This is a genomic window from Streptomyces sp. LZ34 (assembly GCF_053890475.1).
On record NZ_CM132680.1, the window covers coordinates 6,750,518 to 6,981,203 of the forward strand.

The 230,686-nt window shown below is 71.1% G+C and carries 187 protein-coding genes, 3 tRNA genes, 3 rRNA genes and 4 pseudogenes (1 of these 197 only partly in view); 106 read left to right on the forward strand and 91 right to left on the reverse strand.

From position 1 onward, the window contains the following. Positions 1-15: 15 nt before the first annotated feature. Positions 16-1,302 carry a cytochrome P450 gene (locus ACWY4P_RS27670; protein ID WP_456203046.1) on the reverse strand — a complete coding sequence of 429 codons (1,287 nt, stop codon included), beginning with the start codon at positions 1,300-1,302 and terminating at the stop codon, positions 16-18. A gap of 168 nt (positions 1,303-1,470) precedes the next feature. Here ACWY4P_RS27670 and ACWY4P_RS27675 point away from each other — a divergent pair, with 168 nt between their 5' ends. From ACWY4P_RS27675 to ACWY4P_RS27690, 4 genes are all read left to right on the forward strand, one after another. Continuing rightward, positions 1,471-2,517 carry a VOC family protein gene (locus ACWY4P_RS27675; protein WP_456203047.1) on the forward strand — a complete coding sequence of 349 codons (1,047 nt, stop codon included), beginning with the start codon at positions 1,471-1,473 and terminating at the stop codon, positions 2,515-2,517. Between the two features lie 118 nt (positions 2,518-2,635). After that, positions 2,636-4,738, forward strand: coding sequence for a UvrD-helicase domain-containing protein (locus ACWY4P_RS27680; protein WP_456203048.1), 2,103 nt, complete (start codon positions 2,636-2,638; stop codon positions 4,736-4,738). 585 nt (positions 4,739-5,323) lie between these two features. Further along, the gene (locus ACWY4P_RS27685; RefSeq protein ID WP_456203049.1) at positions 5,324-5,857 is read left to right on the forward strand and encodes a hypothetical protein; all 534 of its coding nucleotides are present in this window, start codon (positions 5,324-5,326) and stop codon (positions 5,855-5,857) included. 521 nt (positions 5,858-6,378) lie between these two features. Continuing rightward, positions 6,379-6,454 (forward strand) — tRNA-Trp (locus ACWY4P_RS27690). 123 nt (positions 6,455-6,577) lie between these two features. On the opposite strand, the gene ACWY4P_RS27695 is transcribed toward ACWY4P_RS27690, so the two are convergent. The 3 genes from ACWY4P_RS27695 to ACWY4P_RS27705 all read right to left on the reverse strand — a co-directional run bounded on the left by ACWY4P_RS27695 (position 6,578) and on the right by ACWY4P_RS27705 (position 9,968). Next, a complete protein-coding gene (locus tag ACWY4P_RS27695) occupies positions 6,578-8,524 on the reverse strand; it encodes a hypothetical protein (protein ID WP_456203050.1) in 1,947 nt (648 codons plus the stop codon). Between the two features lie 349 nt (positions 8,525-8,873). Next, positions 8,874-8,947 (reverse strand) — tRNA-Pro (locus tag ACWY4P_RS27700). Positions 8,948-9,038: 91 nt separating this feature from the next. Next, the gene (locus ACWY4P_RS27705) at positions 9,039-9,968 is read right to left on the reverse strand and encodes a metallophosphoesterase (protein WP_456203051.1); all 930 of its coding nucleotides are present in this window, start codon (positions 9,966-9,968) and stop codon (positions 9,039-9,041) included. 77 nt (positions 9,969-10,045) lie between these two features. Here ACWY4P_RS27705 and ACWY4P_RS27710 point away from each other — a divergent pair, with 77 nt between their 5' ends. Next, positions 10,046-10,516 (forward strand): GatB/YqeY domain-containing protein, encoded by a 471-nt coding sequence (locus tag ACWY4P_RS27710; RefSeq protein ID WP_456203052.1) that lies wholly within the window; start codon positions 10,046-10,048, stop codon positions 10,514-10,516. A gap of 103 nt (positions 10,517-10,619) precedes the next feature. Here the strand turns inward: ACWY4P_RS27710 and ACWY4P_RS27715 are convergent, their stop codons facing one another. Continuing rightward, positions 10,620-12,890, reverse strand: coding sequence for a transglycosylase domain-containing protein (locus ACWY4P_RS27715; RefSeq protein WP_456203053.1), 2,271 nt, complete (start codon positions 12,888-12,890; stop codon positions 10,620-10,622). 385 nt (positions 12,891-13,275) lie between these two features. Between ACWY4P_RS27715 and ACWY4P_RS27720 the strand changes: the two genes are divergently transcribed. Further along, the gene (locus ACWY4P_RS27720) at positions 13,276-13,611 is read left to right on the forward strand and encodes a WhiB family transcriptional regulator (RefSeq protein ID WP_456203054.1); all 336 of its coding nucleotides are present in this window, start codon (positions 13,276-13,278) and stop codon (positions 13,609-13,611) included. A 220-nt stretch (positions 13,612-13,831) separates the two neighbouring features. Here the strand turns inward: ACWY4P_RS27720 and ACWY4P_RS27725 are convergent, their stop codons facing one another. Together ACWY4P_RS27725 and ACWY4P_RS27730 are read right to left on the reverse strand one after the other, a co-directional pair. Further along, positions 13,832-15,316, reverse strand: coding sequence for an ArsA family ATPase (locus ACWY4P_RS27725; RefSeq protein WP_456203055.1), 1,485 nt, complete (start codon positions 15,314-15,316; stop codon positions 13,832-13,834). 172 nt (positions 15,317-15,488) lie between these two features. Next, entirely contained in the window at positions 15,489-16,466 is a 978-nt protein-coding gene (locus ACWY4P_RS27730) for an ArsA-related P-loop ATPase (RefSeq protein ID WP_456203056.1), read from the reverse strand. 72 nt (positions 16,467-16,538) lie between these two features. Between ACWY4P_RS27730 and ACWY4P_RS27735 the strand changes: the two genes are divergently transcribed. The 6 genes from ACWY4P_RS27735 to ACWY4P_RS27760 all read left to right on the forward strand — a co-directional run bounded on the left by ACWY4P_RS27735 (position 16,539) and on the right by ACWY4P_RS27760 (position 21,486). Continuing rightward, positions 16,539-16,700, forward strand: coding sequence for a DUF4177 domain-containing protein (locus ACWY4P_RS27735; RefSeq protein ID WP_093601778.1), 162 nt, complete (start codon positions 16,539-16,541; stop codon positions 16,698-16,700). Further along, positions 16,697-17,161 (forward strand): RidA family protein, encoded by a 465-nt coding sequence (locus ACWY4P_RS27740; RefSeq protein WP_456203057.1) that lies wholly within the window; start codon positions 16,697-16,699, stop codon positions 17,159-17,161. Before ACWY4P_RS27735 ends, ACWY4P_RS27740 begins: the two co-directional genes overlap by 4 nt. A gap of 414 nt (positions 17,162-17,575) precedes the next feature. Beyond that, on the forward strand, positions 17,576-18,154 hold the full coding sequence (locus tag ACWY4P_RS27745; protein ID WP_456203058.1) for a C40 family peptidase: 579 nt from the start codon (positions 17,576-17,578) through the stop codon (positions 18,152-18,154). Between the two features lie 104 nt (positions 18,155-18,258). Beyond that, on the forward strand, positions 18,259-19,638 hold the full coding sequence (locus tag ACWY4P_RS27750) for a hypothetical protein (RefSeq protein WP_456203059.1): 1,380 nt from the start codon (positions 18,259-18,261) through the stop codon (positions 19,636-19,638). A gap of 121 nt (positions 19,639-19,759) precedes the next feature. After that, positions 19,760-20,656 (forward strand): NUDIX hydrolase, encoded by an 897-nt coding sequence (locus ACWY4P_RS27755; RefSeq protein ID WP_456203060.1) that lies wholly within the window; start codon positions 19,760-19,762, stop codon positions 20,654-20,656. Continuing rightward, the gene (locus ACWY4P_RS27760; RefSeq protein ID WP_456203061.1) at positions 20,656-21,486 is read left to right on the forward strand and encodes an MBL fold metallo-hydrolase; all 831 of its coding nucleotides are present in this window, start codon (positions 20,656-20,658) and stop codon (positions 21,484-21,486) included. The genes ACWY4P_RS27755 and ACWY4P_RS27760 overlap by 1 nt, the downstream gene beginning before the upstream one ends. A 197-nt stretch (positions 21,487-21,683) precedes the next feature. Here ACWY4P_RS27760 and ACWY4P_RS27765 read toward each other — a convergent pair whose 3' ends face one another. Further along, entirely contained in the window at positions 21,684-22,358 is a 675-nt protein-coding gene (locus ACWY4P_RS27765) for a Crp/Fnr family transcriptional regulator (protein WP_003981529.1), read from the reverse strand. A gap of 224 nt (positions 22,359-22,582) precedes the next feature. On the opposite strand from ACWY4P_RS27765, the gene nth reads away from it, so the two are divergent. Genes nth through ACWY4P_RS27780 form a run of 3 tightly spaced genes read left to right on the forward strand, consistent with a single transcriptional unit; the run spans position 22,583 to position 25,488 of the window. Further along, complete coding sequence (gene nth / locus ACWY4P_RS27770; protein WP_456203062.1) at positions 22,583-23,593, forward strand: endonuclease III; 1,011 nt, start codon at positions 22,583-22,585, stop codon at positions 23,591-23,593. Between the two features lie 56 nt (positions 23,594-23,649). Beyond that, positions 23,650-24,276 (forward strand): NUDIX hydrolase, encoded by a 627-nt coding sequence (locus ACWY4P_RS27775; RefSeq protein WP_456213073.1) that lies wholly within the window; start codon positions 23,650-23,652, stop codon positions 24,274-24,276. 12 nt (positions 24,277-24,288) lie between these two features. Next, complete coding sequence (locus ACWY4P_RS27780) at positions 24,289-25,488, forward strand: MarP family serine protease (protein ID WP_456203063.1); 1,200 nt, start codon at positions 24,289-24,291, stop codon at positions 25,486-25,488. A 145-nt stretch (positions 25,489-25,633) separates the two neighbouring features. Here ACWY4P_RS27780 and ACWY4P_RS27785 read toward each other — a convergent pair whose 3' ends face one another. From ACWY4P_RS27785 to ACWY4P_RS27810, 6 genes are all read right to left on the reverse strand, one after another. Next, on the reverse strand, positions 25,634-25,840 hold the full coding sequence (locus ACWY4P_RS27785) for a hypothetical protein (RefSeq protein WP_076970949.1): 207 nt from the start codon (positions 25,838-25,840) through the stop codon (positions 25,634-25,636). A 205-nt stretch (positions 25,841-26,045) separates the two neighbouring features. After that, a complete protein-coding gene (locus tag ACWY4P_RS27790) occupies positions 26,046-26,972 on the reverse strand; it encodes an alpha/beta fold hydrolase (RefSeq protein ID WP_456203064.1) in 927 nt (308 codons plus the stop codon). Then, on the reverse strand, positions 26,969-27,430 hold the full coding sequence (locus tag ACWY4P_RS27795) for a phage holin family protein (protein WP_456203065.1): 462 nt from the start codon (positions 27,428-27,430) through the stop codon (positions 26,969-26,971). The genes ACWY4P_RS27790 and ACWY4P_RS27795 overlap by 4 nt, the downstream gene beginning before the upstream one ends. Before the next feature lie 98 nt (positions 27,431-27,528). After that, a complete protein-coding gene (nhaA, locus tag ACWY4P_RS27800) occupies positions 27,529-28,920 on the reverse strand; it encodes a Na+/H+ antiporter NhaA (protein WP_456203066.1) in 1,392 nt (463 codons plus the stop codon). A 200-nt stretch (positions 28,921-29,120) separates the two neighbouring features. Continuing rightward, the gene (acs, locus tag ACWY4P_RS27805) at positions 29,121-31,082 is read right to left on the reverse strand and encodes an acetate--CoA ligase (protein WP_456203067.1); all 1,962 of its coding nucleotides are present in this window, start codon (positions 31,080-31,082) and stop codon (positions 29,121-29,123) included. 105 nt (positions 31,083-31,187) lie between these two features. Beyond that, positions 31,188-33,551, reverse strand: a complete 2,364-nt coding sequence (locus tag ACWY4P_RS27810; protein ID WP_456203068.1) for a bifunctional SulP family inorganic anion transporter/carbonic anhydrase — start codon at positions 33,549-33,551, stop codon at positions 31,188-31,190. Positions 33,552-33,845: 294 nt separating this feature from the next. Between ACWY4P_RS27810 and ACWY4P_RS27815 the strand changes: the two genes are divergently transcribed. Then, on the forward strand, positions 33,846-35,150 hold the full coding sequence (locus ACWY4P_RS27815; protein ID WP_456203069.1) for a hypothetical protein: 1,305 nt from the start codon (positions 33,846-33,848) through the stop codon (positions 35,148-35,150). Here the strand turns inward: ACWY4P_RS27815 and ACWY4P_RS27820 are convergent. Continuing rightward, a complete protein-coding gene (locus ACWY4P_RS27820; RefSeq protein ID WP_456203070.1) occupies positions 35,131-36,135 on the reverse strand; it encodes an ATP-binding protein in 1,005 nt (334 codons plus the stop codon). The genes ACWY4P_RS27815 and ACWY4P_RS27820 overlap by 20 nt on opposite strands. 100 nt (positions 36,136-36,235) lie before the next feature. Between ACWY4P_RS27820 and ACWY4P_RS27825 the strand changes: the two genes are divergently transcribed. Next, entirely contained in the window at positions 36,236-37,057 is an 822-nt protein-coding gene (locus ACWY4P_RS27825; protein WP_456203071.1) for an oxidoreductase, read from the forward strand. A gap of 367 nt (positions 37,058-37,424) precedes the next feature. On the opposite strand, the gene ACWY4P_RS27830 is transcribed toward ACWY4P_RS27825, so the two are convergent. Beyond that, a complete protein-coding gene (locus tag ACWY4P_RS27830) occupies positions 37,425-38,261 on the reverse strand; it encodes an HAD family hydrolase (RefSeq protein ID WP_456203072.1) in 837 nt (278 codons plus the stop codon). 470 nt (positions 38,262-38,731) lie between these two features. Between ACWY4P_RS27830 and ssd the strand changes: the two genes are divergently transcribed. The 7 genes from ssd (at position 38,732) to ACWY4P_RS27865 (ending at position 43,962) form a co-directional block, all read left to right on the forward strand. Continuing rightward, complete coding sequence (gene ssd, locus ACWY4P_RS27835) at positions 38,732-39,844, forward strand: septum site-determining protein Ssd (protein WP_456203073.1); 1,113 nt, start codon at positions 38,732-38,734, stop codon at positions 39,842-39,844. 8 nt (positions 39,845-39,852) lie between these two features. Beyond that, the gene (locus ACWY4P_RS27840) at positions 39,853-41,049 is read left to right on the forward strand and encodes a TadA family conjugal transfer-associated ATPase (RefSeq protein WP_456213074.1); all 1,197 of its coding nucleotides are present in this window, start codon (positions 39,853-39,855) and stop codon (positions 41,047-41,049) included. Then, positions 41,046-41,978 carry a type II secretion system F family protein gene (locus ACWY4P_RS27845; protein ID WP_456203074.1) on the forward strand — a complete coding sequence of 311 codons (933 nt, stop codon included), beginning with the start codon at positions 41,046-41,048 and terminating at the stop codon, positions 41,976-41,978. The genes ACWY4P_RS27840 and ACWY4P_RS27845 overlap by 4 nt, the downstream gene beginning before the upstream one ends. Next, a complete protein-coding gene (locus ACWY4P_RS27850) occupies positions 41,968-42,777 on the forward strand; it encodes a type II secretion system F family protein (protein WP_456203075.1) in 810 nt (269 codons plus the stop codon). Before ACWY4P_RS27845 ends, ACWY4P_RS27850 begins: the two co-directional genes overlap by 11 nt. A 147-nt stretch (positions 42,778-42,924) precedes the next feature. After that, the gene (locus ACWY4P_RS27855; RefSeq protein WP_319691572.1) at positions 42,925-43,122 is read left to right on the forward strand and encodes a DUF4244 domain-containing protein; all 198 of its coding nucleotides are present in this window, start codon (positions 42,925-42,927) and stop codon (positions 43,120-43,122) included. Continuing rightward, complete coding sequence (locus tag ACWY4P_RS27860) at positions 43,109-43,582, forward strand: TadE family type IV pilus minor pilin (protein ID WP_456203076.1); 474 nt, start codon at positions 43,109-43,111, stop codon at positions 43,580-43,582. The genes ACWY4P_RS27855 and ACWY4P_RS27860 overlap by 14 nt, the downstream gene beginning before the upstream one ends. A gap of 41 nt (positions 43,583-43,623) precedes the next feature. Continuing rightward, positions 43,624-43,962 (forward strand): Rv3654c family TadE-like protein, encoded by a 339-nt coding sequence (locus ACWY4P_RS27865; protein WP_456203077.1) that lies wholly within the window; start codon positions 43,624-43,626, stop codon positions 43,960-43,962. Positions 43,963-44,281: 319 nt separating this feature from the next. Here ACWY4P_RS27865 and ACWY4P_RS27870 read toward each other — a convergent pair whose 3' ends face one another. Further along, entirely contained in the window at positions 44,282-46,735 is a 2,454-nt protein-coding gene (locus ACWY4P_RS27870; protein WP_456203078.1) for a DEAD/DEAH box helicase, read from the reverse strand. A 54-nt stretch (positions 46,736-46,789) separates the two neighbouring features. On the opposite strand from ACWY4P_RS27870, the gene bldG reads away from it, so the two are divergent. The 11 genes from bldG (at position 46,790) to ACWY4P_RS27925 (ending at position 63,137) form a co-directional block, all read left to right on the forward strand. Then, a complete protein-coding gene (gene bldG, locus ACWY4P_RS27875) occupies positions 46,790-47,131 on the forward strand; it encodes an anti-sigma factor antagonist BldG (RefSeq protein WP_014178436.1) in 342 nt (113 codons plus the stop codon). 86 nt (positions 47,132-47,217) lie between these two features. Then, entirely contained in the window at positions 47,218-47,652 is a 435-nt protein-coding gene (locus ACWY4P_RS27880; protein ID WP_456203079.1) for an ATP-binding protein, read from the forward strand. Positions 47,653-47,998: 346 nt separating this feature from the next. Next, positions 47,999-50,464 (forward strand): sodium-translocating pyrophosphatase, encoded by a 2,466-nt coding sequence (locus ACWY4P_RS27885; protein WP_456203080.1) that lies wholly within the window; start codon positions 47,999-48,001, stop codon positions 50,462-50,464. Positions 50,465-50,683: 219 nt separating this feature from the next. Then, a complete protein-coding gene (locus ACWY4P_RS27890; protein ID WP_456203081.1) occupies positions 50,684-51,277 on the forward strand; it encodes a small secreted protein in 594 nt (197 codons plus the stop codon). Positions 51,278-51,452: 175 nt separating this feature from the next. Next, positions 51,453-53,027 (forward strand): DUF7059 domain-containing protein, encoded by a 1,575-nt coding sequence (locus ACWY4P_RS27895; RefSeq protein ID WP_456203082.1) that lies wholly within the window; start codon positions 51,453-51,455, stop codon positions 53,025-53,027. A 194-nt stretch (positions 53,028-53,221) separates the two neighbouring features. Further along, complete coding sequence (locus ACWY4P_RS27900; protein WP_456203083.1) at positions 53,222-53,419, forward strand: hypothetical protein; 198 nt, start codon at positions 53,222-53,224, stop codon at positions 53,417-53,419. Positions 53,420-53,629: 210 nt separating this feature from the next. After that, a complete protein-coding gene (gene topA, locus ACWY4P_RS27905) occupies positions 53,630-56,512 on the forward strand; it encodes a type I DNA topoisomerase (protein WP_456203084.1) in 2,883 nt (960 codons plus the stop codon). A 165-nt stretch (positions 56,513-56,677) separates the two neighbouring features. Beyond that, positions 56,678-59,923 (forward strand): dTMP kinase, encoded by a 3,246-nt coding sequence (gene tmk / locus ACWY4P_RS27910; RefSeq protein ID WP_456203085.1) that lies wholly within the window; start codon positions 56,678-56,680, stop codon positions 59,921-59,923. Between the two features lie 94 nt (positions 59,924-60,017). Further along, on the forward strand, positions 60,018-61,274 hold the full coding sequence (locus ACWY4P_RS27915; RefSeq protein WP_456203086.1) for a DNA polymerase III subunit delta': 1,257 nt from the start codon (positions 60,018-60,020) through the stop codon (positions 61,272-61,274). A 137-nt stretch (positions 61,275-61,411) separates the two neighbouring features. Next, positions 61,412-62,953, forward strand: a complete 1,542-nt coding sequence (locus ACWY4P_RS27920; RefSeq protein WP_456203087.1) for an alpha/beta hydrolase — start codon at positions 61,412-61,414, stop codon at positions 62,951-62,953. A 107-nt stretch (positions 62,954-63,060) separates the two neighbouring features. Then, a tRNA-Thr gene (locus ACWY4P_RS27925) sits at positions 63,061-63,137 on the forward strand. Positions 63,138-64,028: 891 nt separating this feature from the next. Here the strand turns inward: ACWY4P_RS27925 and ACWY4P_RS27930 are convergent. Both ACWY4P_RS27930 and ACWY4P_RS27935 read right to left on the reverse strand, forming a co-directional pair. Beyond that, positions 64,029-64,250 (reverse strand): DUF397 domain-containing protein, encoded by a 222-nt coding sequence (locus ACWY4P_RS27930; protein ID WP_456203088.1) that lies wholly within the window; start codon positions 64,248-64,250, stop codon positions 64,029-64,031. Then, positions 64,243-65,037: a helix-turn-helix domain-containing protein gene (locus ACWY4P_RS27935; protein ID WP_456203089.1), complete on the reverse strand. Its 795-nt coding sequence runs from the start codon at positions 65,035-65,037 to the stop codon at positions 64,243-64,245. Before ACWY4P_RS27935 ends, ACWY4P_RS27930 begins: the two co-directional genes overlap by 8 nt. Before the next feature lie 340 nt (positions 65,038-65,377). Here ACWY4P_RS27935 and ACWY4P_RS27940 point away from each other — a divergent pair, with 340 nt between their 5' ends. Both ACWY4P_RS27940 and ACWY4P_RS27945 read left to right on the forward strand, forming a co-directional pair. Then, on the forward strand, positions 65,378-65,542 hold the full coding sequence (locus ACWY4P_RS27940; RefSeq protein WP_456203090.1) for a hypothetical protein: 165 nt from the start codon (positions 65,378-65,380) through the stop codon (positions 65,540-65,542). Then, complete coding sequence (locus ACWY4P_RS27945) at positions 65,539-65,907, forward strand: hypothetical protein (RefSeq protein WP_456203091.1); 369 nt, start codon at positions 65,539-65,541, stop codon at positions 65,905-65,907. Before ACWY4P_RS27940 ends, ACWY4P_RS27945 begins: the two co-directional genes overlap by 4 nt. Before the next feature lie 92 nt (positions 65,908-65,999). Here the strand turns inward: ACWY4P_RS27945 and ACWY4P_RS27950 are convergent, their stop codons facing one another. Continuing rightward, positions 66,000-66,188, reverse strand: a complete 189-nt coding sequence (locus ACWY4P_RS27950) for a helix-turn-helix domain-containing protein (protein WP_456213075.1) — start codon at positions 66,186-66,188, stop codon at positions 66,000-66,002. Positions 66,189-66,254: 66 nt separating this feature from the next. Between ACWY4P_RS27950 and ACWY4P_RS27955 the strand changes: the two genes are divergently transcribed. From ACWY4P_RS27955 to ACWY4P_RS27965, 3 genes and pseudogenes are all read left to right on the forward strand, one after another. Beyond that, positions 66,255-66,632, forward strand: a complete 378-nt coding sequence (locus ACWY4P_RS27955) for a hypothetical protein (RefSeq protein ID WP_456203092.1) — start codon at positions 66,255-66,257, stop codon at positions 66,630-66,632. A gap of 47 nt (positions 66,633-66,679) precedes the next feature. Then, positions 66,680-66,808 (forward strand): annotated as a pseudogene (locus ACWY4P_RS27960) (alpha/beta hydrolase); the annotation flags it as partial. Positions 66,809-66,978: 170 nt separating this feature from the next. Continuing rightward, positions 66,979-67,350: an SH3 domain-containing protein gene (locus tag ACWY4P_RS27965; RefSeq protein ID WP_456203093.1), complete on the forward strand. Its 372-nt coding sequence runs from the start codon at positions 66,979-66,981 to the stop codon at positions 67,348-67,350. Positions 67,351-67,412: 62 nt separating this feature from the next. Here the strand turns inward: ACWY4P_RS27965 and ACWY4P_RS27970 are convergent, their stop codons facing one another. The 7 genes from ACWY4P_RS27970 to ACWY4P_RS28000 form a co-directional block, all read right to left on the reverse strand. Continuing rightward, positions 67,413-68,273 (reverse strand): heme ABC transporter ATP-binding protein, encoded by an 861-nt coding sequence (locus tag ACWY4P_RS27970; protein ID WP_456203094.1) that lies wholly within the window; start codon positions 68,271-68,273, stop codon positions 67,413-67,415. After that, positions 68,270-69,265 (reverse strand): FecCD family ABC transporter permease, encoded by a 996-nt coding sequence (locus ACWY4P_RS27975; protein ID WP_456213076.1) that lies wholly within the window; start codon positions 69,263-69,265, stop codon positions 68,270-68,272. Before ACWY4P_RS27975 ends, ACWY4P_RS27970 begins: the two co-directional genes overlap by 4 nt. Before the next feature lie 110 nt (positions 69,266-69,375). Next, positions 69,376-70,032 (reverse strand): biliverdin-producing heme oxygenase, encoded by a 657-nt coding sequence (locus tag ACWY4P_RS27980; protein ID WP_456203095.1) that lies wholly within the window; start codon positions 70,030-70,032, stop codon positions 69,376-69,378. Between the two features lie 13 nt (positions 70,033-70,045). Continuing rightward, on the reverse strand, positions 70,046-72,745 hold the full coding sequence (locus ACWY4P_RS27985; RefSeq protein WP_456203096.1) for an immunoglobulin I-set domain protein: 2,700 nt from the start codon (positions 72,743-72,745) through the stop codon (positions 70,046-70,048). A 67-nt stretch (positions 72,746-72,812) separates the two neighbouring features. Continuing rightward, a complete protein-coding gene (locus ACWY4P_RS27990; RefSeq protein ID WP_456203097.1) occupies positions 72,813-73,364 on the reverse strand; it encodes a hypothetical protein in 552 nt (183 codons plus the stop codon). A gap of 101 nt (positions 73,365-73,465) precedes the next feature. Further along, positions 73,466-74,449 (reverse strand): HtaA domain-containing protein, encoded by a 984-nt coding sequence (locus tag ACWY4P_RS27995; RefSeq protein ID WP_456203098.1) that lies wholly within the window; start codon positions 74,447-74,449, stop codon positions 73,466-73,468. A 32-nt stretch (positions 74,450-74,481) separates the two neighbouring features. After that, on the reverse strand, positions 74,482-75,354 hold the full coding sequence (locus tag ACWY4P_RS28000) for a hypothetical protein (RefSeq protein WP_456203099.1): 873 nt from the start codon (positions 75,352-75,354) through the stop codon (positions 74,482-74,484). A 118-nt stretch (positions 75,355-75,472) separates the two neighbouring features. Here ACWY4P_RS28000 and ACWY4P_RS28005 point away from each other — a divergent pair, with 118 nt between their 5' ends. Further along, positions 75,473-76,534, forward strand: a complete 1,062-nt coding sequence (locus ACWY4P_RS28005; protein WP_456203100.1) for a heme/hemin ABC transporter substrate-binding protein — start codon at positions 75,473-75,475, stop codon at positions 76,532-76,534. Positions 76,535-76,655: 121 nt separating this feature from the next. Continuing rightward, positions 76,656-77,291 carry a hypothetical protein gene (locus ACWY4P_RS28010; protein WP_456203101.1) on the forward strand — a complete coding sequence of 212 codons (636 nt, stop codon included), beginning with the start codon at positions 76,656-76,658 and terminating at the stop codon, positions 77,289-77,291. A gap of 270 nt (positions 77,292-77,561) precedes the next feature. Here ACWY4P_RS28010 and ACWY4P_RS28015 read toward each other — a convergent pair whose 3' ends face one another. The 10 genes from ACWY4P_RS28015 to ACWY4P_RS28060 form a co-directional block, all read right to left on the reverse strand. Continuing rightward, complete coding sequence (locus tag ACWY4P_RS28015) at positions 77,562-78,692, reverse strand: polyprenyl synthetase family protein (RefSeq protein WP_456203102.1); 1,131 nt, start codon at positions 78,690-78,692, stop codon at positions 77,562-77,564. A 155-nt stretch (positions 78,693-78,847) separates the two neighbouring features. Next, complete coding sequence (locus ACWY4P_RS28020; protein ID WP_456203103.1) at positions 78,848-80,359, reverse strand: ATP-binding protein; 1,512 nt, start codon at positions 80,357-80,359, stop codon at positions 78,848-78,850. Continuing rightward, positions 80,356-81,042, reverse strand: a complete 687-nt coding sequence (locus ACWY4P_RS28025; protein WP_456203104.1) for a response regulator — start codon at positions 81,040-81,042, stop codon at positions 80,356-80,358. The genes ACWY4P_RS28020 and ACWY4P_RS28025 overlap by 4 nt, the downstream gene beginning before the upstream one ends. A gap of 298 nt (positions 81,043-81,340) precedes the next feature. Beyond that, positions 81,341-82,018, reverse strand: a complete 678-nt coding sequence (locus tag ACWY4P_RS28030; RefSeq protein WP_456203105.1) for a response regulator — start codon at positions 82,016-82,018, stop codon at positions 81,341-81,343. After that, positions 82,015-84,102, reverse strand: a complete 2,088-nt coding sequence (locus ACWY4P_RS28035) for a PAS domain S-box protein (protein ID WP_456203106.1) — start codon at positions 84,100-84,102, stop codon at positions 82,015-82,017. Before ACWY4P_RS28035 ends, ACWY4P_RS28030 begins: the two co-directional genes overlap by 4 nt. Further along, entirely contained in the window at positions 84,102-84,449 is a 348-nt protein-coding gene (locus ACWY4P_RS28040) for a hypothetical protein (RefSeq protein ID WP_456203107.1), read from the reverse strand. Before ACWY4P_RS28040 ends, ACWY4P_RS28035 begins: the two co-directional genes overlap by 1 nt. 182 nt (positions 84,450-84,631) lie before the next feature. Continuing rightward, positions 84,632-86,287, reverse strand: a complete 1,656-nt coding sequence (locus tag ACWY4P_RS28045; protein ID WP_456203108.1) for a hypothetical protein — start codon at positions 86,285-86,287, stop codon at positions 84,632-84,634. A gap of 25 nt (positions 86,288-86,312) precedes the next feature. Further along, complete coding sequence (locus ACWY4P_RS28050) at positions 86,313-87,968, reverse strand: ArnT family glycosyltransferase (RefSeq protein ID WP_456203109.1); 1,656 nt, start codon at positions 87,966-87,968, stop codon at positions 86,313-86,315. Positions 87,969-88,227: 259 nt separating this feature from the next. Then, entirely contained in the window at positions 88,228-89,520 is a 1,293-nt protein-coding gene (locus tag ACWY4P_RS28055; RefSeq protein WP_456203110.1) for a glycosyltransferase, read from the reverse strand. Then, positions 89,517-90,014, reverse strand: a complete 498-nt coding sequence (locus tag ACWY4P_RS28060) for a GtrA family protein (RefSeq protein WP_456203111.1) — start codon at positions 90,012-90,014, stop codon at positions 89,517-89,519. Before ACWY4P_RS28060 ends, ACWY4P_RS28055 begins: the two co-directional genes overlap by 4 nt. A 463-nt stretch (positions 90,015-90,477) precedes the next feature. Here ACWY4P_RS28060 and ACWY4P_RS28065 point away from each other — a divergent pair, with 463 nt between their 5' ends. The 5 genes and pseudogenes from ACWY4P_RS28065 to ACWY4P_RS28085 all read left to right on the forward strand — a co-directional run. Next, positions 90,478-91,536: a S8 family serine peptidase gene (locus ACWY4P_RS28065; RefSeq protein WP_456203112.1), complete on the forward strand. Its 1,059-nt coding sequence runs from the start codon at positions 90,478-90,480 to the stop codon at positions 91,534-91,536. A 13-nt stretch (positions 91,537-91,549) separates the two neighbouring features. Continuing rightward, positions 91,550-92,812 (forward strand): glycoside hydrolase family 6 protein, encoded by a 1,263-nt coding sequence (locus ACWY4P_RS28070; protein ID WP_456203113.1) that lies wholly within the window; start codon positions 91,550-91,552, stop codon positions 92,810-92,812. Positions 92,813-93,149: 337 nt separating this feature from the next. Beyond that, positions 93,150-93,497, forward strand: a complete 348-nt coding sequence (locus ACWY4P_RS28075) for a response regulator transcription factor (protein ID WP_456203114.1) — start codon at positions 93,150-93,152, stop codon at positions 93,495-93,497. An 8-nt stretch (positions 93,498-93,505) separates the two neighbouring features. Then, positions 93,506-94,780 (forward strand): glycoside hydrolase family 5 protein, encoded by a 1,275-nt coding sequence (locus tag ACWY4P_RS28080; protein ID WP_456203115.1) that lies wholly within the window; start codon positions 93,506-93,508, stop codon positions 94,778-94,780. Between the two features lie 244 nt (positions 94,781-95,024). Further along, a pseudogene (locus ACWY4P_RS28085) lies at positions 95,025-95,435 on the forward strand (signal peptidase II); the annotation flags it as partial. Between the two features lie 67 nt (positions 95,436-95,502). Here ACWY4P_RS28085 and ACWY4P_RS28090 read toward each other — a convergent pair. The 6 genes from ACWY4P_RS28090 to ACWY4P_RS28115 all read right to left on the reverse strand — a co-directional run bounded on the left by ACWY4P_RS28090 (position 95,503) and on the right by ACWY4P_RS28115 (position 101,204). Continuing rightward, on the reverse strand, positions 95,503-95,982 hold the full coding sequence (locus tag ACWY4P_RS28090) for an anti-sigma factor family protein (protein WP_456203116.1): 480 nt from the start codon (positions 95,980-95,982) through the stop codon (positions 95,503-95,505). After that, positions 95,979-96,524: an RNA polymerase sigma factor gene (locus tag ACWY4P_RS28095; protein ID WP_456203117.1), complete on the reverse strand. Its 546-nt coding sequence runs from the start codon at positions 96,522-96,524 to the stop codon at positions 95,979-95,981. Before ACWY4P_RS28095 ends, ACWY4P_RS28090 begins: the two co-directional genes overlap by 4 nt. A gap of 169 nt (positions 96,525-96,693) precedes the next feature. Further along, positions 96,694-97,506, reverse strand: coding sequence for a zf-HC2 domain-containing protein (locus tag ACWY4P_RS28100; protein ID WP_456203118.1), 813 nt, complete (start codon positions 97,504-97,506; stop codon positions 96,694-96,696). After that, entirely contained in the window at positions 97,503-98,096 is a 594-nt protein-coding gene (locus ACWY4P_RS28105; RefSeq protein WP_043491081.1) for a sigma-70 family RNA polymerase sigma factor, read from the reverse strand. The genes ACWY4P_RS28100 and ACWY4P_RS28105 overlap by 4 nt, the downstream gene beginning before the upstream one ends. A 148-nt stretch (positions 98,097-98,244) precedes the next feature. Further along, positions 98,245-99,273, reverse strand: a complete 1,029-nt coding sequence (locus tag ACWY4P_RS28110) for a rod shape-determining protein (RefSeq protein ID WP_456203119.1) — start codon at positions 99,271-99,273, stop codon at positions 98,245-98,247. 173 nt (positions 99,274-99,446) lie between these two features. Then, positions 99,447-101,204: a bifunctional 3'-5' exonuclease/DNA polymerase gene (locus tag ACWY4P_RS28115; protein WP_456203120.1), complete on the reverse strand. Its 1,758-nt coding sequence runs from the start codon at positions 101,202-101,204 to the stop codon at positions 99,447-99,449. A gap of 143 nt (positions 101,205-101,347) precedes the next feature. On the opposite strand from ACWY4P_RS28115, the gene ACWY4P_RS28120 reads away from it, so the two are divergent. The 3 genes from ACWY4P_RS28120 to ACWY4P_RS28130 all read left to right on the forward strand — a co-directional run bounded on the left by ACWY4P_RS28120 (position 101,348) and on the right by ACWY4P_RS28130 (position 104,385). After that, positions 101,348-102,475 carry a glycoside hydrolase family 43 protein gene (locus tag ACWY4P_RS28120; RefSeq protein ID WP_456203121.1) on the forward strand — a complete coding sequence of 376 codons (1,128 nt, stop codon included), beginning with the start codon at positions 101,348-101,350 and terminating at the stop codon, positions 102,473-102,475. Positions 102,476-102,875: 400 nt separating this feature from the next. Further along, positions 102,876-103,100 (forward strand): DUF397 domain-containing protein, encoded by a 225-nt coding sequence (locus ACWY4P_RS28125; protein ID WP_456213077.1) that lies wholly within the window; start codon positions 102,876-102,878, stop codon positions 103,098-103,100. 133 nt (positions 103,101-103,233) lie between these two features. Next, positions 103,234-104,385 (forward strand): site-2 protease family protein, encoded by a 1,152-nt coding sequence (locus ACWY4P_RS28130; protein WP_456203122.1) that lies wholly within the window; start codon positions 103,234-103,236, stop codon positions 104,383-104,385. 84 nt (positions 104,386-104,469) lie between these two features. On the opposite strand, the gene ACWY4P_RS28135 is transcribed toward ACWY4P_RS28130, so the two are convergent. Then, the gene (locus tag ACWY4P_RS28135) at positions 104,470-104,973 is read right to left on the reverse strand and encodes an ATP-binding protein (protein ID WP_456203123.1); all 504 of its coding nucleotides are present in this window, start codon (positions 104,971-104,973) and stop codon (positions 104,470-104,472) included. Positions 104,974-105,277: 304 nt separating this feature from the next. Between ACWY4P_RS28135 and ACWY4P_RS28140 the strand changes: the two genes are divergently transcribed. The 3 genes from ACWY4P_RS28140 to ACWY4P_RS28150 all read left to right on the forward strand — a co-directional run bounded on the left by ACWY4P_RS28140 (position 105,278) and on the right by ACWY4P_RS28150 (position 108,364). Then, positions 105,278-106,141 carry a helix-turn-helix domain-containing protein gene (locus tag ACWY4P_RS28140; RefSeq protein ID WP_456203124.1) on the forward strand — a complete coding sequence of 288 codons (864 nt, stop codon included), beginning with the start codon at positions 105,278-105,280 and terminating at the stop codon, positions 106,139-106,141. An 87-nt stretch (positions 106,142-106,228) separates the two neighbouring features. Then, positions 106,229-107,686 carry an aldehyde dehydrogenase family protein gene (locus tag ACWY4P_RS28145; protein WP_456203125.1) on the forward strand — a complete coding sequence of 486 codons (1,458 nt, stop codon included), beginning with the start codon at positions 106,229-106,231 and terminating at the stop codon, positions 107,684-107,686. A 132-nt stretch (positions 107,687-107,818) separates the two neighbouring features. After that, complete coding sequence (locus ACWY4P_RS28150) at positions 107,819-108,364, forward strand: DinB family protein (RefSeq protein WP_456203126.1); 546 nt, start codon at positions 107,819-107,821, stop codon at positions 108,362-108,364. A gap of 62 nt (positions 108,365-108,426) precedes the next feature. On the opposite strand, the gene ACWY4P_RS28155 is transcribed toward ACWY4P_RS28150, so the two are convergent. Further along, positions 108,427-110,898: an ABC transporter permease gene (locus ACWY4P_RS28155; protein ID WP_456203127.1), complete on the reverse strand. Its 2,472-nt coding sequence runs from the start codon at positions 110,896-110,898 to the stop codon at positions 108,427-108,429. Then, positions 110,892-111,650 (reverse strand): ABC transporter ATP-binding protein, encoded by a 759-nt coding sequence (locus ACWY4P_RS28160; protein WP_456203128.1) that lies wholly within the window; start codon positions 111,648-111,650, stop codon positions 110,892-110,894. Before ACWY4P_RS28160 ends, ACWY4P_RS28155 begins: the two co-directional genes overlap by 7 nt. A 133-nt stretch (positions 111,651-111,783) precedes the next feature. On the opposite strand from ACWY4P_RS28160, the gene ACWY4P_RS28165 reads away from it, so the two are divergent. From ACWY4P_RS28165 to ACWY4P_RS28185, 5 genes and pseudogenes are all read left to right on the forward strand, one after another. Beyond that, positions 111,784-113,094: a sensor histidine kinase gene (locus ACWY4P_RS28165; protein WP_456203129.1), complete on the forward strand. Its 1,311-nt coding sequence runs from the start codon at positions 111,784-111,786 to the stop codon at positions 113,092-113,094. Beyond that, positions 113,067-113,726, forward strand: coding sequence for a LuxR C-terminal-related transcriptional regulator (locus tag ACWY4P_RS28170; protein ID WP_456203130.1), 660 nt, complete (start codon positions 113,067-113,069; stop codon positions 113,724-113,726). The genes ACWY4P_RS28165 and ACWY4P_RS28170 overlap by 28 nt, the downstream gene beginning before the upstream one ends. Before the next feature lie 439 nt (positions 113,727-114,165). Then, positions 114,166-114,846 (forward strand): PadR family transcriptional regulator, encoded by a 681-nt coding sequence (locus tag ACWY4P_RS28175; protein WP_456203131.1) that lies wholly within the window; start codon positions 114,166-114,168, stop codon positions 114,844-114,846. A gap of 79 nt (positions 114,847-114,925) precedes the next feature. Then, positions 114,926-115,132, forward strand: a pseudogene (locus ACWY4P_RS28180) (ABC transporter permease); the annotation flags it as partial. Positions 115,133-115,209: 77 nt separating this feature from the next. Beyond that, positions 115,210-116,553 (forward strand): hypothetical protein, encoded by a 1,344-nt coding sequence (locus ACWY4P_RS28185; RefSeq protein ID WP_456203132.1) that lies wholly within the window; start codon positions 115,210-115,212, stop codon positions 116,551-116,553. 49 nt (positions 116,554-116,602) lie between these two features. Here the strand turns inward: ACWY4P_RS28185 and ACWY4P_RS28190 are convergent, their stop codons facing one another. Together ACWY4P_RS28190 and leuE are read right to left on the reverse strand one after the other, a co-directional pair. Next, complete coding sequence (locus tag ACWY4P_RS28190; RefSeq protein WP_456203133.1) at positions 116,603-118,027, reverse strand: glutamate decarboxylase; 1,425 nt, start codon at positions 118,025-118,027, stop codon at positions 116,603-116,605. 168 nt (positions 118,028-118,195) lie between these two features. After that, on the reverse strand, positions 118,196-118,882 hold the full coding sequence (leuE, locus tag ACWY4P_RS28195; RefSeq protein ID WP_456203134.1) for a leucine efflux protein LeuE: 687 nt from the start codon (positions 118,880-118,882) through the stop codon (positions 118,196-118,198). A 119-nt stretch (positions 118,883-119,001) separates the two neighbouring features. Between leuE and ACWY4P_RS28200 the strand changes: the two genes are divergently transcribed. From ACWY4P_RS28200 to ACWY4P_RS28210, 3 genes are all read left to right on the forward strand, one after another. Beyond that, complete coding sequence (locus tag ACWY4P_RS28200; protein WP_456203135.1) at positions 119,002-119,763, forward strand: MerR family transcriptional regulator; 762 nt, start codon at positions 119,002-119,004, stop codon at positions 119,761-119,763. 217 nt (positions 119,764-119,980) lie between these two features. Further along, complete coding sequence (locus tag ACWY4P_RS28205) at positions 119,981-120,748, forward strand: DedA family protein (RefSeq protein WP_456203136.1); 768 nt, start codon at positions 119,981-119,983, stop codon at positions 120,746-120,748. Between the two features lie 160 nt (positions 120,749-120,908). After that, positions 120,909-122,615, forward strand: a complete 1,707-nt coding sequence (locus ACWY4P_RS28210; protein ID WP_456203137.1) for a threonine/serine exporter family protein — start codon at positions 120,909-120,911, stop codon at positions 122,613-122,615. Between the two features lie 157 nt (positions 122,616-122,772). On the opposite strand, the gene ACWY4P_RS28215 is transcribed toward ACWY4P_RS28210, so the two are convergent. After that, positions 122,773-123,267, reverse strand: coding sequence for an inorganic diphosphatase (locus ACWY4P_RS28215; RefSeq protein ID WP_014178498.1), 495 nt, complete (start codon positions 123,265-123,267; stop codon positions 122,773-122,775). An 86-nt stretch (positions 123,268-123,353) separates the two neighbouring features. On the opposite strand from ACWY4P_RS28215, the gene dacB reads away from it, so the two are divergent. From dacB to folE, 6 genes are all read left to right on the forward strand, one after another. After that, positions 123,354-124,970 carry a D-alanyl-D-alanine carboxypeptidase/D-alanyl-D-alanine endopeptidase gene (gene dacB / locus ACWY4P_RS28220; RefSeq protein WP_456203138.1) on the forward strand — a complete coding sequence of 539 codons (1,617 nt, stop codon included), beginning with the start codon at positions 123,354-123,356 and terminating at the stop codon, positions 124,968-124,970. Between the two features lie 48 nt (positions 124,971-125,018). Then, positions 125,019-126,152, forward strand: a complete 1,134-nt coding sequence (locus ACWY4P_RS28225) for a zinc-dependent metalloprotease (protein ID WP_456203139.1) — start codon at positions 125,019-125,021, stop codon at positions 126,150-126,152. 202 nt (positions 126,153-126,354) lie between these two features. After that, positions 126,355-127,491, forward strand: coding sequence for a tRNA lysidine(34) synthetase TilS (gene tilS / locus ACWY4P_RS28230; RefSeq protein ID WP_456203140.1), 1,137 nt, complete (start codon positions 126,355-126,357; stop codon positions 127,489-127,491). Between the two features lie 60 nt (positions 127,492-127,551). Beyond that, complete coding sequence (gene hpt, locus ACWY4P_RS28235; RefSeq protein WP_456213078.1) at positions 127,552-128,091, forward strand: hypoxanthine phosphoribosyltransferase; 540 nt, start codon at positions 127,552-127,554, stop codon at positions 128,089-128,091. A gap of 255 nt (positions 128,092-128,346) precedes the next feature. Continuing rightward, positions 128,347-130,383, forward strand: coding sequence for an ATP-dependent zinc metalloprotease FtsH (ftsH, locus tag ACWY4P_RS28240; protein ID WP_456203141.1), 2,037 nt, complete (start codon positions 128,347-128,349; stop codon positions 130,381-130,383). Between the two features lie 155 nt (positions 130,384-130,538). After that, positions 130,539-131,144 (forward strand): GTP cyclohydrolase I FolE, encoded by a 606-nt coding sequence (folE, locus tag ACWY4P_RS28245; protein ID WP_456203142.1) that lies wholly within the window; start codon positions 130,539-130,541, stop codon positions 131,142-131,144. A 105-nt stretch (positions 131,145-131,249) separates the two neighbouring features. Here folE and ACWY4P_RS28250 read toward each other — a convergent pair whose 3' ends face one another. The 6 genes from ACWY4P_RS28250 to ACWY4P_RS28275 all read right to left on the reverse strand — a co-directional run bounded on the left by ACWY4P_RS28250 (position 131,250) and on the right by ACWY4P_RS28275 (position 136,383). Beyond that, positions 131,250-131,744, reverse strand: a complete 495-nt coding sequence (locus ACWY4P_RS28250) for a DUF3180 domain-containing protein (RefSeq protein WP_456203143.1) — start codon at positions 131,742-131,744, stop codon at positions 131,250-131,252. Between the two features lie 90 nt (positions 131,745-131,834). Continuing rightward, positions 131,835-132,428 carry a 2-amino-4-hydroxy-6-hydroxymethyldihydropteridine diphosphokinase gene (folK, locus tag ACWY4P_RS28255; RefSeq protein ID WP_456203144.1) on the reverse strand — a complete coding sequence of 198 codons (594 nt, stop codon included), beginning with the start codon at positions 132,426-132,428 and terminating at the stop codon, positions 131,835-131,837. Continuing rightward, positions 132,425-132,784, reverse strand: coding sequence for a dihydroneopterin aldolase (gene folB, locus ACWY4P_RS28260; RefSeq protein WP_319691417.1), 360 nt, complete (start codon positions 132,782-132,784; stop codon positions 132,425-132,427). Before folB ends, folK begins: the two co-directional genes overlap by 4 nt. 330 nt (positions 132,785-133,114) lie before the next feature. Further along, positions 133,115-133,609: a nuclear transport factor 2 family protein gene (locus ACWY4P_RS28265; RefSeq protein WP_456203145.1), complete on the reverse strand. Its 495-nt coding sequence runs from the start codon at positions 133,607-133,609 to the stop codon at positions 133,115-133,117. Then, entirely contained in the window at positions 133,606-134,490 is an 885-nt protein-coding gene (gene folP / locus ACWY4P_RS28270; RefSeq protein ID WP_456203146.1) for a dihydropteroate synthase, read from the reverse strand. Before folP ends, ACWY4P_RS28265 begins: the two co-directional genes overlap by 4 nt. Before the next feature lie 60 nt (positions 134,491-134,550). Then, positions 134,551-136,383 (reverse strand): phosphatidylglycerol lysyltransferase domain-containing protein, encoded by a 1,833-nt coding sequence (locus ACWY4P_RS28275; RefSeq protein WP_456203147.1) that lies wholly within the window; start codon positions 136,381-136,383, stop codon positions 134,551-134,553. Between the two features lie 137 nt (positions 136,384-136,520). Between ACWY4P_RS28275 and ACWY4P_RS28280 the strand changes: the two genes are divergently transcribed. After that, complete coding sequence (locus ACWY4P_RS28280) at positions 136,521-137,654, forward strand: alpha/beta hydrolase (RefSeq protein ID WP_456203148.1); 1,134 nt, start codon at positions 136,521-136,523, stop codon at positions 137,652-137,654. A 153-nt stretch (positions 137,655-137,807) separates the two neighbouring features. On the opposite strand, the gene ACWY4P_RS28285 is transcribed toward ACWY4P_RS28280, so the two are convergent. Next, positions 137,808-138,998 carry an ABC transporter ATP-binding protein gene (locus tag ACWY4P_RS28285; protein ID WP_456203149.1) on the reverse strand — a complete coding sequence of 397 codons (1,191 nt, stop codon included), beginning with the start codon at positions 138,996-138,998 and terminating at the stop codon, positions 137,808-137,810. A gap of 122 nt (positions 138,999-139,120) precedes the next feature. Between ACWY4P_RS28285 and ACWY4P_RS28290 the strand changes: the two genes are divergently transcribed. The 4 genes from ACWY4P_RS28290 (at position 139,121) to ACWY4P_RS28305 (ending at position 143,084) form a co-directional block, all read left to right on the forward strand. After that, the gene (locus ACWY4P_RS28290) at positions 139,121-139,867 is read left to right on the forward strand and encodes an ABC transporter permease (RefSeq protein ID WP_456203150.1); all 747 of its coding nucleotides are present in this window, start codon (positions 139,121-139,123) and stop codon (positions 139,865-139,867) included. Further along, a complete protein-coding gene (locus ACWY4P_RS28295; RefSeq protein WP_456203151.1) occupies positions 139,867-140,625 on the forward strand; it encodes an ABC transporter permease in 759 nt (252 codons plus the stop codon). The genes ACWY4P_RS28290 and ACWY4P_RS28295 overlap by 1 nt, the downstream gene beginning before the upstream one ends. Positions 140,626-140,721: 96 nt before the next feature. Beyond that, entirely contained in the window at positions 140,722-141,657 is a 936-nt protein-coding gene (locus ACWY4P_RS28300) for an ABC transporter substrate-binding protein (protein ID WP_456203152.1), read from the forward strand. Between the two features lie 329 nt (positions 141,658-141,986). Continuing rightward, on the forward strand, positions 141,987-143,084 hold the full coding sequence (locus tag ACWY4P_RS28305) for a hypothetical protein (RefSeq protein ID WP_456203153.1): 1,098 nt from the start codon (positions 141,987-141,989) through the stop codon (positions 143,082-143,084). 18 nt (positions 143,085-143,102) lie between these two features. Here the strand turns inward: ACWY4P_RS28305 and ACWY4P_RS28310 are convergent, their stop codons facing one another. Both ACWY4P_RS28310 and ACWY4P_RS28315 read right to left on the reverse strand, forming a co-directional pair. Next, complete coding sequence (locus ACWY4P_RS28310) at positions 143,103-144,245, reverse strand: NADH-quinone oxidoreductase subunit D (RefSeq protein WP_456203154.1); 1,143 nt, start codon at positions 144,243-144,245, stop codon at positions 143,103-143,105. Then, a complete protein-coding gene (locus tag ACWY4P_RS28315) occupies positions 144,242-145,453 on the reverse strand; it encodes an SAM-dependent methyltransferase (protein ID WP_456203155.1) in 1,212 nt (403 codons plus the stop codon). Before ACWY4P_RS28315 ends, ACWY4P_RS28310 begins: the two co-directional genes overlap by 4 nt. 109 nt (positions 145,454-145,562) lie before the next feature. Between ACWY4P_RS28315 and ACWY4P_RS28320 the strand changes: the two genes are divergently transcribed. Together ACWY4P_RS28320 and ACWY4P_RS28325 are read left to right on the forward strand one after the other, a co-directional pair. Continuing rightward, complete coding sequence (locus tag ACWY4P_RS28320; RefSeq protein ID WP_456203156.1) at positions 145,563-146,777, forward strand: sensor histidine kinase; 1,215 nt, start codon at positions 145,563-145,565, stop codon at positions 146,775-146,777. A 90-nt stretch (positions 146,778-146,867) separates the two neighbouring features. Next, positions 146,868-147,569 carry a response regulator transcription factor gene (locus ACWY4P_RS28325; protein ID WP_456203157.1) on the forward strand — a complete coding sequence of 234 codons (702 nt, stop codon included), beginning with the start codon at positions 146,868-146,870 and terminating at the stop codon, positions 147,567-147,569. 97 nt (positions 147,570-147,666) lie between these two features. Here the strand turns inward: ACWY4P_RS28325 and ACWY4P_RS28330 are convergent, their stop codons facing one another. Beyond that, entirely contained in the window at positions 147,667-148,005 is a 339-nt protein-coding gene (locus ACWY4P_RS28330; RefSeq protein WP_456203158.1) for an ArsR/SmtB family transcription factor, read from the reverse strand. 108 nt (positions 148,006-148,113) lie between these two features. Here ACWY4P_RS28330 and ACWY4P_RS28335 point away from each other — a divergent pair, with 108 nt between their 5' ends. After that, entirely contained in the window at positions 148,114-149,094 is a 981-nt protein-coding gene (locus tag ACWY4P_RS28335) for a quinone oxidoreductase family protein (RefSeq protein WP_456203159.1), read from the forward strand. 80 nt (positions 149,095-149,174) lie between these two features. Here ACWY4P_RS28335 and ACWY4P_RS28340 read toward each other — a convergent pair whose 3' ends face one another. After that, on the reverse strand, positions 149,175-150,392 hold the full coding sequence (locus ACWY4P_RS28340) for a threonine aldolase family protein (RefSeq protein ID WP_456203160.1): 1,218 nt from the start codon (positions 150,390-150,392) through the stop codon (positions 149,175-149,177). A 148-nt stretch (positions 150,393-150,540) separates the two neighbouring features. On the opposite strand from ACWY4P_RS28340, the gene ACWY4P_RS28345 reads away from it, so the two are divergent. The 11 genes from ACWY4P_RS28345 to ACWY4P_RS28395 all read left to right on the forward strand — a co-directional run bounded on the left by ACWY4P_RS28345 (position 150,541) and on the right by ACWY4P_RS28395 (position 161,242). Beyond that, positions 150,541-151,476 carry a Rossmann-like and DUF2520 domain-containing protein gene (locus tag ACWY4P_RS28345; RefSeq protein WP_456203161.1) on the forward strand — a complete coding sequence of 312 codons (936 nt, stop codon included), beginning with the start codon at positions 150,541-150,543 and terminating at the stop codon, positions 151,474-151,476. 47 nt (positions 151,477-151,523) lie between these two features. Beyond that, positions 151,524-152,387, forward strand: a complete 864-nt coding sequence (panC, locus tag ACWY4P_RS28350) for a pantoate--beta-alanine ligase (protein ID WP_456213079.1) — start codon at positions 151,524-151,526, stop codon at positions 152,385-152,387. Further along, the gene (locus tag ACWY4P_RS28355) at positions 152,384-154,297 is read left to right on the forward strand and encodes an L-aspartate oxidase (RefSeq protein ID WP_456203162.1); all 1,914 of its coding nucleotides are present in this window, start codon (positions 152,384-152,386) and stop codon (positions 154,295-154,297) included. Before panC ends, ACWY4P_RS28355 begins: the two co-directional genes overlap by 4 nt. After that, positions 154,294-155,367: a carboxylating nicotinate-nucleotide diphosphorylase gene (nadC, locus tag ACWY4P_RS28360; RefSeq protein WP_456203163.1), complete on the forward strand. Its 1,074-nt coding sequence runs from the start codon at positions 154,294-154,296 to the stop codon at positions 155,365-155,367. Before ACWY4P_RS28355 ends, nadC begins: the two co-directional genes overlap by 4 nt. Positions 155,368-155,369: 2 nt before the next feature. Continuing rightward, entirely contained in the window at positions 155,370-156,167 is a 798-nt protein-coding gene (locus ACWY4P_RS28365) for a type III pantothenate kinase (RefSeq protein WP_456203164.1), read from the forward strand. Between the two features lie 169 nt (positions 156,168-156,336). Next, complete coding sequence (locus ACWY4P_RS28370; protein WP_456203165.1) at positions 156,337-158,004, forward strand: hypothetical protein; 1,668 nt, start codon at positions 156,337-156,339, stop codon at positions 158,002-158,004. A 439-nt stretch (positions 158,005-158,443) separates the two neighbouring features. Continuing rightward, positions 158,444-159,376, forward strand: coding sequence for a hypothetical protein (locus ACWY4P_RS28375; protein ID WP_456203166.1), 933 nt, complete (start codon positions 158,444-158,446; stop codon positions 159,374-159,376). Positions 159,377-159,456: 80 nt separating this feature from the next. Next, complete coding sequence (locus ACWY4P_RS28380; RefSeq protein ID WP_456203167.1) at positions 159,457-159,633, forward strand: hypothetical protein; 177 nt, start codon at positions 159,457-159,459, stop codon at positions 159,631-159,633. 122 nt (positions 159,634-159,755) lie between these two features. Beyond that, a complete protein-coding gene (locus ACWY4P_RS28385) occupies positions 159,756-160,151 on the forward strand; it encodes a BlaI/MecI/CopY family transcriptional regulator (protein WP_456213080.1) in 396 nt (131 codons plus the stop codon). Positions 160,152-160,172: 21 nt separating this feature from the next. Continuing rightward, positions 160,173-160,694 (forward strand): amino-acid N-acetyltransferase, encoded by a 522-nt coding sequence (locus tag ACWY4P_RS28390; protein ID WP_456203168.1) that lies wholly within the window; start codon positions 160,173-160,175, stop codon positions 160,692-160,694. A 209-nt stretch (positions 160,695-160,903) separates the two neighbouring features. Next, the gene (locus tag ACWY4P_RS28395; protein ID WP_456203169.1) at positions 160,904-161,242 is read left to right on the forward strand and encodes a histone-like nucleoid-structuring protein Lsr2; all 339 of its coding nucleotides are present in this window, start codon (positions 160,904-160,906) and stop codon (positions 161,240-161,242) included. Here ACWY4P_RS28395 and ACWY4P_RS28400 read toward each other — a convergent pair. Next, positions 161,181-161,846 (reverse strand): SCO3374 family protein, encoded by a 666-nt coding sequence (locus ACWY4P_RS28400; RefSeq protein WP_456213081.1) that lies wholly within the window; start codon positions 161,844-161,846, stop codon positions 161,181-161,183. The two genes, ACWY4P_RS28395 and ACWY4P_RS28400, sit on opposite strands and share 62 nt — an antisense overlap. Positions 161,847-162,596: 750 nt before the next feature. On the opposite strand from ACWY4P_RS28400, the gene ACWY4P_RS28405 reads away from it, so the two are divergent. After that, positions 162,597-165,122 (forward strand): ATP-dependent Clp protease ATP-binding subunit, encoded by a 2,526-nt coding sequence (locus ACWY4P_RS28405; protein WP_456203170.1) that lies wholly within the window; start codon positions 162,597-162,599, stop codon positions 165,120-165,122. 287 nt (positions 165,123-165,409) lie between these two features. On the opposite strand, the gene ACWY4P_RS28410 is transcribed toward ACWY4P_RS28405, so the two are convergent. The 4 genes from ACWY4P_RS28410 to ACWY4P_RS28425 form a co-directional block, all read right to left on the reverse strand. After that, positions 165,410-168,109, reverse strand: coding sequence for an NACHT domain-containing protein (locus ACWY4P_RS28410; RefSeq protein WP_456203171.1), 2,700 nt, complete (start codon positions 168,107-168,109; stop codon positions 165,410-165,412). Between the two features lie 114 nt (positions 168,110-168,223). Then, positions 168,224-169,120, reverse strand: coding sequence for an arginase family protein (locus ACWY4P_RS28415; protein ID WP_456203172.1), 897 nt, complete (start codon positions 169,118-169,120; stop codon positions 168,224-168,226). Positions 169,121-169,207: 87 nt separating this feature from the next. Next, positions 169,208-170,134, reverse strand: coding sequence for a transglutaminase-like domain-containing protein (locus ACWY4P_RS28420; protein ID WP_456203173.1), 927 nt, complete (start codon positions 170,132-170,134; stop codon positions 169,208-169,210). Between the two features lie 100 nt (positions 170,135-170,234). Next, a complete protein-coding gene (locus ACWY4P_RS28425; protein ID WP_456203174.1) occupies positions 170,235-171,035 on the reverse strand; it encodes an SDR family NAD(P)-dependent oxidoreductase in 801 nt (266 codons plus the stop codon). An 87-nt stretch (positions 171,036-171,122) separates the two neighbouring features. Here ACWY4P_RS28425 and ACWY4P_RS28430 point away from each other — a divergent pair, with 87 nt between their 5' ends. The 3 genes from ACWY4P_RS28430 to ACWY4P_RS28440 all read left to right on the forward strand — a co-directional run bounded on the left by ACWY4P_RS28430 (position 171,123) and on the right by ACWY4P_RS28440 (position 174,262). Further along, entirely contained in the window at positions 171,123-171,974 is an 852-nt protein-coding gene (locus ACWY4P_RS28430) for a helix-turn-helix transcriptional regulator (protein ID WP_456203175.1), read from the forward strand. A gap of 195 nt (positions 171,975-172,169) precedes the next feature. After that, on the forward strand, positions 172,170-172,550 hold the full coding sequence (locus tag ACWY4P_RS28435) for a peptidase inhibitor family I36 protein (RefSeq protein ID WP_456203176.1): 381 nt from the start codon (positions 172,170-172,172) through the stop codon (positions 172,548-172,550). Positions 172,551-173,026: 476 nt separating this feature from the next. Further along, entirely contained in the window at positions 173,027-174,262 is a 1,236-nt protein-coding gene (locus ACWY4P_RS28440; RefSeq protein ID WP_456203177.1) for a DUF222 domain-containing protein, read from the forward strand. Positions 174,263-174,610: 348 nt separating this feature from the next. Here the strand turns inward: ACWY4P_RS28440 and ACWY4P_RS28445 are convergent, their stop codons facing one another. Then, positions 174,611-174,802, reverse strand: a complete 192-nt coding sequence (locus ACWY4P_RS28445; RefSeq protein ID WP_456203178.1) for a DUF397 domain-containing protein — start codon at positions 174,800-174,802, stop codon at positions 174,611-174,613. A gap of 11 nt (positions 174,803-174,813) precedes the next feature. Continuing rightward, positions 174,814-175,401 carry a DUF5753 domain-containing protein gene (locus ACWY4P_RS28450; protein WP_456203179.1) on the reverse strand — a complete coding sequence of 196 codons (588 nt, stop codon included), beginning with the start codon at positions 175,399-175,401 and terminating at the stop codon, positions 174,814-174,816. A gap of 64 nt (positions 175,402-175,465) precedes the next feature. Here ACWY4P_RS28450 and ACWY4P_RS28455 point away from each other — a divergent pair, with 64 nt between their 5' ends. Then, positions 175,466-175,930: an ATP-binding protein gene (locus ACWY4P_RS28455; RefSeq protein ID WP_456203180.1), complete on the forward strand. Its 465-nt coding sequence runs from the start codon at positions 175,466-175,468 to the stop codon at positions 175,928-175,930. Positions 175,931-176,165: 235 nt separating this feature from the next. On the opposite strand, the gene ACWY4P_RS28460 is transcribed toward ACWY4P_RS28455, so the two are convergent. From ACWY4P_RS28460 to ACWY4P_RS28485, 6 genes are all read right to left on the reverse strand, one after another. Next, a complete protein-coding gene (locus ACWY4P_RS28460; protein ID WP_456203181.1) occupies positions 176,166-178,616 on the reverse strand; it encodes a tetratricopeptide repeat protein in 2,451 nt (816 codons plus the stop codon). After that, the gene (locus ACWY4P_RS28465) at positions 178,613-179,050 is read right to left on the reverse strand and encodes a hypothetical protein (RefSeq protein ID WP_456203182.1); all 438 of its coding nucleotides are present in this window, start codon (positions 179,048-179,050) and stop codon (positions 178,613-178,615) included. Before ACWY4P_RS28465 ends, ACWY4P_RS28460 begins: the two co-directional genes overlap by 4 nt. A gap of 118 nt (positions 179,051-179,168) precedes the next feature. Further along, entirely contained in the window at positions 179,169-180,095 is a 927-nt protein-coding gene (locus ACWY4P_RS28470; RefSeq protein WP_456203183.1) for an NADP-dependent oxidoreductase, read from the reverse strand. A gap of 65 nt (positions 180,096-180,160) precedes the next feature. Next, positions 180,161-181,108 (reverse strand): aldo/keto reductase, encoded by a 948-nt coding sequence (locus ACWY4P_RS28475; protein ID WP_456203184.1) that lies wholly within the window; start codon positions 181,106-181,108, stop codon positions 180,161-180,163. 128 nt (positions 181,109-181,236) lie between these two features. Next, entirely contained in the window at positions 181,237-182,127 is an 891-nt protein-coding gene (locus tag ACWY4P_RS28480) for a bifunctional helix-turn-helix transcriptional regulator/GNAT family N-acetyltransferase (protein WP_456203185.1), read from the reverse strand. 21 nt (positions 182,128-182,148) lie between these two features. Next, positions 182,149-185,190, reverse strand: a complete 3,042-nt coding sequence (locus ACWY4P_RS28485; RefSeq protein ID WP_456203186.1) for an NACHT domain-containing protein — start codon at positions 185,188-185,190, stop codon at positions 182,149-182,151. A gap of 463 nt (positions 185,191-185,653) precedes the next feature. Between ACWY4P_RS28485 and ACWY4P_RS28490 the strand changes: the two genes are divergently transcribed. Then, positions 185,654-186,511, forward strand: a complete 858-nt coding sequence (locus ACWY4P_RS28490) for a M23 family metallopeptidase (protein ID WP_456203187.1) — start codon at positions 185,654-185,656, stop codon at positions 186,509-186,511. A gap of 91 nt (positions 186,512-186,602) precedes the next feature. Here the strand turns inward: ACWY4P_RS28490 and ACWY4P_RS28495 are convergent, their stop codons facing one another. After that, complete coding sequence (locus ACWY4P_RS28495; protein ID WP_456203188.1) at positions 186,603-187,202, reverse strand: TetR/AcrR family transcriptional regulator; 600 nt, start codon at positions 187,200-187,202, stop codon at positions 186,603-186,605. Between the two features lie 292 nt (positions 187,203-187,494). Here ACWY4P_RS28495 and ACWY4P_RS28500 point away from each other — a divergent pair, with 292 nt between their 5' ends. Further along, positions 187,495-188,997 (forward strand): MDR family MFS transporter, encoded by a 1,503-nt coding sequence (locus tag ACWY4P_RS28500; protein ID WP_456203189.1) that lies wholly within the window; start codon positions 187,495-187,497, stop codon positions 188,995-188,997. Between the two features lie 209 nt (positions 188,998-189,206). Here the strand turns inward: ACWY4P_RS28500 and cseC are convergent, their stop codons facing one another. The 5 genes and pseudogenes from cseC to ACWY4P_RS28525 all read right to left on the reverse strand — a co-directional run bounded on the left by cseC (position 189,207) and on the right by ACWY4P_RS28525 (position 193,986). Next, positions 189,207-190,505, reverse strand: coding sequence for a two-component system sensor histidine kinase CseC (cseC, locus tag ACWY4P_RS28505; RefSeq protein ID WP_456203190.1), 1,299 nt, complete (start codon positions 190,503-190,505; stop codon positions 189,207-189,209). A 7-nt stretch (positions 190,506-190,512) separates the two neighbouring features. Further along, positions 190,513-191,217, reverse strand: coding sequence for a two-component system response regulator CseB (gene cseB, locus ACWY4P_RS28510; RefSeq protein WP_456203191.1), 705 nt, complete (start codon positions 191,215-191,217; stop codon positions 190,513-190,515). A gap of 9 nt (positions 191,218-191,226) precedes the next feature. Next, on the reverse strand, positions 191,227-192,009 hold the full coding sequence (locus ACWY4P_RS28515; protein ID WP_456203192.1) for a hypothetical protein: 783 nt from the start codon (positions 192,007-192,009) through the stop codon (positions 191,227-191,229). 236 nt (positions 192,010-192,245) lie between these two features. After that, positions 192,246-192,767, reverse strand: a pseudogene (locus ACWY4P_RS28520) (SigE family RNA polymerase sigma factor); the annotation flags it as partial. 238 nt (positions 192,768-193,005) lie between these two features. Continuing rightward, complete coding sequence (locus tag ACWY4P_RS28525) at positions 193,006-193,986, reverse strand: A/G-specific adenine glycosylase (protein ID WP_456203193.1); 981 nt, start codon at positions 193,984-193,986, stop codon at positions 193,006-193,008. Between the two features lie 225 nt (positions 193,987-194,211). On the opposite strand from ACWY4P_RS28525, the gene ACWY4P_RS28530 reads away from it, so the two are divergent. Together ACWY4P_RS28530 and ACWY4P_RS28535 are read left to right on the forward strand one after the other, a co-directional pair. Then, entirely contained in the window at positions 194,212-194,886 is a 675-nt protein-coding gene (locus ACWY4P_RS28530) for a response regulator (protein WP_456203194.1), read from the forward strand. Between the two features lie 100 nt (positions 194,887-194,986). Beyond that, positions 194,987-195,856, forward strand: coding sequence for a hypothetical protein (locus ACWY4P_RS28535; RefSeq protein ID WP_456203195.1), 870 nt, complete (start codon positions 194,987-194,989; stop codon positions 195,854-195,856). A 165-nt stretch (positions 195,857-196,021) separates the two neighbouring features. On the opposite strand, the gene disA is transcribed toward ACWY4P_RS28535, so the two are convergent. Both disA and radA read right to left on the reverse strand, forming a co-directional pair. Then, entirely contained in the window at positions 196,022-197,080 is a 1,059-nt protein-coding gene (gene disA, locus ACWY4P_RS28540; protein WP_456213082.1) for a DNA integrity scanning diadenylate cyclase DisA, read from the reverse strand. Positions 197,081-197,327: 247 nt separating this feature from the next. After that, entirely contained in the window at positions 197,328-198,746 is a 1,419-nt protein-coding gene (gene radA, locus ACWY4P_RS28545; RefSeq protein ID WP_456203196.1) for a DNA repair protein RadA, read from the reverse strand. Between the two features lie 220 nt (positions 198,747-198,966). Here radA and ACWY4P_RS28550 point away from each other — a divergent pair, with 220 nt between their 5' ends. Next, positions 198,967-201,012, forward strand: a complete 2,046-nt coding sequence (locus ACWY4P_RS28550; protein ID WP_456203197.1) for a BACON domain-containing protein — start codon at positions 198,967-198,969, stop codon at positions 201,010-201,012. A 44-nt stretch (positions 201,013-201,056) separates the two neighbouring features. Here ACWY4P_RS28550 and ACWY4P_RS28555 read toward each other — a convergent pair whose 3' ends face one another. Further along, a complete protein-coding gene (locus ACWY4P_RS28555) occupies positions 201,057-201,854 on the reverse strand; it encodes a hypothetical protein (protein WP_456213083.1) in 798 nt (265 codons plus the stop codon). A 256-nt stretch (positions 201,855-202,110) separates the two neighbouring features. On the opposite strand from ACWY4P_RS28555, the gene ACWY4P_RS28560 reads away from it, so the two are divergent. From ACWY4P_RS28560 to ilvD, 4 genes are all read left to right on the forward strand, one after another. Then, positions 202,111-203,040, forward strand: a complete 930-nt coding sequence (locus ACWY4P_RS28560; RefSeq protein ID WP_456203198.1) for a Ppx/GppA phosphatase family protein — start codon at positions 202,111-202,113, stop codon at positions 203,038-203,040. Positions 203,041-203,154: 114 nt separating this feature from the next. Beyond that, on the forward strand, positions 203,155-204,114 hold the full coding sequence (locus ACWY4P_RS28565) for a sugar phosphate isomerase/epimerase family protein (protein ID WP_456213084.1): 960 nt from the start codon (positions 203,155-203,157) through the stop codon (positions 204,112-204,114). Then, on the forward strand, positions 204,111-204,746 hold the full coding sequence (locus ACWY4P_RS28570) for a TetR/AcrR family transcriptional regulator (RefSeq protein ID WP_456203199.1): 636 nt from the start codon (positions 204,111-204,113) through the stop codon (positions 204,744-204,746). The genes ACWY4P_RS28565 and ACWY4P_RS28570 overlap by 4 nt, the downstream gene beginning before the upstream one ends. Positions 204,747-204,861: 115 nt before the next feature. After that, on the forward strand, positions 204,862-206,712 hold the full coding sequence (gene ilvD, locus ACWY4P_RS28575; protein ID WP_456203200.1) for a dihydroxy-acid dehydratase: 1,851 nt from the start codon (positions 204,862-204,864) through the stop codon (positions 206,710-206,712). 166 nt (positions 206,713-206,878) lie between these two features. Here ilvD and ACWY4P_RS28580 read toward each other — a convergent pair whose 3' ends face one another. After that, positions 206,879-209,071, reverse strand: coding sequence for a protein kinase domain-containing protein (locus ACWY4P_RS28580; protein ID WP_456203201.1), 2,193 nt, complete (start codon positions 209,069-209,071; stop codon positions 206,879-206,881). 225 nt (positions 209,072-209,296) lie between these two features. Beyond that, positions 209,297-211,777, reverse strand: coding sequence for a serine/threonine-protein kinase (locus tag ACWY4P_RS28585; RefSeq protein ID WP_456203202.1), 2,481 nt, complete (start codon positions 211,775-211,777; stop codon positions 209,297-209,299). Positions 211,778-211,937: 160 nt separating this feature from the next. Here ACWY4P_RS28585 and ACWY4P_RS28590 point away from each other — a divergent pair, with 160 nt between their 5' ends. Next, complete coding sequence (locus ACWY4P_RS28590; protein WP_456213085.1) at positions 211,938-212,300, forward strand: SH3 domain-containing protein; 363 nt, start codon at positions 211,938-211,940, stop codon at positions 212,298-212,300. 85 nt (positions 212,301-212,385) lie between these two features. Here the strand turns inward: ACWY4P_RS28590 and ACWY4P_RS28595 are convergent, their stop codons facing one another. Then, complete coding sequence (locus tag ACWY4P_RS28595; RefSeq protein WP_456203203.1) at positions 212,386-214,782, reverse strand: serine/threonine-protein kinase; 2,397 nt, start codon at positions 214,780-214,782, stop codon at positions 212,386-212,388. 292 nt (positions 214,783-215,074) lie between these two features. Here ACWY4P_RS28595 and ACWY4P_RS28600 point away from each other — a divergent pair, with 292 nt between their 5' ends. After that, positions 215,075-215,329, forward strand: a complete 255-nt coding sequence (locus ACWY4P_RS28600) for a hypothetical protein (protein WP_456203204.1) — start codon at positions 215,075-215,077, stop codon at positions 215,327-215,329. Positions 215,330-215,527: 198 nt separating this feature from the next. Here ACWY4P_RS28600 and ACWY4P_RS28605 read toward each other — a convergent pair whose 3' ends face one another. Beyond that, on the reverse strand, positions 215,528-217,147 hold the full coding sequence (locus ACWY4P_RS28605) for a SulP family inorganic anion transporter (protein ID WP_456203205.1): 1,620 nt from the start codon (positions 217,145-217,147) through the stop codon (positions 215,528-215,530). A 185-nt stretch (positions 217,148-217,332) separates the two neighbouring features. Continuing rightward, on the reverse strand, positions 217,333-217,722 hold the full coding sequence (locus ACWY4P_RS28610; protein WP_456203206.1) for a hypothetical protein: 390 nt from the start codon (positions 217,720-217,722) through the stop codon (positions 217,333-217,335). Between the two features lie 276 nt (positions 217,723-217,998). On the opposite strand from ACWY4P_RS28610, the gene proC reads away from it, so the two are divergent. Next, a complete protein-coding gene (gene proC / locus ACWY4P_RS28615) occupies positions 217,999-218,868 on the forward strand; it encodes a pyrroline-5-carboxylate reductase (RefSeq protein ID WP_456203207.1) in 870 nt (289 codons plus the stop codon). Positions 218,869-218,985: 117 nt separating this feature from the next. On the opposite strand, the gene trpS is transcribed toward proC, so the two are convergent. Continuing rightward, positions 218,986-220,005, reverse strand: coding sequence for a tryptophan--tRNA ligase (trpS, locus tag ACWY4P_RS28620; protein WP_456203208.1), 1,020 nt, complete (start codon positions 220,003-220,005; stop codon positions 218,986-218,988). 763 nt (positions 220,006-220,768) lie between these two features. Between trpS and ACWY4P_RS28625 the strand changes: the two genes are divergently transcribed. From ACWY4P_RS28625 to rrf, 3 genes are all read left to right on the forward strand, one after another. Then, positions 220,769-222,296 (forward strand): 16S ribosomal RNA (locus ACWY4P_RS28625). A gap of 289 nt (positions 222,297-222,585) precedes the next feature. Beyond that, positions 222,586-225,706 (forward strand): 23S ribosomal RNA (locus tag ACWY4P_RS28630). Between the two features lie 80 nt (positions 225,707-225,786). Beyond that, positions 225,787-225,903: ribosomal RNA gene (gene rrf / locus ACWY4P_RS28635) — 5S ribosomal RNA — on the forward strand. The 16S, 23S and 5S rRNA genes sit together here, the layout of an rRNA operon. Before the next feature lie 132 nt (positions 225,904-226,035). Here rrf and ACWY4P_RS28640 read toward each other — a convergent pair. The 3 genes in view from ACWY4P_RS28640 to ACWY4P_RS28650 are tightly spaced (at most 44 nt apart) and all read right to left on the reverse strand, a layout consistent with a single transcriptional unit that may run on beyond the window. Further along, positions 226,036-228,225: a hypothetical protein gene (locus ACWY4P_RS28640; protein WP_456203209.1), complete on the reverse strand. Its 2,190-nt coding sequence runs from the start codon at positions 228,223-228,225 to the stop codon at positions 226,036-226,038. Position 228,226: 1 nt separating this feature from the next. Next, positions 228,227-229,666: an ATP-binding protein gene (locus tag ACWY4P_RS28645; RefSeq protein ID WP_456203210.1), complete on the reverse strand. Its 1,440-nt coding sequence runs from the start codon at positions 229,664-229,666 to the stop codon at positions 228,227-228,229. A gap of 44 nt (positions 229,667-229,710) precedes the next feature. After that, positions 229,711-230,686: the 3' portion of an SCO6880 family protein gene (locus ACWY4P_RS28650; RefSeq protein ID WP_456213086.1), read on the reverse strand. It continues 575 nt past the right edge of the window; the window shows 976 of its 1,551 coding nt (coding positions 576-1,551); its start codon lies off the right edge, out of view; its stop codon occupies positions 229,711-229,713.

The following is a 230,686-nucleotide window of genomic DNA, read 5'->3' on the forward strand; positions in this document are numbered from 1 at the left end:
GATGACGGGCCGGGGCTACTTCAGCCTCACGGGCAGCGCCTCGACGCCGTACACGATGGACAGCTTCCGGAACTCGAGCTTCTCCGGCGCGACGGCCAGGCGCATCTCCGGGAACCGCCGCACCAGTGCGGGGTAGGCCGCGCGGAGCTCCATCTTGGCCAGCTCGGCGCCGATGCACCGGTGGATGCCATGGCCGAAGGCCAGGTGGGAGGAGGTCTGCCGGTGCGGATCGAACCGCTCCATGTCCGGGCCGAGCTTCTCGTCGCGATTCGCCCCGCTCAGCGAGCACAGCACCAGATCGCCGGCGGATATCGCCGTACCGGCAATCTCCATGTCCTCCTTGGCGAACCGGGGGAAGGCCACCTGGACGACCGTGAGGTAGCGCAGCAGCTCCTCGACGTACTGGTCGACCACCTCGTCGTTGTCGCGGATCTCCGCGAACCGCTCGGGGCTGCGGAGCAGCATCAGCGTGCCGAGCGCCAGCATGCTCGCGGTCGTCTCGAAGCCGCCGGTGAGCACCCCGTCGGCCAGCCCGGCCAGCTCCTGGTCGTCGATCTCGTCGCCGTGCTCCTTCACCAGCATCCCGAGCAGCCCGTCACCGGGCGACTCACGCTGCTTCCTGACGACGTCCAGCAGATACGAGAGTGAGTCGGATATCGCGCCGAGCGGGGCGTCGGCCGCGCCGAACAGGTCGAATCGCGCCATGCTCAGCTGCTGGAAGTCGGCGCGGTCCTCGTACGGCACGCCGAGCAGCTCGCAGATGACCAGGGAGGGGATCGGCAGGGCGAACGCCTCGACCAGGTCGACCTGGCCCTCGGCCGCGGCTATCGCGGCCATCTCGTCGAGTCGCTCCTCGACGATGGAGTGGATCCGCGGCGTGAGCCTGCTGAGCCGGCGCATGGTGAACTCCGGTGTCAGCAGGCGTCGCAGTCTCGTATGCGTCGGTGGATCGCTGAAGCCGAGGCCTCCTGGATTCTGCTGTGCGGCGATGCCGATGTTCTTCTCTGCGAGGTTGGTGAAATCGGAGCTGAATCCGTTCGTCCGGCCCAGCACGGCCTTGGTCTCGTCGTATCCGGTGACAAGCCAGCCTTTCACCCCGAAAGGCAGCGAAAGCTTGCTTATGGGTTCTTTTGCGCGAGTGCGGGACAATTCGGCCACGGGGTCAAGGCCGTCGCGTCGGAACGGGACCAGTGCGGCGTCCGGCAAAAACGACATCTTGGACAGATCGAAGCCGGTCTTCTGCATTCTCGAAAAGTACTTGCGACCAAGCCAGGTGATGATGTTTGAGCGGAGATTCGACATGGGCGCAATACTGCCTTGCTCCGCCCGGGTGTCCGTAATGCCTTCTGTGGTGTTGGTCGGTGGGATGCGCCACAGCGGGCGCGCCGGCGCGCGGCCCGGCGGGCGGTCGAGGTGGCGCGCCCCGGGCAAACAGGAGAAAGTGGGACTATCGGGCATCAAGTGCGGACGGTGAAGGCTGCGCGCACGCCGCAGGACGACAGCCCCGCGCAGGACGACAGCCTTGCGCAGGACGACGGCCCTGCGCATGCGGAGGGCACGCGGCGGCGGAATGAGGTGAGCGCGGTGGAGAGGCGGGACAGATTCCGCGCCGTCCAAGGCGCGCCGTGCTGGGTGAGCCTCATGGCGACCGACCTGGACCGCGCCCAGAACTTCTACGGTGACCTCTTCGGCTGGCACTTCCGCCCCAGCCGCCACGGCCACGGCCGCTACACCATCGCGTTCACCCAAGACGGCGCCCCCACCGTCGGCATGGGCGTCCCGGCCGCGACCGGCGTGGCCCTCCCCGTCACCTGGACCACCTACTTCGCGGCCGACAGCGCCGACGAGATCGCCTGGCGCGCGCGGGAGCGCGGCGGCACGGTCGCCGTCGGGCCGCTGGAGTTCGGCAGCGGCCGGGTGGCCTGGGCGGCCGACCCGGACGGCGCAGTCTTCGGCATCTGGGAAGGCGAGCTCACCTCGGCCTGGTGGGGCGAGCGCAGACTGGGCGCCCCGGTCTGGCTCGAGCTGCGCACCCGCGACGCCTTCGAGGCCGCGCTCTTCTACGGCCACGTCTTCAGCTGGGACGCCCAGGGCCAGGACCGCTGCGACGTCCGCTTCGAGCACGACCGCGTGGTCCTGCACATCGACGGCAAAGCCGTCGCAGGACTGCTCGGCGGCGCCCTGGAGGCCACCCCGGACCCCAATGTCCGCCCCCGCTGGCACGTCTACTTCTGCGTCGATGACGTCGACCGCGTCGCCACCCAGGCCACCACCCTCGGCGGCGGCATCATCTCCGCCCCCTCCGACACCCCGTACGGCCGCATCGCGGCCCTCCGCGACCCGGAGGGCGGACTCTTCAGCGTCGCGGCGGCGACGGGGGCGGCGACCACGCGGGCGACGAAAGCGTTGGGCGGCGAGGAATCGTCGGACGGCGGCGCGGGATCGCTGGATGAGGCGGGAACGCTGGACGACGCGGGAACGCTGGACGACGCGGGGTTCCGCGACGCCGGCCCCTGACCCCTGCCCCTGCCCCTGCCCCCTGCCTTGTTCGCAGCACCAGCACGCCGATTTGCGCCCTGCCGCGTCCATAGCTGACCGTTCTATGATCGCTACTCCGTGTGCGAGGGGGCGTGATATGGCGGCTGGCGGATCGGCATCGCGACGGGCGCAGGAGGCGCGGCGGCAGGAGCGGCTGCTGAGAGAGCAGTGGCGGGCGGCCCAGCACGAGGCGCGCCGCTGGGAAGCCGCGAGCGACGGCGAACGCAGGGTCGCGGCCCAGCTGTTGGTGCTGACCGAACGCGGGTGGCGGCTCCTGGTCGACCGCAGATGGCCGGGGACGCGAGCCGCCAACGTGGACATGCTGCTGATCGGGCCCGGCGGCGTCTTCGTCCTGGACGTGAAGAACTGGCGCTCCGCACCGGAGGTGTCGGAGGGAAGGCTCCGCGCCGGAGGCGAGTCGCGCGACGAGCACGCGGCCAAGCTTCTGGCGGTGGTGAAGGTCGTCGAAGGCGCGGTGGCGTCGCTGGGGATGTCTCCGGTGGCGGTCCAGCCTCTGATGGTCTTCGTGGGCCGGCGGGTCCACGCCGAGCTGGGCAGGATCCGTCTGCTGGGCGAGCACGAGGTCGGTCCGGCGCTGCTGTCGGAGCGCCGCAGGCTGGGCGCCGAATCCGTCCGGGCCATCGCCGACCACCTGGAGCGCGCCTTCCCCGAGTACGAGAGGTCGGCGGTGCCGGCGACGGCGCGGGAACGGCCAGAGCCCCGAGAACAGCCCCAACAAGAGCCTCAAGGAGAGCCGTCCGAGGGGCTGTTCGACATCGAGGGCCTGCGCGAGGCAGCTCTGGAAGAGGCGTTGAGGGCCCCGATCGAGCAGTGGATGACCTTCCTCGATCCCGACCAGGTCGCGCTGGTGCGCCGCAACTGGTCCGGCCCCGCGCGGATCAGCGGCCCGGCCGGCACCGGCAAGACCGTCGTCGGCCTGCACCGCGCGGCCCACCTGGCCCGGCGCACCAACGGCCGGATCCTGTACGTCACCTTTGCCAACAACCTCCCGCGGGTTCAGGCCACCTTCCTCAAGACCATGTCCCCAGCCGTCGCCGACCGGGTGGACTTTCGCAGCCTGCACTCCTGGGCGCAGGAGTTCCTACAGACCTGCGGCGTCCCGGTTCGGCTGCACGGAGACAAGGCGGAGACTGCCTTCAGCCTCGCGTGGACACACGTGGGGCGCACCAGCTGCCTGGCCGAAATCGACCCCGCACCCCGCTACTGGCGCGAGGAGATCGACCACGTCATCAAGGGCCGTGACATCACCGCCTTCGAGGAGTACGCCACGGTGCCCCGCCGACGCCGACGCGCGAGCTTACGGCGTACGCACCGGCAGGCCGTATGGGCGCTGTACGAGGAGTACGAGGGCATCCGCACCGAGCGTGGCGTACACGACTTCAACGACGTCCTCTCACTCGCACTGGCGGAAGCGGGCCGCCGGGCAGGCCGGCACCCCTACACAGCCGTGATCGTCGACGAGGTCCAGGACCTGACCCTGGTCGGAGTACGGCTCCTGCACACCCTCGTCGGCGACGCCCCCAACGGGCTGCTCCTGGTCGGCGACGGCCAACAAGCCGTCTACCCCGGCGGATTCCGCCTGTCCGACGCCGGTATCGACATCCGCGGCGATCGCGGACAGGTGCTGCGCACCAACTATCGCAACAGCAAGGAGATCCTCGACACGGCCCTCGCGGTCGTCGCCGAGGACGCCTTCGAGGACATCGACGGACTGCGTACCCCGGGCCGCCGGGACGTCGACCTGACGTACCACGACGGTCAGGTGACACGCGTCTCCGAACCCACCCGGACCGAGCACGACCAAGCCCTCCTGAAGGCCCTCCACGACCTGCCGCCCGAAGCACTCCCCGACACCGCGGTGCTGTGCCCCTCCATGCGAGCCATCGGCCACTACCAGCGACTCCTGACCCGGGCCGACATCCCCGTCTGCCTGCTCGAGCACTACGACGGCCGACCGGTCGACGCCGTCAAGCTCGGCAGCTACCGCCGGGCCAAGGGCTTGGAATTCAAGCGCGTGTACCTGCCCGAGCACGACGCCGCCTTGCCCCACGGCCCTGACACGACCGGTACGAAGACCTCCGACACCGAACGCGAGCGCGATGAACTGTCCCGCAGCCAGCTGTTCGTAGCCATGACACGGGCCCGTGATGTGTTGTGGCTGGGCAGCGTGAACCGGTAGCACGGCGCAGGGCCGGACGTCCGTGCTCCGAGGCTTCGACCACGGCCTTGACGGCGCGGACTAGAGGCGTCTGCGGAGGAGCGGGGGACCTGCCCCGGCTCGCCGTACTTCCAGACGTATTCCGGCCGGTCGCGCTCGAGGGTACCCATGATCGACAGGACGCCGACGGTCAGGCAGAGCCCGGCCAGGAGCAACGTCCAGCGGGAGGACTCCCGGAAGAAGTCGCCGTCGGCCTGGAAGAGGAGCAGTGGCACCACGAACACGCCCGCGAATCCGATCAGAGCAGCCAGCAGGACCATGCCGCCCAGCCGTGTGCGGGGGTCATCGAGGAGTCCCCACACCACGAAGGGCACTGCCAGCAAGGGCGGCAGGGCCCACAAGGCGACTTTCAGCGCCGACACCCTCCACACCCCTCCGCGGCTGCTGGCGATGGCTTCGAAGACGGTTCGCGCCTGCTCGCCCCGTACGCCCGTCGCGACCAAGTGTGCGGGCACCGGGTGGGGACCCCTCCCGATACCCGGGCCGTAGGCTCGCTCCCTGATTCGTGATTCCTGACTCCGGACAAGTTACGAAGGGCGGCATGCCATGTCGGATCCGACCACGGTGGGGCGCACACGACGTGCGGCCGGCCGCGTCCTGCTGGCCACGGTCACCGCGCTGGCCGTGGCGGGATGCGGCGATTCGGACGAGAACACCGGCAGCGCCAAGCCCTCGGCCTCCCATGCCTCGCGGAGCCCCTCTCCCGCCACGTCCAGCGCGTCCCCGGCAGTGACAGCGGCCGACGGGAGCAACCCCGAGGCGTGCACCGACGGGAACTGCGAGATAGCGGTGTCCAAGCCGGTGACGATCCGCTTCGAGCTCCCGGACGGTCCCGCGAAGCTGTCCCTGACGAAGGTCGGCAAGAACGAGGTCGGCTACAAGGTGACCTCGGGGAACAGCAAGACGAGCGGGGAGGCGAGCGGCGACGGCAGCGGCTGCGTCGCCGTCTTCCGCAGCGGCGGCGGCAGCAGCTCGTGCGGGGTGGCGGGAGCGCCGCCGGACAAGGTGGACGGAGCGGTCGTACTGCAGGTGGTGGCAGGGGCGGGCGGCACCGCGATCCTTCGACTCATCTCGGCCTGACCCCGCGGCCACGCCCTCCCCGGCCCAGGGGCCCCGGCCGGCTGCCCGGCCGGTGTCTCTCGGGCCTCACTCCCTGCGCATCCAGGAATACAGGAACCAGGGCCACAGGACCCAGCCGACGACCCCTGCCGCCAGCACGATGACCGCGATCTTCCATCCCCGTGACATTCCACTGCTCCCTCTGACGATCCGCTACTTCCCATTGGGGGATGGCCCGCTGTTCTCGGTGCCCGAGGCGCAGGAGGACGGCGGCGTGCAGTGGCAGGGCACTGACATCGCCGCCGGGCCGCATCCTGCCAGGTGTTCAGTGCGGCGCGGGCCCCATCGCGTCCCATCCGGAGGGCGGTTCGGGGGACTGGGGCGGGCGTTCACCACCGGGGCTGCCGTCCGGGTGCTGGTTAATCCAGGACAGGCCGCCCAGGTCGAGGTTGTGCCGGGCCTGGCGGTGGCGGCAGCAGAAGTGCTGACCGTGAAAATCCGTGGAATCACGTGCTCGGCCATGCCAGGCTGGGCGGCGTCCAAGGGGTGTAGCTCAGAGGCCAGAGCGCCGGTCTCCAAAACCGGATGTCGCAGGTTCGACTCCTGTCACCCCTGCCATAGCTGCATAGAACCGAGCGCGGTACGGGAAGGAACGCCGGGGACCTTGCGCAGGGTCTGTGCATCTGGCGCACGTGCGCAGCGGGTTCACTGCACATCCGCTCCGGTCGTGCGGGGGTTTGGTTACTTGTACGGGGGCGTGGGCCAGGGTGTTCCGTTCGTGGCAGCATCGAGAAGGTCGCCGAGGCGGAGCCAGGCCGTGGGCCCCGCGTAGCTGGCTGGGCTTGTCGCAAACCGTTGCCACGCCTCGGCGTTGTCGCCAAGGACGGTGCGTACGACCGAGGTGACCGCTGGGTGGGCTGCCTGGCCGCGGGGTCCTCTGGCTTTGAGGGCGGTCCAGGCGGGCAGGGCGCGGATCAGATCGGCGTCGGTGGTGAGCAGGCTCAGCACGGCGCTCACCCACGCCTCTCGGAGGTTCGGGCCACCGCCCAGGCGTCGGCGGAGGTTCTGAGTGAGGTCCAGCAGTGCGCCCTGCGGGTCTGAGTGGCGTTTCAGTACGTCGGCGAAGGACAGGTCGCGGCGGTAGGCACGGGAGGCGAAGGACAGCAGGGCCTTTTCCATGAGTGCGTCGTTGCCTTGGTGCCGTCGCACGTAGTCATCGAGGACGGCATCCGGGGCGCCCGCGAGGTCGCGCATGGTGACCTGATCCGGCTTGCCGAGGGACGCGGTGCGCGCCAAGCCAGGATTCGGGTGTGGTTCGGCGGTCATCCGCTCGATGGTGTCGAGGAGTTCACGCGCCTGCTGGACGTCCGAGTCCAGCCCGTACTTGCCGTAGTCCCGGCGCCCGGCCAGCTCTCGTCTCGCTTTCCGGCAGATCAGGTGTGCCTTCTCCTTCACGTCCGGGGTCACCACTGGCAGGTGCTGGAGCAGGTCGCGCACCCAGCGCAGATCCTCCGCCGAGCGAACCGGGGCCTCTGGGTCGGCTTCCCACAGTTCCAGAGCGACGGCCGCATGTTCGGCGAACTTCTGGGCCAGGGAGGCCAACTGGTCTTCTGAGGCTCGCCAAGGGTGAGGGCGCCCGTACTTCTGTGCCTGGTCGGGGTTGAGGATGTAGCGCCAGTTGCCGTCTGCTGCCCGCGCGGTGTGGGATATGGCAGCCCAGCAGCCGTAGCGCAGAGCGTACGTGTCATACGACAGGAGCCCGTCGATGTGTTTGCGCTGCTTGGGAAGGAGCTCCGCCAGGTCACTCGCGAAGTGCCCCCGTACCTCTTGCTCCGTTGCCCCGTCCCGGCGCATGCGGCACATCCGGGTGATGAGTACGGAGTGCGGGAAGGACGCGAGGTCGTCTTGGGCTATTTCCTCAAGGAGTTCTGGTTCGACGTCCCAGGGGATGCTGCCCAGCAGGTGCTCTCGGACGATGTGTCCGGCATCGTTGTCGTCAGACCAGTCGACGAGGAGCCGGTGGTGTTCGGGATGTGAGGCCACGACCTGCTTCCACATGGTGCGCCAGGCTCGCTCGGCGGCTCTCTGCCTCTCCAACCACGTCGAATTGTCCTCCTCGTCCTCCTGGTCGACAAAGGGGTGGGACGGCAGTAGGTCGACAGCCGCTGTGATGACGGTGCTGTGCAGTCGGTGCTGTCGCAGCACCAGTTGGGCATCCGTCGGACTGTCGAGGAGGTCGACCGTCATGGCCTGCTGGCGCGGCCCCCGTTCGTGCAGCGCCTCGGCGACGGCGTCAGCCAGGATGTCGCTTGCCTGCGCCGAGCCGAGGCGGCCGAGCTGGACGGCGGTGCAGCGCCTCAGCGACTCGTGCCGCAACTGCGGTGTGCAGGAGGGATGCGAGAGAGCCAGCAGTGCCAGATCCATGGACGGTCCGTATAGCGGATCTGACTGCGGCGGCTTCCGGGCCAGGTCGCTGTCGACCGCGGCTTCCAGCAGCCCCAACGGAGCAGAACTGTCGTAGGGGCCGCGTAACAGCGCTTCCAGCAACTCCCGTCGCTCCAGCCCCTCCTCCATCGACCGGGCTTGCTCGGCGGCCATCCGCGAGGGCGGGGCATCTGCGCCGCTGTCCGCGACGAGCGCGCACAGGAAGTTCAGGGGAAGACTGGGCGCGGCTCCACCGCTGTCCATGAGGCTCCGATCCGTGTTGGAGGACTTGCCGAGCGCTCGTCCGAGTCCCCGTCTGGGCGGCTGGCCGGCTCCTGGTCGAGACGAGGGCCACCCCGCGCTTCGGGGCGGAGAGCGTCTTCCCATGGTGGCGTAGGACACTGACAACAACGTCGTTTACGGTCGATGCCAGCCTTATCGGGAGCACTGCCCTCATGCGCCCTGCTGGTCTTCGGCTGCTCGCTCGTACCGCGGGACCTCAAGCCCGAGCCCAGGGACAGTGGCAGAACGGGAGATCCCAAGATGGCCCCGGAACGAGTCAGGGACCCGACCCGCTTTCGCGGATCAGGCCCCTGACCTGGTGTTTCTTCTGTCGGGGTGGCGGGATTTGAACCCACGACCTCTTCGTCCCGAACGAAGCGCGCTGCCAAGCTGCGCTACACCCCGAAGCAACGAGCTCTACTTTAGCGGACCTGTGGCCAGAGACGAAATCCGGTTTTCGAGGCCTCGCAGGTCGGGACGGGGTCGCTGGAGGGGGTCAGGGGCTGGGTGGGGTCAGGGTGAGGAGGGTGGCCTCGGGGGGGCAGGCGAAGCGGAGCGGGGTGTAGCGGTTGGTGCCGCAGCCGGCGGAGACGTGGAGGTAGGAGGTGTGGCCGGCGGCGTGGTGGGTGGAGAGGCCCTTGACGCGGCGGGCGTCCAGGTCGCAGTTGGTGACGAGGGCGCCGTAGAAGGGGATGCACAGCTGGCCGCCGTGGGTGTGGCCGGCGAGGATCAGGGGGTAGCGGTCGGCGGTGAAGGCGTCGAGGACGCGCAGGTAGGGGGCGTGGACGACGGCCAGGGAGAGGGCGGCGTCCGATTCGGGGCCGCCGGCCACCTCGCCGTAGCGGTCGCGCTTGATGTGCGGGTCGTCCAGGCCGGTCATGGCGATCTCCACGTCGTCCAGCTTCAGCCGGCCGCGGGTGTTCGACAGGTTGACCCAGCCGGCCGTGTCGAAGGCGTCGCGCAGCTCTTTCCAGGGGTTGTGGATCGCGCCGACGACGGGGGGATTGCCGTTCAGGCCGTGCTTGCCGCTGGCCTTCTCCAACAGGTAGCGGGCGGGGTTGCGCGGCTTGGGGCCGTAGTAGTCGTTCGAGCCGAAGACGTACGCACCGGGGAACTCCATGAGCGGGCCGAGCGCGTCCAGCGCCTCGGGTACGCCCTCGGGGTCGGAGAGGTTGTCACCCGTGTTGATGACGAGATCGGGGCGGAGCCCGGCGAGGGACTGGAGCCAGCGCTGCTTCTTGCGCTGGCCGCTGACCATGTGGATGTCGGAGACCTGGAGGACACGCAGGGGCCGCATGCCGCGTGGCAGCACGGGGACGGTCACCCGTCGGAGGCGGAAGGACCGGACCTCGAAGCCGGCGGCATAGGCGAGGCCGGCGGCGCCGACCGCCGTGATTCCCAGGGGTACTCCGTATCGCGCGCGCATGGTCACCATGGTCGCAGACGGTGGCCGGGCGAGAAATCTTCGGGTGATTCACGGCCAGGGCTGGCAGACTCGACGACATGACCACCACGCTCAAGTCCAGGCTGAAGGACGACCTCACCGCAGCGATCAAGACGCGTGACGAGCTGCGCTCCTCTACGCTCCGGCTGACTCTCACCGCGATCCAGAAGGAAGAGGTCGCGGGCGAGACCGCCCGGGAGCTGTCCGACGCCGAGGTGGAGAAGATCATCGCGCGCGAGTCCAAGAAGCGGCGCGAGGCGGCCGAGGCGTTCGCGCAGGGCGGGCGGGCCGAGCAGGCCGAGCGGGAGCGGGCCGAGGGCGAGGTGCTCGCCGAGTATCTGCCGAAGCAGCTCACGGACGAGGAGCTGGACGCGCTGGTGGCGGAGGCCGTGCGGGAGGCCGCGGCCGGCGGGGCGCAGGGGCCGCGGGCCATGGGTGCGGTGATGAAGATCGTGAACCCGAAGGTCGCGGGCCGGGCCGAGGGCGGCCGGGTGGCCGCCGCGGTCAAGCGGCGGCTTGCCGAGGGCTGAGACAAAGAGCTGAGACAACGAGAGAGAAGAGATAAGAAGGAAGCGGGCCCGGACGGTGTCCGGGCCCGCTTCCTTCGCTTACCGCGCGGCGTTCACGCTGGTGCTACGGGAAGTTCCAGCCGTTGCTGTTGCCGTTTCCGCCGTTCCCGTTTCCGCCCCGGTTGCCGCCGCCCCAGCCGTCGTCTCCGCCGCCGATCACGTCCGGCGGGAGGGTGATGTCCGGCCACGGGTCGCCGTTGCCGCCGTTGTTCCCGCCGTTGCCGCCGCCCGGCTTGTCGCCGTGGCCCTTGTCGCGGTCGGGCTTCTTCTCGTTCGGGTCCTTGATCGGCACGGTGATGAAGTTCTCCACCGGCTTGCCCGTCAGGGCGCCGCTCATGGCGTCCTTCCAGATGGGGCCGGGGGTGTCCGCGCCGTAGACCTTGTCGTGGAGGATGCCGCCGATCCGGATGTTCTCCATCTTGACGCCCTTGGAGCCGGAGCCGCCGACCCAGACCGCGCCGGCGAGGTTCGGGGTGTAGCCGACGAACCAGGCGGCCTTGCGCTCGTCCGTCGTACCCGTCTTACCGGCGCTCGGGCGGTTGTCCAGGCCCGCCTTCTTGCCGGTGCCGTCCTCGACCACGCCGCGCAGCAGAGTGTTCATGGTGTCGGCGGTCTTCTGCGACATGGCGCGGGTGCACGAGGACTTGGGGATCTCGAGGTCCTTGCCGCCCGGGCCGGTGATCGACTCGATGAAGACCGGGGTGCAGTAGACGCCGCGGTTGGCGAAGGTCGCGTACGCGTTGGCCATCGTCAGCGGCGAGAAGCCGTCGGTGCCGAGGGTGATGGCGGGCACCTGGTTGAGCTTCTCGCCGTCGGCGCGCTTCACGCCCATCTTGGTGGCCATCTCGGTGACCGGGCAGACACCGATGTCGCTGATCATCTGCACGAAGTAGGTGTTGATCGACTTCGCGAGCGCCTCCCTCAGGCCGTACGGGCCCTTCTCCTTGGGGTCCTCGTTCGTGAGGGACGCGCCCTCGTTGTTGGACCAGGAGCCGTTGCAGGTGGACACCGGGCTCGGGTAGTCCATCTCGTACGGCGAGGAGTAGCGCTGGTACGGCTTCTTGCCCTGCTCGAGGGCGGCCGCGGCGGTGATCGGCTTGAACGTCGAGCCGACCTGGAAGCCGTAGTTCGAGCCGCCCATGGCCTTGTCCGCGGACAGGTTGATCTCGAGCTCGTTGGGCCCGTAGCCGTACGGCTTGGACTGGCCCATGGCGATCACCTTGCCGGTGCCGGGCTCGACGAGCGTGACGGCGGTGGCGACCGGGTCGTCCTGGTAGACGTGGGCCTTGATCGAGTTCTGGACCGACTGCTGCGCCTCGGGGTCCAGCGTCGTACGGATCGTCAGACCGCCGCGGTCCCAGCGCTGGGAGCGCTGTTCGCGGGTCTTGCCGAAGACCGGGTCGCTGAGGAAGACCTCGCGGACGTAGTCACAGAAGAACCCGGCGCCGCTCACGGCCGTGATACAGCCGTTCTTGGGCGCGCTGACCTTGAGCCCGAGGGGCTTCTTCTTCGCCGCGTCGGCCTGGGCCTGGGTGATGTCCTTCACCTCGGCCATGCGCTGCAGCACGGTGTCGCGGCGGGTCTTGGCCACCTCCGCGTTGTTGATCGGGTCGTAGCTGCTGGGCGACTGGACGAGACCGGCCAGCAGCGCGGCCTCTTCCAGCTTCAGGTCCTTGGCGTGCTTGCTGAAGTAGCGCTGCGAGGCGGCCTCGACACCGTAGGCCTGCTGGCCGAAGAAGGTGATGTTCAGGTAGTTCTGCAGGATCCGCCGCTTGCCCAGCTCCTTCTCGACCTGGATCGCGTACTTCAGCTCCTTGATCTTGCGGCCTATGGACTGCTTCTGGGCCTCGGCGACCGCCTTCTCGTCGTTGCCCGCCTCCTCCACGAAGACGTTCTTCACGTACTGCTGGGTGAGCGTGGAGGCGCCCTGGGAGACGCCGCCGTCCTGCGCGTTCTTGTTGAGCGCGCGCAGCACGCCCTTGAGGTCGACCGCCCCGTGCTCGTAGAAGCGCGCGTCCTCGATCGCGACGATCGCCTTGCGCATGTACGGGGAGATGTCCTTGAGCTCCACGATGGTGCGGTCGCGCGAGTAGACCTTCGCGATCTCGCCGCCCTTGGCGTCCAGGATGGTGGTCCGCTCGCTGAGCGGCGGCGTTTTGAGATTGGCCGGAATTTCGTCGAATTGCTCGACCGTTCCCTTGGCCGCGAGTCCGATCGCGCCGACGGCGGGCAGCGCGAGCCCGGCCAGCACCGCTCCCGCGAGCACGCTGACGCCGAGGAACTTCGCGGCCTGCTGAGCGGAGGACAGGCCCCCGCCCGAACGCTTGTTACCCATGGAGGCAGCCTACGTGTCGAATCGCCGGACAGGGGACCACCTGTTCGCATACGCTGATTCACGCCAGTCACTCCGGTGCGGTCGAGCACCATCACCCCTCTCACTCAAGTGAGTGATGAGACCCGCCCCATTTGCGATCTTGTGTCCCACCCCGCCCCTTTTGATGTGGGTGAACTGCCCCCATTTGCGCGGGAAGTCGCACATGTCGTCAGCTCACTCCGTTGGGTGATCTGCCGCGTACCCATAGTCCATTCGGGCCATCCAAGATTGGGCCCGCAGGGGGTGTTGCACCCTGTCCGCCTTCCGTAACGTCCTCAACTGGCGACGGTGAATATGCCGTTTGTCGCCGTGGGGGAGCTCCGAATCGGGAGAGGACGGCGCCAGCATGGGCTGGGTAACCGACTGGAGTGCGCAGGCCGCCTGTCGCACGACTGATCCAGATGAACTATTTGTTCAAGGCGCGGCACAGAACAGGGCCAAAGCGGTCTGCACCGGATGCCCGGTGCGCACCGAGTGCCTTGCCGACGCGCTGGACAACCGCGTCGAGTTCGGCGTGTGGGGTGGAATGACCGAGCGTGAGCGGAGGGCGCTGCTGCGCCGCCGCCCCACGGTCACCTCCTGGCGCCGGCTGCTGGAGACCGCGCGCCTCGAGTATGAGCGCGGCGCGGGCATCCTGCCGTTCGACGACGAGGAGTACGAGCGCCTCGCCGCCGTCGGGTAGTAGCCGAGCCGGCCGGTGGTCGGCCAAGGGCCTTGGGCCTTGGGTCCCTTGTGGGCCGTGGGTCCCTTGCGTCCTCGGACAGCTCTGGGCCGTCAGGTAATCCTGGCGGGGTGACGTCTCGTTTCTCTCATCACCACGTCACGACCCAGATGCTGGTCACGCACGTGAGTCCGTGGTGGTCACGTGCGTGAGTTCGGCGTGCCGTGGTGCCCTCGCGCGGCTAGCCCGCCACGCTTTTGGGCTGCCGCTCTGCCTGGTCCGCCAGGCGCTCGCCGATCGCTCGCAACCCCGCGAGGTCGTGTACGTCGCCGGGGAGCGCGGCCACTTCCGCCACGGGAACCTCGGGGTGCAGCGTCGTGAAGCGATGGTGTGTGCGCTGCTCGCGGGAGAGCACCTGCATACGCTCCGCGTGCAGCCGGAGCAGTCCCACGGCGAGCCGCTCTGCCGACGTGGGGGAGCCGTCGGGGTCAGATGCCGAGGAGTCGTCCGCCGCTGAGGCGTTCTGCTCTTGAGCATTCCCTGAACCGGGGTCGACAATGCCGTCTTCGGCAAGATTTTCTGGGCTGTTGGCGGTGAGGGCCGCGTCCTCGGTCGCTTCGACCGCCTCGACCGCTTCGACCGCCGGATCTGCCGAGCCTGCCGGGTCGGCCGGGTCTCCTGAGTCCGCCGGATCTGCCGGGTCGGCCGGGTCAGCCGGGTCAGCTGGGTCGGCCGGATCTGCCGGGTCCGAGGCGCCCGCCGGGTCCGACGTGCCCGATGCCTCGGCCAGGCCCAGGGACAGCGTCTCCGCGGCCGCCAGCGCCCGCTCCGCCGAGAGCTGCACGGCACCGCTCCCGTGCACCCGGTTCAGCACCAGTCCCGCCAGCGGCATCCGGTCCGCGGCCAGCCGCTCCACGAAGTACGCCGCCTCGCGCAGCGCGTCCCGCTCCGGGGCCGCCACCACCAGGAAGGCCGTGCCCGGCGCCTGGAGCAGCCGATAGGTGGCCTCGGCGCGGGTGCGGAAGCCGCCGAACATGGTGTCCATGGCGGCGGCGAAGGTCTGTACGTCGCGCATCAGCTGCCCGCCCAGGACCTTGCTGACCGTGCCGGTCATCATCGACACGCCCACGTTCAGGAACTTCATCCCGGCCCTGCCGCCGACCTTGGCCGGGGCCATCAGGATCTTGATGAACTTCCCGTCCAGGAAGGAGCCGAGGCGCTTCGGCGCGTCCAGGAAGTCCAGCGCCGACCGGCTCGGCGGCGTGTCGACGATGATCAGATCCCACTCGTCACGGGCCCGCAGCTGGCCGAGCTTCTCCATGGCCATGTACTCCTGCGTGCCCGCGAAACCGGCCGAAAGTGATTGGTAGAAGGGGTTCGCCAGGATCGCGCGGGAGCGCTCGGGGTCTGCGTGCGCTTCGACGAACTCATCGAAGGTCCGCTTCATGTCGAGCATCATGGCGTGCAGCTCGCCGCCCGCCGCGCCGTCGATGCCCTCGACCCGGCGGGGCACGTTGTCCAGCGCGTCGATGCCCATCGACTGCGCGAGCCGACGGGCCGGGTCGATGGTGAGGACGACGGCCTTACGGCCCCGCTCCGCGGCCCGTACGCCCAGGGCGGCGGCCGTCGTGGTCTTGCCGACGCCGCCGGAGCCGCAGCACACGACGATGCGGGTCTCGGGGTCGGCCAGCAGTGCGTCGGTGTCCAGCCGCGGTGCCATGTCCATGCTTCTGCCGCCTCCTGCGTACGGCTCGTACCGCTCGCTCGTACCGTTCAAGCTGATTGTTCTGGTTGTCCCGATTGTTCTGGACGTTCTGGTTGTGCCGATTGCGTCGCGCGTGTCGCGTGCGCTGTCGGTGCCGCCCGCGGCGCCCGGACCGGCAGCCGGGCGGCGCGGCTCACATCGGCCACTGCTTACGCAGATCCGTCGCGAGCCGGTACAGGCCGGCCAGGTCGACGCCGTCGGTGAGCAGCTCCAGCTCGTACAGGGGCAGCTCCAGGCCCGTCAGCTCCGCCCGCTGCGCCCGTTCCAGGGCGACCCGCTCCGCGTGCTCACGGGCCTGCTCCAGCAGCGGGTCCACCAGGCGCTCGGCGAGCCCACCGCGGCGCGCGCCGCCCAGCCCCGCCTGGGACAGGGCCTTGGCGACGGCGGTGCGCCGGCCGTTGGCGGCGACGTCGACGGCCGCGTGGTCGAGGATCGCGGGCCGCACCATGTTGATGATGACCGCGCCGGTCGGCAGGCCGTCGGCGCGCAGCTCCCCGATGCCGTCCGCGGTCTCCTGGACCGGCATCTCCTCCAGCAGCGTGACCATGTGGACCGCCGTCTCGGGGGACTTCAGGACGCGCATCACGGCCTGCGCCTGATTGTGTATCGGGCCGGTCCTGGCCAGCCCCGCCACCTCGTGGTTGACGTTCAGAAAGCGGGTGATCCGGCCGGTCGGCGGCGCGTCCATCACGACGAAGTCGTAAACGAAGCGGCCGTCCTTGCCCTTGCGGCGCACCGCCTCGCACGCCTTGCCGGTCAGCAGGACGTCCCGCAGCCCCGGGGCGATGGTGGTCGCGAAGTCGATCGCGCCGAGCTTCTTCAGTGCCCGTCCGGCCGAACCCAGCTTGTAGAACATGTGGAGGTAGTCGAGGAGCGCGAACTCGGGGTCGATGGCGAGTGCGTGCACCTCACCGCCGCCCGGCGCGCCGGCGACCTTCCGCTCCTCGTAGGGCAGCGCCTCGGTTTCGAAGAGCTGCGCGATGCCCTGGCGACCTTCGACCTCGACCAGCAGGGTTCGCCTGCCGTCGGCCGCGAGGGCCAGCGCGAGTGCCGCGGCGACCGTGGTTTTGCCGGTTCCGCCCTTGCCACTGACGACATGGAGCCTGCTCACAATGGGGAGCCTAACCAGTCGTCGTCCGGGCTACGCACCAGGCCCCGGGAGACAGGCATTACAGTCGGCCCTATGACCAAGTGGGAATACGCGACCGTGCCGCTGCTCGTACACGCCACAAAGCAGATTCTGGACACCTGGGGCGAGGACGGCTGGGAGCTCGTCCAGGTCGTGCCGGGGCCGAACAACCCCGAGCAGCTGGTGGCCTACCTCAAGCGGGAGAAGACCGCGTGAGCGCGGTCGAGGACAAGCTCGCCGAGCTGGGCCTGACCCTGCCGGAGGTCGCGGCGCCCCTCGCCTCGTACGTTCCCTCGGTCCGCTCCGGGCCGTACGTGTACACCTCGGGCCAGCTGCCCATGGTCGACGGCAAGCTCGGCGTGACCGGCAAGGTCGGCGCCGAGGTGACGCCGGAAGAGGCCAAGGAGCTGGCGCGGACCTGCGCGCTGAACGCCCTGGCCGCGGTCAAGTCGGCCATCGGCGACCTGGACAAGGTTGTACGGGTCGTGAAGGTCGTGGGCTTCGTCGCCTCGGCGCCGGACTTCACCGGGCAGCCGGGCGTCGTCAACGGCGCGAGCGAGCTGCTCGGCCAGGCGCTGGGCGAGGCGGGGGTGCACGCCCGCAGCGCCGTGGGCGTGGCGGTGCTGCCGCTGGACGCGCCGGTCGAGGTCGAGATCCAGGTCGAGGTCGCGGACTAGGTCCGGACAGGGCCCAGGTCCTGCCTGGGCGGTTTCCGCGGGCGGTTTCCGCGGGCGGTTTTCGCGGCCCACCGGGCCCAGCTGCACGCTGCCGCCGCCCTCGGTGATCTTGGCGCTTTCCTTCCCGACCGGTCCCCTTGCGGTCGCTTCCCTTCCCTGCCGGATGCCCGAGCTTCCCCTGCTTCCCGGGCTCCCGCGTGGGTACGTACGCCGCCAGGGTGACAACCGCCGCTGACATCCGCCCTCCGACGTCCGCGCCGGGTCGGCCGGGCGTGCCGAGCGGGCCGGGGCGCGCGCGTCTGACCAGGCCGGACAGTCCCGGACTGTCCGGGACACCGGGAGACCTTGCCGGACGGTACGGCGCCGAAAAAGCTCCTTCATGGGCCCACCACGAGGCCCATGAAGGAGGTCGTGATGACCGAACAGACGCGGTCGGCCGAATGGGTGCGGACGGCGACCGCTGTGGCCGTGCCGTTCCTTGTCGCCGTGGCCGTCGGCGCCGCCACCGCCGCAGACGCCCGCGCCCCCGTCGCCGCGGGCCCGAAGAAGGCGTTGTCCCGGGTATCCCAGGCTTCTCAGGTGTCCCGGGTTTCTCAGGTGTCCCGGGTTTCTCAGGTGTACGGAGCCCCCAAGGCCGCCCCCAGGCCCGCCGCGGCGGTGATCGTGTACGCCAAGGGGCAGATAGGCAAGCCCTACCAGTGGGGCGGCGTCGGCCCCCGGGGCTTCGACGGCGCCGGCCTGGTCATGCGGGCCTGGGGAGCCGCCGGGGTGAAGCTGCCGCGCAGCAGCTGGGAGCAGTCGCGCGCCGGGACCCCCACCACCCGGTCCGGGCTGGTCCCCGGGGACATCGTCCTGTCGTACCGCGGCGGCCACGTCCGGCTCTACATCGGCGGCGGCCGGGTCATCCACGCTCCCCGGCCCGGTACGAGGGTCACCATCGCGCCCCTGCCCCCGTCCTCGCAGGTCGTCGCCTACCGCCATATCGGATCCTGAGACGAGGGGAACGACTCACCGTGAACACGTCGCCCGTAGACATGCCCTGGCCAACTCGCATGCGCATTAGGCTGCTTGGACAGCCCGAACGCATAGGAGCGGTCATGGAGACGGGGCCTGACCCGAAGGCGGCAGGTAATGCGGCCGAGTTCGTCGTCGCGATGCGGCAGTTGCGCAGCTGGGCCGATCTGAGCTATCGCCAGCTGGAGCGGAACGCGGAGGCCGCCGGGGAAGTGCTGCCACGCGCCACCATCTCGGGGGCGCTGAGCAGGGACGACCTGCCCAGGGAGCAGCTTCTCGCCGCGTTCGTACGGGCGTGCGGCGGGGATGAGGAGACCGTGGCCGTATGGCTGGCGGCCCGTCGGCGGCTGTCCGTAGCCGCCCCCGTCGCCGCTTCGGCCCCGACCGAGCCCGTCGTCCCGGCTTTCGGGCCCGTCCCGGCCTCCGGGCCTGCCGCCGGCTCCTCCGTGTCGGCCGCCTCCTCCGCGCCCGCCTCCGACGGCGCCGACGCTTCCGTAGCCGCCTCCGAGGCCGCGCCGGAACCCGACGCCACATCCGGGCAGGCCCCCGCGCCCATACCCGTAGCCGTACCCGCCTCCGCGCCCGTACCCGCCTCCGCCCAGCGGAGCCACGAGATCAGCCGTCCGGCCGAAGTGACCGAAGTGATCGCCTCCGGCGAGGAGCCCGGCCCGCCGGGCGGGGAGCCCCCGTCCGGCTCGTCGTGGAGAAAACGGTATCTGCCCCCGCTCGCGGTCGGGCTGTGCGCCGCCGTCGGGGTGCTGGTGCTGGCCAACTGGCCGTCTTCCGGCAGCTCCGACGGCGCGCGCCCCGACGGCCGGCCCGGGACCAGTACGGGCCCGTCGGGCGGCGAGCCGTCCACGGACACCGCCTCGCCCTCGGGGACCAAGGAACCCGTCGCCGACGCCTCAGCCGACGACACCTCGTCCGCCTCCCCGACGCGTACCGCATCCTCCTCGCCGAAGCACGAGCCGACGGCCACCACAACCGCGCCCAAGCCCGCCGGCAAGCCCCGCATGCCGGCCGCGGGCCCGACACGGATCCATCCCGTCTCGGCCCCCGGCCTCTGCCTCACCGAGGGCAAGGAACGCAAGACCGGGAGGGCTGAGATCGCGGCTCAGATGCCGTGCGCCGACGTCCCGCTGCCCCGCGTGTCCCTGGACGCGGTCGGCGACGGTGTCTACCGCATCCAGTGGTACCACCCCGGTGAGGGCAGGGGCCTCGGCTGCCTGGCCGTCGACGACGACGCGATGGGGTCGGGCGCCCTGCTCGCCCCGCGCAGCCCCTGCACGGACGCCGACAACATGAAGTTCCGGCTGGAGCCGTCCCACGGCGGGTTCCGGCTGCGCCCGGTCCACAGCGGGCTGTGCATCGGGATCCTGCCGCCCCGTACGGAGGGCGCCGAGGCGATTCAGAACACCTGTACCGGCGAGGCGAACCAGGCGTTCCGTTTCACCGCGTCCTGAGGCGGCTTCACCGCGTCCTGAGGCGGCTTCACCGCGTCCTGAGGCGGCTTCACCGCGTCCTGAGGCGGCGCGCCGCCCCGGTCCCCTCGAACATCCGCGCGCCAGCGCATAGCATCCGGCCATGTCCACTACGAATGGTCAGTGGTATCCGCCCGACTGGCCGGAGCGCATCCGGCAGCTGGCGACCGGCGAGCTCACCCCGGTGACCCCGCGCCGGGCGGCCACCGTGCTGCTGCTGCGCGACGGGGCCGAGGGCCCCGTCGTGCACATGCTGCGCAGACGGACCTCCATGGCCTTCGCCGGCGGGGCGTACGCGTATCCGGGCGGCTCGGTGGACCCGCGCGACGAGCGCGGGGTGGCCTGGGCCGGGCCCTCGCGCCGGGAGTGGGCGCGGCGGCTGGGTCTCGCGGAGGACGACGGGACGGTGGCCCAGGCCATTGTGTGCGCGGCGGTCCGGGAGACCTTCGAGGAGGCGGGCGTGCTGCTCGCGGGCCCGACCCCGCATACGGTCGTGGCGGACACGACAGGCGAGGAGTGGGAGGCGGACCGCGCGGCGCTGGTCGCCCGGGAGCTGTCCTTCGCCGACTTCCTGGACCGCCGCGGGCTTGTGCTCCGTTCGGATCTGCTCGGGTGCTGGGCCCGCTGGATCACCCCGGAGTTCGAGCCGCGCCGCTACGACACCTGGTTCTTCGCGGCCGCCCTGCCGCACGGCCAGCGCACCCGTAACGCCTCGACCGAGGCGGACCACACCGTCTGGATCCGGCCCGCCGAGGCGGCCGCGGGGTACGACCGGGGCGAGCTGCTGATGATGCCGCCGACCATCGCGACCCTGCGCGAGCTGGAGCCGTACGGCACGGTCGCGGATGTGCTGACGGCGGCCCCGGACCGGGACCTCACGCCCGTACTGGCCCGGGCGCGGCTGGAGGAGGGCCGGGTCGTACTGAGCTGGCCGGGCCATGACGAGTTCACCAAGCACATTCCCACGGGTCCCACGGGTCCCACGGGGGGAGCGACCTGATGACGTACGCAGCAGCCTTGCCCGGCCAGCCGCGGGGCGGCGCCGTCGGCGGCCCGGCCACCGACCGGGCGGTGTGCGTCCTCGCGCCGAACCCCTCCCCGATGACGCTCGACGGCACCAACACCTGGATCGTCTCCGAGCCGGATTCCGACCTGGCCGTCGTCATCGATCCGGGCCCGCTCGACGACGCCCACCTCAAGGAGGTCCTGGCCACGGCGGAGCGGGCGGGCAAGCGGGTCGCGCTGACGCTGCTGACCCACGGCCACCCGGACCACGCGGAGGGCGCGGCGCGCTTCGCCGAGCTGACGCGTACGCGCGTACGGGCCCTCGACCCGGTGCTGCGGCTGGGGGAGGAGGGGCTGGGGACGGGCGATGTCATAACCACCGGCGGGCTGGAGCTGCGGGTGGTGCCCACGCCCGGCCATACGGCCGACTCGCTGTCCTTCCACCTCCCGGCGGACGCCGCGGTCCTGACCGGCGACACGGTGCTGGGGCGCGGTACGACGGTGGTGGCGCACCCGGACGGGCGGCTCGGCGACTATCTGGACTCGCTGCGGCGGCTGCGCTCGCTGACGGTGGACGACGGGGTGGGCACCGTCCTGCCGGGGCACGGGCCGGTGCTGAACGACGCGCGCGGCGCGGTGGAGTACTACCTCGCCCACCGGGCCAACCGACTGGCGCAGGTGGAGACGGCCGTGGAGAGCGGCTACCGGACGCCCTCAGAGGTCGTGGCGTATGTGTACGCGGATGTGGACCGGTCGCTGTGGCCGGCGGCGGAGCTCTCGGTCCGCGCCCAGCTGGACTATCTGGGCGAGCACGGGCTCATCTGAGGCCGAGCGCGGCATGCGGGCTGGGGGCTTGGCCCGGCACGCGGACGTACGGGTCGGGCACGCAGATGTGCGGGCCTGGCACGCGGACGTACAGGTCCAGCACGCAGATGCACGGGCCCGGCACGCGGGAGCATGAGAAGGGCCCCCGCGGGGAATCCGGCGAGGGCCCTCTCGTACGCGTCAGCGGGATATGCGCGTCAGCGGGACCGCTTGGCGAGCCGCTCGACGTCCAGCAGGATCACCGCGCGCGCCTCCAGCCGCAGCCAGCCGCGGCCCGCGAAGTCGGCGAGCGCCTTGTTGACCGTCTCGCGAGAGGCGCCGACCAGCTGGGCCAGCTCCTCCTGAGTGAGGTCGTGGACGACGTGGATGCCCTCCTCCGACTGCACGCCGAAGCGGCGCGAGAGGTCGAGCAGGGCGCGCGCGACACGCCCGGGGACATCGGAGAAGACCAGGTCGGACATCTGGTCGTTGGTCTTGCGCAGGCGCCGGGCGACCGCGCGCAGCAGCGCCGTGGCGACCTCGGGCCGGGCGTTCAGCCACGGCTGGAGGTCGCCGTGGCCGAGGCCGAGCAGCTTGACCTCGGTGAGGGCGGTGGCGGTGGCGGTACGCGGGCCGGGGTCGAAGAGCGACAGCTCACCGATCAGCTCGCCGGGTCCGAGCACGGCCAGCATGTTCTCGCGGCCGTCGGGAGAGGTGCGGTGGAGCTTCACCTTGCCCTCGGTGACCACGTACAGGCGGTCGCCGGGGTCCCCTTCGTGGAAGAGGGCGTCACCTCGCGCGAGGGTCACCTCTCCCATGGAGGCGCGCAGCTCAGCGGCCTGCTCGTCATCGAGCGCCGCGAAGAGCGGGGCGCGCCGCAGAACGTCGTCCACGAGTCTCTCCTTGTCGACATGCACAGGGGACCGTCGTCCCCATGATGCCGGACGGTAAAACAGTGCGATCAATCACAAGTTTGACGCACCTGCCTGCGGCACTGTGCGGCAGGGGTCCGATTGAGCGGCTCTTTCGGGTGGTCGGAGCGTATGTCAGTGCCGGGGCTTAGGCTGGCTGGGTGTCCAATAGGCCGGTGAAAGCACGGGGCAAGGGGGCCGGACGGGTGAGCGCACCTGGAAATTCCGCTGTGGGCGAACAAGGGTCGGCCGAGCCGACGGAAACGGCAAATCCGCACAAAACCATCAAGGGGGCAAGGGTCGCCAAAGCAGCCGAGGCCGCCCAAGCCGCCGGCGCGGCCGGAGCGCGGAAGACCGCCGACGGCGGCAGACCGCGCAAGGCCGCCGCTGCCCGCCCCGAATCCCGGCTCGCGCTCGTCCGCCGGGCCCGCCGGATCAACCGCGAGCTCGCCGAGGTGTATCCGTACGCGCACCCCGAGCTGGACTTCGAGAACCCCTTCCAGCTGCTGGTCGCCACGGTCCTGTCCGCCCAGACCACCGACCTGCGGGTCAACCAGACCACCCCCGCCCTGTTCGCCGCCTATCCGACGCCCGAGGACATGGCCGCCGCCGACCCCGAGGCGCTGGAGCAGCTGATCCGGCCGACGGGCTTCTTCCGGGCCAAGGCGAAGTCCCTGCTGGGGCTGTCCGCCGCGCTGCGGGACCGCTTCGGTGGCGAGGTGCCGGGCCGCCTGAAGGACCTGGTGACGCTGCCGGGCGTCGGGCGCAAGACGGCCAATGTGGTCCTCGGAAACGCCTTCGGGGTGCCGGGGCTGACCGTGGACACCCACTTCGGTCGGCTGGTGCGGCGCTGGAAGTGGACCGGCCAGGAGGACCCGGAGAAAGTCGAGGCGGAGATCGCCGCGCTCTTCCCGAAGAGCGAGTGGACGATGCTCTCGCACCGGATCATCTTCCACGGCCGCCGCGTCTGCCATGCGCGCAAGCCCGCCTGCGGCGCCTGCCCGATCGCCCCGCTGTGCCCGTCGTACGGGGAGGGGGAGACGGATCCGGACAAGGCGAAGAAGCTGCTGAAGTACGAGCTGGGCGGCCAGCCGGGGCAGCGACTGCGGCCGCCGACCGGCTATCCGGGCCGGGCCGCCGCCCCTCTGGGGGCCACCGCCTCCCTGGGGGCCGCCGCTTCTCTGGGGACGGCCGCTCCCGTGGAGGCCGCCGAGTGACGAGCACATACGGCGGCGTGGCCGGTGTGACCAGTGAGGGGCTGCCCGACTGGCTGATGCCCGTGGCCCGCACCGCGGAGACGGTGGAGGCCCGGCAGCTGAGCCGGTTTCTGCCGCCCGCGCGGGGTGGCGGCCGCCCCTCCGCCGTGCTGGTGCTGTTCGGGGAGGGCGACCGCGGGCCCGAGCTGCTGCTTCTGGAGCGTGCGAGCTCGCTGCGCTCGCACGCGGGCCAGCCCTCCTTCCCCGGGGGCGCGCTCGACCCGGAGGACGGCGATCCGGAGGGGGCCGGCCCGGTGCGCGCGGCACTGCGCGAGGCCGAGGAGGAGACGGGCCTGGACCCGACCGGGGTGCAGGTTTTCGCGGTGCTGCCGCGGCTCTACATCCCGGTGAGCGGCTTCGTGGTGACCCCGGTGCTCGGCTGGTGGCGCGAGCCCAGCCCGATCCGGCCCGTCGACCCCGCCGAGACGGCCCGGGTCTTCACCGTGCCCGTGGCGGATCTCACGGATCCGGCACACCGGGCGACCACGGTCCACCCGAGCGGTCACACCGGCCCCTCCTTCTTTGTCGAAGGGGCTCTGGTCTGGGGGTTCACGGCCGGAGTGATTGACCGGATCTTGCACTTCGCGGGGTGGGAAAGACCTTGGAACCGTGACAAGCGCGTCCCGCTCGACTGGCGTGCATGAGACGGTGTCCGGGTGAATGTGCTGGATATCCTGCTGCTGCTCGCCGCCGTGTGGTTCGCGATCATCGGTTACCGCCAGGGCTTCATCGTCGGTGTCCTGTCGGTGATCGGCTTCATCGGCGGTGGCCTGGCCGCGGTCTATCTGCTGCCCGTCATCTGGGACGGCGCCACCGACCGGGCGTCCCCGGGCACCTTCGGCGCGGTCATGGCGATCGTGCTGGTGATCGTGTTCGCCTCGGTCGGCCAGGCCGCCACCACCCACCTGGGAAACAAGCTGCGCCAGCACATCACCTGGTCACCGGCGCGCGCTCTGGACGCGACCGGCGGCGCGCTGGTCAATGTGGTGGCGATGCTGCTGGTCGCCTGGCTGCTCGGCTACAATCTGGCCGGCTCCTCGTTGCCCACCGTGAGCGAGGAGGTCCGTGACTCCAAGGTGCTGCTCGGGGTCTCCCGGGTGGTCCCGGAGGAGGCGACCACCTGGTTCTCCGACTTCCGCACGGTGCTCGCGCAGAACGGGTTCCCGCAGGTCTTCTCGCCCTTCGCGAACGAGCCCATCACCTCCGTGCCCGCGCCGGACCCCGCGCTCGCCACGAGCCCGGTGGCCACCGCCGCCAAGCAGAGCATCGTGAAGGTGGTCGGCACCGCCCCCAGCTGCGGCAAGGTTCTGGAGGGCTCCGGCTTCGTCTTCGCGCGGCACCGGGTGATGACCAACGCCCACGTCGTCGGCGGGGTCGACGACCCGACCGTGCAGATAGGCGGCGAGGGTCGGCCTTACGAGGCGAAGGTCGTGCTCTACGACTGGAAGCGCGACATCGCCGTCCTGGACGTGCCCTCGCTGAACGCGCCCGCGCTGAAGTTCGCCGAGGGCGACGCGCGCACCGGCGACGGCGCGATCGTCGCGGGATTCCCGGAGAACGGCGCCTTCGATGTGCGCGCGGCCCGGGTCCGCAACCGTATAGAGGCCCACGGCCCGGACATCTACCGGCGCGGCAACGTGGAGCGCGACGTCTACTCCCTGTTCGCGACCGTGCGGCAGGGCAACTCCGGTGGCCCGCTGCTCACCCCGCAGGGCCGGGTGTACGGCGTGGTCTTCGCCAAGTCCCTCGACAACGCGGAGACCGGATACGCGCTGACCGCGGACGAGGTGCACCAGGACGTCGAGCAGGGCCGCACGGCCCAGGCCCCGGTGGACACCCAGGGATGTGCCCTGTAAAAGCCCGACCGCGCCGACTGCCGACCAACCGAGCCGACCGTCCGCCTGTGGCCGCGAGCAGCCTCGCGGCCACAGTGCGTGTTACGGCGCGCCACGGCGTACGCGCGGTCTACGGGGTAAGCGGTTACTCCTGTGTGAGCGGCCGTTACTGACGGCCGCGCGGATGGCGCAGCCGAGCCGAGACCCAGCGGGCCCTGCGGCGGATGATGCGCGGGATCCCCATATCTGGGTCATGGCCTGCGGAAGGCCCGGGACCGCCCCGTTCGGAAACGCTCAGCGCGGCATTGGCAGCAGCGGCGGCTTCGGAGCCGCGGTCGCTTGGTGCGTCACGGTAGTCGTGCGTCCAGCCCATACTTGGGTCTCTGCCCGGGGCCCATGGTCCGTAATCGCCCCTGGCTGCGGCAATTGGCCTATGCTCCAGGCAAGTAGCCGTTCGAAAAACAGGTGTTCGCCAGTGTGCCGCCAGCGTGTCGTCGGCGGTGCCGACAGCGGTGCCGACAGCGGTGCCGACAGCGGTGCCGACAGCGGTGCCGACAGCGTGTCGGCGGCCTATGGCCTCAGCGGTCGGGCTCGGGGTCCTTGAGCCAGTTGATCAGCTCGGTGGAGAAGGCGACCGGATCCTCCTCGTGCGGGAAGTGCCCGAGGCCGTCGAAGAGCCGCCAGCGGTAGGGCGCCTCCACGTACTCCCCGGATCCCGCCGCGCTGCGGGTGCGCATCACCGGGTCGAGTGACCCGTGCAGATGCAGCGTGGGCACCCGCACCGGCCGCCGCATCCGCCGGTTGAACTGGAGACCGTCCGGTCGCGCCAGCGACCGCACCATCCAGCGATACGGCTCGATCGAGCAATGGGCCGTCGACGGGATGGCCATCGCCCGCCGGTAGGTCTCCACTGCCTGGTCCTCGGGCAGCCGCGGCCCCGACCAGTCCCGGATCAGCCGCCCCACCAGCGCCGCGTCGTCCGCGGTCAGCTGCCGCTCGGGCAGCCAGGGCCGCTGGAAGCCCCATACGTAAGAGCTCGCCGCGCTCTGCTTGACGTCCTTGAGCATGGCCGAGCGCCAGCGCCGCGGATGCGGCATCGAGGCCACCGCGAGCCGCCGGACCAGCTTCGGGCGCATCACTGCCGCCGTCCAGGCCAGGTATCCGCCCAGGTCATGGCCGACGAGCGCGGCGTCGGGCTCGCCGAGCGAGCGGACCACCCCGGTGATGTCGAGGGCGAGGTTGGCCGGGTCGTAGCCCCGGGGCGTACGGTCGCTGCCGCCCACCCCGCGCAGATCCATCGCCACCGCCCGGAAGCCGGCCTCGGCCAGGGCGGTCAGCTGGTGCCGCCAGGCCCACCAGAACTGCGGAAAGCCGTGCAGCAGCAGGACCAGCGGGCCGTCACCCAGCTCGGCGATATGGAAGCGCGCGCCGTTGGCCGCGACGTCCCGGTGGGTCCAGGGTCCGTCGAGCCGTACGACCGAGGCGGAGGTGTCAGGGGCCGTCATGCGGTCGAGCGTGTCACATCCCGCGCCGGGCGGCCGCCATTGGATGCGGCGCGCGGGTGTGGCTTGACGCTCCCCAGTACGGCAGCCGTCTCCTTGGCCGAGGCCATGGACTTCTTCGGCGCCTTGACCTTCTTGAACTTGGCGAGCGCGAGGCCGCCGAGGATCGCGGCGATCAGCCAGTAGATGCCACCCACGATCAGAAAGCACCAGGCGAGGCCGAGGCCGGTCCAGGCGCGCAGCCCGTAGGCGAGGGCGAAGCTCAGCACCGGCAGTGAGAACAGCATCAGCACCCCGGCCACGATGGCCGCACTGCTGCCGAACAGGGTGCGCCGGGCGCTGTCCCGGAATTCGGCCTTGGCCAGCGCGATCTCGTCGTGCACCAGCGCCGACAGTTCGGTGGTCGCCGTTGCCACCAGCTGGCCGAGGCTGCGGTTGCCGCCGTCGTCGGCTGCGCTCATCGCCATCTCCCTCTGCTCTCGCACGTCTTATGCGTCCCGCACGTCTTACGCGTCTGCCACGTCTTCTGCGCTTCTCCGCGGTCGTCAAGCCTCTCAGATCATGCCGGACCATCGTCACTGGAGTCGGACGCGGCAGCCACTTCGGCAAGTCGGCGGTGTTCGGCGGCCTTGGCCTCGTGGATCGCGGCCATCCGAAGGTGGTATTCCGGGCTGTCCAGTTCGTAGATGTCGGGGATGCCGTCCTGATCCTCGTCCCGCTCCTCTTCCTCGTACAGCTTCCGGTAGGTGTTGTTACGCATCTTCAGCAGGACGCCCGACAGGACCGCGGCGAGCAGCGAGCCGATGAGCACCGCCGCCTTCACCTCGGCGGCGAGCGTGGGGTCGCCGGGGAAGGCCAGCTCGCCGATGAGCAGGGAGACGGTGAAGCCGATCCCGGCCAGCGAGGCGATCGCGAACACATCCGCCCAGGCCAGGTCCTCGTTCAGCGCCGCCTTGGTGAAGCGGGCGGCGAGCCAGGAGCCGCCGAAGACGCCGATGGTCTTGCCCACGACGAGGCCGAGGACCACGCCGAGCGTCTCGGGGCGGGTGAAGACCTGCCCGACGGCGTCGCCGGAGACCGGGACCCCAGCGGCAAAGAAGGCGAACAGCGGGACGGCGAGACCCGCCGACAGGGGGCGCACCCGGTGTTCGATGCGCTCGGCGGGGGAGCGCTCCTCGCCCTCGCGCACGGTGCAGCGCAGCATCAGGCCCATGGCGACGCCGGCGACCGTGGCGTGCACTCCGCTCGCGTGCATCAGCGCCCAGATGACCAAGGCCAGCGGGATGTGGACGAACGCGCTGCGGACGCCCTTGCGGTGCAGCGTCCAGAACACGACGAGACCGGCGAAGGCGAGGCCGAGGGCGACGAAGTCGATATGGGTCGTGTAGAAGATCGCGATGATCAGGATCGCGCCGAGGTCGTCGACCACCGCGAGGGTGAGCAGGAACGCGCGCAGGGCGGCGGGCAGCGCGGTGCCGATGACGGCGAGCACGGCGAGGGCGAAGGCGATGTCGGTGGCGGTCGGCACCGCCCAGCCGTTGAGGTTCCCGCCGCCGGCCGCGCCCACGGTCACATAGACGAGGGCGGGCATGGCCATGCCGCATATCGCGGCCACGACGGGGAGCGCGGCCGCCCGGGGGTCGCGCAGCTCGCCCGCGATCAGCTCGCGCTTGAGCTCGATGCCGGCCACGAAGAAGAAGACGGTGAGCAGGCCGTCCGCGGCCCAGGACGCGACCGACAGCCGCAGATGCAGCGCGTCGGGGCCGAGGGAGAAGTCTCTGACGTCCTGGTAGAGGCCGCTGAGCGGGGTGTTGGCGAGGAGCAGCGCGGCGATGGCGGCGACCAGCAGGATGATGCCGCCGACGGTTTCGGTGCGCAGGGCATTGGTGACGAAGGTCCGCTCGGGCAGCGACAGACGTCCGAGGAACTTGCGGCGGATGGGCGCGGCCACGGGGGAAGCCTCCTGGGGTCGGACGGACGTATACACGCGTGCGGATACACGTGTGGTGTGTGCCGACCAGACTTCCCGGCGCGCCCTCGAAAGCTTGTTCTTGTCACGTTTTTGACGCGATGGCTTTCCACCCTAACCGGAATGCGCGGAGGGCGCCCCGCCAGGCCGGACGCCCTCCGTTGTCGTATGCCGTGACCAGGTCAGTCCTCGCTGGCGGCGGTCGGCAGCTTGCTCTGGATGAGCTCCATGACGGAAGAGTCGGTGAGGGTGGTGACATCGCCGAGGGCGCGGTTCTCGGCGACGTCGCGCAGCAGCCGACGCATGATCTTGCCGGAGCGGGTCTTGGGCAGCTCGGCCACCGGCAGGATCCGCTTGGGCTTGGCGATCGGGCCGAGCTGCTTGGAGACATGCGCCCGCAACTCCTCGACCAGACCGTCGCTCTCCGCGGCGCCGCCGCGCAGGATGACGAAGGCGCAGATGGCCTGGGTGGTCTGGGGGTCGGTCGCGCCGACCACCGCGGCCTCGGCGACCTTGGGGTGTGCGACGAGCGCCGACTCCACCTCGGTCGTGGAGATGTTGTGGCCGGAGACCAGCATCACATCGTCGACCCGGCCGAGCAGCCAGATGTCGCCGTCGTCGTCCTTCTTGGCACCGTCGCCTGCGAAGTAGCGGTTCGAGAAGCGCGACCAGTAGGTGTCCAGATAGCGCTGGTCGTCGCCCCAGATGGTGCGGAGCATGGACGGCCAGGGCTCGGTCAGGACGAGGTAGCCTCCGGAGCCGTCCGGCACCTCGTTGGCGTCGTCGTCGACGACGGTGGCGGAGATGCCGGGGAGCGGGACCTGGGCCGAACCGGGCTTGGTCTCGGTGACGCCCGGCAGCGGGCTGATCATCATCCCGCCGGTCTCGGTCTGCCACCAGGTGTCGACCACGGGCGTCTTGTCCGCGCCGATGTGCTTGCGGTACCAGACCCATGCCTCGGGGTTGATCGGCTCGCCGACCGAACCGAGGATGCGCAGCGAGGACAGGTCGAACTTGGCCGGGATGTCGTCGCCCCACTTCATGCAGGCGCGGATCGCGGTCGGGGCGGTGTAGAGGATCGTGACGCCGTACTTCTGGACGATCTCCCACCAGCGGCCCTGATGCGGGGTGTCCGGGGTGCCCTCGTAGAGCACCTCGGTCGCGCCGTTGGACAGCGGCCCGTAGACGATGTACGAGTGGCCGGTGACCCAGCCGACGTCCGCCGTGCACCAGTACACATCCGACTCCGGCTTGAGGTCGAAGACGGCGTGGTGCGTGTAGGAGACCTGGGTGAGGTAGCCACCGGTGGTGTGCAGGATGCCCTTCGGCTTACCGGTCGTGCCCGAGGTGTAGAGGATGAAGAGCGGGTGCTCGGCGTCGAACGCCTCGGGGGTGTGCTGGTCCGGCTGGCGGTCGACGAGCTCGTGCCACCACACGTCGCGGCCCTCGGCCCAGGCCACCTCCTGGCCGGTGCGGCGGACCACCAGCACATGGCGCACCTTGTCGGCGCCCGGACGGGTCAGGGCCTCGTCGACGGCGGGCTTGAGCGCGGAGGGCTTGCCGCGGCGGTAGCCGCCGTCCGCGGTGATCACGACGCGGGCGTCGGCGTCCTCGATGCGGGTGGCGAGAGCGTCGGCCGAGAAGCCGCCGAAAACCACGGAGTGCGGGGCGCCGATGCGGGCGCAGGCCAGCATCGCGACGACGGTCTCCGGGATCATCGGCAGATAGATGGCGACCCGGTCACCGGCCTGGACCCCGAGCTCGGTCAGGGCGTGCGCCGCTTTGGAGACCTCGCGCTGCAACTCGGCGTAGGTGAGGGAGCGGGTGTCGCCGGGCTCGCCCTCGAAGTGGATGGCCACCCGGTCGCCCAGCCCGCTCTCCACATGGCGGTCGACGCAGTTGTACGCCACGTTGAGCTTGCCGTCGGCGAACCACTTCGCGAACGGCGGGTTCGACCAGTCCAGCGTCTCGCTCGGTTCGGCGGCCCAGGTCAGCCGACGGGCCTGCTCGGCCCAGAAGCCCAGGCGGTCAGCCTTCGCCCGCTCATACGCCTCCGCGGTGACGTTGGCGTTGGCGGCCAGGTCAGCGGGGGGAGCGAAGCGACGCTCCTCCCGAAGAAGGTTGGCCAGGCTTTCGTTGCTCACGACATCTCCCTTTCCCAGGGTGACCGTTGTGTCCCGGGCCTTAGCTCATCAGCCCGCGGTGCACCCTGACAAGGGCCGTCGGCAAAAATTGGTTTAGACCTGTAGTCACATGAGCCCCACGCCCCCGTACAGAGAACCGCCGCCCGCACCCGCCGCGGCTCTGCTGCCCGCACAGGCGGCGGCCGCCGCCGCGCCATGGTCCGGCCGCACGGCCGAAAATCTGCCCGATCCCCCCGCCTCCAGCACATACGCCTGAGCCTCCCCCACATGGAAGTACATTCCCTGAAGCACCAGCGCGCCCTCCGCCACCCGTCGGGCCACACAGCCATGCGCCATCAGATGGTCGAGCTGCTGCACCACATTGACCAACGCCAGGCGCTCCAGCTCATCGGCCACCGGCCTGTCGCCGAGCGCCACCTCGCCGCGCCCCAGCCGCCCGATCCGCTCCATACGGGCCAGGCCCGGGCGGCCATGGCGCAGCCACCGCGCGAGCGGCGTCTGTGCCACGGGCGGCGTCGGCCCGCCGGACGGGGCGGGCACCACCGAGCCGAGCAGCGCCTGCATCGCCCCGCACCCCGAGTGTCCGCACACCGTGATGTTGCCGACCTTCAGCACCTCCACCGCGTATTCGATCGCCGCGCCCACCGAGTCACAGGCATCTCCCGAGCCGGGCGGCGGCACCAGATTGCCCACATTGCGCACGGTGAACAGGTCGCCGGGCCCGCTGGAGGTGATCATGCTGGTCACCAGCCGGGAGTCGGCGCAGGTCAGGAAGAGCTGAGTGGGCCGCTGCCCCTCCCGCGCGAGCCGCGCCAACTCCTCCCGCACCAGCGGCGCGGTGTGCCGCTGGAAGGCGCTCACCCCGCCGAGCAGCTGCCCCCCGCCGTTCTGCACGGCCGTCGGGGCGGGGCGGGTGCAGTGATGGTTGCGCCAGGGCGTCCACGGCCGGCAGGCATGGGCGCTGGCCGGCTCGGCGATCGGCCGCCCCGACCGGCCGCCGAGCCTGACCCAGCCGCCGCGCGCCCGGTGCCCCTCGGCCCAGGAGTGCAGCGCGTCATACGCGGCGTGGTCCATGAACCAGCCGCCCAGCTCCACCACCACGCTCGCCCCGGCCGGCGGCTGCGCCAGAGCCCGGCTGAGCCGGGGCACCGCCAGGAACGTCAGCTGCCCGCTCACTCGCACCCGGTACAGCCCGGCCTCCTCGGCCACGGTGATCCGGGTATGGGCCAGCCGGCGCAGCGCCGTGAAGACCGCGACCGCGATCCCGACCGCCACCCCCTGCAACACGCCCAGCAGGACGACCGCGCCCAGCGTGGCCGCATATACCGGGAACTCCCGGTTCCGCTGCACGTTCTTGATGTGCGCGAAGCTGACCATCTTCACGCCGACGACCATGACGAGTGCGGCGAGCGCGGCGAGCGGAATCAACTCGAGCACCCCGGCGAGCAGCCCCGCGCACAGGGCCACCCACACGCCGTGGAGCACCGTGGACCGACGGGTCACGGCACCGGCCCGGACATTCGCCGAGCCACGGATCGCGCCTCCCGCGATCGGCAGCCCGCCCAGCAGCCCGGAGACCATATTGGCCGCACCCTGCCCGACCAGCTCGCGGTCCAGCCGGGTGGGCTGCTTCCCCGGCGCCACGCCAGGCGCCTCCGTCCGCGGGCAGGGGTCCGCGGTCTGCAGCCGGTCGACGGCGACGGCGGACAGCAGCGATTCCATGCTCGCGACCAGAGTCACCGTCAATACGGCGGCGACGAGTCCGAGCACCGGCCCCTCCGGGAGCCCCGGCAGCGCCGGGACCTCCCAGGACGGCAGATCGACGCGCGGCACCGCCATGCCCGCGCTCACCGCGGTGGCCGCCACGACGGCGACGAGTGCCGCCGGCACGGCACGCGCGACCCGCCCGGCCCTTCCCGGCAGCCAGGGCCACAGCACGAGCACTCCGACGGTGATCGTGCCCACCAGCAGGGCGGCCGGGTGCGGATGTCTCAACTCCGTGGGCAGCGCGGCGATGTTGTCGAGCACCGAGCTGTCGGGGTTGTCGCCGAGCACCACATGCAGCTGGCCGACCGCGATGACGACACCGATGCCCGCGAGCATCCCGTGGACGATGGCCGGGCTGATCGCAAGCGCCGCCCGAGCCACCCGCAGAGCCCCGAAGGCCAGTTGCGCCGCGCCCGCGAGCATGGTGATCGCACAGGTGGTGCGCCAGCCGTAGCGCTGCACGAGATCGGCGGTGACCACGACCAGGCCGGTCGCAGCGCCGCTGACCTGGAGAGGGGCGCCCCCGAGCAGCCCGGCCACGATTCCGCCCACGACGGCGGAGACCAACCCGGCCTGCAGCGGGGCGCCTGTGGCCAGGGCGATCCCGAGGGAGAGGGGGATCGCGATCAGAAAGACGACGATCGAGGCGGAAAGGTCCCGTCGGCAGGAGACCCCGCCGATCCGGTTCAAAAGCTGCGACATTCCCGTCTCCTCCGGGGCTTCGCGGCCGCGTACGAGAACACGGCCGTGGGTCACGGCGTACTGCGGTCTGACTCCCAAGCCCGGCACTGACCCCCAAGCGTTGGTAAATGAATCGTAATGCTGGGTAAAGTCCGCAGGAAGTCTTTTCGGGAGAAACGGGTACATCTTCCATCTAACGGGTGAATAGTCATTTGAAATGGCTTGTCATCCTCTGTCTTTTCTTCGTTCCGTGCGAGCTTGGCTGTCGGGCCGAGCTCCCGCGGCGCGGAACGACGAGAGAGACGAGGCGGCGGCATGAGGGCCAGGAGAAACGTCACTGCATGGCTCGCCGTGATGGCCGCGCTGGCCGCGGTGGCCAGCTGCACGGGGAGCTCGCACGACTCACAGCGCTCAGGCAGCCCGGGCCAGCCACGGACGGACCGCGACGCGCAGCGGAACGGTCCGGCGGCGCCCAAGCACCTCAAGCGGGCCGGGAAGCAGGGCCGGCTCATCGGCGACGGATCGACCTCCTACACCGGACCGCAGCCCGGGCAGCTCAGACCCCGGCGCCTCAAACCAGGCGGCAAGCCACCGCAGTTCGTCGTCTTCTCCTGGGACGGTGCGGGCCAGGACGGCCAGAAGCTCTTCTCCCGCTTCCGCGCGGTCGGCAAGAAGTACGACGCGACGATGACGTACTTCCTCAGCGGCGTTTACATGCTGCCCGCCAAGAAGCGAGACCTCTACGACCCGCCGAGACACTCGCGCGGCTCCTCGGCCATCGGCTTCAATGACGTCAAGGGTGTCAAGGACACCGTCGAGCAACTCGGCGCCGCCTGGCGCGAGGGCAACGAGATCGGTACCCACTTCAACGGCCACTTCTGCGGCCCGGACGACGGGGTGGGCACCTGGAGCCCCGGCGAGTGGATCGACGAGACCCGGCAGGCCGTGTCGTTCGTCAAGCGCTGGAAGACCAACACCGGCCTTCGGGACGGCGAACCGCTGCCCTTCGACTACGGCAAGGAGCTGGTGGGCGGCCGCGCCCCCTGCCTGGAGGGGCAGAAGAACCTGATCAAGGCGGGCAAGAAGATGGGATTCCGTTACGACGCCAGCTCCGTGGGCGGCCGCCAGGTCTGGCCGAAGAAGATCCACGGGATCTGGGACTTCCCGCTGCAGGAGATCCCCGTGCCCGGCCACTCCTTCGAAACCCTGTCGATGGATTACAACTTCCTCGCCAACCAGTCCGGCACGACCAAGGGGGACCCCTCCAAGCGCGCCGCCTGGGGCAAGCAGATGCGCGAGGGACTGCTCGCCGCCTTCGACCGGGCGTACAAGGGCAATCGGGCACCGCTGTTCATCGGTAACCACTTCGAATCCTGGAACGGCGGAACGTACATGAACGCCGTTGAGGACACCATCAAGAAGATCTGCCCGAAAAAGGGCGTGCGCTGTGTCTCCTTCAAGCAGATGGCCGACTGGCTGGACGCGCAGGACCCCGGAGTCCTGCGCCGGCTGCGCAAACTGGACGTCGGGAAGCGGCCGAAGGGCGGCTGGGCGGGCTTCTTCGCCGCCGAGCCGGCCTCCACGCACTCGGCGCTGCCGGCTAAGCGGAAGCGGAAGTAGCCGCCGGCCGCCCGGCCTGGACGGATTCGTCCAGCACGAAGGCGGGGTCGACCTGGGCGGCCAGGTCGGCGCCCGTCTTCTCGTTGCCCCAGCTCTGCGCGTTCTTCAGGTGGAAGTGCACCATCTGGCGGGTGTAACGCTGCCAGTCCCGCCGCTCGTACGACGCGTCCACCGCCTCGTGCAGCGTCCGCAGGGCGCGGCGGTTGACCGCCTCGAGCTCCTCGAACCGCGGTGAGCGGCCCTTTTCCATGGCCCGCACCCACTCCGAGTGGCCGACCGTGACCAGCAGGTCCTCGCCCACCTCCGCACGCAGGAAGGCCAGGTCCTCCGGGCCCTGCACCTTGTTGCCGACCACGCGCAGCGCCACGTCGAAGTCGGCGGCGTACTCCTTGTACTGGCGATAGACGGCGACGCCCTTGCGCGTGGGCTCGGCGACCAGGAACGTCATGTCGAAGCGGGTGAAGAGGCCCGAGGCGAAGGAGTCGCTGCCGGCGGTCATGTCGACGACGACGAACTCGTCGCGACCGTCGACCAGATGGTTCAGGCACAGCTCGATCGCGCCGACCTTGGAGTGGTAGCAGGCGACACCGAGATCTGACTCGGTGAACGGGCCGGTCACCATCAGGCGTACCTGCCCGCTGTCGAGCCCGACCGTCCGGGCACAGGTTTCGTACACCGGGTTGTCCTCGTCGACCCGCAGGAGCCGTGAGCCCTCGCCCGGCGGAGTCGTCTTGATCATCGTGTCGGGGCCGGAGATGCGGGGGTTGGTGCCGCGCAAGTAGTCCTTGATCAAGGGGAGGTGGGCACCCATGGCGGGCAGGGCGGCGGCTTCCGGCTCGTCCAGGCCGAGGGCCGCGCCGAGGTGCTGGTTGATGTCCGCGTCGACGGCCATGACGGGGGCGCCGGTGGCGGCGAGGTGGCGGATGAACAGCGAGGACAGCGTCGTCTTGCCGCTGCCGCCCTTGCCCACGAAAGCGATCTTCATGTTCACCTAGCGTAGGTGAGTGATCGTCCCGCATGGCGGATACGGTGAAGAAGACCACTCCAATGAGGGGTGGGGGCGGTGGGTGCGTAGGGTCGTACTCATGAGTACGACAGCAGACCCGCTCGCCGCCCTGGCCGCGCTTCCCGGTGTCGCCGACTCCGTGGAAGCCGTACGCGAGGCCGTGGACCGGGTCTACGGCCACCGGGTGATGCGCCGCCGCAGCAATGAGGTCACGTCCGAGGCGGCCCTGCGCGGCGCGCGCGGCTCCGCCGCCCTGGCCGGGGCCGACTGGTCGCTGGAGGAGGTGCGGCGCCGCAGCGACTTCGGATCGGAGGGCGAGCCGCGCGCGGTGGGCGCGGCGTTGCGGCTGACCGCCGAGGCCGGACAGCTGCTGAGTGTGTGGCGGCAGTCGCCGCTGCGGGTGCTGGCCCGGCTGCATCTGGTCGCCGCGGGGGGAACGGAGACGGCCGACGCGGTGGGGCGGCCGCGGCTGGCGGGTGAGCCGGTCGAGGAGCCGCTGATCGAACTGGCGTTGCCGGACGCCGATGAGGTGGCGGGGCGGTTGGACGGGCTGGTGCGGCTGCTGATCGCGGGGAGCCGGGCCCCGGCACTGGTGACGGCCGCCGTGGTGCACGGCGAACTGCTGGCCCTGCGGCCCTTTGGCTCCCATAACGGTCTGGTGGCCCGCGCGGCGGAGCGGATCGTGCTGGTGGGCAGCGGACTTGACCCGAAGTCCATCTGCCCGGCCGAGGTCGGACACGCGGCGCTGGGGAGTGCGGCATATGCCGAGGCGCTGGAGGGCTATGTCTCCGGGACGCCCGAGGGCATGGCCGCGTGGATCGCGCAGTGCGGGCGTGCGGTGGAGTTGGGGGCCCGTGAGAGCACCGCGGTCTGCGAGGCCCTGCAGCGCGGCGCCGCCTGAGTCACGATCGGACTACGTCGGCTCAGTCCGCGCCGGATCGGGTCGTGCGGGATGGGGAGCGCCGCGGGCGCCGGACATGGTTGCGGCGGCACCGAGTTCGGTACCGCCGCTGGCACGTCCACCGGGTTACCATGCGTGCACGAGAATTCGCCCATCAGGTCGGGATCTTCGCCCGTCACCTGGTGCGGCTGGCCCGTAATCGACGGGTCGGCGTCGCGTGGGTGCCCAGTATTCATGCTCGGTCCGTGGGCCTTGGTGCGTCTGGGGGGAATCCTCCGGATGCCCCTGGTCTCGCGGGCCTTCGATTCCTTTCTACTCCTGTGTCAGGCCAAGCGGAAGCTCTCATCGCAGATCTTTGCGACGGGCTTCAAACACGGGCATACGGTGCGCGACGCCGACTGGCGTACCACATCAGTCCGGCGGTGGCGGCGGCCGCGCCCACCGCCGCCGCCACGGCCAGCACCGGACGCGGCGGCATGGAGAGGGAAGGCACGCGCTGCTTCAGCCGTACCGGTTTGTTGAAGGAGAGGACCGGCCAACCGCGGGCCACGGCCTCACGGCGCAGCGCGCGGTCGGGGTTCACCGCGTGGGGGTGGCCGACGGACTCCAGCATCGGCAGGTCGGTGGCCGAGTCGCTATAGGCAAAGCAGCGGGAGAGGTCATAGCCCTCGGATTCGGCCAGCTCGGCGATGGCCTCCGCTTTGGTCGGCCCATATGCGTAGTACTCCACCTCGCCGGTGAACGCTCCGTCCTCCACGACCATGCGGGTGGCCACCACGCGGTCCGCGCCCAGCAGCTCGCCGATCGGCTCGACGACCTCGGCGCCCGAGGTGCTGACGATCACCACATCGCGGCCGGCGGTGTGGTGTTCCTCGATGAGAGAGGCGGCCTCGTCATAGATGATCGGGTCGATGAGGTCGTGCAGGGTCTCGGCGACGAGCTCCCGCACCTGCTGGACATTCCACCCACGGCACAGCGCCGAGAGATACTCCCGCATCCGTTCCATCTGCTCGTGATCGGCCCCGCCGGCGAGGAAGACGAACTGCGCATATGCGGTACGCAGTACGGCGCGGCGGTTGATCAGCCCACCTTGGTAGAAGGACTTGCTGAAGGTGAGCGTGCTCGACTTCGCAATGACCGTCTTGTCCAGGTCAAAGAAGGCGGCTGTTCGAGGCAACGAGTGGTTTTCCACGACGCCGAGCATAGGGCCCACCATTCGGCGTAAGCTGGGCGCGTGGGTTTGCCTGAGAAGGCTCTCGGGTACACCATGGAAGTCACGGATCGTTCGCGACCGTGCTAACCCGGTCCGACTCCTCCCCCCCCGAGTCGGCCGTGGGGACGACCCCCGCTCTCCCCCCCGGCGGGGGTCGTCGCATGTCCGGACGCATTTCCGGTCTTTTCACCTGATCATTTCCCCTTCCCGGGCCTCTGCTCGCGGCCTCCGCCCCACCAGCCTGATTCGTGACTGTGCGTAATCGCAAGGCTGCTCTCCGGAAGTCACTGGTTTAGGTGACTGGGATATTCACAACTGATGAGTTGTCCACAGTTTTGGACCAAGATCCCCAAGATTTCCTGGATCGCCGGACGCTGATTCTCCGCGGCGTTCGCGCTCATCGTTCGCGGAAGTGAGAGCGCGTAACGAGATGGGGCGCGTAACGAGATGGGGAGGGGATCGTGGCTGGATCCATCACACCGAATCGACCGGCGGCGGATGGGCGACAGCGCAGACCGCTGATCGTCACGGAGGACGAGGAGCTTCTCGACGACTTGCTGCGGCTGTGCGCGGCGGCGGGGGCCGAGCCCGAAGTGGTGCATGGCGTCCCCACGCGCCGGGGCAGTTGGGAGGGCGCGCCGCTGGTTCTGGTCGGTGACGACGCCGCGGCCCGGCTGCGCGGTGGCACCCGCCGGGAAGGGGTGCTGCTCATCGGACGGGATCTCGATGACCACGGCATCTGGCAGCGAGCCGTCGCCCTCGGCGCGGACAATGTGGCGTTTCTGCCCGATGCCGAGCCCTGGCTGGTGGACCGCATCGCCGACGTGGCCGAGGGCGTCGGCCGCCAGGCCTTCACCATCGGGGTCGTCGGCGGGCGCGGCGGCGCGGGCGCCAGCACCCTCGCCTGCGCCCTGGCGGTCACCGCAGCCCGCGCGGGGCGGCGCACCATGCTCATCGACGGAGACCCGCTGGGCGGCGGCCTGGATGTGTTGCTCGGCGGCGAGGGCGCGGAGGGGCTGAGGTGGCCCGCCTTCGCCGAATCGCGTGGCCGGGTCGCCGGGAGCGCGCTGGAGGAATCGCTCCCCGAGCTCCACTCCCTGCGGGTGCTCAGCTGGGACCGCGGCCAATCGGTGGCCATCGCGCCGTCCGCGATGCGAGCGGTGCTCGCGGCCGCGCGGCGGCGCGGCGGGGTCGTGGTGGTGGATCTGCCGCGGCGGGTGGACGACACGGTGGCCGAAGCCCTCGACCAGCTGGATCTGGGCCTGCTGGTCGTGCCCGCCGAGCTGCGGGCGGTCGCCGCCGCCCACCGCGTGGCGTCGACGGTGGGCATGGTGCTGCGCGATCTGCGCGCGGTGGTGCGCGGGCCGTGCGGACCGGGGCTCGACGACGAGGAGATCGCCCGCCTTCTGGACCTGCCGCTGGCCGGTGAGCTGCCACCGGAACCCGGGCTGTCGGACGCGTTGGACGGCGGTGAGCCGCCGGGCGGCAGCCTCCGCGGGCCGCTCGCCCGGTTCTGCGCGGAATTCTGGGGGCGGGTCCTGGCAGACGCGGAGCAGCAAGGGGGCGGGGCATGAGCGTCAACATGAACGTCAAGTGGAGCGAGCGGGGCGGCGCGAGCGTCGAATCGCCGGAGCTGCTGGACGCGGTGCGGCTGCGGCTGGCGCGAAGCGGGGCGGACCCGACGCCCGCGCGAGTGGCGGCGGCCCTGCGCGAGGAGGGGCGGCTGCTCGGCGACACAGAGGTCCTGGGCGTCGTCGCGGCTCTGCGCTCGGAGTTGGTCGGCACCGGGCCGCTGGAGCCGCTGCTCGCCGCCCCCGACGTCACGGACGTACTGGTGACTGCCCCCGACGAGGTGTGGGTGGACCGGGGAGCCGGACTGGAGCGGACGGATGTGAAATTCACCGACGCGGCCGCGGTGCGCAGGCTCGCCCAGCGCCTCGCCGCTGTGGCCGGCCGGCGGCTGGACGACGCCAGGCCGTGGGCGGACGCCCGGCTGCCGGACGGCACGCGGCTGCATGCGGTGCTGCCTCCGGTGGCCGTCGGGTCGACCTGCCTGTCGCTGCGCGTGGTGCGCCCCCGGGCGTTCTCCCTGGAGGAGCTGGTAGCGGCGGGGACCGTGCCACCCGGCGGTCAGGAACTGTTGCGGGCGATGCTGGACGCCCGGCTGTCGTTCCTGATCAGCGGTGGCACGGGCTCGGGCAAGACGACCCTGCTCAGCACGCTGCTGGGGCTCGTCGGGCCCGACGAGCGGATCGTCCTCGCCGAGGACTCGGCCGAGCTCAGGCCGGAACATCCGCATGTGGTCCGGCTGGAGACCCGGCCCGCGAACCAGGAGGGCAGGGGCCAGGTCACCCTCCGGGACCTGGTGCGCCAGGCGCTGCGAATGCGTCCGGACCGGTTGGTGGTCGGAGAGGTGCGCGGCCCCGAGGTCACCGATCTCCTGGGCGCGCTCAACACCGGGCACGAGGGCGGTTGCGGCACGGTGCACGCCAACACCGCGGCGGATGTCCCGGCCCGGCTGGAGGCGCTGGGATCGACGGCCGGTCTCGACCGGGCGGCGCTGCACAGCCAGTTGGCGGCTGCCCTGTCGGTCGTGATCCATCTGGTGCGGGACCGCGGCGGGCGGCGCAAGATCGCTGAGCTGCACGTCCTGGACCGGGACCGGGCGGGCTATGTCACGACCGTCCCGGCCGCGGTGTGGACCCCCGAGGGATTCGGGAGGGCGGCCGGCTGGGAGCGGCTCCGGCGGCTGTGCGTACGCGGCGGGGGTGCGGCATGACGGGCTTGGGCGGTGGAGCGGCCCCGGAGGCGCTGTCGCTGTGCGCGGCCGTGCTGTGCGCGGGCGCGGCGGCCTGGCTGCTCTCCGGCCGGGACAGGGATCTGCGACGGGCCAGGCTGCTGTTCGCGGGCGGCGGAGCCGTCGGGCCCGCCGGGGCGGATCCACAGCGCCGGCTGACCGAGACGGTCGCCTGGCTGCGGGAGCGGTGGCGGACCACATACGGCGGGCGGATGGGGCGCGAGCTGCTGTGTCTGCCGGCGGGATGCGCGCTCGCGCTGGTGGGCGCGTCGGTGCTGCCGCTGCTGGCCGGGATGGCGGCCGTGCCGGTCGTCGGCCGGTGGCGGCGGGCGCGGAAGCACGACCGGCAGCGGGAGTGGCGTGCCGCGGCGGTGATCGAGCTGTGCGGAGCCGTGGCGGGCGAGCTGCGGGCCGGGCGGCAACCGGTCGAGGCGCTGTTGGCCACGCCCCCAGGACATATCGGGGAGCGGTGGGGCCTGGTCTCGGCGGCGGCGCGGTTCGGCGGTGATGTGCCGGAGGCGCTGCGCAGGGCGGCCCGTTCGCCGGGTGCGGAGGGGCTCACCGGGGTCGCGGCCTGCTGGCAGGTCGCGGTCGACGAGGGGGCGGGCCTCGCGGCCGGCCTCGACCGGGTCGCGGCGGCCCTGCGGGCCGAGCGGGACCAGCGGCAGAGCCTGCACTCCCGACTGGCGGGCGCCCGGGCCACGGCCGTCGTGCTGGTGCTGCTGCCCGTCCTCGGGTTGCTGATGGGCAGCGCGCTGGGAGCGGACCCACTGCATGTGCTGCTGCACACCCCGGCCGGGCTGGCCTGCCTGCTGGTGGGCGGGCTGCTGGAGTGGGCCGGGTTCACCTGGACCTCGCGGGTGATCCGGGCGGCGGCCGGCCAGGAAGGACGCGAGGGTCATGACGGCTGAAGTCGTCCACAGCCTGTGGACCGCGACGGCCTTCTCGGCCGCCACCATGTCCGTCGTGGGAGCGGTTACCGAGGCCCGCCGGGTGCGGACCGCCCGGCGTCGGCTCACGGTGCTGCTGCCGGAGGCCCACCAGGAGCGGCGGCGGCCGGGGCTGCGGGAGAGATGGCGCGCCGACGGGGCGGCCGACGCGATACGGGGCTGGGCTTCGGCCGCCGGTGCCCTGCTCGCCGGCCTCGTCCTGGTCGGCGGCCCGCTGGGGTGCGTGCTGGGCCTCGCCGCCGGATACGGGGCGAGACGGTGGCAGCGGCACCGCCAGGCCACCTGCGGCGGACGGTCCGGCAAGCACGCCAAGGACGGCGTGGCGCGTCAGCTTCCGCTGGCCGCCGATCTGCTCACCGCCTGTCTGGAGGCCGGAGCCGGTCCGCGCAAGGCGGCAGAGGCGGTGGGGCGGTCGCTCGGCGGCCCGGTCGGCGAGCGGCTCGCCCAAGCCGCGGCGGAGCTGCGGCTCGGAGGCGAACCGGCCGCCGCCTGGGGGCGCATGGGAGCTCTGCCCGGTGCACACGGACTGGCGCGCGCCCTGGAGCGCGCCGGGACGACGGGCGCGCCGGCCGTGGGGCCGGTGTCCCGGCTGGCCGCCGATTGCCGGGCCGAGCAGGGAAGACAGGCGGACAAACGGGTGGAGCGCGCGAGCGTGCTGGCCACCGCCCCGCTGGGGGCGTGCTACCTGCCCGCGTTCCTGCTGATCGGGGTGGCGCCGGTGATGCTCGGGCTCGCGGGCGCCCTGGCGGGCGGTGGCTGAAGAAGGGGCGCGTCCGGCAGAGCCAGCACGGCGCCACTAGCAAGCACGGAAACGGAAGCGCGGCAGTCAGAAGCGCGCGGTCAGAAGCACGCGGTCAGAAGCACGCGGTCAGAAGCACGGGATTCAGCACAGATCGGGGAGGCCGACATGGTGATGCGGTGGTGTCTGCGGCGGTACGCGGCGGCGAAGGCACGAGCCGACGCGGGGATGGCGACCGCCGAGTATGCGATGGGGACGATCGCGGCATGCGCCTTCGCCGCGGTTCTGTACAAGGTGGTGACCGGCGGGGCGGTCGACGAAGCGCTGCGGTCGGTGATCGGGAAGGCGCTCGATGGGCAGTTCTGATGCGACCGGCCGGTTCGGTCCAGGCGGTCGGCGCGGCCCGGACGGACCGGGCGACCGGGGGTTTGTCACGGCGGAGGCGGCCGTCGCGCTGCCGGTACTGGGACTGTTCGCCCTGATGCTGATCTGGGGCCTGATGGCCGCGTCCGGGCAGATGCGATGTGTGGACGCCGCACGGGCCGGGGCGCGCGCCGCCGCGCGGTCGGAGCCGCGAGCGGCCGCACTGGCCGCCGCCCGGTCGGCCGCACCGCGGGGGGCCCGGGTCGAGCTGCGGCGCGAGGGCGACCTGGTGCGGGTGCGGGTCGAGGCCCGCGCGCCCGGCCCTGGCCCACTGGCGGTGCGCCTGCGCGGCGAGGCGGTCGCCCTCGCTGAGGAGTCGGTGGGCCGAGGTGAGGAGGTGACCGGCTCGGCCGGGGAGCCGCCAGGATCGGCCGCGGCGCCGACGGGCGAGGCCGGGCCATGAGGAGGGAGAGGAGGGATTGGGGAGACCGCGGGTCGGCGACAGTGTGGGCCGCCCTGACCGCGACGGCGCTGTGCGCGGTGTTCGCGGTCGTGCTCGCCGCCGGACAGGTCATGGTGGCCCGCCACCGGGCCGGTGCCGCCGCGGACCTGGCGGCGCTCGCGGCGGCGGACCATGGGCTGGAGGGACCCGAAGCCGCGTGCGGACTCGCCCGGCGGGTGGCCGCCGCGCAGGGCGCCCGCGTGGTGAAGTGCGCTCTGCGCGGCGCGATCGCCGATCTCAGGGTGGAGGCGCGAGCCGGTCCGTTCGCCCCCGAAGTCCGGTCCCGCGCCGGACCCGCGGAGCCGCCCGGGCCCCAGGCCGGGCGAGACGCGCCCCGGTGATGGGCCGGGCGGGCGGCCGCGGCGGCGGCCGGAGCGGGCCGTGCGCCCGCCGCCGGGGTTGCGCCGGGCCGCAGCCGAGCCGCCGGGGATGCGCCGGGGCATGGACAAGCCGCCGGGATGCCTATGGACACAGCCGCACGGATATATGGCCGCGTGGTTGCGAGGAAAGGGGGCCAGGAAGGGGCTCTGAGGGCCGTGAGGGGCCCTCAGAGCCGGGCGCAGGGGCGGGATGGTGCTGGGTGCCCGGTGCCGGCTGTCAGGCGGCAGGCGGCCGGTGCTGGCCGTCAGGTGTCAGGTGCCCGGTGCCGGCTGTCAGGCGTCAGGTGTCGGTCGGCTGGGGCGGTGCCTTGGCGAGGAGGGTGGTCAGGAGGCGGATGGCGGCCTTCTTGTCGAGCGGGTCGTTGCCGTTGCCGCACTTGGGGGACTGGATGCAGGACGGACAGCCGGATTCGCACTCGCAGGCGGCGATCGCCTCGCGGGTGGCCGTGAGCCAGCGGGCGGCGGTGTGGAAGGCGCGCTCGGCGAAGCCCGCGCCGCCGGGGTGCCCGTCGTAGACGAACACGGTCGGAAGGAGCGTGTCGGGGTGGAGCGGGACGGAGACCCCGCCGATGTCCCAGCGGTCGCAGGTGGCGAACAGCGGCAGCATGCCGATGGAGGCGTGCTCGGCGGCGTGCAGGGCGCCGCCGAGGGCTTCGGGGGCGACGCGGGCGTCCTCGAGCTGGTCGTCGGTGACCGTCCACCACACGGCCCGGGTGCGCAGCGTTCGGGGCGGGAGGTCGAGCCTGGACTCGCCGAGGACCTCGCCGCTGATCAGCTTGCGACGCAGAAAGGAGACGACCTGATTGGTGACCTCGACCGAGCCGAAGCACAGCCGTGCGTCGCCCCACGGGACCTCGGTGGTGGTCTCCAGGACGGAGATCGCCGTGGTGTCGCGGGCGGTCGTCGAATACGGCGGGGAGGCCTCCTCCACGAGCGCGACCGAGTCCTCGAGGTCGAGCTGCTTGACGAGGTAGGTCCGGCCCTGGTGGAGGTGGACGGCGCCCTCGTGGACGGTGGCGTGGGCGGCTGAGGCGTCCACGGTGCCCAGCAGCCGCCCTGTCGCGGCCTCCACGATCTGCACCGGCCGCCCGCCCTCGCCGCGGATGTCGGTGAGGTCGGCGGCGCGCTCACGGCGGGTCCAGTGCCAGGCGGTCGCCCGGCGGCGGAGCAGTCTGCGCTGCTCCAGCTGTGGCATCAGCTCCTCGGTGGCGGGCCCGAAGAGTTCCAGGTCCGTTTCGGTGAGCGGCAGCTCGGCGGCGGCCGCGCAGAGGTGGGGCGCGAGGACGTACGGGTTGTCCGGGTCCAGCACGGTGGATTCGACCGGCTGCCGGAAGAGGGCTTCCGGGTGGTGGACGAGGTAGGTGTCCAGCGGGTCGTCCCGGGCGACGAGGATCGCCAGCGCGCCCTGGCCGGTGCGTCCGGCCCGCCCCGCCTGCTGCCACACGGAGGCGCGGGTGCCCGGGTATCCGGCGAGGACGACGGCGTCCAGCCCGGCCACGTCCATCCCCAGCTCCAGGGCGGTGGTGGCGGCGAGCCCGAGGAGGTCCCCGGAGTGCAGGGCGCGCTCCAGGGCGCGGCGCTCCTCGGGGAGATAGCCGCCGCGGTAGGCGGCGACCCTGCCCGCCAGGGACCGGTCGACCTCGGCGAGCCGCTCCTGGGCGATCAGGGCGATGAGCTCGGCGCCGCGCCGGGAGCGTACGAAGGCGACCGTACGGACGCCCTGGACGGCCAGGTCGGTGAGCAGGTCGGCGGACTCCGCCGTGGCGGTGCGGCGGACCGGGGCGCCCTGCTCGCCGTGCAGCTCGGTCAGCGGCGGCTCCCACAGGGCGAAGACCACCTCGCCCCGGGGCGAGGAGTCGTCGGTGATCTCCACGACGGGAAGTCCGGTCAGCCGGGTCGCGGCGACGGCCGGGTCGGCGGCGGTCGCGGAGGCGAGCAGGAAGACGGGCGAGGATCCGTAGCGGGCGCAGACGCGGCGCAGTCTGCGCAGCACCTGGGCCACGTGGGAGCCGAAGACGCCCCGGTAGGTGTGGCACTCGTCGATGACGACATAGCGCAGCGCGCGCAGGAAGGAGGACCACCTGGGGTGTCCGGGCAGGATGCCGCGGTGCAGCATGTCGGGGTTGGTGAGCACGTAGTTCGCGTACTGGCGGACCCACTCGCGCTCCTCGACCGGGGTGTCCCCGTCGTACACCGCGGCGCGGATGCCGGTGCCCAGCGGCGCCGCGAGATCGGCCACCGCGCGCCGCTGGTCGGCGGCCAGCGCCTTGGTGGGCGCCAGATACAGGGCGGTCGTGGCGCGTCCGCTGGGCGCCTCTGAGCCGTCCAGGAGGGCGCTGAGGACGGGGGCCAGATAGGCCAGGGACTTCCCCGACGCGGTGCCCGTGGCGACGACCACCGATTCGCCTCGCAGCGCGTGCTCGGCCGTACGCGCCTGGTGGGCCCACGGGCGCTCGATTCCGGCTGCCTGGACGGCATCGACGACTTCCGGCCGGATCTGACGAGGCCAATCGGCATGGGTCCCGATACGCGGGGGCAAGTGCTCCGTATGAGTGATGCGCGCAGCCCGGCCCGCCCCGGTGGTGAGCCGACCGAGGACGGTCCGGGGTGAGGTGCGTATGCCCGCCTGCCGCGGGAGTTGGTTGTGGGCCATCGACACCGAGTCTGTCACTGGTCTGACGGACAATGGGCTCAAGGCGTCGTGCGCGCCTGCTGGTAAGTGATTGAATGCCATCGCGGCTGCCGATCCATGGGGGGCGACCGCTCGATGCAAGGTGCTGGAGGATCCGTGGACCTGTCCCTGTCGACCCGGACCGTTGGCGACCGCACGGTCGTCGAGGTCGGTGGCGAGATTGATGTATACACCGCGCCCAAGCTGCGCGAGCAGCTGGTCGAGCTTGTCAACGACGGCAATTACCACCTGGTCGTCGACATGGAGGGCGTCGACTTCCTCGACTCCACCGGACTCGGCGTGCTCGTCGGCGGGCTCAAGCGAGTGCGGGCCCATGAGGGCTCGCTGCGCCTCGTCTGCAACCAGGAGCGCATTCTCAAGATCTTCCGTATTACCGGCCTGACCAAGGTGTTCCCGATTCACACCTCGGTCGATGACGCCGTCGCGGCGACTGACTGATCAGTCACCAACGGAAGAACGAGGGGGTACCGGGCGGGTCCGCCCGGCCCCCTGAGATGCACGCCCATACGCCCGAGGGGGATGGCATGGCCACCGTCGAACTCCGCTTCAGTGCCCTGCCCGAGCACGTCAGAACCGCGCGCCTGGTGGCGGCGGCTGTGGCGCGCCGGGCCGGGGTGGACGAGGCCGTGCTCGACGAGGTGAGGCTCGCGGTCGGCGAGGCATGCACGCGCGCGGTCGGGCTCCACCTGAGCAATGGGGTGGAGGCCCCGGTGCGGGTGGTCCTGACCGACGAGGAGAAGAAGTTCTCCATCGAGGTCGGCGACGAGTCGCCGACATCCGCCGGGCTGACGCCCGGCTCCCATCCCGACGTGGACGAGGAGCCGGCGGCCGAGGGCGAGGACGAGATGGGGCTCGCCGTCATCAGCGGGCTGGTCGACGACGTCGAGGTGACGACGGGCGAGACCGGCGGCCGGATCCGGATGAGCTGGCCCACCGCCCCTCAGTCTCTTCTGCCGTAGCTCCACAGCTCGCGCCGGGGTCCATAGCGGACGTCGGCGCAGGGTGCTCTGCCCTGCTCTGGCCATGCGCTGAGCAGGGCTTTTTATATGACACTGAGATCGTTTATCTAGATCATTATCTATGCGTCAGCGAATTAGGTGCCTTCCTTCATCCGAGGGAATTCATGAGGCCGAAACCTATTGATCTTCGCTGGTGCGGGCGAATTCCTATTCCGGCGCCCTGTTTTGATCCGGTGCCGCTCCCTACAATCCGTCCACATCTTGAGCTCAGGACGCCTGAGCGTGGCGGCTCTTCTGCGGTCGCAGAACTGCTGCGCGCCCATGTGCCAAACGTCAAGGAGGACGAATGGCGGGGCAACTCACCCCTCATCCGCTGGACCTTCCCCCAACCCTGGCCGCCGCAGAACTGACCGACGACAACAGAGTGATCGTGCTGGTGATCGCCGCGGTCGCGGTGGCGGCACTCGTGGTCGCGGTGACGCTGGTACGACAAGTGCTCGCGGCCGACGAGGGCACCGACACCATGAAGAAGATCGCCGCGGCGGTCCAGGAAGGCGCGAATGCCTATCTGGCCCGGCAGCTGCGCACTCTCGGCGTATTCGCCGCCGTGGTGTTCTTCCTGCTCATGCTGTTGCCGGCGGACGACTGGAAGCAGCGCATCGGGCGATCGGTGTTCTTTCTGATCGGCGCCGGATTCTCCGCGGCCACTGGCTATATCGGGATGTGGCTCGCGGTGCGCAGCAATGTGCGGGTCGCGGCAGCCGCCCGTGAGGCGACGCCGGAGAAGCTGTCCGGGGCCGCTCCCGTCAATGGGAGTTCCCCCTCTTCCACGCCCCCTTCCACGCCCTCTTCCCCGGGCGAATCGGGCGTCGATCTGACGGCTGTCTCGCACAAGGCCATGAAGATCGCTTTCCGTACGGGCGGCGTGGTCGGCATGTTCACCGTCGGTCTCGGCCTGCTCGGCGCGTCCTGCGTGGTGCTGGTTTACGCGGCCGACGCACCCAAGGTGCTCGAGGGCTTCGGCCTGGGCGCCGCCCTGATCGCGATGTTCATGCGGGTCGGCGGCGGCATCTTCACCAAGGCCGCCGACGTCGGCGCCGACCTCGTCGGCAAGGTCGAAAAGGGCATCCCCGAGGACGACCCGCGCAATGCCGCGACCATCGCGGACAACGTCGGCGACAACGTCGGGGACTGCGCGGGCATGGCGGCGGACCTGTTCGAGTCGTACGCCGTGACCCTGGTCGCCGCGCTGATCCTCGGCAAGGCCGCCTTCGGCGACGCGGGCCTGGCGTTCCCGCTGCTGGTCCCGGCCATCGGCGTGGTCACCGCCATGATCGGCATCTTCGCCGTGGCCCCGCGGCGCTCCGACCGCAGCGGCATGTCTGCCATCAACCGCGGTTTCTTCATCTCCGCGGTGATCTCGCTGGCGCTCGTGGCGGCCGCGGTCTTCGCCTATCTGCCGTCCAGCTACGCCGACCTGGACGGCGTCACCGACCGCGAGATCCTCGGCCACAGCGGGGACCCGCGCGTGCTCGCGCTCGTCGCCGTCGCCATCGGCATCGTGCTCGCCGCGCTCATCCAGCAGCTCACCGGCTACTTCACCGAGACCACCCGGCGGCCGGTGCGGGACATCGGCAAGACGTCCCTGACCGGTCCCGCCACGGTCGTGCTCTCCGGGATCTCGCTCGGGCTGGAGTCCGCGGTGTACTCGGCGGCGCTCATCGGCCTCAGCGTCTACGGCGCCTTCCTGCTCGGCGGCACCTCGATCATGCTGGCGCTGTTCGCGGTCGCGCTGGCCGGCACGGGCCTGCTCACCACCGTGGGCGTGATCGTCGCGATGGACACCTTCGGCCCGGTCTCCGACAACGCCCAGGGCATCGCCGAGATGTCCGGCGATGTCGAGGGCGCGGGCGCGCAGGTGCTCACGGACCTCGACGCGGTCGGCAACACCACCAAGGCGATCACCAAGGGCATCGCCATCGCGACGGCGGTGCTCGCCGCCGCGGCGCTCTTCGGCTCGTACCGCGACGCCATCGCCGAGGCGATCGCCGAGGTGCACACGACCGTGTCCGGGAAGATGAACCTGAGCCTGGACATCTCGCAGCCGAACAACCTCGTCGGGCTCATCCTCGGCGCCGCCGTCGTCTTCCTCTTCTCGGGGCTGGCGATCAACGCGGTGTCGCGGTCCGCGGGCGCGGTGGTCTTCGAGGTGCGGCGGCAGTTCCGCGAGAAGCCCGGGATCATGGACTACAGCGAGCAGCCCGAGTACGGGCGGGTCGTGGACATCTGCACCAAGGACGCGCTGCGCGAGCTCGCCACGCCCGGGCTGCTCGCCGTGCTGGCGCCGATCGCCGTCGGCTTCAGCCTCGGGGTCGGCGCGCTCGGCTCGTTCCTGGCCGGCGCGATCGGCACCGGGACGCTGATGGCGGTCTTCCTGGCGAACTCCGGCGGTGCGTGGGACAACGCGAAGAAGCTGGTGGAGGACGGCCACCACGGCGGCAAGGGCAGCGAGGCGCACGCGGCGACGGTGATCGGCGACACGGTCGGCGACCCGTTCAAGGACACGGCGGGCCCCGCGATCAACCCGCTGCTGAAGGTCATGAACCTGGTGGCGCTGTTGATCGCCCCGGCGGTGGTGAAGTTCTCCTACGGGGACAACGCCAGCCCGGGTCTGCGGGCCGGGATCGCGACGCTGGCTTTGTTGATCATCATCGCCGCGGTGTATGTGTCCAAGCGGCGCGGCATCGTGGTGGGTGACGAAGACAACACCGAGCGGGTCAGCAAGTCAGCCGACGCCGCGGTGGTGTCCTGACCCGGGGGAGCGGGCCGCGGGCCGGCGGGGGGAGAGCCCTGCGACAGGCGGGCGGACAGGGTGTGTCGGCACCCTGTCCGCCCGCCTCCGCGCCCGGCCCCAAGGTGAGGCAGACAGCACACCTGGCTTGGTTCAAATGGCTTCAGAAGGTCCCATAAGGGAGGCTCATCCCAGGGCCCCGGCCGTTCGGCCGTGTATGTTCCGGGGCCGAGAAGAGCCATGGAAGGGACCAATCCGGTGAACAAGAAGCTTGTGGCGGCACTGTCCGGCGGTGCGGCACTTGTCGTGGCGCTGACCGGCTGCGGAGGCGGCGAGAGCGAAAGCAACAAGAAGGCCAACGACTGGGCCAAGACGGTCTGCGACGAGGTGCAGCCGCAGCTGAAGAAGATCCAGAGCGCCAACGCCTCGATCCAGGCCGCGTCCGACGAGCCGGACTCCAAGAAGCTTCAGCAGACGGACTCCAAGGCCTTCCAGGACATCTCCGAGGCGTACGCGGCGCTCGGCAAGGCGGTGCAGGACGCGGGCGCCCCGCCCGTCGAGGGCGGCGAGCAGACCCAGAAGCAGGCGGTCAAGGAGCTGAACGCCACCTCCAAGGCGTACAAGGACCTCCAGACGACCGTCGACAAGCTCGACACCTCAAACAAGGCGAAGTTCGCCGAGGGCCTCAACGGCATCGCCGACGAGCTCAACAAGCTCAGCAATTCGGGTGACAAGGCCCTGAAGAAGCTGCAGGAGGGGGATGTCGGCAAGGCGATGGCCAAGCAGCCCGGCTGCCAGAAGCCGAAGGGCACCAGCACCGCGTCGCCGTCGTGACCGCGCGGGCGGCGCGCCCCCACCGCGCCGCCCGCCGCCGGCCCCACTCCAACCGCCCGCCGTCGGCCCCACTTCAACCGCCCGCCGACCGCCCCACTCCAACCGCCCGGCGCCGGCCCTCAACTGCCCCCGCCCGGCGTCGCCCGCTGTCAGTGGTTCCCCCGACAATGGGGGCGTGAGTACGCACCGACTCCCCAGCCCCGCCGGCCCCGAGCGCATCGCCCGCCTGCGCGACGCGCTGCTGGCCGCCGCCTTCACCGCCGACGGCCTGTTGGACCTGCTCGGCGCGCCCGCCTATGCCGCCCTGGCGCGCAGCGAGACCGTCCCCGCCCTGCGCGCCACGCGGGGCGGCAGCCCGCTGGAGACGCTGGTGCGGCTCTTCCTGCTGCAGCGTCCGGTGGCGTACGGGCGGGTGGCCGCCGCGCTGCCCGCCGAGGACTGCCTCGCCGACGGCTGGCTGGTGCGCGACGGCGACGAGGTGCGGGCGACCGTGGACGTGCGCCCGTACGGCGGCCCGCGGGGCGAGGACTGGTGGATCGTCTCCGACCTGGGCTGTGCGGTCGGCGGCGCGGGAGGCATCGGCGGGCCCGGTGGCGCTCCGGGCGGCGTGGACCGCTCCGGGCTCGTCCTCGGGGTCGGCGGGGCGTCCACGACCCTCGCCGGTCTCACGGTCCGCGCGCCGGTGGCCCGGGCCCTCGACCTGGGCACCGGCTCGGGCATCCAGGCGCTGCACGCCTCCCGCCACGCCGCCTCTGTCACCGCCACGGACACCAATCCGCGCGCCCTGCGCATCGCCCGGCTCACCCTCGCCCTGTCCGGCGCGGCGGAGCCCGATCTGCGGGAGGGCTCGCTCTTCGATCCGGTCGCCGACGAGACGTACGACCTGATCGTCTCCAACCCGCCCTTCGTGATCTCGCCGCCTTCCCCCGAGGGGGGCCGGCTGGTCTACCGGGACGGCGGGATGTCCGGCGACGACCTGTGCCGCACCCTGGTCCAGCGGTCCGCCGGTCATCTCACCGACGGCGGCTGGTGCCAGCTGCTGGCCAACTGGCAGCACGTGGAGGGCGAGGACTGGCGCGAGCGGATCGCCTCCTGGGTGCCGAGCGGGTGCGACGCGTGGATCGTGCAGCGCGAGGTGCAGGACATCACGCAGTACGCCGAGCTGTGGCTGCGGGACGCCGGGGCCCATCTCGCCGGCCCCGCCGCGTACGCCGCGCGGTACGACGCCTGGCTGGAGGAGTTCGAGGCCCGCAAGACCAGGGCCGTCGGGTTCGGCTGGATCACCCTGCGCAAGTCCGGGGCCGACCGCCCGGCCGTGACCGCGGAGGAGTGGCCGCACCCCGTGGAGCAGCCGCTGGGGGAGGCGGTCGTGGGCCACTTCGAGCGGCAGGACTTCCTGCGTACGCACGACGACGCGGCGCTGCTGGCCGCCCGTTTCCGGCTGGCCGACGAGGTCGTCCAGGAGCAGGTGGGGCTGCCCGGGGCGGAGGACCCCGAGCATGTGGTGCTCCGTCAGAACCGCGGCATGCGGCGGGCGACGAAGGTGGACACGGTCGGTGCGGGGTTCGCGGGGGTGTGCGACGGCACGCTCAGCGCGGGCCGCATCCTGGACGCGATTGCCCAGCTACTCGGGGAGGACCCGGTGGTGCTGCGCGACCGCACCCCCGAGTCGATCCGGCTTCTGGTCGAGCAGGGGTTCCTGCGTCCGGTGGACGAGCCGGTGGACGGGACGATGGGCGGACGGGAGTAGCCGGGGGACGAGCCGGTGGACGGACGGGGGAGCGGGGGTAGTGCGCCGGAGCGCGCGACGCTCCGGAGCCCGCCCGGATGGCAAGAAGTTGCCACCCAGGGGCGTGATCTTGGCCGGAAGCCCCGGAAGAGCGGGTTGTGCGCTGTTCACCCGCGGTTCGCGCGTACGCCTCACGCGGGTGCCACGCTCTCCCCATGGAGAGGGGACCCGCGATCTTCGCCGGTACGGCATTCGTCGTGTTCGGCGCCGCGCTGCTGCTGTGGACGGCGGCGCGGACGCGGCTGCGTGCGCCGGTCGCCCACGGTGTGAGCCCTGTCGCTTCGGCGGTCCTCTCCGTTCTCTTCGGTGCCGCCGCTCTGAGCGGCGGAATCTGGTGCCTGGTTTACGCCTGACAGGGCTCTCACACGACGCCGAGTGCCGGTCCGGGCGGCAGACAGGACGCTTGTCGGGTTACCGTTCGAGTGGCGTTGCGGGCTTTTTCCGTTTGACACGGGGCCGGGAGGTACCGTCACACTCCGCAGCGTCACCGTAGTGGTGTACGTGTACGCATAACCCGTGAGTAGTGCCCGTTCACCGAGCGTCGACCGGAGAGAAGAGCGAAGTTGTCCCCGACCAGCGAGACCGCACAGGGCGGCCGCCGACTCGTCATCGTCGAGTCGCCTGCCAAGGCGAAGACGATCAAGGGCTATCTCGGCCCGGGCTACGTCGTCGAAGCCAGCGTCGGGCACATCAGGGACCTGCCGAACGGTGCGGCCGAGGTGCCCGACCAGTACACCGGGGAGGTCCGCCGCCTCGGTGTGGACGTCGAACACGACTTCCAGCCCGTCTACGTCGTCAACGCTGACAAGAAGAGCCAGGTCAGGAAGCTCAAGGAGCTGCTCGCCGATTCGGACGAGCTCTTCCTGGCCACCGATGAGGACCGCGAGGGCGAGGCCATCGCCTGGCACCTCCAGCAGGTGCTCAAGCCCAAGGTCCCGGTCCGCCGGATGGTCTTCCACGAGATCACCAAGGACGCGATCCGCGAGGCCGTCGCCAATCCGCGTGAGCTGAACCAGCGGCTGGTCGACGCCCAGGAGACCCGCCGCATCCTCGACCGCCTCTACGGCTACGAGGTCTCGCCGGTCCTGTGGAAGAAGGTCATGCGCGGCCTGTCCGCGGGCCGCGTCCAGTCGGTGGCCACCCGCCTGGTCGTCGAGCGCGAGCGCGAGCGCATCGCCTTCCGCTCCGCCGAGTACTGGGACCTGACCGGCGTCTTCGCGACCGGCCGGGCCGGGGACACCAGCGACCCCGGCACCTTCGGCGCCCGGCTGACCGGCGTCGACGGCCGCCGTGTCGCCCAGGGCCGCGACTTCACCTCGACCGGGCAGCTCAAGGGCGGCGCCCAGGTCCTGCACCTGGACGAGGCGGGGGCCCGCGGGCTGGTCACGGCCCTCGCGGACACCGCCTTCACGGTGCGTTCCGTCGAGTCCAAGCCGTACCGCCGCTCGCCGTACGCCCCGTTCCGTACCACCACCCTTCAGCAGGAGGCCAGCCGCAAGCTGGGCTTCGGCGCCAAGGCGACTATGCAGGTGGCGCAGAAGCTGTACGAGAACGGCTTCATCACCTATATGCGTACCGACTCCACCACCCTGTCCGAGACGGCGGTGTCGGCGGCCCGGGCGCAGGTCACCCAGCTGTACGGCGCCGACTACCTGCCGGACAAGCCGCGCACCTACGCGGGCAAGGTCAAGAACGCCCAGGAGGCGCACGAGGCCATCCGCCCCTCGGGAGACCGCTTCCGCACCCCGGCGGAGACCCGTCTCACCGGCGACCAGTTCCGGCTGTACGAGCTGATCTGGAAGCGGACCGTCGCCTCCCAGATGAAGGACGCGGTCGGCAACTCCGTGACCGTCAAGATCGGCGGCCGGGCGAGCGACGGCCGTGACGCCGAGTTTTCCGCCTCCGGCAAGACGATCACCTTCCACGGCTTCATGAAGGCCTACGTAGAGGGTGCGGACGACCCGAACGCGGAGCTCGACGACCGCGAGCGGCGTCTGCCGCAGGTCGCCGAGGGCGACCGGCTGGCCGCCGAGGAGATCACCGCCGACGGCCACGCCACCAAGCCCCCGGCCCGCTACACCGAGGCCTCGCTGGTCAAGGAGCTCGAAGAGCGTGAGATCGGCCGCCCCTCGACCTACGCCTCGATCATCGGGACCATCCTGGACCGCGGCTATGTCTTCAAGAAGGGCACCGCGCTCGTCCCGTCCTTCCTGAGCTTTGCCGTGGTCAACCTGCTGGAGAAGCACTTCGGCCGACTGGTCGACTACGACTTCACCGCCAGGATGGAGGACGACCTCGACCGCATCGCGCGCGGCGAGGCCCAGGCCGTGCCGTGGCTCAAGCGGTTCTACTTCGGCGAGAGCGCCACCGCGCCCGAGGCCCGGGGCGGCGCGGCGCCGGGGCCCGTGGGCGGCGCCGCTGAGGCCGGAAACGGCGACGGCGACCACCTCGGCGGCCTGAAGGACCTGGTCACCGACCTCGGCGCGATCGACGCCCGCGAGATCTCCTCCTTCCCCGTGGGCGGCGGCATCGTGCTGCGGGTCGGCCGCTACGGCCCGTACGTCGAGCGGGCGACCGAGACCGAGGGCGAAACCGGGCAGCGCGCCGACGTCCCCGACGACCTGCCGCCGGACGAGCTGACCGTCCAGTACGCGGAGGAACTGCTCGCCAAGCCGAGCGGCGACTTCGAGCTCGGCACCGACCCGCAGAGCGGCCGCAAGATCGTCGCCAGGGACGGCCGCTACGGCCCGTACGTCACCGAGGTGCTCCCCGAGGACACCCCGAAGACCGGCAAGAACGCGGTCAAGCCGCGCACCGCCTCGCTCTTCAAGTCGATGTCCCTGGACACGGTGACCCTGGAGGACGCGCTGCGGCTCATGTCGCTGCCGCGCGTCGTCGGCACGGACCCCGAGGGCGTCGAGATCACCGCGCAGAACGGCCGCTATGGCCCGTATCTGAAGAAGGGCACCGACTCGCGCTCGCTCGACAGCGAGGAGCGGCTCTTCACGATCACTCTCGACGAGGCGCTCGCGATCTACGCGCAGCCCAAGCAGCGCGGGCGGGCCGCGGCCAAGCCGCCGCTGAAGGAGCTGGGCACCGACCCGGTCAGTGAGCGGCCGGTGGTGGTCAAGGACGGCCGCTTCGGCCCGTACGTCACCGACGGCGAGACCAACGCGACCCTGCGCCGCGACGACGACGTCGAGACGATCACCCCGGAGCGCGGCTTCGAGCTGCTCGCCGAGAAGCGCGCCAAGAGCCCGGCCAAGAAGACCGCCAAGAAGACGGCGGCGAAGAAGACGACGACGGCCAAGAAGACGGCGGCCAAGAAGACGACCGCCGCCAAGAAGACCGCCGCCAAGAAGACGACCGCGGTGAAGAAGACCGCGGCGAAGAAGACGGCGACGGCGGCCAAGGCGGCCACGAAGCCGGCGGCCGACGCCGACTGAACCAGACGGCTGAATCGGTCGGCTGAACCAGACGGCTGAACCAGGTGGCCGAGGCCCACCGAACCCGGTGGCCAAAGTCGGCTGAACCCGGCGGATCACACGGACGCCCGCCCGTTTGTTCGGGCGGGTAGCCGTGTATTCACGTGATCCGGATAGGCTGGCGGGATGACGCGAGAGCAGCCTACGGACGTGACCCCCACATCCGGCGCCCTTGCGGCGGATTCCCGCGAGCGTGCCGTACGAGCCCTGCTGCGCCATCCGCCGCTGCGCCGCCTGTGGAGCGCCCAGCTCGTCGGCGGCACGGCGGACGCGCTGGCCGTCCTGGTGCTCGTCCTGCTGTCGCTCCAGGCGTCCGTCGCCACGGGCGCCTTCGGCGACGGCTACCGCGGCGCGGCCCTCGCCGTCGCGGCGGTCCTGGGCGTGCGGCTCCTGGCGACGGTGCTGTTCGGGGCGGTGCTGCTCGGCCCGCTGTCCGCGCTGGTCGGCCCGTCGGGGCCGCTGGACCGCCGCTGGACCATGATCGGCGCGGACGTGGTGCGGCTGGCTCTGCTCGTCGTCGCCCCGCTGTGGATCGACTGGACCCCCGACGACGCCGTCGCCTGGCTGCTCATCACCACCTTCGTCATCGGCGTCGCCGAGCGGCTGTGGACCGTGGCCAAGGACGGCGCGGCGCCCGGGCTGCTCCCGGCCCCGCCGGCCGAGGGCGCGGCCGTCCGCCCGCTGCCGGACCACCTCGACGCGCTGCGCCGGCTGTGGCTCCGTACGAACTTCGTCGCACTGCCCATCGCCGCCGCCGCGCTGCTCGTCGCCACGCTCTTCGCCAGGCTGCTCGCCACCGGCGTCGTGTGGTTCGACGGCCACCAGGCGGCCCTGGGCTCGTACGTCGCCGCCGGACTCTTCTCCGCCTCCGTGTCGATCCTGTACTTCGTCGAGCTGCCCGGCGCGCAGACCCCCCGCGCGCGCTCCCCGCTGGAGGGGCTGCGCCGCCCGCGCGCCGCGTCCGGCTCCGGCCCCGACAAGGGCCGCACCGGCGCCGTCCCGCTGCTGGTCCTCGCCTGCGCCGCCGTCGCGGCCGCGGTCGCCGCCGCCGTGGGCGTGGCCGCGCTACAGGCGGTCGACCTCGGAGGCGGGCCGGTCGGCTTCTCGCTGCTCGTCCTGGCCCTCGGCGGCGGCCCGGCCGTCGGCATCCGCTGGGCCCCCAAGGTCCTGCCCGGCCTGTCGCGGCGCCGCCTGCTCGCGCTGGCGATCGCGCTGACCGGGCTGGCGCTGCTGGTCGCGGGCCTGGTCCACGACGCCACGACCGTGGTGCTGATCGCCGTGGTCGCCGGGGTTTCGGCGGGGATCGCCGCCAACACCGGTCACGTGCTGCTCGACCAGGAGACCGAGGAGTCCCGCCGGGCCCGTACGACCGAGCACCTGCACGCCGTCGTCCGCGTCTTCGTCGGGCTCGGCGCGGTCGCCGCTCCGCTGCTGGCCGCCGTGATCGGACCGCACCGGCTGGGCAGCGGCGACTTCGTCTTCGCCCACGGCGGCGCGGCCTTCACCCTCATGCTCGTCGGCGCGCTGCTGCTGCCCGTCGCCGCCCTCGTCCTCGGCAAGACCGACGACCGCCAGGGCGTGCCACTCCGGCACGACCTGCGCGAGGCGCTGCGCGGCGCCGACCCCGTGGAGGCACCGGCCGGGACCGGCTTCTTCATCGTCGTCGAGGGCGGCGACGGAGCGGGCAAGACCACCCAGGTCGAGGCGGTCGCGGAGTGGATCAGGGCCAAGGGCCACGAGGTCGTGGTGACCCGGGAGCCGGGCGCGACCGCCATCGGCAAGCGGCTCCGCTCGATCCTGCTCGACGTCTCCTCGGCCGGGATCTCGCACCGGGCGGAGGCGCTGCTGTACGCGGCCGACCGCGCCGAGCACGTCGACTCCGTGGTCCGCCCGGCGCTGGAGCGCGGCGCGGTCGTCATCTCGGACCGCTACATCGACTCGTCCGTCGCCTACCAGGGCGCGGGCCGCGACCTCGCCCCGACCGAGATCGCCCGTATCTCGCGCTGGGCGACCAACGGCCTCGTACCGCATCTGACCGTGCTGCTCGACGTCGCGCCGGAGACCGCGCGGGAGCGCTTCACCGAGGCCCCGGACCGGCTCGAGTCCGAGCCCGCCGAGTTCCACCAGCGGGTACGGAACGGATTCCTGACCCTCGCGGCGGCCGACCCGGCCCGCTACCTCGTCGTCGACGCCGGCCAGCTGCCCGAGGCCGTCACCGCCGTCGTACGCCACCGCCTGGACCTGATGCTGCCGCTGTCCGAGGCGGAGGTGAAGGCCCAGGAGGAGGCCCGGCGCAAGGCCGAGGAAGAGGCTCGCCGCAAGGCCGAGGAGGAGGCACGCCGCAAGGCGGAGGAGGAGCGGCTGGAGCGCGAGCGGCAGGAGGCCCTCGCCAAGGCGCGCGCCGAGGAAGAGGAGCGCAAGCGCATCGAGCTGGAGGAGGCCCGCCAGCGCGAGGCCGAGCGGCAGGCGGAGGAGGCCCGCAAGCGGGCCGAGGACGCCCAGCGGCGCGCCGAGGAGGAGCGCAAGCGCATCGAGGCCGAGGACCGGGCCCGCGCCGCCGAGGAGGAGCGGCGCCGCCGCGAGGCCGAGGAGGAGGCCCGGCTGCGGGCCGAGGCGGAGGAGCGCCGCCTGGAGAAGCAGCGCAAGGCGGAGGAGGCGCTGCTGCGGGCCGAGGAGGCGCGGCTGGCGGCGGAGTCGGGCACGTCCGGCTCCGCGAGCACGCCGCCCGCCCCGCCGGTCCCGGCTGCTCCCCCCTCCGCGGGTGCTTCCCCGACCGCGGGTGCTGACGCGCCGACCGTCGAGACCCCGGCCGCGGTCCCGCCGCCGGCCCCCGCCCCGGCCGACGACGCGGACACGACGAAGACCGTCCAGACACCGCGCGTCGACCTCGGGACCGCCCGCCCAGGCGGAGGGGCCGCCGACGCCGACGCGACCGCCGTGCTGCCGCCCGTACGGCCCCAGGGCGGCTCGGACGCCGAGGAGACGGCCGTACTGCCCCAGCCGCCCTCCCCGCAGGCGGGCGCGGCCGACGAGACAGCCGTCCTGCCGCCCGTACGGGACGACCGGCCCGCCGAGTCCCGGTCCGGCGACTCCCGGTCGGGCGACCCGGCGGACCGGGTGCCGCCGTGGCTGTTCCGGCCGGAGGAAGGCGCTGCGCAGGACAGCGGGCAGGGCGGCGGGCAGGGCAACGAGCGCACCCGCGAGCTCCCGCAGTTCGGCGAGGGGCAGCCGCCCCGGCAGCCCGAGCCGCCGCGCCGCCCCCGGCAGCGGCCCCGCCCGGAGTGGGCGGAGGAGACCCCGCTGGACGACCTGCCGACGCTGGCCGACGAGCTGCTGGGCCCGCATGACGACGAGGACGGGCGCCGCCGCTGACCTGGTGAGGCTGCCCGCGCTGCCCGCGCTGTCGGTGCTTGTCAGCGGGATGACCCACAATGGGATGCCCTGAGGACGAGCGGCGGAGGCGGTCATGGCGGTGTGGGACGACCTGGTCGGACAGGACCGGGTGGCGAGCCAGCTGACCGCTGCCGCGCGCGACGCGGACGCGCTGGTCGCGGCCGCCGCGTCCGACGCCGCGTCGGCCGCCGCGCCCGCGGGTGAGTCGGCCGGCGCCGGGAGCGAGCCCCCCGCCTCGTCGAAGATGACCCACGCCTGGCTGTTCACCGGCCCCCCCGGCTCCGGCCGTGCCGCCGCTGCCCGCGCCTTCGCCGCCGCGCTGCAGTGCGTCAGCCCCGACCGGGCGCTCGGCGGCGCCCCCGGCTGCGGCTTCTGTGAGGGCTGCCACACCACGCTGATCGGGACGCACGCCGACGTCGATGTGGTGCGTACGGACCAACTGAGCATCGGCGTGAAGGAGACCCGCGACCTCGTCCGCCGCGCCCAGCTCTCGCCGGCCGGCGGCCGCTGGCAGGTGATCGTCATGGAGGACGCCGACCGCCTGACCGAGGGCGCGGGAAACGTCCTGCTGAAGGCCGTCGAGGAGCCCGCGCCTCGTACGGTGTGGCTGCTGTGCACGCCCTCCCTGGAGGATGTGCTGCCCACGATCCGCTCCCGCTGCCGGCTGCTGACCCTCCGCACGCCGCCGGTGGACGCCGTCGCGGACCTCCTCGTCCGCCGGGACGGCATCGAGCCCGGGCTCGCCGCCTCCGTGGCCCGGGCCACCCAGGGCCATATCGACCGGGCCCACCGGCTGGCCACTGACGAGCGGGCGCGGGCCCGCCGCGCGGCGGTGCTGAAGATGCCCCTCCGGGTCGACGACGTGGGCGGCTGCCTGAAGGCCGCCCAGGAGCTGATCGACGCGGCGACGGAGGACGCCAAGCAGGTCGCGGAGGAGACCGACACCAAGGAGACCGAGGAGCTGCGCGCCGCCCTGGGAGCCGCCGCCGGGACGGGCGGACGGCTGCCGCGCGGCACCGCCGGAGCCATGAAGGAGCTCCAGGACCGCCAGAAGCGCCGCGCGACCCGCACCCAGCGCGACAGCCTCGACCTCGCCCTGACCGATCTCGCGGGCTTCTACCGGGATGTGCTCGCGCTCCAGTTCGGCTCGCGTACGGCCCTCGCCAACACCGACGTCCAGGACGCGATCGAGCGGATCGCGGCCGGCTCCAAGCCGGAGCGGACGCTGCGCCGGATAGAGGCGATCAGGGCCTGCCGTGAGGCGCTGGACCGCAATGTGGCGCCGCTGCTTGCGGTCGAGGCCATGGCCATGGCGCTGCGCGCGGGCTGAGCCCGCGGCATCCGCGATCACCCGTACTACGAGTCCGCCCTTGTCCACAGGCGTGATCCACAGGCGTGTCCACCAATGAGCACGGAACGCGTCGATGCGGCTACGCTCCGGATATCCGAACCGATCGAGGACTGCCGATGGACATCCGCCGCAGCACGCTCAACGCCACCGGCGCCGCCTTCGCGGCCGTCGCCCTGCTGCTCTCCGGCTGCACCTCCGGCGCCGCCTCGCCGCGCACCCCACCGCCGACGAAGGCGGCGGCCCGGGCCGCCCTCGCGGCGTACTACGAGCAGAAGCTGAGCTGGCAGGAATGCGCCGGGGGCGCGGGCTTCGAGTGCGCCACGCTGAAGGCCCCGCTGGACTACACCCGGCCCGCCGACGGCCATGACCTGAAGCTCGCGGTGTCCCGCAAGAAGGCCAGTGGCCCGGGCAAGCGGCTCGGCTCCCTCATGGTCAATCCCGGCGGCCCGGGCGGCTCCGCGATCGACTATCTGCAGAGCTACGCGGGCATCGGCTACCCGGCCCGGGTCCGCGCCCGCTACGACATGGTGGCCATGGACCCGCGCGGCGTGGCCGCCAGCGAGCCCATCACCTGTCTGGGTGACAAGCAGATGGACGTCTTCACCCAGACCGACCAGACCCCCGACGCCCCCGCCGAGACCCGTCGCCTCGTCGCCTCGTACCAGAAGTTCGCGCGCGGCTGCGCGACCCGCTCGGGCGAAATCCTCGGCCATGTCTCGACCGTGGAGGCGGCGCGCGACATGGACCTGCTGCGGGCGGTCCTGGGCGACCGGAAGCTCACCTACGTCGGCGCCTCGTACGGCACCTTCCTCGGCGCGACCTACGCCGACCTCTTCCCACGCCGCGTCGGCCGCCTCGTCCTCGACGGCGCGCTCGACCCGGCGTTGTCCTCCGAACAGATCAACCGCGACCAGACCGCCGGCTTCGAGACCGCCTTCACCGCCTTCGCCAAGGACTGCGTGCGTCGCACGGGCTGCCCCCTGGGCACCGGGGACGTCACCCAGGCCCGCGAGCGGCTCACGGCCTTCTTCACCCGCCTGGACGCCCACCCCGTGCCCACCGGCGAGCCCCGCCGCCTCGGCGAGTCCCTGGCCACCACCGGCGTGCTCGCCGCCCTCTACGACGAGGGCGCCTGGCCCCAGCTGCGCACCGCCCTCCGCTCGGCGATGCGCGGCGACGGCAGCGGCCTGCTCACCCTCGCCGACCTCTACTACGAGCGCGACGGCGACGGCTCGTACGCCAACCTCATGTACGCCAACCCCGCCGTCAACTGCCTCGACCTCCCGCCCGCCTTCCACACCCCCGCCGATGTCCGCAAGTCCCTGCCCACCTTCCAGAAGGCATCCCCCGTCTTCGGCAAGACCCTCGCCTGGTCCGCCCTGAACTGCGCCTACTGGCCCGTGCGCCCCACCGGCACCCCCCACCCCCTGCACGCCAAGGGCGCCGCCCCCATCGTCGTCGTCGGCACCACCCGCGACCCCGCCACCCCCTACACCTGGGCCCGCTCCCTGGCCTCCCAGCTCTTCTCCGCCACCCTCCTCACCTACGACGGCGACGGCCACACCGCCTACGGCCGCGGCAGCACCTGCATCGACACCGCCATCGACACCTACCTCCTGACCGGCACCCCGCCGTCCCCCGCCAAACGCTGCACCTGACCAGCGGGAACGCCTCACGCCCGGTTCGAGATCAACCCCGTACGGAGCACCCCTCGAAACTGTGTAGACTTGGCGACGCTGCTGATGCCAGTCTGGCCAGGCGGCATGCCGCCTTAGCTCAGTCGGCCAGAGCGACGCACTCGTAATGCGTAGGTCAAGGGTTCGATTCCCTTAGGCGGCTCCACTGGAACCCCAGCCCAGACAGTGTCTGAGCTGGGGTTTTTGGTGTCAGCGGATACGGCGGCGCCGCGCGCGGGCCGTCCGGCTGTTGATGGTGAGCATGTCCACGTCCGGCCCACGGACAATGATCTTGCAGTGAGGACACAGCGATGAATGCCTGGTTACTCTCGTGCAATCGCAGGAAGTTCGACCTCGACAGGTTCCGGTTTGACGGCCAGAAGCTGACGTCATGGAGTGTTCATCGGTTCCGGGGCGAGCTGGGGGTGGGGGACCGGTTCGTTCTGTGGCTATCGGGGGCTGACGGCGGCCTTGTTGCACGCGGTCACCTGACAGGATCACCCTCCAGGGATGCGTCCAATGACGCCTCGTATTGGCGTGAAGCCCCAGGCGTTCGCTGGTACGTCCCATTGGAGGTGGACCACTGGCTGGACGCGCCGATTCCTCGCGAGAGCTTCCTGGACGATCCGGCAGTGGTAGGGGCCAGCATCGTCGCACAACCGTTTGCGGGAAATCCGCATCGATTGTCGGAGGAGCAGTGGAATGTAGCCCGTCGGCTCTTCCAGGAGGCGGCGGAAACCCCTGGTGCCCAGGGGCAGGTACAGGCCTTGGGCGTCGCGTCATCGGGCGGCTCGGCCGACATTCCCGTTGGTGGTGCTTACCGGGCGGTGGGGGAGAGTGCACCGCCAGCGATCGGTCGACGGGGCGTTCCTGACCCTGATCTTGTGGGCAGGAACTTCGCGGCGCACAGCCGGCTTCAAGGGCGAGGATCGTACGCGCTGTTCTATGGGTTGAGCGCGAGCCAGCCGAAGGCCGCTGGCTCGGCATCTGCCGTCGGGCCGGAGTCGAACTCGCGTGGCCCGGCAGTGAGGATCGGGTGTGCAACTTGGCGGGCTGCTCAGGTGGGGAAATTCCCGTCCTTGAGGGCTGCGAGGAACAACGACCAACTGTCCGCGGAGAAGACCACCGCGGGGCCGTGGACGGTCTTGGAGTCACGGACGGGGACGCCTGACGGGTAGTCGTCCAGGATTTCTATGCAGCTGTCCGCGTTGTTCCCGCTGTAGGACGACTTGCGCCAGCCGCTCAGCCTGCCAGCATCCAGGATGGTGTGCTCAGCCATGGTGTCCGTATTCCTCCGCTGTTGCCCTCAACAAGGCGAGTGATTCCTTCCGCGGCAGTGCGTCGCTCAGTGCGCAATCGTAGGAGGCCCGGAGCCGTTCGACCAGAAGCGGACTGTCGTGCAGCTTCGCCATGTGCACTGCTTCGGTATAGGCCACCGGGGGCTGATCCTCGAACCACATCAGAGTCAGCATGCTCTGCTGGAGCGGATGAGCGCCAAGGGTGTTCGGAAGTACGTGAACACGTACTCGCCGGTCCTCCGTCAAGCGCACGATGTGCATGATCTGTTCCGCCATGACATCCGGTCCGCCCACCTGGCGACGCAGCACCGCTTCGTCCAGCAGCACCCACACTACGGGCGTCACCGGGGCGTTGAGGATCTTCGCGCGCTCAAGCCGTGTGCGAACGATCCTGTCACACTCGTCCTCACTCCAGAGAGGGACGGCGGTCTCCAAAACCGCACGCATGTACCTCTCTGTCTGAAGAATGCCGGGCACGAGTGTCAGGGCGAACTCGCGGATGGCCGTCGCCTGTTGTTCGAGTCGCCGGGCCGTTTCGAAGTAGTCGGCGACCGGTGCGTCATCACTCGGCAGGAAGCTGCTCAGCACATTACCCGTGTTCAGAGCCCGGTCCAGGCGCCGCGCGTCCTCCTTGGACGGGAAGCGGCGGCCCGCCTCGATGTGTGCGATGTGCGAGCGGGTCATGAATGCTGCGTCGGCCAGCTCCTGCTGGGTCATGCCCGCCGCTTCGCGTTGCTCCCTGAGCCATTGGCCGTACGTGTTGCCCACCGTCAACCCCCTTGTGACAAAACCTCTGTCACCTGCTGATTACTGGCGAGCCTAACCCGTTCCGTCTCACTCTGTGAGTGGATCGCTACACAGCGATGTCCACATGAAGGACCCCCGCGACCGCTAGCGACGGCCCGGGGCGTGGCCATCAACGACCCAAGGAGTTGACGACATGCTGGACTTTATCGCCCGCCTCATCGAGCCGCTGCTGCGAATGCTCTGGCCCGCCCCGGGCCGCCACCGCGCACCATTAATCACCGCCGCTCCCACCACGCCGACCATGCCTATGACCGCCGCCGGGCCACGGGCCGTTGCCCCGTCCGTCGGGGCCGTGCGGGCCGTGCCATGTACCGGGGAGGCCCCACTCGTCCGCCCGTACGTCGTCGCCCAGGAACGGCGTGTGGAGGCGCGGCGACAGCGGGCACGACGCCGGGCGCTCTGGCTGGCGCTGCACGGTGTCGACATCGGCCCGCGCCTCATCCACGGTGTGGAGGTGACCACGTGATCAGGCTGCCGAGCGGGGCTCGACTGCTCCCGTGGTCCACTCCGGAGGGGAAGCCCTGTTACGTCGTCGGTGACGGGACCGGGTACGTGTCCCGTGTCGCCGACAACGTCGAGCGCGTGCAGCTCGACATGGCCGCCAAACTGCTCGGCCACGCCGACGACATGCTTGCCGACCGCAAGGCCACCCCCGTGCAACTCCGATTTCTCGCCACACGCCTGGCCGAGTCCCTGCGCGATGCGCACCGGATCGCCGAGAGCCGGGGCGCCCGGCTGCCCGTAGGCGAGGACGCCCACAATCCTCACGTCGAGCCTGATGAGGACCCCGACGGCCCCGACAAGCGCGCCCCGCTCCTGACAGAGACCTGAGCCGCATCCGCCGAGCCCGGCGATGCTTACCGCTCGCAGCCCTGGTACGCGTGACGCCGCCCTGTGCCGTATCAACGCCGGGACCGGCCGGGTCACAGGGCCTGGAAGTGCCTCTTGCGGTACTCGCCCGGTGAGATCTCGTAGGCCTTCTTGAAGGCTCTGCCGAACACCGCGTCGTCTCGGAAGCCCCAACGGGCGCGGATGACGGCGACGGTTCGGGTGCTCAGCCGCCACCTGACACGGCACCTCCATCCGGACCGCCGACTTCCCCCAGCGAACAGCCCGGGCGCCGGCGCGCCCCGCGCAGTGCTCGGCGACGCCTGCTTCTGGCCGCGGGCCTGGGGTTGGTGCTCCTGCTGTCCCTCGGCCTCGTCTTACTGCCGTTCAGCCCGTTCAGCCCGTTCGACTCCAGGCCATCATCCCCGGCCCCGACGAGCGGGTGCCGCGACTACGACGCGGAGATTCGTGCCTATGGTGTCGGGACAATCTGCTGGACATCGGCCAGAGCCACGGTGACCGGATATGTGAAGAACCCGGATGTCACCGGGAATGCGGTGGCCCAGCTGTGTATCTCCAATCAGCCGAACGTCTGCTCGCAGACCATTGATCTGGCTGTTGCGGGGCCGGGCGGCACCTCCCGGTACCACCGGACGGTCACCCTTCCGGTCGGGCATGGTGTGTGGGTCCGCACCTGCGCGGAGGATCTCTGCACCCAATGGGACTAGGGCCTGTCCGGAGTTCTGATCACGTGGCGTCGCCGTCATCGACGCGCCCGGTCACGGCGGCCGACCCCAGGATCACCGCCGCGGTCTTCGGCGTCTTCTGGCACGAGTCGCTGGCCGAGACGGCGAAGCGGATCACCATCCCGATCGAGTTCGTGCTCCAGTGGGACGACGAGCACCACCTCGGCCCCCAATAGGGCGGCCGCCGCAGGGGTGAAAACCAGCCAGCGTGTGGTGCACGATCTCCGTGGCTGAAAATGATCTAACCCATGGCTGGATTCGTACATATGCTCGACGAGCAAACGATCGTGGGACGTCATGAGGATGGCCCCCACAGAGCAAAGGGAACGTGTTGAAGAGAAACAAGATGTGGGCAGCGGTCGCTCTGCCTCTCCTGGTCGGCTCGGCCACCTTGGCTGCCGCCCCATCGGCCGGTGCCGCCACCACGGGCACCGCCGCATGCACCCACCCGTCCTGGTCCGACAAGGACACCGGGACCGGCTATCTCCTGGACCGGGATGGCTCCGCGCCGCTGCGCAGCGGCCCTAACGCCGAGTGCTCGACGAGCATCACCGTCTTTTCCGGTCGTCTCTCCTACGACTGCTACGTGGTCAACTCCGCGGGCAACACCTGGACCCATGCGAAATACGACGACACCGGGACCAGGGGCTGGATCTGGGACGGCAACCTGAACGACGGCGGTGCGCAGACGCCCTGCTGACGTGATGACGTCTTGAGGCGGGGCGGCAGAACGCGGCTGCCCCACCTCTGTAGGGACTCCGACTACCGCGCCGTGGTGCGTCTCGGCACGACGAGCGGGGTGCCCGTGTGGGGGTGGGGCAGGACGTCGACGGGCTGGCGGTAGACGTGGGTGAGCAGGTCGGCCTGGAATGCCTCGGCGGGTGGGCCCATGGCGGCGATGCGGCCGTTGTGGAGTACGGCGGTGCGGTCCGCGTAGGCGGCGGCGAGGCCCAGGTCGTGGAGGACGACCACGACGGCGTCCCCTGCTGCCGCACGGCGACGGCAGATGCGTAGGACCAGTTCCTGGTGGCGCAGGTCGAGGGCTGCGGTCGGCTCGTCGAGGAGGAGCAGGGGCGTCTGTTGGGCGAGGACGCGGGCGAGGGCCACGCGGGCCTTTTCGCCGCCGGAGAGGGCGGAGAAGGGGCGGGTGGCGAAGGCGGTGGTCTCGGTCTGGGCGAGCGCGGAGGCGACGACGGTGTCGTCGTGGTCCTCGCCTGGGGTGCCGGACCAGGGGGCCCGGCCCATGCGTACGACCTCCTCGACGGTGAACGGGAAGGCGAGGGAGGCCGACTGGGGCAGGACGGCGCGGCGCAGGGCCAGTTCGGGGGCGGACCAGGCGGGGGCGTCGCGCCCGCAGATGACGACCTGGCCTTGGTGCGGGGTCAGGTCGGCGGCGAGGGCGGCGAGGAGGGTGGACTTGCCTGCGCCGTTCGGGCCGACGAGGGCGAGGACTTCGCCCTCGTGGGCGGTGAGGTCGACTCCGGTGAGTACGTCGTGCGAGCCCAGGCGGATGTGCAGGTTGTGGACGGTGGCGACGGCGGCCCCGGGTTCGTACGGGGTGGGGGGTGCGGTTCGGTGGGGGGTGGTGAGGAGTGACTTGAGGAGGGGGAGCGGCGGCTTCACGCCCAGCCTCCCTGTCGGCGTCGGGTGCGGCGCAGCAGCCAGAAGAAGAACGGGCTGCCGAGGAACGCGGTGAGCACGCCGAGGGGCAGTTCGGCGGGTGCGGCCAGGGTGCGGGCGGCGAGGTCGCCCGCGAGGAGCACCGCCGCGCCGCCGAGCGCGCTGCCGAGGACCAGAAAGCGGTGCCCGGGGCCGGCGGCCATGCGCAGCAGATGCGGTACGACCAGGCCGACGAACCCGATGACGCCCGAGACGGCGACGGCGGCGGCCGTCAGCAGGGCGATGACCAGGATGAGCGCGATCCGCAGCCGCTCCACGTCCACGCCCAGGTGGCGGGCCGGGCGCTCGCCGAGGGCGAGGAGGTCGAGGCGGCGGGCGTGGAGCGGAGCGGCGATCAGGCCCAGGAGCGTGCACGGCAGGACCGCGAGGACCTTCGGCCAGGTGGCCTGGGCGAGCGAGCCGAGCTGCCAGAAGGTGATCTGGTTGATGGCGGCGGTGTCCGCGAAGAAGATGAACAGGCCGATCACAGCGCCCGTGAACGCGTTGACGGCGATGCCGGTCAGGATCAGGGTGACCACCTCGCTGCGCCCGCCCGACCTGGACATTCCGTAGACGAGCAGCACGGTCGCCAGGCCCGAGACGAAGGCGGCGGCGGGGACGGTCCAGTTGCCGAGGAAATTCAGCCCGAGCGAGATGCAGCCCACCGCGCCGACCGCCGCCCCCGAGGAGACGCCGATGACACCGGGCTCGGCCAGTGGGTTGCCGAACACGCCCTGCATGAGCGCTCCCGCGCAGCCCAGCGAGGCCCCCACGAGCAGGGCGAGCACGATGCGCGGGAAGCGCACGTTCCACAGCACCGATTCGCCGACCCGGTCCAGGGCCGCGCCGCCGAGCCCGATGCGGTGCTGGATCGAACCGAGCACCTCCCCGATCGCGAGGGGATACGCGCCGAGCCCGGCGGAGGCGAGGACGAGCAGGATGAGTGCCATGGCCATGGCTGCGGTCAGGAGCCAGGTGGTGCCCCGGCCGCCGCCTCGCGCCAGAGGTACCGGCGCGGTGGGTGCCGGGGTTCGCGGTGGGGTCAGCTGGGTGCCGGGATTCGGGGTCACGCCGCCGGCCTGGCTTCCTCGCCCAGTGCGCGGAAGACGGCCCCGTTGAAGTCGAAGGCGCGGTTGCACTCGTCGATGACGCGCTGCTTCTCCAGGTCGTCCACCGCGATCGCGTCCAGCAGCGCGCGGTAGTCCCGCTTGAAGGCGGCCGGATTGGCGATGCGTTCGAAGACATAGAACCGGACGCCGTCTCCCCGGTGCGCGAACCCCCAGATCTTCTCGGCCTTGGCACGGATGATCTGACCACCCGACAGATCGCCCAGGTAGCGGGTGTAGTGGTGCGCGACATACCCGGCGGGCCAGGTTCTGGCGCACTCCCCGACCCGTGCCGCGTACGCCAGCGTGGCGGGCAGGGCGCTGATCCGCTCGCGCCAGCCGGGTCCGCGCAGATGGGAGAGGTCGCGTTCGATCTCGCAGACGCGGAACAGATCGGGCCGGATGAACGGCCCGGCGACCGGGTCGTCCCGGAGGGCGTGGGCGGAGTCCTCGAGCGCCTGGTAGACGTACCAGAGCTGTTCCGTGTAGCGCGTGTACGCCTCCACGCCGAGCGCGCCGCCGAGGAGGTTGGTCATGAAGCTGGAGTTCTCGGCCTCGGTGTGCTGCTCATGCGAGGCCGTGCGGATCAGCGTGGAGAACGGGACGTTCTGGTGCACAGCGGACCTCCAGTCAGTTGTCGACAGCGCGTCGGGAACTTCGCGAGTGGACCAGCCAGCCCGCCGCGATCAGCAGGGCGGCCACCGCGGCGAGGCCGAGGACCGTGATGCCGGTGGCGGCCAGGCTGCCGGAGGGACCGGTCGTGGATGTCGCTCCGCCTCCGGAACTGCCGCCGCTCGCCGTGCCGCCGGTCGAGTCGGAGCCCGACGAGCCGCTGGTCCCTCCGTCGTCCGCTCCGGTGTCGTCGTCCGTGTCCACCGGGGGCTGGCCCACGAAGGACACCGGGACCTTGACGTCCTGGGAGCGGTCTCCGGAGAGGGTGTGGTCGGCCCGGGTGGCCAGGACGCAGGTGACCTTGAAGCAGTCGGTGTACTCGTCCTTGGCGCCGACGGTGAGTTCGACCTCGAAGGTGCCTCTCTCGCCGTACGGGATCGCGAGCTCCTCGCCGTAGTCGGGCGGGGCGGAGGAGATCCACGCGGAGGTGTGGGAGCCGCCGGTCATATCGACCCCGCCGATGCAGGGTGTGGGCAGTTCGCCGTCGCCGTTGTCGACGCACAGGGCGACGTAGATGCCCTTGGTCTCGTCGTAGCCGCTGCCGGTGATCTTCAGCTTCTGGTCGTCGACGGCCAGGTTGTTGACGGGGGTGACGGTGAGTTTCTGGCCCTCGGGGCCGGTGACGGTCTTCGCGCCGGACGGTTCGCCGTCGCCGTGTCCGTTCCCGCCGTCGCCGCCCGGGCCGTCGCCCTCCTCGGTGACGGTGAGCGTCACCGATGCGGTGCGGGTGGTTCCGCCGGCGTTGGTGAACTCGGCGCGGTATCGGTACCCGTCGTGTGCGGCCCGCGCGGCGAAGGTGTACGCGTTCCCGGTCGCGCCCTCGACATCGGTCCAGGTCCGGGACCCGTCGCGGCTGACCTGCCAGCGTACGGAGGGCTTCGGCTCACCCTCGGCGGCGGCGGTGAACGTGACCGTCTCGCCGGGCCTCGCCGACCGGTCCGTGGGCGCCTGGGTGACCTTCGGCGACATCCGGCGGACCAGCTTGGTGATCTTGCCCTCGGCGGGGCTGGTGACATAGACGGTGCCGCCGCCCGGGGCGACGGCGAGCGCCGCCGAGCCGGACTGGGAGTGGTTGCCCGCCAGGGTGACCGGCTCCGCGGCCTCCTTGTACGTCGTGGTGTCGTACACCGTCAGCGAGCCGTTGTTGTCGTCCCCGCCGCCCGTGTCGCCGCCGTCCTGGCGGACGACGAAGGCGCGGCCGGTGGAGGTGTCGAAGGCGGCGGCAGCGGCCCCGTCGGCTCCGTCAGTTCCGTCGGTGCCCTCGATGGTGGCCAGCCGCTCGGCGTCCCGGTCGAAGACGAGAACGGAGCCGCCGACGCCCACCCAGACATTGCCGGTGGCCGGGTCCGTCTCGACGAACCCGACGGCGCCGTTCGGGAGCTGCGCGGTGGCGGTGACGGTGAACGCCGTGGTGCCGGAGATGTCGACGCGGCGCAGCGGTCCGCCGGAGGAGCCGGCGGACCAGGCTGCCTTGCGGGCCGGGTCGACGGCCAGGCGCCGACCGCCCTCGAGGGTGATGGTGCGCCGTGCGGTGCCGGTGGCGGTGTCGATCTCGGAGAGGGCGTCGCCCTGGGCGACCAGGACTGTTGAACCTGCCGTGCCGGTGGTGCCGGGGCCGATGTCGGTGATGGCGGCGCCGGTCAGCCACACACCCCGCGCCGCGGCGTCGCCGTCCTTGGCGGTGCCGACCCCGCGCAGCGGGTAGCGGTAGACCACCCCGTCGCCGGGGAGCGGGGCGGCGATCGGGGCCGCGGCCGCAGGACGCAGGGCGCCGGTGGCGCTCGGCGCCTGGCTGATCCGGCTGCGTACCGCTCCGTCGCCCGGGTCGAGGACGTACAGGCCCCGCTCGTCGACGTCGGCGGTGTCGGGGAGGTTGTCCGCGCCGACGTAGAGGGTGCGCGAGTCCGGGTGCAGCAGGACGTCGAGCGGCTTGCCGGCTCCGGCGAACTGTGCGGCGGAGCGGTACGTGACGGTGCCGGCGGGCACGTCCACCCCGCCGCCGTCACCGTCGCCCGGGTCACCGCCGCCGGGGGCCTGGCCCTTGAAGGTGACGGGGATACGGACGTCCTGGGAGCGGTCGCCGCCGGCCCGGTGGTCGACCCGGGTGACGACCGCGCAGGTCACCTCGGAGCAGTCCAGGCCGTCGCCTTCGGCCTTGACCTCGATCCCGACGTCGAACGTGCCGCCGTCGCCGTACGCGATGGCGAGGTCGCCCTCGTACGGGCCGCCCTTGGGCACGATCCACTGCGAGGAGCCGCCGCCACCGGTCATGTCGGCGCCGCCCAGACAGGGGGTGGGGATCCGGTTGTCGCCGTTGTCCTTGCAGAGGGCGACGTAGATGCCCTTGGTGTTGTCGTAACCCTCGCCGGTCACGCGGATCGTGTCGCCGTCCGGGTCGAGGTTCGCGGAGGCGGAGACGGTGAGTTTCTGACCGTGCTTGCCCAGGCCGGTCTTCGGCGTGTCGGCGGCCTGTACGGCCGGGCCCGCGGCGACCGAGGCGCACAGCAGGGCGACGGCCGGCAGGAGGCCGCGCAGCCGGGGTCTGGCGAATCGGGGCTTGGCGAGTCGGGGCTTGGCGAGTCGGGGTCTGGCTGGTCGGGGTCTGCGTCTGTGTGGTCCGGTGCCCGGGCGGTGCCGGGCTGTCGTGGTGTCTGTCATCGAAATCCTCACGCGTGAGCCGCGACGGGCCCGGGCACTCGGCAGCTCGCAGGCGGTCAGTCGGCGGTCAGTTGAAGGTCACCGGGACGTGGACGTCGTACTTGCGGTCGCTCGAATCGGTGTGGTCGGCGCGGGTGACGATGGCGCACTCGACGGTCTCGCCGCAGACAGAGCCGTTGCCGAGATCGGCCTTGACGAAGATGCTCACGCTGAAGGAGCCGCCGGAGCCGAACGCCGAGCTGTTGGGCAGGGTGCCGCCGCCGAGGTTGGACACCCAGTGCGAGGCGCCGGTGGAGCCGGACTGGTCCTGACCGCCCAGGCACGGCGTCGGCTTGTTCGCGCCCGGGGCGCCGTCCACCGCGCACAGACCGACGTAGATGCCCTGGAGCGGGTTGTAGCCGGAGCCGGTGACGGTGACGACCTGGCCGGAGGCGGCGGCGTTGTCCGGGGCGGTCAGCGACAGGGTGTACGTGATGCCCCCGTCCGTGACGGTCCGGGTCGCGGTGGCGGCAGAAGGCTGAGCAGAGGCTGCGGTGGCCAGGCCGAGTGTGAGCGCGGCGGAGGCGCTGACCGCGAGGCCCGCTCGGACGGTGGTACGGGCGGACAACAGAGCTCTCATGATGTGTGAGCACCTTTCTCGGTGTCGGGTTTCTCGGTGCCGGGTTTCCATGGCGCGCTGTGGTGCGGGAGTTGGCTTCTGGGGTGGGGTACGCCGACGGCTCAGGACGGTGCGGAGGACCGTTCGAGGGCGCGTACGGTGAACTCCGCCACGGCTCGGCGACCGCCGGTCACCGCGTACAGCTCGACCTTGTGCGTGCCTTCGGCGGCATTGGCGTACACCGGGAACGCCCTGGTCAGCCGGCCCGACGCGGCGGCCGCAGCCTGGTAGCGGGTGTCGTCGTCGATCGCCACGAGCACGACCTCGCCCGGCGCGAAGCCCTCGGCCGTGACCCGCTGTTCGCCACCGGCCACCAGGCTCGGGTGCGCCGCCGTCGCCGAGAGCGCGGATGTGTCACCGGACGTGTCACCGGTGTTGCCGGTGCCGGGAGTGCTGGGTGTGCCGGGGGTGCTGGGGGTTGGCTGTTCCGCTTCGGGCGCGCCGTCGGTGCCCGTGCCCACGGTGACGTCGAGCGGAGCGAGCTCGTCCCCCTGCTCGTACGGCTGCCCGCTCCAGTCGGCGAGGAGCCCGGCGCCCTCACGGGTCAGGGAAACCCGCAGGCCGGACCATGTCACCCCGCCACCGCGTACGGTCGGTGGCGTGGCACCCCTGCGGACGGTGGCCAGGGGCAGAGCGCCTGTCTGCCCGGCCGACTCCGCCCGCTCGTACCGCGCGTACAGGGTTCCGGTGCTGTCGTCCAGCCGCAGTCTCAGGTCGCTCAGGGTCAGTTGATCCGCGCCGTCCCCGGGAAGGCCGAGGCGGACCGTGCCGGTGAAGTCGACGGCCGCGTCCCCGGCGCCGGGGTCCACGCTGCCGCCGCCGACCGGAAACCAGCTCCGGTCTCCGGACCCGCGTGCGGCCGGTGCCCCGGGCGTGACCGACACGTCCTGGTCGGCCGGTGCCGTCAGGGTCAGGGCCCAGCTCGCGTATCCGCCGGACACCGCGTGTGCGGGCTCCGCCGCGTCCTCGGCCGCCGCCATCCCCTGGCCGAGCAGGCTGAGCAGGGCTCCGGCTGCCGCTACGGCGGCACGAGGTCTGTTCGTCACCGTGAAGGCTCCCCTCGGGTGTTGATGAGTGATCAGCTCGCGCCTGTGCCGACGCCTGTGCCCGCGCCCGCGCCTGCGCCGGTGCCCGCGCCCGCGCCTGCGCCGGTGCCTGTGCCGACTGCGGGCCCGGCGCCGGCGCGGCGCTTACGTGCCCAGATCCAGGCCGCGCCGCCCGCCGCGACCAGTGCGGCCGCGGTGAGCCCGAGGGGTACGGCGACCTCGCTGCCTGTGCCGGCCAGGGGGTCGTCCGAGGTGTTGTCCGAGCCTGAAGAATCGTTTCTTCCCTCGGCCTTCGCGCCCCCCGTCTTCGCACCGCCCGTCGAGCCCGATCCGGACCCGGCGGGCGCCGACGCCGACGGTTCGTCGGCCGCCGTCCCGCCGCCGTTGCCGAAGGTCACGGGGACGCGGACCGTCTGGCTCTGGTCGCCGCCCCGGGTGTGGTCATTGCGGGTGATCACGGAGCAGGTCACACCGGACTTGGTGCAGTCGGTGTTCGCGTCCTTGGCGCGCACCTTGATCCGTACGGAGAACGAGCCTTTGTGCCCGCTGCCCTGGTACGGCTTGGCCAGCCCTTCTCCGTAGGACGGAGGGTTGGAGGAGATCCAGGCCGAGGCCCCGGACTCACCGGACATGTCCACCCCGCCGACGCAGGGCGTGGGGGTCTTGCCCTGCCCGTTGTCCACGCAGAACGCGACGTAGATGCCCTTCTCCGTGTTGTAGCCGGACCCGGACACGGTCACCGTCTCGCCGGCCGGGTCGAGGCCGGAGGCTGTGGAGACGGTGAGCTTCTGCCCTTCGGGGCCGACCGCCGAGGCTCCCGCGGCGGCGGCTGCCCCCGGGGCCGCGGGGAGCAGCAGGGCACCCGCGGCGACGGCCGCGGTCGGGACAACTCGCAGGAATCGCACGCCACTTCTGTGCATGCCGTCAGCACTCCCCCCGTAGGCAACTAAGGTAAGGCTAACCTAAGGTAGCGAATGATGGATTCGAATGGGAGACCGGAAAAGCGGCAGGGAAGGCGGAGCGATGCACATGCCCGGAAGACCTCAACTCCCCTTGCTGCGAAGAGGAGTTGTCGCTGTCGCGCTCGTCCTCGCGGTGTTGCCGGCGGTTGGCTGTGGGGAGGGAGGCGGGCAAGGCGGTGCCGCCGGGGCGGACCCGTCGCCGTCCTCCGCGAGTGAACGAGCCGCCGCGGCGCGCAAACAGCTCGCGACGAACTCCGTGGTCCCGCTCGAAGGCAAGGCCCCCCGACCCGAACTGCCCGTCACCGTCGGCTCCTCCGACGGCCGGGAGGTCACCGTCCGGGACGCTTCCCGCGTCCTGCCTCTCAACGGCGGCATCGCCGAGATCGTCTTCACCCTCGGCCTCGGTGACAACGTCGTCGGCCGGGACGTCACCGCCACCTTCGACGAGGCCAGGAAACTCCCCCTGGTCACCAAAGCCCATGACGTGAGCGCGGAGAGCGTCCTCTCCCTCAGGCCCACCGTGGTCCTGGCCGACACCGACACCGGCCCCAAGGAAGCCCTCGACCAGATCCGCGACGCCGGCATCCCCGTGGTCGTACTCGACCCGGCCACCGGGCTCGACGACGTGGCCACCCGCACCACCCGGGTCGCCGAAGCCCTCGGCGTCCCGGCGGCCGGCAAGGCCCTCAACCGGCGCATCGGTGACGAACTGGCGGCGGCCCGGGCCGCCGTGCCCAAGGGCAGCAGGCCCAAGGTCGCCTTCCTCTACATGCGCGGCACCGCCGCCGTCTACCTCATCGGCGGCAAGGGCTCCGGCGCCGACTCCCTCATCGCCGCCGCCGGGGCCGAGGACGCCGGCACCGCCTCGGGGCTGACCAAGCCCTTCACCCCCATCACCAGCGAGGCCCTCATCAAGGCCCGGCCCGATGTGATCCTGATGATGACCAAGGGCCTGGAGTCGGTCGGCGGCATCGACGGCCTCCAGGACATCCCCGGCATCAGGGAGACCCCGGCCGGAATGGACCGCCGCATCGTGGACCTGGAAGACGGGGTGCTCCTCGGCTTCGGCCCGCGCACCCCGCTCGTCATCGACGTCCTTGTCGACCGCATCCACCGGACATGAGCCGACCGCGCCGCGGCACGGCATCTCCCGGGCAAAACGGTGAAACCGCCCGGCCTGTGGGCCGATTGGCGGCTGCGGCATGCTTGCTGCCCGTCAGGCGTGAGCGAAGCAGGGAGCAGGCATGGGAACGCCCGAGTCCGTCGTGGCCACCGAGACGAAGGCGGCGGGGGCTCCGCCGTCCCGGACGCGCCGGCTGGTCAACTCGCTGGTGTGGGGCGTGTCGGTGCCGCTGATGTTCACCATGGCCGCGTGGCTGGCGCAGTACCCGTCGGTGGGCATCTTCGCCGGAGTCGTGCTCGCGCTGGGAACGTTCGCCGTCGCGGCCACCGTGGCGGGCGGCATCTGGCACCGGGCGGGGGCGGCGGTGCTGGTGTCCTGCGCGGGGTTCGCGTTGACGTTGTTCGCGGGGCCGGGGCTCTACGAGGTCTACATGAAGACCGTGGGGGAGAAGGCGCCCGCGGTGGTCACGAAGGTCGAGGACCGCGGCGAGAAGCGGGGGGCCGACATGTACTGCACGGTGCAGGAGACGGCCGGGGACCACGCCGTGCATGAGATATCGGAGCAGCAGAACTGCTTCGACCACATCAAGCGGCTACAGCGCGTCACGCTCCGCAAGGACCCGATGGGGATTCTGGAGCCGCGGCTTCCGGACGGGCCCGACCAGGAGGGGCAGACGGCTCTCACGCTGGCGATCTCCGGTGGGCTGTTCGTGGTGACCGGCGCCTCGATGTTCTACGCGGGGCAGCGCAGGCGCTGACGGGGGCGGGGAGCAGAGGGGGCTGCCGGGCGCTGGAATACGGGGCGCGGACGGGCGGGTTTCCTCGCTGTGGTTGCCAGGGAGCGATTCAGGCGGCTGTCGGCGGTCGTGGGGCGGTCCTGCCGGATCGGCGGTGGGCGCCGGCGCCGGCGAGCGGGTTCCCCCAGGCCTCCTGCGACGGCCGTCAGGTCTCCTGCGACGGCCGTGGACTGCCGGTGTCGTGGGGCCTCTGGTATGGAACCGGGGCCCGACCCCGACCCCGACGCCGTCTCACGGCTGCGGCGCTTCGGGGAGTCGCTGCTCCGCGGCGACCAGCGGGGGTGAGAGCGGGTGCGAGGGCGAAGGTGAGGTCGAGGGTGGGGCCGCGGGTGAGGCCGGGCGGCCGCGTGTCACCACGTCGCACAGGTCCTCCAGCGCACGCCGCGCCGCGCACGCGGGCAGCGGCGCCAGGGCCGCGCGGGCCTCTTCGGCGTAGCGGTCCGCGGCGACGCGGGCCTGTTCCAGGGCGGGGTGGGCACGGAGGCGGCGCAGCGCCTCCGTGTAGCGCGTCTCGTCCGTCTCGTTGGTGAGTTCGGTGGTGAGCAGTTCGCACAGCTCCCGGTCCTCGGGGGAGCCAGTCGCCTCGGCCCGCGCCCGCAGATACAGGACCGGCAGCGTCGCGAAGCCCTCGCGCAGGGCGGCGCCCGGGCGGCCGCGCGGCACGCCCCCGGCCCCGCCGGCCTCGGCGATGTCCAGCACGTCCTCGGCGAGACGGCAGGCCACGCCCAGCCGTTCGCCGTACCGGGCGAGCACGCCGGCGACTTCCCGCCCGGCGCCGGACGCCAGCGCGCCCAGCCGCCCGGAGACCGCGATCAGTGAGCCGGTCCTGCCCGCGAGGACCTCCAGGTAGTGCTCGATCGGGTCGCGGTCGCCGCTGGGGCCGGCCGTCTCCAGGATCTGGCCGGTGACCAGCTGTCTGAACGCGTCGGCCTGGATCCGTACGGCCTCCGGGCCCAGGTCGGCCAGCAGGTGCGAGGCGCGGGCGAAGAGGAAGTCGCCGGTGAGGACCGCCACCGAGTTGTCCCAGTTCGCGTCGGTGGGGGGCGTTCGGCGCCGGGCGTCTGCGTCGTCCAGCACATCGTCGTGGTAGAGCGTCGCCAGGTGCGTCAGCTCGACGACTACGGCGGAGGGCACCACGCCCGGCGCATCCGGGTCGCCGAACCGCGCGGCCAGCAGCACCAGCAGCGGCCGCAGCCGCTTGGCGCCCGCCCGCACCAGGTGCTGGGCGGCCTCGGTGATGAATGGCACGTCGCTCTTCGTGGCCTCCAGCAGGCCCGCCTCGACCGCCGCCAGCCCGGCTCGGACGCCCGCCTCCACCGTGCGGTCCCGCATGCTCAGCCCCATGGGCCCGGGGAGGGTCACGGGCGGGTCTCCTGTCTGTGGGCGGTGCAGCCGGCCTCACCGGCATCAGGAACGTAGCAGGGGGCAGGAACGTAACGGCGGAAATGTCCCCTATGCCGCCGGGCTCGGAGCGCTGGAGTGCCGGAGCGTCGGCGTGCCGGCGTGTTTGTGAGGGTTTACGGCTCCGCCGGGACCGTGGCCCGGATGCGGCTGCCCTGGCCCGGCCGGCTGTCCACGTTCAGCGTGCCGCCCACCTCCCGGGCCCGCTCCCGCATGGACAGCAGACCCAGATGGCCCGGGAAGGACCTCCGGGAGTCGAAGCCCACCCCGTCGTCGGCGACCGTCAACGTGACGGTGCCCGGGCCACTGAGCAGGTGGAGGCGCACATGCCGCGCCCCCGAGTGCTTGGCGACGTTGTGCAGCGACTCCTGGGCTATCCGGTAGAGGGCGTGCTTGGCCTCCGGAGTCGTCTCCGGTTCCGCGCCGAGCGTCGCCTCGGCGGCGATGCCGTACCGGTCGCGGAGCGCCGTCACATGTCGCGCGAGCGCGGCGACCAGGCTCTCGGCCTCCAGCGTTTCGGGCCTGAGCCGACCCAGCAGGACCCGTGTCTCGGCGATCGCGGCGTCGGCGAGCTGCCGGATGTAGTCGATCGGCTCGGCCAGCTCCGACATGCCGTTCGTGTGGCCGGCCCTGTCCCTGTCCCTGTCGCACCCCCCGTCCCCGCCCGTCTCGTCGCCCGTGTCCCGGTCCAGCAGCTCGCGGGCGGTGCGCGCGCCCAGGGCGATGCCGTACAGGGCCTGGGAGACGGAGTCGTGCAGCTCTCTGGACAGCCGGCGCCGCTCGTCCAGGGCGCCCTTGTCTCGTGCGGCCGCCCGCCACCGTTCGCCCTCCACCGCGCGGGCCGCGTGCCCGGCGATCCCTTCGAGGAGGGTCAGATCGAAGCCGTCGGGCCGCCGGCCGGGCGGGTAGCGGCAGTGCAGCACCCCGGTCACCCGCCCCTGGCACAGCAGCGGCCAGGCCGCCCCGGTGCGGTCGTCGCGGAGCGTACGGATGACGGGGGCGGCGGAGGCGATGGCCTCCTGAGCCTCTTCCGGCATCCCTCCCGAAGTTGGTTCCGCCGCTTCCGGTGCCAGCAGCCGGATGGCGCCTTCCGCCGCGCTTGTCTGTGCCACGGCCGCGGCGGCGAGCCGGTCCAGCGTCCGCCACAGGCTGTCCGCGGCTCCGGTGGCGGCCAGTCGGCGCAGCTGCTCCCGGGTGCGGAGCTGGGCGGCCGCCAGGCCGGCGGGCGCGGCGAACCGCCGCATCGTGCGCCGGTCGCCCGCGGTGAAGCGGCGTCGGCCGCGGCCGGCCGCCACCTCCAGGACGCCCACGGTCCGTCCGCTCACCGTCAGCGGCGTGTCCAGGACGGCCGTGAGCCCGGCCGTACGCAGTGCGCGCCGCCGCGCGGCCGCCGATGGGCCGCCGGGAGCGGGCGCCTCGGTGCCGTCGGCGGCCCGTACGGTCAGGGCCCCGCCGGGCTCCGCCACCAGCACCCGGGCCGCGTCCGCGCCGACGGCTTCCCGCGCCCGCCGTACGACCAGCCGCAGCAGGTCCTCGCCGGGCTCCGCGTCGAGCACGCGCCGGTGGATGTCGGCCAGGGCGCGCCGCCGTGCCCTGGCCGACATCCACCGGCGTCGGACAGCGATCACGCCGACCACCAGTGGTCCCGTGCCGCGTCCAGTGGCTCGGGCGTGGTGAGCTCCCCGGCCGGCACCAGGCCCGACTGGACGGCGTACACCGCGGCCTGGGTGCGGCTGTGCACCCCGAGCTTGGTCAGGATGTGGCTCACGTACGTCTTCACCGTCTGCTGCCCGATCCGCAGGTCGCGCGCGATCTCCTTGTTCGACTTGCCGCGCGCGAGCATCGTCAGGACCTCGGCCTCCCGCTCGGTCAGCTGTTCCGGCCCGCTCGGGGCCCTGACCTGGCCCATCAGCCGGGAGGTCGCGTCGGGGGAGACCTGGATCCGGCCGGCGGCGGCGCCCTTCACCGCGCTTCGCAACTCGTCGGCCTCGGCATTCTTCAGCAGAAAGCCGATCGCGCCCGCCCGGACCGCGCCCATGACCATGGTGTCGTCGAGGGCGCTGGTCAGCGCCACGACCTCCACTTCGGGGAGGTCCTGGCGGATCTCGGCGGTGGCCGAGATCCCGTCCATGACGGGCATCAGCAGATCCATCAGCACGACGTCGGGGCACAGCTCGCGGGCCAGTCGTACGGCTTCCCGGCCGTTGGTCGTCTCGCCGACCACCTTGATGTCGTCGTCGAGGCTCAGGATCATCCGCAGGCCCTGCCGGACGACCGCGTGGTCGTCGGCGATCAGTACTCGAAGTGCCACTTTGGCTCACCTGCTCACGGAACGAGTGCGGACACGGGCACGTGCGGTCGGCCGGGGGCGAGCGCGCCCCGGGCCGGCTGAGCCGTCTGCTCCGGCTGAGCGATCTGCTCCGGCTGAGCGATCTGCTCCGTCCGAGCAGCCGCTCCGCCACGGTGACGCTCGCGGCGGCGGCCGGCAGGAGGATCCGATGGCTGCGGCGCATGGGGAGGAAACCCGGCGCGGTGTGCCCGGAATTCCCCCGAGTGGGGATTTTGTCTCCCCTGGTTGGTGGCAGCTGGTTGGTGTCAGCCAGTCCGCGTCACTCGGGTTCCACGTGGCGGAACCCCCAGCCGGCGGCCTTCGCGACCGCCTCCAGCTGGGACCGCACTTCCAGCTTCTCCAGGATCTTGCGCACATGCGTGCGTACGGTGGCGTAGCTGATGCTCAGCCGCTCCGCGACGGCCCGGTTGTCCAGGCCCTGGCTCATCAGGGTCAGGATCTCCTGCTCACGCGGGGTCAGGCTCTCCAGCCGCTCGGTCTGATGGGCGGAGGAGCGCGCGCTCTCCCGGTGCCGGGACAGGACCTCGACGAGGGTGCTGGCCGGGATGAGGGTCTCGCCCTCGGCCGCCGAGCGGATGGCCGAGGCGATCTCGTCGCCGCTCGCCGACTTGAGCAGATAGCCGCAGGCCCCGGCCTCCACCGCGGCCAGCAGCGCCGAGTCGCTGGCGTCCGCGCTGAGGATCACGATGGCGGTGGAGGGGTCGTTGGCCCGGATCGCGGCCGCCGCGTCGGCTCCCGTGCCGTCGGGCAGGCGGAAGTCGACCAGCGCCACGTCGGGGCCCAGCTCCTTGGCCATGGGGACGACCTCCGCGACCGAGTCGGCCCACCCCACCACGGTCAGGTCCGAGTACTCCGCGAGCAGCGCCCACAGCCCCTCGGCCACCACCCGGTGGTCCTCGACGATCAGCACCTTGGTGAGATCGGCCGGCGCGGTCACGGCTGCGTGTCCCCTTCCGAACGGCCCAGTTCCGGGTGGCCCAGTTCCGGACGGTCCCGTTCCGGACGGTCCAGGAGGGCCGACGCGTCCGGTGAATCCGGTGAATCCAATGAGTCCGGTACGTCCAGGGAACCCAAAGAGCCGGGCGAACCCAGAACATCAGGCGGGCCCAGGGAATCCGGGTAGCCCGAGGCGTCCGCGGGGCCGAAGGGGAGCGGGCCGTGGCCGGGGGTCTCGCCCAGCGGCACCCAGAACTCGACCGTGGTGCCCGCGCCCGGCGCGCTCTCGATGCGGCACCAGCCGCCCGCGATCTGGGCCCGCTCCTGGATGAGCGACAGCCCCAGATGGCCGGGGCGGGACTCCACCTCGAGCGGGTTGTAGCCCTGGCCGTCGTCCACGATCCGCACCAGGCAGCCCTCGTCGAGCCCCAGCAGCTGCACATGGACCGTCTTCGCCCGTGCGTGCTTGCGCACGTTCATCAGGGCTTCCTGCGCGGTGCGGTAGATCAGGGCCATGGTCTCGGGCGGCGGCTTGGCCGCGAGCCGGTCCTCCAGCCGGTATTCGACGCCGGTCTCGGTGCGTATCTGCTCCAGGAGTCCGCGCAGAGCCCCGGCCAGGCAGCCGTGCTCCAGGCTGGACGGTCGCAGATCGAAGATCAGCTGGCGCAGTCGGCTCAGCGACAGCTTGAGGGTCTCGTCCAGCTTCTCCATGATCCGCTGCTCGTCCGGGTCGCGCAGCCGCCGCCGCAGCTGCTGAAGCCGGAGGCTGGCCGCCGTGATGACCTGGATGGTGTCGTCGTGGATGTCGGCGGCGATGCGTCCGCGCTCCGCTTCCTGGGCGTGGACGAGGTGGCTCAGCAGCGCCTGGCGGTCCCGGTCGGTGACCTCCAGCAGCTCCAGGCTGCGCTCCAGGACGAACTGGGCGCGCTGCACCTCGGTGATGTCCCTGATGGTCAGCACGGTCAGCAGCCCGTCCTCGGTACGCAGCGGGCTGATGCTGACGTCGGCCGGGAACTGCTTGGCGTCGCTGCGCCGCCCGACCAGCTCCATGCTGTGCCCCATGGGTTCCTCGGAGGCGTCGGCCCAGTCGCGCAGTGAGATGGTCAGCGGCTGGTCGGGGAGGAGCGCCTCGACGGCGCGGCCGATCAGCTGGTCGCGGTCGTAGCCGAACAGGGCCTCGGTCCGGCGGTTGGCCGTCTGGATCCGCCCGGCGGAGTCCACGATCACCATGGCCTCCGGGGAGGACTCGATGACCTGGCGGAACCGGCTCTCGGCCGCCCGCAGCTGGCTCAGGTCGGCGACGAAGACCACACACCGGGGCCGCCTGCCCTGTAGATGGCCGCCGCTGAACTGGGCGGGGAACTCGGTGCCGTCCCGGCGTCGGCCGGTCATCGCGGAGGGGGCGGTGAACAGCCGCCCGATCAGCTGCTCGGCGGCGGTGCGGTAGCGGTCGGGGACCAGGTCGCGCATCCGCTTGTCGCGCAGCTCGGCCGAGCTGTAGCCGAACATGTGCCGGGCGTGTGCGTTGGCGGATTCGATCCGCCCGCGGGGGCCGACGATCAGCACCCCGCAGGGCGCCTGGCCGAGCAGCTCCAGGTACGACTCCTCGAGTCGGCCGCCCACCAGTTCCTCGAACCGCCAGGAGGCGCGGTCGGCCCGCCGCAGCGGCTCGGTGCAGTCGGCCACGAGCTCCCCGGCCATGCTGAACTGGTCGCGGGCGGCCCGGGTGATCGCCTCGAGTATCTCCTCGGCGGGGGTGCCCTTGACCAGGTAGCCGGTGGCCCCGACCGCGAGCATGTTGAGCACGGTCTCCCGGTCGCCGTGGGCCGAGAGAGCCACCACGCGGGCCCCGGGCACCTGCTCACGGATGGCGCGGACGCTGCCGGGCGCGTCGCCCTTGGGCATGTGCACGTCCATGACCACGACGCGGGGGCGGTGCTCCACCGCGGCGCGGACGGCCTGCTCGTGGTTGACGGCCAGGCCCACCAGCGCCAGGTCGGGGTGGGAGTCGATCAGGTCCGCGAGCGCTTCCCGGACCACGGGGTCGTCATCGGCCACCACGACTCGGATCCGGTCGTCGCGCATCAACCTCCACCTCCCTTGAGGACGGCACCCTGGAGCTCCAGGGTGGAGAGTTCGTCACGCCGGCAGTGCGCCAGCGACGGCATGACGGCGGCCAGCGGGGCGACCAGCACGTTGTAGTGGCCGCCGATGCGGTCGCATACGGCGACCGCCGCCGCGGCATCCCACACCGCGGCCCAGAAGGCCCAGTCGTGCCGGCCGTGCGCCCGGGCGGTGTCGAGGGCGGCCCGGCGCGCCACGGAGGCGGCGACCAGGATCCGGTACTGCTCCTCGTCGGACGTGGTGCGGTGAACCTCTGCCCACCCCTCGGCGCGGGTTTGGCTGGAGGTCTGCTTCCACAGATCGGCCACGCGGTCGATCTCCTCCGGGGAGAGGTCCTCGATGTGGGTCAGGAATTGTAGGACTCTTCGAGAATTAGGGCCGAAAATAACACTCATAGGACACTCCAGGACATGCATGGTACAACTATGGAACACCGGGCTTGTCTGTGACTGTCCCCAGCCGGCCCCCCCGGCTCCGTGAGCACGTGTTTCTAGTGCCCCTGGCCCTGGCCGCTCGTGTTGTTGATGCCCGCCTTGGCGACCCCGCCGCTCTTGGAGCCGATGAGCTTGAAGGACACGCCGTTCTCGTCGGCCGTGGTGATCCGGTACGAGCCCACGGCGGCCGCCTTGCCCCGGCCGTCGACCTGGAAGACGGCGATCTTCCGCCCGGCGACGCTGCCGCTGCCGGCGTAGACGGTCACTGTCTCGTTGGGCGCGAACCCGGCGCAGTAGAAGCTCAGCGTGGTGCCCGCCTTGCCGCCGAAGGTGCTGGGCTCGGCGCTGGGGGAGTACGGCAGCACGGTGAAGCCCGAGCGGACCACGGCCCGGCTCTGGTCGCCGATCGCGGTCAGGCTCTGCCTGCCCTTCAGCCCGAACGGCACGTCGAATGCCACGTCGCGGATCTGGCCGAAGGAATTGGCCTGCGTGGTGAAGGCGGGGAGACCGCTGGTGGCGTTGATGTAGACCAGCACCCGCTCGTTCGGCGCGAACCGGTTCCCCGACAGCCTGATCCGCTGCCCGGCCTTCAACGCGTACGGAGAGGACTTGATCGCCGGGTACAGGCTCAGCATCTGGAACGGCGCGGTGGCCGTGGTCTTGCTCTGCTGGCCGACCAGCACCAGGGTGCTCTGGCCCGTCGGGGCGACGCCGACCCTGATGTCGGCGCGGCCCACCCCGCCCGAGCCGTCGGTGCGCAGCCTGGCGACGGGGGTGCCGGTGGTCCGGCCCCAGAAGACGTTGATCTGCTCGCCCGGCTTGAAGCCGCGGGCGCTGATCGAGACCACGTCGCCCGGCCTGCCGACCATCTTGTTGATCTTCGCGGTGCCTATCGCGCCGCCGGTGATCAGCTCGGCTTCGGCGGTCCGGCCGCCGCCGCGCTGCTGCGCGACCAGCGTGCCGGGCCTGCCGCCCAGCGACTCCGGCATGGTGAAGTTCACGTAGAGCGAGCCGTGCTTGTCCGTCCGGACCGTCCGGATGGCGCGGCCCTTGGTGCCCGACCGCTTGGTCTTCAGCAGCAGGTCCACCGTGCTCTTGGGGGCGAAGCCGCCGCCTTCGACGGCCGCCTTGCCGCCGGGGGCGACCAGGCCCGGGTTGATGACGATGATCGGGCCGGAAGCCTGCGGGACCCGCTGGTTGCCCAGCTTGATGGTCTTGGGCTTCTTCGTCGGGACGACCTCCTGCTGCTGGGTGTCGCTCTTCTTCTGGCCGCCTCCGCCGCCGGTCGTGTTGAGGGCGTCCCCGATGCCGCCGTGCGTGACCATCTGGACCAGCGATCCGACGATCGCGATGGCCACGAGGCCCAGCAGGGCCGTCTTCCAGGAGAGCCGCTTCCGCTTCCCGTCGGTGGCGCCCGACTTCTCCTCGGGGGCGCTCGGCTTCCTCAGGGCGGCCTTGGAAGCCTTGGGGGCGCGCCTCTTCGGGGGCTCGTCGTAGTCGTCGTAATCGTCGTCGTAGTTGTCGTACTTGTCGTAGCCGGCGCCCCTGTCGCCCCTGCCATCCCTGGCGCCGCTGTCGTCTCTGACACCCCTGTCGTCTCCGACACCCCTGTCGTCTCTGTCGTCCCTGGGTTGCTCGTCTGCCTCGCGGGTGTCGTAGTCGTCGTACTCTTCGTACTCTTCGTACTCGTCGTAGTCGTCGTACTTGGGCATGGCCTTCACCTCCTCTTCCGGCGGGCTACTTGTTCACCCGATAGATTTCCAGCCTGATGCCACCCCGGATGTCCGCCCATACCCTTTCCGAATTCCGTAGCGCCGCCAGGATCCAGTTCTCCCGGCCGTCGCCGTTGTTGCGGTGAATTGAATTGCGCATCTTGTTGGACATGATGATGTAGTCGATGTTCTGCCATCTCTTGCGGAAGAGTTTGTCCCGCAGGGCAGGGTCGGACGAGGCGTTCCAGTGGGAATGCGCGTACGGGTAGAACGGATGCACGTCATGCAATTCACCCCACATGTCGTCGTCCATGATGATGCGCGCCTTGGGCGAGACGTGTTTTCGCACCCAGGCGATCTGCGCCTGCTGCATATGGGTCAGGGCCAGCTTGGACTGGTATTGGTCCGCGACCGCGACGCGGCCCTCCGTGTTGACGGTCAGGACATATCCGCTGGAGGGCGCGGCCAGCAGCAGTACGCCGAGCATCGCGGGCACCGCGATCCGCACCTTGGAACTCGCCCGCCCGAGCAGCCGGCGGAGAACCGGCCGCCTCAGCAGTCGGTCCGTGACCATGCCGATATTCATGGCGAACATCGGAATCAGCGGGGTGATGTAGAAGTCCAGCACCACGCTGCCGCGCAGCAGATAGAAGGCATATCCGAAGGCCAGCGTCCCGGCGACGAAAAACCCCAGATCCCGCCGGTGTTTCCGCATTCCCCACCACAGGCTGATGACCGTGGCGCCCATCCCGGCCAGCAGCAGGAACGCGTCCCGGGGCAGCCAGCTGGTGTACAGCAGGCCGTGGTGGTTGAGCAGGCTGCCCTGACTACGGTTGATCTGCCACCACAGGGTGTAGAGCAGCGAGACGTGGTCCGCGGGCGGGTTGGCCAGGTCGAAGTCGAGCCCGCTGGGCAGCAGCTCGTTCTTGAGCAGGGCGTAGGTGACATACGCGCCGACCGGCGCCGCCGCGGCGAATGGCCACAGCGTCCGGGTGAATCGCCGGCCCGCGGAGCCCTGGATTCTTCGATAGAGCAGATACATGAAGGTCGGGGCGAAGAAGAGCGCGTTCTCCTTGGTGATCAGCGCGATCCCCAGGGCGATCCCGCCGCTGAACGCGGATCTGATCGTGGTCTCGCGGCGCAGCAGGGCGTACAGGGCCAGCAGCACCCAGAACATCATCAGGTTGTCCAGCAGCACCTGGCGCTGGTAATAGACCGAGATCGGCGAGAGGTTGAAGAAGAACGCGGCGATGGTGGCGGCCAGCACGGTGCCGGACAGCCTCCGGGTGACCTCGAAGAGCAACACGACCGAGGCCAGGTGCACCAGCAGCATCAGGAACCGGCCGGTGTTGATCGCGTTGCCGAAGGCCTCGAACTGTTTCGGCAGCGGGAACGCCCAGCCGGCCAGCGTGATCCAGCCCGCCGGGGCGTGGTCGTAGTCGTAGGTGTACGGGGACAGCCTGGTCTCCCGGACCAGCGACCAGGCCCGCTGCATATAGATGCCCTCGTCGGTGAGGTACAGGGGATAGCGGAACAGGTGGTAGCCGTGGCTGAGCAGCCCGGAGAGTACGGAGAAGAGCAGCGCCAGCCGGCCGTTGCGGCTCAGCCGGGGGAAGATGCCGCGCTCGACGGACAGCCGGGGCGGGCGGCGCCGCCGGGGCCGCCGCGGCGGCTCGTCCACCGCGACCGAGCGCGGGGGCCGCGGGGGGCGTTCGGGCCGCTGGGATCGTTCGGGTCGTTCGGGCCGCGGCGGTCGCTCGGCCCGCTGGGGTCGCTCGAGCTGCTGGGATCGAGGAGGCCGCTCAGGCCGCTGGGGCCGCTCGGGTCGCGGCGGTCGCTCAGCCCGCTGGGGTCGCTCAGCCCGCTGGGGTCGCTCGGGCCGCAGCGGTCGCTCGGGCCGCTCCGGCTGCGGGGGCCGCGGGGGCAGCGGAGGTGTGGGGTCATGCGACACGGGAGTCCGCCTCCTCGGTACGGGCCCGGTGGGCGCCCACATGCTGGGTCTTCTCCCAGTCGTGGCGGCCGAGCAGCTCCCGCCGCATGGCGCGCACCGCGGCATAGGCGAGGACCATCTGGAAGGGGAACCAGGAGATCGCCATCTTCACGACCGTCCCCGGTGTGGCCTCGAGCCCGTGCGCTCCGGTGAACTCGTACAGTCCGACCGCGGCCACCAGGAAATGCGCGCACAGCAACAGGACGGGCAGATAGGAGAAGAGCGCGATCAACACGGGCACCTTGAGGACGAGGATCATCCCCAGGGAGATCGGCAGATACAGGCCGAGCAGCGCCTGGCCGTGCGGGAACGCGAGGACGTAGAAGGCGAGCCACCGCTGTTTGCGCGTGGGCATCTGTTTCCAGGTGCCTTTTTTGAGGGTCTGCATGAACCCCTGGCTCCACCGGGTGCGCTGCCGGATGAAGTGACCGAGGGTCGGCGGCGTCTCCTCCTTGGTCACATAGCGGTCGTCGTAGACCACGCGCACCCGCTCGCCGCTGGCCGACACCCGCAGGCCCAGGTCCGCGTCCTCGGTGAGATTGCGGTCGTCCCAGCCACCGAGCCGGACCAGCAGCTCACGGGCGAAGAAGACGGTGTTGCCGCCGAGCGGAATGGATCCGTAATGGGCGTGGTAATGCAGCCGGCTCTTGAACCAGAAGAAGTACTCCAGGACGTTGAGCGTGGAGTACCAGTTGGAGTCGAAGTTCATCAGCTGGACGCCCGCCTGCACCACCCGCACCCGCTCCCTGAGCATGACGGTGTTGACGAGCAGAAAGATCTCGGGGTGGATGTCGTCCTCGGCATCGAAGATCGTCACCACGTCGTGAGTGGTGTGCGGGAGGGCCACGTTGAGTCCGTGGGGTTTGTTGACGGGCTTGTCGTCGAAGACCACGACCTCGACGTTCTGCAGACCTTCCCGGTCCAGCTCGGCGATTTTCTCTTCCGCCTTTTTGATCGTGCCGGTGTCGTCCTGCGAACAGATCACGAAGACCTCCAGCAGTTCGGCCGGATAGTCGGCCCGCACCACCCGCTCGATGGTGGTCTGGATGACGTCCTCCTCGTGCCGCGCGGGCAGCAGCACGCTGAATGAAAGACGCGGGCGGACAAAGGTGTCCGGGGCCCTGGCTTTTCGCTCGGCATCCGCCCGGTCCCAGGTGTAGAGCATCAGGTAGAGCACATGGGCCGACTGAATGGTGAGCAGCACCGAGACCAGGACGAGGCCCAGGTAGATGATGGATGTCATCGGCCCCGCCTCCCCCAGACCCAGCCCGCGCTGGCGGCGAAATTGGCCGTGAACGCGGCGGCGATGCCGAGGCCGCTCGCCAGCAGGAGATGGATTCCCGAGCGTTCCAGCAGCCAGACCACCAGAACGTTGACCGCGAGCCCGCCCAGCACGGACACATTGAATTTCAGAAACCGCCGGAAGGACGGGGGGGACACCGCGAAGGTCCATCGGTCGTTGAGCAGATAGTTGTGGACCACGGCGAGCTCCACCGCGACCGGGGAGGCCGCGAGCAGCGGCCAGTGGGCCCAGCGGTAGAGCGCGAAGAGAGACGCCGTGTTCACCAGCGCGCCGCCCACGCCGACGACCGCGAATCGCAGGACCAGACCGCTCAGGGCGGCCAGCGGGCCGCTCATCGAGAGCGTTCGAAAGAACATTCCTTTTCGCTTGCGGGTGTTGTCCACCTGTTCGCTCGGGTCGCTGGTGCGATCGCTGAACGTTCCGAAACGCTGCATCGCGACTCCCTACGCAGGGGGCTCTTCCGCCGATGTCAGTCCAAGAGTGCGCCCCCGGATTTCCGAGGACATCACGCCTTCGGGGGAGGGCGTACTCCACCTTCGGTGGACCGGCTTTCTCCCCCGTTTTGGGGAGGCCCGGAAACAGCGCCTGGAACCGGTCCCCCAAAAAGGGGAGCGGTAGGTCCCCCGCTCGCGGGTGTCCGCACCGCGGAGACCCGCAGAAGATGAGACGGCCAGGCGTCCGCCGACGGCCTCGCGTCCCACTGGGATGAAGGTAGGTGACGTAATGTCAGGTCACGTGATGTCGCACCGCTCATTCGCCGCCCGGACCGGGGCCGTTATCGCCCTGATGGCGCTCTCGCTCGCCCCCTCGGCGGCGATCGGTGTTTCCCAGGACGTTTCCCAGGACGTTTCCCAGGGTGCTTCCCCGGATGTTTCCGAGGATTCCGATTCCGGAGCGATGCACGATTCCGAATGGGCGCTGACCGCTCTACAGGCCAAGAAGGCATGGAAAATCAGCAAGGGCGCCGGGGTGACCGTCGCGGTCATCGGCACCGGCGTCGACGCCGCCCACCCGGATCTGCGCGGGCGGGTCCTGGCCGGCAAGGACTTCGGGGACGGCCCCAGCGGCACCGGCACCCGCGACCAGGGGGTCGCGATGGAGCAGGCCACTCACGCGGCCGGGATCATCGTGGGGACCGGCCGCAACTACCGGGGCAACGGGCTGCTGGGACTGGCGCCCCAGGCCCGGGTGCTGCCGCTCGGGGTGTATGAGGACCGGAAGCCGCTGGCCGACGCCACCGCCAGGGCCATCCGCCATGCGGTGAGCCGCGGCGCGAAGGTCATCGATGTGGCGGTGTCCTTCAAGAAGCCGAACGCCGCGCTGCGGTCGGCGGTGACGTACGCGCTCGCCGAGGACGCCGTGGTGGTCGCGGGCGCCGGCGACAACGGCAAGGACGGCAACCGCCCGACCTACCCCGCTGCCTACCGCGGGGTGGTCTCCGTCGTGGCGACCGACGAGAAGGGCGCCGTGTGGACCGACTCGCACCACGGCGGGGGCGTGACCCTGGCCGCGCCCGGCGTCTCCATCCTGACCACCGCCCCGAACAGCGACTACTGGACCGGCGCGGGCACCGCCTACGCCGCGCCGTGGGTCGCGGCCGGCGCCGCGCTGCTGCGCTCGGAGCACCCGCGCTGGACCGCGGGCCAGGTCGTGCAGAAGCTGATCGACACGGCCGACCGCAAGGGGTCCTCGGGGCGTGATCCGCGCTATGGCTTCGGGCTGATCGCCCCGGCCAAGGCGCTGGCGGACCGCGCCGCACCGCCCGCCTCCACCAGCCCGCCCGGCTCCGCGCGGACGACCGCCGAGCCGGACCACAAGCGCTCCGCGGCCCGGTCCGATGAGGGATCGGCGCTGGTGGCGATAGGAGCGGTGGCGGGGGCCCTGGTGGTGCTGGCCATCATCGCGGTCTTCCTGATCAGCCGCCGCAAGCCCCCGTCGAACAACTCCGACAGCTGAACGGCGGCCCGGCGTGAGCGAGAGAACCCCCGGGACGGCGGGGTTTCGCGGGCGGATGGGGTTCTGGCAACGGCTGCGGCTTCAGGCGCTGCTGCTGGGGCTGATAGTTCTGCCGAGGTGGCTGGGGCTTGCGGGGGTGCGGAGACGGCCGACGTGGCGGGGGCGGCCGGGCCGTTCCGGCCGCAGGCGGCTGCGCCGGGAGCGCCGGGAGCGCCGGGAGCGGCGTGCGTGGCGTACATGGCGGGGGCGGGGGCGGTGCCCGGGCCGCCGGTCCCCGTTGCGGACGGGCAGAGGCATCGCCCAACTGCTGGCCCTGGTCCTGATGGCCGAGGTCGCGACCGCCGCGACCACGCTCCATCCGCCGACGGGCTGGGCCGGCGACGAGTCCGCCTTCCCCCTGCCCAAGCCGTACTTCCCGGTCACGACCCGGTTCTACACCGACCCCGACAACCCCGCGGCGCAATGGGTGCGCGACAACCCCCGCGACCGCCGGGCGGCGGTCATCCGCAAGCGCATCGCCGATGAGCCGCAGGCCGCCTGGTTCACGGACACCGACCAGGGCCGGGTCGAGGCCCAGGTGCGCCAGGTGGTGCGGGCCGCCCGGGCCCGCGGGCGGCTGCCCGTGCTGGTCGCGTACGCCATCCCGCAGCGCGACTGCGGAAAGCACAGCTCTGGGGGCATGGCCGAGCTGTCCGGCTACCGGCACTGGATCGGCGGCTTCGCCCGGGGGATCGGCGCCTCGCGCGCCGTCGTCATTCTGGAACCGGACGCCCTGGCGCATCTGACCTGTCTGAAGCGGCGGCAGCAGGCCCAGCGGTTCGCGGCCCTGTCCCACGCCGGGCGGACGCTGCGGCGGCAGGCCGCGCACACCCGTATCTACTACGACGCCGGGAACTCCGGCTGGCTTCCCGCACAGGTCATGGCCGAGCGGCTGGGGCGCGCGGGGATCGACCGGTACGGGGACGGCATCGCGCTCAACGTCTCCAACTTCAACGCCACGCGCGACGAGGTCCGCTACGGCCTGTCCGTCCTCAGAGAGCTGCGCCTCCCCCGGCTGGGGGCCGTGATCGACACCAGCCGCAACGGCGCCGGGCCCACCCACGACCACCGGTTCTGCGATCCGCCGGGGCGCAGGCTGGGCACGGCGCCCACCGCCCGTACCGGGATCCCCGGGATCGACGCGTATCTCTGGGTCAAGCAACCGGGCCAGGCCGACGGCTGTGCCGCGACCGCCGGGCTCTTCGTCCCGGGCTATGCCTTCCGCCTCACCCGCTGAGCGCCCGGGGCCCTGACCCTCCCCGCTCCCCCTCTCTCCTCCTCTCTCCCCCTCCTCTCTCCCCTCTCCGGCCTTCTGCTGCCTACTGTCGTCACTCTATGTAGCTGACCAACTGCTGATCGGAGCGAGGTCGCCCGGCCAAAGTCGGACATAAGCGCATCAAAATGGCCGAATTCTGCCTACCTCAATCGAGGTAGGCCGAATTCGGCCATTTGGCGTGCCCGGAATTCCCGCAATTGAGGTAGCGAGATTTCAGTCATGCGTACGGTGATTCGGGCCCGGTGGATTCCCTAATGTCGTTGAACGAAAGGGAAAGCCGCCTGAAGGAGCTCCACCGATGAAAAGAGTTCTCGTCGTGGAGCACCACCATCTGGTTTCGAGTGCGATCGCCGACCTGGTCGATGAAACACCCGGACTGGAGCTGACCGGCGCTGCCAGATCGGTCCGCGAAGCAATTTCGCTGGCCGAGCGCAGGCAGCCGGATGTGGTGCTCATCGACGTGGACAAGTCGAGCTGGAAATCACTCCGTCTCGACCTGTTGGTCGCAGATCTCCTTCCACGTGCGCGGCTTGTCCGGCTGACCGCAGTCTCCGACCCGCGAGTGGAATGTCTGGACCCTCCGACGAATACCCCCAGCGTCCTGAAAACAGCCATCCCCCAATTTCTCAGGAGTCTCACCGAATGAATTCCCCCATGGACAACAACGTTCCGACCGTCTCCGAAACCACTGAGTCGAAGCGTGGCCCGCGTTCCTACCGGCTGCGCGTCGGTATCGCGGCCGGAGTTGTCGTGGCTGCTGCCATCGGTGGCACCGTGACGGCGTTCGCTCTGAATTCCGATTCCGATTCCTCGTCCGGCTCTTCCGCCTCGTCCGCGACGGCCAAGGGCGCGGCCGTCGACGGTCCGCTGTCCACCCGCGGTGGCGACATCGTGGACTCCAAGGGCCACAAGGTGGTGCTGACCGGTATCAACTGGTTCGGCATGGAGACGGGCAGCTTCGCGCCGCACGGCCTGTGGACCCGTAACTGGAAGAGCATGCTCGACCAGATCGCGCACAACGGCTTCAACACGATCCGGCTGCCGTACTCCAACGAGATGTTCGCGGCCAAGAGCAAGCCCAACGGGATCGACTTCAAGCAGAACCCGGACCTCAAGGGCCTCACCGGCCAGCAGATCATGGACAAGATCGTCAAGGGTGCCACCGACCGGGGCATGATGGTGCTCCTGGACCAGCACCGTCCTGACCAGTACGGCCAGAGCGAGCTGTGGTACAGCCAGAACCTCACCGAGAAGCAGTGGCTGGACGACTGGACCCAGCTGGCCAAGCGCTACAAGAACAACCCCCGCGTGATCGGTGCCGACCTGCACAATGAGCCGCGTGGCCAGGCCACGTGGGGCGACGGCAACCCGAAGACCGACTGGCGCCTGGCGGCCCAGAAGGCCGGTAACGCGATCCACTCCGTCAACAAGAACTGGCTGATCTTCGTCGAGGGCACCGACCGTCACAAGAACGAGCAGTTCTGGTGGGGCGGTGACCTCCAGGGTGTGAAGAAGTACCCGGTCAAGCTGAAGGAAGCCAACAAGGTCGTCTACTCGGCGCACGACTACGGCCCGGGTGTGTACAACCAGAACTGGTTCATGGCCAAGGACTTCCCGAAGAACATGCCGGCCATCTGGAAGAAGCACTGGGCCTACATCAAGCAGCAGAACATCGCTCCGCTGCTGCTCGGCGAGTTCGGTGGCCGCAAGACCGCGGGCAAGAGCTCCGAGGCCGTGTGGCAGAACGCGCTGATGGACTACCTCAAGAAGAACCAGATCAGCTACACCTACTGGTCCCTGAACCCGAACTCGGGTGACACCGGGGGCGTCCTCAAGAACGACTGGAAGACGGTCGACAAGAACAAGATGAAGATGCTGTCCAAGTACCAGACGCCGCTTCTGTCGGCGAAGGGGAAGACGTCGGAGTAACCCCGACGGTACAGCCGCCGCACCCCGGCGGTGGACAGCGAGGGCCCGCAGGCAATGTCGCCTGCGGGCCCTCCGTCGTGCCCCGCGGGGCAGCGCCGCGAAAACGCGGCCTCGGTAAAGCGGTCTCGGTAAAAACGCGGGCTCATCGGGAAGCGAGACGTCACCTCGCCGGGTTTCCTGTCCGGGCCCGCTTCCCGCGCCGGTCACCGAAGGCGCGAGGAGGCCGGCCGCGAGGAGGCCGACGATGAAGCCCCAGCAGCGCACCGGCCGCGTACTCTTCCCGCTGGCCGCACTCGCGGTGGCGGCCGCCGACCAGGTGAGCAAGGCCTGGGCGGTGGCGGCCCTCGGCGGCACCGTGGGGCCGCAGGGCGAGCTCGGGCCGGTGCACACGCTGCTGGTGCGGAACACCGGGGTGGCCTTCGGGCTGGGGCGGGGCCGGCCCCTGCTGATCGTTCTGATCACCCTCGTCGGCGCGGTCGGCACGCTGGCCGCCGTGAGCGCGGGGCTGCGGGTCCGCAGCCGGGCCCGGGCGCTGGCCCTCGCACTGATCGCCGGGGGCGCGCTCGGCAACGGCGCCGACCGGGCCGTACGACACCCGGGACCGCTGCGGGGCGCGGTCATCGACTGGATCATGGTGACGGCCCGCGGCCCGGTGTTCAATCTCGCCGACGCCGCCCTGGCGGTCGGCGCCTGCCTGATCGTCCTCGTCCTGCTGCGCGACCTCACGCTCCCGCTTTGGGGACCGCGCTCTCGCTGGCGTCCGGCTCTCCCGGCGACAGCGGCGCCTCTTCAGGCGCCGGCCCCGGGGCCCCGTCCTGAGCCCGCTCCAGCCCCTGGACCCCGTCCTGGCTCCGGTCCTGGAGCCGGTTCCGGGTCTGGTTCCGGGTCTGGCTCTGGGGCTGGTCCGGGGCCGGGTCCGCGAGGGAGCCCGCGAGGGAGCCCACGAAGTCGCGCAGCCGTCCGAGCGCGGCTCCGTCCGGGCCCTCGCGGGCCCCGCGGGAGGTCAGCGCGTTCGTGATGCGCTGATACGCGGCCAGCTCCCGGGCACAGCGGTGGCACCGCGCCACATGGGCCCGGACCCGGCGCGCGGCCGGCGCGTCCAGCTCACCGTCCAGATACGACTGGAGCTCCGCGCCGTCCGCGAGGCACTCCCCGGCCTGTCGGCGCTCGGCGCTCCACCACCACATCCACCACCTGCTCATGCCCCACCTCGCTGTCCTTGAGGTCCCGCGGCCACCAATCGATCCCGGATCCGTTTGCGCGCCCGGTGCAGCCTGCTCATCACCGTCCCCTTCGGCACGCCCAGCACCCGCGCGGCCTCCGCGTACGACAGCCCGTCCACATGCACCAGCCGCACCACCTGCTGGTCGCGCAGCGGCAGCGCGGTGAACGCGGCGTCCACGGCCTCGTCGAAGGCCGTGTCGACCACCAGTTCCTCGGGCGTCGCGCCCGTGGCGGACGCGAGCCGGTCGAGTTCGGTGTCGGGGTCGTCGAGCAGATGCGGTCTGCGCTGACGGTGTCGGCTCACCTCCGCGTGCCGCATGATCGTCAGCAGCCAGGCCCGCGGATGGCGTCCGTCGAACCGGCCGACCGCCCGGTAGGCCCGGAGCAAGGTGTCCTGCACCAGATCCTCGGCGTCGGCGGGCTGCGCGGTCAGTGACATGGCCACCCGCAGCAGCACCTCCACCTCGGGCAGCACGTACTGGGCGAACATGCGCTGTTGACGGGCGTCCGGGTCAGCCACGGGTGCCTCCTCGGATCCTGACCCCCGGGACACGGTGACGACTGTCACACTCTGTGTAACACCGCGCACACGTCGGCGCACGCCATGACCGGCGGTCCGAGTGATGGTCGGTCCGAGTGATGGTGGGGGGTGGGGGAGGAGGCTGCCGGCAGGAGGACGCTGCTCGCGCTCAGACCTTCACGGAGACCAGGAGCTTCCCGTCGAGCGTGCGGACCTCGAAACGGTCGATGTCGGCCAGCTGGTAGGCCGCGCCGCCCTGGGTGAAGAGGGGGGCCCGGGCGCTCTTGTCCGGGCTGTCCGGGATGCCGTACCCCTGAGGGGGCACCGACCAGGTCGTCATGACCTGCTTCTCGCCGCTCTTGGAGACCGCGATCAGGCTGCACGCGAGAGGGCCCTTGACGTTCTTCAGCCGCAGCATGCCGTCGGTGCCCCACTTCTTGTCGTCCAGGGCGATCGCGGCGTTCACCTTGGTGTCCGGGTCGGTGGCCTGGACCTTGGCGGACATCCGCTCGAAGGCCTCGCTCACGGTGGTCGCGGCACTGACGGTCGTATTCGAGCCGTCGTCGGAGGTGAGGGCCACCGCGCCGAGCGGTCCGCCGATGATCAGGACGGCGGCCGCGGCCACCAGGGAGAGGTGCCGGCGCCGCCGCTGACGACGGACCACGGCGACCTCGCCGACCATACGGTCCAGCAGCCCGGGGCCCGGGCTCGCGTTGAGCGTCTCGATGGCGTTGGGGGTGGCGGTGAAGGAGTGGGGGACGCCTGTGAGCCCGGGCCGGCCGGGGGCGCCGTGGATACCGGGGACGCCGGAGGCCAGCTCCGCCAGCATGGGTTCCAGCCCCGCCAACTCGTCGAGCCGGCGTCCGCACTGTTCACAACCGGCGAGGTGCTGCTCGAAATACGTGGCGTCCGCGTCGTCGAGGACGCCGAGTACGTACGCGCCGACGGCGTCGTGCCCGGCGTGGTGCGCCTGCGCGGTCATGCCGTCACTCCTCTTTCCTCGAGCGCGAGCTTCATGGAGCGCAGCGCGTAGAAGACACGGGACCGCACGGTCCCGCTGGGTATGCCGAGCGTCTGGGCCGCCTCGTTGACCGTGCGGCCCTTGAAGTACGTCTCGACGAGCACCTCCCGGTGCGCGTCACTGAGGTCGTGCATCGCGTCCGAGAGGGTCATCAGCCGCAGGGCGCGGTCGATCTCGTCCTCGGCGGGCATGAGCTCCAGCGGGGAGGGGTCGACTTCCTGCGGGCGGGCCTGGCGGCTGCGGTGCCCGTCGATGACGATCCGCCGGGCCACGGTGACCAGCCAGGGCCGGATCGAGCCGGTGGCCCTGCTGAGCTGGTCGGCGTTGCGCCAGGCGCGGACGAGGGTCTCCTGGACGACGTCCTCGGCCCGGTGCCGGTCGCCTGCCACCAGGCGCAGTACGAAGGCGAGCAGCGGCCCGGCGTGCTCCTGGTAGAGCGCGCGCATGAGCTCCTCGTCCGGCGTACCGCGCTGGGATCTCGACCGATGTGCATCGGTCACGGCGGCGTCGTCGCGCACCAGAACCTCCAGGACGGAACCCGAGTTGGACATCATCAGCAGACACTCCCGGTGTGTTGGCCGGGGGTTGTGTGGCCCGGACGGCCTCTTCCTCCATCACTACGGACGGGGCGGGACCGCCGCTCAACTCGTGGCGAAGATTCTTGAAGCGATCGCGGACGGCGCCGTTCCGCACCGGCCGTCAGGGGGCCAGGGGGTCCAGGACGACGGGCCGCACCGAGCCCTCGAGCATCGCGCCCAGCCCCAAGACCGCGCAGGTGTCGGGGTGTTCGGCGATGTGCAGCGGCATGCCGGTCGCCTCCCGCAGGAGATCGTCGAACCCGGCCAGCCCCGCGCTTCCGCCCGCCAGCATGATGCCGCGCTCCGCGAGGTCGGCGACCAGGTCGGGCGGACAGCGGCGGAGCACCGCGCCGACCGCGTCGAGCACCCCGGTCAGCGGGGTCTGCACCACGGCCCGGATGCCCTCGATGTCGATCCGCACCGAGCGGGCGAGGCCGGTGGCCACATCCCGGCCGTGCACCTCCGTGTCGTTCACGGCCGTGCCGGTGCCGCTCAGGGCCAGGTGCAGCGGGCGGACGGCCTGGCTCGGCAGCATCAACGCGTGCTCGTTGCGCACATGTTGGACGACGGCGTGGTCGATCGTCTCCCCGCCGACCGGCACCCGCTCGGCGGCGACGATCGAGCCCAGCGACAACACCGCGACCTGGGTGCTGGCCGCCCCACACACCACGATCATCGTCGCCTCGGGCCGGTCGACCGGCAGGCCGCAGCCCACGGCGGCGGCGATCAGGGTGTCGACCAGCTCCACCCGCCGGGCGCCGAGTCCGGTCAGCGTCTCGACGGCGGCGCGCTCCGCCAGCGGGTCCGCGTCGTGCGGGACGCAGACGGCGGCGCTCAGCAGCGGCTTGCGCCGCCAGGCCCGGCGCAGCTTGTTGCCGACGAGGAACCGCAACATGCGCTGGGCCATGGCGATGTCGACGACCCTGCCGCCGGACACGGGCCGTACGACCCGGATATGGGCGGGGGTACGGCCCGTCATGCGCTCGGCGAGCGTCCCCACCGCGATCAGTCCCCCGGTGCGGGTGTTCACGGCGGCGACGGTCGGCTCGTCGACGACGAGGCCGGTGCGCTTGAGATAGACCCGGGTCCTGGCGGCGCCGAGGTCGACGGCGATGGAGCAGCGGCGCAACCGATCGAGGCTGATGGTCATGTCAGGTCTCCTGCGTGCTCAGGTCGCCTGTGCGGGCGGCGTGGCGGGCCGTCGCCCCGGCGGCCCTGTGATCATCGTGTGTGCCGGACCGCGCGCCTCGCCTGCGGTGCTGCGCCGGTCGGGCGAGGAACGGCCCCTGCCGCTGCCGATCCGGGCCGCTTGGTGCCTGCTGGCTAGTCCTTGGCGTCCGCGTGTTTGGCGTATGCGGCGTGTCCGGCGTGTTCGCCGGTGTCCGGGTGGTCCTTGGCGTCCGCGTAGCACTCCACGGCGGCCGTGGTGAGCGAGAACCGCACGGGCGTCTCGCCGAAGGCGATCCGCCCCGCCGTCTCGCCCGCCGCCGCGATCGCCTCCCGCACCTGTGGAACCTCCTCGGCCGGGCAGTGCACGATGACCTCGTCGTGCTGGAAGAAGACCAGCTCCGCGCGGAGCCCCGCCCCGGCCAGCGACTGCCGCAGCGCGGCGAGCATCAGCACCGCCCAGTCGGCGGCGCTGCCCTGGACGACGAAGTTACGGGTGAACCGCCCGCGGGCGCGGGCGCCGGCCGTGCTGCCGTACGTCGGCTCCTCCTCCTGGTCGCGCGGCAGGCCCGCCTCGTCGGCCGGGTCCCCGCCGGCGGAGGCGGGCGGGCAGGTGCGGCCCAGCCAGGTGCGCACCAGCCGCCCCTCCTCGCCCGCCCGGGCCGCCTCGTCCACGTACGCCACGGCCGCCGGAAAGCGGCGCCGCAGGGCCGCGAGGTGCTTGAGACCGTCGCCCGAGGTCTGGCCGTAGATCGCGCCGAGGAGCGCGAGCTTGGCCAGGTCGCGCCGGCCGGAGAAGGCGCGGTCGGACAGCGTCGCGTACAGATCCCGTCCCCTGCCCGCGATCTCCATCAGGCCCGGGTCGCGGGAGACGGCCGCCAGCACACGCGGCTCTATCTGGTCGGCGTCGGCGACCACCAGCCGCCACCCCTCGTCGGCGACCACCGCCCGCCGCACCACCTTGGGGATCTGGAGCGCCCCGCCGCCGTTGGTGGTCCAGCGGCCGGAGACCGTGCCGCCGGGCAGATACTCGGGCCGGAAGCGGCCGTCCCGCACCCAGGACTGCAACCACGCCCAGCCGTGCGCGGTGTGCAGGCGGTAGAGCTTCTTGTAGCGCAGCAGCGGCTCCACGGCGGGGTGGTCGATGTCCCGCAGCTCCCAGGCCCGGGTGGAGCCGAGGGCGATGCCCTCGCGCGCGAACGCCTTGACGACCTCGGCCGGCAGATCGGGCCGCACCCGTACGCCCCCGAAGGCGCGGGACACCTCGTCGGCCAGCTCGGCCAGCCGCTGCGGCTCCAGGCCGCCCGGATAACGCTCGCCGAGCAGCTCGTCCAGCAGCTCGCGGTGGCGGTCGGCCCGCCAGGGCACCCCGGCGCGCCGCAGCTCGGCGGCCACCAGCGTCCCGGCCGACTCGGCGGCCGTCAGCAGCCGCATCCGGCCGGGGTGCTCGGCCGCCTCCGTACGGGCCAGCTGTCCGGCGTAGACTGCCAGCAGTGCGTCGAGGGGGTCGGTGCCGGGCGGCAGGGGCACCGGGCCGGGCTCGAAGAGCGACGGCTGGGTCTCGGCCGCCCGCAGCGGCGGGTCCTCGGGGACCGGCAGCCCGCGCAGCCGCGCCCACGCCGCGGCCAGTGAGCGCGGCTCGCCGGACCGCCCCTCGTGGCCCAGCAGCAGGGCTTCGGCGGCCTCCAGGTCGTAGCACCGCTCGACGCGGAGGCCCGCGGTGAGGAGCCGCGGGTAGAGCTCGGAGGTCGACCGCCACACCCAGCGGTCGACGTCCGGCCGGGATCGTACGGCCTCGACGGCACCGCCGGCCGCGGCCGTGACCTCGATGATGGGACCGGCGGCCCGCCCCATGGGGTCCAGCGGGCAGAGACGAGCACCCCCGTCGCCCGTCTCCGCCACCGCCCATCTCATGTCGGTGAGTGTGACAGGGGGGTCTGACAAGGCCTGTCGAGGCGAGGTACGGCTGTGAAAGGGGTTGACCCTGAGACGTGGCAGCTCTACGTTCCGTCCGGAATGACGAATAGTGTTCGAAATTTCGAACCTTGGAGCCGTCAATGACCCGCATCCGTACCAGAGCGCTGCCGCTCCTCGCGGCGGCCCTCCTCGCGTTCCTCGCCTTACTCCAGACGGGCGGCGCACCCGCGGCCAGGGCCGACTCGCCCGCCGCCGGAGCCGGATCGCCCGCCGCCGGAGCCGACTCCGTTGTGGCGGCCGGGACGTTCACCAACCCGATCGTGACGCAGAACGGCGCGGACCCGACGATCATCCGCTACGCCGGGTACTACTACCACCTCGGCACCACCTGGGCCTCCCACTGGGAGATGCGCAGGGCCACCACGCTCGGCGGCCTGAAGGCCGCGGCCCCGACCACGATCTACCGCGAGACCGTCGCGTCCCGCTGCTGCAACTTCTGGGCGCCCGAGCTGCACCGCCTCAACGGCCCCAACGGCCTGCGCTGGTATCTGACCTACAGTGCGGGCGTCTCCACGGACATCGACCACCAGCACGTCCATGTCCTGGAGAGCGCCGGGAACAACCCGCTGGGCCCGTACACGTACAAGGGCCAGGTCGATCCGTACGGCGACAACCGCTGGATGATCGACAGCAGCTATCTGTCCATGCCCGACGGCCGCCTCTACATGCTCTACTCCTTCTGGGAGGGAGGCACGCAGAACCTGTACGCGGTCCGGATGAGCAACCCGTGGACCCCGACCGGCGGCGCCGTTCGCATCGCGACCCCCACCTACAACTGGGAGAAGGCGGGCTCCGGGGTCAATGAGGGGCCGACCATCCTCCAGCACGACGGGCGGACCTTCCTGACCTTCTCCGCCTCGCACTGCGACACCCCCGACTACAAGCTGGGGCTGATGGAGCTGACCGGCGGCGACCCGCTGGCGGCGGGGGCGTGGAAGAAGTTCGCCAACCCGGTCTTCCAGCGCAATGACGCGAACGGGGTCTACGGGCCCGGTCACAACTTCTTCTTCCCGTCGCCCGACGGGAAGGAGGTCTGGATGGCTTATCACGCCAACTCCAAGTCCACGGACGGCTGCAGCGGCACCCGGACGACCCGGGCCCAGAAGGTGAACTGGAACGCCGACGGCACTCCCAATTTCGGCACTCCGGCCTCCATGTCCACCGCGCTGGCCGAGCCCTCCGGGACGCCGACCGCCGCTGGGCGCTGATTCCCCACGAGAAGAGCGCGAGAACCGCAGGCCCCGCCACTGGCCTGCGGTTCTCGCCGTCTGGGGGGTCGTGTACGCGCGGGAGCTTTTGCATGTCATGCCCGGAATGGTGGAATCCGGGAGAATTTCCATATGTGGGCGAACCTGTCGGGCGTCTCCTGCGTCACCTCTATCGACCGTATATGTCGACCGTACGGATCGCCGTTGCCCTACGCTTCCCGGTGATCATCGGGTGATCGTCTGGATACTCATGGTGCACGTGCATCTGCTGATGCATCTGCGAATGCATTTGCTCAGTTGTATGCTCATGCATTCGCGCTCCAACAGGGTTATGATCCGGGTCAGTTGACAGCTGCACCAACCAGTGGAGAGCCCTGTGCGCGACCACCCGTACAACGGCATGGCGGCCGCGGACCTTCATGGGGCCGCCTGGCAGAAGAGCAGCCACAGCAATTCCCAGGGCTCATGCGTGGAGTTCGCCAAGCTGCCGGGCGGACATGTCGCCGTACGGAACTCCCGCTACCCCGACGGCCCGGCCCTCATTTACACCCCGGCCGAGGTCGAGGCGATGCTGCTCGGCATCAAGGACGGCGAATTCGACCACTTGGTGCGCGACCCCGCCTGACCTGACCCGGCCTGACCTGACCCGGCCTGACCCGGTCCGGCCTGACGCGGCCCGTTCCGGCCCCGCCGCGGTGAGCGACACTGGTAGGTGGGTGTAATGCCCGGCTGGATGAGACGGCTGGGGTGATACGGCTATGAACGGGTCGGTGCGCGTCGGACATGTTCTCGGGGTGCCGCTGCGGATGCACTGGAGCGTCCCGGTGCTGGTGGCCCTGCTCGCCTACGGCCTGGGCCATGAGACGCTCCCGGCCTGGACCCCGGGCCACTCGGACGCCGTCTACGCCGCCGCCAGCGTGATCGGAGCCGCGCTGCTGATGGGGAGCCTGCTGCTGCACGAGGCCGCGCACGCGGTCGCCGCCCGCAGCAAGGGAGTCTCGGTCGAGGACGTGACGCTGTGGGCGCTGGGCGGCATGACCCGGATGGGCCGGCCGCGGACCGCCGGGGCGGCGCTGCTGGTGGCCGTCAGCGGCCCGATCACCAGCCTGGTGCTCGGGGGCGCCGCGATCGGGGCGGGGATCGGGGCACACGGCCTGATCGGCTGGGGGATCCCCGCGGCGCTGCTGGTGTGGTTGGGATGGGCCAATCTGCTGCTGGGTGTCTTCAATCTGGTGCCTGCCGCGCCGTTGGACGGGGGCCGGGTGGTGCAGGCGGTGCTGTGGTGGCGCACGGGGGACCGGGAGCGGGCCGAGCGGGCGGCGGGCCGCAGCGGACAGATCTTCGGCATGGCGATGATCGCCTTCGGCTGGGTGGCGTTCATCCGTGGGTCCACGGGCGGTCTGTGGTTCGCGCTCATCGGTCTCTTCATGGTGATCATCGCCAATGCGGAGCGGCAGCACGCCACTGTCACCGCGGCCCTGCGCGGGGTGCGGGTGGCCGATGCCATGTCCCACCCGGTGGCCGCCGGGGCCGACTGGCTGACCGTGGACCATTTCATCGACGAGGTGGCGGCGCCCGCCCGGCATTCGGTGCTTCCGGTCATCGACTTCGAGGGCCGGCCGAGCGGGCTGGTGAGTCTGCGCGGTCTCGCGGCGGTGCCGTCCGAGAGCCGGGGGGCCCAGCGGGTGCGCGATGTGGCCACGCCGGTCTCCCGGTGCACGCTCGCCGTGCCGGGCGATCTTCTCAACGAGGTCATGGAGCGAGGGGCGCGGCCCGGGGGCGGTATGCCGATCCTGGTCGTCGACCATGGCCATCTGGAAGGGATCGTCACCGCCCACGATGTGACGCGGCTCTTTCAGCTGCACGCGCTCGGCATGACGGCGGCCCCGCCGAAGTCCAGCCCCCTCTGAGCGCCGACCCAGCCCCCTCTGAGCGCCGACCCAGGCCCTTCTGAGCGCCGATCCCCGCCCGCTCTGAGCGCCCGGACGGAACACCTAGCGCGGGCGCGGCAGCAGGAACAGCGCCCAGACGACCTTGCCGTTCAGCGTCCCGGCCAGCGGATGCCAGCCCCAGTCGTCGGTGAAGGACTCCACGAGGCAGAGCCCTCGTCCCGACTCCTGGCTGGAGTCGGCCTCACCGGCCACCGGGCTGTGCTCGCTCGGGTCCCGGACCGCGCACACCAGGCGTGAGCGCCAGCGCATCAGGTGCAGACGCACCTGCGTCTCGGCCTCCGCGTCCGGCCGGCCGTCGGGGCAGACGCCGGGGACGGCGTGGCGCAGGGCGTTGGTGACCAGTTCGGAGACGACCAGGGCGACCTCGTCGAACATGTCCGGAAGTTCCCACTGCGCGAGCGTGGCCCCGGTGAAGCGCCGAGCTCCCTGGACCGCTTCGAAGCAGGTGGGCAGCGAGCAGGAGGCGGAACCGGAGACGCCCGGGGCGTCGATCGGGGGAAGCCCCAACCACACGGGCTCCAGCATGGTCGAGCCTTCGGTCCCCATGCGAGCACTCCTGCATCCGTGGCCCTGACGAATCCTGGCCAGATCTCGTACGAGCTTGCACGTGCGCAAGACCTATGGTTCCGAATGCGCACAACGGATGCAAGGGCAGATGCACGTGCACGCAGATTTTTTGAGACTATGTACCCAACTTCGACACACATTCTCCCTACGTCCCCTTGTGTACGCCTCACACTTGAGTAACGACATGTGTACAGGGCGGAGCCCGAATAGTGGCAGACTTCGGCCTCAGGGCTGCGGGGGTCGCCTTCGGAAGGGTGCGTTCCGTACAGGGAGGGTCGCAGACATGAGCGCGAGCGAGTCGAGCGGATCGGTGGTGCGCCGGATTCTCCTGGGCTCTCAGCTCAGGCGGTTGCGCGAGTCCCGTGGCATCACGCGCGAAGCGGCGGGTTATTCCATCCGGGCCTCCGAATCCAAGATCAGCCGGATGGAGTTGGGCCGGGTGAGCTTCAAGGCGCGCGACATCGAGGACCTGCTCACGCTCTACGGGGTCACGGACGAGACCGAGCGCGCGTCCCTGCTGGGCCTGGCCCGCGAGGCCAACGTCGCGGGCTGGTGGCACAGCTACGGCGATGTGCTGCCGAGTTGGTTCCAGACGTATGTCGGTCTGGAGGGCGCCGCCTCGCATATCGCCTGCTACGAGGTGCAGTTCGTACACGGCCTGCTGCAGACCGAGGGCTACGCCCACGCCGTCGTCACCCGCGGCCAGCCGCATGCCTGCCACTCCGAGGTGGAGCGGCGGGTCGCGCTGCGGATGGAGCGGCAGAAGCTGCTGGTCTCCGAGCGGGGGCCGGCCTTCCAGGTGGTGATCGACGAGGCGGCGCTGCACCGGCCCTACGGCGGACAGGCCGTGATGCGGGCCCAGATCCAGCACCTCATCACGGTCTCCGAGCAGCCCAATGTCACGCTTCAGGTGATGCCCTTCTCCTTCGGCGGACACGCGGGGGAGAGCGGCGCGTTCACTCTGCTGCGCTTTCCCGAGTCCGACCTGCCGGACATCGTCTATCTGGAACAGCTCACCAGTGCGCTCTACCTCGACAAACCCGAGGAAGTGGGGCAGTACCGGCGGGTGTTGGAGCGGCTGAGCGCGGACAGCCTGTCCGCGGAAAAGAGCCGTGACTTGCTGCGGGGCCTCCTTCAAGGCCGTTGACACGCCAGTAGGATGACGTTCCGTCAGCAATCCCCCACGCGTACGCGGTGTCGTCGGGCGGCACCCCGTCCTTCAGATAGGGATGGCATGTCCTACTTCTCCGAGCTGGCCTTTCAGTACATCGACGGTGAGTGGCGGACCGGCAGCGGTTCCTGGGACATCGTCGATTTCAACCCCTACAACGGGGAGAAGCTCGCCTCCATCACCGTGGCCACCGTCCAGGAGATCGACCTGGCCTACCGCGCCGCCGAGCGGGCGCAGCCGGAGTGGGGCGGCACCAATCCGTACACCCGGCGCCTGGTCTTCGAACGGGCCCTGCGGATCATCGAGGACCGTGAGAAGGAACTCACGGAGGCGATCATCGCGGAGTGCGGCGGCACGCATGTGAAGGCGGGATTCGAACTGCACCTCGCCAAGGAGTTCCTGCGCGAGGCGATCCAGCTGGCACTGCGGCCCGAGGGGCGCATCCTGCCCTCGCCGGTCGACGGCAAGGAGAACCGCCTCTACCGGCTGCCGGTCGGTGTGGTCGGGGTCATCAGCCCGTTCAACTTCCCCTTCCTGCTGTCGATCAAGTCGGTCGCCCCGGCGCTCGCGCTGGGCAACTCCGTCGTGCTCAAGCCGCACCAGAACACTCCGATCTGCGGTGGCGGGCTGGTCGCCAAGGTCTTCGAGGACGCCGGGCTGCCCGCCGGGCTGCTCAATGTGGTGGTCACCGATATCGCCGAGATCGGCGACGCCCTGATCGAGCACCCGGTGCCGAAGGTCATCTCCTTCACCGGCTCGGACAAGGTCGGCCGCCATGTCGCCACCGTCGCGGCCTCCCACTTCAAGCGCTCCATCCTGGAACTGGGCGGCAACAGCGCCCTGGTCGTCCTCGACGACGCCGATGTGGACTACGCGGTGAACGCCGCCGTCTTCAGCCGCTTCGTCCACCAGGGCCAGGTCTGCATGGCCGCGAACCGGGTGCTCGTGGATCGCCGGATCGAGCGCGAGTTCACCGAGAAGTTCGTGGCCAAGGTCGGGTCGCTGAGAGTCGGCGACCCGAGCGACCTGACGACACACATCGGCCCGCTGATCAACGAGGGCCAGGCCGAGGCCATCAGCGCCCTCGTCGACCAGACCATCGCCGAGGGCGCCACCGCGCTGCTGCACGGGCGGGCCGAGGGCACGCTCGTCGCGCCCAGCGTGCTCACCGGGGTCGCGGAGGACGCCGCGATCCTCGGCCAGGAGATCTTCGGCCCAGTGGTCCTGCTGATCCCCTTCGACGGGGACGAGGACGCCATCCGGCATGCCAACGCCACGGAGTACGGGCTCAGCGGCGCCGTGCACACCGGCGACATCGAGCGCGGGGTGCGCTTCGCGAAGCGCGTGCGCACCGGCATGATCCACGTCAACGACAGCACGGTCCACGACGAGCCGATCGTGCCCTTCGGCGGGGAGGGGAACTCCGGGCTCGGGCGGCTCAACGGCGACTCCTTCGTCGAGGACTTCACCACCACCAAGTGGATCTCCGTTCAGTACGGCCGCAGCCAGTTCCCGTTCTGATCCGCGGCGCTGTTGAGGTGTTGGTTGTTGAGGACAGATGCTGTTGTTGAGGACAGAAGCTGACCGCAAGGGTCCGTAGCGTCGGAGACATCGGGAGACAGAACTCCCGAAGAACCGACGGAAGGCGGACCCATGCCCACTCTGGTGAACCAGGAAGCCCACGGCGACGAGGCCGGAGCCCTCCTGGGCTTCCTCGAGGCCCAGCGCGGTGCCGTCCGCCGGACGCTGCACGGCCTCACCGACGAGCAGGCGGCCCTCAAGCCGTCCGCGAGCGAGCTGTCGCTGTTCGGCGTGCTCAAGCATGTCGCCGAGGTCGAGCAGGGCTGGGTCGAGGACGCCAAGCAGGTGCCGCACTCCATCCCGCGCGACTCGTCCAACTGGCATCTGAGTTTCGAGCCCGAGGAGGGGCGGGCGACGGTCAAGGACGTGCTCGCCTTCTGGGACGAGGCGGCGGCCGAGACCGAGAGGTTCATCCGCTCGCTGCCCGACCTCAACGGAACCTTCCCGCTGCCCCCGGCGCCGTGGTTCCCCGAGGGCAGTGTGCGCTCCATGCGCTTTCTGCTGCTCACCTTGATCCAGGAGATCGCCCGGCACGCCGGCCACGCCGACGTCATCCGCGAGACCCTCGACGGCAAGACCGCCTTCGAGCTCATCGACGCGATTGCTGCGGGTCGGTAGCCGATGGGGTCGGCAGTCGGCGGGAGGGGGGAGGGGGTAGCCGAGCGGGGCCGGCAGCCGGCTCACCGCCGAGAGGTGAGCCGGGGCCGCAGCGCACACCAGGCGGGCAGAACGGAGGAGACCACCGCCAGCAGAGCGCAGGCGGCCACCGCCGCGCCCACCGCGTCCCAGGGCACCGCGAGCGCGGCCGGCACCGACAGCCGCCCCAGCGCACCCCACAGGCCGAGCAGTTGGACCCCGGCCACCGCCGCCCCGAGCAGCGCGCCCACGGCCACGGTCAGCACCGCCTCCGCCGCCACGGCGCGCAGCACCTGGAAGGTGGTGGCACCGGCCAGCCGCAGCGCCCTCAGCTCGGGTATTCGGTCGGAGGTGGCCATGACCAGCGTGCCGGCGAGCGCTATGCCCGCGTAGACCAGGGCGATGCCGACCACCACCAGCAGGCCCAGCCGGGTCTGTGGGCTCGTCCGGGGATGGACGGCCGCCACCCAGGCGTCCCGGGTGAGCACCCGCCCGCCCTCGGACCGCACCGCGGCCCGCAACCCCTTGGCGACGCGTGCCGCATCGGCCCCGGGCCGCAGCCGCACCTCGATCCGGTCCACGGCGGCGCCGCGCGCGTTCCGCCAGGTGACATACGCGCCGTTGTCACCGGTGCCGGTCCGCAGGACGGCGACGATCCGCAGCGTCGCCTTCCGGCCGTCGCCCAGCCAGACGGTGACCCGGCGGCCGACCGTGGGCCGCTCCCACTCCTCGTTCACCACGATGCCCCGGTCGTCCAGGTCACGGACAGAGCCGGAGGCCACGGGCAGCCGCCCGACGGCCGCGAGCCGCGCCGGATCCACCGCCCGCGCCGCCGATCCGACCAGCGCAGAGTCGCCGTCACGGGTGAACACGGCGGTGGTCGCGGACGCGGACGTCAGCGCTCCAGGGACGTCGGACACGCGCCGCACCGCGCCCGCGCTCAGGCCCCCGGAGCCCGCCCCCGCGGTGACCACGAAGTCGGCGCGGGTCTGGGCGCGCAGCTCGGCCGCCTTCGCCTGGCTCACCGTCGCGGCCGCGCCCAGGAGGGATCCGGTGAGCGCGACCGTGATCAGCACCGGCGCGGCGACGGACGCGGTCCGCCGCACCCCGGTTGAGGCGCCCTCCCGGGCCAGGATCCCTGTCGCGCCGGGCAGCCGGGCCGGCAGATGGCCCAGCGCCCGCACCACCGGCCGTACCAGCAGGGGCGCCAGCAGGCCGACCGCGGTGATCAGCACCATGGGTTCGGTGGTGTAGGTCTTCCGCTTGAGCAGCTCTCCCGGGTCGTCGGCCAGTGTCCACCCCAGCGTCGCCACCCCGGCCAGCAGCAGCCCGGCGCCCAGCAGCCGACGGGTGAGCGGCATGGTCCGGCTGTCCACGGCGGCCTCGCGCAGCGCCTCGGCCGGCTCGACCCGCCCCGCGCGCCGCGCCGCGGCCCACACCCCCGCGAGCGCCACCAGCAGGCCGGTCGAGAAGGCCACGGGAAGCGGCCAGAAGTGATCGGCGATGGTGAACCACTCGGGGGCCACCCCGCCCTCCACCAGCCGGCGCGCGAGCCATGGCGCGCCCCAAGCCCCCAGCGCGCAGCCCGCGGCCGAGGCGAGCACCCCCACCGCCGCGGCCTCCGCGAGGACCACCCGTCTGAGCTGACCGGGGGTGGCCCCGGCCATGCGCAGCAGACCGAACTCCCGGCGCCGCTGGGCCACCGCGAAGGCGAAGGTGGAGGCGACCACGAAGACGGAGACGAAACCCGTCACCCCGGCCGCGGTGCCGAGCAACGCGTTGACCGTGAGCAGGGCCCGGCTGTCGCGGTCCGGGTCGGGGTCGGCCCGCCGCCGGTCCGCGCCCGTGAGGACCCGCACCCCGGCCGTGCCCGCCACCGCCTCGCGCACGTCGGCGGCGGGAGCGCGCACCACCAACGCGTCGATCCGGGGCGAGAGGCGGGCGGCCTCGTCGTCGGTCAAGAACACCGCGCTCTCGAAGGCCGACCGGGGGACCGTGCCCACCACGACGCGGGTTCGGTACTCCGAAGCGGTCCCCACGCCGATCCGGTCGCCGACCTTCACCCCGCCACCCGCGACGACCACCTCCCCGGCCCTCTCCGGCGCCCGCCCGGCGGTCAGCCGGTACGGAGTGAAGGCCGCCGCGGACCAGGGATGGCCGACGGTGCCCTGGGGGAGCGCGGCCGAGCGCACGGGGAAGGTCCGGTCCGGCGTCACGGGGCCCAGCCGCCCGAGCCGTGTCACCAGCCCGGGTGGCACCGGGCGGGGGTGGGCCAGCGGCGCCGACACCTGCTCGGTGTCCGGTCCGCGCCGTACGGGGACGGTGAGGGTGTCGGCGCCGCGCACCACCACCGGCGCGGCGGCGAACCGCTCCGGGCCCCGCCGGGGGGCGTCCAGCGTGGAGGCCAGGGCCAGGCACATGGTGGCGATCAGCGCGACCCCGAGGCCCAGCGCGACAAACGTGCCGACGAGCGTGGTCCATCGGGTCCGCAGACCGCCGAGCGTCATCCTCAGCACGGGACCGTCTCCAGCCGCGTCATCCGGGCGGACACCTGCTCGGCGGTCGGCCGCTGGAGCTCTCCGCTCACCCGCCCGTCGACGAGGAAGACCACCCGGTCGGCATACGAGGCGGCCACCGGGTCATGGGTGACCATGACGACGGTCTGCCGCTCGGCGTCGACCAGCTCCCGGAGCAGCCGCAGGACATCGCGGCTGGTGGCGGAGTCCAGGGCGCCGGTCGGCTCGTCTCCGAACAGCACCTGGGGCCGCGTGATCAGGGCGCGGGCGAGCGCCACGCGCTGCTGCTGGCCGCCGGACAGCTGGCTGGGCCGGTGGCCGGCCCGGTCCGCCAGCCCCACCCGGGCCAGCGCCCCCTGTATCTCCGCGCGCGCGGGAGCGCGGCCGGCCAGCCGCAGCGGCAGAGCCACGTTCTGCGCGGCGGTCAGCGAAGGCAGCAGATTGAAGGACTGGAAGACGAAGCCGATCCGCTCCCGGCGCAGCCGCGTCAGCCGGGTCTGGCTCAGCCCCTCCAGCGGGGTGCCGCCGATCGACACCGAGCCGGAGTCGGGCCGGTCCAGGCCAGCCGCGCACTGTAGAAGCGTGGACTTGCCGGAGCCGGAGGGGCCCATGACCGCGGTGAAGCTCCCCACGGGAAAGGAGAGGCTGACGTCGTCGAGCGCCGTCACCTCGCCCGCGCCGGAGCCGGAGTCATAGCGCCGGCTCACCCGCGAGAGCCGGACCGCCGCGGTGTCCAGGTCAGTTCGTGTCATGCCTTCCAGACAACCGGCCCGGGCCCGCCCGTTCACGACCACTGGGCATAGTTGCGGGGTATGGCCAGCCATACCCTCAAGACGCCTACTGGACCGACTGTGGCGAGGGGTTGCCGGGTCGTACCGTTCTCGCATGTCCACACGAAATGTCCGGCAGGCGCTGTATCAGCCCGGCTATCTGCGTTCCGCCTGGCCCTGGCGCGCGGTGCTGTATCTGATGAGCAGTGCGCCCGTCGGGCTGCTCGCGCTGCTCGGCATCGTCGTCTTCGCCCTCGTCGGCGGGGTGCTGACGATCCTCGTCATCGGGCTGGCGGTGCTGGCCGCGCTGGGGCTGGCCGGGGTGCCGGTCGGCGCGGTCGAGCGCCGCCGGCTGCGGCTGGTGGACAACAGCCCGGCCCGCAGCCCGCACCGCACACCGGACGAGCCGGGGCTCCTCGCATGGGCGCGCGTGCGGTATCAGGAGCGGACGACCTGGTACGAGCTGGCGTACACGGTGCTGTTCGCATTCGGCCTGTGGATGGCGGACGCGTTGGCCCTGCTGGGCGCGCTGGGGGCGCCCCTGGCGATGATGGCCACTCCGATACTGCTGGCCCTGGACGGCGGTGGCCAGGCCCAGGTCCTCAAGTACTGGGCCGTCACCTCCTATCCCGAGGCGTCCGCGTGGTCCCTCGCGGGAGCGATGCTGTTCCCGGTGGCCCTCTACTGTCTGGGCGTCTTCGCAGGGCTGCGCGCCGCGTTCGCCCATCTGCTTCTCGTCGGTCCCGAGGGCGAGTTGCGCGAGGAGCTGGGGGAGGTGGCCCGGTCGCGGGCCCGGCTGGTGCACGCCTTCGAGGCGGAGCGCCGGCGCATAGAGCGGGATCTGCATGACGGCGCCCAGCAGCGGCTGGTGGCGCTCACCATGGCGCTGGGCCTGGCGCGGCTGGACGCCCCGCCGGGGCCACTGGCCGACCAGCTCGCCAAGGCGCATGACGAGGCGGGCAAGGTGCTGGCGGAGCTGAGGGAGTTGATTCACGGAATACACCCCCAGGTGTTGGCCGACCGGGGCCTGGAGGCGGCGCTGGAGGACGCCGCGGACCGTTCGCCGGTCCCCGTGCAGGTGAATGCCCCGGGGCTGGGGCGGCTGCCCGAACCGGTAGAGAAGGCCGCGTACTTCGTGGTCTGCGAGGCGCTGGCCAATGTCGCCAAGCACAGCGGCGCGGCGCTGGCCGAGGTCGGGGCCGAGGTGCGGGACGGCTCGCTGATCGTGTCCGTCGTGGACGACGGGGTGGGCGGTGCGGCCCTGCTGCGGGTCGGCTCGGGTGGCGGGGCGGGGGGCAGCGGGCTGACCGGGCTGTCCGACCGGGTGGCCGCGCTCGATGGGACACTGTGGCTTTCCAGCCCGCCTGGCGGGCCGACGATTCTGGGCGTGGAGATACCGTGCGAGCCGATCGAAGTCTTCGGCTAGTCCTGGCCGAGGACAGTGTGCTGCTGCGTGAGGGTCTGGTGGGGCTGCTGGCCCGGTTCGGGCACGAGGTCGCCGCGGCCGTCGGCAACGCTCCCGCGCTGCGGGCGGCGGTCGTCGAACACTCCCCGGACCTGGTGGTCACCGATGTGCGGATGCCGCCGGGGCAGAGCGACGAGGGGCTGCGGGCGGCGGTCGCCCTGCGCAAGGAGCGGCCGGGGCTGCCGGTTCTGGTGCTGAGCCAGTATGTGCAGCGGACGTACGCGACCGAGCTGCTGGACTCCGGCGACGGCACGGCGGTGGGCTATCTGCTCAAGGACCGGGTCGGGCAGGTCGAGGAGTTCATGGACGTGCTGTGCCGGGTGGCGGACGGCGGCACGGTCGTCGACCCGGAGGTCGTGCGCCAGCTGTTCCGCCGTCGGCGCGACCCCCTGGAGCGCCTCACCTCGCGTGAGCGGGAGGTGCTGGCCCTGGTGGCCGAGGGCAAGTCCAACGCGGCCATCGCCCGTGAGTTGGTCGTCTCCGAGGCCGCGGTGGGCAAGCACATCGGCAACATCCTGGGCAAGCTCGACCTGCCCCCCGGCGAGGACACCCACCGCCGCGTCCTCGCGGTCCTGACGTTCCTCCGGGCGTAGGTCCTGTCCTCCCCGAACGCCGCGGGGCCACCCCGAACTCTTCGGGGTCCGGGGGCTCCAGTGCGCGGCCAGCAGCCCGGCAGCCATGGCGGAGGCCAGATCCGCAGCCCAGCCCACCCGCTCGGCCAGCACGGCGGCCGACAGCACCTCGCCGGTCTATCTCCACCACGCCGGTACGCAGCAGGCCACGGACACAGGCGGTGCGGGCCGTCTCGCCCTCACCGAGCGGCAGCTTCCGGCTCACCGGCCCCCCTTCCCAGTCCGTGTTTGCTGTCAACCGGTCAACGACAGCTCTGAGGAAAGGTACGCATTCGACCCACGCACTCATATACGACTCCGGCAGACGACCACTGCGCATCACTACAGTTCCCTAAGGGAAAGTGTGAGCCTGGACAGCGGCGGGCTCTCGGAGGGGTCCGAGAGGGAGAGAAGACGGGCGATGTCAGCGATCCGGCTGCTGGTGCTGGGGGCGGTGCGCCAGCACGGGCGGGCCCATGGCTACCAAGTCCGTAACGACCTGGAGTTCTGGGGCGCCCACGAGTGGTCCAACGCCAAGCCCGGATCGATCTACCACGCGCTCAAACAGATGGCCAAGCAAGGCCTGATGGTCGCTCACGACGTCGCGCCGAGCACGGCCGGCGGCCCGCCGCGCACCGAGTACGAGCTGACCGACGCGGGGGAGGAGGAGTACTTTCGGCTGCTCCGCGAGGCGCTGGTGCGCCATGACCAGAAGATCGACGAGCTGACGGCCGGGGTCGGCTTTATCGTCGACCTTCCTCGTGCCGAGGCGATCTCCCTGCTGAAGGAGCGGGTCGCGGCCCTGGAGGAGTGGCGGGCCGCGGTCACCGCGCACTGGGTGCCGCCGGAGGCCACACCCGACGCATGGGGCCACATCGGCGAGATCATGAAGCTCTGGGTGCACTCGGCCGACAGCGGGGCGCAGTGGACGCGCGGGCTGATCGAGCGGCTCGAGGGCGGGGCGTATGTCATGGCGGGCGAGGGGAAGCGCTCAGTGGAGGTGCTGATGGACAGCATGGCCGGCGTCGAGGGCGGCCCATGCGCGCCTCCGAGCGGCGAGGACGACACCGAGGCCGGCCGGCGCTCGCCGGGCTCGATCTGACCGTCCCGTACGGCACGGTCCACGCCCTGCTGGGCCCCAACGGCGAGGGCAAGACCACCTCCGTACGGCTCCTGTCCACGTGGCCGCGGTCGGGCTGCTGCTCCTGCTGCGCTTCGCCATGCTGTGGCTCGGCATCCACCTCGCCATGGCGGCCGGACACCCCGGCCAAGGCGGCGGTTCCTGGCCTGGGGACCACGCCCAACTGCTTGCCGTCGGCCGGCCGCTGGCGCTGCTCGCGGTCTTCTTCCCCTTGGCCGTGGGCCGTTACAAGAGCCTCAGCCGCTGAAACGAGTCCAGACACGCCCGAAAGCCGCGTGAGCCACACCATCACCCGTCGTGGGCGGATCCGGATACGGTGCTGACATGGTGAACGACAGGGGGGACACGGGCGGGAGGGCGACGGGCGGGGCTGGATACGCCCTGCTCGTCGCCGCCGCTCCGGGCGGCAGACAGCGGCTGATGGACGCGTCCGGGGCACTGCACCAGCTCGCGGCCGTACCGCCCGCCGCGCTGCTGGGGACCGCGGGTGGGGCGAGCGTCGTACAGCTGGTGGACCCGGCCGACCCGCAGACGGTGCTGACGCATCTGCGGACCGCGGCCGCCCACGAGGGGCCGGTGCTGATCTATCTGGCGGGCCAGCTCACCTTCGACGCCAAGCAGCGGCTGCCGCACTTCGCGCTGGCCCGTACGACGCCGAGGACCGCCCGCTACACCGCGCTGCCGTGGCACTGGCTGGCGGCCGAGCTCGCGCGGCGGCCGTCGGCCGGCACCACGGTGCTCGTCGATCTGGTGGCCGACGAGACGGCGTGGCCGCGGCTGTCTTCCGACCCCGTGCTGGCCGGGCGGCTGCTGGCGGCCGGGCTCACCCTCTACGGGTCCCTCGTGCCCGTTCCGCCCAAGCGGCGGACCGCGGCGCCGCTCTACAGCCGGGCGTTCGCCGCGGCTCTGAGGGGCGCGGCCGAGGGCGTGTCGTTCGCGTTGCTGCACGAGCGGGCGGTCGCCGAGGCGGGTCTCGGCGGCGGCCCGGAGCTGCTGTTCGACGGGTCCGCCGTCGCGGCCGACGCTCTGGCGGCCCCCCTTGCGGGCGTCCCTCACCAGCTCCAGGCCGCCGGGGTAAAGGGCTTAGTGACGCGCGTTGCGGACGGCGTGACGAGGGCGGCGGGGGAGGGAGAGGCGGGGTGGGCCGGCCCGACGCCCCGCCCGCAGGACCGCCTGCCGGGGGTGCCGGCGCCCGCGCCGTTGCCCGCCGCGCGGGAACAGACCCCGCCGCCCATGCCGGATCCGCACGCCGCGATCTTCGAGGCCGCGCACGCCGGGCGGCACAGCGAGGCCGCCTCCATGGCGGCGGCCTGGGAGCAGGAGGCCCTCCGCTCGACCGGTCCGCACTCCGGCGAGGCCATTCACTGGATGGAGGTACGGGCCGACCTCGCGCGGCTCGCCGACGATCCCGCCCGCGCCTGCGAGCTGTGGATGTCGGTGGCCGATGCCCGGCTGGGCAATGGTGAGGCCGCTGACCACCCGGAGGTCGAAGGGGCCGTGGACCGGGCCCACCACCAGTGGCAGTACGTCCAGGACCCGGCCAGGGCCCGCTCCCTCGCCCCCTTCCTGATATCGCTGCGCGGACGGGTGCCCGGCCGCAGGCCCGGCGCCCTGGAGGCGGTCCAACGCAGGGCCGAGATACTGCAGGAGGCCTCGCAGACAGGCTGACGGCCGCGCCCCGGACCGGCTGACGGCCGAGCCCCGGACCCGGGTCGGCTCAGTGGTGGAAGGCCGTGGCCAGGTGCTCGGGCCGGCCCAGCGGGTGCGGCTGGCTCCGCAGTTCGGGCAGCAGCGTCTCCAGGTCCTCCAGGAAGAGGTCCGAGAGGTCCATCGAGAAGCCGTTGCGGCACACCACCCGCAGTACGGACAGGTCCTGCCGGTTCGGCGGGAAGGTGTAGGCGGGCACCAGCCAGTTGTGCTCGCGCAGCCGCCGCGACACATCGAACACATCGAAGTTCTGCACGCTGTCGGCCGTGGTGAAGGCGAAGACCGGCAGTTCGTCCCCGCGCGTCAGCAGCCTGAAGTCGCCCAGCGCCTCGATCCGCTCCGCGAGCGAGCGCGCCACGTCCCGCGTGGTCTGCTGCACCGCGCGGTAGCCCTCCCGCCCCAGTCGCAGAAAGGTGTAGTACTGGGCGGCCACCTGGGAGCCGGGCCGGGAGAAGGTCAGCGCGAAGGTCGGCATTTCGCCGCCCAGATAGTTGACTCGGAAGACGAGCTCCTCGGGGAGGCTCTCGGCCGTGCGCCACAGCACCCAGCCCACGCCGGGGTAGACCAGGCCGTACTTGTGCCCGGAGGTGTTGATGGAGGCGACCCGGGGCAGCCGGAAGTCCCACACCAGGTCCGTATCGAGGAAGGGGGCCACCATCGCGCCCGACGCGCCGTCCACATGGACCGGGATGTCCAGTCCGGTGCGCCCCTGTAGGTCGTCGAGCGCCGCGCAAACCTCCGCGACGGGTTCGTACGAGCCGTCGAACGTGGACCCGAGGACGGTGACGACCCCGATGGTGTTCTCGTCGCACAGGTCCGCGGCCGCCTGGGGGTCGAGGTGGAACCGGTCGCCCTCCATGGGCACCTGGCGCGCCTCGACCTCCCAGAAATTGCAGAACTTGTCCCAGCACACCTGGACGTTGACTCCCATGACCAGGTTGGGCCGGGCCGCCGTCGGATAGCGCACCGGATTGCGCTTGGTCCAGCGGCGCTTGAAGGCCATTCCGGCGAGCATGCACGCCTCGCTCGAACCGGTGGTGGAACAGCCCATGACCGAGTCGGGGGCGGGGGCGTGCCACAGATCGGCCAGGATCGCGACGCAGCGCCGCTCCAGCTCGGCGGTGCGCGGGTACTCGTCCTTGTCGATCATGTTCTTGTCGCGGCACTCGAACAGCACCTGGTCCGCCTGCGGCTCCATCCAGGTCGTGACGAAGGTGGCGAGGTTGAGCCGGGCGTTGACGTCCAGCATCAGCTCGTCGTGTACGAGCTGATAGGCGGTGGCGGGCGTCATCGGGTCCTCGGGCAGCCGGTTGCGTGGCACCTCGTCGGCCATGCCGCCGACGGGGTCGGCCGCCCCGTAGAAGGGGTTGACGGCGACAGAGCGCCGCCGCCTGTCCTCGTCCGGCTTGCCGTGCCTGCCCGTGTGGAGCGTCATGGGCCGCCCAATCCCCTCAGTCGTGTGAGAGCCGTCGGCTGACCATGGCGACAATACGGGTATATCAGTCGAATATCCCGTTCCCGCGCCGGTCCGCGCCGGTCCCCCGTCACGCCCCCGCTGTGCCCCCGTCACGCCCCCGTTGTGCCCCCGCCGTGCCCCGCGCCGCTACCCCGCGCTGCTCAGCGACAGCTTCACCGCGAACCCCAGAAACGCCGCGCCCGCCGCCGCCGACAGCCCGGCGGTCAGCCGCTTCCGACGCCGGAAGGCCGCAGCCAGATGCGCGCCACTGAAGATCAGCACCGACAGATAGGTGAGGCTGAACAACTGCACCCAGGCGCCCAGCGCCACAAAGGACAGCACCGGGTGGGCGTAGTCCGGGTCAACGAACTGCACAAAGAAGGAGACGAAGAACAGAATCGCCTTCGGGTTCAGCAGGCTGATCACCAGCGCCTTGCGATACGGCGGCTCCGCCGCCTTTGCGCCCCCGGCCCCAGCCTCGGCCCCGGCCGCCGCCGGTCCGCCTGAGCCCTCCGCGCCGCGCGAGCCCCGCGTGCGCCACAGCCGCACCGCCCCGCGCAGCATGCCCACCGCCAGCCAGCTCAGATAGCCGGCGCCGGTGAACTTCACCACGGCGAAGAGCGTCGGGCTCGTCTGCAGCAGCGAGGCCACCCCGCCCGCCGACAGCACCATCAGCACCGTGTCCCCGCACACCACGCCCAGCGCCGCCCGGTAGCCGGTCCGCGCGCCGCTGCGGGCGGCGACGGAGACCACATACAGCGAGTTCGGCCCCGGCAGCAGGATGATCAGGGCGAGACCCGCCAGATACGTCGAAAGATCGGTTATCCCCAGCACAGCAGGCAGGATGCCAGGCGCCCCGGACGCCTCCCGGCGAGTTCCGGGATCCGGACTTGCACCTCACGCCACGTGAGGACGCACCGTGGAGCGCGTACCGAGGAAGGAGCGGACAGGCCATGAGCTACTCCGTGGGGCAGGTGGCGGGCTTCGCCGGGGTCACGGTGCGCACCCTGCACCACTACGACGAGATCGGGCTGCTGAGCCCGAGCGCCCGCAGCCGGGCCGGGCACCGGCGTTACGACGACGCCGACCTCGACCGGCTACAGCAGATCCTCTTCTACCGGGAGCTCGGCTTTCCGCTCGACGAAGTGGCGGTCCTGCTGGACGACCCGGACGCGGATCCGCACGAGCACCTGCGGCGTCAGCACGACGTGCTGACCGAACGGATCGAAAGGCTCCGGAAGATGGCCGCCGCCGTCGAACACGCCATGGAGGCACGGAAGATGGGCATCAACCTCACGCCGGAGGAGAAGTTCGAGATCTTCGGCGGGAACTTCGACCCGGACGACTACGCCGAGGAGGCCGAGCAACGCTGGGGCGGCACCGAGGCGTACCGGGAGTCGCAGCGCAAGGCCGCCACGTACACCAAGGACGACTGGCTGCGGATCAAGGCGGAGGCGGACGACATCAACGCCCGGCTCGCCGCGCTGATGGAGTCCGGGGTCGAGGCGCGGTCCGCGGAGGCCATGGACCTCGCCGAGGAGCACCGGCAGCACATCTGCCGCTTCTCCTACGACTGCGGCTACGAGATCCACAGGGGGCTCGCCGAGATGTATGTGGCGGACGAGCGCTTCACCGCCACGTACGAGGCGGTCAGGCCCGGTCTCGCCGCGTACATCCGGGAGGCGATCCTCGCCAACGCCGACCGCATGGCCTGAGCGTAATGGCCTGAGCATGGCCTGAACGTCGAGATCCGTACGGCCGGGGCGGCAGGGGCGCCGCCCCGGTCGGCGGAACCATCAGAGGGAACCGAGGGCACGCACACGGCGTTGATAGTTTTGGGCGGCACACTATGAAGACCTCACCCTGTCCGCCCCCACCCTGCGGCCGGGCCTCGCACGAGCCTGCACCCCTCGACCCAGGAGCCTGTCACCCGTGACCACTCTCGCGCTCGGCCCCAGCTGGCTGGACCCCGACTACCTGATCAACACCTTCGGCCTGCTCGGCGTCCTGGCGATCGTCTTCGCGGAGTCCGGCCTGCTCATCGGCTTCTTCCTGCCGGGTGACGCGCTGCTGTTCACCACCGGCCTGCTGGTCGCCACGGACGCGATCAAGCAGGACCTGTGGCTGGTCTGCATCGCCATCGTCGCCGCCGCGATCGTCGGTGACCAGGTCGGGTATCTCTTCGGCCGGAAGGTCGGCCCCGCGCTCTTCCGCCGTCCGGACTCCAAGTTCTTCAAGCAGGAGAACGTGGAGAAGGCCCACGAGTTCTTCGAGAAGTACGGGCCCAAGTCGCTGATCCTGGCCCGCTTCGTGCCCATCGTGCGCACGTTCACGCCGATCATCGCGGGCGTGAGCCGGATGAACTACCGCTCCTTCATCACCTTCAACATCATCGGCGGCGTGCTGTGGGGCGCGGGGGTCACCCTGCTCGGGGCCAGCCTGGGGAAGGTCGACTTCGTCCACGAGCACATCGAGATGATCCTGATCGGGATCGTGCTGCTGTCGGTGATCCCGATCGCCATCGAGTTCCTCCGTGCCCGCGGCAAGGCCAAGAAGGAGGCCGCGTCGGGCCCGGCTGAGCCGGCCGGCGCCCAGGGCCCCGCGGCGGGCCCGGCCGGGCCGGGCACCGGCCCCGAGGCGCGCTACCAGGCGCAGCAGCCCTCGGGCCCGGCGTCGCGCGGCCGCCACGCCAAGCGCTGACGCCGAGCAGCCCACCGCCCCACCGCCCCCCACAGCCTCTCCTCCCACCGCCCCACCCTTTGGATGGCGGCCACCGACCCGCACAATGGGCTCGGTGGCCGCCATGGTGCATGGTGGCCGGAGTACATCAGGCACAGAGGCGGGTGAGGAGCGAAGCGACGTGGGGTCCGAACGACAGCGCGGTCAGCGCGGTGCGAGCGTGCCGGAAGCGGAGGCGGCGGGAAGCCGCAAGCCGCAGTCGGACGAGGCGCACAGCGCCTTCACGCCGCCGCTCGGCATGCCACTGCCGCCCGTGCCCGAGGACGACCACCCCACCTCCGAGTTCGCCATCCCCGACGGGCTGGCCCCCGAGCCCGCCACCGACGCCGAGGGCTCGGCCTTCGTACCGCCCGCCGGGGTCAAGACCGGCTCGCAGGCCGCCCAGGCCGCGAACTTCCCGGCGTTCACCCCGCCCAATGGCATCCCCGTCGTCCAGCTCACCAAGGAAGGCCCCTGGCAGGACCGCATGCGCACCATGCTGCGCATGCCGATCAGCGAGCGCCCGGCCCCCGAGCGCCAGGAGCGGCAGGACGAGGCCGGGCCCGCCGTGCCGCGCGTGCTGGACCTGATTCTGCGCATCGGCGAGCTGCTGCTCGCGGGCGGGGAGGGGGCCGAGGACGTCGAAGCGGCGATGTTCGGCGTGGCGCACGCGTACGGGCTCGACCGCTGCGAGCCGACCGTCACCTTCACTCTGCTCTCGGTCAGCTACCAGCCCTCGCTCGTCGACGACCCGGTCACCGCCAGCCGGACCGTACGCCGCCGGGGCACCGACTACACCCGGCTGTCCGCCGTCTTCCGCCTGGTCGACGACATCACCTCCAGCGACGACTTCACCCTGGAGGAGGCCTACCGCCGCCTCGCCGAGATCCGCCGTAACCGCCACCCCTACCCCGGATGGGCGCTCACCGTGGCCGGCGGCGCGCTGGCCGGCGCGGCGAGCATGCTGGTCGGCGGCGACTGGCCGGTCTTCTTCGCGGCGGCGGTCGGCGCGATGCTCGGCGACCGGCTGGCCTGGCTGGCCTCGGGGCGCGGGCTGCCGGAGTTCTACCAGTTCGTGGCCGCGGCGATGCCGCCCGCAGCGATGGGCGTCGCGCTCAGCCTGGCCGGGGTGGGGCTCCAGGCGTCCGCGGTGATCACCGGCGGGCTGTTCGCGCTGATCCCCGGGCGGGCGCTGGTGGCGGGCGTCCAGGACGGGCTGACCGGCTATTACATCACCGCCGCGGCCCGGCTCCTGGAGGTCGGCTATCTGATCGTCGGGATCGTGTGCGGCGTGCTGACCGTGTTGTACGGGGGCCTCCAGCTGGACGCGAAGCTCAACCCGGAGGCGGCGCTGCGGCAGGTCGACCGGCCGGTGACGCAGATCATCGCGGCCATGCTGCTCGCGCTGACCTTCTCCATCCTGCTCCAGCAGGAACGTCACACCGTGCTGTTCGCGACCCTCAACGGCGGGGTGGCCTGGGTCGTCTACGGCGCGCTGCACAACACCGCGGGCGTCCCCGCGGTCGCCGCCACGACCGTCGCCGCCGGGCTGGTGGGGCTCTTCGGCCAGTTGCTGTCCCGCTATCGCTACGCGTCCGCGCTGCCGTACGTCACGGCCGCCATCGGGCCGCTGCTGCCCGGTAGCGCCACGTACTTCGGTCTGCTCGCGCTGGCCCAGGGCAATCTGGACCGCGGTGTCACCCACCTCACCCAGGCGGCGGCGCTGGCCCTGGCCATCGCCATCGGGGTGAACCTGGGCAACGAGGCCGCGCGCCTGTTCCTGAAGGCCCCGCGGCCCGAGACCGAGGCCACGGGCCGCCGCGCCGCCAAGCGCACCCGCGGCTTCTGAGGCCCGGCGCGGCAAGACGAAAGCGACGAAGCGGCAAGACGAAACACAAAGGGCGGGCCCGGAAAACCGGCCCGCCCTTTGCCAAAGCCCTCAATGCCAGTCAAAGCTCTTAAGGCTCTTTAAGGCTCAGCGCAAATCAAGAGAGGTCAGCACACGCTCAGTGCGCGCCGCCCGCGGCCTCCAGGCGCTTCACGGACGCCTCGACCTCGGCCTCGGCCTCGGCGCGGCCCACCCAGTTGGCCCCCTCGACCGACTTGCCCGGCTCCAGGTCCTTGTAGACCTCGAAGAAGTGCTGGATCTCCAGGCGGTCGAACTCCGAAACGTGGTGAATATCACGCAGGTGCTCGACCCGCGGGTCGGACGCGGGCACGCACAGCAGCTTGTCGTCGCCGCCCGCCTCGTCCGTCATCCGGAACATGCCGATCGCACGGCACTTGATCAGGCAGCCCGGGAAGGTCGGCTCGTCCAGAATGACCAGCGCGTCCAGCGGGTCGCCGTCTTCGCCGAGGGTGTTCTCCACAAAGCCGTAGTCAGCCGGGTAGCTGGTCGAAGTGAAGAGTCGACGGTCGAGACGGATGCGCCCCGTCTCGTGGTCCACCTCGTACTTGTTGCGCGAACCCTTCGGGATCTCGATGGTGACGTCGAACTCCACGGGTGGCTCCTCCATGATCAACACATACGTCTGGTGATTAAGTGTCCCCCACGCAGGTGTGTGGTGGCGAAAGGGGCTGGTCCGACGTGCCTGAAGCCAGATCATGGCAGGTCAGGTGGTGGCAGAGCCGGTGGCAGAGCGCCACGGGCCGGTGGCGGAGCGCCACGGTGGAGCAGCGGCTGACGTGGCGACTGTCGGCGATCTCCGCCGTCGTCGGCCTGGTGGTGGCGGTCGCGTCGGTGTTCGCGGCCGGGCCGTGGGACTCCGGGCAGCGTACGGCCGAGCGGGCCCGCGCCGCCGGGAGTCCGGGCACAGGTGGTGAGCGTCACGGCGGTGGCTCCTCGCGGTCCGCGCCCAGCGCCTCACCGGTGCTGGCCCCCCTGGGCACGGCCGCCGTCGCGCCCTCCCCGGACAGCGGCGACGACGCGGTCCCGCAGCCCACCCGGGCGGGGCTGGCCGACGCGCTGGAGCCGCTCCTGGACGACGGCGCGCTGGGCAAGCCGCGCGCGGTGTCCGTCGTGGACGCGGCAACCGGGCGGCAGCTGTACGGGAGGCAGTCGGACACCCAGGCCGTGCCCGCCTCGATCATCAAGCTGGCGACCGGCGTCGCCGCGCTCTCCGCCCTCGGACCCGACCACCGCATCAAGACCACCGTCGTCGTCCCCGGAGACGGCGGGAGCGGCGAGAAGGGCGAGGGCGAGAACAAGAACGGCAGCGGCAAGAGCGGCAAGAACGGCAAGGCCGACGTCGAGGAGAACGGCCGCATCGTGCTGGTCGGCGGCGGCGACCCCACCCTCACCGCCCGCGCCACCAAGGGCTCCGGCGACCCGGCCAGTCTGCGCAAGCTGGCCGACAAGACCGCCTCCGCCCTCAAGAAGAGCGGCACCGAGAGCGTCCGGCTGGGCTACGACACCTCGCTCTACTCCGGCCCGGTGCTGCACCCGATCGGACCCAACGAGAACATCTCGCCCGTCACCCCCCTCATGGTCGACGAGGGCCGCCTGGACGACAGCGACCACGGGCCGGCCCCCCGCTCCCAGGACCCCGCCGCCGACGCGGCGAAGACGTTCGCCTCGATGCTGCGCGACCGCGGGATCGACGTGAAGGGCGACCCACGGTCCGTGGAGGCCGGGAAGACGGTGCGGCCGCTCGCCACCGTCCGCTCCCAGCCGCTGTCCGCCCTGGTCGAGCGGGCGCTGACCAACAGCGACAACGACATCGCCGAGGCCCTCGCCCGGCAGACCGCCGTCGCCGCCGGCGAGCCCGCCAGCTTCGACGGCGCGGGGCGGGCCGTCATGGACCGGCTGAACAAGCTCCGGCTGCCGCTGTCGGGCGCCCGTATCGCCGACGGCAGCGGCCTGGACCGCGCCGACCATGTGACCGCGGCCCTGCTCGCCCAGGTCCTGGTGCGCGCCGCCGACCTCGACCACCCCGAGCTGCGCCCGGTCCTCACCGGCCTGCCGGTGGCCGGCTTCACCGGAACGCTGCGCGGCCGCTATGCGCAGGAGGCGGTCGGCCGCGGTGTGGTCCGCGCGAAGACCGGGACCCTGACGGGCGTCAACACGCTCGCGGGCACCGTCGTCGACGCCGACGGCCGCCTTCTGGTCTTCGCGTTCATGACGAACGAAACCACCGACCCCCAGGGCGCACAGCGCGCGCTGGACCGTATGGCGTCCGCACTCGCGAACTGCGGTTGCCGCTGATGCCCTCGTCGCCTCCCGGAAGGACCGTGCGCCACGTACCGTGAAGCCATGACGAGCATCGGTGGTGCGGAGATGGTCGACTGGAACCTCGCGGTCGCGACCGCGACCCGGCTGGTGCGGCCGGGCCCCGACGTGAGCCGGGACGAGGCGCGCGCCGTCGTCGCGGAGCTGCGCCGGTACGCCAAGTCCTCGGAGGAGCATGTCCGGGCGTTCACCCGAATGGCCCCGGCGGGCGGACCGGACTCGGACACCCCGGTTCTCGTCGTGGACCGCGCGGGCTGGATCAAGGCGAATGTGGCGGGCTTCCGTGAGGTGCTCAAGCCGCTGCTGGGCAAGATGCAGGAGCGGCGCGGCGGGCTGCCGGGCGGCGCCGTGCTCGGCGCGGTCGGCGGCAAGGTCACCGGGGTGGAGCTGGGGATGCTGCTGTCCTTCCTGGCCTCCCGGGTGCTCGGCCAGTACGAGACCTTCGCGCCGCCGAGCCGTGAGCTGCCCGCCTCCGCCGGCGGCGGGCGGCTGCTGCTGGTGGCGCCCAACGTGGTGCACGTCGAGCGCGAGCTGGACGTCGCCCCCCACGACTTCCGGCTGTGGGTGTGTCTGCACGAGGAGACGCACCGTACGCAGTTCACCGCGGTGCCCTGGCTGCGCGACCACATCGAGTCCGAGATCCAGGCCTTCCTCGGCGAGACCGAGGTGGACCCGGCCACCCTCTTGGAGCGGTTCCGCGAGGCCGTGCAGTCGCTGGGCGGCGGCCGCCCGGAGTCGGACGGCGACCGGGAGGGCAGCACGCCCAGCATCATCGAGCTGGTGCAGACCCCGGCCCAGAGGGAGATCCTCGGCCGGCTGACGGCCGTGATGTCGCTGCTGGAGGGGCACGCGGACTATGTGATGGACGGCGTGGGGCCCGAGGTCGTGCCGTCCGTCGCGGAGATCCGCGAGAAGTTCCAGAAGCGCCGGGCCAGCGGCGCGGGCCGGCTGGACCAGGCGCTGCGCAAGCTGCTGGGGCTCGACGCCAAGCTGCGGCAGTACCGGGACGGGGAGCGGTTTGTGCGGTCCGTCGTGGACCAGGTCGGGATGGACGGTTTCAACCGCGTCTGGACCTCTCCGAACACGCTTCCGACCAAGGCGGAGATCAGCAAACCCGCGGACTGGGTCGCGCGGGTGCACCGCAGGACGGAGCCGTAGTACGGAGCCGTAGTACATGCCCCTCTTAATCACTCGTCCGAGGGACCGTGAGCGACGGGTAGGCGTGCGATGCTCGGGGAACAGCTCGCTTCTGTCACCATCGACATACTCTGCGTGACGAACTCAGGGTGACGAACTCAGCGTGACGAAATCCTCGTAACGGCCCCGAGGCACCCCCTCGAACGACAGATGGGAAACGGACATGGGTCCCCATCCAGCGGTCGCCGCGATACGCCTGGCGGTCCGCCGCGTCCTCCATGACGTACTCGTCGACTTCCCGACCGTCCCGACCTCGCAGCCCGCCCCGGCCCCCGCCCCGCCCCCCGCCCCGCCCCCCGCCCCGGCCCCCACCTCGGTCCCCGCCGGCGGTGCCGCGCGGCTGGTGCTCGTCGCCTGCTCCGGCGGCGCCGACTCCATGGCGCTCGCCTCCGCCCTCGCCTTCGAAGCCCCCAAGCTCGGGGTGCGCGCCGGAGGGGTCACCGTCGACCACGGCCTGCAGGACGGCTCCGAGGTGCGCGCCGCCGAGGTCGCCGAGCGGCTGCGGCTGCTCGGGCTGGAGCCGGTCGAGTCCATCGCCGTGTCCGTCGGCCGGGACGGCGGCCCCGAGGCCGCCGCCCGTGACGCGCGCTACGCCGCCCTCGACGCCGCCGCCGAGCGCCATGGCGCGGTCGCCGTGCTGCTCGGCCACACCCGCGACGACCAGGCCGAGACGGTCCTGCTGGGGCTGGCCCGCGGCTCCGGCATCCGTTCGCTGTCCGGCATGGCCCAGGTCTCCGGGGCGGGCGGCCGCTACCGCCGCCCCTTCCTGCGGCTCGACCGGCAGACCGTCCGCCGGGCGTGCCTGGCCCAGTCGCTGCCCGTATGGGACGACCCGCACAACGTGGACCCGGCCTACACCCGCTCCCGGGTCCGCCACGAGGCGCTGCCCATCCTGGAGAAGGCCCTCGGCAAGGGCGTCGTCGAGGCGCTCGCCCGCACTGCCCAGCTCTCGCGTGACGACGCCGACGCCCTCGACGCCTGGGCCGCCCGGGCGGAGGCGGAGGTGCGCACCGATGTGCGGCCCGCCGGTGCCGCCCCGGCCGGCGGCGAGACCCTCACCGAACCCGACGCCGTCGAGCTCGACGCCGTCGGGCTGCACGCGCTGCCCCCCGCCGTCCGCCGCCGGGTGCTGCGCCGCGCCGCGATCGCCGCGGGCGCCCCCGCCGGCTCGCTCTTCGCCCGCCACATCGAAGAGGTGGACCGGCTGATCACCGGTTGGCGCGGTCAGCGGGCCCTCAACCTCCCGGGCCGCGTTGAGGTCCGCCGGGAGGGTGGCAGACTGGTCATCCGGCAGGGCTGACCCGCCCAGCCAGTGAAGCCGGTAACCCTAACGAGAGTGGCGCGGGTGGACGACAAGGACATGGGCACCGACCTGAAGTCGGTCCTTATCACCGAGGAAGAGATCAACGCGAAGCTGGCCGAGCTGGCCGCCAAGATCGACGCGGAGTACGCGGACAAGGACCTGCTGATCATCGGAGTCCTCAAGGGCGCGGTGATGGTCATGGCGGACCTGGCACGCGCCCTGTCCACCCCGGTCACCATGGACTGGATGGCCGTGTCCTCGTACGGCGCGGGCACCCAGTCCTCCGGCGTGGTGCGCATCCTCAAGGACCTGGACACCGACATCAAGGGCAAGCACGTCCTGATCGTCGAGGACATCATCGACTCCGGCCTGACCTTGTCGTGGCTGCTGTCCAACCTGGGCTCGCGTGAGCCCGCCTCGCTGAACGTCTGCACCCTGCTGCGCAAGCCGGAGGCGGCCAAGGTCGCCATCGACGTGAAATGGGTCGGATTCGACATCCCCAACGAGTTCGTCGTCGGCTATGGCCTCGACTACGCCGAGAAGTACCGCAACCTGCGCTTCGTCGGCACGCTCGCCCCCCACGTGTACGGCGGCTGAGCCCCTTCCGGGGTGCTTGGGAACCTGGCGCGGTTTCCCGCCGTTGGAGCAGGGGAAGGCGGATTTGTTAACAGTCCACGGCGGCGTCGGGTGACAATGCTGGGGTACCGTCCGAAGGTCAGTCTTTTTTGAGACTGAGGATTACACAGCTCATACACCGCAAATACACCGCAATACACCGCACGCACAGGCGCCCCTCCAGGGCTGCCGTGCCTCACTGTGGCAGGAGGGACGGGGCGATTCCGCCCCGTATGGATGGACGTGAAGCGCTACTTCCGTGGGCCGGTCATGTGGATCGTGCTGGCCGTCCTCGCCGTGGTCGTGTTGATGCAGGTCGTCGGCTCGTCCGGCGGCTACAAGTCGGTGGACACCAGCCAGGTCGTCAAGGCGATCAACAGGAACCAGGTCCAGTCCGCCGAGCTGACGACCGGCGACGAGCACAAGATCAAGATCAAGCTCAAGGACAACGTCGCCAAGATCTCGGGCAGCGACAAGCTCCAGGCCACCTACATCGGTGACCAGGGCCTCGACATCGCCCGGACCTTGCAGGCCAATGCCCAGAAGCAGGGCGGGATCCCGGACGGGTACAACGTCTCGACCTCGAAGCAGAACCCGTTCGTCGGGATCCTGCTGTCGCTGCTCCCGTTCGTGCTGATCGTCGTGGTCTTCCTGTTCCTGATGAATCAGATGCAGGGCGGCGGCTCCCGGGTGATGAACTTCGGCAAGTCGAAGGCCAAGCTGATCACCAAGGACACCCCGAAGACGACGTTCTCGGACGTGGCCGGGGCGGACGAGGCGGTCGAGGAGCTCCACGAGATCAAGGAGTTCCTCCAGGAGCCGGCGAAGTTCCAGGCCGTGGGCGCCAAGATCCCCAAGGGCGTGCTGCTGTACGGCCCGCCCGGCACCGGCAAGACGCTGCTCGCGCGCGCCGTCGCGGGCGAGGCCGGTGTTCCCTTCTACTCGATCTCCGGCTCCGACTTCGTCGAGATGTTCGTGGGTGTGGGTGCTTCCCGCGTCCGCGACCTGTTCGAGCAGGCCAAGGCGAACGCCCCGGCGATCGTCTTCGTCGACGAGATCGACGCCGTCGGCCGCCACCGCGGCGCCGGCATGGGCGGCGGTCACGACGAGCGTGAGCAGACGCTGAACCAGCTGCTGGTCGAGATGGACGGCTTCGACGTGAAGGGCGGCGTCATCCTGATCGCCGCCACCAACCGGCCCGACATCCTGGACCCGGCGCTGCTGCGCCCGGGCCGCTTCGACCGGCAGATCGCCGTCGACCGCCCGGACATGCAGGGCCGTCTGGAGATCCTCAAGGTCCACCAGAAGGGCAAGCCGGTCGCGCCGGACGTCGACCTCTCCGCCGTCGCCCGCCGCACCCCCGGGTTCACCGGTGCCGATCTGTCCAACGTGCTGAACGAGGCCGCGCTGCTGACGGCCCGCAGCGACAAGAAGCTGATCGACAACCACTTCCTGGATGAGGCGATCGACCGCGTCGTGGCCGGCCCGCAGAAGCGGACCCGGATCATGAGCGAGAAGGAGAAGAAGATCACCGCGTACCACGAGGGCGGTCACGCCCTGGTCGCGGCGGCCTCTCCGAACAGCGACCCGGTGCACAAGGTCACCATCCTCTCCCGCGGCCGGGCCCTGGGCTACACCATGGTCCTGCCGGACGAGGACAAGTACTCGACCACGCGCAACGAGATGCTCGACCAGCTCGCCTACATGATGGGCGGCCGCGCCGCGGAGGAGCTCGTCTTCCACGACCCGACCACGGGTGCGTCCAACGACATCGAGAAGGCGACGGCCACGGCCCGCGCGATGGTCACGCAGTACGGCATGACCGAGCGGCTGGGCGCGATCAAGTTCGGCTCCGACAACTCCGAGCCGTTCCTGGGCCGTGAGATGGCTCACCAGCGCGACTACTCCGAAGAGGTCGCCGCGCTGGTCGACGAGGAGGTCAAGAAGCTCATCGAGGCCGCGCACAACGAAGCGTGGGAGATCCTCGTCGAGAACCGCGACGTCCTGGACAACCTGGTCCTGGCGCTGCTGGAGAAGGAGACGCTGAACAAGGAGCAGATCGCCGAGATCTTCGCCCCGATCGTCAAGCGCCCGGCGCGCCCGGCCTGGACCGGCTCCTCGCGGCGTACGCCCTCGACCCGCCCGCCGGTGCTCTCCCCCAAGGAGCTGGCCCCGGCCAACGGCGCCCAGCCCACCTCGGCGGCCGGCCTCGCGAAGGCCACCGCCCCCGAGGACAGCGCGGAGCGCCCGGAAGAGGCCGGACCCGAGAGCTGACCCGCGGTCCGTATCGGCCCCTAGCGGCCTATACCGGCCCGGAATGAATGCCGCGTCCCCCAGGTTCTAGCCTGGGGGGCGCGGCATCCGCGTTTAGCGGCATCCGCGTTTAAAGGTTTTCAGGTTTCGGTGTGCATGAGGAACGAGGCAGCTCCATGACCGACCCCATTTCGCTGGACGGCCAGGGCCCCGTCGGCGTCTTCGACGAGAAGCGCGCCGAGCAGGCGGTCCGGGAGCTGCTCATCGCCGTCGGCGAGGACCCGGACCGGGAGGGGCTGCGGGAGACGCCGGGGCGGGTGGCCCGTGCGTACCGGGAGATATTCGCGGGGCTGTGGCAGAAGCCCGAGGAGGTCCTGACCACGACCTTCGACCTGGGCCACGACGAGATGGTGCTGGTGAAGGACATCGAGGTGATGTCCTCGTGCGAGCACCACCTGGTGCCTTTCGTGGGTGTCGCCCACGTCGGCTACATCCCGTCCAACGACGGCAAGATCACCGGGCTGTCCAAGCTGGCCCGGCTGGTCGATGTCTTCGCCCGCCGCCCGCAGGTCCAGGAGCGGCTGACCACGCAGATAGCCGACTCCCTGATGCAGATCCTGGAGCCGCGCGGCGTGATCGTGGTGGTCGAGTGCGAGCACATGTGCATGACCATGCGCGGGGTGCGCAAGCCGGGGGCCAAGACGCTCACCTCGGCCGTGCGCGGCCAGCTGCACGACCCGGCGACCCGCGCCGAGGCGATGAGCCTCATCATGGCGCGCTAGCGCCCAGCAGCACCCAGAAGCCCGGCAGGCACCCAGAAGCCCAGCAGCACCCAGAAGCCCGGCAGGCACCAGAAAAGCCCGGCAGGACCCAAGGGCGCGGCTGGCCTACGCCCGGGCCGCCGCGCCCGGCCCGTTCCCGGTGTCGTCGTCCTCGGGCAGCTTGCAGACCCGCTCGATGAAGAACGCGGCGGCGACCACGGCCGCCCCCGCCAGCACCGAAGCCGCCGCGTAGATCGCCTGGTCCTTGCGGGCGGGCACATCGAGCTGCTCCATCAGCAGAAACACGCCGACGCCGCCGTACATCCCCGAGACCAGCGCCGCCACCAGCGCGCTCGCCTGGCCGAAGACCACCGCGCGGGCGGCCACCAGCGGGTCCACGCCCTTCGCGCCGGGCCGGCGCTCGCGCTGGGCCCGCAGCCGGGCCCGCAGGGACAGGGCGGTCGCGGTCAGCACGACCGCGATCAGGGCCAGCACGATCGGCGCGGCCACCGGCACGCTGGGCAGCGAGCCCAGCGTGTCCCACAGCCGGGCGCCCGCCCATGACACCACGCCGGCCACGGCGAACAGCCCGACCAGCACCCTGATCCGAAGTTGCCTCACCGAGCGGTCGCCCCTCAAGTCGTACGTAATCGCGAAGTCGTACGTCGTCGCGCGGAATCTACGGGATCGCGGAATCCACGAGATCAACGTCTATTCGGGCAGCCGCAGTTCCAGGTCCGCACGCACCTGTACGCCGTCCTGGCCCACCTCGGCCAGCAGCCGCGAGACCGCCCCGAGCCCCGGGACCTCGGCCCCCGGGTCCACGTCGTGCCAGGGGACGAGCACGAAGGCACGCTCGTGCACACGGGGGTGAGGCAGGGTGAGCACCGGGTCGTCGGAGATCACGTCCTGGTACGTGACGATGTCCACATCCAGCGTCCGGGGGCCCCAGCGCTCGTCGCGCACCCGCTCGAAGGCCTCCTCGATGGCGTGTCCCCGCTCCAGCAGCGATGAGGGCGGCAGCGTCGTCTTGATCAGCACCACCGCGTTGAAGTACGTCGGCTGGGCGCCGGGGTCCACCCCCCACGGCTCGGTCTCGTACACCGGCGAGACCGCCTTGACCCGCAGGCCCGGGGTGTCCTCCAGCGCGTCGACCGCGCCCTGGAGGGTCTCCAGGCGGTTGCCCAGATTGCTGCCGAGTGAGATCACCGCCCATTTCGGGTTCGACAACGTCACATCGGCGGCGTCCACCCGCTCCACGACGGAGGCTGGGACGGGCTGCACGGTCGGGTCGCTGCTGCTCATGCTCGGCTCCGGGTGATGGTGATGGTCACGTCGTCGAAGGGCACGGTGATCGGGGCCTCCGGCTTGTGCACCACGACCTCGACCTCCCGCACCTGCTCGTGCTTGAGGCACCGCTCGGCGATCCGGTCGGCGAGGGTCTCGATCAGGGCGACCGGCTCCCCCTCCACCACCTCCACGACCTCCTCGGCCACCACGCCGTAGTGGACGGTCTTGGTGAGGTCGTCGGTGGCCGCGGCGGGCCGGGTGTCCAGGCCGAGCACCAGGTCCACGACGAAGGTCTGGCCCTCTTCGCGCTCATGGGGGAAAACCCCGTGGTGCCCGCGGGCCCTCAGGCCGCGCAGCGCGACACGATCCACCCGAATCACTCCTGCTGTCGTCGGTCGGGGCACGTCCGATCTGCCCGGAACGCACCACCTGTCCCCCGCCGTCGGCGGGGGCACCTCCTTCGAATCTACCTGCGAGCAAGGACAGCACTCGCCCACGGGGGGCCGTGGCGCGCGCTCCCGGGAGCCCCCGCGCCACTTCCCCCTACCCGCCCATGGCGCACCTCGAACGAGCGGACCACCGGCGAGTGAGCCGAAAAAACCGGCGAGTGAGCCGGAAGGCGAGCCGGAAAAGGGAGGGACCGCAGCCGGGCAAAAAGAGGGGCAGCAGCCGGGAAAAAAGGGGGGCGCGGCAGCCGGCGCTCAGGGCAGCAGCTGGTCCGGGTCGTCGTCCGGGCCCTCGGCGTCCGCCGCGGCGTCGGCCGCGTCGTCTTGCTCCGCCAGCACCGGCGACCCGTGGTGCGCCCACACCTTCCAGCCGTCCTCGGTCCGCCGGAAGACGTTCGTGGCCACCACCAGCTGCCCGACCAGCGGGCCGAGCTGGCCCTCCTCCTCCGCCGGGGCGCCGCTGAGGATGTTCTCCGTGCAGGTCACCATCGCCGTGTCGGACATGATCGACACCTCCACATCCGTCAGGAAGAACTGGATGTACTCGGTGTTCGCCATGATCAGCGCGTAGGAGCGGAGCACCTCGCCGCGCCCGCGCAGCACCGGCCAGCCCGGGTGCACACAGGAGATCTCACTGTCCGGGTCGTCGAGCCACAGCTGCGACATCGCCCCGTGGTCGCCCTGCTCCATGGCCTCGTACAGCGCGGTGTTGGCCAGTGCCACCCGCTCGCTGTCCGTCAGGGAAGTCACACCGCTCCCGCCGTGTCCGCCGTGTCCGCCGCTTCGATCGCCCGGGCCACGCGTACCGCGTCGGCGCTCGCGCGCACCTCGTGCACCCGCACCGCCCACGCGCCTTCCCGCGCCGCGATCGCCGAGACCGCCGCCGTCGCCGCGTCCCGCTCCCGGGCGGGGGGCGGGCTGCCGCCGTCCCCGGCCAGTACGCGCCCCAGGAACCGCTTCCGTGAGGCCGCCACCAGCAGTGGCCGCCCCAGCTCCCGCAGCGCGCCCAGCCGCGCGACGAGCGCCAGGTCGTGCTCGGCGTTCTTCGCGAAGCCGAGGCCCGGGTCGACCACGATCCGCTCCGGATCGACGCCGCCGACCACCGCTCGCTCCAGGCTCGCCCGCAGCTCCGCGACGACCTCGCCGACCACATCCCCGTAGACCGCGCGGTTGTTCATGTCGATCGACTGGCCGCGCCAGTGCATCACCACGAAGGGCACCCCGGCGGCGGCCACCACCGGGATCATCGCCGGGTCGGCGCCGCCCCCGCTCACGTCGTTGACCAGCCGCGCCCCGGCCTCGACCGCGCGCTCGGCGACCGAGGCCCGCATGGTGTCCACGCTGACCACCACCCCCGCGGCGGCCAGCCCGCGCACCACCGGGACCACCCGCCGCAGCTCCTCGGCCTCGTCGACGCGGGGCGCGCCCGGGCGGGTCGACTCGCCCCCGACGTCCACCAGGTCCGCCCCGGCCGCGACCAGATCCAGGCCGTGCTTGACGGCCAGCTCGGTGTCGAACCACCGCCCGCCGTCGGAGAACGAGTCGGGCGTGACGTTGACCACGCCCATCACCGCGCACCGGTCCCACTCCGGCAGTCCGGCCACCCGCCCCCGTTCACGCAACGTCCTCATGACCCCAGCCTAGGCGTACCCGGCCTGCCTGCCTCGTCCGCGCCCGGTCGAGCGGGCGCGTCACGCGGCCTGTTCGAGGCTGCCGCGCGAGCGAGCGACCTGGTGAGCGCAGGGCCTCGGCTCGGCGCGCCGCCCGCGGCGCAGCAGCCGGGGCAGGGCCAGTGAGACGAAGCCCTCGGCCTGCATCGCCGCCAGGCCGATGCGCGGCAGGTCGCGCGTGTGGCGGAAGACCACGAAGCGCGGCTCCCAGCGCGGCTGGAACTTGGCGTTGAACTTGTACAGCGACTCGATCTGGAACCAGCGCGACAGGAACACCAGCAGCGCCCGCCAGCCCCGCAGCACCGGGCCCGCGCCCAGCTTCTCGCCGCGCGCCAGCGCGGAGCGGAACATCGCGAAGTTCAGCGACACCCGGGTGACCCCGAGCCCCCCGGCCGCCTGTAGCGAGGCGACGATCAGCAGCTCGTTCATGCCCGGGTCGGCGCTGCGGTCGCGTCGCATGAGGTCCAGCGACATCCCGTCCCGGCCCCAGGGCACGAAGTGCAGCACGGCCTTGAGGTCCCCGTACGGGCCGGGCTCGGCGCCCTCCTCGGGGGCCTTGTGGGCGGTGGCGATGACCGCGTCCCCGTCCGCCGGGTCGCCGATCCGGCCCAGCGCCATGGAGAAGCCGCGCTCGGTGTCGGTGCCCCGCCAGTCCGCGGCGGCCTTCCGGATGGTCTCCAGCTCGTTCTCGCTCAGGTCGGAGGCGCGCTGTACCCGGGTCTCGTACCCGGCCCGCTCGATGCGCTTGACCATCTGGCGTACGTTGCGCATGGCGCGCCCGGAGAGCGTGAAGTCCGCCACGTCCACGATCGCCTCGTCGCCCAGCTCCAGCGCGTCAAGGCCGGTCTCCCGGGTCCACACCTCGCCCCCGGTCTCGCTGCACCCCATGACCGCCGGGGTCCAGGAGTGCGCCCGCGCCTCCTCCATGAAGCGGGAGATGGCGCCGGGCCAGGCCTCCACATCGCCGACCGGGTCGCCGCTGGCGAGCATCACCCCGGAGACGACCCGGTAGCAGACCGCGGCCTTGCCGCTCGGCGAGAAGACCACACCCTTGTCGCGGCGGAGCGCGAAGTGGCCCAGCGAGTCGCGGCGTCCGTGGTCGGCGAGCAGGGCGCGCAGCCGCTCCTCGTCCGCGAGGGTCAGCCGGGCGGCGGGGTGCTCGGGGCGGAAGGCGAGGTAGGCGGTGGTCGCGACGGTCAGCAGGCCGAGCGCGCCCAGGGAGTAGCCGACGGTGTAGTCCGTGCCGTCCCGGTAGCCGACCGGCCCCTCGAAGCCGAACAGCCCCCACAGCACATGCTCCAGCTGCTCCCTGAACGACGGCCGTCCCACGACGTCGTCGGGGTGCGAACGTACGATCAGCAGCCCGACGCCGACGCTCACCGCGCCCAGCACCACGAAGTTGGCCAGCGCCATCCAGCGGCTGCGCGGATCCGGCAGCGCCGCGAACTCCTGGCGGTAGCGGATCAGGACGGCCAGGAGCACCAGCGAGAGGACCGCCCCGCATATCGAGTGCCGGTACAGCAGCTGGGCGGCCGCGCCGACGGGCAGCAGCCCCACAGCGGCGACCCAGGCGCGCCGCTTACGCCGCTTCAGGCCGTGGGCCAGCATGAGCAGCAGCAGCCCCACCACGATGGACGCGGCGGCGGCCAGCGAGCTCACCGCGCCCGGCAGCACGTCGGCGAGGGCGTGCACCTTGCTGTAGCGGATGCGTGGGAAGACGATGTTCAACAGCCCGATCAGCGTGCAGGCGGTGCCCACGGCGGTCGGCACAGCCTCCGGCCGGGGTCCGTGCGGCCGCCTCCGCACCCGGGAGGCAACCCTTCCGGACTTTTCGGCATCTTGACTGTCAGACATTCGCTTTCCCGTCGCTCCGGTCTAGAGATCCGTCTCTGACGCAGTATCTGGACAATTCGCGCCTACCAAGACGGCGTTTGACGGGGCGGGGTTCCATCGCGGCACGGGGGAGCCGGCCGCCCGGCAGAGGGACAGTGATGGGTCTTACGAGCAACAACGTCGTGATGCTGTCAGTCGTCGCGTCGGTGCTGCTGTTCGGCGCCACAGTATGGCTCTGGCCGCGGCTCGGCCGGCGCGGAGTGGCCCCGGTGTTCGGCCGGATCGGCATGCTCCTGGTCACACAGGTGTCGCTGTTCGCCGCGATCGGCCTGTTCGCCAACCAGTCCTTCGGCTTCTACGGCTCCTGGTCGGACCTGTTCGGCACCGAGACGACCCCGGGCGTGGTCGTGAACCACGACGCTCCGGGCTCCACCCGGGTGCAGGTCACCGACATCCGGAAGATGAACGTGCCCGGCGGCTCGGCGCCGGCCGCCGCCGGGCGGATCGAGAAGGTGAACATCAAGGGGCCGCGCTCCGGGCTGGCCAGCCCGGCGTATGTCTATCTGCCGCCGGAGTACTTCCAGCCGGAGTACTCCCGGCGCGTCTTCCCCGCCGTGCTGGTGCTGACCGGGTACCCGGGCACCACCGAGGCGCTGATCAACGGCCTGAAATACCCTCAGAACGCCCATAAACTGGCCAAAGACGGCCGGATGCAGCCGATGATCCTGGTGATGCTGCGCCCCACCATCGCCCCGCCGCGCGACACCGAGTGCATGGACGTGCCCCGCGGCCCGCAGACCGAGACGTTCTTCACCAAGGACGTGCCGGCCGCCGTGGCCGGCCACTACCGGGTGGGCGAGCACGCCCGCAACTGGGGCGTCATCGGGAATTCCACCGGCGGCTACTGCGCGTTGAAGATGGCCATGCGCCACCCCGAGACCTTCTCCGCCGCGGCCGGTCTCTCCCCCTCGTACAAGGCCCCGATCGACGCGACCACCGGCGATCTGTTCGGCGGCAGCAAGCAGTTGGAGCGGGAGAACAACCTGATGTGGCGGCTGGACCACAAGCCCGCGCCGCCGGTGTCCCTGCTGGTCTCCAGCAGCGAGCACGGTGAGAAGAACTACAAGGACACCGTGAAGTTCATCGAGAAGGTCAAGGAGGTCAACCGCAGGGGCGAGCCCACCAGGATCTCCTCCATCATCCTGAAGACCGGCGGCCACAACTTCAACACCTGGAAGCGCGAGGTGCCCGGCGCGCTGGCGTGGCTGGGCGGCCGCCTCAGCGACCGCTGAGCCGCACGCGCCGAGCAGCCACACGCGCCGAGCAGCCACACGCGCTGAGCAGCCGCACGCGCCGAGTGGCCCGGCCCGCCGCCGAGCCGCCCCGCCGGAGAGCCGCCGCCTTGCCGCCGAGCCGCCGCCCCGCCGGAGAGCCGCCGCTCCCGCTCACACGTCGGCGACCGTCTGCAGCTCCACCTCCGCCCGGGCGATGCCTCCCGCGTCGGCGTCGATCGAGCGGCGCAGCGCCTCGTGGAGGCGGGCGGGGGTGAGCACGCCGAGGAAGCGGTCGTCGTCGAGGACCGCTATCCAGCCCGCGTCGTGCTGCAGCATGGTGCTGAACGCCTGCTTGAGCGAGGAGCCGACCGGCAGCCACGCCTCCATGCGGCGGGCGTGGTCCCGTACGGTCCCTCCGGCCGCCTCCTTGCTCACCTGCTCCGCCGCGTCCGCCGCGTCCGCCGCGTCCGCCGGGATCCAGCCGTGCAGCCGGTCCGCGTCGTCCAGTACGACGGCCCAGCGCGCCCCTTCGGCCGACAGCCGGGCGGCGGCCTTGGCCAGCGGGTCGTCGAGGTGGACCACCGGGGGCTGTTCGAGGTCGCCCGGTTCGATGGGGGTCACGGACAGCCGCTTCAGACCGCGGTCCGCGCCGACGAAGTCCGCGACGTACGGCGTGGCGGGCGCGCCCAGTACCGACGCGGGCGTGCCGAACTGCTCGATCCGCCCCTCCCCGTACACCGCGATGCGGTCGCCGAGCCGGACCGCCTCCTCGATGTCGTGGGTCACCAGCAGCACCGTCTTGCGCACCTGGGACTGGAGCCGCAGGAACTCGGTCTGCAGCCGCTCGCGGACCACCGGGTCCACGGCCCCGAACGGCTCGTCCATCAGCAGCACCGGCGGGTCGGCGGCCAGCGCCCGGGCCACGCCGACCCGCTGGCGCTGGCCGCCGGAGAGCTGGTCGGGGTAGCGGTCGCCGTAGACGGAGGGGTCGAGGCCGACCAGGTCGAGGAGTTCGGCGGCGCGGTCCCGGCCCTTCTTGCGCTGCCAGCCCAGCAGCGCCGGGACGGTGGCCGTGTTCTCCAGCACGGTCTTGTGCGGGAAGAGGCCGACCTGCTGGATGACATAGCCGATGCGGCGGCGCAGCTTCACCGGGTCGACCGCGGTGATGTCCTCGCCGTCCAGGAAGATCCGGCCCGAGGTCGGCTCGATGAGCCGGTTGACCATCTTCATGGTGGTGGTCTTGCCGCAGCCCGAGGGTCCGACGAGCGTGACCAGCTCGCCCTCCGCGACCTCGAAGGACAGATCGTCCACGGCTGTCGTGCCGTCGGCGTAGCGCTTGGTGACGTTCTCGAAGCGGATCATGACTCCCCATTGTGGCCGCATTCCAGGTTTGAATTGTTGCTGTTGTGTGGCGAGCCGACGAGATTGTCGGTGGCCGGGGTTAGGGTCGCCAGGTCACCGGATACTGACGGGGAGGTGACCGAGTGGCCGGGCAGAGCTGCCTGATCAGCAATGACTGGATCTGCGGGGAATATGTACGTACGCGCAGTCAGGAGCTGACGGACGCGACGGTCCAGCATGTGTGGATCACGGTGGCGTCGGTCGCCATCGGTTTCGTGGTCGCTTTTCCGCTGGCGCTGCTGGCCCGCCGATGGCGGTCCGTGGCGGGTCCGGTGCTGGGGCTGACGACGATCCTCTATACGGTGCCCTCGCTGGCGATGTTCTCGCTGCTGCTGCCCTTCTTCGGGGTCTCGGCCGCGGTGGTGATCACCGGCCTGGTGCTGTATTCGCTGACGATCCTGGTGCGCAACATCATGGCCGGGCTCGCCTCGGTGCCCGAGGAGGCCCGCGAGGCGGCCCGCGGCATGGGCTACGGCCCGGTGCGCCTGCTGTTCGGCGTGGAGTTGCCGCTCGCGCTGCCCGCGCTGATGGCCGGGTTGCGGATCACCACGGTCTCCACCGTCTCGCTCACCACGGTCGGCGCGATCATCGGCTACGGCGGCCTCGGCAATCTTGTTTACGAAGGCATGCGCAGCTTCTTCAAGGCCCAGGTGCTCACCGCGTCGGTGCTGTGCGTGGCGCTGGCGGTCGTGGCGGATGTGCTGCTGCTCTTCCTGCAGCGGCTGCTCACGCCATGGGCCCGAGGAGGAACAAAGAAGGCGCGGAAGGCGCAGAAGAGGGCGCAGGAGAAAGCGCAGGAGAGGGCACGGCAGAAGGCGAGGACGGCCTGATGGGGGTCATCGGCGAGGCCTGGTCATGGCTGGCCACCGGGTCGCACTGGTCGGGCACCGACGGCGTATGGCACCGCCTCGGGCAGCATCTGTACTTCACCTTCGTCTGCCTGGCGATCTCGTGCGCGATAGCCCTGCCGGTCGCCGTCGTGCTCGGCCACATCGGCAAGGGCGGCGCCCTCGCGGTCAACATCTCCAACGCGGGGCGCGCGGTACCCACCTTCGCGGTCCTGGTCCTGCTGCTGCTCAGCCCGCTGGGGACGCACGGCGACTGGCCCACGATCATCGCGCTGGTGCTGTTCGCCATCCCGCCGTTGCTCACCAACGCCTACGTGGGGATGCGCGAGGCGGACCGCGAGATCGTCGAGGCAGCGCGCGGCATGGGGATGACCGGCGGTCAGCTGGTCGCCAGGGTCGAGCTGCCGCTCGCCTTCCCGCTGATCATGACGGGGGTGCGCTCGGCCGCCGTGCAGGTGGTGGCGACCGCGACGCTCGCGGCGCTGCCCGGCGGCGGCGGGCTCGGCCGTATCATCACGGCGGGCTTCCGGACCACCGACACCCCCCAGGTGGTGGCCGGAGCGGTGCTGGTCGCGGCCCTCGCGCTGGTGATCGAGGGCGTGTTCGTCGGCCTCCAGTGGCTGCTGGACCCGATGCGCCGCAGGCGCGTACGGCCCGCGGCCGCCGCGGAGCGGCGCCCGCCCGCGGACCAGTCGCCGAAGACGCCGGCCCTGACCGGTGCGGCAGGTCGGCCCTCGTGAACAGGCGTGGTCCACGGCGTTGTGGGCGCGCTGAATATTCGTGACGTCTCATGACACCTCATGACATCGCATGTCATCTATGGACGGGGAATCCCAATGAGCAAGATCTTCCGCGTGGCCGGGGCGGCCGCGACCGTCACGGCGCTGGCGGCCGGCCTCACCGCGTGCGGCGGCGACAGCCTGGAGAAGAAGAGTGAGGGCTCGGTGGTGGTCGGTTCCGCCACCTTCACCGAGTCCAAGATCCTGGCGGCGCTGTACGTGGGGCTGCTGGAGGACGCCGGCTATAAGGCGTCGATCAAGACGCTCGACTCGCGTGAACTGTATGAACCGGTTCTGGAGAAGGGCGAGATCGATGTCGTGCCGGAGTACGCGGCCACGATGGCCGAATATCTGAATCAGAAGAAGAACGGGCCGAAAGCCAAGCCCGTCGCCTCCCCGGATGTCGACGCCACGGTGAAGGCGCTCCGGGAACTCGCCGAGCCGCGCGGGCTGAAGGTGCTCCAGCCCGGCGAGGCCGTCGACCAGAACGCCTTCGCGGTGCGCAAGGACTTCGCTTCGGAGCACGGTCTCAAGACGCTCTCCGACCTCGGAAAGTCCAAGCAGAAGATCAAGTTGGCGGCGGGCGACGAATGTCCCAAGCGCCCCTTCTGCCAGCCCGGCCTGGAGAAGACGTACGGGATAGACATCACCGGCATCGACTCCGTAGAGGTCGGCAGCGTCCAGGCCAAGCAGGCGGTCAAGGACGGCAAGGACCAGCTGGTGCTGACCACGACCACGGACGCCACCCTCAGCCAGTTCGGACTCGTTCTGCTGGAGGACGACAAGAAACTGCAGAATGCCGACAACGTCCTGCCCGTCGTGAATGCGAAGTCCGCGGGCTCGAAGAAGATCACGAACGCGCTCAACAAGCTCAACGAGGTACTGACCACCGCCGATCTCACCGAACTCAACAAGAAGGTGGACGCGCAGCGGCTCAAGGCGGCCGACGTCGCCGAGGAGTACCTGAAGGAGAAGGGACTCGTGAAGGACTAGTCTCGTGAAGAACTAGTGAAGTGCTGGCCCGGGATGAGGCATTGTCAGGGCCGACGCGCACTTCACCGGCCTATCGACGGCGGATGCGCGGTGGTTCCCGAGCAGATCGATGACGGATCGACGCGGATCCAAGGCGGTTCCAAGGCGGATCGGGCGCGGAATTTGGCGGGGCGGGGCCCCATAAGAGCCGCCCGCACGGTAAGTTTCGGGCCATGCCACGTGGACGCCACCGCCAATCCCCACCTCTGCACAGGCTACTTCCCCCCTTGTCGGTCGCAGCCGCGTCAGTAGCGTGCGCCTCCGGTGCCTGGCTGGTCGGCGATACGGTCGTGATCCGTGGCCTCGCGGCGACCGCGGCAGCCGCCGCGGTCGTCGGTGCCGTCCTGATGCGCAACTGGGACCGCTCCGCCGGGCGGCGGGTCGCCGAGGTCGCGAGCGAGAACGCACGGCAGGAGCTCAAGTACGAGGACCGGATCGCCGAACTCGAAGCGGACGCCGAGAAGGCCGCCGAGCTGCAGACCGCCCTCAACGCCAAGCTGCGCGCCAAGCGGGCCGAACTGGCCCGGCTGCGCAACGAGCACGCTTCGCTGCTGCGCCGCTACGCCACGGCCGAGACGGAGCGGGCCAGTGCCCTGGAGGGTCGCCGCCGGCTGGCGCTGGAGGCCGCGGCCCCGGCCAGGGAGCTGGAGTCCGAGCTGTCGGCCTCCGAGGTCCCGGCCGCCGGCGCCCCCGTGGCCGGTGCTCCGACCGCCGAGGCGTACGCGCGGGCCGATGAGGCGCTGCGTCACCTGGTGCGCAATGCGGGCAGGCAGCGCGAGGAGCGCGAGCGGGTCCCGCGCCAGCCGCGCGCCGAGGAGCGCGCGGAAGCGGAAGGTGAGCGGGCGGAAGGCGACCGCGCGGAGCGCGCGGTGGACGAGCGCGCGGCAGCTGACCGTGCGATGGGGGACCGGCCGGTTGAGGACCAGTCGGTTGAGACCCGGTCGGTTGAGGACCAGGCGGTCGAGGACCAGGCGGCTGCCGCTGAGCCCGTGGCTGGGGAGTCCCGGCCCCACACCCGTACGGCCGCCTCCGCGGTGGTGCCCTACGCCGCGGCGCGCCGGGCCGCCTCCCGCGCCGAGGGCGGCTTCGACTACTTCGGCACGCAGAAGAAGCAGCAGCCCAAGAAGCGGCAGCCGGAGCCCGTCGAGTCAGCCGCCGAGTCGCTCGCGCCGACCGAACCCGCCGAGCCGACCGAACTGGCTGAGTCGACCGAGCCGGCTGAGCCCGTCGAGCGCCCGGAGACGCCGGACGAGGACCTCGCCGACGTGATCGGCGCGGAGACGCTCGCGGAGGCCGGGAAGGGCGCCGTGGGCGAGGTCATCGACCTGACCGAGCACGACGAGACCGAGCACATCGAGATGCCCCAGCTGCGCAGCGCGATCTCGTAGGGCCGCCGTACCCGCCGGTCATTTGTCGATGTCGCCGACGACGAAGAAGAGCGAGCCGAGGATGGCCACCATGTCGGCGACCAGCGTGCCCGGCAGCAGCTCGGTCAGCGCCTGGATGTTGTTGTACGACGCCGACCGCAGCTTCAGCCGGTACGGCGTTTTCTCGCCCTTCGAGACGAGGTAGTAGCCGTTGAGGCCGAGCGGGTTCTCGGTCCAGGCGTAGGTGTGGCCCTCGGGCGCCTTGAGCACCTTGGGCAGCCGCTGGTTGATCGGCCCCGGCGGGAGCTCCGCGATCCGGTCCAGGCAGGCGTCCGCGAGGTCCAGGGAATTGTGGGTCTGCTCCAGCAGGCACTCGAAGCGCGCCAGGCAGTCGCCCTCCTCGCGGACGACGACCTTCAGGGTGTCCCGCAGCTCCCCGTACGCCAGATACGGCTCGTCGCGCCGCAGGTCGAAGTCGACGCCGGAGGCGCGGGCGATGGGTCCGCTGACCCCGTAGGCGTGCACCGTCTCGCGCGCCAGCGCGCCCACCCCGCGGGTGCGCCCCCGGAAGATCTCGTTGCCGAGCACCAGCCGGTCGTACACGTCCATGCGCGAGCGGACCTCGGCCACCGCCTGGCGGGCCCGGCCGAGCCAGCCCGCCGGGAGGTCCTCCTTGAGGCCGCCGACCCGGTTGAACATGTAGTGCATCCGGCCGCCGGAGACCTCCTCCATGACGTGCTGGAGGTCCTCGCGCTCGCGGAACGCGTAGAAGATCGGCGTGATGCCGCCCAGCTCCAGGGGGTAGGACCCCAGGAACATCAGGTGGTTCAGCACCCGGTTCAGCTCGGCCAGCAGGGTGCGCGTCCACACGGCGCGCTCGGGCACCTCCATGCCCAGCATCCGCTCGACGGCGAGGACGACGCCCAGCTCGTTGGAGAAGGCGGAGAGCCAGTCGTGGCGGTTGGCGAGCATGATGATCTGGCGGTAGTCCCGCGCCTCGAACAGCTTCTCCGCGCCGCGGTGCATATACCCGATCACCGGCTCGGCGCTCTGGATCCGCTCCCCGTCCAGGACGATGCGCAGCCGCAGCACGCCGTGGGTGGACGGGTGCTGCGGGCCGATGTTGAGCACCATGTCGGTGCTCTCGGCGGCACCGCCGATGCCGACTGTCGTCTCCGTCATGAGCCCAGTCTCTCAGCCGCCGTTTCTCCACCCCGCCGGCCTGGCCCCAGCAGCCCGCCGCACGCCGCCACCGTCGGCTGCAGCAGCCAGGCGAAGCCCCCGAGCCCCGCCGGGTCCAGCAGCTCCGCCGCCTCGCCCGCCCCGCTCAGCGCGCGTACGTACGCCGCCGGGTCGTCGGTGGCCAGCGCGAGCGGCGGCCGCCGCCCCTTGAGGCCGAGGGCGCGCAGCGCGTCGCGCTGGGGGAGGGCGACGGGCGCGAGCGAGGGGTCAGTGAGCGGGGGGTCGGTGAGCGAGGGATCAGTGAGCGAGGAATCCGCCGCCGCCCTGCCCCGCAGAGCCGCCCCGCCCCGCAGAGCCGCCCTGCCCCGCAGAGCCGCCGCGCCCGCCGCCGCGCATGCGTCGATCGCCACATGGGAGGTCAGATCGCAGGAGCCGTCCGGCACGGGCCGCACCTCGCGCCCCTCGCGGAAGCCGGTCAGCGTCCCGAACAGGGGCCGCGCCCCGCGCTCGTGCGCGTAGTCGACGGCGACCGCGAGCCCCGACCGCAGGGCCCGCACCGCCGCCGCCCACGCCTCGTCCCGTGGCCGGCCGATCTCCGCCCGCAGCCCCGGCTCGTCCCGTGCCGACGGCCACCAGCGCGCCAGCCAGTCCGCGTCCGCGCCGCCCACCGGCTCGCCCAGCCGTTCGGCGCCGTCCTCGGGGGCGACCAGGACCCGGCGCCAGGCGCCGTCCGCGTCGGTCTCCACCACGTCGACGGGGACATTGTCGAGCCATTCGTTGGCGAAGAGGAGTCCGTCGAGGCCGTCGCGCGGCAGCTCGCCGAGGTCCCCGAGCCAGGCGATCCGGGGGTCGAGGCCGGGCGGGCGCGGCGCGCGCTCCACGGCGTACGGGCGCAGCCGGTCGCCCAGCCGGGAGCCCCGCGAGCCCCGCCGGGCGGGCATTCCCGCCGCGCACGCGAGCACGCCGGTCAGCAACTCGCCGCGCCCCGCGCCCACATCCACCAAGGCCAGCTCGTCCGGGTGTCCCAGCGCCCGGTCCACCCGCGCCAGCAGCTCGGCGACCGCCGCCGCGTACCGGGGGGAAGCGTGCACCGATGTACGGAAATGACCGGCTGGTCCTTCCGTACGGCGGAAGAACCCTTCCGGTCCGTAGAGGGCGTATTCGGTGGCGTCACGCCACTCCAGCCATTCCCGCGTCTCGCTCGCCACACGCCTACGCTAAGCGGAGCGGTATCCACCTTGGGTCGTAGGGCGGCGGCTCACGGATCGCCCGTCCGGCTGACCCCCGGACGTATCCACCATGCCTACGCTGGGTGACGTGCAGCGCCTCTACGATTTCCTCCGCAGGCACCCGACAGGGGTGGACAGCTTCTGGGCCGTCCTCCTCTTCGGCTTCTCGCTTCTGTGGGTCGTGAACGCGCGCATGCACTCGGTGCCGCGCGTCATGGCCGTGCCGGTCGTCCTCGCGCTGTGCGCCGCCGTCGCGCTGCGCCGCCGAGCACCCGAAAAGATGCTGATCCTCGTCACGGCGTGCGGGCTGGCCCAGGTCGCGCTGAACGTCGAGCAGAACCCCGCCGACTTCGCGATGCTGGTCGTCGTCTACACGGTGGCGGCCGAGGGAGAGCGCTGGGCGTCCCGCTTCGCGCTCGTCGCCGCCCTGGCCGCGCCGCTCCTCGCCGCCATGCGCTGGCCCAGCCCGGAGCACCCGGAGGCGGGGGAGCGGACGTGGTGGGGCGCCGCCATCGCCACGGTCTTCATCACCATCCCGTTCGTCCTGGCCTGGGTGCTCGGCGACTCCATCCGTACCCGCCGCGCCTACTACGCCCAGCTGGAGGAGCGCGCCGCGCGCCTGGAGAAGGAGCGCGAGGCGCAGGCCAAGGTGGCGGTGGCCGCCGAGCGTGCGCGGATCGCGCGCGAGCTGCACGACGTCGTCGCGCACAACGTGTCGGTGATGGTGGTCCAGGCCGACGGCGCCGCGTATGTCATGGACGCCGCCCCCGACCAGGCCCGGCAGGCCCTGGAGACGATCTCCGGCACCGGCCGCCAGGCGCTCGCCGAGATGCGGCGGCTGCTCGGCGTGCTGCGCTCGGGGGCGCCCAGCGACGACAGCGACTACGTCCCGCAGCCGGACGTGGAGCAGATAGACGACCTCGTGGAGCAGGTGCGCGGCGCCGGGCTGCCGGTGGACTTCAAGATCGTGGGCAGTCCGCGCCCGCTGCCCAGCGGCGTCGAGCTGACCGCCTACCGCATCGTGCAGGAAGCGCTCACCAACACCCGCAAGCACGGCGGCCCGGACGTCGGCGCGAGCGTGCGGCTGACCTACTTCGACGACGGGCTCGGCCTCCTGGTCGAGGACGACGGGCGGGGAGCGCGGCAGGAGGTGTACGAGGACGGCGGCGCGGACGGCCAGGGGCACGGCCTGATCGGGATGCGGGAGCGGATCGGCATGGTGGGGGGCACCCTCGACGCGGGCCCACGGCCGGGCGGCGGCTTCCGCATCAGCGCGCTGCTGCCGCTCAAGTCGGCCGGCTGAGCGGCGCGGCCGCACGGCCGATCAGTAGTGTCACCACACACCGTGACTTGCTCGCCGTCACTTGCTCACCGAGGGAAGGGACCCGACCGGATGCCGATCCGCGTCATGCTCGTCGACGACCAAGTGCTGCTGCGCACCGGCTTCCGGATGGTGCTCGCGGCCCAGCCCGACATGGAGGTCGTCGCCGAGGCGGGCGACGGCGCGGAGGCCTTGGAGGTGCTGCGCACCGCCGAGGTCGACGTCGTCCTCATGGACGTCCGGATGCCCAAGCTCGACGGGGTCGAGGCGACCCGCCGCATCTGTGCGCAGGAGGGCGCGCCCAAGGTGCTCATCCTGACCACCTTCGACCTCGACGAGTACGCCTTCTCGGCGCTCAAGGCCGGGGCGGGCGGCTTCATGCTCAAGGACGTGCCGCCGGGCGAGCTGCTCGCCGCGATCCGTGCCGTGCACAGCGGGGACGCGGTCGTCGCCCCCAGTACCACCCGCCGCCTGCTGGACCGCTTCGCGCCGCTGCTGCCGGGCACGGCCGGCGGCAACGGGCCCGGCGGATCGGCCCGCCCGGAGCTGGCGCGGCTGACCGACCGCGAGCGCGAGGTCATGCTGCTGGTCGCGCAGGGGCTGTCGAACGGCGAGATAGCGGCGCGCCTGGTGCTCTCCGAGGCGACCGTCAAGACGCATGTGGGCCGTATTCTCACCAAGCTGGAGCTGCGCGACCGGGTGCAGGTGGTGGTGATGGCGTACGAGTCGGGGCTGGTACGGGCCCAGGGCCCGGGCGGCGGCTCCCGGCCCTGATCTCCGGCGCCCCGGTACTACCAGCACCCCCGGCACTACCAGCTACCCCCGGCACCCCCGGCATCACCAGCGCCCCGCCACCACCGGCCGGGAGCGCCTACGGCGTGCGCTGCTCCTCGTCCCGCAGCACGAGCGCGAGCAGCCCCGGGAAGCGGTGGTCGAACTCCGCGCGGCGCAGCCTGTTGACCCGCTTGGCGCCCATGTCGCGCTGCTCGATGAGGCCCGCCGCGCGCAGCACCGCGAAGTGGTGGCTGAGCGCCGCCTTGCCGACCGGTACGTCGAAGGTGCCGCAGGTGCGCTCCCAGTCGGCGGCCCCGGCGAGCTCGCGGACGAGCTGCAGCCGCACCGGGTCGGCGAGCGCCGCGAGCGCGGTCAGCACGGGGACGTCGTCGGGGTGGGTGTGGTCGGGCGCGGCCCGGTGGCTGCGCTGGCTCATCGCGGCCCTCCTCGCTTGTCACGGTGACCCGTTGCCAAGTGTTCGATGAGATACGTACACTCGGGTGTGTTCGCTTTTGCTTGAACATTCTAGGCGGAGGGCACCGGCATGCGCGCGATTGTTGTGGAAGAGCTCGGGGGACCGGAGGCTCTGCGCCTCACACAGGTCGAGGACGTCTCGCCCGGGCCCGGCGAGGTGACCGTCGACGTCGCCTACGCGGGCGTCAACTTCGCGGACATCAAGGCGCGCGGCGAGGGCTACCGCGTCTCCGCGCTCCCGTTCGTCCCCGGTCTGGAGGTCTCCGGCCGCGTTCGGGCCCTCGGCGAGGGCGTCACCGGCCTGCGGCCCGGCCAGGAGGTCGCCGCCTTCACCGACTCCGGCGGCTACGCCGAGACCGTCGCCGTCGCCGCGGAGACGGTCTTCCCGCTGCCGGACGGCGTCCAGCCGCGCACCGGGGCGACCCTGCCGACCGTCCTGCCGACCGCGCACGCGCTGCTGCACGAGGTCGGGCGGGTGCGCGAGGGCGAGACGGTGCTGGTCCAAGGCGCGGCGGGCGGCGTGGGCCTGGTGGCCGGGCAGCTGGCCCGGCTGGCGGGCGCCGGGACGGTGTACGGCGTCGTCTCCCGCCCGGAGAAGGTGGACGAGGCGCTGAAGTACGGCTACGACGAGGTGTTCGTCGGCGAGGACTTCCCCAAGAGCGTACGGCGGGCCACCGGTGGCCGCGGCGTGGACCTCGCCCTCGACCCGGTCGGCGGCGACAGCCTGCGGCGAGCCCTGGACTCCCTCGCCATCTTCGGCCGCCTGGTCTCCTTCGGCAACGCGAGCTCCGCCGCGCCCTGGCAGCTCGGCCAGGCGGAGCTCTACCCGGCCGCCCGCTCGGTGTCCGGCTTCTCGATCCTGGAACTCGCGCGGCGGGAGCCGGCGGCGCTGCGCGCCATCGCCGCGCGCGCCTTCGACACCGTCGCGAGCGGGCGGGTCACCCTCCCGATCACGGCGGAGTTCCCCCTCGAAGAGGCCGCCGAGGCCCACCGCCTGATCGAGACCCGCACTACCACCGGCAAGCTCCTTCTGCGGGTCGCGGGCGGCTGAAACCCGACCTGTGGGACGCCCTGGCGGGTCGGGGCCCTGGCGGGTGTGCGGGCGCGCTGGCCGGCCGCGCAGCGCCCAGTTCAGCCGCCCGCCCCGCCTCGCGGAAGCCGCTCCAGGAAGGCGGCGACCGCGGCCGCGACGTCGCTCGCCATCCACTCCAGTGCGGATGAGGCGACGGTCACCTCGGTCATGGCCAGGCCCGGCGGCCCCGGCTCCCACCACCGGCCGAACAGCGTCGTGCGCGTCTCCTCCGCCAGCCGCAGACCCGCCTCGTCCAGGTCACTCGCCGGATACGGCAGCCACACCTGGAAGCGGTGGGTGTGCGGCGGGTGCGGATGCACCCGGAACCAGGCCACGCCGGCGGCAGTGAACGCCTCGCCCAGCGCCTTCGCCACGACCTTGGCGTGCGCCACGTACGACGGCAGCCGGGGCAGCTCGCGGTCCAGGCCGACCAGCGCGGCCAGGGCCGCGGGCCACTGCTGGAACAACTGCCCGCCGTACCGGTGCCGCCACGCCTTCGCCTCCTCCACCAGCGCCTCGGGCCCGGCCAGCGCGGCCCCCGAAATGCCGTCCAGCGACTTGTAGAACGACACGTACACCGAGTCCGCGAGGGAGGCGATCTCCGACAGCTCACGCCCGAAGTGCGGGGTGCACTCCCAGAGCCTGGCCCCGTCGAAGTGGACCACCGCCTCCCGCTCCCGCGCGGCCTCCACCACGGCGGTCAGCTCGTCCCAGGTGGGCAGCACAAAGCCCGCGTCGCGCAGCGGAAGCTCCAGGGCGAGCGTCCCGAAGGGCTCGTCCAGCTTTCGGATCTCGTCGGCCGTGGGCAGCCGCGGCTCGCTCGTCGGCCGCACCGCGCGCAGCCCGCTCACCGTCAGATAGGCGTCGCGTTCATACGTCTCCAGGTGCGAGAGCGGATGCACGGCCACGGCCGGGTTGCCGGTACGCCCCGCCCAGCAGCGCAGTGCGATCTGCTGGGCCATGGTGCCGGTGGGGAAGAAGGCCGCGGCCTCCATGCCGAGCAGATCGGCGACCCGCCGCTCCAGCTCCTCGACGACCCCGTCCCCGTAGAAGTCCACCCAGTCGTCCAGGTCGTACGCCCCGGCCGCGTCGGCCGTCAGCCGGGCCAGCCGCTCGCCGATCTGCTCGCCGACCGCGAGGCTCGTCAGCGCTCGCGTCGAGCCGCGCCATGCCGCGAGCCTGCGGGCCCGCGGCTGTTCCGGCCCCTCCGGCTGGCCCGGCTGTTCCGGGCCTTCCGGCCGCTCCGGCTGCTCCGGCCGCTCTGTTCCGTCCGCCATGGGCCCGAGCATGTCGTACCCGCGCTCGCGCGGGCCACAGGGTTTTCCACAGCCCTGGGACAGGATCGGATCATCTGGAAGCACTCGCGTAGCATGGCGGGGAATCGTCCGGTACCCCCTGAGGACTGGAACGGAAGGCCGTCGTCGAGTGAACGCACATCCACTTCCCGAGCCGCAGGACCGCCCGGCCCGGCTCACCGTCGGGGTCGTCGGCGCCGGTCGCGTCGGCCCTGCCCTCGCCGCCTCGCTGCGGCTCGCCGGGCACCGCCCCGTCGCCGCGTCGGGCGTCTCCGAGGCCTCCGTGCGCCGGGCCGCCGCCCTGCTCCCCGAGGTTCCGATCGTCCCGCCCGCCGAAGTGCTGGCGCGGGCCGAGCTGGTCCTGCTGACCGTCCCCGACGACGCGCTGCCCGACCTGGTCAGCGGCCTCGCCGAGACCGGTGCGGTGCGTCCCGGGCAGCTGCTCGTGCACACCTCCGGGCGGTACGGCACGTCCGTGCTCGACCCCGCCCTGCGCGCCGGGGCGCTGCCGCTCGCGCTGCACCCCGTCATGACCTTCACCGGCACCCCCGTCGACGTCCAGCGCCTCGCGGGCTGCTCCTTCGGGGTCACCGCCCCCGAAGAGCTGCGGATGGCGGCCGAGGCCCTGGTCATCGAGATGGGCGGCGAGCCCGAGTGGATCGCCGAGGAGGCCCGGCCGCTCTACCACGCCGCCCTCGCCATCGGCTCCAACCACCTGGTCACGCTGGTCGCCCAGGCCATGGACCTGCTGCGCGCCGCCGGGGTCGGGACCCCCGACCGGATGCTCGGCCCGCTGCTGGGCGCCGCCCTGGACAACGCCCTGCGCAGCGGCGACGCCGCGCTGACCGGCCCGGTCGCGCGCGGCGACGCCGGCACCGTCGCCGCCCATGTCGCCGAGTTGCACCGCCACGCCCCTCAGGCCGTCCCCGGCTACCTCGCGATGGCCCGTACGACGGCGGACCGCGCGCTCGCCGCCGGGCTGCTCAAGCCCGAGCTCGCCGAGGACCTGCTGGGCGTCCTCTCGGACGTCTCCGACGTCCCCGGCCTGGGAGGGGCGGGAGCATGAGCCCGAAGCTGTGGCGCAAGGCCGGCCCCGGTGAGGCGGACGTGGAGCTGTTCACCAGTCGCTCCGACTTCGACGCCGCCCTGGCGCAGTTCGCCACCCCGGGGCGCGTCGCCGTCGTCATGACCATGGGCGCGCTCCACGAAGGACACGCCTCCCTCATACGCGCGGCCCGCGCCCGGGTCGGCGCCAAGGGTGTGGTGACGGTCACCGTCTTCGTCAACCCCCTGCAGTTCGGCGCGGGCGAGGACCTGGACCGCTATCCGCGCACGATCGACGCCGACCTCCAGGTCGCGGCCGCCGCGGGCGCGGACATCGTCTTCGCCCCGCCGGTCGAGGAGGTGTACGGGGGCGGCGAGCCGTGGGTGCGGATGACCGCGGGTGCCATGGGGGAGCGGTACGAGGGCGCCTCGCGTCCCGGGCACTTCGACGGGGTGCTCACCGTCGTGGCCAAGCTGCTCCACCTCACCCGTCCGGACGTCGCCTTCTTCGGCGAGAAGGATGCCCAGCAACTGGCCGTGATCCGACGCATGGTGCTCGACCTGGACTTCCCCGTCGAGATCGTCGGCGTTCCGACGGTCAGGGAGGTCGACGGCCTCGCGCTCTCCAGCCGTAACCGCTACCTGTCGCCGCCGGAGCGGAGCACCGCCCTGACCCTGTCCCGCGCGCTGTTCGCGGGGCGCGACGCGGGGCGGGACGCGGCGGCGGTCCGGTCCGCCGCGCGCGCGGCGCTGGATGAGGCGGCCTCCCTCGAACCACCCCTCACCCTCGACTATCTGGCGCTCGTCGATCCCTTGGACTTCACCGAGGTCCCCGACGACCACACCGGCGAGGCCGTCCTCGCCGTCGCCGCCAAGGTCGGCACCACGCGCCTGATAGACAACGTCCGCCTGTGGTTCGGAGCCGCGCGATGATCCAAGAGAAGAAGCCGGCGGCCGTCGGCGCGGCCCTGCGTGCCCCGGCCCCCGGCTGGGCCATCGAGGCCGGCGTCGTGGTCGTCGGATCGGGCGTCGCCGGCCTGACCGTCGCGCTGCGCTGCGCCGCCGCCGGAGCGAAGGTCACCGTCGTCACCAAGGCCCGCCTCGACGACGGCTCCACGCGCTGGGCCCAGGGAGGCATAGCGGCCGCCCTCGGCGAGGGCGACACCCCCGAGCAGCACCTCGACGACACCCTGGTCGCCGGCGCCGGGCTCTGCGACGAGACGGCCGTACGCACGCTGGTCACCGAGGGCCCCGACGCCGTACGCCGCCTGATCGACACCGGCGCCCGGTTCGACGCCGACGACGACACCGGCGAGATCCTGCTGACCCGCGAGGGCGGCCACCACCGCCGCCGCATCGCGCACGCGGGCGGCGACGCGACCGGCGCGGAGATCTCCCGGGCGCTGGTCGAGGCGGTGCGCGCGGCCGGGATCGAGACCGTTGAGAACGCGCTGGTGCTCGACCTGCTCAAGGACGCGTCCGGCCGCGCGGCGGGCGTCACCCTGCATGTCATGGGCGAGGGCCAGCGGGACGGCGTCGGCGCGGTGCGCGCGGGCGCGGTGGTCCTCGCGACCGGCGGCATGGGCCAGGTGTTCTCCGCCACCACCAACCCGGCCGTGTCCACCGGCGACGGCGTGGCCCTCGCGCTGCGCGCCGGGGCGGAGGTCTCCGACCTGGAGTTCGTGCAGTTCCACCCCACGGTGCTGTGGCTCGGCCCGGAGGCGGAGGGCCAGCAGCCACTGGTCTCGGAGGCGGTACGGGGCGAGGGCGCGTATCTCGTCGACGCCGACGGCGTCCGCTTTATGCAGGGGCAGCACGAGCTGGCCGAGCTCGCGCCCCGCGACATCGTCGCCAAGGGCATCATGCGGCGGATACGCGAGCAGGGCGCCGAGCATATGTACCTGGACGCCAGCCACTTCGGCGCGCGGATGTGGGAGCACCGCTTCCCCACCATCCTCGCCGCCTGCCGCGCCCACGGCATCGACCCGGTCACCGAGCCCATCCCGGTGGCGCCCGCCGCGCACTACGCGAGCGGCGGCGTACGCACCGACCTCACCGGCCGCACCACGGTCCCCGGGCTCTACGCCTGCGGCGAGGTCGCCTGCACCGGCGTCCACGGCGCGAACCGGCTCGCGTCCAACTCCCTCCTGGAGGGCCTGGTCTTCGCGGAGCGCATCGCCGAGGACATCACCTCAGCCCCGAACCCACAGACCCAGACCCCACAGACCCAGACCCCACAGACCCAGACCCCGCAGACCCAGACCCCGCAGACCCAGACCCCGCAGACCCAGACCCCGCAGACCCAGACCCCACAGACCTCGGCCCCACAGGCACAGCACAAGCACATCCCTGTCGCCCGGACCGCCATCGTCGAGGGGCCGCTGCTGCCGATCGAGGCCCGGTACACCATCCAGCGGATCATGACCGCCGGGGCCGGGGTGCTCCGATCCGCCGAGAGCCTGGCCCACGCCGCCGCCCAGCTGGAACAGGTCCACAACGAAGCCGCTGAGACGCTGCGCCGCGACGGCAAGACCGCCGAGCCGGGGGTCGACACCTGGGAGTCGACCAACCTCCTCCTCGTCGCCCGCGTCCTGGTGGCCGCCGCCCTCCGCCGCGAGGAGACCCGCGGCTGCCACTGGCGCGAGGACCGCCCCGACCGGGACGACCCGGCCTGGCGCCGGCACCTCCTGGTCACCCTGCGCCCGGACGACACGCTGGACGTCCGTACGACGGACTCGGAGGCGTTCCCCACGACCGGCGGGGCGGCCTCAGCCGAGGCGTTCCCAGCCGAGGCGTTCCCCCCACTCACCACCCCCCGAACGAAGACGGAGTCCCACCCGTGAGCAGCACCCCCGACGACCGCCCACAGCCAGTCGCCCTCCCGCTGCTGCAGATCGGCCTCCCCGGCGGGGGCCCCGGCTGCGGTGACGCGTGCGGCTGTGGCGCCGACGACGAGGCGTACGACCTCGACCCCATGGAGTGCGGTCTGGACCCCGACCTCGCCCAGCTCCTGGCCGACGCCGGGCTCGACCCCGTCAAGGTCGAGGACATCGCGCACATGGCGATCGAGGAGGACCTCGACAACGGCGTGGACGTGACGACCGTGGCCACCATCCCCGAAGACGCCATGGCCACCGGCGACTTCACCGCCCGCGAGGCGGGCACCGTCGCCGGGCTGCGTGTCGCCGAGGCGGTGCTGTCCATCGTCTGCACCGACGAGTTCGAGGTCGAGCGGCATGTCGAGGACGGCGACCGGGTCGCCGCCGGCCAGCAGCTGCTCACCGTCCGCACCCGCACCCGCGACCTGCTCACCGCCGAGCGCAGCGCGCTCAACCTGCTGTGCCGGCTGTCCGGTATCGCCACCGCGACCCGCGCCTGGGCGGACGCGTTGGAGGGCACCAAGGCCAACGTCCGCGACACCCGTAAGACCACCCCGGGGCTGCGCGTGCTGGAGAAGTACGCGGTGCGCTGCGGCGGTGGCGTCAACCACCGTATGTCGCTGTCGGACGCGGCCCTGGTCAAGGACAACCACGTGGTCGCGGCGGGCGGCGTGGCACAGGCGTTCAAGGCCGTGCGCGCCGAGTTCCCGGACGTGGACGTGGAGGTGGAGGTCGACACCCTGGACCAGATTCCGCCGGTGCTCGACGCGGGCGCGGACCTGATCCTGCTCGACAACTTCACCCTGGAGCAGACCCGGCAGGCCGTCGAGCTGGTCGCGGGCCGCGCCGCCCTGGAGTCCTCGGGCCGTCTCACGCTCGCCAACGCGCGGGCGTACGGCGAGACGGGCGTCGACTATCTCGCGGTCGGCGCGCTCACCCACTCCTCCCCGATCCTCGACATCGGCCTGGACCTGCGCGAGGCCGAAGAAGAAGAGGCCGAGCGCGAGGCCGAGGGCGGGGCCGAGGCGAACTGACCATGTTGCTGACCATCGACGTGGGAAACACCCATACCGTGCTGGGCCTGTTCGACGGCGACGAGATCGTCGAACACTGGCGGATCTCCACGGACGCCCGCCGCACCGCCGACGAGCTGGCCGTCATCCTTCAGGGTCTGATGGGCATGCACCCCCTGCTCGGCGAGGAGCTGGGCGACGGCATCGAGGGCATCTCCATCTGCTCCACCGTCCCCTCCGTCCTGCACGAGCTGCGCGAGGTGACCCGCCGCTACTACGGGGACGTGCCCTCCGTTCTGGTCGAGCCGGGAGTGAAGACCGGTGTGCCGATCCTGATGGACAACCCGAAGGAGGTCGGCGCCGACCGGATCATCAACGCCCTGGCGGCCGTCGAGCTGTACGAGGGCCCGTGCGTGGTCGTCGACTTCGGCACGGCGACCACCTTCGACGCGGTCAGCGCGCGCGGCGAGTACGTGGGCGGGGTGATCGCGCCGGGCATCGAGATCTCCGTCGAGGCGCTCGGCGTGCGCGGCGCGCAGCTGCGCAAGATCGAGCTGGCCCGGCCGCGCAGCGTCATCGGCAAGAACACCGTCGAGGCGATGCAGGCCGGCATCCTGTACGGGTTCGCCGGCCAGGTCGACGGCGTGGTCCGGCGGATGGCGCGCGAACTGGCCGACGACCCCACAGATGTGACGGTCATCGCCACCGGGGGCCTGGCCCCCATGGTGCTGGGCGAGTCCTCGGTCATCGACGAGCACGAGCCGTGGCTGACCCTGATCGGCCTGCGCCTGGTGTACGAGCGCAACGTCTCGCGGGGCTGACCCGGCCCCTGCCTCCGCCTCGCTGCCTCCCCTTCCCTACTCCTGCTCACAACTTTCCGTTCACCGGAGGGCAACCATCCGGTCAGCGGGACTGTCTTGCGAGCGAAGGTAATCGGGTAACCGCGAGGTGGGCATGGGACGCATGTGGCATAAGGGGAAAACGATTCACGTGGCGGCCGCGGGGGCGGTGATCGCGCTCGGGATGGCCGTCGGTGTGCCCGCCGCATACGCGGAGGACGAGCCGACCCAGCCCTGGGCCGAGATCCTCGCCCCCGAGCACATCGCCCTCCCGTCGGCGGCCGACGGGCAGGGTGCCGTCGCCCCGAGCGTGAGTTATTCGTTCGCCGACGACGGGGCCGAATTCCCCCTGCCCAAGAACGCCAAGATGGTCATCGACGCGAGCGGCCTCGAAGGCGTTGCGACGATCAAGGCCAACAACGAGCAGTGCACCGGCTCCGGCGCGGTCGTCACCTGCCTCGACAACGGCAACCTCCACGGCCCCTGGGAGCCGTTCACGCTCACCGCCGACTCCGACGCCGAGCCCGGCGCCTCCGGCACCATCAGCTACGAGGTGACGGCCGACGGCGCGACCGGGGACAAGAGCTCCTCCAAGGTCGTGGTCGGCTCGCCCCGGCTGGTCGTGGGCAAGCTGCCGGACCGCAGCGGCCTCAAGACCGGCTCCACGGTTGACCTGCCCCTGGCCGTACGCAACACCGGGAATCTGCCGACCGAGCGCGTCGACATCCAGCTGACCAGCGTCCCCGGCGTCGAATTCACGACGAAGCCGAAGAACTGCCGCTTCGACTCCGATTGGGACGACTCCGCGCGCGTCTACTGCTCCATCGACACCGCCCTCGAACCGGGCCAGTCCGCGAAGCTCAGCACCCCGCTGACCGTCAAGGTCACCAAGGCCGCCCTGGCCCCCTGGATCGACTACGAGGTCGAGGCCGTCCCGGCGGGCAGCGAAGAGAACCCGAACGGCACCCCCGGCACCGGGTCCCCGATCGCCTTCACCGCCGCCTCCGCCGGTGACTTCGAGGCCGATGGCAAGAGCAGCGTCTCCCTCCGCACCGACAACCACGCCGACTTCCGCGCCGTGGGCGGCGTCATCGACCCCGAGGCCGACAACGGCACCACGGGCGGGCTGAAGTTCGGGCTGACCAACGACGGCCCGGCGGCCGCGTACCGCAAGGACCGCAAGCCGATCCTGTACGCCGACATCACGCTGCCCGAGGGCGTCACCGGGCTCACCAACCGAATCGACGAAGAGCCGGACCAGGACACCACCGGCGAGTGCCTGACGTATGTGAACGAGACCGAGACCAAGAAGTTCGAGCCGGGCCACCGCCGCTATCTGTGCCCCGAGGCCTCGACCGAGCTGCCCGGCGAGGGCCAGACGTACGGCCTCGGCGTGAAGATCGCCAAGGACGCCGACAAGAACGCCACCGGCACCGTCAAGCTGGTCCCCGGCCCGGCGGGCTTCAGCACCAATGACCCGAACTCCGCCAACGACACCGCGAAGATCACCTTCAAGGGCGCGTCCGGCGGCTCCGGCGGGTCATCCACCGGCGGCGACGACACGGGCGGCGACGGCTCGACCGGCGGCTCCGGTTCCGGCTCGGCTTCCGGTTCACAGGACGGCGGCACGTCCGGCTCCGGCGGCTCCGGTGACGGCGCCACGAGCGGCGGCTCCTCCGACGGCGGTTCCACCGGCGGCACGATGGCCCTGACCGGCGCGGGCGGCATCAGCCTGATGGCGGGCGGCGCCGCGGTGGCGCTCGCGCTCGGCGGCACCGCGGTCGTCGTCACCCGCCGCCGCCGGGCGGCCCGCGTCTGACGCACCCGCACATCCTCCGACCCGACACCTCCGACCCGACACCTCCGACCCGACACCTCCGACCCGACACCTCCCGACGCCCCCGGCCGTCGGCCCGCTCGCGCAGAGAGCGGCCGCGGCCGGGGGCGTCGGCTTTGTTGGGGCCTGCTGCGCCGTCTACATCTGCCGTACCGTCCGTGGCCGCTGTCCGACTGGCCGTCCGGCCCTGCCTGCCGTGTCAGCCGTTTATTTGCGGCGGCTGTGCCCGCAGTGCCTTCCGGCGCCTCGCGGCGCCATCACGCACGCGTTCCATGCCTTTCCGTAACGTGCCGCACTTTTCCGCAACGCGCCGCACCGCCCCGCGCTCAGCGAATTTTGTCCGCTTAGCACTTAAAGTCGGCCCATGCCCACGCCATATGGATCTCGCGGCGGAATGGCGTTCAGTGCGGATGAGCTGCGTGTGCTCCGACGCGCCCTCGCCATCGCCCTACAGCCCCATCCCGTCACACTCTCCCCCGGCCACGGGGGCCCGGACCGGACGGAGGAGGTCCAGGACTGTCTCCGCCTCGCCGAGGCCGTGGACGAAGCGGTCCGCGAGGGCGGGCGGCTGAGAGCCTTCCTGCTCGACGAACTCGCCCGCTACCGCGCCGCCCTCCCCGGCGCTGCCGTCGGCTACCTCGATCAGCTCGAAGGCGTCCTGGCGGCCGGCTACGAGCCGCTTCCGGAGGACCTGGCCGCGCTGCGCCAGCTGTGCCGGTCCGCCGCCGGGACCGGCGAGGCCGAGCGCCGCCGCACCCTGCTGCGCCATTGTGAGCGGCTCGCCGAGCGGGGCGTACGGGCCCGGCTCGCGGAGCGCGCGGCGGGGGCCCTGCGGCCCCACGACGGCCGATCCCCGGCGGTCCGGCTGAGGGTGCTGCCCGGCGGGGCCCCCGCGGGCGGCGCCCGGGTGGTGCAGAAGGGCGGCGAACCCGGCCGGGAGCCGCGCGGGAAGCCGTCCGCCCCCGACCGCGGCGGCCGCGAGGAGCCCAAGGGCGGCGAGCCGGCGCAGGGGGAATCGAAACAGAATGAGCCCCAAAAGGGCGGCGAGCCGGCGCAAGCCGAGCCCAAGCGCGAGGAACCGAAGCAGGACGAGCCCAAGAAGGGTGAGCCCAAGCAGAGCGAACCCAAGCAGAACGAGCCCAAGAAAGCCGAACCCAAGAAAGCCGAACCCAAGCGCGCTGAGCCGACGCGCGGTGAGCCGGGGCGCGGCGAACCAGGACGGGGTGAGCCGGGCCGCAGGGCGCCGCGCCCGGGCCGTCCGGTGCCCACCCCCGCGGAAGTCTTCCCGCCCAAGCGCCGCCGCCCGGCCCAGCCGCCGGAAGGCGACTCCCGGCTCGGGCGGGTCCCGGCCTGAGCCGGGGCCGGCGCACCCCGTAATCTGGAGGCCTCGAGCCAGCTCGAGTCAGCTCGATCGAGCCAGAAGGAGCGACAGCCATGGATTACATCTCCGCGCTGGTCCCGCCCGTGGTGATGGCCGTGGCCTTCACCGCGCTGATTGTGACGATCGTGAAGAGCCAGGGCGGTGCCAACAAGGCCAAAGAGGACGCCGCGGTCGACGCGGCGCTCGCCCGCGCCGAGGCCGAGCGGCAGGCACGGCCCAGCGCTTCCTGACCTGCCCGAAGCCTCCGGAGCTTATGGGGTCGTGCGTCCCGGGATGACATCATCTCGGGATGTGCGCCCTTTTTTGCGCGCATGAACCCGACATTCGAGACATCTACCACTATTATTCTCGTGTGCCTCGGCCATTGGGAGATCTCGAAGACGCGGTCATGACGCGGGTGTGGAAGTGGAACCGCCCGGTCACGGTCCGGGAAGTCCTGGAAGACCTTCAACAGGAACGCTCGATCGCCTACACGACGGTCATGACCGTAATGGACAACCTCCATCAGAAGGGCTGGCTGCGCCGTGAGGTGGAAGGGCGCGCCTATCGATATGCCGCGGTCTCCACCCGCGCCGCCTACTCGGCCGCACTGATGAACGAGGCATGGTCCGCGAGTGACAACCCGGCCGCCGCGCTCGTCGCGTTCTTCGGGATGATGTCCGAAGCGCAGCGAGATGCGCTGCGAGATGCGATGCGCGTCGTACAACTCGAAGAGCCCGGTGAGAGCCCCGGTGAGTCGGGACGATGACACCGGCGATAGCGTCCAAGCATGTCCTTGGCTCAATCTAAAGCAGTCACCGTCCGCCGCGCCCGGACCTCCGATGTGCCGGCCGTGCGCCGCCTCATCGATCGCTACGTGGCCGATCGCATCCTCCTCGACAAAGCGACGGTGACGCTTTACGAGGACATCCAGGAGTTCTGGGTGGCGGAGCGGGACGGGGACGCGGAGGTCATTGGCTGCGGGGCGCTGCATGTCATGTGGGAAGACCTCGCGGAGGTTCGCACTCTCGCGGTGGATGCCGCCGTGAAGGGCAGTGGTGTAGGCCACCTGGTGCTCGACAAGCTGTTGCAAACGGCGCGCTGGCTCGGCGTACGGCGCATTTTCTGCCTCACCTTCGAAGTCGACTTCTTCACCAAGCACGGCTTCGTGGAGATCGGCGAGACGCCGGTCGACGGTGATGTCTACAGCGAGCTGCTGCGTTCCTATGACGAGGGCGTCGCGGAGTTCCTGGGTCTCGAACGGGTGAAGCCGAACACCCTTGGCAACAGCCGGATGCTTCTGCAACTGTGATCACGGTCCCTATGTCCGAATCGCTCCCCTATCACATAGCTCCGGAACAGAGGGTTCCCCTGCGGTCCATCGACCGAACCTTCCCGGGGGTTTGTGTTTTTCCGGGAAAAGCGGTTTCCTATTCTCCCGTAGTGTAATTACCTGGGGGGTGGGGACATCAGCGCCTAACGCTGCGGCCCGAGCTCCCCGGTTTCTCGGAAAGGAACCCCATGGCACAGAAGGTTCAGGTCCTTCTTGTCGACGACCTCAACGGCGGCGAGGCGGACGAGACTGTGACGTTCGCGCTGGACGGCAAGAGCTACGAGATCGACCTCACCACGGACAACGCGGACAAGCTCCGTGATGCCCTGGAGCCCTACACCAAGGGCGGCCGTCGCACCGGTGGCCGGGCGGCCGCCACGCGCGGCAAGGCGGCGCGCGCGACGACCGGCGGCAGCCAGGACACCGCGAAGATTCGCGCCTGGGCCAAGGAGAACGGCTACGAGGTCAACGACCGCGGGCGTGTTCCGGCGACTGTGCGTGAGGCATACGAGAAGGCCAACGCCTGAGCGCGTCACCTTCTCCGGCTTCTCCGGCTCGCCGGGCTCCCCGCTGTCCCGGCAAGAGCCGAGCGCGCAACAACCGGGCACGGTGGCACTCCGTAGCCGCCGCGCCCACGAGCCGTACGAGATCGGGGGCGTCCCCATCGCCCCCGAACCCTGCCACCGGCAGCGTCGGCTCCACCCCGCCCCCCGGCTCGGGAGGTCGCAGCCATACGGCGGCCTCCTGCGGGCTCGGTTCTCCGAGTGCCGTCCGAGACGGCCGGGAGGAGGGGCATGGCGCAGTGATCCGGCCGCCCGCACCGATCGCGGCCAGATCGAGGGGGACATCGCCCCATTCCAGCCAGTCGAGCAGCCCCGGCAGCTCGTCGGCGCTGCCCGCGGCTACCAATAGCCGCATTCTGGGGCCCTCCACCGCGACCGGACCGGTCCGCGGTACGCGCCGCAGCAAGGCGAAACCGGCGTCGGCCGGCAGCTCCAGTACGTCGAAGCGCACCCCCGTGAGCAGTTCGACGGGATCGCTGCCGGTCGTCAGCCACCCCAGCTCGTCCTCGTACCACTGAGCCCACGCGCCCCGGACGGCGGGCGCGGCGGGCAAGGCGGGCACGGCCAGGCTGTCCGCAGCCGAAATGCCCGCAGCCGGAATGCCCGCAGCCGGAATGCCCGCAGCCGGAATGCCCGCGGTCGAGATGTCCGCAGCAGGAATGCCTGCAGTCGGGATCCCCGCAGCGGGGAAGCCTTCGGCCGGAATGCCCGCAGCTGGAATGCCCGCGGTCGGAATGCCCGCGGCCAGGCTGTCCGCGGCCAGGCTGTCCGCTGCCGAGAGGTCCGCAGCCGGGATGTCCGGGGTTGTGAGGGCCATGCCCGGAGCAACTGCGTCCCTCTTCGAAAGTTACGTGAAGTCACGCCGAGTTACCGCGCCCCAGGTTGCGCAATGTCGTGACGCGTACGCGTTCCGTGCCCGCCAGAGGGCTGACAGGGGTGACGAACGGGCGCAAGGTTGTTCGCCCGTAGCGGAGGGAACCGGCTCGTGCCGCATGGAGTGTCAGCCCATGCGGGTAAGACATGCCTAGTGGGAGGGGCGGTCCACGGGTCGGGAGGCGGTCGCGTTCGCCACGGGCGTAGTGGCGGCGGGCGTAGATGCCTGGCCTGCGGGAACATCGTCTCGCACCATCGGGTTGGAGCTGTTGTCGGCTGTTCGGGGAAAGGAAGCCAGCGGGCTGCCTTCCTCGCGAGAGCGGGGGGTGATCCGGATGGGTGTCGGCAGTTGGAATGAGCGGTCCCCGCTTGCGGGACTAAGCTGCGGAAGGACAGAGAGGGGAGCGCCCCCTTACTGCCTGACCGCTCTGAGGAGCGATTAACGATGTTCGAGAGGTTCACCGACCGCGCGCGGCGGGTTGTCGTCCTGGCTCAGGAAGAAGCCCGGATGCTCAACCACAACTACATCGGCACCGAGCACATCCTCCTGGGCCTGATCCACGAGGGTGAGGGTGTCGCCGCTAAGGCCCTGGAGAGCCTCGGGATTTCGCTCGAGGCGGTCCGCCAGCAGGTGGAGGAGATCATCGGCCAGGGCCAGCAGGCCCCGTCCGGGCACATCCCCTTCACCCCCCGTGCCAAGAAGGTCCTGGAGCTGTCGCTCCGCGAGGCCCTTCAGCTCGGCCACAACTACATCGGCACGGAGCACATCCTGCTCGGCCTGATCCGCGAGGGCGAGGGCGTCGCAGCCCAGGTCCTGGTGAAGCTGGGCGCCGATCTGAACCGGGTCCGGCAGCAGGTCATCCAGCTGCTCTCCGGCTACCAGGGCAAGGAAGCCGCCACGGCCGGCGGCCCGGCGGAGGGCACCCCCTCCACCTCGCTCGTCCTGGACCAGTTCGGCCGCAACCTCACCCAGGCCGCCCGCGAATCCAAGCTCGACCCGGTCATCGGGCGCGAGAAGGAGATCGAGCGGGTCATGCAGGTGCTCTCGCGCCGCACCAAGAACAACCCGGTCCTCATCGGCGAGCCCGGCGTCGGCAAGACGGCGGTCGTCGAGGGCCTGGCCCAGGCCATCGTCAAGGGCGAGGTGCCCGAGACCCTCAAGGACAAGCACCTCTACACCCTCGACCTGGGCGCCCTGGTCGCGGGCTCCCGCTACCGCGGTGACTTCGAGGAGCGCCTGAAGAAGGTGCTCAAGGAGATCCGCACCCGCGGCGACATCATCCTGTTCATCGACGAGCTCCACACCCTGGTGGGTGCGGGCGCCGCCGAGGGCGCGATCGACGCCGCGAGCATCCTCAAGCCCATGCTGGCCCGCGGCGAGCTTCAGACCATCGGCGCGACCACGCTCGACGAGTACCGCAAGTACCTGGAGAAGGACGCGGCCCTGGAGCGCCGCTTCCAGCCCATCCAGGTCGCCGAGCCGTCGCTGCCGCACACCATCGAGATCCTCAAGGGCCTGCGGGACCGCTACGAGGCGCACCACCGCGTCTCCATCACGGACTCCGCCCTGGTCGCGGCCGCCACCCTGGCCGACCGCTACATCTCGGACCGCTTCCTGCCGGACAAGGCGATCGACCTGATCGACGAGGCCGGCTCCCGGATGCGTATTCGCCGGATGACCGCACCGCCGGACCTGCGCGAATTCGACGAGAAGATCGCCGATGTGCGCCGGGAGAAGGAGTCCGCGATCGACTCGCAGGACTTCGAGATGGCCGCGGGCCTGCGCGACAAGGAGAAGCAGCTCCTGGCCGCCAAGGCGAAGCGCGAGAAGGAGTGGAAGGCCGGCGACATGGACGTCGTCGCCGAGGTGGACGAGGAGCTGATCGCCGAGGTCCTGGCCACGGCCACGGGCATCCCGGTCTTCAAGCTCACCGAGGAGGAGTCCTCCCGCCTGCTGCGCATGGAGGACGAGCTGCACAAGCGCGTCATCGGCCAGAAGGACGCCATCAAGGCGCTCTCCCAGGCCATCCGGCGCACGCGTGCGGGTCTGAAGGACCCCAAGCGCCCCGGCGGATCGTTCATCTTCGCGGGCCCGTCCGGTGTCGGTAAGACCGAGCTCAGCAAGACCCTCGCCGAATTCCTGTTCGGCGACGAGGACGCGATGATCTCGCTCGACATGTCGGAGTTCAGCGAGAAGCACACCGTCTCGCGGCTCTTCGGCTCCCCGCCCGGATACGTGGGCTACGAGGAGGGCGGCCAGCTCACCGAGAAGGTGCGCCGCAAGCCGTTCTCCGTGGTCCTCTTCGACGAGGTCGAGAAGGCCCACCCGGACATCTTCAACTCGCTGCTGCAGATCCTGGAGGACGGTCGGCTGACCGACTCCCAGGGCCGGGTCGTGGACTTCAAGAACACGGTCATCATCATGACCACCAACCTCGGCACCCGGGACATCTCCAAGGGCTTCAACCTGGGCTTCGCCGCCCAGGGCGATGTGAAGACCGGCTACGAGCGGATGAAGGCGAAGGTCAACGAGGAGCTCAAGCAGCACTTCCGGCCCGAGTTCCTCAACCGCGTCGATGACACGGTCGTCTTCCACCAGCTCAGCGAGGAAGACATCATCCAGATCGTCGACCTCATGCTCGCCAAGGTGGACGAGCGGCTCAAGGACCGCGACATGGGCATCGAGCTCAGCGGTGACTCCAAGAAGCTGCTCGCCAAGCGGGGCTACGATCCCGTGCTGGGCGCCCGGCCGCTGCGCCGGACCATCCAGCGCGAGATCGAGGACGTGCTGTCGGAGAAGATCCTCTTCGGCGAGCTGCGCCCCGGTCACATCGTGGTCGTGGACACCGAGGGTGAGGGTGAGGAGAAGAAGTTCACCTTCCGCGGCGAGGAGAAGTCGGCCCTGCCGGACACCCCGCCGATCGAGTCCGCGGCGGGCGGCGCGGGCCCGAACCTCAGCAAGGAGGCGTGACCTCCCGCCCGGGAGTCACGCGAAGCGCCCAGGGGCTGCCCCGGACCGTGTGAACGGTCCGGGGCAGCCTTCTTTTCTCTCTTCCTTGCGTTTTCTCTCTTTCCTGCCCCAGGGGCCCCACCTGCCCCAGGGGCCCCACCTGCCCCAGGGGCCCCACCTGCCCCAAGGGCCCCACGCCGCGCCCTCCTGGGCTCTCGTGAAAGCCCCTGAACGCCCTCCTGCGGCCCTGGCGCGCCCGGGGCGGCCTCGGGGACTGCCCTCGGGACTTTCCCCGGGGCGGACACCCCTCAGGGCCCCGTCACGATGACCTGTACGCCCTCGGGGACCCCGGTCACCCCGGCGTTGCGGGAGCTCACCCGCAGCGTGTGCAGCCGGGGGAAGGCTCCCAGCCACCCCAGGTCCAGATGCGTCCCCAGGTCATAGGCGAGCCACAGCTCGGTCAGCCGGTCGGCGACCAGGTCCTCGACCAGCCGACGCGGGGTGAAGGCCCCGGCTATCTGTACGCAGGGGCGCCCGCCGAGGCGGCGCAGGGCGTGCAGCTCCTCCAGGTTCGATACCGGAAAGTCGAGTTCCCGCTCATCGAGATGGGCGATGATTTCATCGGCGTAGCGATCGGTGTCATAACGCCGCCAGGCCCCGGCGAGCTCGGAGCGTACGGCCCAGGAAGTGCGGTCCCGCAGCCGGACGAGATAGTCGATGGCCCGGTCGTCGGCTATCGAGGTCGCGGTGACGGCCAGCCGGTGCGCTTCCTCGTCCGGGACAACCGTCGGATCGGGCAGCATTTCCAGCACGATGGGGCCGATCCAGCCGAGCGCCCGGGCTCCTTCCAGGGTGGTCGGCCGTACCAGATCCCGGGTATAGCGGTGCACCCGGTCACGTACCTCCGGATCCAGCTCGGTAGCCTGTTCCAGGCAGGCCGCCGCAAGCAGTTTCCGATGGCGCGCCTGTACCGGGCGCGCGCCTTTCCGGGCGGCGAGCAGCCCGTCCAGGATGTACGCGCATTCATCGGGCCGGGCCAGCGCCACCGACATTCTGATCACCTCTTCCCAGTCTTCCTGGTGGGCGTGTTCGATCAGGAAGTCGAAATCATGCCGTTCGACGACCGCTCTCGCGCTCAGATAGTCCTGGAAGGTCCGGTGCACGAAATCGACCGCGCCCGGCGCGGGCTCGCGCAATAGTCCGGTGCGGTTGAGCAGATGGCGGTAGATCTCCTCCGGGCCGCCCTGCCGTGCCGCGTACGGAATCGCCGGAAGGTGCTGGGCGAGGGTGGAGACGGCGGTCGCCCGGTCCATTTCCGCCCTGCCGTTGACGAGCATCCAGCGCGCGAGCTTCTGCAGCAGCTGGATCTTCGGTTCCTGGGTGAGATCGATTCCGTCCAGCGGCGGCATGGAGCGCTCGCGGTCACGGCGTTCCAGGAGCATGGAAAGGGCCGCGTCGTAGAGCGCTTTGCGGCCGCGCGGAAGATAGCCGCGGCGGTCCCGGTGGAGTGCGCAGATCAGCCCGCACATCAGCGGATTCGTGGCCAGCCGCCCCAGCTCCCGGTTAATCCGGACCGCGTCCAGCAGCGTTTCCTCGTACGCGTCCAGCCGATCCAGATCGGCCGCCGCGTCCTCCCGCGCCGCGGCGTGCCAGCGTTGGATGAATGCGGCCACGCCCTCACGGCTCAGCGGCGCGAGTTTCAGCTCGGTGAATCCCTCCGAGGCCAGCCAGTTCTCCCGTACGGCGGACGGGCGCGAGGTGACCAGCCAGACATTTCCCGGATAGCGGGCGAGCGACCGGCGCAGCGCGTGCCTCAGCCGCTCACGGTCTTCCTCGGGCACCTCGTCGACCCCGTCGACGAGCAGCAGCCCGCGCCCGCCCGACAGCACCCGCTCGGCCCACCCGGCCGGCTGCCCGCCCGCCCGCGGATGGCGTACGGAGGCCAGGAAGCCCCCGGGCGTGGGGAAGCCGTCCCGGCCGAAGCGGCGCACCTGTAGTACGAACGGCACCCGGCCGCGCAGCCCCTCCAGCTCCGGCGGCAGCTCCCCGCGCGCCACGGACACCGCGAGCCACTGCACCAGCGTCGTCTTGCCGGAGCCCGCCACGCCCCGCAGCAGCACCCGCTCGCGCCCCGACAGCGCCTGGTCCGCGGTGGCGGAGGGGCCCGCGTCGGTCTCGGCCTCCAGGCTCAGATACGCGCTCTCCAGCGGCCAGCTGTCCGGTGAGTGCGCCAGGTCGATGCCGTAGATGGTGAGGTGGTCGTGGCCGGTGACGATGTCGCGCGCGTACTGCTCCTCGAAGGCGGCGTCGGAGGGGGGTGCGGCGTCGTTCGGGGATGTGGCGTTCTCGGCCGGCTCGCTCGGTTGACCGCCCGACTCGGCCTCCTGCCGGTCGCCTGCCCCGGCCTCCCGCCGGTCGCTTGCCCCGGCCTCCCGCCGGTCGCCCGATTCGGCCAGCGCCCGGGCGACGAACTCGGACCGCCGGGTGAGGAACCGCAGCATGTGCAGGCACGCCAGCTCCAGCAGCGCGCCGTGCAGCCGGGCGGCACCCGCGGACAGATCGCGGGCGGCGTCCGGCGCGGCCACCGCCAGATGCCTGGCGAACCGCTCGGGCCCCAGCCGGACCGCCTGGACGTCGTTCAGGTCCACCGTCCCCAGCGCATGCAGGGTGCGCGCGAGCGCGTCGACCACGGCCCGCTCCTGGGCGGCGGCCAGCTTCGCCTCACCCGGCGCCACCGCCCCCAGCGCCTCGCGCACCAGCCGGGCCGCCAACCCGGTCAGATCCCGCTCGGTCAGCGTCCGCGCGTCCCCCTGGAACGACACCAGCCCACTGATTCTGACCGGCCGGTCCACCGGCCCCGCGCCCGGCCCCTCCCGCACGAACAGCTGTTCCACGATCGAGGCGATGGCGACCGAAGCGGCGGCGTCGGATAGAGCGGCGTCGGATAGGGCGGCGTCCGAGTCGGCGGCTCCTAAAGCAAAGCGGGCGGCTATGACAGCGGGATCCATTTTTTCCCCCGACCGCTGGTTCCAGCGGCTCAATCGGCACGTCGTAGATCCCGGTACGTACCCCACCACCGCACGCCGAACCTCGGGAGGCGCCCGTTCCGGGGGCGCGTCCGGTCAGGATGGCGCGAAGGCGCGCTGAAGGAGGTCTGCCAGGAGCGCGGCGCAGGAGCCGTCGGGGTCGAGATCGGGGTCGTAGATGGTGAGGTTGAAGCCGACGCAGCGCTCCGACCGCACCAAGGTCCCGAGGATGGAGGCGAGTTCATCGGGCAGCAGCCCGTCGGGGTCCGGGCTGTCGACCGCGGGCATGACGGAGGGGTCCAGCACATCCGCGTCCAGATGCACCCAGAACCCGTCGGTCACGGGCGCTTCAAGGGATCGCAGAACCTCGCGCGCCAGATCCTCCGGGCCCCGCTCCCTGATCTCTCCGACCGACGCGTTCGCGATCTTCAACTCGGAGAGTTCGGCGCGGTCCTCGTCGTAGTCCCGGATGCCGAGGATCCGTATGTCCTCGTCCTTGAGGTACGGCCGCAGCCCTTCGAGGTCCGTCAGGTCCTCCTGCCCGCGCCCCGTCCCGAGCGCCAGCTCCTCGCCGCCCGCGGCGCCGACGCGCTCGGAGTTCCCGGGGTGTCGGAAGTCCGCGGAGGCGTCGATGGCGGCGAGCCCGTACCGCCCGATGCGGCGGAGCGCGAGCGAGGCGCCGAGCTGGATGGAACAGTCCCCACCCAGAACCACGGGGAAGTCCCCGGCCCGGACATGATGCTCGATGCGGTCGGCGAGCTTGCGGGTGTACGCGGCGATGGCCGCGGCGTTGAACACGCCGTCGCCCTCCCGCCAGCCGCCCCGGTCGTAGCGGGGCGGTACGACCACCCCGCCCTCGTGGGCCCCGAGCCGCTGCAGCAGCCGCTGCTCACGCAGCGCGCCCGCCAGCTTGTAGCACCCGGGCACGGTGCCTTCGGCGGGCGGTCTGAGGCCGAGGTTGGACGGGGCATCGATGACGACGAGACGGCGCATCCGGCCAGTTTGGATCTGCGGATCTTCGGTGCGCCAGGGGCCTTCGCTCGCGGCGGAAGACCGGGGTGACCGGGCACGGCGGCGGTATCAGCGGAGCGTGACGTCACGCGGACCGTTGAACGGCGCCAACGACAGCAGCGTCTTCGGCGTCCGCAGCCCCTCTTCCTCCGCGAACAGCTTCCGCGCGGCGCTGAAGGGCACGTCGTCGCCCGTCACCAGCGCGGCCCGGTCGTGCAGTTCACGGAGCGCGTCCGTCATCTCCATATAGTCGCCCGTTCCCGTTCCCGTTCCCCAGATGTCCCGCAGCAGCGTCTCCACCTTGGTCAGCGCGGCGAGGTCGAGCCGGACGTAGTGCGCGACGAACCACTCCCCGCAAAGCGGCCCCTCCTCCGGCGGGTGGAGCCCGAAGGTCTCCGGGTCCGCCTCGCCCGCCCGGATGGCCCGCCACGCCTTGCCCGCGACCAGGAAACGGTCGTGCGGCACGTCCATCGGGTCGAAGTCCACTTTCCACGCGTCGACGACCATCGGGTCGGCCAGCTGCGGATCGGCGAGCAGCCAGCCCCGCTCGTCGTCCCAGTACTCGGTCACCACGTGGTCGCCGTGGAAGCCGTCCGCGCCGAAATAGTCGGCGAAGCCGCACCGCGGCCGGGCCGGCACGCCCGCGTGGCGCAGGAACGAGCAGTACAGCAGCGCGAAGTCGCGGCAGACGCCGACGAAACGGTCGTCGGCCTCGCGTCGCCGCGTCAGCGGGGCGTCGTTCCGCTCGACGATGACGCGGCAGATTTCATCGACGTAGCGCGTCTCGGCGTCGTTGTGCAGGCGATCTTTTGGAATGGCACAGCGGAATTGCTCGCCTTCCAAACGGTGGACCACCAGGTCGCGTGCCACACGGGCGAGTTCAGCCGGATCATCTGGTAGATCGGCATAGCGCGGCGCGTGGCCGCCGGGATCGGAGAAAGCGCTCTGTCCGACGTAGAAAGCGGCGGCGTCCTGGGAGAGGTGGGCGGGCGACAAGACTGGACCCCCAATGAAGCATCGGCCACATGTTCGATTAATGGGCCGGTGCCCCTCACCGTGCCAAAATCTGCCTGAAAATGTCCGGAAGCCTTGGGCCTTAGGCCCGCGCACCGCCGTCGACCGGCAGGACCACACCGGTCACATACGAGGCGCGGTCGCTGAGCAGCCAGGCAGCGGCCTCGGCGACTTCGGCCGGGTCGGCCTGGCGGCGCAGCGGGGTCCGCGCGGTGATGCGCTCGACGAGACCGGGCGAATCCGCTTCCCAAGTGCGGATCATCTGCGTCGCCGTACCGCCGGGGGCGATCGCGTTGACGCGGATGCCTTCCGGGCCGTACGTGACGGCGGCCGACTCGGTGAGGCTGTTGAGCCCCCGCTTCATCGCGCCGTAGGTGGGCAGCTCGGGGTTGCCCCTCAGACTGCCGATGCTGGAGTTGTTGACGATGGCGCCGGTCCCCGCAGTGGCCCGGATGGCGGCGACCTCGGCGGCCATGGCCAGCCACGGGCCCTTGAGGTTCACGGCGTAGACGTAGTCGAAGTCGGCCTCGCTGACCTGGTCCATCGGGCCCGGCGGCACGAACGTCCCGCCATTGTTGAAGGCGACGTCGAGCCGGCCGTACAGGTCCACGGCGCGGTCCACGGCGGCGCGCACGCTTGCCGCGTCGGCCAGATCGCACACCACGTAGTCCGCGGTGCCGCCCGCCGCCCGGACCTCCTCGGCCACGGCCTTCAGCTGCGCTTCCGTACGGGCCGCGAGCAGCACCTGGGCGCCCTCCCGGGCGAACAGCCGCGCCGCGGCCGCGCCGATACCGCGCCCGGCACCGGTGATGAAGGCGACCTTGCCAGCCAGCAGGCCCAGGGCGGCGGGGGCGGACGGGTCGGTGGTAGGTGTGTTGTCCATGGCGGTGAGCCTGCGTCCGGTCGCATCGCCTATCCAGGCACCGGCGGTACCTGGCTCAGGGCCGCGGCACCCGCGCACACTGGGGGCGTGGACAGGCGAGAACTGGCGGACTTCCTGCGCAGCAGGCGCGAGCGGATAACCCCCGCCGACGTGGGGCTGCCCGCCGGGCCGCGGCGCCGTACCCCGGGGCTGCGCCGCGAGGAGGTGGCGCAGCTGGCGTTCATCTCCACTGAGTACTACACCCGGCTGGAGCAGGCCCGCGCCCCGCGACCGTCCCGCGAAGTGCTGGCCGGACTCGCCCGCGCCCTGCGCTTTACGGACGCCGAGCGCGACCACCTCCACCACCTCGCCGGCGCGCCGCCGGGCCCGCCGCCCGGGCCCTCGCGCGAGGTGCGGCAGAGCATCCTCGACCTGCTGCACCGGCTGCCGCAGGCCGCCGCGACGGTGATGTCCGCGACGTTCGAGGTGCTCGCCTGGAACGATCTGGCGGCCGCCCTCATGGAGGACTTCTCCGCCCTGCCCCGGCGCGACCGCAACTTCGTGCGCCGTGTCTTCCTCGGGCCGCACCGGGAGGGGCGGCGGCTGTACGGGGTGTCCGACGCGGACGCGTTCGCCCGCAACTCGGCCCAGCGGCTGCGCGCCACCGCCGCCCGCTACCCCGACGACCCCGAGGTGACCGGGCTGGTGGATGAACTCCTCGCCGGGAGTGAGGAGTTCGCCCGGCTGTGGGCCTCCCATGACGTGTGCGCCGAGCCCACACTGTGCAAGACCTTCCAGCACCCGCTGGTCGGCCCGGTCACCGTAAACTGCGACGTCCTCGCCATCGCCGACCGGGACCAGCAGGTCGTGATCTACACCGCCGACCCCGGTTCGCCCTCCGAGGAGGCGCTGCGGCTGCTATCGGTCATCGGCACCCAGCGCATGGACGTGGCCCGCTGAACCACGCACTGGGCTCCGCCGGGCCGCGCTGGGCTCCGCCGGGCCGCACTGGGCCCTGCTCCAGCAGAACTCCACCATGACTCCGGCAAAGCACCTGGGCCCCGCGAGCACACTGCGGTGAGTGTCATGTGCTCCGCGCCGGGTGCTCGGTGCGCCCGGTGGGCGCGGAGCACCCGCGAAAGAAGGAGCCCCTTCATGCTCAGCGTCCGCTCGTTCGCCATCGCCTCGGCCGCCCTGGTCGCGGCCCTCGGGACCGTATCCACCGCGACCGCGGCCCCCACGGCCCCGACCCGCCCGGCGGCCTACAACTGCTCCGCCGGGTACTTCTGCATTTACAGCGACTGGGACGGCGGCGGCACCCGATGTCAGTGGTCGCAGCCCAGCAAGGCCAACACTGCCGACGACTGTTCCTTCATCCGCAACGGCCAGAACGTCCGCTCTGTGTGGAACGGAACGGGGCAGCGGAAGCAGTACTACACCCAGACCAATTACCACTCCCGCGTAGGGTCCACGTCCGCCGGCGCGGGCGGCAACCTGCAGGGCAGCTACCAGATCCGGTCCTTCAAGCCCCAGTAGGGCGGCGCGGTCCTCCCTCCTCTCTGGCTGTGCCTCTCCCTTGCCTCTCCCTCTGCCTCTCGTGGCGTGGTGAGGGCGTTTCGCGGCAGGCGGCGCGTGGGGCGGGGCGTGCCCGGTAGGGGTACCGGGTGCGCTCCGCTGCGCTGTGCGCCGTCTACACGTCGTTGGACGGCATTCGGTTCGGGAGGAGTGTGGGTGGAGTTCCGGGTTCCGGACAGTCACTCGAAGGGGTGTAGTTGGGGCTGTGGCCTGGTTGGATTACGGAGAGTGAGGGAGGATGGAGGGGTGAGCCCGCCTGGGGAGGCGGGTGTTGAGCGCATCACTGGGGGGTGATCGCCATGGGGGACAACGCTACGACCACTGCTACGGAGACCTCCCGTCCGTCTCCAACTCCGGCGTCGGTGTTGGTTCCGGGGACGCCGGATGAATGGGCTGCTTACCTGGCCGGTATGGCCCCGGGGCCACAGACCGCAATCGTGTTGCCGCTCCTGGACCCGGAGAAGCTCTCCCACGCGGGCCGTATCGACGCACTCAGGGCTCTGGAGCGGCATGCGGCGTGGATCCAGGCGCAGCAGGTGTACATCCTGGCGGCGTTGGATGCCGACGCGCAGGCGGCGCTGCCGGAGGGGAAGTGGAGCGAGAGTATTGAGGGGGAGTGGAACTTTGCGTGTGAGGAAGTGGCCTGTGCGCTGAAGTTGTCGGGGACGACGGCGGCTAAGCGGCTTCGGGTGGCCCGTGAGCTGGACAGCCGCTACCCGACCACGCTCGGGCTGCTGGAGCGTGGGGAGATCTCTTACATGCAGGCTGTCGCTGTTACCGAGGCCTGTGGCGTTTTGGACCCGCTGCTTGCCGCGCAGGTCGAAGCCGCTGTGGCCGGGAAGATGCCGGGGCTTGCGACCGGGCAGACCCGGCGGGCGCTGGCCCGGGAGATTGTGCGGGCGGATCCGCATGGGGCGGAGGAGCGGCACCGGAAGCGGAAGCGGGAGCGGCAGTTGGTCCACTATCCGCAGGATGACGGCATGGCCATGTGGGGTGCGATCCTGCCGGCCGGGCAGGCCGCCCGTATGAACCAGGCTGTGGACGCGCATGCTGCCACGCTGCCGGATGAGGGGCGGACGCTGGAGCAGAAGCGGGTGGATGCCCTGTTCGACCTGGTCGTCAACCGCACCGTCACCAGCGGCACCAGCGGTGAGCAGGAGGCTGGTGGGCGGTCGGCGGCCGTGGTGCAGGTCACGGTCCCGTTGGATGTGCTGATCGGGGAGAGTGAGGAGCCCGCGCAGTTGAAGGGGTACGGTCCGATCACCGCGGGGCAGGCGCGGGAGATCGCGTTCGCGGAGGGGACGGTCTGGCGGCGTCTGATCATCGAGCCGAAGACCGGGATGCTGGTCAAGACGGATCCGACGACGTACAAGCCGACGGCGGAGACGGAGCGGCATGTGGTCGCCCGGGACGGCCGGTGCACCTTCCCCACCTGCCAGATGCCTGCCCACCGCTGCGACCTCGACCACATCCAGCCGTTCGACCATGACGCTCCAGAGGCCGGGGGACAGACCGTCCCTGAGAACCTGGGCCCGCTGTGCCGGCGGCACCACCTGATGAAGACCCATCACCCCGGGTGGCGGGTCACCCGGGATGCCGACACCGGGGTCACCACCTGGACCGCGCCCACCGGCCACACCTACACCAACCCACCCCACAACTACCTCGAGTAGCGGCCCAGTCCGCAGGACAGCCGACCACCATCCCCTCCCGCCCAGCGGGGACACCGGGACCACCGGGAGGGGGGCCACAGGCATGCCCTACCGGCGCCGGACATCCGCTTCGTCCACAGCAGCCGGATCTCCGCCCCACCCACCGGGCCGCCGGACGGCCACGGCTCGGGCCCGGCCTCCTTCCTCCCGGTAGCCCGCCCCTTTGCGCCTGAAGGCGCGAGACGAAACCCGCACCCGCCCCAGCCGAATGCCGACCCAGGGCGCTAAGGCGGCGCCCAGCAAAGTGGAGAGCCTCCACCTCGCCGGGGGCGGGTCAGGCCGGAGGAGGGCGTGCTGTGGCCGGTCGGGTTAGACGGTGTGGTCGAGCTGGCCGGTCTTCACGGCCCGTATGAAGGATCGCAGGGTGGCGGGGGTCGTACGGATCACCGTGCCGGGCTCGTCGCTCTCCCGCATGCGTATGCCGTCGTTGACGGCGGCGAGTTCCACACAGTTGGCCCCGGAGGTGCTGAAGGAGGACTTACGCCAGTTGAGGATGGGCATGATCGCGATTCCTAGTAGTGACTGTAGAGGACGTATTGGATCAGCCCCAGTGAATCCCGCCCCTCGTGATTGAGGGACGTGACCTTGGCGTCCACCGGAGGAAGAGCGATCGAGCGTAGCTGCTCGAACTGCTTCTGGTACTGGGAGATTGATTCTGAGGTGTGCAGAAACATGGACTGGTCCGCATGATCCATCTGCACGGTCTCAAGCGCTCCGCCGTGTGAGGTGAGGAGACAGAACGGGGTGTTCACGGCGGACACCCCCTCGGCTGTGAAGGGTAGGACCTGGATCCGCACGTGCGGTAGTTCAGCCAGCTCTACGAGGCGCAGGAGCTGCTTGCGAGCTACTGCTGCACCGCCGAATCGCATGTGTAGCGCAGCCTCGTGAATCACGGCGTGGACCTCCGGCGGATCATCGCTCGTGAGGATCTTTTGGCGTCTCAACCTGAAGTTGACTGCTGCGTCGATGCCCGCTGGGGTGGTGACAGTGTCGTTCGCTCGGAAGATGGCGCGTGTGTAGTCCTCCAGTTGGAGGATGCCCGGGATGAACAGTGACTCATACGAATGGATGCTGCTGGCCCGGGATTCGAGTTCGGCCAAATCCAACGTAGCTGACGACAGGTTCTGCCAATCCCTCACCTACGGAACGCCACGGAGGCGTCTCATGGGAGTACATGTAGAGCCGGGTGCGGCCAGCCCCGGGAGTTCCACTGGCGGAACCGAGAAACATCCGCACCACTACACCTTGTCCGCCCCCAACGTCATGATCGCGCCCAGACTGTGCCGAGACTTCGTACGCAACCTGCTCGTGGCCTCCGGGCTGGGCCAACTCGCCGATGCGGCGGCGTTGTGCACATCAGAGCTGGTGACCAATGTGCATCAGCACGGCAAAGGAGATGTGCGGGTCGCCGCCACCATCGAGTGCACCCGCGTGCGGGTCGCGGTCCATGACGACAGCCCCGCGTTGCCGTCGCCCCGTCGCGCGGGGAACGACGACACGCATGGACGCGGTCTGTTCCTGGTCACCGCGCTTTCGGATGTGTGCGGGCTGACGGTCGACGAACAACTCGACGGCACGGGCAAGGCCGTGTGGTTCGAGCTCAGTCTCCCGCCTGGAGACAAGGCGTGAGCGCCCGGGCGGGACACACCGCACACCCCGGTGAGCGGGTCGCCGAATTCGTTCGGGACGAGTTCGCCGCGCTCGACGTCCGGCTGCCCGGCATGCGTGCGGATCTTCATGACCCGCAACGGCCCCTGTTGGTCGTCGGGACGGTCCCCTTGGGGACCGGCTTCGCGATGCTGCGTGTGCTCGCGGACTACCAGAGACTGTTGAAGGCTGAGCGAGTCCGGTTGGGCAGGATGCGTTAGCCCTCGGACTGGTTCTCACAGGTCAGCACTTGACGGACTCGAAGTGTGGCGACGTGGTCAGGGCCGAGAATCCGCTCACACAGCGGGAAGGCTTCGTGGGCCAGTCTCCCGGCCTCGTCCGTATGGCCCGCGCGCGCGAGGTAGTCAGCCAGTTCCGAGTAGTTCTCCACAAGGAAGGGGTGCTCAGGCCCGAGTGCCCGCTCTCGTGCTTCGATGCAGCGTCGAGTCAGCCGGATGGCCTCGTCCCAACGGCCAAGCGACGCGGTGACAGCGCCCAGCAAGGCCGTGACGGCGAGCGTTTTGGGGTGGGTAGGCCCTTGGATGCGTTCCCGATCGGCCAGTGCTCGTCGAGCGAGTGGTTCGGCCTCTTCCGCTCTGCCGAAGAGGGACACTCCGAACGCGTACGTGTGTCGGGCCGCCAGCGTCGTGGGGTGGTCGCAGCCCAGGAACTGCGCACAGTCTTCGACGGTCTGCCGGGACGTCCGGTCGAATTCTGCCTCCTCCTTGCATACAGCAAGGCCCTCGATCAGCATCGCCCGGCTGCGCAGCGCTCCGGGATGCTCCACGCCCAAAGCGCTCCGCAGCCCAACCGCCGCACGACGCAGGAAAGACAGCGCTTCCGCTCGCCGCCCCAACCTGAAGAGCGGTTGCTGGAGTCCGTGACAGGACTCAAGGGTGTCGGGGTGATCAGGGCCCAAGAGGCGTTCACGGACTCGCAGCACCCGGCTGTGTACCTCCTCCGACTCCGCAATGCGACCGAGCCGGAACAGCGAGCGCCCCGCGCGTTGCAGCGCGCTCAGCGTCAGATGGTGCTCAGGGGCGAGCACCCGTTCCGCTGTCCCGGCGGACTCCTGGGCCAGGGCCAGGGCGGCGGTGTAGTCGCCGGTCTCATGAACGCATGCAATGAGGCGTACGGCCAGGTCCACCACCCGTTCCGCCGTCCTGACGCCCACCTCTCGCAGCAGCGCCACCGCGTGCGGCACGAGCAGCGCAACGAATCCGCCCCCGCCCCCGGAGCCGGTGGCGTCCTCGGCCGGAAGCGCTGCCTCCAGCAGGGCGACCGCCGCCTCGGTGAGGGCCGGGCGCTGCTCGGCGGGGATGCCCGAGGCGACGCTGTTGAGCAGCACGCCGTGCACCTGGACGCAGCGCACCGGTCGTTCCCCGTCCGCGCCGCCCGGCACGGAGACGATTGCGGCCAGGGAGTGGTCGAGCAGTCCGCGCAGCGCCGGTTCGACGCGCGCGGCGTCCAGCAGGCCCGTCGCGCCCAGGGACGCCGGGGACAGCACCGCGAGTGGCAGCGGGTCCGGGCCCCAGCAGGACAGCAGCCGCAGCAGCGTCGTCGCTTCGGGGAGGCCCTGGTCGGCGAGGGCATCGAGCGACAGATGCCAGGTGCGGCTGACCAGGTGTCTGGACTCGGGGCGGCCGGAATCCAAGGCCGCTCCCTGGTCGATGAGGCCGGTCGGGTCGTCTTCGAGGCGGTTTCGGTACTCGTCCATGGACCAGGACTCCAGTAGCTGGTGGTGCAGGTAGGACCCCGCGAGGGTCAGGGCGAGCGGGAGGCAGCCGAGGCGGATGGCGACCTGTTGGGCCGCCGCCGGAGTGCCCGCGTGGGGCGCGAGGTCGCACAGGACCTGGGCCGCGTCTTCGGTGGGCAGCACCCCGACGGGGTGCAGGACCGCGCCCCGCCAGGCGCGCGAGGTGGCGTATCGGGTCGTGACCAGCACCGTGCCGCGTGGGCTGGGGCGCAGCCAGCCGCCTTCCTCCAGGATCGCCGGGTCGTCGGCGTTGTCGATCACCAGGAGCCAGGGCTCCGCGGAGTGGTCGAGGTGGTGCCATACGAGGTCGGCGGCGGCCCGCTGTCCGCTGTGTGCGGCGGCCAGTTCGCCGGGGCCCGCGCCTCGGTCGGCGGCGACGGCCAGCATGCCTGCCCGCAAAGACAGCCGCTCCGAGGCGGTGACCCACAACCCGACCCGGGCCCGTCCGTGCACGGCCTCGGTCTTGGTCTTGGTCTTGGCCTTGGTTACGGCCTCGGCCTCGGATACGGCCTCGGATACGGCCTCGGATACGGCCTCGGATACGGCCTCGGTCACGGTCTCGGTGAACAGGGCATGCGCCACTGCCGTTTTGCCGCAGCCGCCCATGCCGTGCAGCACGTGGATCTGTCCGCCGCCGCTGTCTACTGCCGCCCGTAATCGCCGCATGAGGTCCGCGCGGTCCCGCAGGACGGCCGGGGCGCGGCCGACCAGAGGGATGCGTACGGAGTCCGGGCCGAATCCCGGGCCTGGAAGGGGAGCCGGCGGGGCGGCCGTCCCGGCGAACAGGGACGCGCCGGGGTCCGGCGCGTAGTGGTGATGGTGTTCGGTGATGTGCTGGTCGCCGGCCGACTGGAAGACCCGGCCCTGTCCTGAGGCTTGGCCTTCCGCGTACGGAGGAGGCGGGCCGCTCACCGCTCGGTGATGTGCTGGTCGCGGCCCGCCTGATAGACCCGGCCGCTGCCGAACGCCTCGGCTCGCATACGAATGGTGGTGTTCATCGCCTGATCGTTGCCCGGCAGGGCCGGGCTCAACTCGTCCAGGATCCGGCGCAACTCGTCGACGACCTCCGGATGCGCGGCGAGGAACCGCCGCATACGGCCCGCCCACTCCTCGCTCAGCTCGCGCTGGGTCTGCTCGCCCTCCGAGTCGTCCTCCGCGTCACGCGCGGCCAGGAGGTCGTCGTGCGTGGTTTCGAGTTCGCCGTCGATTCCGTCGGCGCGGTCCGGCTGGGCCCTGCGCCATAACGCGACGATCCGCTCCCGCGCGCGCTGCCACGCGTCGGTGGCCATCAGAGCCACCACGGTGGACCCGGCCGTCCGCGCGAGATCTGCGATCTGCGGCTCCATCCCGCCCCCTCATCCCCCTCGTCCGTGCCGATCATCCGTGCCGACGTCGGCTTTTCACGATACGGCGGCTGTGGGGGCGCTGGGGGCCGGCCGGGAGGTCAGGCTGAATCGGGCGGCCTCAGCCTGGGAGGATGATCAACTTGCCGCGGACGTGGCCGCCCTCGCTTTCGCGGTGTGCTTCGCCGGCCTCGGCCAGCGAGTACGTTCCGGCCACCGGCAAGATCAGCTCGCCGCTCGCAGCGAGCGCCGCGGCTCTGGCGAGCCGCTCGGGAAGCTCACCGGCGTCGGCAGACACGAACCGCACACCGAGTTCGGCCGCGTTGAAGGCGGCGATGGTCGCCACCCGCTCGGGCCCGCCCGCCACATCGATCAGCGCCGGCAGCGAGCCCTTGCCCGCCAGGTCCAGCGCCGCGTCCACGCCCTTGGGCGCGATCGCGCGGATTCGGTCGGCCAGTCCGTCGCCGTAGGTCACCGGTTCGGCCCCGAGTGAACGCAGGTACTCATGGTTGTGTTCGCCGGCGGTGCCGATCACGGTGGCGCCGAGGTGCCTGGCGAGCTGCACGGCAACCGTACCGACCCCGCCTGCGGCGCCGTCGACGACCAGAGTCTCCCCAGAGGTCAAGCCCACGTCAGCGAGCGCCTGATAGGCCGTGTTGGCGGCCACCGGCAGCGCGGCCGCGACTTCCCAGGACACCGCCTCCGGTTTGCGCGCGAACTGCCCCGCCGGTGCCAACGCCAGCTCGGCATAACCGCCGGAGCCGATCGACCCGAACACCTCGTCACCGACGGCCAGGCCGCTCACGCCGTCACCGATCGCCTCCACCACGCCGGCGACGTCGCCGCCAGGTACCGCGGGGAACTCCACCGGCATCATCGCCGCCAGGACACCGGTGCGCAGCTTCCAGTCGATCGGGTTCACACCTGCGGCGCGGACCCTGACCAGTACCTCACCCGGGCCCGGGTGAGGAGCCGCCAGTTCGACGACATCCAGCACCTCGGGGCCGCCGTACTCCACGTACTGAACCGCGCGATACGTCTTGGTCATGTCTGTTCTTTCCGTCCTTCCGAATTTTGCGTCCGGATTTTGCGTCCGGATTCTGCGTCCGGCCGTCAGACGGTCTCGTCGAGGAGGCGGCGGTGTTCGGCGGGCAGTCGCAGGCGGGCCCCGGCGAGTGCCTCGTCGAGCTGCTCCGGGTCGCTGACGCCGACGATCGGAGTGACGGCCGGCTTTCCGTCGATCAGCCAGGCCAGAACAACCTGGTTCCGGCTCACCCCGAGTTCCCCGGCCACCTTGTCCAGGGCCGCCAGCCGCCGGGAGGTGCCGGGGTGGTCGTAGGCCTCGGGAAGGGGGCGGTCCGGACGGCTGTAGGAGCCGTTCAGCAGGGCGGTGTACACCCACAGGGACAGGTCCGGTTCGCTGTCGACGTAGTCGATGACTTCGTCGGTGACCCAGCCGAACCGGTGGGACTGGTCGGGCACCGGCACGCCGGGGCGGGGCTGAAGGTAGGAGTGGCGCAACTGGAGCGCGGTGTACCCGGCCCAGCCGTTGTCACTGGCGATCTGCCGAGCTCGCTCCACCCGCCACACCGGGTGGTTGGAGCACCCCAGCCGCCCCACGATTCCCTCGGCCACCAGTGAGCCGAATGCCTCTGCGGACTCCGCCAGAGGGACCGTACGGTCTTCCATATGGGCCCAGTACAGGTCGATCCGGTCGGTGCCCAGCCGGCGCAGGCTGCCCTCGACAGCGGCCTTGATCCCCGATGCGGACAGGCCCTCGCGGTTGGCAGGCCAGTCGCCGGGGCCGACGGGTTGGGCACCCGCCTTGGTGCTGAGGTACACCTGGTCGCGTCGGCCGGGGCGGCGGGCCAGCCATCGCCCGATGACCTCCTCGCTCTGCCCGCCGCGACCGCTCGGGTCGGACCAGAAGGCGTAGCAGTTGGCCGTGTCGACGATCGTCCCGCCGGCGTCCGCGAACCGGTCGAGCAGAGCTGACGAGGTTGCAGCGTCGACCTTGGTGCCGAATCCCATTGTTCCCAGCGCGAAGTTCACATCGGGCACAGCTCGGTCCTTTCTTGGCGAATGGCAGAGACATGCATGGCGCGCCGGTCATCGTGGCAATTGAAGTGCGCTCAAACGCAAGGCTGTTGTCAGTGCGGTCTCGGTCTTCGGCGATCAGCCTTCGGCGATCAGCCTTTGGTGATCCGCTTCTCGAACCAGTGGTGGGCGTACGGCTCGTCGTTGAACGCCGGGACCTCCTGGAAGCCGAAGGAGTGGTACAGGCCGATCGCGGCGTCGAGCGCCTTGTTGGTGTCCAGGCGCAGTACGTCGTATCCGTGCCCGGCCGCCCGTGCCTCCAACTCGGCGAGGAGCCGGCGGGCCAGGCTGAGGCCGCGGGTGTGGGGCGCGACCCACATGCGTTTGATCTCGGCGGGGGCGGTGGGCGGTAGCTTCAGTCCGGCGCAGCCGACGGGTTCGCCGTGCAGCCGGGCGACCAGGAACAGACCGTGCGGGGGCCGGAGTCCGCCCGCGTCGGGCAGCAGGCTCCGGCCGGGGTCGAAGCCGGTCTCGAAGCGCTCCTGCAGTTCGGTGAAGTAGGACCGCAGGCAGTGCTGGGCGTCGGGGTGGTCGGGGTCGACCACCTCCAGGGTGACCGTCGCGGCGGTCAGCAGCCGGTCGACCTCGGCCATGGCCGCCACCAGCCGGGTGCGCTGGGCGGCGTTGAGCGGCTGCAGCAGGGAGCCGGCCAGCTCGTCGCTGCGGCGGTCGAGCGCGGCGCGCTCCGCGCGGCCGGATTCGGTGAGGCGGACGGTGCGCACCCTTCTGTCCTCCGGGTGCGGCTCCAGCGTGACGAGGTCGTCGCTCTCCAGGGAGCGCAGCAGCCGGCTGACGTACCCGGAGTCGAGTCCGAGGCGCTCGCGCAGCTGCCGTATGTCCTGGCCCTGGTCGCCGATCTCCCAGAGCAGCCGGGCCTCGCCGATGGGCCGGTCGCGGCCCAGGTAGTGGTCGTGGAGCACGCCCACGCGTTCGGTGACGGTGCGGTTGAACCGCCGCACCTGGTCGATCTGTGCTGCATGCATTCTCTGACTCTAGTCAGAGAATCATGGGGTCTCCAGTCGTCCCGCGGGGTCGGCCGGGAGGCCCGTGCTCCTCGGCACGGTGTCGAGCGCCGTGACCGTGACATCGGTGAGCGATTCGGCGCCAGTGATCTCCGCGCGGGCGACGGTGACGGCCTCAAGGGAGGAGAGCCCGGCGAGCAGGGGCAGGTCGAGTCGGCCCGTTTCCGGGCTGCTGCGGAAGGTGATGCCCAATTGGCGGAGGTCGGGGAATGCCTCGGCGATCCAGGCGGCGTCCAGGTCCGGGAAGTAGACGTGCAGGTCGAGCCAGGTGATGTGGGCCGGGAAGGCGCGCGGCGGGATGCTGGGGGACTCGAGGTTGATCTTCAGGTGCTTCAGCGTCGTCAGGGTGTCCAGACCGCTGGGGAACGTTTTCCCGGACGCACCCGCGCGCCACGGGGCGAAGTCGAGGCTCTGGAGTGACAGCTCGGACAGTGGGGTGAGGTCCCGGACCATGGGGCACCTGGTGAGGACGAGGGTGCGCAGGCCTGACCGATGGCTGAGGGCACTCAGGTCGGCGATGACGTCGTTCCGGTCCAGCCTCAGATGGGTGACCTGGTCGAGGGAGCGGCTGGCACGCAGCTCATCCTCGCTGAAGTCGCCGCGCAGCTGGAGTTTGGACACACAGCCCATGCTGTCGAGGAGGCGCAGGTGCTCTTGGGTCTCCGCCATGAAGTACAGGTCGTCCGGGGCCAGGCGGGCGATCACCTCGGTGAAGTAGCGCTCGGTGTCGAACCTCCCCCAGCTCGCGGTGAGTTGTGAGCGGACGAGCAGCGCGGGATGGTCGGTGAACCGGGACAGGTAGGGGGTGGCGGCGTCGGTGCCGATGTGGGAGGCGGTGACCACGCAGTAGTAGGCCTGATCGTCGGTGAGTTCGGCCGGTGGCGGCAGGAGCTCCAGGACGAGCGGGCCGACCGTGGCCAGTTCGCGGGCGCGCTCCATGTTCGGGGGCGGGATGAAGCGCTTGGCCTGCGAGGTGACCTCGTCACGCACCTGGGGGTCCAGGTCGGGCGCGTGTTCCAGGCACGCCAGGGCGAGCAGGACGAGGCGGAGGGCCGAGTCGGGGTTCTTCCTGGCCCGCTCCAGCAGCTTGTTGAGGATCTTGGCCCGTTCGCGCGGCCGGGCGTGGGCGACCGCCATGCGGATGACGTCCTCCCACTGGGCGTCGGCGGCGTGCTCGACGAGCAGCCCGAAGTCCTCCTCCTCCACAGCCGCCTTCGCACCGAGGAAGTCCTGGAACGTGCGGTGGACGAAGTCGATCGTGCCGACGGACGGTTCGCGGAGCAGGCCGCTGCGCAGCAGCAGATGGCTCAGGATGCGCGGGGCGTCGCCCAGCGCGGTGGCCGAGGGGACGGCGGACAGGGCGTCGTCGATGATGCGCTCCGCCTGGGCGCGGTCGAGCTCCGCCTCGCCGTTGCGGATGAGGTAGTACGCGAGCCGCTGGAGGAGCTGGATCTGCGGCTCCTCGTCGAGCTGGACGTCACCGGGGGCGTAGATGTGGCGTTCGGTGTCGCGCCGGGTGAGGAGCATGGACAGCGCCGCGTCGTACAGCGCCTTGCGGCCGGGCGGCAGATAGCCGCGGCGCGCCCGGTGCAGGGCGCAGATCAGGCCGCACATGAGGGGGTTGGTGGCGAGGAGACCGAGGTCCTGCTTGGTGCGTACGGCGGTGTGGAGGGCCGACTGGTAGCCGTCGAGGGCGGTGCGGTCCTCGTCCGTACGGCAGGTCGCGCGGGCGGCGTCGTGCCAGCGGTTGATGAACGCACCGAGGTCGTCATGGCTCATGGGGGCCAGGGCGAACTCGGCGAAGCCTTCGGCCTCCAGCCAGTTGTCGGCGACGGCGGAGGGGCGGGAGGTGACCAGCCAGAGGTTGTCGGGGTAGGCGAGGAGCAGATCGCTCAGCCAGACGCGGGTGCGTTCCCTGTCGTGTTCGGGGATCTCGTCGATCCCGTCGATGAGCAGCAGCCCGCGCCCGGCGCGCAGCACGCGGTCGGCCCAGCGGGCGGGCTGGGCGCCGTGCCGGGGATTGTGGACGGCGGCGAGGAAGCGGTCGGGGGTGGGGAGTGCGTCCTGGCGGGCGATGGTACGCAGGGGCAGGACGAAGGGGACACGGCCGATCAGCTGTTCCATGCCGCGCGGCGGCTGCTGGCGGGCGGCGCAGACGGCGAGCCACTGGACGAGGGTGGTCTTGCCGGAGCCCGCGACGCCGCGCAGCAGGACCCGGCTGTGACCGGACAGGGCCTGGTCGGCGGGGACGGGGGCTTCGGGGGCGGCGTCGACCTCCCCGCCGAGCACCGCCGGGGCCCGGTCCTGCGGGGCGATCGCCTCCAGGCTCAGATACGCCGCGTCCAGGGGCCAGCTGGCCTCCGCGTGGCTGAGGTCGATGCCGACGATGGTCAGCGTCCCGTACTTCTTCTGTACGAAGTCGGCGTAGTCCTTCTCGAAGCCCGCGTCCTCGGCCGACTGGGAGGGGATCCGCTCGATCAGGATGTCCATCTTGGTGATGAGGTCGGTCAGCCGGCCGCTCTGCTCGACGAGGGTGCGGGCGACAAAGGTCGAGCGCTGGGTGAAGAAGTGCAGGATGTGCAGGCAGGCGGTGTGCAGGAGAAGGGTGTAGAGGCGGGAAGCGGCCAGGGAGAGCTGGTCGTCGGGGCGGTCGGCGGCCTGCCGGAGTTCCTTGGCCAGCGGCGCCGGGCCGAAGTGGACGGCCTGGACATCGTCCATGGCCAGATCGCCCAGCGCGTGGAGTGTGCGGGCCAGGGCGTCGGCCAGCACTTCGTCCTCGTCCGCGGGGATCGGCCGCTCGCCCTCTCCTGCGGACTCCACCGCGCGCTCCACCAGCTGGGCGGCGATCTTGTGGAGGTTCTTCTCCGTCAGCGTGCGCTTCTCGCCTGTGAACGAGACGAGCCCCGAGACACGGACCGGCTTGTCGACCAGACCGGCGCCCGGCCCCTCCTGAACGAAGAGCTTCTTGATCAGCGGCATGACGGCGGCCGAGGTGAGGCGAGCGCCGAAGGTTGCGGGATCCACGTTCCCATCCCCCCGATGGTTTGGTGCGGACAGCGTACAGGACCGTATGGTCTTTGGTCCCGAAACGGACATCTAATGCCCGGGTCCGATGATCGGCGATCTTAAGGCGCGGTGATATCGCACACAGGCCGCCGAGGCTCTACTACGGAAAATAGTGAATTCCTTCGACTGTGGGGCGCGCGTGCGGCCGGAAGCGCGGGCCGAGTTTCGGTATGTGGCTTCCGGATGGCTTAAATGCGCAGGTCAGACAGGTATTCGGAGGCTGATGATCCGGATTCTTGGGTGCGTGATCACGAATATCGAGCCGTGCCTGAGCCGCGGATGAAATGCGGGTGCGACCGCTTTTCGTACGGCGCGGATTAGTAGTGACGCGGCTTGGCCTGATGGCCGGGGCGGGTTACGAAAGAACGTCCGTTCCGGTCCCCCGCCGGGACTCACTGATGTTTCCGGAGGTAGTCCCCCTATGTCCCCGCGCGCCAAATCCCGGCACCTTAAATCCCGTAAAACGAGCAAGTCCGTTCTGCGTACCCGCGCCGCCGTGCTGGCCGCGGGCATGGGGGCATCGCTGGCGTTGGGGGCGGGCGGCGCGTTCGCCGCGGACGCGGCGCAGGGCAGCGGCGCGCTGTCGGTGGCTCCGGCCGCTGACCTCGGCAAGTCGGTGCAGGCGCAGGCGGACGCCCTTCAGAAGGCGATCGACGCCGAGAAGGCGGCCGCGAAGAAGGCGGCGGCCGAGAAGGCCGCCAAGGAGGCCGCGGCGAAGAAGAAGGCCACGGAGCTGGCCGCCGCGAAGAAGGCGGCGGAGAAGAAGGCGGCGGAGGAGGCCGCGGCGAAGGCGCGGCAGGCCGCCCTGGCGCGCCAGAAGGCCGCCGAGGCCGCCAAGAAGGCCGCCGAGGCCAAGGCCAACTCCTGGGAGACGCCGGTCGCCTCGTACCAGATCGGCGCCGCCTTCGGTCTCGCGGGCAACCTGTGGGCCCACAACCACAGCGGGCAGGACTTCGTCGTGCCGTCCGGCACCTCGGTGCGCGCCGTCCACGGGGGCGTGGTGGTCAAGGCCGGTGGCAACGGCGCCGGTGACGGCCCGGCGTACGGCAACGCCATCGTCATCAAGCACGACAACAACACGTACTCGCAGTATGCGCACCTGTCGCTGGTGAAGGTGTCGGTGGGCCAGACCGTGACGACCGGTCAGGAGATAGGCCTCTCCGGGAGCACCGGCAACAGCACCGGCCCGCACCTGCACTTCGAGATCCGCACGACGCCGAACTACGGCTCGGCCGTCGAGCCGCTGGCCTTCCTGCGCTCCCACGGCGTCAAGGTCTGACCCTCGACCCGATGTGCGCCGACGGGGCCCGGCACGGGGCGGGCCCCGTCGGCGCGTGTGCCTGTCAGAGGGCTTCCGGAGTGTCGGTCGGTCAGGCCGCGTCCGGGGTGTCGGGCCTCTCGTGCGGGTGCGCCTGCGCCAGCAGGTCGAGGGAGACTTCGAGGACGGCCTTCTGCTTGTCCTCGGGGTCGGCGTCGATCTGCTGCATGGCGAACAGGGACGTATGCATGACGAAGAGCGCGCTGAGGCTGCGGACCTGGTCGGTCAGCGGGGCGTCGGGATCCCTCAGCAGGTCGCTCACGGCGAGCATCCGGTCCTTGAGTGTTTCGCCGGGGCGCAGATGGCTCATCGCGGCCTGGTTCTGCTGCATGAACCGGAACAGCGGGAGGGCGCTTTCGAGGGCCACGCTGTAGCGGCGCATCAGCTCCTGCTTGGTCTCCAGGGTGCGGGGCTGCTGCTGGCCCCAGGCGAGCAGCTCGTCCAGCGGCCGGGCCAGGTCCTGGAACAGGCTGATCAGGATGTCTTCCTTGGTCTTGAAGTGGTAGTACAGCGCGGCCTTGGTGACCTCGAGCCGCTCGGCGATCTCGCGCAGCGAGGTCTTCTCGTAGCCCTGCTCGGCGAAGAGCTCCAAGGCCACGTCCTGGATGCGCTGCCGGGTGTCGCCCCGGCGCGCCTGCGGTGTGCTGCCCATGGTGCTCTCCTGTGGTCGTGGGGCCTCGCGCGGCCGAACAAAACTTACTTGACGCCCGGCTAGTAGACGCCGTACCTTCTCCACTGTACTCAACTAGCCGGGCGGCAAGTAAGTAGCCGGTCGCAGCAATTGGCCGCACCCCAGGGGGGAAGTGGAGAGAATGTCCCAGAAACAGTCCGGAGGCGGAGCGCCATCCGCATCGCCGCAGTCCAGTGCGGAGGCCCCGCAGCCCGGCGCGGAGGTCGCGTCCGGCCGCAAGCCTCGCTCCACGGGTGTTGTGATCTTCGCACTGATGATCGCCATGCTGCTCGCGATGCTCGACAACATGATCGTCGGCACCGCGATGCCGACCATCGTGGGTGATCTCGGCGGGCTCGAACACCTCTCCTGGGTGGTCACCGCGTACACCCTGGCGACCGCCGCCTCCACCCCCATCTGGGGAAAGCTCGGCGACATGTACGGGCGTAAGGGCATGTTCCTTACGTCCATCGTTGTCTTCCTGGCCGGTTCGGCCCTGTCCGGGGCGGCTCAGGACATGGGGCAGCTGATCGGCTTCCGGGCCATTCAGGGCCTGGGCGCGGGCGGTCTGATGGTCGGTGTGATGGCGATCATCGGCGACCTGGTCCCGCCCCGGGAGCGCGGCCGGTACCAGGGCATGATGGCCGGTGTCATGGCCGTGGCCATGATCGGCGGACCGCTGGTCGGCGGCACCCTCACCGACCACCTGGGCTGGCGCTGGATCTTCTACATCAACGTCCCGCTCGGCGCGATAGCGCTGGCCGCGATCACCGCGGTGCTGCACCTGCCGAAGAAGCGCGCGAAGGCACGGATCGACTACATAGGCGCGGCGCTGCTCACCATAGGCATCACCGCTCTGGTGCTGATCACGACCTGGGGCGGGAACGAGTACGCGTGGGACTCGTTCGAGATCATCGGGCTGGGCGTGCTGGGGGTCGCCTCGCTCATCGCCTTCGTGGCCGTCGAGCGGCGGGTCGCCGAGCCCGTGCTGCCGCTGCACATATTCCGTAACGGCAACTTCTCCCTCATCACGGTGATCGGCTTCCTCACCGGGTTCGTGATGTTCGGGTCGATGACCTTCCTGCCGCTCTTCCAGCAGACCGTCCAGGGCGCCACGGCCACCAACTCCGGGCTGCTGCTGCTCCCGATGCTGCTGGGCATGCTGGCCGTCTCGCTGATCGCGGGCCGGGTCACCACCCAGACCGGCAAGTACCGGATCTTCCCGATCCTCGGCGGCGGCCTGATGGTGGCGGGCATGTTCCTGCTGGCCCTGATGGACACCGGCACCACCCGCCTGACCTCGGGCATCTACATGGCGGTGCTCGGCGCCGGCATGGGCTTCCTGATGCAGACCTCCATGCTCATCGCGCAGAACAGCGTCGAGATGAAGGACATGGGCGTCGGCTCCTCCTCCGCCACCCTCTTCCGCACCCTCGGCGGCTCCTTCGGCGTCGCCATCCTTGGCGCGCTCTTCAACAACCAGGTGAAGGACACGATGATCGCCCGGGTCGGCGAGAAGGGCGCGGCGGTCACCTCCGGCGGCGCCAACCTCGACCCGGCGAAGCTCAAGAAGCTGCCCCCGGAGATCAAGGACGCGTACACCCACGCGGTCGCGAACGGGGCGCACCAGGTCTTCCTGTGGGGCGCGGTGATCGCCGTCGTCGGCTTCCTCGCGGCCTGGTTCATCAAGGAGGTTCCGCTGCGCGGGGCCGGGCCCCAGCCCAAGGGCGAGGAGCAGGCGCCGGCCGACCAGCCCCCGTTGGTCGAGGCGGTCTGACCCCCGGCGGCACGGGCGGGAAAACGTGAGGCGCGGTCGGTGCGGATGCACCGGCCGCGCCTCGTGCGTCAGGTCAGTCAGAACCTCCAGGGTCAGTCAGACCCTCAGGTCAGTCAGACCCCCAGGTCAGCCAGAATCCCCAGGTCAGTGCAGAACTTCGCAGGTCGGCGCAGAACCTCGCAGGTCGGTCCAGACCGTCCTGACCCCGGTCAGTCCAGCACCTCGATGACCGGGAAGCTGCCCGTATTGGTAGGCGCGGACTCCGGCAGCCACAGCACCGCGACCGCGCCCTCCCGCCCCTCCGCGGTCGGCTCGGCGTTGCGGAACGTCAGCCGGGCGCCCAGAACGCGCGCCTGGCCCGCCGCGATGGTCAGGCCCAGGCCGTGTCCGGTCCCGGCCCGGTCCTTGCTGCCGGTACGGAAGCGGCTGGGCCCGTCCTTCAGCAGCGCCTCGGGGAAGCCGGGCCCGTGGTCGCGGACGCGCAGCACCCGCCCCTCCACCGTGACCTCGAACGGCGGCTTGCCGTGCCGGGCGGCGTTGGCCAGGAGATTGCCGAGTATCCGCTCCAAGCGGCGCGGGTCGGTGGAGACATGGGCGTCGCGCAACACGTTGACCAGGGCGTCGGGGGCCGCGACCCGGACGCGGCGGGTGACGAACTCGGCGAGGGCGATCTCCTGCAACTCGGCACGCTCCGCGAAGCCGTCCAGCCGGGCGACCTCCAGAACGTCCTCGACGAGCTGGCGCATCGCCTGCGCGCGGTCCCGTACGAGCTCGGTCGGGCGCCCCGGCGGCAGCAGCTCGGCGGCGGTGAGCAGGCCGGTCACGGGGGTGCGCAGCTCATGCGCGATATCGGCCGTCACCCGCCGCTCGGCCTCCAGCCGCTGCTGCAGCGCCTCGGCCATGCCGTCGACCGCGCGCGCCAGGTCGTCCGTCTCGTCCCGTACCCGGCCGCCGATCGCGTCCCGCACCCGGACCTCGGAGTCGCCCTCGGCGAGCTTACGGGCCGCGGTGGCGGCCTTGCGCAGCCGCCGCGAGAGCTGGTCGCCGATGAGCACACCCAGCGCGATGCCGCCCATCACCACCGACACCGAGCCGAGAACGAGGACGCGGTCGAGGTCCTCCAGCACCCGGGCACGGTCCTTGAACTGGGTGTGCACGGACAGCACCCGGCCGTCCCGCAGCGGCACAGAAGCCCACACCTCAGGGCTGCCGGAGCCCGTATCCCCCAGGTAGGTGGCGCGCAGTCCGCGCGCGGCCTCCTTCTTCAGCTGCTCGGGAAGGCGCGCGTCGTCGAGCTTCGCGCCGAACCCGATGGTCCCGTACTTCTCGTACATCTTCTGCGCGGACTGCACCCGGTCGTTCATCGCCGCGCGGCTGTTGTCGAGCATCGAGACGCGGGCCGCGTTGTGCACGACCAGGCTCAGCGCGATGGCGACCAGCGCACTCACGGCCGCGATCGCCAGACTGACCTTCCAGCGCAGCCCCGAGCGCAGGGCGAGCTTCACCATTCCCGGCTCAGCCCCTGAGCTTGTAGCCGAAGCCGCGGACCGTCTCGATCCGGTCCTGGCCTATCTTCCCGCGCAGCCGCTGCACATGGACGTCCACGACCCGGGTGTCACCGCCCCAGCCGTAGTCCCACACCCGCTCCAGCAGCCGGTCGCGGGAGAGCACGGTGCCCGGCGCGGCCGAGAACTCCAGCAGCAGCCGCATCTCCGTCGGCGTCAGCGCCACCTGCGTACCGGCCCGGCGGACCTCCATTCCCTCCGGGTCCACCTCCAGGTCGCCGAAGCGCAGCACTCCGCCCTCGGGCTCGTCGGGCGCCGTCTCCGCGCCCCGGCCAGGTCCGCTCGCATGCCCGAAGCGGCGCAGCACGGCGCGGATCCGGGCGACCAGGACCGCGCCGTCGAAGGGCTTGGTCACATAGTCGTCGGCCCCGGCCTCCAGGCCGAGCACCACGTCGATCGAGTCGGCGCGCGCCGACAGCATGATCACGGGCACGGTGGACTCGTCGCGGATCCGGCGGCACAGACTCACCCCGTCCAGCCCCGGGACCATCACATCGAGCAGCGCGATATCGGGCCGGTCGGCCCGGAACCGCTCCAGCCCGGTCAGCCCGTCCGGGGCGGCGGTGACGACAAAGCCGTCGCGCTCCAGGGCGAGCTGGGTGGCCTCGCGGATGACGTCGTCGTCCTCGACGAAGAGCACATGGGTTTCGGCCACGGCCTTGCTTCAGCCTTCCGTTCCGTCGTCGGGCGCGGGCGTCTCGTCCTCGCTCACGTTCCTGATCTTGTGATCGGTCACGAGGAACTGCCGGCGCGTCTCGGCCCACCGGTACGTCGTCACGTCCTCGCTCGAGGGGCAGCAGACCGAGTCGTTGGAGGCGTAGATCAACTTCGTGACGCGGAGGTTGCCCTTGGTGGTGTCGGCGTAGACGGGCGGGCGCTCGTCCGCGAAAACGTTCTCATATGTCCCGTCCACCTTGCGGTACACATACGAGCCGAGGCCGAAACCCTCGGTGCAGGTCATCACATTGACTACCAGATCGGACGCGGTGGAGCCGGTCAGCCGGCCGTAGGCCACGTCGATGGGGTAGCCCTGTGACTTCGAGCCGCCCTTCGTCGTGTCCTGGGGGGTGTCCTTCGTGGCATCGTTCGTGGCGTCGTTCGTGGCGCTCTTCGCGCAGGGTTTGAGGTTCGCCTTCAGGTGCTTGCTGACCTTCGGGTCCTTCTTGACCAGCGCGACGGCGTCGACCTTCTGCTTGGCCGACGTCGACGTGGGGGAGGTGCCGCGCGCATACGCCCCCGGGGAGTCGGCCTGCTCCGGGGCCCACGAGGTGCGCGCCGGGCCTTCCTTGCGCAGGCCCTGGCTTCCGGTGCCGCATCCGGCCAGCATCAGCCCGCCGACGGCCGCGAAGCCGACGACCGCGCCCCCCGTGATCAGGGCGGCCCGGTGCGGCGGAGCGTCCTTGTGTGGAGCGTCCTTGTGTGGAGAGGCCCTGGTCAGGCCGCGCACCGGTCCTGCCCCCGCTCTTGGCCTCGACGCCGGTCCTGCGGGGTCTGGCGGATCTGGCGGGTCCGGGGGAGCTGGCGGTGCGGGCGGCCGCCCTGGCCGCCGCCGCGGCGCTCCGGCCCGCCCTGACGGCCGAGCGGTTCCTGGTCCTGCCGGCCCTCCTGGGCGCCGTCCTGGCCCTGCTGCCGGCCCTTCCGCCCGCCGTCCTGGCTCTGCTGGCCCTGCTGGCCCTGCCGGCCGTCCCCGCGGCCGAGCGCGCGGGCGTCCAGCTCGCGGCTCTCCAACTCCTGCCGCAGCCTGGCCAGCGCCCTGTGCAGCGTGCTCTTGACCGTGCCGGTCGACATCCCGAGCGCCTCCGCGGTCTCCTCCGTGGTCATCTGCTCCCAGTGTCGCAGCACCACGACGCTGCGCTGCTTGGGAGCCAGAACTCCGAGGATGTCCATCAGCAGCGCGCGGTCGGCGTGCTGCTCGGTGCTGTCCTCGACGCGCGCGTCCGGCAGCTGCTCGGTCGGCACCTCGTCCAGCTTGCGCGCCCGCCACCACTCGGTGCGGGTGTTGATCATGACCCGGCGGAGGTACGCGTCGGCCAGCGACTTGTCGGCTATCCCGTCCCAGCGGCCGTACGTGCGCACCAGCGCGGTCTGGAGGAGGTCCTGTGCCTCGATCGGGTCGGGGACGAGGCGGCGGGCGCTGCGCAGCAGCGCGTCCTGCCGGTTGCGTACGTACTCCTCGAAATCCAAAACCTTGCCGCTGCCGGACATCGCCAGCCTCCATCCCGCTGTTTCCCCACCTGTGTGCCCGGCGGTCGCCGAACACGAAGAGGACGCTACGGAGCGGCTGTTGCGGCGCCATGTGCATCTGACCTGCGGTGAATGCACAGCTACCCATAGGTTGTGTAACAGCCGGGCCCGGTCGGACGGAGTGTCAGAGTCGGGTCGTGGCCGTGTCACAGCCTTGTCACAGAAACGGTCCCGGCGGGGGAGGGGAGCTCGGGGCGGGTCAGGTCAGCGGCAGCCGGTAGAGCCCGCCGTCGAGCGGCTCCACGAGGCCGTCGGCGACCAGCCCGTCCAACGCCCGGGCCCGCTGCACCGGCTCGTCCCAGACCTTGTCGAGCGCCGCCTGCGGCACCGGTGCGACCGCCTCCCGCAACACCGCGAGCAGCTTTCCGCGCACCTGACGGTCCGTACCGGCGTAGGTCTGGCCGCGGCGCGGCGGCCCGTCGTGCGCCGGGGAACCGGCCGCCCGCCAGGCGCACTGCGCGGTGATGGGGCAGCGCACGCAGTCGGGCGTGCGCGCCGTGCACACCAATGCGCCCAACTCCATCGTCGCCGCGGCCCAGCGGGCGGCGCTCGGCTCGTCGTCGGGGAGCAGCGCGCGGGCCAGCTTGCGCTCGGCGGCGGTCGTGGCGTCCGGCGGGAACTCCCGGCCGCTGACCGCGCGCGCGAAGACACGGCGGACGTTGGTGTCCATGACCGCGTGCCGCTGCCCGTACGCGAACGAGGCCACGGCCGCCGCCGTGTACTCGCCCACACCCGGCAGCGCCAGCAGCTCCGCGTGTTCGCTCGGTACGTGACCGCCGTGCCGCTCCCGTATGGCGACCGCCGCGCCGTGCAGGCGCAGCGCGCGCCGCGGATAGCCGAGCCGCCCCCAGGCGCGGACCGCCTCGCCGGGCGGTTCCGCGGCCAGGTCCGCGGGGCTCGGCCAGCGGGCGAGCCACTGCTCGTACACCGGCAGCACTCGGTTCACCGGGGTCTGCTGGAGCATGAACTCGCTGACCATCACGCCCCATGGGCCGGCTTCGGGGCGGCGCCAGGGCAGGTTGCGGGCGTGGGCGTCGAACCAGTCGATGACGGGGCTGTGAAGGGCGGTCCCGCCCGGGCTTGCGGTTTCGTCGGAGCGGTCGGCGGTCCCGTTGGGGCGACCTGCGGGCCCGTCGGGGCGGCTGGCTGAGGGCGCGGAGTCAGCGGGGATGGCAGTCATGTCACCGACGATCCTGGCACGTCGCCCGCCCGCCCGGGAAACGCCGGGCCTGCTCGGGGCGTGTCAGCGGTATGGCGGGGTGGCGTCCGCCGGGCGGGCCTGACTTTCGTCAGGGGCGGCGGCGTACTCCCGCTTGTAGCGTCAGCGTCCGGAGTCTGAGGCCGGAGTCTGAGGCCGCCGCTGAACGGCGGCGGCCGGCGGTGATGAAGGGAATGGCGGGTGCGGATGGGGAACGAGCCGACGATCAGGGTGTTGCTCGCGGACGACGAGGCGATGATCCGCGCCGGGGTACGGGCCGTCCTGGCCGCCGGCCCCGGCATCGAGATCGTCGCCGAGGCGGCCGACGGCCGGGAGGCGGTGGAGGCGGCGCGCGCCCACCGGCCCGACGTCGCGCTGCTCGACATCAGGATGCCCCGGCTGGACGGGCTGTCCGCGTGCGAGGAGATCCGCCGTACGCTGCCGGACACCGCGGTCGCCATGCTCACCACCTTCTCCGAGGACGCGTACATCTCCCGGGCGCTGGGCGGGGGCGCGACCGGCTTCCTGCTGAAGGCCGGAGACCCGCACGAACTCATCGCGGGGGTAAGGGCGGTGGCGGGCGGCGCGGCGTTTCTGTCGCCCAAGGTGGCCCGTCACGTGATCACCGAACTCGGCGGCGAGCGCCTGATCCGAGGCGCCGCGGCCCGTGCCCGCACGGACGCCCTGACCGCCCGGGAGCGCGAGGTGCTGGCGCTGGTCGGCGCGGGCCTGTCGAACGCGGAGATCGCCCGGCGGCTGCACCTGGTCGAGGGCACGGTGAAGGGGTACGTCAGCGCGGTCCTGGACCGCCTGGAGGTCGGCAACCGCGTCCAGGCGGCCATCGTGGCGTACGAGGCTGGGCTGGTCGCTGACGCGGGATAGGGCGAGGGCTGGTCGGAATCCGGTCGGATAATGAGAAAACTAGGGCGGAGACCGGTGGTTATTGGCGGGCACTGCTGCGGATCTCTCGTAGAGTTTCCGCGTGGGATCTCTGCGCAATCCGATCGGGCCGCTTCCCTCCTCCATTTACTGGCGGCGGAGGGCTGTTGCGCTGGCCCTTTTCATCCTTGTCCTCCTGCTCGTCATCTGGGCCTTCGGCTGGGGCGGTTCCGGTGGCGGCGGCGGAAGAGACGAGGGCAAGGGGTCGGGCGGCGGTGGCGCCGCGAGCACCATCACCCCGGGGCCCACCTCCTCCACGCCCGTCAACAGCCAACGGCCGGGCGGGCGCGATGAGTCGGACGACGGCGGGACCGGCACCGGCGACAGCAGCGGCGCCGACAGCGGCGGCAGCGGGGACGGCGGCGCCGGCGGCAACGGTGGCACCGGCGGCGGCAGCGACACGGGCGGCGCCGGCGGTGCGGGCGGCAGCGGGGGCGGGACCGGCGGCGGCCTCGGCGTCGGGGACGGGCGGAGCGTCCCGGCCGGGTCCAGCCTGCCCGACTGCACCCGGAGCGCGGTCGAGCTGACGGTGCGCAGTGTCAAGGACTCGCGGGTGAAGAACACTTACGAGCCGGGCGAGGAACCGACGTTCGAGATCACCGTGAAGAACTCCTCGAACACCGCCTGCAAGGTCGACTTCGGCCGGGCGTCGGCGACGCTGACCATCACGGACGCCGAGAACGACCACGTGTGGGCGTCCGACGACTGCCCGGAGGGCGGCAAGTCCGTGCTGGTCGAGGTGGCGGGCAAGGGCCAGACCAAGCGCACGGTGCACTGGGACCGCAAGCGCAGCGTCGAGCACTGCGCGACGCCGGCCGGCAGCGCTTCGGCCAAGGCCGGTACGTACCTGGTCGAGGCGAAGGTGGAGGGGCTGGGCACCGCGCGGGTGTCGTTCGTACTGGACGAGGACTAGGGCCTGGAGACTGGGGCCGACCAGGCAGGCACGAGACGTACCCCTCCGGCCAGACCGAACGCACTGCTCGCTTCTGCCAGACCGGAGGACGTACGGCCAGACCGGACGTACCGCTCTGGCCAGACGTACCGCTCCGGCCAGACCGGACGTACCGCTCGCTCCTGGCTAGACGTACCGCTCCAGGATCGAGGACTCCGCCAGCCGCGACAGCCCCTCGCGCACCGACCGGGCCCGGGCCTCGCCCACGCCGTCCACCATCTGCAGGTCGTCCACGCTCGCCGCGAGCAGCTTCTGTAGCCCGCCGAAGTGCTCGACCAGCCGCTCGATGATGGCGCCCGGGAGCCGCGGCACCTTCGCCAGCAGGCGGAAACCGCGCGGCGAGACCGCGGAGTCGAGGGTCTCGGGCGAGCCGCTGTAGCCCAGGGCGCGGGCGACATTGGCCAGTTCGAGCAGCTCGGCGTGGGTCAGCCGGTCCAGTTCTGCCAGCGCCTCGGGGACCGTACGGGTGCGCTTGGCGGTGGGCTCGGGGACGTAGTCGCGCACCACCAGCTCACGCTCCGGCTCCACGCCCGCGATCAACTCGTCGAGCTGGAGCGACAGCAGACGGCCGTCGGTGCCCAGCTCCACCACATACTCGGCGATCTCGGTGGCGATGCGGCGGACCATCTCCAGCCGCTGCGAGACCGCCGTCACATCCCGGACCGTCACCAGGTCCTCGATCTCCAGGGCCGAGAGCGTGCCCGCGACCTCGTCGAGTCGGAGCTTGTAGCGCTCCAGCGTGGCCAGGGCCTGGTTGGCGCGGGAGAGGATGGCGGCCGAGTCCTCCAGGACGCGGCGCTGCCCGTCCACATACAGGGCGATCAGCCGCATCGACTGGCTGACGGACACGACCGGGAAGCCGGTCTGGATGGAGACGCGCTGCGCGGTGCGGTGGCGGGTGCCGGTCTCCTCGGTGGGGATCGCGGCGTCCGGCACGAGCTGCACGCCCGCCCGCACGATCTTGGTGATGTCCTTGTCGAGGATCAGCGCGCCGTCCAGCTTGCACAGCTCGCGCAGCCGGGTCGCGGTGAACTCGACGTCCAGGACGAAGCCGCCGGTACACAGCGACTCGACGGTCTTGTCCGTCCCGAGCACGATCAGGCCGCCGGTGTTGCCCCGCAGGACGCGCTCGAGGCCGTCGCGCAGCGCCGTGCCGGGGGCGACGGCGCTCAGGGTGGCGCGCATCAGACCGTCGGCTTTGCCGGGAGCCGCTGCCCGGTCGCCTGCTGCCACTGCACTCCTCCGTCGCAAGGTCATTCGCTGCCGCGGGCTGCCCTGCTGTGCCGGTGCGCGGGCTACGTACGGGCGAGACCAGGGCGAGACCAGGGCAAAGTCTACCGGCGGTCACCGCCCTCCCGCCGGGTCTCCCGGCGTACGCCCGTGGGCGGGAGCGGGAGCGCGGCACCCGCGCCCGCGCTCACCAGGCCGGGGCTCAGCCACCCGGCGCGTCCTGCGGCGCTTGCTCGGCCCGCTTGCGCCGGGGCAGTACGCGCAGTGCGTCCCCTATGTCTGCCACCTCCAGCACCCGCATGCCGTCCGGAATCTTCCCCGGGTCGCCGGGCACCAGGGCGTGGGTGAAGCCGAGCCGGGCCGCCTCGGACAGCCGCCGCTGCACGCCCGTGACCCGCCGGACCTCTCCCGCCAGGCCCACCTCGCCGATCGCCACCAGGTTCTTCGGCAGCGGGGTGTCGCTCGCCGCGCTGGCCAGCGCGAGCGCCACGGCCAGGTCCGCCGCGGGCTCGGAGAGCTTCACGCCGCCGACCGTGGCGCTGTAGATGTCCCGCTTGCCGAGGGCGCTGATCCGGCCGCGCTGCTCGAGGACGGCGAGCATCATCGACACCCGCGAGGTCTCCAGGCCGGAGGTGGTGCGGCGGGGGGACGGGATCTGGGACTCGACGGTCAACGCCTGCACCTCGGCCACCAGAGGCCGGCGGCCTTCGAGGGTGACGGTCAGGCAGGTGCCGGGCACCGGCTCGTCGCGGCGGGTGAGAAACAGCCCGGACGGGTCGGCGAGGCCGATGATGCCCTCGTCGTGCAGTTCGAAGCAGCCGACCTCATCCGTCGCCCCGTAGCGGTTCTTCACGCCGCGCACCAGGCGCAGTCGGGCATGGCGGTCGCCCTCGAAGTGCAGCACCACGTCCACCAGATGCTCCAGGAGGCGCGGGCCGGCGATGGCGCCGTCCTTCGTCACATGGCCGACCAGGAGCGTGGACATGCCGCGCTCCTTGGACGCGCGGATGAGCGCCCCGGCCACCTCCCGCACCTGGGCCATGCCGCCGGGCGCACCGTCGATCTCGGGGGAGGCGACGGTCTGGACGGAGTCCATGATCAGCAGGGACGGCTTGACGGAGTCGAGATGGCCGAGGACGGCCGACAGATCGGTCTCGGCGGCGAGATAGAGATGCTCGCTCAGCGCGCCGATGCGGTCGGCGCGCAGCCGGACCTGGCTCGCCGACTCCTCGCCCGTGATGTAGAGGGTCCGGTGGTCGTCGGTGGCGGCCTTGGCGGCGACGTCGAGCAGCAGCGTCGACTTGCCGACCCCCGGCTCCCCGGCCAGCAGCACCACGGCTCCGGGGACCAGGCCGCCTCCGAGGACGCGGTCGAGCTCGTCCACGCCCGTGGAGCGGGCGGTGGCCTGACGGCCGTCCACCTGCCCGATGGGCACGGCCGCCGAGGTGACCCGGCCGGGCGCGGTCGTCCGCACCGCGGGCGCGCCGAACTCCTCGACCGTGCCCCACGCCTGGCACTCCGGGCAGCGGCCGAGCCACTTGGCGGTGGTCCAGCCGCACTCCGTACAGCGGTAGGAGGGCCGGTCCTTGGCGGACGATCGGGAGGAGCTACGGGCAGCCATGCCGTAACGCTAGCGCCGGGCACCGACAGCCGGGCGGACAGGCTGGCACCGACAGCCGGGCGAACAGGCTGGGGCGCGGCCCTGGCGCTTTGCGCGTAGCAGATCCTGGGCGCGCGGGGAGGACACCTGTCCCCTTATGAGGGAGATGGTCACCCGTAAGGGTTAAAACAGCGCAAGTAGCGCGATGGAGTCTGCATCATCCGCCTACCGTCGCCGGGTGATGAGCAGCAGGTCCGAGCACTCGACACACTCGCCCGGCGCGCCCGGCGCATCCGGTACGTCCAGCGCACCCGGCGCCCCCGGTGCGCCGCGTCGCGCGCCGCGCGCTTCCGCCGCGCACCCCCAGCGTCCCCCTGCGCGCTACGAGCCGTACCTGGACGGCCTGTTCACCTACTGCCTGTCGGTCCTGTGCGAGCACGACGCCGCGACCGCCGCACTCGGCGAGGCGCTCGCCGTCGCCGAGCGGCAGCACGGGCGGGGGCGGGGGCGCGTGGCCGCCGAGGGCGATCTGCGCCGCCCCTGGCTCTACGCCCTCGCGCGCTGGGCCTGCCTGCGCAAGCTCGCCGAGCGGAGGGAGCGGAGGGAGCGGAAGGGTCTGAAGGGCTCGGGGGACTCCGGAGACCATGGAGACTCCGGAAGCCGGGGGGACTCCGGAGACAATGGAGACTCCGGAAACCGGGGGGACTCCGAAGACCGGCGGGCCCCTGAAGGCCGGGGGGAGCTCAGGGCCGCCGACGGGCCGGGCGGGATCGAGAAGCGTGTGGGTCGGCCCCGGTCGCCGGAGGTGCCGACCCAGCGGCGTCACCGCGACCGGCGCGCCCCGGCCACAGCCACCTCGCCGCCCCCCGTTTCACCCACCGCCGCGCAGCGCCGCCGCGAGCTGGCCGCGCTCGCGTGGCCCGAGGCCGCCGGGACCACCCCCGAGCAGCGCGAGGCGCTGGAGCTCGCCGTACGCCACCGGCTGAGTCCGAGCGAGGTCGCCGCGGCGCTCGGCAAGGAGCGCGACGAGACCCGCGCCCTGCTCGCCAGCGCGGCCTGCGAGGTGGAGCGCACGCGCGCCGCGCTCGCCGTCGTCGAGCTCGGCAACTGCCCCGTCGTCGCCCGGCTCGCGGGCGACACCCAGGTGCTGCTCTCCGCCGCGCTGCGCCGCGAGCTCGTACGGCATGTGGACGACTGCCGTGAGTGCCGCGGGATGGCCGAGCGGGCCACGGCGGGCGGCCCCTGGCCCGGCACGGCGGCTGTCCCCGCGGCCCTGCCGGTGCTGGAGGCGCCGCGCGCCGCCGTGCACGCCGCGATGGTGGGCGCCCAAGGCGCGCGCCCGGCGCGCGCCGTCTCCCGGCCGCGCTTCGACCGGCGCGGCTTCCCCCTGGACCCCAAGGACCAGGCCGTGCGCCGCAGCCGGATGCGCAGCCGCGCGCTGACCACGACGGTGGTCGCCTCGGTCGTGGCGGCCCCGCTGCTCGCGCTGTGGGCCGCCTACCGGGGCACCCCGACGGCGGGTGACGACCACGACACGGACTCCGTGGCCGCCGCCAACGCGGACGGGGCGGCGGAGCGCACCCCCGACCGGTCCGGCGGCGTCGGCGACGAGCCGACCGGGAGCTCGTACGGCCAGGCGGGCAGCGCGCAGGACCGTTCCGCCGGTTCCCGGCTGAAATCCGGCCGCGGTGGCACCGCGGGTAAACAGTCCCCGGACGTGTCCGTGGAGGTCATCGGTGGAGACGAGCACGGGGACGGGAACGGGGACGCGAAGGGCGACCGGGACGGAGACGGGGAGGCGGAACGGTCCGGCACCGCGACCGGCGGGCGGCCGGGCCCGCACGCCAAGCCCGGCACCCACGGCGCCGGGGGTCGGCCCGGGGGTCGGCCGGGGGCCGGGTCCGGCCCTGGGCGGCCCGAGCCCGGCCCTGGACGGCTGACGGTCGAGGCGCAGCCCAGCGGCGAGGTGACGGTCATCACACTCAGGGCCTCGGGAGGCAGCCCGGTGCGCTGGTCGGCGTCCGCCAGTGCGCCCTGGCTCCAGCTGAGCCATACGGCCGGCGTGCTGCGGCCCGGCGAGACGACGACGATCACCGTCTCCGTGGACCGGGACCGCGAGCCGCCCGGGCACTGGTCCGCACGCGTCGGGGTGGATCCGGCCGGGGCGGTGGTGGTGATCGAAGGCCGTGGCGCGGAGCCCGAGCCCACGCCCGAGCCCTCGGACCCGCCGAGCGAGCCCACGCCGACCTCGGGCGACGCGCACCCGGCACCCGCCGACACGCCATAGGTCACCGACGCGCCACAGGTCACCGACGCGCCTTAAGCCATTGATCAGCTCATCGGATCTGCTGGGTGCGGGGCCACGAGCGGCAGGGAGGACGCCAGCCGCTGCTGGCAGAGCTCGGCCAGCCGGTCGTAGCCCGCCTTTCCCATGAGTTCCGTCAGCTCCGCCCGGTAGGACACATACACCGGCTCCCCGCCGCCGTGCGCGGAGGTCGCCGAGGTGCACCACCAGTGCAGGTCATGGCCGCCCGGGCCCCACCCGCGCCGGTCGTACTCGGCGATGGTGATCTCTAGCACACGCGTCTCGTCGGGCCGGTCGATCCAGGCGTACGACCTGCGGATCGGAAGCTGCCAGCAGACGTCCGGCTTGGTCTCCAGCGGCTCGCGGCCCTCTTTGAGCGCCAGGATGTGCAGCGCGCAGCCCGCGCCGCCCTTGAATCCCGGCCGGTTCTGGAAGATGCACGAGCCCTCGTAGCGGCGGGTCTGGCGCTCGTCGTCCTCGTCGCCGTCCTGGGTCCAGCCCGTCTTGTGCCCCACGTCGTGGAACTGCCAGATGCCCGGGGTGAGCCGGGCCACGTGGCGACCGACGCGCTTCTCGTCGTCCTCGTCGGAGAAGTGCGCGCCCAGCGTGCAGCAGCCGTCGCTCGCGCGCCCCGCCTGGATGCCCTGGCAGCCCTGGCCGAAGACGCAGGTCCAGCGCGAGGTCAGCCAGGTCAGATCACACCGGAAGACCTGCTCGTCGTCGGCGGGGTCGGGGAATTCGACCCAGGCGCGAGCGAAGTCCAGACCGACCTCGTCTTCGGCCGGGTCGGCCGCCATGCCTGCCATGCCTGCCCTGCCCTCCATGTCCGCCCCGCCTCCTCCGGCCGTTTTATCCGCTCCGTTCGTTCCGTCCGTTTCATCCAGGGCGAACGCGATGACCAGACCGTCCGGGGCCGTCTCGGCCTCGCCGGGCCGCCCGGCCGCCTCGGGGCGCCGCTTCCGGACTTTGTCCTGCTTCGCCTTTTTCGTCTTTGCCACGGGCCAAGCGTATGCCCATGCGCAGCGCGTAAAGGCCCAGGCCCGTACCTGACCAGGCAATGTGGGCAGTAGCGTTCTGGCCATGAGACTCGGTGTCCTGGACGTGGGTTCGAACACGGTCCATCTGCTGGTGGTGGACGCGCACCCGGGAGCACGCCCGCTTCCCGCCCATTCGCACAAGGTTGAGCTACGGCTGGCGGAGCTGCTGGACGACGGCGGGGCCATAGGGGCCGACGGCATCGAGCGCCTGATCGCGGTGGTCAAGGAGGCGCTGCAGGCCGCCGAGGACAAGGGCGTCGAGGACGTGCTGCCCTTCGCCACCTCCGCCGTCCGGGAGGCGGCCAACGCCGACGACGTACTGGCCCGCGTCGCCGAGGCGACCGGGGTGCGGCTGGACGTCCTGACCGGCGAGGAGGAGGCGCGGCTCACCTTCCTCGCGGCCCGCCGCTGGTACGGCTGGTCGGCCGGAAAGCTGCTGGTCCTCGATATCGGCGGCGGCTCGCTGGAGATCGCGTACGGGCTCGACGAGGAGCCGGAGCCGGCCGTCTCGCTGCCCTTGGGCGCGGGCAGGCTGACGGCCGGCTGGCTGCCCGGCGACCCGCCCACCCCGGAGGAGGTGCGGGCCCTGCGGCGGCACGTACGGGCGGAGATCGCGCGGATCGTCGGCGACTTCAGCCGCCATGGGGCGCCCGACCACGTCGTCGCCACCTCCAAGACCTTCAAACAGCTGGCCAGGATCGCGGGCGCGGCGCGCTCCGCCGAGGGCGTGTACGTGCAGCGCCGGCTGACCCGCCAGGCGCTGGAGCAGTGGGTGCCGAAGCTGGCCGCCATGCCCGTCGACAAGCGGGAGCAGCTGCCGGGCGTCTCCGACGGGCGGGCGCCGCAGCTGCTGGCGGGGGCGCTGGTCGCGGAGGCCGCGATGGATCTGTTCGGGGTGGAGGAGCTGGAGATCTGCCCGTGGGCGCTGCGCGAGGGCGTCATCCTGCGCCGTCTGGATCACCTACCGGGATGACGCTGTGACCTGCGCTGTGACCTGCACCGCTCGCGGCGCCGGGAGTGGTGCGGCGAGCGGTGGCGGTTTAGCCGTCCGGGGGAGCGCCGTACCCTGTCCCTCGTGACACAGCCAGTGGTGCGCATCCCGGATGCGAAGGTCGCGCTGTCCACGGCCTCGGTCTATCCGGAGTCGACGGCGACGGCCTTCGAGATCGCCGCACGCCTGGGCTACGACGGTGTCGAGATCATGGTGTGGACCGATCCGGTCAGCCAGGACATCGAGTCGCTGCGCCGGCTTTCCGACTACCACGGGGTGCCGATTCTCGCCGTGCACGCGCCATGCCTGCTGATCACTCAGCGGGTGTGGTCGACCGACCCATGGGTGAAGCTACAGCGCGCGAAGGCGGCCGCCGAGAAGCTCGGAGCCTCCACGGTCGTGGTCCATCCGCCCTTCAGATGGCAGCGCGCGTACGCCCGAGAGTTCGTACGCGGAATCTGGCGGATGGCGGGCGAGACGGACGTGCGGTTCGCTGTCGAGAACATGTACCCGTGGCGCTACCGCGACCGGGAGATGCTCGCGTACGCGCCCGACTGGGACGTCACCAACGACGACTACCGCCACTTCACGATCGACCTCTCGCACACGGCGACCGCCCGTACGGACGCGCTCGGCATGGTGGACCGGATGGGCGACCGGCTGGCCCACCTCCACCTCGCCGACGGCATGGGCTCCAACAAGGACGAGCACCTGGTGCCGGGGCGCGGCACCCAGCCGTGCGCCGAACTGCTGGAGCGGCTGGCCGCGACCGGCTTCGACGGGCATGTGGTCGTCGAGGTCAACACCCGGCGGGCGATGTCCACGGCCGAGCGCGAGGCCGACCTGGCGGAGGCGCTGGCCTTCACCCGGCTCCACCTCGCCTCGCCGAACTCGGCCGTCTCGCCCAATGCGGCCGTCTCGCCCAATGCGGCCGTCCCGCCCGATACGGCCGTCCCGCCCGATTCGGCTGCTTCGTCGAACTCGGCGGCCTCGTCGAGCTCAGGCGCCGCATCGGACTCCGCCGCCTCGTCGACCAGGGCGGTGCCCGGCTCGTGACCCCGGCCCTGCCCTCGCAATCCCCCGCTCCGCGCCGCCGCGGCCGTCCGCCCCGTACCGAGGGCGCCGCCGACGCCCCCGCGGCGCGCGACCGGATCCTGACCGCGGCGCGCAACGAGTTCGCCGAGCGCGGCTACGACAAGACCTCGATCCGCGGCATCGCGAAGGCGGCGGGGGTGGACCCGGCCCTGGTCCACCACTACTTCGGCACCAAGGACCAGATGTTCGGGGCGGCCGTCGAGCTGATCTTCGCGCCCGCCATGGGTGCCCCGGACGCGATGCACGGCGGCAGCCGGGAGGGGGCGGGCGAACGGATGGCCCGCTTCATGTTCGGCGTCTGGGAGAACCCCGTCACCCGCCTGCCGCTGCTGGCCGTGATGCGCTCCGCGTTGACCAACGAGGCGGCGGCCGCGGTCCTGCGGGGCATGATCCAGCGCCGGCTGCTGCTGCGGATGGCGGACGAGCTGGATGTGCCCGACCCGGAGTTCCGGGCGCAGCTGGCGGCCGGGCACATGATCGGGATCGCGATGCTGCGGTATGTGATCCGGATGGAGCCGATGGCCTCCGCGCCCTTGGAGGACATCATCGCCATGGTGGGGCCGACGCTCCAGCGCTATCTGACCGAGGACTGAGCCGCGCGTCTTGGGATCCGGACCCACCGTCCGTATCCCGGATGGGAGGCGTACGCTCAGAAGACTCAAGAACCCGGACTACCGGGACGACCCGGAAACGAGGGAGTGGAGCACCGTGCCCGAGCTGAGGTCCCGCACCGTCACCCATGGCCGCAACATGGCGGGCGCCCGAGCCCTTATGCAGGCCTCGGGCGTAGCGCGCGAGGACTTCGGCAAGCCGATCATCGCGGTGGCGAACAGCTTCACGGAGTTCGTGCCGGGCCACACCCACCTCCAGCCGGTCGGCCGGATCGTCAGCGAGGCGGTCCACGCCGCGGGCGGCATCCCGCGCGAGTTCAACACGATCGCCGTGGACGACGGCATCGCCATGGGCCACGGCGGAATGCTCTACTCCCTGCCCTCCCGCGACCTGATCGCCGACTCGGTCGAGTACATGGTCGAGGCGCACTGCGCGGACGCGCTGATCTGCATCTCCAACTGCGACAAGATCACGCCCGGCATGCTCATGGCCGCGATGCGGCTGAACATCCCCACCGTCTTCGTCTCCGGCGGCCCCATGGAGTCGGGCCGGGCGACCCTGGTCGACGGCACGGTCCGCAAGCTCGACCTGATCACCGCGATCTCCGAGGCCGTCAACGACAACGTCTCCGACGAGGACATCGCCCGGATCGAGGACAACGCCTGTCCGACCTGCGGCTCCTGTTCCGGGATGTTCACGGCGAACTCCATGAACTGCCTCACCGAGGCGATCGGCCTGTCCCTCCCCGGCAACGGCTCGGTGCTGGCCACCCACACCGCCCGCAAGGCGCTGTACGAGACCGCCGGCCGCACCGTCGTGGAGATCACCAAGCGCTACTACGAGCAGGGCGACGAGACCGTCCTGCCGCGCGCCGTCGGCTCCCGCGCCGCCTTCGAGAACGCCATGGCCCTCGACATCGCCATGGGCGGCTCGACCAACACGATCCTGCACCTGCTGGCCGCCGCCCAGGAGGCCGGGCTCGACTTCGACATGAAGGACATCGACGGACTCTCCCGCCGCATGCCCTGCCTGGCGAAGGTCGCCCCGAACGTCGCCCCCGGCGGGGTCTACTACATGGAGGACGTCCACCGGGCCGGCGGCATCCCCGCGATCCTGGGCGAGCTGTACCGGGCCGGGCTGCTCAACGAGGACGTGCACACGGTGCACTCGTCCTCGCTCGCCGACTGGCTCAAGCAGTGGGACATCCGCGGCGGCTCGCCCTCCGCCGAGGCCGTGGAGCTCTTCCACGCCGCCCCCGGCTGTGTGCGCTCCGCGACCGCCTTCTCGCAGTCCGAGCGCTGGGAGACCCTCGACACCGACGCCGAGAACGGCTGCATCCGCGACATGGAGCACGCCTACTCCACGGAAGGGGGCCTGTCCGTCCTGTACGGCAACCTCGCCGAGGACGGCTGCGTGGTGAAGACCGCGGGCGTCGACGAGTCCATCTGGACCTTCGAGGGCCCGGCCGTGGTCTGCGAGTCCCAGGAAGAGGCCGTCGAGAAGATCCTCGGCAAGCAGATCAAGGAGGGCGACGTCGTCGTCATCCGCTACGAGGGCCCCAAGGGCGGCCCCGGCATGCAGGAGATGCTCTACCCCACCTCCTTCCTCAAGGGCCGGGGCCTGGGCAAGGCCTGCGCACTGATCACCGACGGCCGCTTCTCCGGCGGCACCTCGGGCCTGTCCATCGGCCACGCCTCGCCCGAGGCGGCCTCCGGCGGCACCATCGCCCTGGTCGAGGACGGCGACCGGATCCGCATCGACATCCCCGCCCGCACGATCGAGCTGCTGGTGAGCGAGGACGAGCTGACCGCCCGGCGCGAGGCCCTCGGCGGGGTGTACGCGCCGAAGAACCGCGACCGCAAGGTGTCCGCCGCGCTGCGGGCGTACGCGGCGATGGCGACCAGCGCCGACAGGGGCGCGGTGCGGGACGTCAGCAAGCTGGGCTAGCGCAGCCGGGTAGCGCGGCCTCGGCCGCGGAGCGTACCTCGGGCCCGGACGCGAGCCGTCCGGGCCCGAGCCACGCTTCCGCCGGTTTTGCTGCTCAGCCCCGTGCTCAGGCCCGCGTTCAGGCCCGCGTTCAGTCCCGCGTTCAGGCCCGCACTCAGCCTTGTGCTCAGTCCTGCTGGTCGGTGGGCGGGCGCTTGGTGGTGTCCTGGCTGAAGACCGCGACGTTGTCGTACCCGTACACCCCGTACAGCGCGTCGCCGATCAGCATCACCTGCGCCGGCGCCCCGCCCGGATCCGTGCGGGCGTTGTCCCGCCACAGCACATGGCCGTCGGAGAGCGCCAGGGCGACCACCCGGCCGCTGGCGGTGGCGAGGTACATGGCGTCGCGCCGGGACGAGACGGCGGGGCCGCTCAGCCACTCCACCTGCGTGGCCCGCGTCCACAGCCGCTTGCCGCCCGTCGTGACCGCGATGACCTCGCCGTTCTGCCGTACGAAGAACAGCGTGCCGCCCGCCAGGGAGATCTCCAGCTGGCCCATCCGGAGGCCCGGGGGCAGCGGCGCGCGGTTGACGGCCCCGCTGTCCGGGGCGATCGACAGCACGGCGGTGTAAATGTCGTCGTCCTTCCCGCCCACCTCCAGGTAGACCAGCTTGCCCGACCGCACGCCGATCGCGTCCAGCTGGACGGGGCGGGAGACGATCCGCCTCGGCTCGCCCGAGCCGGGGTCGAGGGCGTAGATCTCGGTCCGATCGGGCGCGGAGTCGGCTGCGGGGCGGCACTTGGCGTAGGGGCGGTCACCGCCCATGACGGCGGGCTGGCAGCTCAGGGCCTCGCTGATCCGGCGCGACCAGCGGACGTCGCCGGTGCGTGCGTCTACCGCCTGGAACGTCTCGTCGTCCCAACTTTGGGTGAGTACGGCATGGCCACGGCCCCTGGCGAACGTGGAGCCCTGGGAGGTGCCGCCGATATCGGTCCGCCACATCCGCGTGCCGTCCTCGGCCCGGTATCCCTCCAGCCGCGTCTTCCCGTCGTCGTGCTGGACCACGGCCTGGACCAAGCCATCGGACACCCCGACGAGTTCGTCGGTGGAGCCGCTGTCCGGATGGCGCCACACGACGTGGCCCGTGGCGGCGTCCAGCCGGGTGAGGGGAGCCCCGTTCCCACCGCAGTACAGGTCACCGCCGGACACCAGGCAGCGGTCGGCGTACTCTATGCCGCGGTTGATGTAGTCGACGGACGACCCGGGGATCGTACGGTCCCAGGCCCGCCAGCCGGACGGCAACGAAGCCGCCACCGTCACGGTCGGACCGGACGGGGCGTCGTCCTGGCCGTGGTCGGCGGAGCGGAAGGGGGCCCTGGCCGCGAAGACCGCCCCGGCCAGGGCCGCGGCCGCACCGCCCGCGACCAGCGCTCGCCGTACCCAGCGCGCCCGGCGGCTTCCTGCCGTGGTGTCTGCCGCGGTGTTTGTCGCCGCGCCTTTCGCAGTGCCTGTCGTCTTGCTGGTGCTGGTGCTGGTGCTGGTGCTGGTGCTGGTGCTGGTGCCGGTGTAGTCCGCGGCGGGCAGCGCCCGTAGCCGTTCCAGAAGCCGGTCGATCCCAGGCCGGGCCGCCGGGTCCTTCGCGAGGCAGTCCGCGAGCAGGGGGCGCAGTGGTTCCGCCACCCCCTCCAACGAGGGCTGCTCGTGCACGACCTGATACGCGACGATGTACGGACTGTCGGCACTGAACGGGCTGTGGCTCGTGGCCGCGAACACCAGCACCGCCGCCAGCGAGAAGACGTCCGACTCCGGCCCGACCTCGCGCGGCGTCCGCAGCTGCTCCGGGGACATGAAGGGCGGTGTGCCCATCACCCGCCCCGTCATGGTGAGGGTCTGGTGGTCCGCCGCCCGCGAGATGCCGAAGTCGATGACGCGCGGGCCCTCGTCCGACAGGACGATGTTCGCCGGCTTGAGGTCCCGGTGGACCACACCCACCCGGTGGATATCCCGCAGCGCCTCGGCGAGCCCGATCGCCAGCTTCCGTAACTCGGCACCGCGCAGCGGGCCGTTCGCCGCGACCCGTTCGGAGAGGGTGGGGCCCGGTACGTACGAGGTGGCCATCCAAGGACGGTCGGAGTCGGGGTCGGCGTCGACCACCGCCGCGGTGAACGCACCGCTCACCCGCCGGGCCGCCGCCACCTCCTGCCGGAACCGCAGCCGGAACTCGTCGTCATCGGCGAATTGTTGGTGGACGACCTTCAGCGCGGTCCGCCGCCCCGAATCCGACCGCGCCAGATACACGGTGCCCATCCCACCGGCCCCCAGTCGGCGCTCCAGCGTGTAGCCGCCGATGGACGCCGGATCCCCTGCGCGCAGTGCCATCCCGTCTTCCTCAGGTTGTGTCCGGCCCCGACCGGCTGCCGCCCGGAAGCCGCGCCCGGACCAAGCTCGGCCAGACCACTCAGCCGGACCAAGCTCAACCGGACCAAGCTCAACCGGGCCGAGCTCAGCCGGACCAAGTGCGGCCGGACCGAGCCCAGCCGACACACGGTGCGGCGTCACTCTAGCGGCGTGCGCGGCGGCCCCGCCGCCCTCATCACGGGTCCCTCACCAGCGGCCCGGGTCCCGTCCCGACACCCCGAAGACCGTGCCGTCCGGCGCCGACCCGTACACCTTGCCGTCAGCCGCCACCGGCGCGGGCACCAGTTCCAGATAGCTCTTCTGGGCCTTGCCCGTACGCGGCGGGGTCTGCCCCAGCAACTCGCCCCCCACCGCGTCCACGGCGAGCAGCCGCCCGTCCGCCGCCGAGAAGTACAGCCGGTCGCCCGAGGCCACCAGCGGCGACGCATTGCCCACCGAGGTCTCCATCCGCCAGCGCTGCGCCGCGGCCGGATCCGTACGGCGCGGGTCGACGGCCACCAGACCGCCGTCCGAGCACAGCAGGTAGACCATGCCGCCGCGCACCGCCGCGCTCGTCGCGGCCACCGGCGTGGCCAGCGCGACGCGGTGTTCGGCGCGGTGCGCCGGGTCGTACCGGACGACGGTGGCGGTACGGGTCTGTTCGTCGGTGCCGGTGAGGTACAGGACCCCCTCGGAGTCGGCGCCGGCCGGGGTGAGATTGCCGCGGAACGACCGCTGCCAGCGGGTCGTGCCGCGGGCCGTGTCCACCGCCGTGACCAGAGTGTGCGACCCGTCGGCCGACGTGGTGAGCGCGTAGGCGGTGCGGCCGTCGCCGTACGAGACGAACGCCGGGCGGGAATGGCCGGGGACGGCATGGCTCCAGCGCCGCTTGTCCGTGGCCCCGTTGACGGCCGTCACCACGCCGTCCGCCGCGACCAGCAGCACGGTGTCACCCGAGGGGTAGACCCGGCCCTGGTACGAGGCCACGTCACGGCTCCAACGGGGGTGCCCCGTCTTCGGGTCGAGCGCCCGCAGCCGCGCCCCGTCCGGCGACACCACCTGGACCAGGCCGCCGGAGAGCGCGGGGGCGGTCGGCGTGCCGTCGTCCGGGCGGCTCGCGGCGGCGGGGCGCGACCACACCACCTTGCCGTCGGCCGGGTCGAGGCGGACGGCCTCGACGCCGCGCCCGGCGCAGTACAGCGCGCCGCTTCCGTACGAACAGAACGCGGCCCGGGTGCCCTGGCTCGCCGTGTCGGACCCGTCGGCGAGCAGCGTGCCCTCCCACGGCCGCCAGGCCGCCGCCTTCGTGGCGCCGCCCGGCTGCCGGTGCGCCGAGCGCCGCCCGTCGTGGTCCCGCTGCAGCGCCCAGACCGTGCCCGCGCCGAGCATCACGACGGCCAGCACCCCGACCGTGACCCAGCGCCGCGCCGTCCGGTGCGGCCGCCGGCCTGCCGTGACCGCGCGCACCGAGCCTGCCCTGACCCGGGTGTCCGCGTCCCGCCCGCCAATCAGGGGGTTGTCGGTGTGGCCTTCGTCGGCCGGGCCGCCGGTGCCGACCGGGTCGGCAGCGGGGCCCGTATCAACTACGGAGTCCTCGCCTACGGCGTTATTGGCAACGGCGCTATCGACTACGGCGTTATCGGCAACGACGCCATCGGCAACGACGCCATCGGTCACGGCGTCGTCGGTCACGGCGTCCAGGCAGCCATCACCAGCGGCGGCTTCCGTACCGGCCTCGGAGTCCGCGTCCCGCCCGCTGATCGAGACTCCGCCGTCGTCATCGGCCCACAGCGGGCCCGTACCGTGCCCGCGCTGGGCGGGTACGCGCGGGAGCGGGCCGCGCAGGGCGGGCGGATGGGGGCCGCCGATGGCGCGCAGGACCGTCATCAGCGCGTCCGGCGTGGGGCGTTCGGCGGGGTCCTTGGCCAGGCAGCGCTGCACGAGCGGCAGCAGCTCGCGCGGCACGCCCGCCAGATCCGCCTCGTCGTGCACGACCTGGTACGCCACGATGTACGGGCTCTCGGACTCGAAGGGCCCGCGCCCGGTCGCCGCGTGCACCAGCACCGACCCCAGCGCGAACACATCGGCCGCGGGCCCCACATGGCGCGGCCGCTGGAACTGCTCGGGCGCCATGAACGGCGGCGTGCCGATCAGCTTCCCCGTCTCCGTGCGCAGTTCGCTGTCGGACGGCCGCGAGATGCCGAAGTCGATGACCTTCGGCCCGTCCGCGGCGAGAAGCACATTGCTCGGCTTCAGATCGCGGTGCACCACCCCCGCGCGGTGGATGTCGCGCAGCGCCTCGGCGAGTCCCGCGGCCAGCCGCACCATGTCCCCGGTCGGCAGCGGGCCGTTCCGCTTGACGTGTTCGGCGAGGGTGGGGCCGGGGATGTAGAGGGTGGCCATCCAGGGCCGTTCGCCGTCCGGGTCGGCGTCCACGACGGGCGCCGTGAACGCCCCGCTGACCCGCCGGGCGGCCGCCACCTCCTGCCGGAACCGCGCCCGGAACTCGGGGTCTTCGGCGTACTCCGCGTGGACGACCTTCACCGCGAGGCGCCGGCCCGAGGCCGAGCGCGCCAGGTGCACCACGCCCATGCCGCCGGAGCCGAGGCGCGCCTCGAGCCGGTACTGCCCGGCGTACTCCGGGTCCTCCGCTTCCGGGCCTCTCCCGGCTCTGCGCACCGGCGGCATTCCCCACCCCCGTGAATTCGGCCGCAGTCGCGACTCGGCGAGCCTAGTCGATGACACGTGCGAGCCCTGTTAGCCTCCGCTGGTCGTGTCACGTAACGCGACATGTGCACAAGATGTGCACAACATCGGAATGAAGTCAGACGGGGGAGGGCCGATGGCCATGAAAGAGACCGTGGAGACGACCGACGCCGAGGCGGCAGTCGAGGCAGGGACGGTCGAGGCGGGGACCGTCGAGGTAGGGACGGTCGAGGTAGGGACGGTTGAGGCGACGACGGTCACCTATCCGATCGCGCCGGGCTACCAGGTGAACGTGCGCAGCGGACCCAGCACGACCAGCAAGCTGGTCAAGGTGTTGCCGTACAACACCCGCGTCCCGATCCGCTGCCAGCGCCGCGGCCAGAAGGTTTCGGGCCCGTACGGCACGACGGACATCTGGGACAACATCGCGCCGGGGCAGTACGTCTCCGACGCGTATGTGAAGACCGGCAGCGACGGGTTCGTCACCGTCGTCTGCGGCGGCTGACCGGCCGGCGGACTCGGCCGGACGGGCCGCGACGGCTGAACCGGCCGGTCCCGCTGAACCGGCCGGTCCGGCCGGGCCCGGGCCGTCAGGGCTTCGGGGCTGTGGATGCCGAGGGCTGCGCGGACGTCGTCGACGTGTCGGCGCCCCCAGGTTTGGTCTCCCCAGGTTTGGTGTCCGCCGGTTTGGTGACCGCGGGCTTGGCGTCCGGGTGGCGCGGGTCGACCGAGAAGAGCGTGCCGTCGCTCGCCCAGGCCACGATCGAGCCGCCCACCCGGAGCACCTGCGACGATGCCAGATCGCCGCCCGAGCCGCTGACATCGCTGTGTGGCGCGGACTGCCACAGCTCCTCGCCCGTCCGCAGGTTCAGCGCCAGCAGCCGCCCGCTGCCGCTGCACAGATACACCGCGTCCTCGGCGGCCGAGACGATCGGCATGCCCAGCCGCTCCACCGTCGTCTGCCGGCTCCACAGCTGCTTGCCGCTGTCCGCGTCCATCGCGGTGACCCGACCGCTCTCCTGGACGAAGAAGAGCCGGCCGTCGACCAACGCCCCCGCGCCCTGCGCAAGCTTCGGGAGCGGGACCCGTCGCTGCTCCCCGGTTCGGGTGTTCAACCGGAGGAGGTAGGGGTAGGGACCGCTGTCGGCGTTGGTCACCATCGGGAGGATCAGCAGGTCGTCGCCGTCGAGCCCCAGACCGTCCTCGGTGTCCTTCAGCCGGGCCAACTTGGTAGCGGAGCCATCGCGCTTGTCGAGCCGCACGATGGTGGACCACAGGACTTCTTCCTCGTTGCTGTCCCAGCACAGGCCGTACGGCACGTTCCCGTACGCGATGGGCGAGCACTGCTGTCCCCGGGGCACCTGATACGCCCACCGGATCCTGCCGGTTGCCGCGTCCCGGGCGACCAGGGACCGATCGTCGGGGGCGCTGGAGATGACCATGCCGTCGAAGAGCGCCGAGTCGAGGCTCGTACTGATCTCCCGTGCCCACTTCTTGTCGCCGGAGTCCGCGTCCAGGGCGAGCAGCTGGGCGGTCGTGTCCGACGGGGTGTCGTGGACGAAGACCAGCCCGCCGTGCACCCCGACCGGTTCCGAACCGGTCGCCGAGCTGCTGCTCTCGGTCAGCGCCTTGGTACTCCAGTCGACGTGCCCCGTGAGCGCGTCCACGCGGGCCGTCGGGAAACCTGTACCGCCGCAGTAGAGCTTGGTGCTCTGCCGTGCACAGCGCGGGGCGACCTCGCCGCCGATGTCCACGAACCCGCCCGCCGAACGCGCGGTCCCGGCGGCCTGGGTGAGCGACAGCTGCCACGCCCGCCAGCCCTGGGGGAGCGGGATCGCCCGAGGCGTATCGGTCGGCGGGCCGCTCGTACGGACCCCACCGCCGCCGTCGTCGCCCGGTGAGTACAGCGCGAAGGCGCCGCCACCCAGTGCCAGTGCCGCGACGGCGACCATGGCGGCGAGCACGGGGCGGCGCCGCCGGGCCCCGCCCCACGTCGGCCAGGTGCCCTGATCCGCCCCCGCCTTCCCGGCCCCGTCCTGGCCTTGTCCCTTCCCCTTCCCCTTGCCTTCGTCCTCCCCTTTGTCCTTCCCCTTGCCTGAGCCGCCGCCCGAGCCGCCTCCTGGCCGGCGGTCGCCCGAGCCGCCGTTGCCCGGCCCGCCCTCTGTCGCGCGCACCGCGCCCTTGGCCGGCAGTTTGTCCAGCAGCCGCACCAGCTCGGCGATGTCGGGCCGATCGTCCGAGGCCTTGGCCAGGCAGCGCTCGACGACGCCACGCAACGGCTGCGCGACCTCGCTCAGCGCGGGCGGCTCGTGCACCACCTGGTACGCCGTCAGGTACGGACTCTCGCCGTCGAAGGGCCCCTTGCCGGTCGCCGCGTACACCAGCAGCGCGCCGAGCGAGAAGACGTCCGAGGCCCCGGTCACCTCACGGGGTCTGCTCAGCTGCTCGGGAGACATGAAAGGAGGGGTCCCCATGACCCGCCCGGTCACCGTCAGCGCCTGGTTGTCCGCCGCCCGGGAGATCCCGAAGTCGATGACGCGCGGGCCGTCGTCCGCCATCAGCACATTGGCCGGCTTGAGGTCGCGGTGGACCACACCCACCCGGTGGATGTCGTGCAGCGCCTCGGCCAGGCCCAGCGCCAGCTGCCGCAGCTCGGCCGCGTTCAGCGGGCCGCGTTCGGTCAGCTGCTCGGAGAGCGTCGGCCCCGGCACGTACAGGGTCGCCATCCAGGGGCGGTCGGCGTCCGGGTCCGCGTCCACGACGGGCGCGGTGAACGCGCCGCTCACCCGCCGGGCCGCCGCGACCTCCTGCCGGAAGCGGGTCCGGAACTCCTCGTCCTCGGCGAACTGCGCGTGCACCACCTTGACCGCAACCTGTCGGCCCGAGGCCGAACGCGCCAGATAGACGACACCCATGCCGCCGGATCCGAGCCGGTCCAGCAGCCGGTAGTCGCCCATGATCTTCGGATCACCGGCGCTCAGCGGCACCGCAACCCCTCCCCGAGTGCCCGTCGGCACGTGCGTGTTCGTACGTGTGAAGCTGTCTCAGCCTAAAGGGCGGGTCGCACGGGCGGCAGACCGATCCCGGGCAACGAACGGCTTCGATCGGGCATCGGAAGGACATCGGGGGGAACCCTGAGACGCCCCTGACGCTCCCCCAACCGCCCCGGAAATGTGCGGGTTTGCTTTGACGCGCGCAACGGCGGCTGCCAGCGTGATGGACAACATCCGCGGACGGCCGTGGATCGTTGGTGGGGGAACCTCTCAAGGAGACATCCGAATGAACGGCGAAGCCGCAGGGGTGGTCGGCGCAGGCGGAACCTTCCTGCTCCTGATCGTGGTCGTCTGGCAGATCGCCGTGACGTGGCGGGCCCGGATGCTGAGCGCGCGCGAGGAGCAGTACAAGCAGCTGGCGATGAAGTACGCGAAGCTGATGGAGGACAACCTGGAGCTGCACCGCCGCAGCCTCGACGAACTGACCCAGGCCCGGCTCTCCATCGAGGCGCTGGAGAAGCAGACGCACGCGATCGAGTGACCGGGGCGTGAGGGCCACGCGGTGCGGGCCCCCGGCGTTCATGGCGCCGAGGACCCGCACCGCGTTGGTACCCCCCGCTGGTACCCCCCGCTGGTACCCCCCGCTGGTACCCCCCCCGCTGGTACCCCCCGCTGGTTCCCCTGTCGGTACCCCCGCTGGTTCCCCCGTTGTTACCCCCGTTGGTACAACGACGTGCGACTACGCCAGAGCCCGCTCATCGGTGGCACCGGCGTCGGCGGCGTCAGCGTCGCTGTCCGCGTCGTCCGCGTCCGGTGCGCCCGAGGCGCCGGTCTTGCGGGAGCCCGGCTCGGTGCCCCGGCTGACCACCGCGTTGTGCCGCTCGGCCCACGTAGCCAGCGCCATCTCGCAGGCGTGGTCCACATGCCGCAGCCCGCTCAGATCCAGCCGCACCTCGCGCTCGCGAGGCAGCGCCTCCAGCTCGTCGAGCAGCTTGGGAAGCCGCAGGAAGGTGGCGTTGCCCAGCACCTGTACGCGTACGGGGCGGTCCTCCGGCGCGTCCTTCAGACCGGTCACCTCGACATGCACATGCGAGGTCTCCCAGGCCGACTTGGCGATCGCCATCAGCAGACCGATGATCACACCCTCGAACATGTTGGTCACCACGATCGCGCTCGCGGTCACCACCAGCACCACCGCCTCGCCACGGTGCGTACGCCACAGCGGGACCAGGTCCTTGGTCGGGATCAGCTTCCAGCCCGCGTGCACCAGCACGCCGGCCAGCGCCGCCACCGGGATGACGCCCAGCGCCGAGGGGAACAGCACCGCGAAGACCAGCAGCCACACGCCGTGCAGCACCCGCGAGGCCTTCGTCCTGGCGCCCGCCTGCACATTGGCGGCGCTCCGTACGATCACCGCGGTCATCGGCAGGGCGCCCAGCGCACCGCACACCGCGTTGCCCGCGCCCTGCGCGATGAGCTCCTTGTCGTAGTTGGTCCGCGGGCCGTCGTGCAGCCGGTCCACGGCCGCCGCGGAGAACAGGCTCTCGGCCGAGGCGATCAGCGTGAAGGCGAGCACGGTCCCGAGCACGCCGATCTCCGCGAGCTGCGCGAACTCACTGCCGCCGGGCGGCTGCACGGCATCCAGCAGACCCTGCACCTCGACCCGCGCGACGGGCAGGTCCATGCCCGCCGTGGCCAGCGTGGCCAGCGCGACCGCCGCCAGCGGAGCGGGCAGCACCCGCGCCCCCGGCCGCCAGCGCGGCCAGAAGACCAGCACCGCGATCGTCCCCACACCCACGGCCACCGCCTTCAGCGCGGTGCCCGACCCGGCCACATCGGCGACCAGACCGGGCAGCTCGCCCAGCTTGCCCAGACCGCTGCTCGGCGCCTTGGCGTCGGCGAGCGCGTACAGCTGCCCGGCGATCAGTACGAGACCGATGCCCGCGAGCATGCCCTGGACAACCGCGACGGAGATCGCGCGGAACCAGCGCCCCAGGCGCAGCATGCCCATCGTCAGCTGCAGCAGCCCGGACATGAGGACCAGGACGCCGAGGGCCGCGAGGCCGTATTCCGCCACCGCCTCGTACACGAGCACGGTCAGACCGGCCGCCGGCCCGCTGACCTGAAGGCTGCTGCCCGGCAGAAAGCCGGTGACCAGGCCACCGACGATGCCGGTGATCAGGCCGAGCTCGGCCGGGACCCCCGAGGCGACCGCCACGCCCACGCACAAGGGCACGGCGACGAGAAAGACGACGAGAGAAGCGGTGAAGTCGGCGCGGAAGGTGCCGGCACCGGCGGAAGAGCCGTCGGTGCCGCCCGCCCCGCGGAAACGGTTGAGAAGGGTCTTTTGCAATGGCATGAGGGTTGCCTCCAGTGCGCCCCGGCACCGGCACAAGGGCAGGCGCGGGCGCGACGTAGCGCTGCGTCAGTCGGGATCGATGGAATCGGTCGCTAGCTGATGAGTTCGCTGGCTGATGAGCTGCTGTTGCGCTGCTGATGAGCGGAGAGAGCGTGGTTGACCGCCGCGGCAGGGCGGGGTGTCTCTCAGCAGCGGAAGATCTGGAGGGAGACCGGCAGTTCGCCGGATCTCGACACGGGGACGGCCTGCCGTCCCGTGAGAGGCGCGACGGCCGTGGTACGCGGCTCCAGCCGCCCGGCGTCGCAACCGCACACACATCCGGGTTTGCCGCTGGGGGTGGGTGCGGTGAGGGGTGCCCGTGCGCCGCGGAGCCCCTGGCAGTCATCGGCCCCGGCGTCGTCATGCGAGGACGCGGTGACCTTGACGGCCGGCCGGGACTCGGCCACGGATGCGGTGGCCACCATCTGGGGGTGGGTGACCTGCGCCGATGCGCAGTCGGCGGCGATGAAGAGGGCGAGCAGCACGGACACCGCGGCGAACAGCACACGGCCGGCCTGCCCGATGGTCCTCACCATCGCCTCCCCTCTGGTCACGAGTTGGACACCGAACTCCATTATGTCCAAAGGGTCGTGACCATTTGCAAGTCGCTATGTAACCGAACTGTGAACGCGGAGTCATCTAACGGGAGTGAGCAGCTCCGATTGCCCCGGCGGACGCCCGCGCGGACGCGCCCCCGCGACGCGCCGGGCCTCCGTACCGCCACCTGGACGCTTCACACACCTACCCCGCCCCCGGTGCGAGGATGGCTCCGTACGCGCAGCAACACAGCAATTCGCGAGGTGAGCCGCACCATGACGGAGAAGGCCACGGAGAAGGCCACGGAGAAGGTCACCGAGAAAGTCACGGGGAAGGTCACCGAGAAGGTCGCCGTGCTCGGCACGGGAAAGATCGGCGAAGCCCTTCTCAGTGGAATGATCCGCAGCGGCTGGGCCCCGTCCGACCTGCTGGTCACGGCCCGCCGCCCGGAACGCGCCGAAGAGCTCCGGGCCCGCCACGGCGTCGAGGCCGTCTCCAACGCCGAGGCCGCCAAGATCGCCGACACCCTCATCCTCACCGTCAAGCCGCAGGACATGGGCGCACTCCTCGACGAGCTCGCCCCGCACGTCCCCGCCGACCGGCTGGTGATCTCCGGCGCGGCGGGCATCCCGACCGCCTTCTTCGAGGAACGCCTGGCCGCCGGCGCCCCGGTCGTCCGGGTCATGACCAACACCCCCGCCCTGGTCGACGAGGCCATGTCGGTCATCTCGGCCGGCAGCCATGCCACCGAGGAGCACCTGGCACACGCGGAGGCGATCTTCGGCGGCGTCGGCAAGACCCTGCGCGTCCCCGAGAGCCAGCAGGACGCCGCGACCGCGCTCTCCGGCTCCGGCCCCGCGTACTTCTACTTCCTCGTCGAGGCGATGACCGACGCGGGGATCCTGCTGGGCCTGCCTCGCGACAAGGCCCACGACCTGATCGTCCAGGCGGCGATCGGCGCCGCCGTGATGCTCCGCGACAGCGGAGAGCACCCGGTCAAGCTGCGCGAGGCGGTGACCTCACCGGCCGGCACCACGATCAGCGCCATCCGCGAGCTGGAGAGCCACGGCGTGCGCGCCGCGCTGATCGCCGCACTGGAGGCGGCCCGCGACCGCAGCCGCGAGCTCGCCTCCGGCAACGGCTGACCGGGCGGGAGCGGGGGCGGAGGCTGCGACGGGGACGGCCGGGAGCCGGAGCCGACGGAGCGGCCGCGACCCGACGGGCTCAGCCGGGCAGGCTGGGCTCAACCGGGCAGGCCGGGCTCAGCTGGGCGGCAGCAGCCCCACCGCCTCGTACGCGGCGTCCACCCGCGGCCGCGCCAGCCCCCGCGCCCGCTCCGCCCCCGCCCGCAGCACCCCGTCCACATATGAGGGGTCGGCGCACAGCTCCGCGTGGCGGACCCGGATCGGCCGCAGCAGCTCCACCACCGCCTCGGCCGTGTCCTTCTTCAGCGCCCCGTACGAGGAGTACACGCCGGCCAGCTCCTCCGGCGTCCCGCCGTCGGTGCACGCTGCGAGCATCTCCAGCAGATTGGCCACCCCGGGCTGCGCCTCCCGGTCGTACGCGACCTCGCTCCCGCTGTCCGTCACCGCCCGCATCACCTTTCTGCGGACCGCGTCCTCCTCGTCGAGGAGATAGACGATGCCCGCCGCCTCGGCGTGCGACTTGCCCATCTTCGAGGTCGGGTCCTGAAGGTCCATGACGCGGGCGGCGACCGCCGGGCGCGTCATCCGGGGCACGGTGAAGACCGGCCCATAACGCTGGTTGAACCGCTGGGCCAGCGTCCGGGCCAGCTCCACATGCTGCGCCTGGTCGTCCCCGACCGGCACCTCGTCCGTGCCGTACACGAGGATGTCCGCGGCCATCAGCGCCGGATAGGTGAGCAGCGACAGCCGCACACTGCGTCCGCGCGCCTGCTCCCGCGCGGCCTTCTCCTTGTACTGGATCATCCGCCGCATCTCGCCGTCCGTGGCTGTGCACTCCATCAGGTAGGACAGCCGCGCATGCTCGTCCACGTGGCTCTGCACAAACACCGTGCAGCGATCCGGATCCAGCCCGGAGGCCAGCATCAGCGTGGCCGCCTGCCGGCTGAGTCTCCGCACCCGGGCCGGGTCATGCTCCACGGTGAGGGCATGCAGATCGACGACGCAGAGGAGCGCGTCGGCGTGGTGCTGGTCCTCCCGGACCCACCGCCGTACGGCTCCGAGGTAGTTCCCGAGCGTCAGATGGCCCGTGGGCTTGATCCCGCTGAAGATCCGCGCTTGTGCGTGTGGCTGTGGCATGAGGTGCCGTCTCCCGCCGTCGTCGGGACCGCCGCGGACCGGCCGGACCGGCTTGTGCGAGAGGGAGACGCACGAACGGCCGCCGGAGCGGCGGCCGTGTGGATGCGATGCGCAATGGTGGGCCGCCGGTCAGGCGGGCCACCACTGGTGAGTGCGCAGCGCATGGTTGGTCATGGGCCCAGACCGTACGCCCTGCGGGTACGCAAGGCCACAAGGTTGATGGCCTTCGGAGTGTCGTGTACTGTTCTCCGGGTTGTCACAGAGCCTTAGCGGTTCCTCGACAGCCACTCACGCCGCACCGGCGGCAAACCACTACTGCACGGCCCCTCATCGGGATGGATTTCGGCGTGCCCGGAATTCGGCCCAGAAGCTCGATTATGAGCCTCGGAGGAAATCCGCTAACGTAGTGAGCACGCCGGAAGGCGCGAAAGACCCCGCTCCAACAGGGGGCCGGAAACGGAATTCGGACCGGGAACGGAACGGAAAACGGATCTGGTAAGGTTGGAAACACCGAAGGGAAGCGCCCGGAGAGACCGGTGAAACGGTTTCAAAGGAAGCGTCCGTTCCTTGAGAACTCAACAGCGTGCCAAAAGTCAACGCCAGATATGTTGATACCCCGTACGATCGGCCGGTTCAATCCGGATCGGTTTGGTCGGACGAGGTTCCTTTGAAGAAAAACACACAGCGAGGACGCTGTGAGCGGGCTGGATTATTCCTCCGGCCTGCTCCGCTCTCGTGGTGTTGCCGGGATAGCCCGGAAGCATTCACGGAGAGTTTGATCCTGGCTCAGGACGAACGCTGGCGGCGTGCTTAACACATGCAAGTCGAACGATGAACCGGCTTCGGCTGGGGATTAGTGGCGAACGGGTGAGTAACACGTGGGCAATCTGCCCTGCACTCTGGGACAAGCCCTGGAAACGGGGTCTAATACCGGATATTACCTGGTGAGGCATCTTACTGGGTGGAAAGCTCCGGCGGTGCAGGATGAGCCCGCGGCCTATCAGCTTGTTGGTGGGGTGATGGCCTACCAAGGCGACGACGGGTAGCCGGCCTGAGAGGGCGACCGGCCACACTGGGACTGAGACACGGCCCAGACTCCTACGGGAGGCAGCAGTGGGGAATATTGCACAATGGGCGAAAGCCTGATGCAGCGACGCCGCGTGAGGGATGACGGCCTTCGGGTTGTAAACCTCTTTCAGCAGGGAAGAAGCGAAAGTGACGGTACCTGCAGAAGAAGCGCCGGCTAACTACGTGCCAGCAGCCGCGGTAATACGTAGGGCGCAAGCGTTGTCCGGAATTATTGGGCGTAAAGAGCTCGTAGGCGGCTTGTCACGTCGGATGTGAAAGCCCGGGGCTTAACCCCGGGTCTGCATTCGATACGGGCAGGCTAGAGTTCGGTAGGGGAGATCGGAATTCCTGGTGTAGCGGTGAAATGCGCAGATATCAGGAGGAACACCGGTGGCGAAGGCGGATCTCTGGGCCGATACTGACGCTGAGGAGCGAAAGCGTGGGGAGCGAACAGGATTAGATACCCTGGTAGTCCACGCCGTAAACGTTGGGAACTAGGTGTGGGCGACATTCCACGTTGTCCGCGCCGCAGCTAACGCATTAAGTTCCCCGCCTGGGGAGTACGGCCGCAAGGCTAAAACTCAAAGGAATTGACGGGGGCCCGCACAAGCGGCGGAGCATGTGGCTTAATTCGACGCAACGCGAAGAACCTTACCAAGGCTTGACATACGCCGGAAACATCCAGAGATGGGTGCCCCCTTGTGGTCGGTGTACAGGTGGTGCATGGCTGTCGTCAGCTCGTGTCGTGAGATGTTGGGTTAAGTCCCGCAACGAGCGCAACCCTTGTTCTGTGTTGCCAGCATGCCCTTCGGGGTGATGGGGACTCACAGGAGACTGCCGGGGTCAACTCGGAGGAAGGTGGGGACGACGTCAAGTCATCATGCCCCTTATGTCTTGGGCTGCACACGTGCTACAATGGCCGGTACAATGAGCTGCGATACCGTGAGGTGGAGCGAATCTCAAAAAGCCGGTCTCAGTTCGGATTGGGGTCTGCAACTCGACCCCATGAAGTCGGAGTCGCTAGTAATCGCAGATCAGCATTGCTGCGGTGAATACGTTCCCGGGCCTTGTACACACCGCCCGTCACGTCACGAAAGTCGGTAACACCCGAAGCCGGTGGCCCAACCCCTTGTGGGAGGGAGTCGTCGAAGGTGGGACTGGCGATTGGGACGAAGTCGTAACAAGGTAGCCGTACCGGAAGGTGCGGCTGGATCACCTCCTTTCTAAGGAGCACATAGCCGACTGCGAGCGCATGACTCGCACGGTTGCTCATGGGTGGAACGTTGACTACTCGGCACAGTCAGGTGTGAAAGCCTCTAGTACTGCTCCTTCGGGGGCGTGGAACAGGGTTTTGATCATCGGGTTGTGTCGGGCACGCTGTTGGGTGTCTGAGGGCACGGGCGAGAGCCTGCTTCCTCATTGACGCCGGTCCCGGTGAACTGCCCTGATTGTGGGTGGGTGACGGGTGGCTGGTCGTTGCTTGAGAACTGCACAGTGGACGCGAGCATCTGTGGCCAAGTTTTTAAGGGCGCACGGTGGATGCCTTGGCACCAGGAACCGATGAAGGACGTGGGAGGCCGCGATAGGCCCCGGGGAGCTGTCAACCGAGCTTTGATCCGGGGGTGTCCGAATGGGGAAACCCGGCAGTCGTCATGGGCTGTCACCCATACCTGAACACATAGGGTATGTGGAGGGAACGCGGGGAAGTGAAACATCTCAGTACCCGCAGGAAGAGAAAACAACCGTGATTCCGGGAGTAGTGGCGAGCGAAACCGGATGAGGCTAAACCGTATGTGTGTGATACCCGGCAGGGGTTGCGCATACGGGGTTGTGGGAGTGTGCTTGATCAGTCTGCCGGCTGGTCGGAGAGTCAGAAACCGTTGTGATAGGCGAAGGGCATGCGAAAGGCCCGGCGTAGAGGGTAAGACCCCCGTAGCTGAAATCATGACGGCTCTCTTGTGTATTTCCCAAGTAGCACGGGGCCCGAGAAATCCCGTGTGAATCTGGCGGGACCACCCGCTAAGCCTAAATATTCCCTGGTGACCGATAGCGGATAGTACCGTGAGGGAATGGTGAAAAGTACCGCGGGAGCGGAGTGAAATAGTACCTGAAACCGTGTGCCTACAAGCCGTGGGAGCGTCGCGCAAGGACTTTGTTCTTGCGTCGTGACTGCGTGCCTTTTGAAGAATGAGCCTGCGAGTTTGCGGTGTGTTGCGAGGTTAACCCGTGTGGGGTAGCCGTAGCGAAAGCGAGTCCGAATAGGGCGGTTGAGTAGCGCGCCCAAGACCCGAAGCGGAGTGATCTAGCCATGGGCAGGTTGAAGCGGAGGTAAGACTTCGTGGAGGACCGAACCCACCAGGGTTGAAAACCTGGGGGATGACCTGTGGTTAGGGGTGAAAGGCCAATCAAACTCCGTGATAGCTGGTTCTCCCCGAAATGCATTTAGGTGCAGCGTCGTGTGTTTCTTGCCGGAGGTAGAGCACTGGATAGGCGATGGGCCCTACCGGGTTACTGACCTTAGCCAAACTCCGAATGCCGGTAAGTGAGAGCGCGGCAGTGAGACTGTGGGGGATAAGCTCCATGGTCGAGAGGGAAACAGCCCAGAGCATCGACTAAGGCCCCTAAGCGTGCGCTAAGTGGGAAAGGATGTGGAGTCGCAGAGACAACCAGGAGGTTGGCTTAGAAGCAGCCATCCTTGAAAGAGTGCGTAATAGCTCACTGGTCAAGTGATTCCGCGCCGACAATGTAGCGGGGCTCAAGCGTACCGCCGAAGTCGTGTCATTGCAGCATAAGGCCTAACGGCTGTTGTGATGGGTAGGGGAGCGTCGTGTGCCGGGTGAAGCAGCCGCGGAAGCGAGTTGTGGACGGTTCACGAGTGAGAATGCAGGCATGAGTAGCGATTCACACGTGGGAAACGTGTGCGCCGATTGACTAAGGGTTCCTGGGTCAAGCTGATCTGCCCAGGGTAAGTCGGGACCTAAGGCGAGGCCGACAGGCGTAGTCGATGGACAACCGGTTGATATTCCGGTACCCGCTTTGAAGCGCCAGCGCTGAACCAGGCGATGCTAAGTCCGTGAAGCCGCCCTGGATCCTTCGGGTGAAGGGGAGTGGTGGAGCCGACGGACCAGACCTGTATTAGGTGAGTGATGGGGTGACGCAGGAAGGTAGTCCAGCCCGGGCGGTGGTTGTCCCGGGGTAAGGGTGTAGCCCGAGGGGTAGGTAAATCCGTCCCTCATAAGGGGTGAGACCTGATGCCGAGCCGATTGTGGTGAAGTGGATGATCCTATGCTGTCGAGAAAAGCCTCTAGCGAGTTTCATGGCGGCCCGTACCCTAAACCGACTCAGGTGGTCAGGTAGAGAATACCGAGGCGTTCGGGTGAACTATGGTTAAGGAACTCGGCAAAATGCCCCCGTAACTTCGGGAGAAGGGGGGCCATTGCTGGTGATGAGCTTTGCGCTCGGAGCTGGTGGTGGCCGCAGAGACCAGCGAGAAGCGACTGTTTACTAAAAACACAGGTCCGTGCGAAGCCGTAAGGCGATGTATACGGACTGACGCCTGCCCGGTGCTGGAACGTTAAGGGGACCGGTTAGTCACATTTCGGTGTGGCGAAGCTGAGAACTTAAGCGCCAGTAAACGGCGGTGGTAACTATAACCATCCTAAGGTAGCGAAATTCCTTGTCGGGTAAGTTCCGACCTGCACGAATGGCGTAACGACTTCTCGACTGTCTCAACCATAGGCCCGGTGAAATTGCATTACGAGTAAAGATGCTCGTTTCGCGCAGCAGGACGGAAAGACCCCGGGACCTTTACTATAGCTTGATATTGGTGTTCGGTTCGGCTTGTGTAGGATAGGTGGGAGACTGTGAAGCTGTGACGCCAGTCATGGTGGAGTCATTGTTGAAATACCACTCTGGTCGTGCTGGATGTCTAACCTGGGTCCGTGATCCGGATCAGGGACAGTGTCTGGTGGGTAGTTTAACTGGGGCGGTTGCCTCCTAAAGAGTAACGGAGGCGCCCAAAGGTTCCCTCAGCCTGGTTGGCAATCAGGTGTTGAGTGTAAGTGCACAAGGGAGCTTGACTGTGAGACCGACGGGTCGAGCAGGGACGAAAGTCGGGACTAGTGATCCGGCGGTGGCTTGTGGAAGCGCCGTCGCTCAACGGATAAAAGGTACCCCGGGGATAACAGGCTGATCTTCCCCAAGAGTCCATATCGACGGGATGGTTTGGCACCTCGATGTCGGCTCGTCGCATCCTGGGGCTGGAGTCGGTCCCAAGGGTTGGGCTGTTCGCCCATTAAAGCGGTACGCGAGCTGGGTTTAGAACGTCGTGAGACAGTTCGGTCCCTATCCGCTGTGCGCGTAGGAGTCTTGAGAAGGGCTGTCCCTAGTACGAGAGGACCGGGACGGACGAACCTCTGGTGTGCCAGTTGTCCTGCCAAGGGCATGGCTGGTTGGCTACGTTCGGGAGGGATAACCGCTGAAAGCATCTAAGCGGGAAGCCTGCTTCGAGATGAGGGCTCCCACCCACTTGATGGGGTAAGGCTCCCAGTAGACGACTGGGTTGATAGGCCAGATATGGAAGCCGGGTGACCGGTGGAGTTGACTGGTACTAATAGGCCGAGGGCTTGTCCTCAGTTGCTCGCGTCCACTGTGTTGTTCTGAAGTAACGACCATTGAGCCCTGCGAGGGTTCTGGTTGTTTTCTTCATAGTGTTTCGGTGGTTATTGCGTTAGGGAAACGCCCGGTTACATTCCGAACCCGGAAGCTAAGCCTTTCAGCGCCGATGGTACTGCAGGGGGGACCCTGTGGGAGAGTAGGACACCGCCGAACAATTTTTAGCCTCGGTCCCGAGTATCGAAAGATACTCGGGACCGAGGCATTTTTGCGTTGAGGACCGTGTTGGGGACCGTGTTGAGGACCGTCCTGCCAGGCGGAACCAGCCGCGGTGCACGGGAGGATCCCTCAGCCGACCAGGGTGCGGTGCGGCCACCGTGCGCGGGCCTGCTCCTGGGAGCGCATCAGGGCCAGTGTGGGCAGGCCCTGCGACGCGCCCTGGGCCAGCAGGTCCGGCAGCTGGGGCAGCGGTGCCACGGCCGCGACGTCGTCCAGGACGAGGGTGAGTGGTGGGTCGAGCCGACCGGAGGATGACCGTTCGGCCATGCGCCGGCCGTGCTCGACCACGTGCGAGGCGAGTGCGGTCAACAAGGGCATCGCACCCGGATGGGTCCGCGGGTCCTCAATGGACTCGCCCATCACATACAGCGTTCCCCCTTCGCCGATGAATGACTCCAACGCGAGGGTGTCGGAACGGCCGGGGTTGCAGGCGTCCCTGATGTGGATCGAGGACAGCGCGGCGAGGGCACGGGCCGTCAGTTCCTGGGCCATGTCCCGGCGTTCGGGGTGAGCGGTGAGCATGGCCTCCAGCTCGCCCGCGGCGCCGCCGGCCGCCTTCGCGTGGGTCCGCAGGATCCGTACTGGCTCGTGTGCCGAGTTCCCCTGCGCCCAGCGGTGCACGTGGCGGAACGGGCGGCCGTCCACGGCGGCCGCGTGCAGCCAGCAGCGGAGCATGGTCTCCGCGGCCTCCGCCATGGGCCGGTCCACGGCGTGGAGGGGGCGTACGGGGGCGAGGAGCGCCGTGGCCCGGGCGGCCGCGGCATCGCGGGACTCACAGCCCGCCGCTGGGTTCCAGCGCAGCCGGGCCGGGGTGTCGAGGAGGTGGGACGGGTCGAAGACATGGGTGGGGCCGAACTTCGCGCGCGCGTCCTTGGTCGTCGTCCACAGCGCGGCGTCACTGGTGACGACCAGGACCGGGCCGACGGCCTCCAGAACGGCCTGGGACGCGGCGTCGCCGCGCTGCGTGCCGTAGAGGACGCGGGAGTGCGTCACCTCGGCGCCGGGGAACCCCGGCCCGCCGCGAGGGGTGGGCACCGGCTGAGCCGCAGCCGCCGAGCGCTCGGCGGGAGGCCCCACGCCCGCGCCAGCCGTGTTGGCCGCGCCGTCGGGACCGCCCGCGCCGCCCCATGCGCCCGCCCGCTGCTCGGCGATGTGGTGGGGCGCCGCGGTGCCGGCGTCGCCGTTCCAGGGCCCGTACGGGGCTGTGGGGGCGCCGGGCTGCCCGGTGGCGGCCGTTGCCCGGTCGGCCTGCCGTGCGGTGGGGCCGGGGCCGGGACCGCCGGTTGTCCGGTCGTCGGTGCCCGCCGTGTCGCTGTCGATGCCTCGCTGTGTCCCCTGAGCCGTACCGGCGCCATGGCCCGGGACGCCGGCGGGTGTGGCGTTCCACCCCGGCGGGGCGCCCGCTGAGGAACCCGCTTCGGGGTTCGGGGCGCTGTGGTCGTATGCCGCGGCGCCGTTGGGCCATGCGCCCGGCGAGCCCGGCCGGCCGTGCGGCGGTGGGCCCGACGCCGCTCCGAGGGCGGTGGCGTCCTGCCCCGGACCTCCCGGCCCTCCCGGCGTTCCCAGTCCTCCCGGCCTGTCGGCGGCGTGCACGGGGCTGTTCTCGGGCCCGTACGGGTGTCCCGCGGCGGCGCCCGCCCCGGGAACGTACCCGTGTCCTTCCTCAGCCCGGCGCCAGTCCGTGTCAGAGGCCCGTCCAGAACCTCGACCCGTGCCATGCCCCCCGCCCCGCCCCGGGCGGGCGGCGGGCGGGCCGGGCGCGTCGTACTGGGCGGTCCGCCACTTCGCCGCGGCGGCCTCCTGCCGGGCCGCGCGGCGCCTGGCGCGTACGGCGCGATAGCGGGTGAGCGTGCCGATGACGAATACCGTCAGCACGATCAGCACCATCAGCTCGCTGATGAACAGGCCCCAGAACAACCCGTATCCCGACAGCTGCTCCTTCGGCGTGTCGGGCCATGCCGCGCCGAGGTCGTGGGGCTGTTGGGCCAGTGCGCGCATCGCCAGGGGCGTACGGAGGAAGCGCACGCCGTCCGGCCAGGCGCCGTGGGCGAAGAGCCCGGCCAGCCCGGTCGCGGTCCACACCAGCCCGGTCAGCCCCAGGAGGAAGACGATGGAGCCGAGCAGCAGCCCGTCCGGGATGCCGCCCTGCGCGGCCGGGGGTCTGCCCGGCTCTCCGGGACCGCCATGGCCGTCGTGGCCACCGTAGTCCCCGTGGCCGTCGTAGTCCCCGCGGCCATGGTGGGCCCGCCCCGCCGCCATGTCAGGCCACCGTCGACCCGTACGAGGGCCCGTCGTACGCGCCCGCCTCGGCGGCCTCCTCGGCCATCCGCCGCTCCACCGCCGCGGCCGCCCGCTCCTCGGCCTCCGCTTCGGCTTCGGCCGCCAGCTGGACGGCCAGCGCATCCTCCGTCATGGCCCGGTCGGTGTAGACCAGCGGCCGCTCGGCCTCGGTGATCAGGTGCTTGACGACCTGGACATTGCCGTTGACGTCCCAGACCGCGATGCCGGGCGACAGGGTCGGGATGATCTCGACCGCCCAGCGCGGCAGGCCCAGCACCCGTCCCGTGGCCCGTGCCTCGTCGGCCTTCTGGGCATAGATGGTCCGGGTCGACGCCATCTTGAGTATCGCCGCGGCCTCCCGGGCCGCCGCGCCGTCGACCACGTCGGACAGGTGGTGGACGACGGCGACGAAGGACAGGCCGAGGCGGCGCCCGAACTTCAGCAGCCGCTGGAAGAGCTGCGCGACGAAGGGCGAGTTGATGATGTGCCAGGCCTCTTCGACCAGGAAGATGCGCTTCTTGCGGTCCGGCCGGATCCAGGTGTGCTCCAGCCACACGCCGACGATCGCCATGAGGATCGGCATGGCGATCGAATTGCGGTCGATGTGGGACAGGTCGAAGACGATGAGGGGCGCGCTCAGGTCGATGCCCGCCGTCGTCGGACCGTCGAACATGCCGCGCAGATCGCCGTCGACGAGCCGGTCGAGCACCAGGGCGACGTCCAGGCCCCAGGCCCGTACGTCGTCTATGTCGACGTTCATGGCCTCCGCCGAGTCCGCCTCGGGGTGGCGCAGCTGGTCGACGATGTCGGTCAGCACCGGCTGGCGGTCGACGATGGTCTGGTTGACGTAGGCGTGGGCGACCTTGAGGGCGAATCCGGAGCGCTCGTCGAGGCCGTGGCCCATCGCGACCTCGATGATCGTACGGAGCAGGGCGAGCTGCCCCGTCGTGGTGATCGCGGGGTCCAGGGGGTTGAGGCGGATGCCGCCGTCCAGGGCGGCCATCGGGTCGAGCCGGATGGGGGTGATGCCCAGCTCCTGGGCGATCAAGGCCCACTCGCCGACGCCGTCCTCGCCCTGGGCGTCGAGCACCACGACCTGGCGGTCGCGGAACCGCAGCTGCCGCAGGACGTAGGTCTTCTCCAGGGCCGACTTGCCGTTTCCGGACTCGCCGAGCACCAGCCAGTGCGGGGCGGGCAGCTGCTGTCCGTACAGCTGGAACGGGTCGTAGATGTACCCCTTGCCGGAGTACACCTCCCGCCCGATGATCACGCCCGAGTCGCCCAGGCCCGGTGCGGCGGTGGGCAGATAGACGGCCTGCGCCTGCCCCGTGGACGTACGGACCGGCATCCGGGTCGTCTCCACCTTCCCGAACAGGAAGCTGGTGAACGTCTCGGTGATGGCGCCAATCGGATCGGCCACGGCAGAGCCCCTATCGTCCCAGTCGTCTCTATCGCTCTATCGCTCTATCGCCGGATGCCGGTCGCGAACGGCAGTGTGTTCACAAAGGCCCGGTGGTGCTCGCGGTCGCACCACTCGAGCTTGAGATAGCTCTTGCCCGCCGAGGCCCTGATGGTCCGTTTGTCGCGGGCCAGCGCCTCGGGGGAGCGGGAGGAGACGGTGATGTAGCCGACGAGGTTGACGCCCGCGGCGCCGCTCGCCAGGTCCTCGCCGCGCTGGTCGAGCCGTCCGTGCGCGGCGATGTCGCGCGGGTCGACGGTGCGGTTCATCTTGGCGGCGCGGCTGGCCTCCGCCTCGTCGTTGGTCTTCTCCGTCAGCATCCGCTCGATCGCGATCTCGGTCGGCTCCAGGTCCATGCAGACGGCGACCGTACGGATGACATCGGGGGTGTGGACCAGGAGCGGGGCGAGGAAGTTGACCCCGACGGGGGTCATCGGCCACTCCTTCACCCAGGCGGTGGCGTGGCACCAGGGCTCGCGGGTGCTCGACTCGCGGGTCTTGGCCTGTAGGAAGGTGGGCTCCATCGCGTCCAGCTCGGCCGGCCAGGCGTTCCGCTGGGTCATGGCCTGGATGTGGTCGATGGGGTGGTCCGGGTCGTACATGGAGTGGATGAGCGAGGCCAGCCGGCCCTGGCCGAGCGGCTGGCGTACCCGGATGTCGGCCTCGGCGAGCCGGGCGCAGATGTCGGTCAGCTCGCGCGCCATGACCACGGCCAGGCCCGCGTCCTTGTCGAGCCTGCGGCCGCCGGCGCTGTGGCGGGTGGCGCGCGCGATGGCCTGGGCCTCGGCCGCCAGATCACGGGTGTAGTGCATGCAGGCGACCAGGTAGGCGCGGTGCTGCTCGGAGGAGGTGGAGACCATCGACTGCAACTGGTCGTAGGAGTCCTTGAGCCAGATGGGGGCGTCTGCGTCGCCGCGCCGCTCCACGTCCTTGGCGTGTGCGTCGGGGTCGGCGGGGAGGGTGCGGGCCAGCATCTGCAGG

What these genes read in the sequence shown, in the direction of transcription:
- ACWY4P_RS27670 (WP_456203046.1), bottom strand. Translation starts at nt 1,302, where the DNA reads ATGTCGAATCTCCGCTCAAACATCATCACCTGGCTTGGTCGCAAGTAC.
- ACWY4P_RS27680 (WP_456203048.1), top strand. Translation starts at nt 2,636, where the DNA reads ATGGCGGCTGGCGGATCGGCATCGCGACGGGCGCAGGAGGCGCGGCGG.
- ACWY4P_RS27685 (WP_456203049.1), top strand. Translation starts at nt 5,324, where the DNA reads ATGTCGGATCCGACCACGGTGGGGCGCACACGACGTGCGGCCGGCCGC.
- ACWY4P_RS27695 (WP_456203050.1), bottom strand. Translation starts at nt 8,524, where the DNA reads ATGGACAGCGGTGGAGCCGCGCCCAGTCTTCCCCTGAACTTCCTGTGC.
- ACWY4P_RS27705 (WP_456203051.1), bottom strand. Translation starts at nt 9,968, where the DNA reads ATGCGCGCGCGATACGGAGTACCCCTGGGAATCACGGCGGTCGGCGCC.
- ACWY4P_RS27710 (WP_456203052.1), top strand. Translation starts at nt 10,046, where the DNA reads ATGACCACCACGCTCAAGTCCAGGCTGAAGGACGACCTCACCGCAGCG.
- ACWY4P_RS27715 (WP_456203053.1), bottom strand. Translation starts at nt 12,890, where the DNA reads ATGGGTAACAAGCGTTCGGGCGGGGGCCTGTCCTCCGCTCAGCAGGCC.
- ACWY4P_RS27720 (WP_456203054.1), top strand. Translation starts at nt 13,276, where the DNA reads ATGGGCTGGGTAACCGACTGGAGTGCGCAGGCCGCCTGTCGCACGACT.
- ACWY4P_RS27725 (WP_456203055.1), bottom strand. Translation starts at nt 15,316, where the DNA reads ATGGACATGGCACCGCGGCTGGACACCGACGCACTGCTGGCCGACCCC.
- ACWY4P_RS27735 (WP_093601778.1), top strand. Translation starts at nt 16,539, where the DNA reads ATGACCAAGTGGGAATACGCGACCGTGCCGCTGCTCGTACACGCCACA.
- ACWY4P_RS27745 (WP_456203058.1), top strand. Translation starts at nt 17,576, where the DNA reads ATGACCGAACAGACGCGGTCGGCCGAATGGGTGCGGACGGCGACCGCT.
- ACWY4P_RS27750 (WP_456203059.1), top strand. Translation starts at nt 18,259, where the DNA reads ATGGAGACGGGGCCTGACCCGAAGGCGGCAGGTAATGCGGCCGAGTTC.
- ACWY4P_RS27755 (WP_456203060.1), top strand. Translation starts at nt 19,760, where the DNA reads ATGTCCACTACGAATGGTCAGTGGTATCCGCCCGACTGGCCGGAGCGC.
- ACWY4P_RS27760 (WP_456203061.1), top strand. Translation starts at nt 20,656, where the DNA reads ATGACGTACGCAGCAGCCTTGCCCGGCCAGCCGCGGGGCGGCGCCGTC.
- ACWY4P_RS27775 (WP_456213073.1), top strand. Translation starts at nt 23,650, where the DNA reads ATGCCCGTGGCCCGCACCGCGGAGACGGTGGAGGCCCGGCAGCTGAGC.
- ACWY4P_RS27785 (WP_076970949.1), bottom strand. Translation starts at nt 25,840, where the DNA reads ATGGGCTGGACGCACGACTACCGTGACGCACCAAGCGACCGCGGCTCC.
- ACWY4P_RS27790 (WP_456203064.1), bottom strand. Translation starts at nt 26,972, where the DNA reads ATGACGGCCCCTGACACCTCCGCCTCGGTCGTACGGCTCGACGGACCC.
- ACWY4P_RS27795 (WP_456203065.1), bottom strand. Translation starts at nt 27,430, where the DNA reads ATGAGCGCAGCCGACGACGGCGGCAACCGCAGCCTCGGCCAGCTGGTG.
- ACWY4P_RS27810 (WP_456203068.1), bottom strand. Translation starts at nt 33,551, where the DNA reads ATGTCGCAGCTTTTGAACCGGATCGGCGGGGTCTCCTGCCGACGGGAC.
- ACWY4P_RS27815 (WP_456203069.1), top strand. Translation starts at nt 33,846, where the DNA reads ATGAGGGCCAGGAGAAACGTCACTGCATGGCTCGCCGTGATGGCCGCG.
- ACWY4P_RS27820 (WP_456203070.1), bottom strand. Translation starts at nt 36,135, where the DNA reads ATGAAGATCGCTTTCGTGGGCAAGGGCGGCAGCGGCAAGACGACGCTG.
- ACWY4P_RS27825 (WP_456203071.1), top strand. Translation starts at nt 36,236, where the DNA reads ATGAGTACGACAGCAGACCCGCTCGCCGCCCTGGCCGCGCTTCCCGGT.
- ACWY4P_RS27830 (WP_456203072.1), bottom strand. Translation starts at nt 38,261, where the DNA reads ATGCTCGGCGTCGTGGAAAACCACTCGTTGCCTCGAACAGCCGCCTTC.
- ACWY4P_RS27840 (WP_456213074.1), top strand. Translation starts at nt 39,853, where the DNA reads ATGAACGTCAAGTGGAGCGAGCGGGGCGGCGCGAGCGTCGAATCGCCG.
- ACWY4P_RS27845 (WP_456203074.1), top strand. Translation starts at nt 41,046, where the DNA reads ATGACGGGCTTGGGCGGTGGAGCGGCCCCGGAGGCGCTGTCGCTGTGC.
- ACWY4P_RS27850 (WP_456203075.1), top strand. Translation starts at nt 41,968, where the DNA reads ATGACGGCTGAAGTCGTCCACAGCCTGTGGACCGCGACGGCCTTCTCG.
- ACWY4P_RS27855 (WP_319691572.1), top strand. Translation starts at nt 42,925, where the DNA reads ATGGTGATGCGGTGGTGTCTGCGGCGGTACGCGGCGGCGAAGGCACGA.
- ACWY4P_RS27860 (WP_456203076.1), top strand. Translation starts at nt 43,109, where the DNA reads ATGGGCAGTTCTGATGCGACCGGCCGGTTCGGTCCAGGCGGTCGGCGC.
- ACWY4P_RS27870 (WP_456203078.1), bottom strand. Translation starts at nt 46,735, where the DNA reads ATGGCATTCAATCACTTACCAGCAGGCGCGCACGACGCCTTGAGCCCA.
- ACWY4P_RS27880 (WP_456203079.1), top strand. Translation starts at nt 47,218, where the DNA reads ATGGCCACCGTCGAACTCCGCTTCAGTGCCCTGCCCGAGCACGTCAGA.
- ACWY4P_RS27885 (WP_456203080.1), top strand. Translation starts at nt 47,999, where the DNA reads ATGGCGGGGCAACTCACCCCTCATCCGCTGGACCTTCCCCCAACCCTG.
- ACWY4P_RS27890 (WP_456203081.1), top strand. Translation starts at nt 50,684, where the DNA reads ATGGAAGGGACCAATCCGGTGAACAAGAAGCTTGTGGCGGCACTGTCC.
- ACWY4P_RS27900 (WP_456203083.1), top strand. Translation starts at nt 53,222, where the DNA reads ATGGAGAGGGGACCCGCGATCTTCGCCGGTACGGCATTCGTCGTGTTC.
- tmk (WP_456203085.1), top strand. Translation starts at nt 56,678, where the DNA reads ATGACGCGAGAGCAGCCTACGGACGTGACCCCCACATCCGGCGCCCTT.
- ACWY4P_RS27915 (WP_456203086.1), top strand. Translation starts at nt 60,018, where the DNA reads ATGGCGGTGTGGGACGACCTGGTCGGACAGGACCGGGTGGCGAGCCAG.
- ACWY4P_RS27920 (WP_456203087.1), top strand. Translation starts at nt 61,412, where the DNA reads ATGGACATCCGCCGCAGCACGCTCAACGCCACCGGCGCCGCCTTCGCG.
- ACWY4P_RS27930 (WP_456203088.1), bottom strand. Translation starts at nt 64,250, where the DNA reads ATGGCTGAGCACACCATCCTGGATGCTGGCAGGCTGAGCGGCTGGCGC.
- ACWY4P_RS27975 (WP_456213076.1), bottom strand. Translation starts at nt 69,265, where the DNA reads ATGGCCATGGCACTCATCCTGCTCGTCCTCGCCTCCGCCGGGCTCGGC.
- ACWY4P_RS27985 (WP_456203096.1), bottom strand. Translation starts at nt 72,745, where the DNA reads ATGACAGACACCACGACAGCCCGGCACCGCCCGGGCACCGGACCACAC.
- ACWY4P_RS27990 (WP_456203097.1), bottom strand. Translation starts at nt 73,364, where the DNA reads ATGAGAGCTCTGTTGTCCGCCCGTACCACCGTCCGAGCGGGCCTCGCG.
- ACWY4P_RS28005 (WP_456203100.1), top strand. Translation starts at nt 75,473, where the DNA reads ATGCACATGCCCGGAAGACCTCAACTCCCCTTGCTGCGAAGAGGAGTT.
- ACWY4P_RS28010 (WP_456203101.1), top strand. Translation starts at nt 76,656, where the DNA reads ATGGGAACGCCCGAGTCCGTCGTGGCCACCGAGACGAAGGCGGCGGGG.
- ACWY4P_RS28035 (WP_456203106.1), bottom strand. Translation starts at nt 84,102, where the DNA reads ATGCGCGACGACCGGATCCGAGTCGTGGTGGCCGATGACGACCCCGTG.
- ACWY4P_RS28045 (WP_456203108.1), bottom strand. Translation starts at nt 86,287, where the DNA reads ATGCCCAAGTACGACGACTACGACGAGTACGAAGAGTACGAAGAGTAC.
- ACWY4P_RS28055 (WP_456203110.1), bottom strand. Translation starts at nt 89,520, where the DNA reads ATGACATCCATCATCTACCTGGGCCTCGTCCTGGTCTCGGTGCTGCTC.
- ACWY4P_RS28060 (WP_456203111.1), bottom strand. Translation starts at nt 90,014, where the DNA reads ATGCAGCGTTTCGGAACGTTCAGCGATCGCACCAGCGACCCGAGCGAA.
- ACWY4P_RS28065 (WP_456203112.1), top strand. Translation starts at nt 90,478, where the DNA reads ATGCACGATTCCGAATGGGCGCTGACCGCTCTACAGGCCAAGAAGGCA.
- ACWY4P_RS28075 (WP_456203114.1), top strand. Translation starts at nt 93,150, where the DNA reads ATGAAAAGAGTTCTCGTCGTGGAGCACCACCATCTGGTTTCGAGTGCG.
- ACWY4P_RS28080 (WP_456203115.1), top strand. Translation starts at nt 93,506, where the DNA reads ATGGACAACAACGTTCCGACCGTCTCCGAAACCACTGAGTCGAAGCGT.
- ACWY4P_RS28090 (WP_456203116.1), bottom strand. Translation starts at nt 95,982, where the DNA reads ATGAGCAGGTGGTGGATGTGGTGGTGGAGCGCCGAGCGCCGACAGGCC.
- ACWY4P_RS28100 (WP_456203118.1), bottom strand. Translation starts at nt 97,506, where the DNA reads ATGACCGCGCAGGCGCACCACGCCGGGCACGACGCCGTCGGCGCGTAC.
- ACWY4P_RS28105 (WP_043491081.1), bottom strand. Translation starts at nt 98,096, where the DNA reads ATGTCCAACTCGGGTTCCGTCCTGGAGGTTCTGGTGCGCGACGACGCC.
- ACWY4P_RS28110 (WP_456203119.1), bottom strand. Translation starts at nt 99,273, where the DNA reads ATGACCATCAGCCTCGATCGGTTGCGCCGCTGCTCCATCGCCGTCGAC.
- ACWY4P_RS28115 (WP_456203120.1), bottom strand. Translation starts at nt 101,204, where the DNA reads ATGAGATGGGCGGTGGCGGAGACGGGCGACGGGGGTGCTCGTCTCTGC.
- ACWY4P_RS28120 (WP_456203121.1), top strand. Translation starts at nt 101,348, where the DNA reads ATGACCCGCATCCGTACCAGAGCGCTGCCGCTCCTCGCGGCGGCCCTC.
- ACWY4P_RS28125 (WP_456213077.1), top strand. Translation starts at nt 102,876, where the DNA reads ATGGCGGCCGCGGACCTTCATGGGGCCGCCTGGCAGAAGAGCAGCCAC.
- ACWY4P_RS28130 (WP_456203122.1), top strand. Translation starts at nt 103,234, where the DNA reads ATGAACGGGTCGGTGCGCGTCGGACATGTTCTCGGGGTGCCGCTGCGG.
- ACWY4P_RS28135 (WP_456203123.1), bottom strand. Translation starts at nt 104,973, where the DNA reads ATGGGGACCGAAGGCTCGACCATGCTGGAGCCCGTGTGGTTGGGGCTT.
- ACWY4P_RS28140 (WP_456203124.1), top strand. Translation starts at nt 105,278, where the DNA reads ATGAGCGCGAGCGAGTCGAGCGGATCGGTGGTGCGCCGGATTCTCCTG.
- ACWY4P_RS28145 (WP_456203125.1), top strand. Translation starts at nt 106,229, where the DNA reads ATGTCCTACTTCTCCGAGCTGGCCTTTCAGTACATCGACGGTGAGTGG.
- ACWY4P_RS28150 (WP_456203126.1), top strand. Translation starts at nt 107,819, where the DNA reads ATGCCCACTCTGGTGAACCAGGAAGCCCACGGCGACGAGGCCGGAGCC.
- ACWY4P_RS28160 (WP_456203128.1), bottom strand. Translation starts at nt 111,650, where the DNA reads ATGACACGAACTGACCTGGACACCGCGGCGGTCCGGCTCTCGCGGGTG.
- ACWY4P_RS28165 (WP_456203129.1), top strand. Translation starts at nt 111,784, where the DNA reads ATGTCCACACGAAATGTCCGGCAGGCGCTGTATCAGCCCGGCTATCTG.
- ACWY4P_RS28175 (WP_456203131.1), top strand. Translation starts at nt 114,166, where the DNA reads ATGTCAGCGATCCGGCTGCTGGTGCTGGGGGCGGTGCGCCAGCACGGG.
- ACWY4P_RS28185 (WP_456203132.1), top strand. Translation starts at nt 115,210, where the DNA reads ATGGTGAACGACAGGGGGGACACGGGCGGGAGGGCGACGGGCGGGGCT.
- ACWY4P_RS28190 (WP_456203133.1), bottom strand. Translation starts at nt 118,027, where the DNA reads ATGACGCTCCACACGGGCAGGCACGGCAAGCCGGACGAGGACAGGCGG.
- ACWY4P_RS28200 (WP_456203135.1), top strand. Translation starts at nt 119,002, where the DNA reads ATGAGCTACTCCGTGGGGCAGGTGGCGGGCTTCGCCGGGGTCACGGTG.
- ACWY4P_RS28225 (WP_456203139.1), top strand. Translation starts at nt 125,019, where the DNA reads ATGACGAGCATCGGTGGTGCGGAGATGGTCGACTGGAACCTCGCGGTC.
- tilS (WP_456203140.1), top strand. Translation starts at nt 126,355, where the DNA reads ATGGGTCCCCATCCAGCGGTCGCCGCGATACGCCTGGCGGTCCGCCGC.
- hpt (WP_456213078.1), top strand. Translation starts at nt 127,552, where the DNA reads ATGGGCACCGACCTGAAGTCGGTCCTTATCACCGAGGAAGAGATCAAC.
- ftsH (WP_456203141.1), top strand. Translation starts at nt 128,347, where the DNA reads ATGGACGTGAAGCGCTACTTCCGTGGGCCGGTCATGTGGATCGTGCTG.
- folE (WP_456203142.1), top strand. Translation starts at nt 130,539, where the DNA reads ATGACCGACCCCATTTCGCTGGACGGCCAGGGCCCCGTCGGCGTCTTC.
- folK (WP_456203144.1), bottom strand. Translation starts at nt 132,428, where the DNA reads ATGAGCAGCAGCGACCCGACCGTGCAGCCCGTCCCAGCCTCCGTCGTG.
- folP (WP_456203146.1), bottom strand. Translation starts at nt 134,490, where the DNA reads ATGAGGACGTTGCGTGAACGGGGGCGGGTGGCCGGACTGCCGGAGTGG.
- ACWY4P_RS28275 (WP_456203147.1), bottom strand. Translation starts at nt 136,383, where the DNA reads ATGTCTGACAGTCAAGATGCCGAAAAGTCCGGAAGGGTTGCCTCCCGG.
- ACWY4P_RS28280 (WP_456203148.1), top strand. Translation starts at nt 136,521, where the DNA reads ATGGGTCTTACGAGCAACAACGTCGTGATGCTGTCAGTCGTCGCGTCG.
- ACWY4P_RS28285 (WP_456203149.1), bottom strand. Translation starts at nt 138,998, where the DNA reads ATGATCCGCTTCGAGAACGTCACCAAGCGCTACGCCGACGGCACGACA.
- ACWY4P_RS28295 (WP_456203151.1), top strand. Translation starts at nt 139,867, where the DNA reads ATGGGGGTCATCGGCGAGGCCTGGTCATGGCTGGCCACCGGGTCGCAC.
- ACWY4P_RS28300 (WP_456203152.1), top strand. Translation starts at nt 140,722, where the DNA reads ATGAGCAAGATCTTCCGCGTGGCCGGGGCGGCCGCGACCGTCACGGCG.
- ACWY4P_RS28310 (WP_456203154.1), bottom strand. Translation starts at nt 144,245, where the DNA reads ATGACGGAGACGACAGTCGGCATCGGCGGTGCCGCCGAGAGCACCGAC.
- ACWY4P_RS28325 (WP_456203157.1), top strand. Translation starts at nt 146,868, where the DNA reads ATGCCGATCCGCGTCATGCTCGTCGACGACCAAGTGCTGCTGCGCACC.
- ACWY4P_RS28330 (WP_456203158.1), bottom strand. Translation starts at nt 148,005, where the DNA reads ATGAGCCAGCGCAGCCACCGGGCCGCGCCCGACCACACCCACCCCGAC.
- ACWY4P_RS28335 (WP_456203159.1), top strand. Translation starts at nt 148,114, where the DNA reads ATGCGCGCGATTGTTGTGGAAGAGCTCGGGGGACCGGAGGCTCTGCGC.
- ACWY4P_RS28340 (WP_456203160.1), bottom strand. Translation starts at nt 150,392, where the DNA reads ATGGCGGACGGAACAGAGCGGCCGGAGCAGCCGGAGCGGCCGGAAGGC.
- ACWY4P_RS28355 (WP_456203162.1), top strand. Translation starts at nt 152,384, where the DNA reads ATGATCCAAGAGAAGAAGCCGGCGGCCGTCGGCGCGGCCCTGCGTGCC.
- ACWY4P_RS28365 (WP_456203164.1), top strand. Translation starts at nt 155,370, where the DNA reads ATGTTGCTGACCATCGACGTGGGAAACACCCATACCGTGCTGGGCCTG.
- ACWY4P_RS28380 (WP_456203167.1), top strand. Translation starts at nt 159,457, where the DNA reads ATGGATTACATCTCCGCGCTGGTCCCGCCCGTGGTGATGGCCGTGGCC.
- ACWY4P_RS28390 (WP_456203168.1), top strand. Translation starts at nt 160,173, where the DNA reads ATGTCCTTGGCTCAATCTAAAGCAGTCACCGTCCGCCGCGCCCGGACC.
- ACWY4P_RS28395 (WP_456203169.1), top strand. Translation starts at nt 160,904, where the DNA reads ATGGCACAGAAGGTTCAGGTCCTTCTTGTCGACGACCTCAACGGCGGC.
- ACWY4P_RS28405 (WP_456203170.1), top strand. Translation starts at nt 162,597, where the DNA reads ATGTTCGAGAGGTTCACCGACCGCGCGCGGCGGGTTGTCGTCCTGGCT.
- ACWY4P_RS28410 (WP_456203171.1), bottom strand. Translation starts at nt 168,109, where the DNA reads ATGGATCCCGCTGTCATAGCCGCCCGCTTTGCTTTAGGAGCCGCCGAC.
- ACWY4P_RS28415 (WP_456203172.1), bottom strand. Translation starts at nt 169,120, where the DNA reads ATGCGCCGTCTCGTCGTCATCGATGCCCCGTCCAACCTCGGCCTCAGA.
- ACWY4P_RS28425 (WP_456203174.1), bottom strand. Translation starts at nt 171,035, where the DNA reads ATGGACAACACACCTACCACCGACCCGTCCGCCCCCGCCGCCCTGGGC.
- ACWY4P_RS28435 (WP_456203176.1), top strand. Translation starts at nt 172,170, where the DNA reads ATGCTCAGCGTCCGCTCGTTCGCCATCGCCTCGGCCGCCCTGGTCGCG.
- ACWY4P_RS28445 (WP_456203178.1), bottom strand. Translation starts at nt 174,802, where the DNA reads ATGCCCATCCTCAACTGGCGTAAGTCCTCCTTCAGCACCTCCGGGGCC.
- ACWY4P_RS28455 (WP_456203180.1), top strand. Translation starts at nt 175,466, where the DNA reads ATGGGAGTACATGTAGAGCCGGGTGCGGCCAGCCCCGGGAGTTCCACT.
- ACWY4P_RS28465 (WP_456203182.1), bottom strand. Translation starts at nt 179,050, where the DNA reads ATGGAGCCGCAGATCGCAGATCTCGCGCGGACGGCCGGGTCCACCGTG.
- ACWY4P_RS28470 (WP_456203183.1), bottom strand. Translation starts at nt 180,095, where the DNA reads ATGACCAAGACGTATCGCGCGGTTCAGTACGTGGAGTACGGCGGCCCC.
- ACWY4P_RS28480 (WP_456203185.1), bottom strand. Translation starts at nt 182,127, where the DNA reads ATGCATGCAGCACAGATCGACCAGGTGCGGCGGTTCAACCGCACCGTC.
- ACWY4P_RS28490 (WP_456203187.1), top strand. Translation starts at nt 185,654, where the DNA reads ATGTCCCCGCGCGCCAAATCCCGGCACCTTAAATCCCGTAAAACGAGC.
- ACWY4P_RS28495 (WP_456203188.1), bottom strand. Translation starts at nt 187,202, where the DNA reads ATGGGCAGCACACCGCAGGCGCGCCGGGGCGACACCCGGCAGCGCATC.
- ACWY4P_RS28500 (WP_456203189.1), top strand. Translation starts at nt 187,495, where the DNA reads ATGATCGCCATGCTGCTCGCGATGCTCGACAACATGATCGTCGGCACC.
- cseC (WP_456203190.1), bottom strand. Translation starts at nt 190,505, where the DNA reads ATGGTGAAGCTCGCCCTGCGCTCGGGGCTGCGCTGGAAGGTCAGTCTG.
- ACWY4P_RS28525 (WP_456203193.1), bottom strand. Translation starts at nt 193,986, where the DNA reads ATGACTGCCATCCCCGCTGACTCCGCGCCCTCAGCCAGCCGCCCCGAC.
- ACWY4P_RS28530 (WP_456203194.1), top strand. Translation starts at nt 194,212, where the DNA reads ATGGGGAACGAGCCGACGATCAGGGTGTTGCTCGCGGACGACGAGGCG.
- disA (WP_456213082.1), bottom strand. Translation starts at nt 197,080, where the DNA reads ATGCGCGCCACCCTGAGCGCCGTCGCCCCCGGCACGGCGCTGCGCGAC.
- radA (WP_456203196.1), bottom strand. Translation starts at nt 198,746, where the DNA reads ATGGCTGCCCGTAGCTCCTCCCGATCGTCCGCCAAGGACCGGCCCTCC.
- ACWY4P_RS28550 (WP_456203197.1), top strand. Translation starts at nt 198,967, where the DNA reads ATGAGCAGCAGGTCCGAGCACTCGACACACTCGCCCGGCGCGCCCGGC.
- ACWY4P_RS28555 (WP_456213083.1), bottom strand. Translation starts at nt 201,854, where the DNA reads ATGGAGGGCAGGGCAGGCATGGCAGGCATGGCGGCCGACCCGGCCGAA.
- ACWY4P_RS28560 (WP_456203198.1), top strand. Translation starts at nt 202,111, where the DNA reads ATGAGACTCGGTGTCCTGGACGTGGGTTCGAACACGGTCCATCTGCTG.
- ACWY4P_RS28580 (WP_456203201.1), bottom strand. Translation starts at nt 209,071, where the DNA reads ATGGCACTGCGCGCAGGGGATCCGGCGTCCATCGGCGGCTACACGCTG.
- ACWY4P_RS28585 (WP_456203202.1), bottom strand. Translation starts at nt 211,777, where the DNA reads ATGCCGCCGGTGCGCAGAGCCGGGAGAGGCCCGGAAGCGGAGGACCCG.
- ACWY4P_RS28590 (WP_456213085.1), top strand. Translation starts at nt 211,938, where the DNA reads ATGAAAGAGACCGTGGAGACGACCGACGCCGAGGCGGCAGTCGAGGCA.
- ACWY4P_RS28600 (WP_456203204.1), top strand. Translation starts at nt 215,075, where the DNA reads ATGAACGGCGAAGCCGCAGGGGTGGTCGGCGCAGGCGGAACCTTCCTG.
- ACWY4P_RS28605 (WP_456203205.1), bottom strand. Translation starts at nt 217,147, where the DNA reads ATGCCATTGCAAAAGACCCTTCTCAACCGTTTCCGCGGGGCGGGCGGC.
- ACWY4P_RS28610 (WP_456203206.1), bottom strand. Translation starts at nt 217,722, where the DNA reads ATGGTGAGGACCATCGGGCAGGCCGGCCGTGTGCTGTTCGCCGCGGTG.
- proC (WP_456203207.1), top strand. Translation starts at nt 217,999, where the DNA reads ATGACGGAGAAGGCCACGGAGAAGGCCACGGAGAAGGTCACCGAGAAA.
- trpS (WP_456203208.1), bottom strand. Translation starts at nt 220,005, where the DNA reads ATGCCACAGCCACACGCACAAGCGCGGATCTTCAGCGGGATCAAGCCC.
- ACWY4P_RS28640 (WP_456203209.1), bottom strand. Translation starts at nt 228,225, where the DNA reads ATGGCGGCGGGGCGGGCCCACCATGGCCGCGGGGACTACGACGGCCAC.